Origin of the sequence: Photobacterium sp. S4TG1, from assembly GCF_036040035.1 — a bacterium.
In the GTDB taxonomy this organism is placed as follows: Bacteria; Pseudomonadota; Gammaproteobacteria; order Enterobacterales; family Vibrionaceae; genus Photobacterium.
Genome location: NZ_JAYXUH010000004.1, coordinates 1 through 230686, shown reverse-complemented (window position 1 = coordinate 230686; position 230686 = coordinate 1). Strand labels below are relative to the sequence as shown.

Here is a 230686-nt window from a genome sequence, read left to right as displayed (position 1 = left end):
ATAGTTAAAGCAACATGTCGTAAGTAACTTAATTATCGATAAGTTATTAACAAAACACTAACAATTACAAGTATAGGAAAATATGTACAAAGGGCTAGTTTTGTGGGTAATTGGTTGGAAATAAAAACGATAAAGCCCAGCATAAGGCTGGGCTTTATTGCTAATTAATGTGGTTGATTATGCAGAAGCCAGTTTTTTCTCTAGCGCTTCAGCATCGACTTTTTTAGTAATAACTGACAATACAACGGCGACAGCAATCATGGCTGAACACACAGTGTAAGCCAATGTATATGTCCCTGTAGTATCGACAGCAAATGCTGCAACAACAGGACCGATAAAGCCACTCACACCCCATGCCGTGTAAAGTACACCATAGTTAGCACCGTAGTTTTTCAGGCCATAGAAATCAGCAATAATCGACGGGAATACAGCCAGTAATGTGCCGTAACCAACACCAGCGATTGCCGCACCAATGATCAGTGTAAATTCAGAGTCAAATGTAGCGAACATCACCATATTGATACCCTGCATAACAAAAGCGATCATCAGTGTTTTAACTCCACCAATTTTGTCTGACAAGATACCAGCAGCGACACGGCCACCTGAGTTAAAGATAGCAAGGATCACAACTAGATAAGCGGCGTCTGTGATGTTAGCTTGTGTCGCAGCAATAGACGTAATATTACCAATAATCATCAAACCAGCAGCAGAAGCAAAAGCATACATTACCCATAGAGAATAAAATTGTGGTGTTTTTAACATGCCGCGCCAATTAATATCAACAGGCTTTGCTGATTTTGCTTTATAACCCGCAGGGACTTCGGGTACATAATCGGCTGGTGGATTATTGATGGTAAATGCAAGTGGCACTGCAATAACTAATACCGCGATACCTAGAACAAGAAAGCTAGTGTTGATGCCATACTCTGCAATAAGTGCAGACGTTAGTGGCGCTAGATAAACGGCTGCTAGTCCAAAACCGGCTGCAATAAGACCATTAACTAAGCCTTTTTTTGATGGATGGAACCACTTCATTGCTGATGGGCTTAAACAAGCGTAACCAAAACCAATACCACTGCCTGTCATCACACCAAACGTGAGTACTAGCATCATTGGAGTCGTTGCAAAACTAGATATGATCATGCCTAAACCGACCATAATGGTACCAAGAATTAAAACCCGGCGAGGGCCCATGCGATCTTGAAGGATTCCAGCAATTAACAATGATAAAGCAAATGTAATAATTGCGATGGTATAAGGTAGTGATGCGTCTGCATTCGACCAGCCTAAATCAACCACCAATGCTTTTTTAAATACACTCCAAGCATAAAGGATACCCATACATAAGTTGATACAAAAGCCTGCTACCAAGATTTGCATAGCGCGATCAAATTTTTTCATTAGAGAACTCAATTAATTGATTCTTAACGTTATTAAAGAAAGAGATAAATAACGATAAGTGAATGATTTAGTGTAATGACTAAAGTCAAACTTTAGAAAGAGCGCGGAGTGTAACAACATAAAAAAAATATGACATCGCTTAGACATTCCTTGTTACAAAACAGCAATAGGGAATGATAAAAGTAGTGAGGTAAGCAGGGGGGATCGAGTAAAAACAAAAAAAGAGAAGATATACTATATCTTCTCTTTTTTATAATAGTAGCGAATGCTATTTAGTGACCAAGGAAACTAATGTAGCCTTGAAGAACAATAAGGTTAGTGATATCAATAAAGAACGCACCAACAATCGGTACTACCATAAAGGCTTGTGGCGATGGACCATTACGCGAAACTAATGAGCCCATGTTCATTACGGCTGTAGGGGTTGCGCCCATACCAAAACCACAGTGGCCACCAGCAATCACTGCCGCATCATAGTTACTGCCCATTACGCGGAAAGTAACAAAATAGGTAAATAAGCCAAGCACTACCGTTTGGACTGCCAGAATAATCAACATTGGCATTGCCAAGTCCATCAGTTCCCATAAATGTAAGCTCATCAGTGCCATTGCTAAGAAGAGTGACAGTGATATGGTACCAAGGGCATCGACAGTTTCTTTATTGATTTTATAGCATTTAGTACCTTCACATAGATTGGTAATAAATACACCGATAAATAATGCATACACAAATTCAGGAATACGTAGTGCGCTAATTCCAAAACCATCAATGAAGTCTTTAAAGTGTGAAGCACCTGCGACACAAACCAATAAAATGAACAATACTTCGATAGTATTTTTAGAGGTGATACGGTCCTCTTCACGATCACTATAGGTAATTAGATCTGGGTGCTCAATGTGATGATTACCACTTTCACCAAAATCAGATTTTAATTTATGCTTATTGATTAAGCGTTGTGCAATCGGACCACCAATAATACCACCCATGATCAAACCGAATGTTGCAGCTGCCATTGATAGTTCTAACGTGTTTAAACCATAATCAGTTGCAAACGTTTGAGACCAAGCTGCACCAGTACCATGGCCACCAGAAAGGGTGATTGATCCCACAATTAGACCAAGTAATGGATCGAGGCCTAAAGCTTTACTCATGCCTACGCCAACAGCATCTTGAATGATAATAAAGATTGTTGCTATACCTAAGAAAAGGAATACTCGAGACCCCCCCTTCATTAGTAGTTTATAACTAGCAGCTAGGCCAACAGTTGCAAAGAACATTTGCATTAGCGTGTCTTGCATACTCAATTTAAAACTAATGTCATAACCCTGAAAATGGAAAAAGGTAATGATAAAGGCAATGACAAGTCCGCCAACGATTGGCTCTGGAATATTATACTGTCTTAAAATCTTGACTTTCGTATTTATAAAGTAGCCAAGAAAAAGCACGATTATTGCAATAAGCAAAGATTCGAGCTCATTAATATGAATTGATGTTGTCATTTAAAATCTTCTTTTTTACTTCTTTGATGCTAATTTTAACTCCAAAAAGACATTCTTACCATATTGCTATTGTTATGACGCTGTGCTAGATGGCGTCTATTTTGAGTACTTAAGTATTTATATATTATTGAGTAGTCGTTTTTTTATATGGTTTATTGTTAATTTTTGGCGCTTTTTTGTTAAGAAATGGTTCTCGTTGTGTTTTGTTATTTATCGTATCTCTAATTGCATTTTAGAAGGCATTTATTTGCTTTATTGGTATGGTTAATTTTTCAGAATCAACGCGTTATATTTTAATACCATTATGTTTTAGCTATAGGGTATAGCATACTTTTTATTTAATGGCTGTAATACAAAGGTTAAATTGAAAATTTAGTTGTTGGTAATGTGATTAAAAAAAAACATCTAATTCTTATAATTTGAGAAACAGCGATAGTTGATTAAAGTTCTATGATTTGATCATGGAAAAAAATGTATAAAAAAAGGCAAAAAACTTATGAAACATCGTTCAAAATACTAAATAGAGGCCTTTTTAAGCTTTATCTGCCGTTAAATGTGATTAATTACATTCATTATTAATGAATATTTTTCTGATTTATAGGTAACGTTTGAATTAAATTATTCATCGTATAACTCGTTGCTTATAAAGTTTTATCTCACAGTATGAGAATAATAATTATGCATGATTTTTATGCGTAAGCTTGTGGCTGGACGGTGAAAGATAAAACAGCGAGTAATATGAGACGATGGCACATAAATGGTAACGATGACAGTGTATCGCTACCATTATATTGCAGTGATGAGAGATGAAAAATATACTTTTGGGTTAGCTTTAAGTAGAAAGCTACTCAGCGCTGTATTTTTTTAACTTTAGGTCTTTTTTTAGTTGTTGAATGTATGCAATGCGAGCCGGATCCGCTGGACGTGCATCATTTTGACGCTCTTGCTGAGCTTGTGCCTCACTTGGAAGCACACAACGTCCGCGAATACGTTGGTGATATTGTTTGGTTTCTTGTTCTGCACGTAATGTGGCATGTTCTTGTTCTTTTGCCATTGCTTCACGTGCTTTGCTCTGATCAGTAGCATCAACTACAACATAAGCATTACGCTTTTGTATTCTATTTGGCTGTTGACCAAATTGTTCCCGTTGCTTAATAAAGTTATCTAAGTGATCACTAAAACTCATTGTGACGTCCTACGAAGTAATCAAAAAAGAATCCACTTATGATTAACAATAAAATGGCGTATATCCTTAATAATAAGCTACAACGTTGAATAAGAGAACCTCTTATATAATGTTCTCTGATATTTGTCGTTGTTGAGGTAAATATTGACGATTAAAATCATCGCGAGTAAGGGGTTTATTGAAATAGAATCCTTGAAATTCTTCAACTCCAAGTGCTTCAAGCGCGATGACTTGTTGTCTGTTTTCTACTCCTTCTGCGACAATGGTTAGGCCAAGGTTGTGGGCAAGGTCGATAATCGCTTCAATGATGGTAATACTATCTTTATTATGAGGTAGCGCTTTAACGAATTCACGGTCTATTTTTAATATATTAATCGGAAATCGGCTAAGATAAGCGAGCGATGAATACCCTGTACCAAAATCATCAATTGCAATTTTAACTCCCAGTGTTTTGAGTGAAATCAATTTTTGATAAGCTAACTCAATGTCTGTCATTAACACACTCTCTGTGATTTCAAGTTCTAAGTATGCAGGATCACAACCAGCTTTTTTTATCGCTTGTTTTAAAATAGCGGTTAAATTGGATTCAAGTAATTGCTGGGCTGAGATATTGATTGCCATACTTATATTTAGCCCTTGTTGTTGCCATTGCTTTAGTTGGTGGCAAGCCTTTTCAATAAGAAATATACCCGCTTCAAGAATTAAGCCAGATGACTCTAGTAATGGAATAATATCAATAGGGGCTTGGTAATCACCGTGCTTGTCTCGCCACCGGAGCAATGCCTCTACACCAGTAAGAGTGTGTGTATTCGCTAATACTTTTGGTTGATAGTAAAACTCATAACGATCAGTGTTAATAGATTTACGTAATTCAGACTCTAACTCTAGTTTATGCGTCGTTTCTGTTTCCATTTTTGGATTAAAATAACAATACTGATTTTTAGACTGATCTTTAGAGTAACTGAGCGCAATATTTGCGTTTTTAATTATTTTTTCAGCCGTTATTGAAGCACCTTTTTGAAGTGAAATACCTATACTGGCAGAGATGGAGATCAGCTTACCATCGTAACTAATTGGAGCATGGATATTGTTGAGTAATCGGTTGGCTAAGTGATCAATATTTTTCTGTTGTTGAACGGATTGAATAATAACACCAAATTGATTGTTATTTAATCGTGATAAAAGGTTAACCTCCCTCAGGTTTGAACGAATACGTTTAGAAATAATGACTAAGATTTTTTCTTTCTTTTCATTATCTAAAGAGTCATGTGATTTTTTAAATAAATCAACTTCAATAATTAAAATAGATATTTTTGATTTATTTATTTTTGACAGCACTAATGAATCATTAATTTTATTAATAAACATATTCCTATTAGGAAGAGATGTTAATTGATCATAATGAGCAAGATGATCTAAACGATGTTCATAGTTGATACGTTCTGTAATATCTTTACTGGTTGATATATAATTACTAATTCGACCATTATCATCACGAATAGGGGAGATAGTATTATCAAGGTACTGAATGTTGTTATCGCTGTTTTTTTGCGAAATGATACGTTGAATCGTTTTTCCTTGATTAAGTTTTGATTGAATGTCATCTATTTTATCTTTGTCATTCGTATATCTCTTAAAGATCGTTTTACTATTGAGACCAATAATATTGGTGTAATTTTCACCGGCACTTTTTTTATATGAGGTATTCACATATTCAATAAAGCCAAATTTATCCGTGATAATGACCGCTTCTTCACTTTGTTCGACAGCTCTCGATAACCCTTTTAGTTTCTGTTCTCGCTTAACCCATGATGTTACGTCGATTATATGCAACATGATATTATCATGGCCATTATTATTGATCTTAGTAGCAATGATTTCGATATGTTTTAGTTGACGTTGATTAATTTTTAATTGCATTTTTTGCTGTTGATTATATTCGATGGTATCAATTTTCTTGAATAATGCCACCATGTCACTTTTTGTATCAATTGAAGTAATATGAGAAATTAAATTTTTATTGTCGATATTATTTGGTAAATCTAGAATTGCTAGTGCTGCAGAGTTAATAACTGTTATCTTTTTGTACTCATCTATTATGATGATTCCTGAATCTGTATTTTCAACAAGAGAGCGATAACGAAGACTATCTGTTGTATTAATATCGTTCAATTTCTTTATTTCATTTTTTTGTTGGTTGAAATTATAAAGAAAAAATAATAGACCGATAATCGTTATTAGAATAATGAGGTAGGTGATATAAACATTCAAAGATTGCTGCTGAAAGCTAAAAATAGAATTATTATTAGTTAACTCTATTTTTGAAACTAATGTCCATGGTGATAAATTACCAAATTTAAAGTCTAGTGTTGATTTTAATGAGGTGGGAATGAATATCGGAGAATATGTGTAAAGAGTGTTGTTTTTAAATAATTGCTGATGATTATAGTTTTCTATTTTTTTCCATAATGCATAATTTGATTTTTTGAAATCTTGTTCATTATTAATAAACGATACACTATTATTAGCTATCTTTTTTTGCTTAATATTAATTAATGTTTGTCCTTGGTTATCGATAATCCATGTTTGTAAGGGCAATGAATCATTTTTTTTGGATACAGTCAGAAGATGGGTAAGGCTTTGTTGCTCTATCTTTATAACCCATTGGTGATTTTGTACCTTAACATGTTGATAATAGACAACAGTTCTGTTGGGTTGGTCCGTAATATTAATATAAGTTTTATTTGGTAATAATGAAAAAGCATGATCGATATTATTTAATTCTACAGTAGAGCTAATAGGCTTATTGTTTATGGTTATCGTCTCTCCCTTTGTGGTTGCCTGAACTTGTAATCGATAGCTATTTTTGTAATCAATAAGGCTGATACTGTGCAATGTAGTATCACTTGCAAGTATTTTATCGATGAATGTGATGAAATCATCACGTTGCGGGAGTGTTAATGCTTGCTGCCAAGATTGCTGCTTCAAATAAGTATTGATTTGGTCGAAATAAGTAACCGTATGGGTAATCTGCTGAGTAATAAGTTGCTGTTGTTGAAATTGTTGTTGGCGTTGAACCGCTTTTACTATATTGACTGTTCCATCATTATTTTGATTGTTGTCAGTGACCGTGCTTACTGTCGCTAAAGTAAGTAATAACAAAATGAAAAGTAAACTGGCACTAAGTGTTTTTTGCATAATATCCTTCTAACGTGGTGTTAGATTTATAACTGAATACGTCAACTATATGCTATTAGATACATAATGTTAAGATTATAAACATAAAAATGTGACTCATATGTAATCGATTGGTTATTATTCGTGGTGATTTCAACGTAAAAAGCCTTGAGAATAAACTCAAGGCTTTAAAGTTGTAACTATATAATTTAAGTCTTAATTTGTTGTCGTTACTGCTTCTAGTATGGTTTTTTGTTCAGCGGCTAACTGACTTTCATAACGATTATATTTCCACCATGCGTAGCCAAGGAAGATGACAATACCGCCGACGTTATAGAAAATAATCGTCATGATATCAGCGCCTGTTGGGAAAGTAGAAGCCAAGAAACCGATACTAAAGATACCAATTAAAATTGAGACCATCACGATACCTGTTGTGCGTGAGCCCATTTTAAAGTCACGAGGTAGGTGATCCAGTTTTAGGCGTAAATTTAAGTAAGCAATCATAATGAACAGTGGTGGTAGCATAGAGGCTGCCGCTGTCATGTTGATAACTGTACTCATTAGTTCTTGTACAGAATCAGAACCTAGCATTGGTACTATAAGCAATGGAATCACAATAAAGAATTGCGCCCATGCTGCGCGAGCAGGTACACCATTTTTGTTTAGTTTAACTGTCTTCTCACCAAAGATTCCAGCTGGAATTTCAGAGAAAAAGATCTTAACTGGTGTTGCTGTCCACATCAGTAATGAACCAAGCATTGCTGTAAATGAAACCACGCCAACGAAGCGGTTCATCATAATTTCAGGTAAGCCGTAATGACGAGCTAGACCTTCAAATACTTGTACTGAGCCACCAGTAAATTTCAGTGCTTCACGTTCTACAAAGACGTTAATTAGTACCGATGAAACACAGTACAGACCACCGATAAAGATACCTGCAAAAATAATCACTTTTACAAACGCTTTGTGACCACCTTTAATATCGTTAACATAAACGGAGACGGATTCAGCGCCACCTGCTGCCATAAATATCCATGCCGTTACACCAAAGAAAGCCCAGTTAACTTGAGGTGTTAATGCTTCAACGGTAATAGGATCTGCTGGTTGAATCCCTCCCATTACAGCAGCACCTGCCAATATAATGTATGACAATGTAAGCACTAGCATAAATGAAGAGGTGACCGATGTTATTGGTCCTAACATTTTTGCGCCATTGGTTGACACATATGTAGCAAGGGCAAATAACCCAATACTGAGTAAGGTTGTTGTAGTTGGCGTAAATATGTATTCATAGCCAAGGAAAGCATAAGAGGCATAGGCAATAACGCGTGGCAGCAATGAAGTAAAGAAGAATAGATTAACAAACCAATATGTATAGGCTGCGAGGAAAGCCCAGCGTCCACCAAGAGAGCTTTTTACCCATGCATAAACACCCGCTTCAGAGTTTTTATTAAGCGAAACAAATTCAGCGATAATTAAACAAAAAGGAATAAAGTAAAGCAAGGTAGCAATAAAGAACATAGGGGTAGATGATAAGCCAATTTCGATATTGTTATTAATGACATTATTGAAACTGTATACCGCAGCAAAGGTCATCGATAGTAGACCAAATTTCCCTATGGTATTACGTTTGGATTCAGACATGAGAATCTCCGATGGATCACGTTTAGTATTGTAGGATGTCTATGTATTAAGCCACTTGGCTAAATCATAGGTTATTGTTTTTATTTTCTTGTTTATGCTTTTTTCTTGTGTATATAACCGCCAGCTAAGATTGGCTGACGGTTGGGTCGAGTTATTTATTAAGGAAGTAGCCGTCTTCAATGGTGACACGTAAAACGACTTTCTCAAGGTTGTCAGCGGCACTGAAACGGTGAGCTTGGTGGTTTTCAAAAATGACCATTTGGCCTGCTTCTATGCGGTGGGTTTGGCCTGTACCAGCTAAGTACTCACGATCGGTTTCATCGCTGTATGGATGAATTTGCGTTAGTGTGTTTTTATCTGCACATTCAATGGTTTCACTGCCTGCAAGGTAGTAATGCACATCAAAATAACGACGATGACCGACAAAGTGCTCATTTGTAACTGAAGGGCCATGTTGAAGTCGATAAGCCAGCGAATCTCCCACAGAATGGAAAACATTTGGCTGAATATTAGGGATGTTTTCAATAGCCTCTACACAACGATTCCATTTACGACCATCGCGATATAGGCTTTTGAACTGATCTAGTGATGCTAAAGTAATCATTATTTATCTCCACCGATACGTGTTGTAGTAAATGTTTGACTTGCTAAGTAACGACTATCGCAATCTGCTTTACTAAATGGCACTAAGCTGACTTGGTAACTAAAATCATTAAAGTAAACACGATATGAATCAAGTACTTCTGAACCCCATGAGTTAGAGCCTAAGCCCATAACTTGATGATCAAGATTGACCGTAATGTAACCACTTGGCTCAAGTTCATTAATGTGTTGTGCTTGATGGATATGTTGATTGGTGTAATGCCATGCGCTGAAATTAATTTCTTGCTCAGGTTTAACCAATAAACCTACGCCATGACGGTTCGTTAAGCTCGCCCAACGCACATGTTGACGGTTGCCATTATTTTGTGGGAATGGGTAGTTCTCAAACATATTGCTAACGGTAGTGCTGTAGATATCAATAATGTTGCTTTGACGGCTATCTTGGTAACTTTCTTCAGGACCACGGCCGTAATATTCAACCTGATCAAACTGATTATTGATGCCTAAATCTAATCCGATAGTAGGAATAACATGAGGATAATCACCGTATTTATTGCCGCTTAGTGTCATGTTAACTTGACCTTGAGGGCAAATTTCATAGCGGTATTGGCAACGCATACCAAAATCTAATACTGGCGGTGCAACAATGCTGGTAGTGGTAACAATGACCTTACCTGCAACGTGCTCTACATTAATGCTACGAAAGTGCTCTTGCATAATCTGTAGATGCGCGGGGTGCCATAAACCTTCATATTCTTGTTTATGGTTATCAATCATTGGCTTAAAGAAACTCATAGCAGGAGATGACGCAATCAGTTCATTGTTTTGACGTCGCCATGATGTAAGCTTGCCATCGACTTTAGAAAAGTACAGGGTAAAGTCATAACCGCTAATTTCCCAATCAAGGCGATTCTCAATTACTGTTAGTGGCATGGCATTGCTATTTTCAAATATTTCAGCATGAGCAGTGTTGGGTTTAGCTTGATATTGGAAAATACCAAGTTCGTGATTTGCTTCGCTATATGCTGTACGTGATTTTTTACGCATCGACACGTTCACAAACGTTTCACGCTGATCTAGAACCGGCAGTGTCAATTCAATATCGCGTGATTCACCTGCAGCAAGAGCCATAACTGTGATTTGGTTAAAGGCTAAAGTGTCACCTTCAGCGCGTACTGCAATATCAAATACCACGTCATCTAAGGTAGAGAACCAATATTTGTTAGTAATTGTAATGATGCCTTTCACATGATCTTTAACAGCAATTTTAACTGGGCAAATAACTTGTTTGTACTCACGTAGACCAGGGCCTGGAGTTTGATCTGGGTAGACTAAGCCATCCATGCAGAAGTTATAGTTATTTGGATAATCGCTGTAATCACCACCATATTTATATACATCACGGCCATTTTCATCTTGCTCATAAATACCGTGATCACACCATTCCCAAACAAAGTGGCCTTGAATATGTTCATGTTTGTAGAACACATTTTGGTATTCAGTTAATCCACCAGGTCCATTGCCCATTGCGTGAGCATATTCACAAATAATGCGTGGCTTAGCATGTGGAAACTCACCAAACTCATTCATCATTTGAGCTCGAGAGTACATTGTACTAATAATATCAACTACTTCAGCATCACGATCTTCTTCGTAATGCACTAGACGGGTATCATCAATCGCTTTGGTTGCTGCGTACATGGAACGAATATTACAGCCATAACCTGATTCGTTACCCAATGACCATATAATGATAGAAGGGTGGTTTTTTTGTGCGTGAATATGACGTTCAATACGCTCAACGAATACTTGTTCCCATGCTGGATCATCAGTGATCATGCTTAAGTTACCAACATTCGCAAAGCCGTGAGTTTCAACGTCCGTCTCAGCCATCACAAATAAACCGTATTGATCGCACAGTTCGTAAAAACGTGGATCATTAGGATAGTGCGCAGTACGTACTGAGTTAATATTGTGCTGCTTCATAAGCACGATGTCTTTTTCAACTCGATCCATACCAACAGCGCGGCTGTTAAGGTGATCGTTATCGTGACGGTTAACCCCGTGGAGCATTACGTATTGACCGTTTATTTCAAACAGACCATTACGCACTTTAATATCGCGGAAGCCAACACGTTGTGGAATCACTTCAATTATGATGCCATCAGCATCTCTTAGTGTTAGAAATAAGTGGTATAAATGCGGGTTTTCAGCCGTCCAATAGGTTGGATTTGCCATTTTGATTGCAAAATCAGTATGTGTCATACTAGCAATTGTTAAATTGGAAACGTTTCCATTGGCGACCTGATGTTGACCATCGTAAAGGGCATAATCAAGGCTATAACCATTAACAACATGGCCACTAACGTTTTCTAGATCAACTTTACAGCTTAAGGTTGCTGCTTGATAATCGTCCTCAAAATCAGTACGTACAGTAAAATCGCGCACGTGGATAGGCTCTTTACCGACTAAGTAAACATCACGGAAAATGCCCGCCATCCACCACATATCTTGATCTTCGATATAGGTTGAATCAGCCCATTGCATCACGCGTACAGAAAGTAAGTTCTTGCCTGTATTAACAAAAGCAGAAATATCAAATTCAGCAGTTAAACGGCTGCCTTTGCTAAAGCCAACATATTGGCCATTAACATAAACTTCAAAATAGGTTTCAACACCGTCAAACTTAATGATGGTTTGTTTTTCATTCCAGTTGTCGCCCAAGAAGAAAGTACGCTGGTATGCACCAGTTGGGTTATTTGATGGTACAAAAGGAACATCAATCGGGAAGGGGAAGCCTTCGTCAGTATATTGTAAGTTACCGTGACCTTCCATTTGCCACATGTTTGGCACTTGAATGCTGGTCCAGTCAGTCATTTCTTGATGATAGAATTCTTCAGGAACAAGCAATGGGTTAGTGAAGAAATTGAATGTCCACTGGCCACTTAGCAACATGAAATGCTGACTTAAATCACGCTGAAAGCGTTGTGCTTTATTTAATGCGTTGTAAGAGAAAAAGTATGCACGAGGTGCCAGTCTATTTTCGCTAAGTAAGTTAATGTTTTCCCAGTTATTCACGATGCCTCCAAGACATGTTTTAATTATCTGGAGTCATTATTAAGTAAAGTTTTACTAAAAAAAATAGGTAAAACTTTGTTGTATTAACTTGATCACATTCTGTTTTGAGCTTTGTGAGATCGACAACAAAAAAACAACCACTAGTGTTTATTTGAGTGATCTTGCTCTTATTTTATACAGTTTATGAATTAAAATACAAAAAAAACGACAAGTGAATTGTCGTTTTTTATTTATTATCAGTTGGTTATCTTATTTCTTTGTTGTTTCTCGTAAAATAAGTTGGCTTGGAACAAATACTCGTAATGGAATGACTCGACCATCGCGGCTGCGTTCTAATAATAAATTAACCCCTTGAGAGCCCATCAGTTCTGAATGAATTCTAAAGGTTGATAGCGGTGGATAAGTAAACTTTGCGGTTGGAATGTCGTTAACACTGATTAAGCTGATATCATTAGGAATATTGAGCCCGCTTTCATGTATTGCCCGCAATACACCAATCGCAATTGAATCTGATGCAACAAATAAAGCACTAGGGTGATTGGTGGCTAGCATTTTTTTCGCTAATGAATATCCTGACTGGCTACTAAAATCACCTCGATAAATATCATTATCAGATACTACACCTTTGAATTTTCCATATTCAGTAAATATTAATTCACGAATATCATATTTATCAGGATTATCTTGACCGCCAATAAATCCAATTCGTTGGTAGCCTTGTTGGGTGAAATGGTTAATAACTTCTTTACTTATTCGCTCTAAATCAATATCAATACAATCAATATCAAGTTGGTGATCGGTGTAATCAATATAAACCGTATTACTTGATAGGGCGCGTGCTGCGGCAAGGTTATCTTCACTTACTTGCCCTATCAGCAAAATGCCATCTACGGCTTTTGGGGCTGCGGCAATATTGCATTCATAGATATTAGTCAGTTTAATACCCAATTTATCACATTGAGTATCAATCCCATGTCGAATCGCAAGGTAATAAGGATCATCAACTTCAATATCTTGCTTGTAGTTATACAACGCGAGGAAATGTAGGGTATGTTTTTTGGCTATTTTTCTTGATTGGCTGGTGGTGTATTCCAGTTGCTCTGCAATCTCAAATATTTTGCGCTTAGTCTCATCTTTTACACTAAGCGTGGGATCATCGTTTAATACACGAGAGACCGTTGCTAACGAGACACCAGCTTTGGTTGCTATTTCTTTTAATGTTGCCATTTGTCCTCCGGCAATCCCTGCAACCTAAATCATGTTTGCTGTGCGTTTAAGGGACATGTGGTTATATTTTATAGAATTATACTATTTATTTTTAGTAAAAAACGCGAATTATTTAGTATCTACGAGTGTATATTTTACTATCGAGATAAGAACCAATAGGCCATAAGCTAAAATTATTGGGTAATATAGCGTAGATAAGCAATAACGATAATCTTATCTTGTGATAATAAACACGAATTACACTTTTGATGGAAACGTTTACACAATGTGCCATTGATCACGGAAGTAAACCTGAAATCGCTTTAGACTTTTTAGCATTACAGAATCACAAGAGCTGAATTACTATGTCTGAATGTTTTGATCCGATTGACCATCCTCATCGTCGTTATAATCCGTTAACAGGGCAATGGGTGTTAGTTTCACCACATAGAGCTAAACGCCCATGGCAAGGTGCTGATGAACAGCCACAACCGGAATCAAATATTGCTTATGATGGTTCTTGTTTTTTATGCCCCACTAATACTCGTGTGTCAGGTGATAAAAACCCTGATTACACTGGTACTTATGTTTTTAGTAATGATCATGCAGCCTTAACTTCTGATACGCCAAGTGCACCTGAAAACAGTAATCCATTGTTTCGTTGCCAAAGTGCCCGTGGTTTAAGCCGTGTTATTTGTTTTTCACCTAATCACAGTAAAACGCTGCCGCAATTATCAGTTAGTGCGATTCGTAAAGTGGTTGATACGTGGAATGAGCAAATTGAAGAGTTAGGCAAAGATTACGTTTGGGTGCAAGCATTTGAAAATAAAGGCTCGGTAATGGGTTGCTCACAACCACACCCGCATGGCCAAATTTGGGCGAATAGTTTTTTACCCAATGAAATTAGCCGTAAAGATGCTTTATTGCGTGAATATTATGCACAACATGGTACTAACTTATTAGTTGATTACGTTAATAGTGAGCTAGAAGATGGATCTCGTACTGTGGTTGAAACAGAGCATTGGTTAGCGGTGGTGCCTTATTGGGCGGCATGGCCATTTGAAACTATGTTATTACCCAAAACCCATATTCGTCGAATGGATGAGCTAACTCAAGCCCAGCGTGATGACTTGGCGCTAGCGATTAAAAAATTAACCAGCCGTTACGATAATCTTTTTAAATGTTCATTCCCTTATTCAATGGGGTGGCATTACGCTCCTTTTTTTGAATCTGATGCTAATTTTAGTGATATCTCAACCGATCATTGGCAGCTACATGCGCTGTTTTATCCGCCATTATTGCGCTCTGCAACAGTGAAAAAATTCATGGTGGGTTATGAAATGCTGGCTGAAAGTCAACGTGATTTAACCGCAGAACAAGCGGCTGAAAAATTACGTGCAGTGAGTGATGTGCACTATTTAGATTAAGTGCTAAATGGCACGAATAAAAATATGTTTCTTGATAATCTTTGGTAATAGTAGGTAAAAATAATGACAACGAATCGTACTCAACACCTCATTGATAATGTATCAGCTGTTTTCTCATCAGTATTAGGCTATGTCGCCAGTCATATTATTCAAGCGCCTGGACGTGTAAACCTTATTGGTGAGCATACCGATTATAATGATGGTTTTGTGCTTCCTTGCGCGATTGATTATCAAGCTATCGTGGCTGCTGCACGTCGTGACGATAATATCGTGCGTGTGGTGGCGGTTGATTACAATAATGAAATGAGCGAGTTTGATATTAGTCAGCCGTTAGAATTTGACCAGCAGTGCATGTGGGTAAACTATGTTCGTGGTGTGATTAAATGCCTGCTTGAGCGTGGTTATGTACTTGGTGGTGCAGATATTGTTATTAGTGGTAATGTTCCACAAGGCGCTGGTTTAAGCTCTTCTGCTGCACTTGAAGTCGTGATTGGCCAAACATTTAAAGCGTTATTTGATCTTACTATCAGCCAGCAAGAAATTGCACTGAATGGCCAGCAAGCAGAAAACCAGTTTGTTGGTTGTAATTGCGGCATTATGGATCAATTAATTTCGGCTGAAGGTGAGCAAAATCACGCACTATTAATTGATTGTCGTTCGCTAGAGACAACCGCTGTTGCTATGCCTGAAGATATGGCGGTGGTAATCATTAATTCAAATAAGAAACGTGGTTTAGTCGATAGTGAGTACAACACGCGTCGTGCACAGTGTGAACAAGCTGCTGCTTTCTTTGGTGTACCAGCTTTGCGTGATGTGACATTAGCGACGTTTATCGCTCGTGAAACAGAACTTGATCCTATGGTTGCTAAACGTGCTCGACATGTGATTACTGAAAACATGCGAACGGAACAAGCCGCTATTGCGTTAAGTAATGGCAATATGGCGTTATTGGCTGAGCTAATGGCAGAGTCACATGCATCAATGCGTGATGATTTTGAGATTACTGTGTCTGAGATTGATACGCTGGTTGATATGGTGAAAGGTGTTATTGGCGATCAAGGTGGCGTACGTATGACCGGTGGTGGTTTTGGTGGTTGTATTGTGGCACTGGTACCGCCAACATTTGTTGATGCTATTACCGCTGAAGTGAATGCAAAATATCAAATAGCAACAGGCTTACAAGCAACTATTTATGTGTGTAAAGCTATGGCAGGCGCTGGGGTTATCAGTGAACAAAACTTAGCAATAGCATAATTTAAGGCGATTGAATATGTTAACTCATTTACCTCAACATGCTATTACCTTACACCAATCCATGACGGTTGATATGGCAACTGATGGTTTACCTGCAAAACTGATCACCCTTGTTAATCAACGTGGTATGTCTGTCACGCTAATGGATATTGGTGCCACATGGCTTAGCTGTTGTGTGCCAGTAACGGTTAATCAACAACCAGAGTTTAGAGAAGTTTTACTTGGAGTAAGTACCCTTACTGATTTTTATCAGCAACAAGCGTATTTAGGTGCAACGGTTGGGCGTTATGCCAACCGTATTGCGGCAGGGAAATTTAGCCTAGATGGCGAGACTTACCAACTTTCAATTAACCAAAATGGTAATTGTTTGCATGGTGGCGAGAATGGCTTTAATCATCGTCGTTGGCAAATGCAGCAAGTGAATGCTACTGAAGTGCAATTTAGTTTACTCTCTGTTGATGGTGATATGGGCTTTCCTGGTAATTTACAGGTCATTGTTACTTATACTCTGACTGAAAATAACGAGTTAAGTATTCGATATAGTGCAGAAACCGATAAGCCAACAGTGGTTAACCTTACCAATCATGGCTATTTTAATCTGCTAGGGGCTGATAAGAGCAATGATTGTTTATCGCATCAATTAGCGATCAATGCTGATCATTATTTACCTACTGATCAAAGTGGAATTCCGTTGGGTGGGTTTAATGCTGTTGAAGCCACAAGCTTTGATTTTCGCGAGCTTAAAACAATTAATCAAGATTGGCTAACTGATGATGATCAACGGCAAGCCAAAGGGTATGATCATGCGTTTATATTACGCCCTGATGTGCGTCGTGCCACCACTGCTTGTGCAACAGTCATTGCTGCTGATCATTCATTAACGATGGATGTATTAACCACTAAACCTGCAATGCAATTGTACACAGGCAATTTTTTGGCTGGATGCCCTAATCGAGTCGGAGGAGAGTATGTTGATTACAGTGGTTTTGCGTTAGAAACCCAATTTTTGCCAGATTCACCCAATCATCCAGAATGGCATGATAATGATTCGATACTACGCCCAAATACGCAGTATCATCATCTTACTTGTTATCGGTTTCGATAGTCATTAAGTTATTATCAATAACGCTCACAGTGTAAAAACTATATTTAGTTAATACTGTGGGCGTCTTTATTGGTGGTTATTTATTATAAAACGCATTAAGTTGTTGGATAATTTCATTTTTACCATCAACGTTGTGTAATTTCTTTACACTGCCATCGGGAATTTCAAAAATATGCTTAATCGCCTCAGCGCTTGCATTGGAAATACCATTAGTTCGGTATTCTAAGCGTTGATGAATTAACTTATCTGATGTGGTTACATAAATCAGATCAATATTATCAACATGCTGGCGAATGTAATCGCGGTGTTTTTTCTTATACGCCCCTTGAGTGATCACCAGACGTGGATAAATAGCGCGATAGTAGTGAATTTTATCAACAATACGGCTAAAAAATTGGTCACGCATTTCTTCTGTAAAAGGCTGCTTCGCTGCAATAACCTGACGCATTTCATCAGTAAGATCATCATCTGCATGGTAAACAAACCATTCATGATGAGCGCCAATAACGTCGCCGACAAATGATTTTCCTGCACCTGATAAGCCAAACAAAAACAACACTGATGGGGCAGAAGTTAGTTGGAGGCGATGGCTCATTAAATGCTCACTGTAGATGACAATTAGGTGATGGCAATTGCATTTAACATACAATTACACGTTAAGGGCGTTAATGTGCCAAATTATTGCTGCAGTTAAAAGTTTAAAATTACAAAAAATACTGCTAGAGAATAAAAAATAGACATTAGGTGCGGTTTACATTCATAAATGACTACTGACGATGGATTTCATGGTAAAACAGAAGTCGAAAAATCAGATAGGGATAGGAAAACAATGCAAACCATATTGATAATAATTAATGATGCTCCTTATGGATCTGAGCGTCCGTTTAATGCACTGCGATTGGCCATAAAACTAAATGAACAAGATGCTGAGCCTGTTGCTGTGAAAATTTTTTTAATGTCTGATGCTGTCACCTGCGCACTAGCAAAACAAGCTCCAACGGAAGGGTATGATATTCAACAAATGGTTGAGATTGTTCTGGCTCAAGGTGGTGAAGTTAAATTGTGTAAAACATGCTGCGCTGCACGCGGGTTAACAGCATTACCGCTAATTGAAGATACTGTAATTGCAACATTGGATGATTTAGCTGAATGGACGCTTGCCGCTGATAAAGTGATTACGTTCTAAAGTAGTGCTAATAGATAATAACCACATAGGTGACAGTGTCACTTATGTGGTTGTCTAGCGTGTATATAGAAATTCAGTCAAATGAAAATTATTGAGGATCCATTACAGATAAACGCTTAATTAAGGTTGGCACAAACATATGCGTAATACTTGAATCAGATTTTGTGGTATTCGGTGTTGATTGTTTTGCTGCCGTCGCTAATTGAAAAGCCAATTGTGTCGCTTGTTCTGCCATGATCTGAATGGGATAACGGACAGTTGTTAGCTTTGGATGCAGATACTTTGCAATTAAGCCATCATCAAAACCAATTAAAGACATCTGATTTGGCACCATTAAACCATTACCTTCAAGTACCGATAAACATCCCGCTGCCATATAATCGTTATAAGCCGCAATTGCCGTTATTGGTTGATTTTTGGCGAGTAGGTTAGTCATTGCGATCTCACCACCATCTTCATCTGGTGTGCCATATTCAATATAACTTTGTGGCGCAGTAAGTTGGTGTGCTTGTAACGCGTCTAAATAACCTTGCTTACGCTGCTCAGTGTCTTCAATATCATGGTTGGAACAAATATAACCAATGTGCTGGTGGCCATGTTTAATTAATAGCTCTGTGGCTAAATATGATCCTCGATGGTTATCAAGCGCAATACAACGATCTGCAATCTCAGGAATAAAGCGGTTAATAAGCACCATTCCCGGCACTTCTTGTGAGTAAGCAATTAATTCATTATTAGACAAACTCTTACTGTGAATAATTAACGTATCACAGCGACTATTGATCAACAGTTCAATAACATCGCGCTCACTGTCAGCATTATGGTAGCCATTACCGATCAATAAATGCTTATTGTGTTGGCGAGCGATATTGTCGATCGATTTGATCATCGCGCCAAAGAAAGGATCAGAAACATCACCCACTAACACGCCAATAGTATTGGTTGATTGGCTGACTAACGCACGAGCATTAGCATTGGGACGATAACCCAGTGTCTGCATTGCTTGTGTTACAGCTGTAATAGCAGCTTGACTTGCTTTTGGTGATTTATTGATCACCCTTGATACGGTTGCGACAGATACTTCGGCGAGTTTCGCCACATCTTTAATTGTTGCCATGATCACCTCTTTACTGTTGAAGCTATTAAACTACGCTTGTGTAAATAACGCAATTTAACTGTGTGATATGGCTAACTAATTCGAAATGATATTCTTTGTAAATCAAGATTTAATTGGTAGTGTAAACGTTAACATGATTGTGTATGTATGCCACGATTAATAATGAACTTGATTGAGTATTAAATACAAAGGAGATTCCATGGACACTATTTCGTACGCAGATTTCGCTAAATTAGATATTCGTGTGGGTAAAATTATTGATGTTGTTCGTCATGACAATGCCGATAAACTGTATATTGTTCAAATTGAAGTGGGTGAAACTAAGCTTCAGACCGTCACCAGCTTAGTGCCTTACTACACCGAAGAGCAATTATTGGGTAAGCAAGTGGTAGTACTATGTAATCTAGCCAAAGCCAAGATGCGTGGTGAAACATCAGAGTGTATGTTGCTATGTGCTGAAACGGATGATGAATCTGAAAGCGTGCTATTAACTCCAGAACGTTTAATGACAACGGGCGTTAAGATTGTTTAATTGTTGTTTGTAAATATGTATAGCAACTGTAGTTAGTAAAAATTGAAATTAAACGACAGAGGCCCGATTTTTTGATTACTATCGGGCTTTCAAAGTAAAAAATTATCTGATTTATAGTGTTTGTTAGATTATGACGAGGGGAGTATGGGCGCGTGCTTAAAAATAAATTTGAGTAAGTTAGCCGTATAATAAGTCGTTAGTTTTTTGGACTACCTTCAGTAATTTAGGTATATAAATGAAAGTATTGAGTAACAGAGCAAAGAGTCATATTAGTGGAGAACTGTATAATCCAGACTCAGAAGGGTTACCTGAAGATAGACTTAAGGCCGCTAAATTATGCCATCAAATAAGTACATGCTTTGAAGTCGATGAAAAAAATATTTTGATTCAACGGCTTTTTGGTTGTTCGGATGAGACGACTCAGTTAAACGGTCACTTTTTTTGCGATTATGGCTATAACATAAAAGTCGGTAAAAACTTCTACATGAATACCAACGGTGTCATTTTAGACTGTGGTAAGGTCACTATTGGTGATTATGTAATGATAGGTCCAAATGCTACATTATGCACAGCTGGACATCCACTTGATGCTGCAACTCGCTATACCTACGAAGAGTTTGCTAAACCAATTAATATAGGTAATAAAGTTTGGATTGGCGCTAATGTGGTTGTTTTACCAGGTGTAAGTCTTGGCGATGGTGCTGTTGTCGGTGCTGGAAGTGTTGTGACAAAAGACGTACCTGAAAATACGGTTGTTGTAGGTAATCCAGCAAGAGTAGTGAAAAAAGGGATCAATGTAGCTCAGGTAAAGACTCGCAGTTAAGAAAAGAAGAATAATGGACAGCAAGAAGAATAATGGACAGCAAGAAGAATAATGGACAGCAAGAAGAATAATGGACAGCCACAACCTTGCACATTAACTATGAGCTACTACAGTTAAGCTTCAAGTTGCTTATGGTGAAACGAATGACAATCTCAAGACGAAAATTGATAGAACCCCAAATAACGCCCTTTTATCATGTGATTAATCGCTGTGTTCGTCGTGCTTATTTGTGCGGGGATGATCCGTATAATGGCAAAAACTATCATCATCGTCGTGGTTGGATAGTAAATAAAATCAAACAATTAGCCGCAGTGTTTTGTATTGATGTATGTGCTTATGCGGTGATGAGTAACCATTATCATTTAGTGCTTAAAATAGACACTGAACAGCAACAAAAGTTAACGCCAGAAGCGGTGATATCACGCTGGTTACAGTTATTTAATGGTCATCCTATTGCGGTTGATTTTTTAAAAGAGGGTCAAATTGGCTCGGATAAACAACAAGCATTATCAAATTTAGTGGCTGAATGGCAACAACGATTAGGCAGTATTAGTTGGTTTATGCGTTGTCTTAATGAAGAAATCGCGCGAAAAGCCAATAAAGAAGATCAATGTAAAGGGGCTTTTTGGGAAGGGCGGTTTAAGTCTCAAGCCTTACTGGATGAACAAGCGTTATTATCTTGCATGATGTACGTTGATTTAAATCCTATCAGGGCTGGTGTTACATCATCACTAGATCAATCAGATTTTACTTCAATTCAACAGCGCATTCGTGAATACCATCATACTAAAGCTTCCAGATTAAAGAAAACGCCATCAAGTACTAGCCATTTTCAATTATTACCTTTTATTGGTAGTGAACATCAGGCAAAAAAAGCGGGGATAAACTTTGCTTTTGCTGATTACCTTGAGCTTATTGATTGGACTGGTCGGTGTATTCGAAATGATAAAAAAGGCTTTATTACACCTAATCAACCTAAGATTTTACAGCAAATGGGAATAACACCTGATGCTTGGCTTGAACACAGTGAACAATTTATGGAGCATTATGCCAATGTAAGCGGGAAATGGTCCCGAATGTGTGCATTCAAACAACATGTTGGTGGGCATTGGTGTAAAGGAAAGTCTGCGAGTCACCAGTTACATCCGAGTTAAATATGCTTATTTATAATTAAATAAAAATACTGCAATAACTTTTAGGATTGTAGACGTTGTTGATTCTGAAATATGAGGATAGAGCAAATTTAACGAAGAATTTAAATAATAAGCTGTAAATTTCAGATTCGAGAGTCTATTGCTAGTGGAATAATTTATTTTTTAAGGGAGTTTTTAAGAACTAAAATATATGGCTGTCCAGAGTTGAGGGGCCGATGCCGGGAATAAGGATGATAATTGGGCATTGATCACAGATTGATACATTAGTGATTAAATCCTAAGTTGGTTAACTAATATTAGTGATGTTAAGCAGTTATGGTGTTTATTGTGTGCTACCGTCAAAAATATTAGCTGTACTAAAGAGGGAGTAACAACATGCCACATTGTATCGTGGAATATGCGAAGGATTTAGAAAACGACATTGATTTAAATGAATTAATGACTACAACGCATTTTTCTATTTTTAGTTCAGGTATTTTTGAAGAAGAGGACATAAAAACTCGTCTTATTCCTTATGCGCTTTATCGTACAGGAACGACAGCCAAGCCATTTGTACATATCACATTACGTATTTTACCTGGTCGTTCTGAGCAGCAGAAAGATATATTATCTGAATTAATATTGCATAATGTTGCTTCGATGTTTCATTCTGATATTGCCATTAGTGTGGAGATTGAAGATATTAATCAGCAATCATATCGTAAATATGTAGTATAAATTTGCAAATTAAGTTTTTTTTTCAATTTTATTTGCAATGAACACTGTTTTTATGTTGTTATAGAGACGTCTACTATAAATAGGAAAAGTCATGAATAAGAAACTTCTGGTTGTTGCTTTGGGTTCATTAGCGTTAGTGGCGTGTAGTGCACAAGATATTAAAACGACTAACGAGGCAAATATGCAAACGGGCTGTGACTATACTCACGCAATTCCTGGCGGCTGGCAACAAGGTGAGATCACTCCTGAAGTAACAGCGGCAGCACAAGCAGCAGTAAAAGATATTGCTGGTGATCATCAGTTAAAAAATGTGATTCATGTTACTCAACAGGTTGTTGCTGGTATGAACTATAACGTTACATTTTCAATCGAAAATCATGACGTTTATACCGCTAAAGTTTTCCGTAGTTTAAAAAACACTTACACTGTTGAGTCGGTAAACAAGAAAGTTGGCGCAGCTTCAAATTGTGATGTGCCTAATCATTTATAGAGTGTGGTTATTATTTAATCGCAATCTTTAATAAAAAAAACAGCCGCTGCTATTAATTATTTATCAATAGCAGCGGCTGTTTTTTTATGTCCATTTCTAGCGCGCTAATACCATCATTAAGAGACGATAATAAAAACAATGGGCGCGTCTGCTTTTTCTGTTAAATAATGCGGTAATGTGTCTTTTGGGAGCTATATTTGGCTATTTAAGTTAATTTAAAAAAACACTTATTTGTTTGTTTTTTTACTGGTAATTAATGGTTTATTGTTATTAATATAGGTAATGTTTTTAGACTTAAATAGAGTGATCATTGATGCATGTAGCAAAAAAACAATTTGACGGTGAAGTCTTCTCTCATCAAGATTTAAGTGAAGCAACCTTTGAACAATGCCAGTTTTATCGCTGTGATTTTTCACGAGCAGACTTAACGGATGCCTGTTTCATTGATTGTAGCTTCATTGAAGCAGGGGAAACTGACGGTTGCAATTTTGCTTATACCAAATTAAAAGACGCTAGCTTTAAAGGCTGTAACTTAGCTATGGCAAATTTTCGTAACGCACAATGCTTTGGTATTGAATTGCACCAATGTAATCTTAAAGGTGTTGATTTCCATTATGCGTCTTTTGCTAATTACATTACGCATAATTCTTTCTTTTGCTCGGCATTTATTTCTGGATGTGATTTAAGTTATGCCAACTTAGAAAGTGTGATGCTTGAAAAATGTGAGCTATTTGAAAACCGTTGGCGTGGCGCTAATTTAATCGGCGTGTCATTTAAAGGTTCTGATTTAAGCCGTGGTGAATTTTCAAGTGAGCAATGGCAACAAGCGATATTTAATGAGGCTAACCTATGCCATGTTGATCTTGATAATGTTGATGTTCGTCGAGTGTCTTTGGAAGGCGTTCAAATTTGTGATTGGCAACAAGAGCAGCTATTGGGCAATTTAGGCATCGTTGTTTTATAGGTAGTTATACAAATAAATGACAGCCACAGAAATACAGTATATGCCTGTGGCAGTGTTGATTAATGGTTACCATTCACCAATGTTAGCTTGTGAAATCCATGGTTCAGCAGGGGATAACGGCTCACCTTTTTGTAGTAATTCAACTGAAATACCATCAGGCGAACGAACAAAAGCCATGTGACCATCACGAGGTGGACGATTAATCGTTACGCCATTGTCTTGTAAGTGTTGGCATAATTGGTAAATATCATCAACACGAAATGCTAGATGACCAAAATTACGGCCGCCAGTATAAGCCTCAGCATCCCAATTATAGGTTAATTCTAATAGTGGTGATTGTGTTGCTATTGCCGCTTGTGCCTGAGCGGGTGCGGCTAAAAATACTAATGTAAAACGCCCACGTTCACTTTCTTTTCTATTTGTTTCAACTAACCCTAATTTATTGCAGTAAAAGTCCAGTGAGGCATCTAAATCACTGACACGTACCATAGTGTGTAAATATTCCATTGCTTATCTCCTAAATAAAAAATCCCCGCAGTTTACTGCTCTAGAATAAATCAAATAAGCACGAAAACGAACGGGGATTCTTGTTTAATAGTGTTGTTGTTAATTAGTTTGTGTTACTACCATAAGTTGTTGCTTCTTATCTTGGCGTACATGGTAGATACAGCAGCCGATGAACCAAACAGAGCTAACAGCAATACCGATAATGGTTGAGCCAGTAATACCCATTGCAAGGTAACCTAGGAATGCACCAAAAGCGACAGTTAATGCGTAAGGTAACTGCGTCATAACGTGATCCATGTGATGACTGCCTGCACCTGTTGCTGACAAAATACTGGTGCTTGAAATCGGTGAACTGTGATCACCAAATACTGAACCTGCTAATACTGCTGATAGCATAGGCATTAATAAGTTAACATCACTTGCAATCGCCATATCACCTGCCAATGGCAACATAATACCAAATGTACCCCAACTAGTGCCGGTCGCAAAAGACATACCACACGATAGTAAGAACACTAATGCAGGCAGTAACTCAACAGGTAACCCATATTTTGTTAATGATGCTAAGTATTGTCCTGTTTGCATGTCGCTTACAACAGTACCAATCGTCCATGCAAATAACAGAATGATAATTGCTGGCATCATCGCTTGAACACCTTGAGGTGCAGCTGTTAACCATGTTTTTAATGGCAACTTTAAGCGCAGTGCTAACACAATGGACACTGCAAGACTACATAATGCGGCATATACTAATGATGAACCAACATCAGTATGCTCTATTGAGCCGATTAAGCTAAATGCTTGACCTTTAGCCGCTAATACTTCTGCACCGCTGATGATCATAAATACAACGCTAGAAACAGTCAGAGTAAGAATTGGTAAGACCATATCAATCATGGTGCCATTACCTTCACCTTCAGTAGTGATTTCTAATCCTTTAGGGTGACCTTTTGATTCATCCCAAAGTTGGCCGTCACGTGCGCGTTCTTCGTGCTTACGCATTGGACCAATATCAAGTTGGAACGTGATAACCACAAGCACCATTAATAAGGTAAACACAGCATACAAATTCATTGGAATCATCTGTACGAATAATGAAATCGGACTCGTTTCAGTAATATCGTTGGTCACCAAAATACCGCCAAGGATCGCAATGATATATGCGCCCCACGATGAAATAGGGGTAATAACACATACAGGTGCTGCGGTTGAATCTAACAGGTAAGCTAATTTTGCACGTGAAATTTGAAAACGGTCAGTTACGGGACGACAAATAGGTCCAACAGATAGGCTGTGGAAGAAGTCATCAATAAAGAAGGCAAATACCATCATACCCGTTAAGATATTGGCACTGCGACGATCTTTACAGCGACGAACACCCCATTCAGCAAATGCCTTGGTTGCGCCTGTTGCGGTCATTAAGCTAATCAAACCACCGAGTAATAACATAAATAATAACATGTTAACGTTACTGGTATTGATCGCACCATCAGCCCAAACTAAGCCAAGAATTTGATGTAAAAGATATTGTAGTGCTGCGAGTGGGTTGAAATTATTTAGAAGGATTGATCCTGCAATAATGCCCACGCCTAAAGACAACAATACGCGGCGGGTAGTAATTGCAAGAATAACTGCCAGTAGTGCGGGAACTACCGATAATAACGAATCAGAATATTGAACTAAATTCATGGATCTCTTAAACACCTATAATAAGGTGGAGATCTACCGAAAGGATAGAGAAACAGATTTCTTTAGAAATAATACTTCTTATCCCTTAGGGTAGCGCTCCATAGACAACATAACTATGGCAGTTCTGTACTTATTAAATACAGAACCAGCGATTATTGATGACTCAATAATTACTTCGGCGCTGACTCCTTTCTTCGGCTCTCATTGGGGATCTCCCTCCAACCGAATACTTTTAGGCAGCGCGCCTCTACTCAAAGGATTAGTCTTGACTATACCTAGATATTTCTCACAAGCAATAAAAAATAATGCTAAATTGTGTAATAGGTTTAAAATACAGCAGCTCAGCTAACTGATTATAGTTTCAATCAGTTAGCGCATGCTTATTTCGTTATTGTTGCATATTGTTTCGTTATTCAGGATTGTCGTTCATCGGTTGGGTCATATTGTGAATATTGCCTGCAAATCCTGCTTTGATAAGATCTTGACGAATTTTAGTTACCTCTTTTTCTGTCACAGGGATATTTCTTCCCCCTAATTTTTGACGTACAAATGTAATTAATTGAGCCAAATCAGCATCATTTAAAACTGTGTTAAAACTACTCATTGGCATAAAATCTATTTCTTGTTCTAAGAAGTTTGGCATTAAACCGCGAATAGTAACAGCAATGGTGTCATACGGATCTTTATGCATGATAATGCCATTATTAAGCAGTGCTGGTGCAATACCTTCGCGACCTTTACCATCTGGGCCATGACAAGCACCACAGGTTTGAATATACAGTCCATATAATTGCTGATCTTTAGTTTGTTGATCGGCAGAACCTTCAGCTAAATTAGGATTCTGAATATTTATTTGTGCTGGCGTTAAATCACCAAAGCCAGGTGGTGTAATTTGACCAACCGATTTATCTAATACGTTATATTTGTCGCCTGTAATAAGGTATTCCGCAATAGCACTGACATCTTCACGGGTTAAATAACGGGTACTGTTTTTTACCACTTCCGCCATCCCACCAAATGCGGTGCCTTTTTCGGAATGGCCTGTTTTAAGAAAATCAGTCAGTGAATTTACATCCCAGCGATCTTGATAAAGTTCGGTTGCGGTAATATCAGGTGCCATCCAGCCATCAATTAAATTACCTTGAAAGAGCTTATCGGCAATTAACGCTTGAGCAATATTCCGTGGTGTGTGGCACTCAGAACAGTGGCCCAAGCTCATGGTTAAATATTTACCTCGACGCCAAGTTTCAGTGCTGTTGGCTGGATATTGTAATGGGTCAGTATCAAGAAATGCGATATTCCAACCTAATAACCCTAAGCGAATATTACTTGGAAACATCATTTGGTTATCTAAATTACGAGTATTTACGTAATTGAGTGATTGCATGTATACCCATAATGCTTCGGTATCAGCATCTGTAATATATTGATAAGAAGAGTAGGGCATGGCAGGGTAAAGATAGCCGTGTTTGCCTTTACCTTTATGCAGGGCATCATAAAATTCACCATAAGTATAATCGCCAATACCAAATTCAGGGTGCGATGAAATATTAGTGGAATACAATGTACCAAATGGAGTAACAAAACCTAGCCCGCCACCAAATAATTCGCCACCTTCACCCGTATGACAAGCAACGCAGTCTCCAGCGTAAGCGAGATATTGTCCTTGAGTAATTTGTTCTTTGTTTAATTGGGCAATTTCGGTTTTACGAACAGTATTTTGATGACGTAGATAGGCGCCTAATGCTTGAATTTCAGCATCAGAGAGTTGCTGGGAAAAGGCTGGCATAACATTATTAAGACCATTGTTTATAGTATGCGTAATGCCCTCAATACTGCCATTATGTAACCAGATATTATCGGTTAAATTGGGGGCACCAAGTAATTGATTGCCTTTTGCATCACTACCGTGACAACTGGTACAGTTTTTATTAAAGACAGTTTTACCTTGTTGTAATGCAAAACTTGATGCTGAAAGAATACGATCAGCTTGTAACGAGGCAATATAAGTGGCGACATGATTAATATCTTCAGCAGATAGAATAGTTTTCCAACCCGCCATAACACCATTACGGCCTTGAGTAATGGAGTGATAAATATCTTTATCTGTACCACCATACAGCCATACATCATCAGTTAAGTTAGGAAAGTGGGTTTGACCTTCTGCTTCACTTAAATGACAAGCGGCACAATGGGTTTGAAACAGGGCGTTACCCGCTGTCACGATGGTATCGTCTTGACTTAATTGGAGGTATGAACCGTCGCTGAGTTTTGCCTGTGCGATTTGTGCTTCTAAATTTGTTGCATGCGGTTGAGAAGCTTCATTGGTTGATTTCCATGCCATCAGTCCTTGCCAGTTACCAAGTCCAGGATAAAGCACTAAAAATATAGCGGCGAATAGAAATGCAATACCATAAGAAAATAATAATAATTTGGGAACAGCCGCATCATTTTCTTGAATGTTATCAAAACTATCAACTGTTTTATCTTTATCTGCAGTATGATTTTTTCGCCAATAATACACCACGACGATGAGCATCAAAATTAAAAACAGTAAGGTCAATAATGTAACCCAATTGCTCCAGAAAGTGTTCATTGCTGTACTCCCTGATCTAGGCCCAGACTTTGTAAATAAGCAATTAGCGCTTCAGCTTTAGTATGGCCTTTAACGGCAAGGCGAGCTTGTTGTATTTCTTTATCGTTATAAGGTACACCGAGTATGCGTAATGCTTTGAGTTTTGATTCTACATCTTCACCATCTAGCACCTGCTCAAATAACCATGGGTAGGCGGGCATGATTGAGGTGGGTACAACATCGCGTGGATTATTGAGGTGTATAGCATGCCATTGATCAGAGTATTTGCGTCCAAGATTGGTGAGATCAGGGCCGGTACGTTTAGATCCCCATAAATTAGGAAATTCATAAATGTCATCGCTTTCTCGGCTATAGCGGCCATAGCGTTTTACTTCTGCATCTAAAGGGCGCACCATCATGGTATGACAGGTGTGGCAGCCCTCACTGATATAGATATCGCGACCTTCAACTTCTAATGCAGTCAGTGGTTTTGCACTGGATTCAGCAATCAGTTTGTCTTGATAAAAAAAGGCTGGTAGCACCCATACAAGAAAAGAAATACTGGCAACTATGACGGTGGAAATAATTAAGATAAACACCGATTGTGTGAAATCTTTATTAAGCATGATCATCGTTCTCCTCAGTTGAGGATGTCGTTATTAATGGCTGCTTTAGGGTGCGATAAAGATTATATATCATTAGCACTAACCCAAAGACAAAACTGACACCACCAATGAAACGTGCCAGCATCCAAGGTGAAGAAAAGTTCATTGCATCTACAAAACTATAAGTTAGGCTGCCGTTAGGTTCTTGTTGTAACCACATATAACCTTGACCAATACCAGCAATCCATAGGGCAACGGCATAAATAAGAATACCGATGTGTGCGAACCAAAAATGCCATTTGACCAATCGGTTAGACCATAATTGCTGGTGGCCCCAAAGGCGAGGAATGAAATAATAAAATACGGCAATGGCTGACATACCCACCCAACCCAATGCAGCAGAATGTACATGACCAATGATCCAATCAGTGTTATGCGCAATCATATTAAACCAACGAATAGCCAGTAATGGGCCTTCAAATGTGGCGAGTGCATAATAGACAATTGCAGAGAAAAAGAACCACATGATGTAGTCATGTTTTAGTTTAGGTTTATTACTCAGTAAGGTCATAATGCTATTAAATGCGCCACCCCAAGAGGGAAGCCATAGAATAAGTGACATTACGATGCCAAGGTTTTGAAGCCAATCAGGAACAGATGAATAAATAAGATGGTGCGTACCTGCCCATGTATAAAATCCGACTAAGCCCCAAAAGTGAATAATAGATAGCCGGTAAGAGTAGATCGGACGGTCGGATATTTTAGGAATGAAATAGTAGTTCATTCCAATAATACCTGCAGTTAGAAGGAAGCCAACGGCATTGTGACCCCACCACCATTGTACGATCGCATCTTCAGCGCCGGAATATATGGAATATGATTTCCAGAAGGTTACGGGTAATTCAAGATTATTGACGATAAAAATCATCGCAATAACTAAAATAAAAGCGCCATAAAACCAATTGGCGACAAATATATGTGCCACGGTTCTTTTAGCGATGGTGCCAAAAAATAAAATGGCATACAACACCCAAACCACGGCTATTAAAATATCAATTGGCCACTCAAGTTCTGCGTATTCTTTTGATGTGGTAAAACCCAGTGGTAGCGTAATAACCGCAAGGATTAATATAAGTTGCCAGCCATAGTAAACAAACCAAGATAAGCTACGGTTAAATAATGGCACTTTACAGGTTCGTTGAACAATATAAAGTGATGTTCCCATTAAAATATTCACCACAAAACCAAAAATAACCCCGTTGGTATGTAATGGGCGTAGGCGACCGAATTGAAAATACTCTGAGTTTAAATTGAGCGCGGGCCAATAAAGTTGTCCAGCAAGAATAACGCCTATCGTCATGGCTATTAGTCCCCAGATAACACTGGTAACCATGAAGTATTTAACAACTTTATAATTGTATTGAATATCCATTCTTAAAACCTTTGACTGTATTATTTGTCAAAAAACAATTTGTTAAATTAATAGCGCTCTATGCTGTTGTTGGTATAAGTCTGTTAATTATCATCTTTTATAGGTTCTGATTTAACATGATTAAAATAATAAGCAATATCTAGCATATCTTGTTCACTTAATACGTCAGCCTGTGCATGCATAAGAATTGCCAAGCCGTCATTACGTTGACGTAATTTATAGGCTTTCAATGCTGCGACAAAATACGCTTGTTTTTGGCCTTGAAGATTAGGGTAGGTATCAATGGTAGAAATGCCATCAACACCATGACACGTCATACATACCACTGATTTTTCTTTGCCTTGCAAATACTGTGTTTCCGCATTGGATTCTGTGGCTGTAACGGCTATCGAACAAAGGAAGGTGCAAATTGTGAATATGAATCTAACGAATGAATGTTGTGTCATAGTCGATACTCTATTTTATCATTATGATCGTGTATTAACGGTGGCGTTATCGAGTCTTGTTATTTAAAGATAGAGTAAAAGGTGCTTTTATGAAGAGGAGATCGCATGATTTTTAGGACTGTTATTCTTAACTATAAGAATAACAAGGAACTATTTTAGTTATATATATTTTACTTAAGGTTTAATATTACAGTTGGTTTTCTTTATAAACAGTTGCTTAGATATGTATAACTCAATCTGTTATTAATATATAAACATTAAATATTAGTAATAAGCTAATATGTTAATAAGTGATGATTGTGAGTAACTTCATATGAGATATTTTTGGTTATATAGTTAATCGTTATATAATTAAGCTATTATTATAACGAGTTAACAAATATGAAACTATTTAATGGTATTTAGCGTCATAATCTAATATTTTAGAGCTGTTTATAAAAATAAGGATGTTTAGTATGAATTTCTTCTTCCGTTCCAAAAAGAAGACAGCGAAAGTAACAACAGCATTACAAGCAAAGGAAAGGCTTGTCAGTGAGATTACTCGCCACAGAACATCACGACATTTACAATTGATGAAAGAAGAGTTAAGTGCGTTGTTAGCGCAATTCTCTCATATTAAAGAAAACAAAGTTGATGTGGTGACGAATACTAAGTCGCAATTGGTATTAAAAATTAATGCTAAATTAAGCCATTAAATCATGATGAATATTATTATTTGTAGTGATTAAAAAGCCGACATTATGTCGGCTTTTTAATAGGATTAGGGGTTATTATCGTTTGTTTGCAATAACAAGGTTTAGCGTGCAGCTTCAAAAGCAAGGGCCTTTTTCTCAAACACTCTAAACAATAGTGTCAGCAAGCCATTTACCGCAAGATAGAATGCTCCCGCCACAGCAAATACGGTCAAAGTATCATAAGTTTGTGCATTAATACGTTGTGCGTAACCCATAATATCCATAATTGTAATAGTGCTGGCAAGTGACGTGCCTTTAAATACTAAGATCACTTCGTTTGAATAAGCAGGCACCGCACGACGAATAGCAAAAGGCAGTAATACCCCCAATGTTGCTTTAGTATTCATACCAAGAGCGCGACAAGCATGCCATTGACCTTGAGGTATTGCATCAAAAGCGCCTTTAAATAGCTGGGTACTATAAGCTGCGGTATTTAATGCTAATGCTAACATGGCACAAAACCAAGGCTGACTTAACCAATCCCATACAAAGCTTTGACGTACAACTTCAAATTGCCCAGGGCCGTAATAGACTAAAAATATTTGTACTAATAATGGCGTTCCCGTAAAGAGCGTGATAATGCCGCGGCTGATCCAGTGAATAATCGGGGTTCGTAATATTAAACTTGCCGTCATTAATAACGCCAAACTACAACCCACTAATAAAGAAGCGGCGGTTAACTCAAGGCTGGTCATTAACCCTTGTACCATCAGCCAAAAATTTTGTTCATTCATGCGGTTGCTCCTTGGCTTTTATGTTTTTGAGTACTAGAGCCATCTTGCTCGCTGAATTTCTTTTCTATTATTTTGATAATACGTTGCGTGATTAAGGTAATAATTAAATACACTGCAGCAGCGGTAGCATACCAAGTAAAGCTTTCATGTGTTGCTGCTGATGCTAATTGGGCTTGCTTTAATAAATCAGTCACGCCAATTAATGAAACAAGAGCAGTGTCTTTTAATAATACTAACCATTGGTTTGTTAAACCGGGTAAGGCGTGACGCACGGCTTGCGGTAAAATAATGCTGAAAAAAGTGCGTTGTTTACTTATGCCTAGTGCCGTTGCAGCTTCGAGTTGACCTTTAGGTACAGCTTTTAGTGCTCCCCGTATTGTTTGGGCGGCATAAGAAGCAAAAATAAGAGATAACGCAATAACACCAGATAAAAACGGGCTGATCTCAATAAATTCGCCAGTGATATAAAAAATAATTTGGCCTGAACCGAAAAAGATAAAAAGTACGACTAATAGTTCAGGCAGACCACGGAGGATAGTCACGATCAATGTTGTTGGCCACGCGATAGCACGATAACGTGACATTTCGCCGCCTGCAAATAACATCGCTAAAACTAACCCTACCGCTAAACTGACAAAAGCAAGCTGGATTGTCATCCAGCTAGCCTCTAGCAGGGATTGTGAATATCCCGTTAATATCATAACTTACTTACCAAAATACTGTTCAAAGATTGCTTGGTACTGACCATTTACTTTAATGGCTGCCAGCGCTTTATTTAATTGTTCGACTAATGCTTGGTTGTTTTTATTGACTGCAATGCCAAAACCATTACCGAAATATTTTGCATTGGTAACCGGCTTACCGACATAAGACAGTTTGTCGCCGTTGTCTTTCTTAAACCATTCAGCTACAACAGCAGTATCACCAAATACAGAATCAATACGGCCATTTTGCATATCAATAAATGCATCTTGGTAACTGGTATAAGGTACCGCTGTTACGTCAGGCATTTGATCGGTGATATAGCTCTGGTGTGTTGAACCATTTTGTACACCGACACGCTTACCTGTTAGGGCTGCTTGATCGGTGACATGATCTTTTAATGATACAAACGCTGCGGCATTGTCATAATAGGTATTACTAAAACTGACTTGTTGTTGACGTGCCTCTGTGATGTCCATTGCTGAAATTGCAGCATCATAACGTTTGAATTTTAGCGCTGGAATTAGACTATCAAACGCTTGGTTGTGGAACGTACAGGTTGCTTTCATTTCTGAACATAAGGCTTTGGCAATATCAATATCAAAACCTTGAATTTGATTGTTTGCATCCATGTATTCAAATGGCGCATAAGTCGCTTCTGTTGCAAATTTAAGATCTTGTGCCATGACATGACCAGATGCTAAGCCAATTATTGCCGCTAATAACATTTTTTTCATCGCTAAACTCCATGCGGATTGATTACGTAGTTTTTTATCTACGCAGTTTTAAAAAGAGACCTATTAATGGTTAAGGTATTCTGCAAATTGGGTGGTTTTTGGGGTTATAAAAGAATCATGGCTGCCATGTTCAATTACACGTCCGTCTTCCATATATAAAATGTGACTTGCAATTTTTTTTGCAAAATCAACTTCATGAGTAACGACAACTTGGGTTATCCCTGTGCCACTGAGATCTTTTATGATCTTAACGATTTGACTGGTGATCTCTGGATCCAAAGCCGCAGTTGGTTCATCAAACAGCAATACATCGGGTTTCATCATCAATGCACGAGCAATCGCTACCCGTTGTTGTTGACCACCTGAAAGTTGTAATGGCCATGCATTTGCTTTATCTGCAAGGTGTAATTGCGTCAAAATATTCAATGCTTGTTGCTTAGCAATAGCTTTATCAAGGCCTAATACTTTGGTTGGTGCTTCGATTAAATTTTCAATCACTGTTTTGTGGGGCCAAAGGTTATATTGCTGAAATACCATCCCCACTTTTTTTCTTAACGCTAAGCCTTTTTGTTCTGAAATAGGCTTTGAAAAATCAAATATATTATTGGCAATTGTTAAGTTGCCATCAGTTGCGATTTCTAACAGATTTAATACGCGTAATAACGAACTTTTTCCTGCGCCACTTGGGCCTAATAAAACGAGGGTTTCGCCAGTGTTACAAGTAAAGCTGACATCATGCAGTACCTGGTTTTGGCCGTAAAATTTATTGATATTACTTACTTGAATACTCATGCTCTAATACTGCATTAATCATCACTTAATTTATATACTACTCATCACGATATCTTATGCAAGTAAAATGTATAAAAAAATAATATGTTGCGTAGTTGTTTAATTTTTAATGATTTAACAGGTTAAATTACTTGGTTTCAATGTGTGCTTTTAACAATTAAGACACTTTATATCAATGTTAGAGACTGAGTGCATAATAGTGACTAGAAATAGTGAATATGCCATTTTGATAAAATGATTAATTAGTCATTGCGATGTAAGGTTTTATGTAAGCGGATTTATTGTTGGATGCGGTGATACCTTGTTCTTATTTATGCTTAAATAGCACATATTGATAGGAAGATAGGAAGATAGGAAGATAGGAAGATAGGAAGATAGGAAGATAGGAGGAGCCAATGAAAGGCATTTACAAAGAAAGTTGTCGTGGATAATAGGCAAAAAAAAGCAGCCAAAGAAGGCTGCTTTTAATAATGAAGCGGTATCTATTACGCCGTTGTTATTGCTGATTGATGCTGGCGTGCTTGCGTTACCAAAATGAAACCGATAATCGCGATAAAGCCTGTGATAAACATAGCAATAGTAACGGTTATTAGTCCGTATCCAGCAAAGGCTGATACGAAACCACTTGCTGCAAAGCAGACCATTGTTTGCATAAAGTTCAGTAAACCAGCTGCTGTTGCACTGCAATTTCTGAAATCAGATAAAGCTGCACTGATCACTAATGGGTAGATTGCACCATTTGCAACAGCAAGGAAGCAGAAAGGAATAAGAATTGGCCAGATAGTCGTAACATTGGTTGCGATTGAAATAACAAACATAATCAAAACGCTGCTAAAGAACAGTGCCAAAATCCATGGTAGAAGCTTCTTACTCTCAAAATGATTCAGCAAAGTACGACAGCCGTAACCACCAACAATAAAGGCAACTGTTTGTGGTGCGTAGCTTAAGCCAATATCAGTGCCTGAATAGCCCATTGCTGACATAACAAAAGGTGAGCCAGTTAAATAAGCAAAGAAAGCGGCTGAACATGCTGCAAAAATTAACATGTTACCCCAAAATTTCTTAGAACTTAGAATTTGGCTATAGTCACTACGCAGTTTAACCGTTAGCTTTTCTTGCTGTTGGCTAAGGTTAGCGCTCTCAGGCTCTTTTAGTGTCATGATAGCTAGCACAGCACCAAAACCAACTAACGCAATGAAAATACTACGCCAGCCTAATTGATGTTCAAGCATCGCACCTAATAATGGCGCTAAAGCAGGAGACAGTGCCACTAATGGCATGATTGTCGCAAATACACGCTCAGATACTTTACCGTCATAACGGTCAACCACAACTGCCTGCCAGATAACTGTTGCACTACATGCGCCTAGCGCTTGTACAAAACGAGCAGCGAGGAAGACTTCAATGTTAGGCGCAAATGAACATGCGATAGAAGCAAGGCTAAACAACACCATACCACCAACAAGTACTTTAATACGCCCTACGCGGTCTGATAATGGCCCATAAATAACTTGTCCTAATGCCATACCAAGTAAAAATACACTGAGCGAAAGGCCGATAAGAGATTGGGTTGTTGCAAAGTCGGCACGGATCGTTTCAAACGAAGGTAAATACATGTCAGTTGCAAGGAAGCCAAGCATACTTAAACATGCAAACCAGAAGAGGGTAATTTTAGAAGGTTGATTTTTCATTTTATACTTTTCGTCAATATTACAATTACTATTAGTGTAATACTGGTTTTAATGGCTGTGAAACGCTAAAATTTAAACCATGCTTTCAAAAAATTTGATGTGATATGTTTTCTTATAATGATCTCCAAGTTATAGACGTAGTCGCCCGCCGTGGCAGCTTTTCAGGTGCAGCGGAAGAATTGCACAAAGTGCCTAGCGCCATCAGTTATACCGTTAGATTGATAGAAGAGCGTTTAGCTGTCGAATTATTTGTTCGATTGCATCGGCAGGTTAAACTAACGCCAGCAGGGGAGTATTTCGTTGAAGAATCACGCAAAATAATAAAACAAATGCAATTAATGAAATATCAAACGCAGCGAGTTGCTAATGGTTGGTCTCAAAATGTGTCTGTCGCTTTAGACACAGTTGTACGTCAAAGTCGGGTTAATATGTTAGTTAAAGACTTTTATGAACATTTTCCTGATGTCGAATTACATCTCACTATGGAAGTATTTAATGGTGTATGGGATGCCTTAGCTGACGGACGTGCAGATATTGCAATTGGTGCAACAGCTGCGGTGCCTGTTGGTGGCAGCTTTGATTATCGAGATATGGGCACCCTGACATGGAAATTTGTGATTGATCCTCAGCATCCGTTAGCAATGTGTGATCATCCATTAGAACCGCATGAGCTAGCACAATATCCGGCGGTTTGTTTAGAAGATACCTCGCGCACATTACCGAAACGGATCACGTGGTTAATGGATAACCAACGCCGAATACTGGTGCCTAATTGGTACAGTGCTATGCAGTGTTTAAAAGCGGGATTAGGCGTCAGTGTTGTCCCTAGCCATATGGCGATCCCATTAATTGAAACCGGTGAATTGATTGAAAAGGAGTTAGCGATTAAACCGTCAGTGAGCCCTTGTTGTTTAGCTTGGAATACTGAAACCATGAACCCAGCAGTAAGTTGGTTGTTAGATTATTTAGGTGATAGCGAACAACTCCATCGTCAATGGGTTCGTTGATTGAAGTACATTTTTGGGAGAAATATGGCTGGATGTCTGAGATTGACATCCAGCAGAGAGATATTAATTTTTTAGAGTGTGATAGCCGGCCCAAATGCGTGTTGTCGTGGTGATCCAACATAGTGAGCCAAAAATCCATGCAATAGTGGCAAACTGTTGTGGGAATAAGCAAAACAAAATAAAACAGGCAATAGTTTCAGTCCCTTCAGTCAAACCACCAATGTAATACAGAGACTTATGTTTATATACAGGGCTTTCTATATTGCGTTTCCCTGCCATAATTGCAAATGCAAGAAAGCTTGATCCTGTTCCTATAAATGAAAAAATCAGAAAAGCACCCGCAACGGCATTATGCTGTGGATCGGCTAACACAAAACCAAATGGAACCAGAGAATAAAAAAGAAAATCTAACGTAATATCAAGAAATCCACCACAATCGGTAATACCTTGACGACGAGCAACTGCGCCATCTAAACCATCAAATAATCGATTAATAACAATAAATAATAACGCTAACCCATAATGTTCAAAAGCGAGTGCTGGTAATGCGAACAAACCAATAATAAAGCCGATGAGGGTGATTTTATTGGCGCTAATACCATAACTATCAGGTAAAGCTGCTAGCCTCGTTAATGGTTGGCGTATAAGAGTAATACTGTAACGGTCGAGCATGTAGTGTCCTACTTGAATATGTTTATTGCCAAGGCCAATGTAAGACATCGCCATTTGCCGGAATATCATCATCGTCATGAGTGACCATCAATGCTGGAATATTGCGTTGTTGAATTTGGTCAAACACAAAATGACGAAATGTTGCGCGTAAGGTTTTATCTAATTTACTAAAAGGTTCATCAAGTAAAACCGCTTGAGGTTGCGATAATAGTAATCGCATCATACTGATCCTTGCGCGTTGCCCCCCTGAAATTTGATGGGTTTGTTGATGTTGTAAATGAAGTAAATCTAATTCTTCTAATGTGGTTAACGCTTGGTGCTTACGTTGATTGCCTTTAATTTCTGGTGGCAATCCAAACGCGAGATTTTGCCAAATATTCAGGTGAGGAAACAGTAAATCATCTTGAAAAACAATACCTATATGTCGCATGTTAGGTGCTAACGAGGTTATTGGTTGTTTATTAAGCTGTATTTCACCTGTGACTGTGAAGTCTGAGGTTAGATGACCTGCAATCGCACTAAGAATGGTGGACTTACCACTGCCGCTTGGTCCCATAAGTGTCATTATTTTTCCCGCTTCAACGGTAAAAGTTAACGGACCGATTACGATATTATTATTGCGGTGACGTAAAGTTAATTGTGAAACAGAAAGGGTCATACGATTACCTTTTTATTCGTGTTTGAGCGGGTGATATTTTGCGTTTTGCCAACATCATCGCGATAGTAAAAAAGACTAAAGGTAATAATCCTTGTAATAATCCATAAATCGCACTGATACGTCTATCTTGACCACTGGCAAGTGTTACCGCCTCGGTGGTTAGGGTTGATACACGGCCAGCTCCCAATATTTGCGTTGGTAGATATTGTGCAAGGCTAACACTACAGCCAACAGCAAATGCTAACCATAATGCAGGTTTTAGCTGTGGAAATTTAACTCGCCACCATGTCTGCCAACCATTTAAGCCTAAACTTCTTGCTGTTTGATCTAAGCGCTGGTCGTAACTGCGCCATGGCCCATCTAAGGTCAGGTAAATATAAGGGAAAACATAAAGCCAGTGGCTCCACATTACCCATTGCCAAAAATAGTGACCAGAGACAAAAGAGATAGCTGTTTGCATTCCAAATAATAACGACAATTGTGGCGCAACCATTGGAATAGCAATCAATACTGTCGGGATTCCACGTTGGTATTTTTGGCGATATTCAAGGCACATAATGACCATGATTAAGGCACAACAGCTGCTGAACAGTGCTAGGAAAATACTATTACTAATTAACTGTTGTAGAGGCTCAAATTGTTGTAACCAAAAACGATCACTATAACGGCTAGGAAGTAAATCAGGAAAGCGCCACCGTAAAGCAAAGGACCACACCGCTAAAATAGGCAGCATCATTAATGGCAGTAATAATAAACCATAACTAAAAAAAGCGGCAATAGATGAAGGAATACGACGGAGTGGCTGTTTATTTGCACCCTGGTATTGCCATGATGTTGCGTAGGATAATCGCCACCACTCTGCTAAACGCAAGAATCCAAAAGTAATGATGACAATACCAAATAATAATAATGCGCCAGCAGCTGCACGTGGAAGTTGGGTCAAGTCGCCATCAGTGAACCATTGCCAAATTAGCATTGAAAAAGTGCTTGGATGGGTTGGACCAATAATTAACGCCACATCAACCACGGCAAGTCCGTAACCTGCGACCGCAAAAATAGCCAAGCGTAATTTAGGCAGCCACAATGGCAGAATAACGCGATGCCATGTTTGTTGATGATTGTAGCCTAGACTTATTGATGCTTCATAAAGACGTTTTATATCGAGCTGCTTTAAAATATTGATGCTCATTAATAGTAAGAACGGTGTTTCTTTAATAGCTAACGCAAACAGTAACCCTAAACCAAAGCGATCATGAATAAGTACAGGATAAAACGTATCTGCTAGGCCTGTATGGTGCCAAACACGTGCTATCCAACCGGTTGACGAAAACATCAATCCAAAACCCAGCACAAAAGCAATATGAGGAAAAGCAAGTAATGGTGCTAATAAGCGTTCAATTTTGTGCCACTTTGGGCTAAGCCAATAGCGACGTAGTAGCAAATAAGTCCACCATAGCGCCAGTAACGTGCTACCTAGTCCTGATAATAAGGTTAAAGCAATTGAGTTACCTAGATCGGGCCAAGCAAAGAGTTGTTGCCAACCTAATAGTGATGGTCGATGCATGTTCAATGCTGGTAGCCATGCAAAAGCAGGTGCAAGCATACCAAGAAAGCCAATAATCAATGGACTTGCAAATAGCAATAATGTGACAACAAATATAATGGCTAACATAAGGCTCAAATAAACAGCAAATAAGGAAAGCTAACTTGCTATCATAATGCAAGTTAGCTTAATTTATAATAAATATAACAGTGAGTTAGTTACTGTATATGGGATATTATGTTAATTGCCATACCTTTGTTGCCATTGGTGTTCAATTGCCGCTAGCCATGTTGGGTTTGGTTCTGCAATAGAAGGGTAGGGAGTAAAGCTTGGTTTATTATATGATGACGGCAGTTGTTTAAATGCCTGTGCGTTTAAAATCGTCGGATCGCCCCAGACTTCAGTGTCAGCTTTGTGTGCTTGTGCTTCTGGGCTTAATAAAAAATTGATGGCTACTAATGCACCAGCTTTAGCACTCGCATTCCATGGAATCGCCAGAAAGTGAATATTAGTTAATGCGCCCGCATTGAAAGCATATGTTTTTGCTTTGTCAGTTAGATTGCCATTAGCAATAGCGGTAGCTGCTGCATTTGGGTTAAAGGTGATCGCTAATAATAATTGCTGATCATCTAATAACTGAATTGTTTCCGCTGTGCCTGCGGGAAATTGCTTTCCTTGATGCCATGCTACTTTGTGGAGCTGATCAAGATAATGCCATAGTGGCGCTGTAACTCGATCAAATAACGCCTGATCTTGAGGTAGCTGTAATGGTTGATATAAGGCTTTTTTGTCGGTAGTCAGTTCAAGTAGTGCTGCTTTTAAAAAGCTTGTTCCATGAAACTCCGGCGGCTTAGGGTAGCTAATTTTCCCTGGGTGTTGTTGCGCTAAAGCCAATAATGCCTTAAAGCTTTTTGGTGGGTTGGTTAGCGTTTCAGGATCATAAATAAACACCAGCTGACCAACACCCCAAGGGGCTTCTAGTCCTTGAGTCGGCTCTGAAAAGTCTTTGTCAATTGGCAATGACTTATCAACATATTTCCAGTTTGGAAGTTGGTGAGTGAAAGGACCATATAGTAAGCCATTTTGCTTCATTGAACGAAAGTTCTCACCATTGATCCATACCATATCAACACTACCACCATTATTTTTATTTGCGGTTTTCTCTGCCAATAAACGTTGTGTGGTTTCAGCAATATCCGTCACCTTAACTTGCTTTAAAGTGACACCGTAACGCTGCTGCAGCTGTGTGTTAGCCCATAACAGATAATCATTAATCTCTTGGCTACCACCCCAAGCATTAAAATAGACAGTTTCACCCTTAGCTTGAGCAAGGGTTTGTTGCCATGTTGGCATAATATTGACGTTTTTATGCTGTTCACTGGCGTGTGCCGTTACACTACTGATAACTAATGCTGCGGTTAACGTTAGCTTTTTGAAAGTAGAAAATGCTGTCATCACAGTCGATATCCTTATTGGCGTAATGATTAATTACGCATCCAGTGGTGATATTTTTTAACCCAAGCAAGCAGTTTTTGAGGAGCATGAGCTTGTTTCCATACGCCAGCGGTGTATTTTGCGCCTTCACTCATGGTTGGGTAAGGATGAATTGTGCCTAAGATCTTATTTAGCCCTAAGTTATGACGCATTGCGAGCGTAAATTCAGCTAACAAATCACCGCCATGGTGACCAACAATGGTGGCACCAAGAATCTTATCGCTACCTTTTGGCGTTAAGATTTTAATAAAACCTTCATCATAACCATCAGCAATAGCACGATCTAAATCATCCAATCCATAGTGTGTGACTTCATAATCAATCCCTTGTGCTTGCGCTTCTTTTTCATTAATACCCACTCTGGCTAATTCAGGCGCAGTGTAAGTTACAGCAGGAATAACTGAATAATCGACTTTAAATTTTTTAACCGCACCAAATAAGCTATTAACCGCGGCATACCATGCTTGATGCGCTGCTACGTGTGTTAATTGATAAGGACCTGCCACATCACCCACAGCATAAATATTAGGGTAGTGGGTTTGTAGGTATTGATTTACAGCCACAGTACCGCGCTCTGTTGTGGTAATGCCTAGTTGTTCTAAACCAAATCCTTGTACATTTGCAACACGGCCTAAAGCGACCATTACTGCATCAAACTCGATGCTAACTTGTTGGTTATTTTGTTCAACGATGGCACGTTGAATTCGTTGACCATTATCATCAAGTATTGATTCAAACTGGATAGCATTATGTTTCAATAAAATCTTTACGCCATCATGTGTGAGTGCTTGTTCAACTAACTGTGCTGCATCGCTATCTTCACGATTTAATAGTTGAGGTGATCTTTCAACAATCGTGACTTCTGCTCCTAAGCGACAAAAACTTTGTGCTAATTCACAGCCGATAGGGCCACCACCAAGGATCAGTAATCGTTTTGGAAGCGCTTTTAATTGCCATACAGTATCAGACGTTAAGTAATTGACCGTTTCTAAACCCGGAATAGCGGGCACTAATGGGCGTGCACCTGTGGCAATAACAATATTACGCGTTGTTATTTGAGTGCCATTAACTTCAACTTTCCATGGTGACAAGATGGTTGCATCTCCCGTCACGCAGTTTACGCCAAGTTTACTGTAACGTTCGATAGAGTCATGAGGCTCAACTTTACTTATTACATTTTGAATACGTGCCATCACTTGGGAAAAATCAATATTATTAATTTGAGCGTCAATACCAAGTTGTGAAGCTTTATTTATATCAGCTGCGGTATGCGCTGCACGAATCAGTGCTTTTGAGGGGACACAGCCAGTATTTAAACAGTCTCCACCCATTTTGTGGCGTTCAATAAGCGTAACTTCAGCTTTTACGGCTGCCGCAATATAAGCACTGACTAAACCACCAGCACCAGCACCAATAACCACGAGATTTTGATCAAAGTGAGTTGGCTTTTGCCATTGTTTATATTGTTTTTTAACTGCCATGGTTTTCATTATCCATTTTGCTAGTAATGGGAAAATACCGAGTAGGACTAACGATAATAAGACTGGGGCTGAAATAATGCCGCTAAGTGATTCTATTTTTCCAAGTTGAGTACCAGCATTAATATAGACAGCGGTACCCGCTAACATACCTAATTGGCTTACCCAGAAAAAAGTACGGGTTTTAATTATAGTTAATCCCATTAACAGATTAATAAGGAAAAAAGGAAATACTGGAATTAAACGTAAACTCAGTAGGTAAAATCCACCTTCTTTTTCTATACCATTATTTAATGTCGCTAAGCGATTACCAAATTTTGCTTGTACCCAATCACGTAATATAAAGCGACTTGATAGAAATGCTAAGGTTGCACCTATTGTGCTGGCAAAAGATACCATAATTAGGCTAACCCAGAAGCCAAACAATGCGGCACCTAATAACGTTAATATGGACGCACCGGGAATAGAAAGGGCAGTAACTAATACGTACAAACTAAAGAAGCCAATATACGCCGAAATTGGGTTTTCAATAATATAGTTTTGCAGGGTTAACTGTTCACGTTTAGCAGCTTCAAGGGTTAGGTATTGGCCAAGATCAAAATAAAACCAAGTCCCAATAATTGCTAATATAACGGTAACTAATAACAGTTTATTATTTTTCATCGTGGCTCCTTTGTTGAGGCTGAGGTTGAATAGGTAATGAACAAAAACCTTGTGCAGGAACATCAAGCGCAGTATTAAATTTAGCTGATAAATTTTGAAAGCTTACTAGTGCCGTTAATTCAATGATGTCATCGCTGCTATACCAAGTTGCAAGAGCAGCTAACATATCGTCACTGACATGTTGATCACTTAGCGTCATCGCTTCGGTATAAGTTAATACTGCTTGTTCTTGTTCTGAAAAATGCTCAGAAGACTGCCAGTTTGCAAGGGCTTTAATTTTTTCTAATGAATGGCAACGTTCCGCCAATTTCATACCATTAGCATCGACACAAAAAGCACAGTTATTGAGTTGAGATACGCGTACACAAACCAATGAGCGTATCACTGCATCAATGGGGGATTTTTTGCGATCAAGATAACCAAAGAATAAAGCCACTAACCAAAAAAGCATAGGTTTGCGTCCCCATAACTTAGCAGGGTTAAGTACTTTGCCAAAATGGCGCTGTTGTAACCATAGTAAAGGTTTTACCCATAATGAGAATGTTTCTTTGGTTAATATACGCAAGATATGTCCTTATCAAATGAAAATCACATTGACTCTAAGTAGCAAGACCGAGAGAACTAACATTGTATTTCATTTAATGGAAAAAAATGTGTTTATTAGAGAAATTGCTTGAAATAACAACAATCAACAGCTAATAGATGGTGAGTAATGAGGGCGAGTACGAAGTAATGATATTGAAGCGTTGACGAATGATAAATAATCGTTGTCAGACGTTAAATATACGTTTTAAGTAAGTAATGCAGAATTGACATTTAAATAAATAAAAAATCATGTTTTATTTGTTTAATGTTGACTTCGTACATGCCTTATAGAGAAATATCATTGGGTATTGATAAATAGGGGGCAGAAATAAATAAAAGAGGCACTGAGCCTCTTTATTCTTAAGCGTCACTTAGCCAGTTGACGAATATATTTATTATAGTTTTGCGAGTAGTTCGTTACGTCTACTTTCTGGTATTACAGACCAATGTTGGCCATGTATTGCACCTTCTAGTGCCCATAATAATTCTAAACTTAAAGATGCCTCTTGTGTTTTTTGTAATGCCTTGTAGGCGTTGAGTGCACCAATATCGTAAAGTTGATCAATAGTTTGAATACCTGCTTTTTTGAGCATTCTTTCATTTGAGAGGCGTAAGTTAGGTAAATCTTTTATCCTAGCTGGCGCGCAACATTCTTTTGCTTTTTTATCGGCAAGTGCTGCTTCAAGAGAATATTTAGCTTGCTCTATTATTTTTTCAGGTTGTTCCCACCACTCATCAAGAATAGCGTAATGTTTAGTTATTACAGGAAACCCACGTTTCTTATAAATGTACGGTTCTAATCCTGCTTGTTTAAATTCCTCTTCTGTTTGAGCGTTTGCTCTAAGGTGAAGTTTATTATTAACCACAAGTGCGAACATTGCTTCGCCTGCGAAAATACCAAAGCCACCAAACATAGAACGCGATTTAACATTACCTAAATGGTCTAATAATTTTAATGAATCTTTTAATATTGGTTTGTCCATACTTCTACTCGGTGAATAAATGAGTGTCACCTAACATTAAAGTAGCCGTAAATTGACTTTTATTTCTAAAGTTATTTACGAAAGAATTTTTCTACTCTAAATCGTCCATGTATTACTTTATAAATAATATTATCAATATAAAAGTATTATTTATAATTTGTAAGTCTTTTGCTTACTATTATATGTATCTACAGGGAGTATTATATTCGATCTTTTAAAAAGGTAAGTTTTAATATTAACGAAAGCTGATGAATCTGTGAGGTTGCTCATGTTTTTGAGGTCTGTCGATATTTTGTAGAAGCTTTGAGCGTAAATCATTAACAATAAAAGAAAAAAGCCAATAAAAATATTGGCTCATAAAAGCGGGGAAGTAATGTTAGCGTAAATCTTTTACTGACTTTCGCTCAACAATAGCAGGTGTCATTTCAAAGATTTGAGGTTCATGATCTTTATTCTTCATACGCTCCATTAAAATTTTAATGGCTGTTTTACCTAAACGACGCTTTGGTTGGTGAATAGTCGTTAGTGGCGGTGCGAAGTAAGGGGCAAGATCAATATTATCGTAGCCAATAATTGAAATATCATTGGGAACGCGTAACCCTGCTTGTTCAAAAGTACTGATCAGTGCCATTGCCATAATATCATTGAAACAGAAAATGGCGGTTGGGCGATCTGTCATTGCAATATACTTCTCAGCAGCCTCAACGGCTGAATTACACTCAAAGTCACCTTCAAGAATCCAGTTTTCGTTAACCGCTAAGTTTGCTTCTGCCATTGCTTTATTAAAGCCTTTTAGGCGTTCACGACATGTTGATTTATCGTTGTGGCCAGACAAGCAACCAATACGAGTATGGCCATGTTCGATAAAATATTTAGTCGCAATGTAGCCACCTTGTTCAGCATTATCCTGAATTTTATCGGTATGCGGGCTTTCTGGGCCCCAATCCATTACCACCATTGGTAGGTCTTTTTGACGCTCAAGTAGATCCAGTAATCTCTGATCAAGATCAGAACACATCACTAATAAACCGTCCACACGCTTTTCGGCAAGCATGCGTAAATAATCATGCTGCTTAGAAAGGTTACCTTCAGTGTTACATAGAATCAGCGTGTAACCTTCACGGTAGCAGTACTCTTCAACGCCATGTACAACTTCAGCAAAAAAAGGGTTGGTTGATTTAGTTACCAGCATACCAATGGTGCGTGTAGTGTTACATTTTAGGCTGCGAGCAACAGCACTTGGTGCGTAATTGAGATCTTCAACGGCTGCCAGTACTTTTTTCTGTGTTGCTTCTGCGACAAAGCGTGTTTTATTGATCACGTGTGAAACTGTTGTCGTTGAAACACCAGCCATACGTGCAACATCTTTAATGGTTGCCATATTTATTCTTCTAATAATGGGTGCTAGAGATGTTTCTAGCTAATCGTGAGGTACCAAATTGAGTAATTACTGAGATGAATATAATTCCATCTTTTTGCGTAAAGTATCCCGTTAATTATTCAATTTGGCACCAATAATGTGTCTATTACATACTTAAATAGTATTAACACTAAAAGCCGCATTTATTCGCGGCTTTATAATTATTGCATGTTTTTCAAGTGTAATCGCTTGCGTTCACATTTTACTGAGTGTTACGCGTAGTGCAACTTTTCAATTGTCTGGGAGTAAATTATTTGATAACTATCAACAAAAAAACGTAAATTTCAGCAATTTTACTGAAATTTACAACAGCCAATTAAAAAAATGATGCACATTAATACTAGGATAGTAGGTAAGGATAACCATGAACAGGATGAGGATGAACAGAAACCTGCCAACCGTAAACGTTGTTAATTATTGCAGGTTGTAATGCTTGCCATGGTGATCCATCAGCTTGAATCTTACCTTGTTGAATGATGACCATACGTTGGGCATATTGCGCAGCTAAGTTGAGATCATGTAATACGATGATAACCGCGGCACCTTTTGCTGCCATGGTTTGTGCCATTTGTAGCGTTTTATGCTGGTGGGCGAGATCTAAGGCAGATGTTGGCTCATCTAACATTAATATACATTTATCATCAGCTTGACTGAGTTGTGTTAGCACGCGTGCAAAATGGATCCGTTGCTTTTCTCCTCCTGATAAAGTGGGATATAAGCGTGGCGCAAGATGAAGAACATCAGTATTACGCATGGTTGTAAGGGTGATATCATCAATTTCTTGGCGTGACAAACAAAGAGGCATTGTGCCAAGTTCAACTACTTCTTTACAGGTAAAGGCGAAAGACAGCGAACTGTGTTGCGGTAAAATACCTAAATGACACGCCAATTCAGATCGTTGCCAATCTTCAATATTGCGATTAAAAAATGTAACCTGACCACTTTCAGGTGTCATTTCACCGCAGAGTATTTTAAGTAATGTGCTTTTACCTGCGCCATTAGGCCCAAGTAGCGCCGTGATCTCACCTGCCTTTATATCAATATTAAAGTCATCTAATAATACTTTTCCTGCTAATGTTAATTGCAAATCACGTGCCGAAATGACAGTTGGGTATGCAGAGGTTACCGTCATGCGATTCTGCCTTTTTGTTTATTTAATAAATAGATGAAGAATGGAGCGCCTAAAATAGCGGTAATAATACCCACGGGGAGTTCTTGTGGTGCAAAAGCACTACGCGCGATCATATCTGCGACAAGTAAAATTAAAGCACCTAGAATAGCTGAGATTGGCAATAACGTTTTATGATTAGGGCCTGAAATCATGCGCCCTAAATGGGGGATTACTAAACCGATAAAGCCAATAGGACCTGTAATAGCAACGGTAATACCGACACCTGCGGCACAAACAATAATCAAACTGCGCTTTAGATGTTGAACATTAACCCCCATATGACGAGCTTCAGCTTCTCCTAATAAAAAGGCGTTCAATGCATTAGCTTGGCGATAACAATAATAATAGATAACAATGAGACTCACAAAGGCAAGGCCGATACCTGACCAAGTCGCACCTGCAAGTGATCCCATTGACCATAATGAAAAATCCCGTAGCGCTTGATCATCGGCAATATAGTTAAGTAACCCCAAACCAGCACCAGAAATAGCACCAATTGCGACACCTGCAAGTAGCATTACAACCACGGATGTGCCGTTTTTATCAGTGCCGAGGTGATACACCAAATATGTGCTCAGCGCGCCACCCAAAAAAGCGAAGAAGGGCACAGCACCAATATTCATTAATAAAGGGTATTGCGCCATTAATGGGGCAAATAAAATGATCGCAAACGCAGCACCTAGGCCAGCACCTCCTGAAATACCAATAATGCCCGGATCGGCAAGAGGATTACGAAACAACCCTTGTAGCACCGCTCCGCAGATCGCAAGTATGGCACCAATCGCAATACACAATAATGTTCGTGGTAAGCGTATTTGATGGATCACTAAATCAACATGGGTGGCGAGTTGATGCTTACCTGGTAATAAAGATAAAAAACTGTCTTTATAACTGATATCCATCGGTCCAATAGCGATAGAGCTTAATAGTGCAAAGAGTAATGCACCTAGACTAATCGAATAAATGACATGGGGTGAAATACGACTAACGTTCATGGTGACATTTATCTCAGATTACGATTGTGGGTAAAAAACATGATTAAGACGCATGGCTTCATTAATACTATGAATGCCTAAGCCACCAATTAATGCCGTACCATCAATCACGGCAATGGCATTATTTTTTGCCGCAGGAGTGGCTTCTAATACCGGCATTTTTTTGATGAGTTGTGCCATATTTTTAATTGAGGCTGTGGTGCGACTGCTAAGTAAAATAATGTCGGGTTGCATTTGCAAAATAGCTTCGGTTGAAACTGGCTTATAGTTTGCAACAACGGCTGCCGCTGGGTTTATCGCCCCCGCTAAAGTAATAATACTGTCTGCTGTGGTATTTTTGCCGGCAACGCTAATTGGTCGCCCATCATGAATCATTAAGAACAATACTTTTTTCGATTGAGTCTGATGAGTATTGTTTTTTTCGATGTTTTTTACCGTCGCTGCGATAGTTTGTTTAAGTTGTTGCGCTTGTTGTGAATGTTGGGTTAAGGCCGCAACTTGATCGATTCTATGCAGTAAATCAGACACAGTTTCACCACCGTTAACAATATCAACTTCAATTCCCGATTGTTTTAAAAGGGTTAATGTTTTGGGTGGTCCCATTTCATCAGAACCAATAATACGAGTGGGGGCTAAAGCAATCAGACTTTCTGCTGACAGTTGACGGTGATAACCGACTTTTGGCAGGTTATTCGCTACAAGGGTTTTACTGGTAACATCAACGGCAATCAATTGCTTTTCAGCCCCTAACGCATTGATGATTTCAGTAATAGCCGCACCAGCACTAATAATTCGAGCAGAACTTGCTTCCGTTTGCGCATGGGCGAGAGGACTAAATATACTTGAAGCGGTGATAAATAGTGTTGCTGATAACAGTATTTTTTGAGAAACATGACGCCAAGGTGAGGCGATAAAAGAACGGTAGCTGTCCATTATTGTTGATCTTCCATTAATAGTTGCGTGGCTTTAATGTCATTTTTTTGTAGAAAAGCTAATAACTTGAGCATTTGTTCTACGGATGCTTTTTTATCAGCACCAATAACGACAGGCTTATCTGAATGTGCTTTTACAGCGGTTAATAATTGCTGTGAAAAGTTGTCCCAGTTGTCGACCGATTGACCGTCTAATGCCCAATAAGGTTCAGTCGCAACCAGATTTATCGTGATCGGATCGGCCTTGGTTGTTTGTAATATTTGGGTCGAGGTCTGCGGTAATTCCACATCTAATGATTTAATTTTTACTGTTGCGGTAAGTAATAAAAACACCATAACAATAAAGATAATATCCAATAAAGGCGTTAAATCAGGATTGAGTTCGTCTGCATTTTGCTGACTATTATTGATACTAATCATGCTGATTTGCCAGTGTAAGCCGGGTTTTCTTCACAAGTATCACACGGCTTTACTGGGCTATTATTGACATCAATGTTCATGCCTTCTAACCATAAATTACAACGATTTAAGCTGTGCTCCAGTTTCGCCATAATGCTATCTGCCCATAAACCTAATAGCTGTGAACCTGTAATCGCGGGCAGGGCAATAATTAAGCCTGCCGCTGTTGTACGCATCGCTAAACCTAAACCATCAGCAAGATCACTTGGTGTAACCGAGCCCGTTGATAGTGCAATGCCTTTAAACATTTCAATTAAGCCCAAAACAGTACCAAGTAGACCTAATAACGGACTAATCACACCAATTAAACTTAGTAATCGTAGCCCTGAACGTAATTGCTGGCGCTGTTGAAGTAACCAAATACCCGCGGCATCTTCACGTAATGGTTTAGTGAAATGACGATGAGAAATAAGCATTGCAATGCCTTTACAAAGTAATGGTCGTTGATGCTTAAGTTGGTCTGCTAACTGATCTAGTGCACGGTCATCATGTCGATTTTGTTTATCTAAAAGGGCGGTGATTTTGGTTTTTCCAACGCCCGTGCAGAGTAGTACTTGTATAAAACGCTCGACGAGAATCATGATCGTTAGTGCTGAGCATGTAAGCAGCGGCCATGTCATAAGGCCAAATTGTTGGGTGAGGTTGTCAATAACAGTCATGGTTTAGTCCAGTTTAAAACGTACAGGGATCTGTACTCGGTGGGCAATCGCCTTACCGTTCACAATATGAGAAGAAAAATGCCATTTCTTAATCGCTGTAATTGCTGCGTTATCTAAGATATGAGCACCGGATGATTTGATTAGTTTTTGCTTGAGTTGTTGTCCTTTTAAGCCAATCCAGACTTCAATCAGTACTTGGCCTTCAATTCCACGACGTTTGGCTAATTTGGGGTAATTTACAGCCCCTGGTCGCGTAACAAAGGTCGGCTTTGACACCAATTGTAATGTTTGCGCGCCCGCATTATTGATAGCGGTTGTTGCTGTTTTGTTTGATTGATTTGACGATGCTTTTACCGGTTTTAATGCAGCCTTGTTATCTGTCGTCGCTGTGGGTGCAACGGCTGGTGATATTTGTTTTATGTTTTTTGTGTGTGTGAGTGTTTTTTTCTTTACTGAAGTGACGTTTTTTTTGATCGGTGGCGCTATCTTTTTCTTTGGTGTTAGTGTTTTTTTAGGCGTCGATGCTTTTTTAGGTGCCGTTTTATCCACTGTTGTGGTCTTTGCTAAGCGCTTCATAGTCGATATAACTGGGGGCTTTACTGGCGCTGACTTTGTTGGTACTGATTCTGTTGGGGTGGATACTGGCGTTACCGTTGGTGGTGTTTTCGCCACAGCAGGTGGAACTGCAACGAAGGTTAAACTAACGTGCGGAGTATCGCTTCCCATCGTCAATGTGATGGGATCTTTGGTTGGCATAGCTGCAAGAAACATACTGTGAACCAATAATGAAACCGCCCCTGCGGCAACGTAACGTTTTGTATTCACTATTATTACCTAAAAATAACACTAAAAAGAATGTCGTCGATAGTGATTGAATATTGATGCAAAATATCACCTCCGGTGTGCGTTATCCGTTTTGTAAGCTTTTTCATATAGTTAGTAACATTATGATTAATATTGCTACTTTATTTTTAGCTATTATCCATGAAATGCGAATAATATCAATTATCATTTGCAATATTATTCAATGCAAAATATCATGCTTTCAAATGAGATTAAGAATCATTGATGGGAATGGCAATGCACCGTTTCTGCTCTGAACGCTTGCAATAAACAGCTTAAAAAGTGATAGCAAATAATCATAAATGATGTGATGTGTGTCGATTTGTCGCCAACCTTATCGAAATCACACGTTACAAGTTACTGAAGAGGGGCTAGTGAACATAGCCATTAATATGATAAATGCCGAACAATCCATATTGCCTATAAAGACACCCGCTAGTTTGGATATATCTAGTTTTGGTGCTGAAATTCTTGGAGAAAATACGCCAGATCCGTTGCGATTTGGTTTTCGACGTAAATTATCGGCACATGCTGGTGGTGGTAGTCATAACCCTATTACGCCAGATCAAATACAGCCGTTAGCACAACAGATTTTGCAGCAGACAGACTCGCCTTTTAATAAGCGTTGTTTATACGTTCATATTCCATTTTGTCGTGTACGTTGTACCTATTGCAGCTTTTTTGAATATGCGTCGAGCCAACGTTTGATTGATGATTATTTTGCAGCATTAATGGTTGAGCTTAAATATAAAGCCGCTCAGCCATGGACGCAGGCGGCACCTTTTCAAGCGGTTTATATTGGTGGTGGTACTCCGACAGATTTAACTGCGGCACAAATTAAGCAACTCGGTACTATGATTCGCCATCACTTTCCGTTAGCCACCGATTGTGAGTTAACCCTAGAAGGGCGTATTAATCGTTTCAGTGATGAGATGTTTGAGTCGGCACTTGAAGGCGGGTTTAACCGTTTTTCTTTTGGCGTACAAAGTTTTGATACGCAAGTGCGTCGTAAAGCAAAACGTCTAGATGATCGTGACGTAGTGTTGAAACGCGTCAGTGAGTTAGCGGCAACCGATCAAGCGCCAATTGTGATTGATTTACTTTATGGGCTGCCTTATCAGAATCTTGATGTGTGGCAACATGATTTGAATGATTTCCTTGATTCTGGTGCCCACGGTGTTGATTTATATCAGTTGATTGAAATGGGTAATACGCCAATGGGAAAAATGGTCGAACAAGGCCGTTTACCAGAGCCTGCCGATACTATGACTAAAGCGTCAATGTTTGAGATGGGGGTAGATTATATGGCTAAACATCATCTACGCCGTTTAAGTGTTAATCATTGGGCACGCGATAACCGCGAACGCAGTTGTTATAACAGCCTTGCTAAAACCACCGCAGAAGTTTTACCGCTAGGGGCGGGGGCTGGTGGGAATGTTGGTGGTTATGGGTATATGCAACATCGCAAACTTGAACGCTATATGGATGATGTTAGTCATCAGCGGATTCCACTCGCGATGATGGTTAAATCATCACCTCATGCCGCGGTTAATACGGCAATTAAAGCAGCGTTTGATCGCGGAGTGATAATTGCGAAAGAATTAGATAAACAAGCGGGTTGGCCATTGTTTGATTATTACATGCCATTATTTCAACAATGGCAGCAACATGGTTTTGTCGAAATAGAACAACTAGGGCATCACCGTTATTTAAATCTGACGTTAGCAGGGCAATTTTGGGCGGTAACGCTGGCGCAAGCATTGATTCAAGTAATAACTACCGCAGCTGTAAAAGCTCAACCACAACCGTGTGTAAATTAAATACATTGGCTAATTGTAATTAAAAGGATGATAACTGTGTTTACTCGCTATTCTCATGATGAATTAAAAACGAAAGTTGCTCAAATACTGCAACAGGATGAAAAGCTTCATGCCGGAGCTATTGCTGAACAACTTCAGGTGACAGAAGGTGAAGTGGTGTTATCACTGCCATCGGAGTTAGTTTTCCCACTGGCTGGTAATATGGCACAAACCATTGTTGAGGCTTTACCGAGTTGGGGCCCTGTTACTACCATCGTGCATTCAATGGGATCTATCTTTGAAGTCAAAGCACCGTTTCCCAAAGGAAAATTAGCCCGAGGCTACTATAATTTAATGGGTAAAGAGGGTGAACTTCATGGCCATCTACGATTAGATTTAGTTGAGCATATTGCATTAGTGAGTAAGCCATTTATGGGTCAAGAAAGCCATTTTATAGGCTTCTTTGCTGAGCAGGGTGAATGTGTATTTAAAGTCTATTTAGGGCGAGATAAACAGCGCAACTTATTCTCAGATCAAATTGAAAAATTTCAACAGCTCAAACTACTCGTAAATTAAATGTTTGGTTTATGAGAAGCGGTCATTAGTAAAAAGAACCATTATTTTAAAAACATGAGTTAAAAATATAATAACTACATAAAAATAGAATGTTAGTCAGTCTGCATTAAAAAGGAAGAAGGGAAATAAAATGGGTGAAGTAAAACAAGAACGACTGCAAAACCGCTTAGGACCAGAGATTAAAGAATTTCGTGAAGCGTGTTTAACACTGCAACTGGCGACGGTTGATATTAATGGTAAACCCAATGTGAGTTATGCACCTTTTGCGTTACTTGATGATGGGTATTACGTCTTAATTAGTCAGATTGCCAAGCATGCGCGTAATTTACTGGAAAATCCTCAAGTTTCTCTCATGATGATTGAAGATGAAACCACGGCCAAAACATTGTATGCCCGCAAGCGACTAACGTTTGAAGCGAATGTCAGTGTGGTTGAACGTAACACCGATCGCTGGACCTCTGCTGTGGCTAAATTACGTGATCGTTTTGGTGAGATTGTTGACGGCTTAAGTGGCTTAGAAGATTTTGTCTTATTCCGCTTAGCACCAACACAAGGGCTATTTGTAAAAGGGTTTGGTAAAGCGTTTCAAGTTAGTGGTGATGATTTAGTGGATTTTGTTCATTTAGAACAAGGCCACCGTCGGATTAAAGATGGTTCTGAAATTGAAACGCCAACGGATAAATTATAAATAGCATTTGTGCGCAGTAACAAAACAAATCCATGCCTGCTGATTTATCGCAGGCATGGTTCGTTTAGGGCGTTATAGCAGACCCTAGCGACAGCAATGATCGAGAAGTTGATCCCGATCATCGTAATTTAGAGCGAAACTTGAACTCAAGTAAATATCAGTGATAATTAACGCATACATTGCTTATTTATTCGGATCATATGATGACGGAAGAACATAAAAAGGGTATCTGGTTTGCGTATATTGCCAGCTTTCTAACCCCGTTTACTTTATTATTATCAGGAATTATCGCCATTATTTATGCTGGTTATAAACTTGATAAAGGCGCAGATGAAGTTGCCTATAGCCACTATTACACCATTATTCGTAGCTTCTTTTTGTTTCTTACTTTTTTTGTGGTGTTGGGTGTGTCGGCAGCAACAACAACGGGCATGATTGCAGGTGCTGAATACTGGATTCATAGTGAGATTTTAGATAAGGCATTGAACGTATTACCGTTTATCGGTGGTGCTATTGCTATCGTTGCGGTAGTGGTGTGGTTTGCAAAAATCATTAATGGTATGAAATTGTTAAGTCAAAACCAAGCGGTTAAGTTGTAACGTATATTTACCGTAATTTGATATAAAAAATTAGATATAAAAAAAGGATAATCGTTTGATTATCCTTTTTTTTGAATAAAAGCTTATTCAGTTATTTTGCGCAATTATTTTTTAAATTGCATAACAAGTTGATCTAATTGTTTTAGTAGATCAGTTGTTTTTGAATCTTGCTTTTTCATTGCATCAATAACGTCATCTTGTACTTGTTTGTCTTGCTTGCTGATTGCAGGATCATTCAAGATTGAACGTTGTTGCTTCTCAAGCGTAGTACGAATAGTTGTGAATTCTTTAATCAACTCAGTGCGCTTGTCATTTGAAATGTCTTTCTTCGTTGCTTCAACTTGGATTTCTTGAGCACGCTTGATTAGTTTTTCTGGTTGGTAGCCCATTGCTTTAACTTTATTGTTAAATGCTGTTTCGTAAGCTTTCATCTCAGTGATCAGTTGCGGGTTTGCTTTTAATGTCTTCACACGAATAGCGGCAAGTTCTTGCTGGATTTTACCAATTTCAGCGGCAACGTGTTGTTGCTCTGCTGTGATTTTTTGAGATGCTACCACAGAGGCATTCGGAGCATCTTGAGCCATCGCTACTGTTGGTGCAGCTGCAAATGCACAAGCTAACGCAACGGGTGCAGCTAATTTTAGAAGCTTGGTTTTTAAGTTAGATGTTTTTGTTTGCATTATGGTTTCTCTTTTGTTCGATGAATAACATTCTTATTCAAGAAGGCGTGAGAGAGCATTAGAAAGCAAGTCTCATCGTGATTAATCTTGAAGTGCTTATGACATAACATACGCGTCAAAATTTAGGGTTATGTCATATCATTGTCATTAAGTCTGAAGCTAAACTGAATTGTAAACGCATACTTTAGCAGTTCATCAGTAAGGACGATATATATATATAATCAATCTAATGATCCGCTAAATAAATTATCACACAAATTGATTTATCCGCTTAAAGCATAGATAATCGATTCTCATAATTCTCAGAATTTGAGTGTTCAATAATCTGAACTGAATCCTGTTTAATTTTCCTACCGTTTAGCCATTTTTTGATTAAAACGATAGCTGAAATCCCCTCTATGCTGGAGTTCATATGTGCCAAGATTGCGGTTGTTCATTACCGAGAGGTGATCACCATCATCACCAACTACAAGCAAACCCACAATTAAATGATAAAAAGACATTATCCGTTATCCATAAAATTCTAGATAAGAATGATGTTGAGGCTACGCATAATCGTGCCCATTTTGAAGCACAAAATGTGACGGCATTTAATTTGATGAGTAGTCCTGGTAGCGGTAAAACCACATTACTGGAGCATTTACATAAGTACACCGATTTAAAATACGCAGTTATTGAAGGTGATCTAGAGACTTCGCGTGATGCTGATCGCTTAAAAGCACACGGTATTGACGCATACCAAATTCAAACTGGTTCTGCATGCCATCTTGATGCCTTCATGGTGCATGGCGCATTACACCATGTTGATCTTAAAAATCTTGATATTTGCTTTGTTGAGAACGTGGGTAACTTAGTTTGTCCTGCAAGTTACGATGTGGGTACGCATAAAAATATTGTTTTAGTTTCTGTTCCAGAAGGTGACGACAAGATTGAAAAATACCCAGTGATGTTCCGTCGTGCGGATGTGGTTTTGATCACTAAATGCGATCTATTACCGTATTTTGATTTCAGTGTTGATGAAGCAAAAGCACAACTGAAGAAACTGAATCCTGATGTCGAAGTGATTACGCTATCAACCAAAGATGAAACAACTTTTGCGCCTTTAGTTAAGTGGTTAACTGCTAATCAACGTCCACAGGAAGCGTAATTATGTGTTTATCGATTCCATCGCAAGTTGTAGAGATTCACGAAGATAATACCGTCACGGTTGATACTATGGGCGTAAAACGTCGCGTAAGTTGTCATCTATTAATGGACCCACTTGCTATTGGTGAGTATGTATTGATCCATATCGGTTTTGTCATGAGCAAAATCGACGATAAAGATGCACAAGAAAGTCTTGAAATGTATCAGTTTATTATGGATGAATCAGGGCCACTTCCAATATGAGTTTCGATTTAAAAAAACTGTATGAAGGCTTTCGCGATGCCGATACAGTATTAAGTTTAGCTGAACAGATTAAGCAACTTGCAGTTGATTTACCTGAGCCGATGCAAGTAATGGAAGTGTGTGGTGGTCATACACATACCATTATGAAGTATGGTTTAAAGCAGCTATTACCCGAGAATATTGATTTTATTCACGGCCCTGGCTGTCCTGTGTGTGTGATGCCTAAAGAGCGCATTGATCACGCTGCGGCATTAGCGAGTCAACCTAATGTGATTTTAGTGACATTGGGCGACATGATTCGTGTTCCTGGTTCAAAAGGCAGCTTGGCACAATATCGCGCTAAAGGGTGCGATATTCGACCAATTTACGATCCGTTAGATTGTTTAACCATAGCGCTTGATAATCCTGATAAAGACGTAGTTTTCTTTGCGATTGGTTTTGAAACCTCAACCCCAATGACGGCGATTTTGATTGAACTTGCCGAGCAACGTCAGATCAATAACCTTTATTTTCATATTAACCATGTATTAGTGCCACCTGCAATTGATGTAGTAATGGCTGATCCTGCGGTGAAAGTGAATGCGTTTATTGGTCCTTCACATGTAAGTGTTATTGAAGGTGCCAAAATTTATCGCTCGGTAGTTGAAAAATATCAAACGCCAGTCGTGGTTGCAGGGTTTGAACCGGTTGATGTGATGGAATCTATTCTGCGCTTAACCAAGCAAAGAGTAGCAGGCATTGCTGAACTTGATGTGCAATATACTCGCGCGGTAACAGAAGAAGGTAACACGGTTGCTCAAGCGGCGGTTAAACGTTGTTTTGATATTCGTGATAGTTTCCGCTGGCGTGGTTTAGGGCCGATTGCTAACTCTGCATTACAACTTAATGCAAAATACCGCCATCGTGATGCTGAAATTAAATTTGCTGCTTGCTTGCCAATGACGCCTATTGATGATCATAAAGCGTGTCAATGTGGTGATATTCTACGCGGTTTAGCAAAGCCAAAAGATTGTAAAGTCTTTGGTCGTGGTTGTACGCCACAAACGCCACTTGGCAGTTGCATGGTGAGTTCAGAAGGTGCGTGTAATGCGTATTTCCGTTACCGAGGTGTAAAATGAGTGAACAAGATTTCTCCGCTTTATCGACTACAAAGTCTATTCAACTAAGTCATGGCGGTGGCGGTCAGGAAATGAATAAACTCATTAAAGGTTTATTCTTTAAAGCGTTTGATAATGCGATTCTGCGTAGCGAAGAAGATGCTGCAGTATTAACCCTTGAAGGTAAAACTGCCTTTACTACTGATTCATTTACAGTGTCACCGTTGTTTTTTGCTGGTGGTAACATTGGTAAATTAGCCATTGCAGGCACTGTGAATGATTTAGCGATGATGGGTGCACAACCGCAATATTTAAGTTGTAGTGTGATTATCGAAGAAGGTTTTGAAATCGATAAGCTTAAAACCATCGTGAGTAGCATGGCCAACGAGTTAAGCATCTCTGGTGCTAAAATCGTTTGTGGTGATACTAAAGTGGTGCCTAAAGGTTGTGCTGACGGTATTTTCATTAATACCACCGGTGTTGGCAAAATCATGCAAACAGGCATTTCAGTGCGTAACCTTGCTGATGGTGATGCAATTATTGTTTCGCGCGATGTCGGTCGTCATGGCGCGGCTATTTTAATGGCGCGTGAAGGCTTAACCCTTGAATCAGAGCTTATCAGTGATTGCAATACGCTATGGCCTGCGGTTGAAGCATTAATTGCGGCAGGGCTTGATATTCATGCAATGCGTGATGCAACCCGTGGCGGTTTATCTGCGGTATTAAATGAATGGGCGCAAGCCTCTGATGTGGGTATCAACCTTGTTGAAGATGATGTGCCTGTCAGTGAAGAAGTGCGTGGCCTATGTGAATTATACGGGTTTGAACCGTTTGATTTAGCCAACGAAGGCACGTTCATTATTGCATTGCCCCAAGCACAAGCGCAAAAAGCATTAGAAGTGCTTGAAGCCTTTGCCGCTTGTGAAAACGCAGCTGTGATTGGTTCAGTTAATAATGAACATACGGGTCGTGTAATTCTAACCAGTGGTTGGGGTAGTCGTCGTTATCTTGACCTTCCTCAAGGTGAATTATTACCGAGGATCTGTTAATGCACGAGTATTCCATTGTTGGCGCTTTAATCGAACAATGCGAACAACATGCTCGTGATAACAATGCAGACAAAGTCACCCGTGTTGCGATTAAAGTCGGCATTTTAAGTGGGGTAGAACCTGCCTTACTTGAAACCGCTTTTCAGACTTTTAAGCTGGAAGGTATTTGCCATGACGCTGAGTTTGAAATGAACATTCAGCCGCTGGTGTTATCCTGCCTCGAATGTGGACAAGAAACCACTCATAACGAGCGCAGCATTATTTGTCAGCATTGCGGTAGTAATCGCACCCATGTTTTAGATGGTGAAGATCTAATGCTCATGCAGCTAGAAGTCGAGCAAAGCCAAGACGCATAAGCAGCGATTATCGTTAAAAAAGGCCATATCAGTTAATGCTGGTATGGCCTTTTTTATTGGAGGAAAATCAGGTTCGAGTCATCGAGTCATCGAGTCATCGAGTCATCGAGTCATCGAGTCATCGAGTCATCGAGTCATCGAGTCATCGAGTTACTTTACCTCTCCGTCATTCCCTACAGTGAATGCCCGCGAGGGCGATAGGGAATCTACTATCCGCGCGTTGTAGAGTGCTTGTTTTTGTTGATGTCTGTGATGCTCAAACATGCGGTGAATAGATCCCGGATAGTTTCGTTCCTCAACTTCCGGGATGACGGATAATAGGCTGCATCATTTTCAACAATAAATGCACAAACCAATCTCGACACTATTTACAACGAATGCCCGCGAGGGCGATAGGGAATCTACTATCCACGCGTTGTAGAATACTTTTTTTGCTGATGTCTGTAATGCTCAAGCACGCGGTGAATAGATCCCGGATAGTTTCGTTCCTCAACTTTCAGGATGACGGGAAAATAACCTTTGTCATTTCCTCCAATGAATGCCCGTGAGGGCGATAGGGAATCTACTATTCGCGCGTTGTAGAGTTACAGTTTTCATTGGAATTCTAGCATGTCCTTATGGACATTGGATGACGAAGATTTACTGTTAATACAGTTAGAATTCGAGTAAAACTAAGACGTATTAAAGAGCGTTTATAGATAAAAACGAACATACTCGCTAACGCAAGGATGGCCTTTTTTGCTTGTATATCAAATTGTTAATATTTTTTATATTAAGTTTTATAGGTGATTATATTGTTAATTAGTAGTACAGCTATTCTTTTATTCTTTTATTCTTTTATTCTGAGTTTGTGATTTGTTTATCATTCTGTATGGTAAATCTAATTAAATGTAAGTTTTTATTTATATAAAAACTTACATTTTTTTATTAGAATAGTATTAATTTTAGCTGGTAAGTTTTGGCATAATTACAAAGATGGTTGTAATAATGAATTACGAAAATATTATAAATGATATAACTAGTTTAATTGGGTTGACATTAAGTGCAATTAATGCATCAACATCCAATATTTCTATAGATGAAATAGATGTAGAGCGTGGATTCTATTATGTTGTTTCTAAAAGTACAAATAAGAAAACAAAAAGGAATATAAAAGAAATAAAGCTTATATTTGAAGCATTAGATAGAGATGGCTATTGTAATGTTGAAGAAGTATTACAAGGTTCTTCGTCTAGTCGAAATCATCCAGAAACCATTTTTGCTAATCTTCCATATGTTCAATTCTTTAAATATGAACGTAGGAAGCACTTAGTATTAAGAGATTTTCATGCACATAAGTTTGGTGCCACTCAAGAAGTACCAAAGAATGAGCAAAAAAAGCTTCGTGATTCAATTTTAGAATATAAGAAATTTAGTCAAGGAAAGTTTGCATCTGAATTGGATGAAATTGTTAGTGAATTAAAAAGCAGTTTTGATGAATTGCATATTAAATCACCTGGTTTATTAATTGAGAGTAATATATTTCAAATAGTAAAAAAGCTTGAAACTATTAATGATGTAGTAAAAAAAACATCTGTAAATATGACATCGACAAAAAATAAAAACATTCAAGATTATAATAATGAATTAATTAGAGATAATAATTTTGATATGTCAGATTTGGTTGATTTATCATCTTTCACTGGTGTTGTTGACGATGAGCTAAATTTAGATGTTGTAGATGATGAGGATATCCCTAATAAAAACGCTCAGGAAATAAAGGTTCCATACATTCGTAGGCAGACGCCTAGTTTGTTTACTCTGTATGAACGTCTTCATTATGATGAAATTGAAATTCAACCTGATTATCAGCGAGGTGATAGAATTTGGGATGATAATCGTAAATCTAAATTGATAGAATCTATTTTTATGGGACTTCCTTTACCCATTTTTTATTTTGGGGAAAGAAAAAAAAATGATAATTGGGTTGTTATTGATGGACTTCAAAGATTAACTACTATTCAAGATTTTATGGCAGGTGAGCTAACTTTGAAATTGCCTTATGACTCTCCTGTGAGTGATCTTGATGGTATGAATTTTAAGGATTTTGAGGCTCAAACTCATCGTAAGTATATACGAGCTATTAAAGAGTATGAAATTACGGCATATATTATTGATGTTGAAGATGAGAATGATGAAAATAATAGGTTTATTATTGAGTTATTTCATCGTATTAATACTTATGGTGTAAAGTTAAGTGATCAGGAAATAAGATCTGCAATTAATTTTGGTAATAGTGTTTTTTATTTGAAATTTGTTGCTTCATCTAAGACATTTACTGATGCTACAAATGATGCCGTTAACCATAAGCGACAAAAAGATCTAGAGTTATGTTTAGGTGCATTATCTTATATGTTATATGGATTTAAAGATTTTAATTATAATAAATATAACGATTTTTTAGTTGAAACAATGAGATGGTTTAATAATCAAGATTTTAATAAAGTTAAGCGTGATGATGGTAGTATAGATTATCTATCTAAATCACCAATAATAATTGATATAACATCTAGATTTGAGTCTAGTTTGTCTTTTTGTAAGGAAATTTTCCATGAAAATGCATTTAGAAAATCAATTGGTTCAAGAAAAAATGATCCTATAAGTAAAACATTATTCGAAGCATTAGTTTCTTTATTTTCTAATGCTGATTTAACACAAAGAAAAATCATAAAAAATAATAAAGATAAGCTAATTGAAATATTATATGATGCAATTAAAAATGATTCTAAAGAATATTCGAATTGGATTAGCGAAATATATGAAAAAAATAAGAGAGGGTTTAATTACTCATTGTCTCAATCAACAGGTAAAAAAGTTACTATATTATATCGATTTGAGTCTTTAATTAATATAGTTTATAAGGCAACTGGTTGTAAACTAGAAATAGTTCCTATCGTTAAAGAGTTAAAATAAGATGATAAATAAAATTAAACTTGAAAATTTTAAGTGTTATAGAAAAGTTGAATTTAATTTAAGTAGTTTAACTGTGTTTTGTGGAAATAATTCAGTAGGGAAAAGCACGGCAATTCAATCTTTAGCTATAGTTTTCCAAAATAAATTTAAAAAAGAATTATATTTAAAAGGTAATCTTGTCGATTTTTCTGATGTTAAGGATATTTTTTCTCGTCACGCAGAAGTTGAAGACTCTCACTTGAGAGTTTCACTTGATATAGATAAGGTTACTTATTCTTGGGGGGTAGATGATGAAAAGGAACAAAGTTTATTAAGAAATAAGTTGGTTATAAAGTCTGATGAAGTCCATAATAAAATACCAGAGCTTTATTTTAATGATAAAGGATTTCAATTTCTACAAGCTGAACGTTTTGGTCCAAGGGTATATTTGGAAAATAACAATGATGAATTGATAATAAATTGGCTTGGATCTAAAGGTGAATATACATTTGATGTTTTGGCTCATGTTTCTAATCAATTAAAAAGATTATCTGACGAAGATAAAAGAATTTTTAATAATTCTGAAGGTACTAGTATCCGTCGTAATATAATTAATTGGATGTCAGAGATATCTCCTGGTTTTAATTTTCAGTCTGATACCGTTACAGATGTAGGTATTAGTCATGCTCAATTTAGTGCTTATGGCTCTGCAAATACAAAACCTATCCATATGGGGTTTGGTTTAAGTTACTCTCTTGGTATAGTTTGTGCACTATTACTAACTCAACCAGGAGGCTTAGTTATTATAGAAAATCCAGAGGCCCACTTGCACCCAAGAGGGCAAAGTTATTTGGGACGATTGATTGCTCGTGCAGCTTTATCCGGTGTTCAAGTTATAATTGAGACTCATAGTGATCATTTGTTAAATGGAATTAGAGTTGCAGCTAAATTAGATAATGACTATGAAGATGGTGAATTTAAAGTATTTTATGTAATTGGAGTACCAAATAGTGAAAGTGAAGTAAAAGATATTAATATTGGATGTAATGGTCAATTATCTGAATGGCCAGATGGATTTTTTGATCAACAAGCTATGGATATAAAGACTTTACTTAAAGGAGAGGAAGCTAGCTCCTCAAGAGAAAGGATATGAGTGTAATTAATGAATCAACAGTGTATATCACAAGATGTAGTTTTTGGAGTTTATCTGATATAAAAAAATTATCAGATGTTGATAACTTGCTCTCCAATTTTGATGGAATATATAAAGATTTTAGACGTTCAAAAAATATAAAAATTGAATGTTCAAGTGATTTGACTGATAAAGTAGTTAATTCTACATCTATTCAAGATGATTTATTACAATTAGCAAATGATGACTATGGTGTTTTTTCATATTATTTAAGTCTTTTTGATAAGTGTTTCTCTGAATATGTTTTATATAATAACTCTGAAACTATAGATCATATTATAAATAATCAAAAAAAATCTGATTATATGAGAAAATATGCTTTAGTTATAGATAGAGGTATTAATTTTTTTCCAAATATTAATAATGAAAATTATACATCATCATGGACTGAAACTTTAAATTTAAACTCATCTTATATTTCAAAAAGTAATAGCGATGATGAGTTTATAAAATGGTCAAAGTGTAATTATGAATATTTAATATTCCATCCGGAAATTTCGAATACAATAAAAACTATTAAAATAGGAACTATTAATGATTATAAGGAAATAATATCCCATGCTTTAAACTCTCTTAATCAATCATATTTTATTATATCTGAAGATCCTAATAAGAATGAAGATGATTTGACAGTTATATCTAGTTTAACTGGAATTATTGGTAGAACATTATCATGTTCTAGGCAAGGTAAAAATAAAGTTGAAGTTGTATTTCCTGATAAAGGGACTATTAATTGTGAGTATCATTTGAAAATTAATGTTAATGATAAAAATATTGCTATACCACATGGTAAAGGTAATCCGATTAGAATTTACTTTGCTCTCAAAAGTTATAACGGCGAAAATAAGAAAAAAATAATGGTTGCACATATAGGTAAGCATTTATAATAAAAGTAAGCGGTTTATATAAATCGCTTACTGAAAAATTTATTTTTACTATAAATTATTGGTATAGCTGTCAATTAACATGATTCATTTCAATTGGATCTTCTGACATTTTTAAAATAGCTTCTCTAATTTGTTATTTTTAGAGAAGGTATTCTATAGTAGGTTCAACAAGTATTTATAATTATATTCATGATATTAGATACAATATATGATAAATAAAGATAATGACTTATATTTTAAAAGATTAAGTTACTTGATTTTATTTATAAAATCATTAATTGTATTTGCAATACCTAAAGCTGCAACAAAAGGAACACCATTACCGATAGTTTTAAATTTATCGCTCAATGTCATTGTTGGTGGTAATTCAAATTCTGCTGGTAATGATTGAATCGCAAGTGCCTCTGCTGCACTCAATCGTCGAGCCTTATAAGGATGTAAATGAACCTCATTATTACCATAAGCAGCAGTAGGTGAATAACGCCAACGATGCAATCTTTTAAATGATTTCTTGCTTGTATCGCCTTCAGCAACAATCTTAAATTTATCTGACTTAGGTGTGAAAAATGCGTTAGCGTTTGGATGATTTAAAACATTATTCTTATCAAACCAATGTTGAATAGTTAATTCTTTTATAATATTTTCAGGTGCGAGAGTTGTCATATCTTCAGCAAAAACAGCAGTAGTAGGCCATGATGGTTTCTTTAATGACTCATCTCGTGAAAATTTCATATGTGATTCCCAATTAAATAATTCATCAGGAATTATCATTGCATCTAAGGATTCTTGATCGATATGTTGTGAAATGTGATTAACCTTAATTCCAAACATTAAAATACGATCGCGATCTTGAGGCGCACCATATTGAATACAATTGACTAAATGATCTGTAATTACATAACCAACTGTACGTAGATCTGCTTTTAGTGTTTCATAAAACTCACGGTGACGTTTAGTGCGCCATAAGCCTTTTACATTTTCAAATAAGAAGAAATCTGGTTTATGTTGAATAATGGCATCAACGTAAGTACGCGATAATCGACCATTTTCACCTTCTTGACCTTTGTTTTTCCCACCTACGGAAAAATCAGGACATGGAGGGCCACCAATAAATCCAACTAATTCACCGCTAGACTGTAATGAGTTTATTTGGTCGGCAATCATCGCTACATTAGATCCATCACCAACAAATTCTTCAACACTACAAAGGTAATGATTAAATTGTGGTTCAGGTAGCGCCATTACTTTTCTTGAATACTTATAAGCATTTAAAAAAGAAGCATGATATTCATTTACTGCCGCTATTTTAAATCCTGCTTTTTCAAATCCCAGATCAAGGAAACCGGAACCAGTAAAAAATGAGAAAATGCTAGCCATAAAAAACCTCGGAAAAAATGAAAGACTGCGGATTTTACACTGTATGTACATACAATACAAAGTTAGCTTTATTATATTTTTTAGGCGTTATTATATTTGATATATATCAATCTGAATTGAGTTTTGACCCCACAAAAAAGCCCCATCACTAAAAGCAATGGGGCTATTTAATTTAATAGAATAAACCTTAACGGCGGCGCATTTTCAAGAACAAGGCACCAGCACTTAAGTTGCTGCCATCAAGTTCTAACTTGCGGTTTGTTACGATAGGGAAGTTCTTACCTACACGTAAACAGATGCGATCTGCTAGCACTTCATTAGCAAAGTCACTACCTGCAAGGGTAACGGCTTTAATGCCACCTGTTTCGTCCATACGTTCGATCCAGTTAGCAATATAGTCTGCTAGTGAGTCCATCACACCAAAGGCAAGTTTGTCATAGTCGACTTCATCAACCACTAAGCTAAAGCTCATTAAACTGCCGAGCATTTTTGCCCAATCAATGGTGCGTTTGCTATTTACCATGTCTAATGAAAAATCAACACGATGACCTTGGTTACTATCATTGTGTAGTGATTTAGCAATCAGTGCATCGTTAAGATATTGAACGCTATCATGCCCCGATTTTGATAGGCCAAGAACCGTTGCAATAACAGCAAATAATCCTGAAAGTTGATCATTGCACTCATTCAAGACTAGCTTGTTAAGTGCATTATAACTCACCGGTATTTGCTGCTTAAATTTAGCCAATACTTCTGCTTGCTCACCCGCAGCTAATACTGCAATCATTTCTGCACCAGAATGTGGCAGGGTAGGCATTACTAAGAAGGTATCTGTACGAGTGAATTTATCTTGGCTGACAATTTCACCAGCAGCATAACGACCAAAATAAATCGCGGCACTATGACGACCAACACCTGATTCTAACATTCCGCCATGCAATGCACAGATAGGCAAGGTATGAGCTGGAACATCATTAGCATGATTGGGTTGGTAATCAAACCGAATGCGGCGTTTGCTCCAATAGGCGTTTAGGCCATTGATGCAAGCCTGATCGTGTAAAGGCTCAACCGATTTAAACGGCACGAGAGGATGAATAGCAGGATCACTACAAACCTGACTCCACCCTTTATTAATGCGTGCAATTAACGGTTGTTGATGATTGGTTTCAATGTGTAAATAATCGATACCGCGCACACGTAACATTTCAGTGAGTACTGTTAATACACGATTGTAGCTAAAGCAGAGATCATATAAAGGTTGATCAAGCTGAGCATGGTGACGTTTAGCGCGAACAGTAACACGGGGTTTTTCTAAGCTTGATAACGCTAATACATGGATTGATGGCACGATAAAATGCATCGGTACATTATTAGGGTTACAGATAATAACTTGTTGACGCTGGTGCTGTGTTGCAGCAATCGGACCACGGCTTAGATGAAACTCGTGTTGTTGGTTGTTAGGCAGCGGTAAGCTAAAGCTAACATGACCCGTGTTCATTACCGTATCAGCCCATTGCTGAATTTGTTCCTTGCTAATCGAGGAATCAACCAGATTTTCACCATGGCAATGGGAACAGGTAATGCCAATCTCACCAAAGAGTTCAGATTGGTTATCACCAAGAGCGGGTTCGCAATAACTGCAAAACGGTAGCTGATGTGGCGTTGTTGTTAAAGGAACAATACGCCCTTCGCGGTGACGAATTTCTTTAATTGAAGAGTCAATCAGCCAAATAGACAGTAAAAAATCTTTTGCTATTTTGTCTGCTAGTGCTTCAAGTTGTGGTTGGGTGCCAACGGCTTCAATGATATAACGATTTTTTTCATAGCCAATGGTAATTTCTACTGGTTGGCTCGCTAAATAATCGTTACATAATTGCGCGTAGAAGGGCACAGGACGTGAACAGGTAAAAGAAAACTGAATTAATTTCATTGTTCAATACCTCGCTTGTAAGCAGTTGGAATCAGGCTGTTAATATCAATATTGTTCACTTTTTCGCAATCTATGTCGAGTGCGGAAAGGTGTTTAATCAATGCAGACTCCATAATCGGTATTGCAGCATTAATTTTAGACGTTAAACCCATGTGCATAGGTTCTAAAACTGTTGGTGTTACCCCTAAAACATACGTTTTTGGACGATCGCCAACCAATTCCATCATGATTAATGTTTGTAGCATTTCAACTTCGTGAGCACTACCTTGCCAATCGATTTCAGCAGGGGCTTTATCAAAGTCAAAGAAATACACTTCACCAGCATCTACATCAGCGGCATTAACAGTATCAACCACAACCAGGTGGTCGTATTGGGTTAATGTCGGAATAAGACAATGTGCTAACGTGCCGCCATCAATAAGATCAATCTGATGGTCGGGGTGCGTAAAGCGGTAATTTTCTGTGAGATAATTGACGAAATGTACGCCGACTCCTTCGTCGGCGTACAAGACATTGCCAATACCAAGCAGCAATATCTTCATTTGCGCTAGTGGCCTTTATTTTTTGAATGACTATTGTGGTGAGCATGATGCTGGACTGGATGATTGCCTTTATCTGCTTTTTTTACGTTTACTGGGTGGTAATCGTAACCAGACATAATGGCATCAGCTGAACCGTTACGGAAACGGATCCCTGTCCAAATCACCATATACACGTGGATCAATACAAAAATAATGAATGCCCAAGTAATATAATGGTGCCATTTACGCACTTCATCTAACCCGCCCATCGCGTATGCGACCCATTGAGCAGGTTCCCACATCATGCCACCAATACCTAAGTGGTACACATTAGCATATAGCGTTAAGCCAGTCACACACATGAAGATGGCAGCGATAGAAATCCCTGCATAAACCATGAGTTGCAATGGACCATAAGCGCCATGGTGGGGTGCATTACCCATCCAAAAATAGGCTTTGATCTGTTTTACCCAGCTCTTTGGACTGATGATGTCCTGAATTGAGCGGCGTTCAACATTACTGTGGCTGAAAAAGAACAGATAGACACGAATTAAGGTCACGGCAATTAAAATAAAGCCTAACACCTCGTGTACTAAACGGATCCAGCCTTGCTCAAGCACATTGGTGCTATTGGGTGCAACTAAAAACGGCCAAGCAATATAAAAGCCAGTAACAACTAACCCAAAAATTGCAAAGGCACGTAACCAGTGACATAAACGGATAATGAATGAAAATACATAGGATCGTTTATACAACACGGTATCTGTTGACATGATAAATCCTTAGTTACATTGCCTGAGCTGGAATACGGAATTCACTCAATGATTGGCCTTTATAATCCATTACGTGTACTGAACACGCCATGCAAGGATCAAATGAGTGAATAACACGTAATACTTCTAGCGGTTTTTTCGGATCTTCAAGGTGTAAACCCACTAACGATGCTTCGTATGGTCCCACTTTGCCGTTACCATCAATAGGACCTGCGTTCCATGTTGTTGGTACTACTGCTTGGTAGTTTTCAACTTTTGCATCTTTAATGCGTAACCAGTGACTCAAGAAACCACGCGGTGCTTCAATGATGCCTACACCTTTGTATTCTTTATCAGGATCAATGGTAGGTTCAATGTAAGTTGTGTGGTCTGAATTGAGGTTATGCACCATAGATTCAAAGGTTTCTAAACCATAACGAGAGATAGTTAATGTATGCAGCATACGTGCAGCAGTACGACCAAGCGTGGTAAATAACGCACCAGCAGGAAGGCCTGTTTGTTTTAGGAAATCATTTACAATTGGTGTTACACGAGGGTTCCCCTGTGCGTAGTTAACAACCATTGTTGCAAGAGGACCTACTTCAACAGGTTCGCCATTATAACGTGGTGATTTTACCCAAGAATATTTACCTGCTTCGTTGATTGTCGGGCGTTTACCAACAATAGTCTCGCGCTCAATAAATGGGGTGTGCTCAGGGATAGTTGTGCCATCGTATGGGTGTTGAGGCTTATTAGCGTCATACCATGAGTGAGTTACATCTTCCGCAATCAGATTAATATCAATTTTTTCTGCTTTAGATAAATCTTTATTACGAATAACGCCACTTACGAATAAGTGATCATCTGGGTTAAGTAAAATAGATTCACTACACATGAAGGTATCAACATTACAGCCACCAAGCACACTTGGCGCTTTACCGTAAGCGGCTGCCGCCATTAAAATATCAGCTTGATATGCACGTTCAATAAAATCTGCAACGTGTTGATATTTTTGCTTAAATTCTTGTAGGCGAGCAGGGTCTAGCATGTCGCGTACACAGGTTACGCCACCAACAACAATTGATTGTGGGTGTGGGTTTTTACCGCCCCAAACCGCCATTGATTCAGCTGCAATACGTTGAACTTCAAGAGCTTTAAGGTAATGGCTTAAACCGATTAAGTTTTGCTCTGGTGTGAATTTGTAAGTTTTGTTACCCCAATAAGCATTAGCAAATGGACCTAACTTACCTGTATTGACTAAGCCCTGTACTTTTTCTTGTGCAGCACGTAAATCACCTTCACCAGCAGCCATTGGTGTTGCTGAATATTTCATTGCCTCAGCCGCAGCTTTTGCAGGATCAGCACTTAAGGCAGAAACAACATCTATCCAATCTAAACCATGCAGAATGTAGAAGTGCACAATATGGTCATGCAATTGCAGGGTAGTTAGAATCAAGCTTCGAATGTATTTCGCATTGATAGGTACTTGGGCATTGATTGCATCTTCAACTGCTAACGTACCACATAGGTAGTGTGATGATGTACATACACCACAGATGCGTTGCATTAATAGGCCGACATCGTATGGTGTACGACCTTTCATGATAATTTCAAGACCACGAAATAGGGTAGAAGATGCCCATGCCTTGTTGATTACGTTATTCGCATCAAGTTCAACTTCGATGCGTAAGTGGCCTTCGATACGAGTAATGGGATCGATAACGACGCGCTTGCTCATGAATTATTCCTCGACTTTTTTAGCAAAAATACTGCTGACGGCGTGTGCACCAATACCAACGGCAGTGACACCTAAAATAACGGCACCAATGGTATCTGCGGTAGCATCTAAACCATGGACAGGTTGACGGCTTAATGGTTTTTCGAAATCTGCCATGTCATCCCAAAAATCAGGTTCAGAACAACCGATACAACCATGACCTGCAAGTACTGGCCAGCTGGTGTGGGCATTAAAACGCTCTGTAGGGCAGTTGTTATAAGTGTAAGGACCTTTACAACCCATTTTAAATAAGCAGTAACCTTGTTTGGCATTATCATCACCAAACTGAGTTACGAATTCACCCGCATCAAAGTGACCACGGCGCTCACAGTTATCATGAACACGTGCGCCATAAGCCCATTTAGGACGGTTGAAAATATCTAATGCAGGTAGGCGACCAAACATGATGAAGTACATTAATGTACCAGTAATGTTGGTCGGGTTTGGTGGACAACCCGCAACGTTAACCACTGGACGGTCAATAATCGTACCGACACTTTTTGCGCCGGTTGGGTTAGGGCGTGCGGCTTGGATACCACCGAAAGATGAACATGTACCCACACAAATAACGGCGGCTGCATCTGCGGCAACGCGTTTAATCAGTGAAATACCCGTTTCAGCTTTGCTACCTATAGTAAGGAAGGTACCGTTGTTAGCTGTTGGTACGGCACCTTCAGCAGCAAGTAGGTATTGACCTTTGTAGGCTTTCATTGCGTTATCAAGGTTTTCTTCTGCTTGATCGCCAGCGGCAGCCATGAGCACTTCTTGGTATTCAAGTGATACATGTTCAAACAGTAATGTACTAATATCTGGTGTAGTACTACGTACTAATGATTCAGAACAACCAGTACATTCGGCAAGGCTCAACCATATAAGTGGTACACGATCTGAAAGCTCTGCAGCTTCGGCAACCATGGTACTAAAAGGTAGGGGTAGTGCCAGTAATGAAGTGATGGTTGCACTCCAAATCATGAAGTCACGACGGGTAATGCCATTTTTTTCAAGTTTTTTCTGAAAAGAACCCTCACGAAGAGGTTTCATTTTTCGAAGCTCGGCAAGACGTTTTTGGCCGAGTTCAAAAAGGGCTGCATGCGAATCCATCTATCAACCTTGTTAGCTATGATTAAATATACTTTGAAAGTATTACTATTTAATATTATGACTTAAATCAATACAAATATTTGATCTACATCAGATTTTGAAATTTTGTGTGACAATATAAAAAGTCAAAAATGATGCTATGCATAATTTAACGTTCGGTAATGATAAACGTTATTATTTGATAATATTGCGGTGTTTTTTTTTATGGTAACGCAATGATAGCTAATGATTTTATTTATGGTTCGAGTTTGAGCTATTGGGCTGGCTTATGCGTGGTTATGCAATATAAAAGTGGATTAAAATATAAATATTTTGAAGGAATAATTGAGAAAATCCTAAAATTAGATTTTTTTAGTAAAGCAGCATAAAAAACGCCCATATTTAATTAAATATGGGCGTTTAACAAAGGGAGCTAACGGCTAAATAAGCTTACTCACCAAGTAGAAATTTCTTATCAAGCATACAAAAAGCGAGCAATAGATTTGCCGCTGCAGCATAGAAACCAAATTGATCTCGAAGCTGACATTCTTTAGCAAATAAGGGTAACCAGTTTAATAGCATGGTGTTGATGAATGACAGCTGTGATTGCATTAATGCTTCACGTTGTTCTTCTGTCTGTTGCTGATTACCCATGATGATTAAATTGCCCATAAAGTCTAATTCAATCGCAAGATGATCTGCGGGTTCATTAAATTCTTTGCGCTGGGCAATATCAAATGATGCCATAAGTTCATGCATTTCTTGGGCTGGCTTATCGTTTAGTAAGCCTGTTTTGCCAACATACATTGATGCGTAAGGCAAAGCACCTGATTTTGGGGTGCTTAAAAATAAACCACAAAAATCAGCAGCAAGTTCTAGCTGTTCGTCACTACGTGCATGAGATTTCTTAATGGCAGCACGAAAAGTATCAACAGGTGCTTTTAATTCCTCTGTCATACCAAGACCAGACAGGAACGTATACATCTCACCGCCATGGTATTCATGTAGATCTGCATCACTTAATTCACGGGCAAAAAGCGAAGACATCCACCAGTAGATTTCAGCACGTTGTTCGTTGAATGCGATAAATTCTTGCATGGTCACTCCAGACATAAAACATATTCAAATAAAGCAGTTAGGTAGAGTATACCTAAGGGTTATTAGAATAGGTTCTAAAAAATGAAATAAAGGCGATGAAAATAAGATTCATCGCCTTTATGGCTTGATTTACTATGCTAACAACAAGGGATTATTTATCCATTGCTGGGAATAGTGGGTCAATACCTGTTTCATAAGTTGGACCGTTAAAGCCCGTTACTTCAGGTACGGGACCGGTGTACTTCTCAATATCAACCACAGCAGTATGTGCTGATGTTGCTTGTGCTAGCTTAGAAGTACCGATATCTAACGTTAGTACGTTTGGATCACCGTAAGTACAAATTGTACCTGCTTTGCCGCCATCAAGTGGGCTATACCAAGCACCCTCATGAATACGACATACGCCAGGCGAGTAATCATCTGTTACTACTGCACCAGCCAATACTTGGCCACGACCGTTAAATACGCGTACTAAATCACCTGATTTAATATTTCGTGCGGCTGCATCTTGAGTATTGATGTAAATCGGCTCACGATCCGCAACAGCGTAAGTTGCACGGAAGTCAGTTGATGAACATAACTGTGAGTGCAAACGGTTATTTGGGTGACAGCTCTGTAAGTGAAGCGGGTAGACATCAGAGCGTGGACCGCCGTGACTACGTTCTTCTTTCTCAAACCACATTGGGTGACCTTGACAGTCGTTATAGCCCATATCTGCGATTGTCTTACAGTAGATCTCGATAAGACCTGATGCTGTACCTAGTGGCTCAAGATCTGGTTCGTTACGGAATGATTCGTGACGTACCCATTCTTTGCCCGCAGGGAATTCAATGTAACCATCACCTTCCCAGAACTTAGCGAAGGTTGGCATGCGAACACCGATGCCACGGCCTTGCAGACGCGCACCATTGTAGATTTCTTCAATGATTTCAATTTTCTTTTTACCGCCAGTAAATGCTTCTTCACGGTTGAAGCGCGCACATAGCTCACGGAAAATATCGAAATCATCTTTAGATTCAAACATTGGCTCAACAATCTTACGTAATGCAAGGATACCTTTGTTGGAGTGGTTACCAAACTGCTCGATATCATCACGCTCGTAAGTAGTTGTTGCAGGTAAGACGATATCTGCAAAACGACAAGTGGCTGTCCATTGGTGCTCGATAGAAACAACGGTCTCTAACTTCGTCCACGCTTTGATCATACGGTTACGATCTTGGTGGTGAGCAAATGGGTTGTTACCACTGAAGATTGCCATCTTCATGTAAGGGAAGGTAATTTCGCTACCATTCCATTGAATCTTAGTACCTGGGTTAGAGATACAATCCACAAAACGTGCAACAGGGATCGTTTTTGCGTAACCTTTAAATGAACCGTTGTAGATTGGTTCTACGCCAGTAACACCACTAAAGCCAGACATTAACGGGCCAGCAGAGGTGATAGTACCTGCGTCATTGTAGTGCCAGCCGAAACCGAAACCACCACCAGGTTGACCAATTTGACCAAGCATTGCAGCAAGAACAACCAGCATCCACGCCCATTGCTCGCCGTGTTGCATACGCTGTAGACACCAACCACCAACAAGCTGAGTACGACCACCCGCCATTGTACGTGCTAGTTCACGAATCTGACTTGCCTTGATGCCAGAGATTTTCTCTGCCCATTCAGGTGTCTTAACGATACCGTCAGTTTCGCCCATCACGTAAGGCATGAACTTATCAAAGCCAGTGGTGTAGTTTGCGATGAAGTCTTTGTCGTATAGATTTTCAGTGTATAGCGTGTGCGCAATCGCCAACATCAACGGAATATCTGATTGTGGGTGTACAGGTAACTGCTCACCGCCAACAAATTTCATTGTTTCGTTACGTACTGGGTCAATGTGAATAACTTTAATTTCTTTGTTTTTCACTTTTTCAGCAAGCTGCTGGTATGAGCCGTATACGCTGTGATCAGGAACCAACCAACCTACTTGAAGGTTTTTAACTGGATCCGTACCCCACATTACGATGGTATCTGTGTTTTTAAGCACAATATCCCAAGAGGTTTGCTGTTCATAAACTTCCATTGCACCTGCAACGTAAGGAAGAATAACTTGTGCAGCACCTGTTGAGTAGTCACCCATTTTACCAAGGGTAGTACCGTGAAGGCTAATACCACGCTTCATCATTGTACCGGCGTTGTGCAGTTTACCTACAGACTGCCAGCCAGTATGACCTGCGTATAATGCACTTGGGCCGTAAGTTTCTTGAACACGGTTTAACTCGTGTTGGAAGAAATCTAATGCTTGTGACCAAGGCACACGTACGAAACGGTTGTTACCACGTTGGCTTGTATCAGAACGGTAGCCTTGCTTTAACCAATCGATGCGTACCATTGGGTATTTAACACGTGCAGGGTTGTAAACCACTTCACGTACAGCATCTAGCATGACTGTTGGGTGTGGGTCTTTTTCAAACGGCGTGGTTTCAGTCCATACACCGTTAACAACTTTAGCGCGGAAAGCACCCCAGTGAGAGCCACAAAGCACTTCACCGTTGAAACCAGTTACAGCATCTGTTGCTGCCATTGCTTTACGAGGAGCAAGTAGGCTAGTACCGACAACTGATGCAGCACTTGCAATAGCAAGACCAGATAGGAAGCGGCGGCGTGTAATGCCTTTATGATTGTTTTGAGTCGCCATAGTTGGAGAATCCTTAAACTTTAATTTTTATCGATGGGGCGGGGATAACCATTATCACCCGCCTATCATTTAATCGTTTATTGGTGCGCTGGATTAATGCGCGCCAGCACCACCTGTATCGCTGCCGTGGTTCTGAAGATATTTAAGTAGTGTGCGTTCTTCAGTCTTAGTCAGACGGTAGTAAGAGCTCATGGCTTTCAGACTTGCGATCCAGCCATTTGCAGTAAAATGGCCTGGGTCTGGCGCCGCGTGACAAGCGTTACAAGTAGACGCGTACATATCTTCTGCATAGTTCCAGATTGGTTTGATACTATCAATCATGTTTGATTTAGTGATCCAACCTTGAACACTGATGTTCTGCCACACAATGTTAGTTGCAGGATCAGTTTCTTCTTTAATGATTTTCTCGTTCGCTTTCACTTCACCACGGATAGTTGCCTTAAAGACACGCTTGCCCATGTACTCAGTCATTACGCGACCTTTACCCGCTTTTTCTAACCAGCCGTTAACTTCAACTTTTAGCATGTCGCCTTTACGTTCAAGTACAGTGACTTCAGAAGCAGGCAGTAATTTACCTTCTGACTTACCTTTGGCATCGTCAGTCGCGAAGATGTCTTTCTCACCTAGAGAGTAAAGCTTCTCAGCTGTTGCACCTTGAGAGGTCGCTTCAGCTTCTAGCGCTTGGTAGTCTTTTTGGAAACCGCCAGCCATGTTTGGAAGTTCGTGTGCAATACCTTTATGACATTCAATACAGTTCATGTCTTTTGCAGCAGCGTCTGTCATTGCAGCTGCGGCTTCAGGTGATTGCTTAGCATGATCCATTGCTGAATAGTTGTGACAGCTCTTACACGTGCTTGAGTTTTGTTTTTCCATACGCTTCCAAACCATCTGAGCTAATTCTAAACGGTGCTCTTCAAATTTTTCAGGCGTATCGATTTTCTTGGTAATAAACTGGTTATATACATCTTTTGATGCCATTAACTTTGTTTCAATCATACCAACTAAATCTTTTGGCTGGTGACAGTCAACACAGTCAGCACGAACACCAGAAGCATTTTTGAAGTGTACAGACTGGGTGTACTCTTCGTAGTTCTGTTTCATGGTATGACAACCAATACAGAATTCATTGGTTGATGCGTGTTCAAAACCTTTGTGCACAGCAAAAATGCCGCTCACGGCGATACCAATACCAACAAGTACCAGTGCAAGAATTGAATACTTGCTACTTGGTTTCGTCAACATCTGCCAAATTTTCTTCATTTTGAAAGATTCCATTTAAAAAGAATGCTCACCGTAGGCTACGGTGACGGTTAAAATTTTATGAGGTAATCTTATTGTTACGATATGAATAAGGTTAACGCTACGAATGAATAGCAAAGGCATAGTTATGACAAATTGTGAATGGTCTTAGTTTGTGCTACCGTTCAGCTAGAAAACCAAAAACTAAAAAGAGAACGACATGACCCATCACGTACTTGTTGTAGAAGATGAAATTGTTACCCGCACAAAATTAGTTGGGTATTTTGAGAACGAAGGATACAAGGTAAGCCAAGCAGACAGTGGCGCACAGATGCGCGAGATAATGGCAACGGAAAAAATTGACCTTGTAATGCTTGATATCAACCTACCTGGCGAAGATGGTTTGATGCTAACGCGAGAGCTTCGTAGCCGCTCTGAAGTTGGTATTATTTTGGTGACTGGACGCACTGATAGTATTGATAGAATCGTCGGTTTAGAAATGGGCGCAGACGACTATGTAACTAAGCCTTTTGAACTTCGCGAATTACTTGTTCGAGTAAAAAACTTGTTATGGCGCATGACGTTAGTAGAAAAAGCGCGTGACGAAACTATGGTTGAAATGCAGGAAGATAACATCATTCGTTTTGGTGAATGGCAGTTTGATATTAACAAACGTGCTCTGACTCATAACGGTCTTCCTGTGAAGCTAACAAAGGCTGAATATGAGCTGTTAGTTGCCTTCTCATCACACCCAAATGTAGTGCTAAGTCGTGAGCGTATTTTAAACATGTTAAGCCATCGTGTTGAAGCGCCAAATGACCGAACTATTGATGTTTTAATTCGTAGAATGCGTTCTAAAATGGAACTAGATCCTAAGAATCCACAGATTTTTGTTACCGTTCATGGCGAAGGATATATGTTTGCTGGCGACTAATATTGGTCGTATTTGGGCGGGTAAAGCGTAGTTTAAATAAAATAGTTATGACATAAATTGACATAAAAATGCCCTATTTGAAAAGAATAGGGCATTTTTTTTGAGCTGCATTTGGGGTGTTTTTTGATTTAAATCATCAATTAACAGAATATTTTTTTGGGTCAAAAAGGAACAAATCACGGTAATAAGAATCATTATTAATAACAGGGCTATTTTGCAACATTGCAGACACAGTTGTTATCAATGGCTGGTTTAATGTGCAACATATAAATAACAACACTGTTGAAAAATGAAATCTTATGAATATGTATTTTGACCTATATTTTCTTGTAAAACGAGATTCTATCAAAAATGCGGTTTTTACTGCCGCTTCATATGAGTATTGATAACTTAAATGAGTGCATTGTTATCGTGCTATTCATACTACAATCATTCACTGTTCATACTTAAGTCGTGAGTTATTCATAAAATAGTCATATATTGAATAGCGTTTCTACGACAATTAAAAATTCAAAATCACCAAAAAATGCGATATAACGTTAAAATTAGAAAAATAACGTATAGATATTTGCGCGTTATATATTGGTTTCGGCTCTTTTTTCAATTATTTGCTGCGTCAATCGAACGATTTCAGGCAAGCTAATAGTGCTTTGTTGTGCAAGTTGTTGTTGTTCTATGAGTACATTTTCTAGAATTTCAGTGGTTGTGAGTGGGTTGGCTAACACGACACGAAATACAGTTGTTGCTTTTCGTTGCCATTTCTCCGGAGTAATACGGGTGCGTGATACAAACGATTTTCCTGATTCTCGCTGGCGTTTTTGAATAAATTGGGTGAGATCATTAAGCAGTTCTAACAATGTTTCACGCTGTTCTGGCGTTGCTTGTAATAATGCTTGTTGGGTTTTTGCTGGAACATAACGGTAAGTCAGTAAGCATAATTCAGGCTCTGTAACTAATTCAAAATCAGAATGCTGTTTAATGCATTGTGCAAAGTAAGCTGCTTTTTCTATGCTGTTATTAATTAATAATTCATAGCCTGGACGACTAATAATATTCATACTCGCGAATAGTAACATTGCCATGCCACTGCGAGATCCTTCAAGAGTATGGCTGCCTAAATCTTTTGAACCTTCTCGTAGAATATATTCAGCATGATGTTCAATGGCTGTCATGAGTTCTGGATTTTTAAATATCACCATGCCAGCTCCCATAGGAATATAGAGCTGTTTATGAGCATCAATGGTAATAGAATCTGCGCGTTCAATTCCTTTAAGTAAATGTCGGTATTTATTTGACATTAGGGTTGCACCACCCCAAGCCGCATCAACATGGAAATGACATTGATGTTCAGCGGCAATATCTGCCAATTGATCTAGAGGATCAATGTTGCCTGTTTCTGTGGTACCAGCAATGCCAATAATCGCAAAAGGTTTAATGTTTTTACGCTTTAAAGTATCGAGAGTTATCTGTAATTCATTAAGGTCAACGCGATTGTTATCATCAGTTTTAATAGCAATCAGGCTGTCTCGGCCGATACCCAAAACATCCGCGGCTTTTTTCAAAGAATAGTGACCACGTTCTGATACCAGAATGGCTAGATCATCATAGCCATAGTGCTTCATCGCTCGCAGTAGACCTTGTTGGCCGACACCCGTGAAATCACCATCAGGTTGTAAGGCTGCATTGCGAGCTACCCACAAAGCCGTGATATTGGCGATGGTCCCACCTGAACAAAAAGCCCCTAAAGAATGGTCAGCGCTGTGCATCCATTGTTGGTAGAAACTTTCTTCTTGATTAAAAATTAATTTGTGAAGCATGCCTAACACTTGACGTTCAAGTGGTGTAAAGGCTTTTGAGGTTTCTATCTTTACAAGGTTTTGGTTTAACGCAATCATGATTTTAGATAAGGGCATCATGAAATAAGGGAGGGCAGAGGTCATGTGACCAATAAACGTAGGTGCCGCTGTGTGGACAGACTGAGCAACAAGTTTATTCAATAGAAATTGAGTGTGTTCAGAAACAAATGAAGGAACTTCAGGAATATCCGCAGTAGAGAAATCTTTTTCAATTTCAGCGAGGGGTTTTTCGATTGCTGCGATGTGGGTTCGCAGAAACTCATTAAGGTTTTCTGAGAGTTCTTTTTCGATTAAGCCTAATGTTGAATCAGGTGCTTCTGGTATTGTGAATATGCGATGCAATGACGCGAGGGATGCATCCGCTGTACGATTATTAGCCGCCATAATTTATTTAACGTTTCCATAACGTTGGCAAAGTATAGTCAATTTAATCGATATTTTGAGTGATGTCTCGCATTATTTCGGTGTAGCTAAAATTATAGCTACCCGAAATAAAATCACGGTTTCAGAGGGCGTGACTATTTATTGCATTGTTATTAGAATTTGTAGTTTAAGCCTGCGCTGACGAAGAGATCGTTGCTGTCATAGAAATCAATATTTGATTGAGTAGAGCTATAGCCAATAAGTGATACTAAACCCCAACCTTTCCAATTAAAGGGCTGGTTATATTCATAAGCAAAGAAAGCACTGTATTTATTATCTTGTTGTTTTTGATCAAATACGGGATTGATTGCATCAAATAATGCGCGTTTATAATTTACAGTAAATGCAAAACTAGACTGGGGCAGTAATTGAATAACCGTGGCTGCGATGCCATATATGTTATTGCTCATGGCGTTACCATCAGCATCAATGTTGGTAAAGTTAACCGCTGTACGCAGCATCAGACTGCGACTAAAGGGTTGTACATAAGTACCTTCAGTATAAAGGACCGTCGCATTACGATTGAGGGCGGCTTTTTCATTGGGTGTAAGTGCAAGTACAGGATCGTTGCCACTACGTTCTTGATCAACACTAAATTTACCATAAGCTAACTGACCAGAAAAACGTGAACCACGAATATCATTAAGTTTGATACTAAACGCATTAATACTGGTTTTTGTTTTACTGCGCTCTACATTTTGAAGGTATGGATCTTGCCATGTTTTTTGAGTCAGTAGGCCTGGTATGTAGCTCAGGGTGAGCATAGAACTATCAGCGAATTTTTGTCGATAACCCGCTTCAACATGAAATCGACCAAGGGCAATATCAGAGCGATTAGTACCAAAGTAGAGTTGCTTATCGCTATCATTAAAGGTGTAGCTGAGGCTACCAATAGGGGCGACAAACATTTTATCTTGCTCATCACCATGGCTGGTTAAATTTTGGGTGGTGTCATTGTCACTATTAAACTGTGAATTTGATCTGTTGTAGCCGACTACCAATGATATATCACCGCCAAATCCAGGTGTCCAATCGACGGGTCTTGCTTGTGTCGTGGTGGAAATTATTGTAGTGGCAATTAAGCCGACAGTGAGTAATAGTTTCATTATTTTCCCTATAAATATTCAATCTAATCATTAGATTATAAGCGTTAATAGAAGATAAGTGAGACATTTATATTCATAGTGTAGCATTAGAAAATAGATTGGTTATTGATGATAATTAATTGTGTGAAATAGTGACAACATTTGGTCGAATAATAAGCTAATCATGTTCTATTTGAACAGCAATGCCTGTGATGAAATAATGCGCTAAATAGTGTGATGATGGTTGTAATTATCACGATGAATATTGATTTTATTGATAATCTGATCATAAACTAAAGTTGATATCATGTTACATATGGAGGTTGTGATGAATATTGAATTCAAAGTTACGCTGGTAACGGTTACTGTCATACTCTTTACATTAGCAAGTTATGGATTGATTGCTGTGCATGCATAGTTATGAAAAGGGTAATGTTAGAGAAATGAGAGTGGTATTTTCTAACATTATTTCCTATTGATATGTACAAATTGTATATTCGACTCTCTTGGATTTCTAAATATATGCCATTTGCATATTTAACAGGGAGAAGAAATGAATTATCTTCCGTTTAGTTTACGTGACATCAATGAGAAATCCGTCGCTGATTTTTCTGCGCTTATTCACACTGCATCTTATAAAAAAATAGCATTAATTGTTCAAGGTGGAGGGCAGCGAGGCATATTTTCTGCAGGTGTGCTTGATAGCTTTCTTGAGCATCAATTTGATCCGTTTGAGCTATATATTGGCACCTCAGCCGGTGCACTCAATTTGTCTTCTTTTATTAGTCGTCAACCACGGTTTGGGTATCATTTTATTCGTAATGTATCGATGGATGATCAATTTTTTAATTTATATAAATACCTCAGTAAGCAACAGCCAATGAACTTGGAATGGGCATTGCAGCAAGTGTCCGCTTCGGGGTTATATCCACTTGATATTGCCACGGCCCATAAAACACTTGCCCATAGAACAGCCCTTGCATGTGCGACTCGTAAAGACACGCTACAAGATTATTATTTGCCTATGTACCAACAAGACTGGAGTGAAGTTCTGTTGGCTAGTTGTGCTATACCTCTACTTTATAACCAGCCCGTAAATATGGATGAGTTGCAGTGGGTTGATGGTGGTGTGAGCGCTGCTATTCCTGTTAAAGAAGCGTGGCGGCGTGGTGCTGATCTTGTGGTTGTTATTCGTACAGAACCATTAGATGACAGTGTCGCTGAAATGAACCGTGGTGAAGACCGCGGTATATTCGATGATTGGCGAGAAAATATTGAAACACAATTGCCGTATTATATTGATAAATTAAGTTTACATGAGTCTGTTGATAAGATTAAAAATATTCATCAAGAGCTAAGCCAGCGGTTTGAACAATGGCGACAACAGCATTGGGAAGATAAAGCGGTTGATGATGAAAATACCATTACTAAAACAGCAGCGGTACCGAAAAAAAGCTGGTTTTCACCGCTGAATGTTGAACGATTATTAGCGTTAACAGGGCAAGGAACTAGTTCAGAAATATTAGAAATGTTGGCGCGTTATCATCATACCTATCGTGATGTGAATGATTTTCTTGTCAATCCACCGCAAGGGCTACAGGTTATTCAAATCGCACCAGAAGACACATTGAATAGTAGTGCGCTATTAAGTAGCTATGAAGATTTAGAGTTGGATTATCAGCAGGGTAAACAAATTGGCGAGCAGTTTGTGACAACTTTTGCTCAGTTACTGAATCAAAAAACCACTTTAATGCAGCATTTGCGTTAGGTCTAGTACATAAAAGAAAGCCTTGATAACTTGCGTGGTAGACACAAGCTTATCAAGGCGGTTTATTAAGCTAGATTATTTATTTAAAAAATCAGCCATATCTTTTTGCATATTTTGTGTTGTTGCTTTTGAGGCTTCGATCGTGAAGCTGTCATTCGCTGTTGGTGCCGTAACAGTAAGTAACGATGTATGGCTGCCTGGTGTATATTCTTTCCAACCTTTAGTTGTATTGTTTACTGCTAAATCTAATTGCTTAATCAGTGGTTCAGTACCCGTGAACGGTGAATAAGGTAGGTTGTTGGGCGTTGTTACATTTGGAATCGTACTATCACCTTTAACCATTTGAACATACACGGGAACCGATGCTGGAATACCGTTAGCTAGGTTAATTGGATCAACGGGATCCATTACTGTTTGTGCTGCATAGGCAAACTTAACGTAAGTCTGCGTCCATGTGGCGAATAGGCTAGGGTTGCTTTCTTTAATCGCTGAAATATTATTTACATAACATGTATTTAAATCTTTATGCTTATCATCTTGAGCGATATAACAAGCATTCAATGTTTGCAGAAATTTGCCAGTTTCAATCACATCTGGCGTTATTTGTGCTGGATTAGATACCGTACTTTGAAGCACGCCTGCCTTTAGAAGACCGCCAAAACTGCCAGAGTTTAATAGTAGGTAAGGGATCTCTGAGCCTGGATTTGCTAACGCCAGTTTATTGATAGCAAAGTATTGTTTATCAAATGCTGGGTTCATTGTTGGCCGGTTAGCAATATTACCAACATTGGTACCAACAATCGCACCTAGTGAGTGACCCGCAAAACTTACGCCATTATTAGGGTTTAACATTTCTAACGGTGAAATGTTGGTTGAAGTTTGGCCAGATTTTTGCTGTTGCTGAACATGGGTAAATAATTTACCAATAGCCGCCCGCAGGTTGACGACATCAATTGTACTTTGACGTAAGTTATCTCGTGCAACAGTTAAGTTTTCAAGATTTAAGTACATTGATGGATCTATTGCTGCGTTTTTATATTTGCTATTACCTTGGCTATCGATGATATGAATACCACGATCTGCGCCATGTAGTGGTTGGTTTATTGCAAAGATTGCGCGGCATTGATTGCCAATTAACGTTTCAGCTAAAGACGGTAAACCATCGCTGTGCGCTGTTAATACACTCTTATCTGCAGTAATACCGTGTTGGAAAATAGTGACGTTGTTAGCACCCAGCGCCTGACATTTTTTATTGTTAGGCAAAACTAATGTGTAATCAATTGTTTGTACTGATTTAAGTTCAGGTACAGCACTATAACGGGTGATCAGACGCTTAGGATCGAGTTGATTACCATTGGCTAGATAAAGTGTTTTACCCATTAAGCGAGTGAGCACTTTAATTTGTACTTGTGGGTTTGTCGCCACTTGTGCCATGTCTGCTAATGTAACTTTTGCATCCGCTAATTGAGCGATAATAGTCGCTTTATCCGCATCACTACCATTACTTAAGACATATTTAATCTTTGCAAGGCTAGGCATTCCACTTTGCCAAGGAGTATTCATGAATTTGTTAGCACGAATATCAAGGTAGTACGGTAATGAAACTGTGCCTTGATAGATTGTGACATTACTTTTGCCATCAACTTTATTTGGATCGTCAACTTTTACGGGTTGAGAAAACGTAAATAATGTTGAAAGTTGCTCTGGCGTTACTGTCTTTGCAATAGCAGAGCCTTGCCATACATTATTAGCCCCTAGCGCGATAGCTTCTTCCGTTGCCATCTTCGCTGCAAATAATACATCACCAGATGATAATGTCGTAAACCATGATGAGAAGATAATATCGCGTTTTTGCGCAATACCATGGAAAGCTTCTTCAGTGGCATGAGTGATCTTTTGTGCAGGTAATAATGCCGGTGCTGGTGGCAGATTATTCGACTTTAATAATGCATATGAGTTACTCATGCCTACAGCTTGGCCGTTCACATCTTTTAGATCGTCAGTAACAGCAAACATGTAGTTACTCGCAGGATCTAATGGTTTTAGTAATATAACAATTAAGTTATCACCAGAAACCGTTACCATAAAGTCGCCCGCTTGTTGGGTTAAGCGGGTTGGTTTTGTGGTGTCTGCCGGGTTAGTCGGATCGCCTGATTTAATTAGATAAAAACCACGCGCAGCTGTCGATGGATCTAAATTCTTACCTGTGAAATTAATCGTAATAGGCTGAGTGGTACTCCAACCATCAGTTTGCCCCATTGCAACTAAGGGATCTGAAGTATTAGTTTGATCTTGCGCCATCGTTTCTGTTGCAAGGGTGCCATTTTGAGCATCCATCGCTAAATATGTGGGTAATATTAGCTTTTTATTGGCAGAGAGTAGGTCGAAATTAATTTGCGTTTCGGCCTGTAAACTTGCCGCAATGTTTGGATCAATCGGAGCTTGGTTTTCTAAAGTACCGTTACTTTTACACGCGATTAAACTCAGTGCCGAGGTAACTAATAATGCCATTGAACGTATTTTCATTGTTATTCCTAATGATTTTATAGTTTAGTACGCACTAAAAGCGGTAATTAACTTGAGCGGCTGCAAGGTAGGCTTTACCTGTTGAAGTAAAACTATCATTTTCACCTGTTGGTGTTTGCTCGACAAAATCAGCTTTCTTACTGTGAATATAAGCGACGCCTAGATCGACAGATAGAGCAGGGTTGTAATGATAAGTTGCGCCTGCTGAATACCAATAACGATCCGTATCTGGAATACTCAGTGTTGCTTGTCCGGCATTTTGATCAATGGCAAAACCATAACGCAGTGTCCATGTCGGATTTAGCGTATAAGTTGTACCTACAGCCCAGCGATAAGTATCTTTAAAGTTTTCTTTTTTAACGAAACATGTGCCAGTTGCACATTGAGAACTTTCTGCTCTAATTTCTTTAAACTTGTTGTATTGCGTCCATTGAACACTATAACTGATTGCCCATTGCTGATTTAGCTGGTGGAAGCCTGAAAATTCAGCAATAGCAGGAAGAGGAAGATTAAGGTTAGCAGCAACCGTTTCATTTGGCTTTGAAGTTGCTTGTCCTAAGTAGTCAGTAAAATGGCCATGAAAATTGAGATCTACTTGTGAACGGTAGCTTAATCCAAAACGGTTATTATTATCGAGTTCGTATAATGCACCAATATTCCAGCCCCAACTCCAGTCGTTGCCTTCCATATCGATCAGGTTATGGCTAGGCGCAGCATAAGCTAAAGAGCCTAAACGACGGTTAAATTCTGCAGTACCGTAAACAAGGCTTACACCTGCACCAATGCTTAATTGTGGTGATAGACGATAAGCAATATTGGGGTTGAAGTTAACCGTTTCTAATGACGTTTTGCCTGCTAAGCTGCCAGCCTGCATTGCTGTAGGGTAGTCGGTTGTTACACCATAATTACTGAAAATGGCTAAACCAATGGCTGTCCTGTCATTAATCGGTTGAATATAGTAAGCCGCAGGAACAATACTTATTGGTGAAACATCTTTTGCCGTTTCATTATGGGTATGATCATCAATATTAATTGATGGGTTTATTACACTGGCAACACCTGAAACCTCAGCATGTTTAAAGCGTGTCATTGCGGCGGGGTTACGCGCAAGTACTGCTGCTGTATCGGCAATAGCTGCTTCACCAGCATATGCTCGGCCAAGACCTGCGGCAGAATGTTCTGATACTTGGTAGCCAGCAGCATATGCTTGGTTTGAAAGTGCGGCGGTAATAATGAAGGCGATATGTTTTTTATTTATGGACATTAAACTGTCTCTCTATAATTTCTAGTAGCTTCTTGCTGTCTCATCCTTCAAAGAAGGCTGGATTTGAAAGAGGAAGAATTATAGTTATACCTCAAGGGAATAATAAGTAAATATAGATAAATCTCACAATTAAATGGTTTGTTTGGTTATACTTTGTGCATATTGCTGCTTTATAGATGCATTTGAATTGATAAAAAATTAAAGTATTTGCTCTAATATCGAAAGTGTTGTAGAGAAATTTTTATTATATAGCGGGAGATGATAATCGTTTTGAGGCTATGTTTGATGATTTAGACCAAAAAAAAGGCTCTAGAAAGAGCCTTTTTTATCATCAATAATTAGTTAATATAATTATTTTGCAAGGACAGTTTGTAGCCAAGGCCAGCCTTGTTTTTTACGGCTTAGTGTATTTTCCATCATTAATACACCGTCAGTAGCATGTGTATCAAGGATGTGATTCCAATCACCAGTGTAAAGTAGGCGAGTTGTACTTGTTGTGATGTCAGTTAGCATCAATGCTGCCATACCAAGGCCTTCTTCGTCGCAACGACGTTGAAGATCGGCTTGAAGTTCTGCAATCATGCTATCTACTTGCTCAAGAGTCGCAAGTTCGATTTGACCAACAACAACATCACGATCATTGAAAGGGTAACCTTTAAGGTCCTTTTCAACTAATTGTGCAGCGGTTAGGCCTTCGATGTCAGTTTTAGCAATCAATAGTGCTTTGATGAATGATTCTAGATCTTGTACATCAGCGATTTGAGCAAGCTCATGTACTGCATCTTTATCTTTTTGAGTACAAGTTGGAGATGCAAAACCGACAGTATCAGACAGGATAGCTGACATCATAAGTACTGCTAGTTCACGAGTGATCTCATTACCTTCAATTTTAAATAAGTTGAATAGTACAGTACAAGTACAGCCTACAGGCCAGATCCATGCTTCCATTGGGTTAATTGTCATTACATCACCTAGACGGTGGTGGTCGACAATACCCACAACTTCAGCTTCAGCTAGGTCATCAGGTGCTTGAGCTAGATCAGAATAGTCAACTAACCATACTTTCTCACCAGCAACGCTTGTACGTAGCTCAGGAGCTGTAACGCCAGCTAGCTCAAGAATGTGTAGAGTTTCACGATTCATTTCGCCTTGACGAATTGCTGTCGCTTCAAGACCACGAGCTTTAAGAAATGCAGTACAAACGAGTGCAGAACAAATGCTGTCACTATCAGGGTTTTTGTGACCTACAACTTGGATCATGATATTTCCTTTACTTTATCTGTCACAGCATGTGCTGTGTAACATATATAAGACTAACTTGGTTCTTTACTGATTATACCTAGAAGAGAGGGTGTTTTACAGGGATAAGAGTAATCAAGAACTGTGATGCGGGAAGATTGTAGAGTATTTTGAAGAAATAACAATTATGGACAAAAAATAAAGGCGCAAGTGTCTAATCTTGCGCCTTGTTCGTTATTTGAAGATAAATTTTTGTTTAGCTACGTAGCTTATGCTTTTTGTGCTTGCTCAATCGCAACAGCAACAGCAACAGTTGCGCCAACCATTGGGTTGTTACCCATACCAATAAGACCCATCATTTCAACGTGAGCTGGTACAGATGAAGAACCTGCAAACTGAGCGTCAGAGTGCATACGACCCATTGTATCAGTAAGACCGTAAGAAGCTGGACCTGCAGCAACGTTATCAGGGTGAAGAGTACGACCAGTACCGCCGCCTGATGCTACTGAGAAGTAAGCTTTGCCTGCTTCTAGACGTTCTTTCTTGTACGTACCAGCAACTGGGTGTTGGAAACGTGTTGGGTTAGTTGAGTTACCAGTGATTGAGATATCAACGTTTTCGCGGTGCATAATAGCAACACCTTCACGTACATCATCAGAACCGTAACAGTTGATGTCACCACGTTGTGTTTTAGAGAAACGACGCTCAGAAACAACGTTTAGTTCGCCAGTAACGTAATCGAATTTAGTTTCAACATAGTTAAAGCCGTTGATACGAGCGATTAGGTAAGCAGCATCTTTACCAAGACCGTTAAGAATAACGCGTAGTGGGTTAGTACGTACTTTGTTAGCGTTTAGAGCAATTTTGATTGCGCCTTCAGCTGCTGCAAATGATTCGTGACCTGCAAGGAATGCGAAACATTGTGTTTCGTTGCTTAGTAGACGAGCGCCTAGACGACCGTGACCAAGACCTACTTGACGTTGGTCTGCAACAGAACCAGGAATACAGAATGTTTGTAGACCAAGACCTAGGTATTCAGCCGCTTCAGCTGCTGTTTTAGCACCTTCTTTAAGTGCGATAGCTGAACCTAAAACATAAGCCCAAGATGCGTTTTCAAACGCGATTGGTTGTGTCTCTTTAACGATGTTGTATGCATCAACACCATGTTCGTTACAGTAATCACGTGCTTCTTCTAGTGAAGCGAAACCATATTGCTCTAGTACTGGAGTGATTTTTTCAATACGACGATCAAAACTTTCAAATAATGCAGCCATGATGGAGTTTCCTCTAATTCGGTAAAAACAATTTCAGTGACGCTGTCACTCTTGAGAGAGCTAAAATAAAGGCGTCATTTACTTGTGTGATATAGGTCTATGATTACTCGTGACGAGGATCAATAGTACGTGCTGCTTCATCAAAGCGACCGTATTGACCAGTAGCTTGTTCCATAGCTTCTGCTGCAGGAACGCCTTTACCAATAGATTCCATCATCTTACCTACGTTTACAAAACGGTAGCCGATGATTTCTTCGTTTTCATCTAATGCAACTTTAGTTACGTAACCTTCAGCCATCTCCATGTAACGAGGGCCTTTTGCACGAGTACCGTAATGTGTACCTACTTGGCTACGTAGACCTTTACCTAGATCTTCAAGACCAGCACCGATTGGTAGACCGTCTAAAGAGAATGCAGTTTGAGTACGACCGTAAACAAATTGAAGGAAGATTTCGCGCATTGCAACGTTGATAGCATCACAAACAAGGTCAGTGTTTAATGCTTCAAGGATAGTTTTACCAGTAAGAATCTCTGAAGCCATTGCTGCAGAGTGTGTCATACCTGAACAACCGATAGTCTCGATTAGTGCTTCTTCGATGATGCCATCTTTAACGTTAAGTGTAAGTTTTGCAGCACCTTGTTGAGGCGCACAAGCACCAACACCATGGCTTAAACCAGAAATAGCAATAACGTCTTTAGGACTAACCCAACGACCTTCTACAGGGATTGGCGCTGACTCGTGTTGTGGACCACGAGAGATAGGACACATGTTTTGAACTTCACTTGAGTATTGCATTGCTCTGCCTCATAGACACCGCAGTATAAGCAATAAGGTAATACAAATGGTATGTATTAGCCTATTACGGTTAGCAGTGTAGAATTGATAATTCGTTATCGCGCAGATAATAAGAAGAGGACATAATACGCAAACAACGCGACGTGTTTATAAACAAATATCATTTGATATTAAGTAACAAAATAACACGGTCCTCGACTATTAAAAGCCGAATGTTGTCAGACGTCATTATCCTTAAAGAAATACAATAAGGCGGTTAAAGGAGGAACATCATCTCCCGCTATAAAGATTATTATAATAAGTTATCATTTATAGCAACAAAATAGATTTTTTTGACTATTTTGTGAATGGAATAAATATACGCTTTTTTTTATAAATGAGGCTATTTAATTTTTGGAAAAAAGATTTCAAATATGAAATCATTAACTGATAATTATTCTTATTAATATTGTTGAATAGTTAGCTGAGTGCGAAAATATTTAATCTATTGATATTTATTGTTTTTTATTTTTAATTTAAAGGTGGGCTAAAAATAAAAAATAATATTATGGCTAAATGTATTATTATTTAGACAATGTTAAATGATAATTATTTTTATTATGGTAAAGGAGAAAACCATTGCAAGACTTTATTAAGAATAATGAACTTTGCTTTCGAAATATAAATATTAATGTACCAGTAGATTATGAACAAATAATAGACGGAACCTTAAGTATTTTTGCTCGAGAGGTTGTACATAAATCTAACATTGATGCAGATCTTCCGTGGTTGGTTTATTTACAAGGTGGTCCAGGCTTTGCGGCACCGCGCCCAGATGCGAACAGTGGCTGGTTAAAAGCCGCATTAAAACACTATCGAGTACTGTTACTTGATCAAAGAGGTACTGGTGCAAGTAGTGCTATTACTCATCAAACACTGGCTTCAAAGTCACCTCAACAGCAGGCTGAATATTTATCGCATTTTCGAGCTGATAATATTGTTCGCGATGCCGAGCTGTTACGGCAGCACCTTGGTATAAAGCAGTGGGCGTTACTTGGGCAGAGCTTTGGTGGTTTTTGTGCATTACATTACCTGTCTTTTTATCCGCAAAGCTTATCCAAGGTGTTTATTACCGGAGGCATTCCTTCCATTACGGCAACTGCGGATGACGTTTATCAAGCAACGTACAAAAGAGTTGCTGATAAGAATAAAGCTTTCTTTAAGCGTTTTGCTGGCGCCCAACAACAATGTAATGCCATTGCTAAATATCTGATAGAAAACCCAACGTATTTACCTAATGGACAATTGTTTACTGTTGAGCAATTTCAAACGTGGGGAATAACCTTAGGGGGGGCTGGCGGTGATTTAGCTATGTATTACACTTTGGAAGGAGCATTTGTCGAGGTAGAAGGGCAACAAGTGCTGAGCTATGATTTCCTTAATGCGATGCTTAATCAACAGAGCTATCAAACAAACCCTATTTATGCGATTTTGCATGAAGCCATTTATTGCCAGCAATACGCTTCTGAGTGGGCTGCCGATCGAATACGTCAGCACTATCCTCAATACCAATATCAAGTAGGTAATGATGTTAGCTTTACTGGTGAAATGGTGTACCCGTGGATGTTTGACCAAATGGTATGCTTACAACCATTACGTGATGCAGCCCATTTATTAGCAACAAAGGAGGATTGGTCTCCATTATATTGTGCGCAACAATTAGCTAAAAATACGGTACCTGTTGCGGCGGCTGTATATGTTGAAGATATGTATGTTGAGTATCGTTATAGCTGTGAAACTTTAGCTTTATTAGCAAATTCTAAATCATGGCAAACAAATCAATATGAGCATAATGGTTTACGTGTTGATGGCGAGCATATTTTTGAGCAATTGATGGCCTTAGCCGATAGCATTTAATTATGAGCTTTGCGTGGACATTAAAGATGTATTTGTTTTATCATTTTAATGTTAATACAGTTCATCGGTAAAAATTGTTATAATATAACATTTATATTTAGGGTGCTAAGTGGTAATGTAACGCATTCAGAACTGATAGGATCAATGATCCTGATTGATTTTGTTGTTGTTAGTACCCTAATTTCGGTATTATTTAGTCATAATTAAATATTCCTCTACGACAGGGGTATGAAGAAATGCATAGGAAGAATATGGTAAATGTTAGGGCAAGAGTGCCTTTTAAAGTAGGTCTTAGCAGCAATATCCCCGCTGAATTGCTTTCGTTCAATGGCCTTGAGTCAGGAAAAGAACATGTTGCTATTATTTTTCAAGGTGCAGATAAAACGTTAGCCCCGCTGGTTCGTATGCATTCAGAATGTTTAACGGGTGATGTGTTCCATTCTTCACGTTGTGATTGTGGTGAACAACTTGATGAAACCATTGAAAAAATGGGTAAAGTTGGCGGTATCATTCTTTATTTACGCCAAGAAGGGCGTGGCATTGGTTTATATAATAAAATCGATGCCTATGAATTACAGACTCAAGGTATGAATACCTATGAGGCGAATAATCATCTTGGTTTTGGTGATGATTTACGTGAGTTTTCTGAAGCGGCACAAATGTTGAGAGCGTTAGGCATTAATGAAGTACGTTTAGTGACGAATAATCCTAAAAAGATTTGTGATCTAGAAGACAATGGTATCAACATTGTTGAAGTCGTTGGTACAAAAGCACACGTTAAAGACGGTAATGAAAATTATTTAAAAGTGAAAGCTTCACACGGTAAGCATCGTTTGAAATTTGATTGATCTTAATTAAAGTAAAAATAGCCTCATGGTATTTTCTCAATTTTTGAAAGTATTATGAGGCTTTTTTTTAACTAAAAATTGCATCTAACGACCAATATTTACTACGGATTAGTTTTTCTAATGTACTTCATAATAAACTATCGTGCGTTATCAACAAGATTCACTTGTTAGTTATTGATCAGAAGATTACTATTTGCGCTGATTTTACAGGCATAGATACTATTTAAACGAACAGGCTTCGTCTTCAATAGCAGAGATACTCTATTCTATATTTTTCTTCTTATTTAATATGTTGATTATCAATAATTAACTAACAATATTAATCTTTTTGAGGGTGATGGTTGTGATTAAGCAATCTTCGGCTAGTTATACAAGTAAATTATTAATACTAATAATTGTTTTAGTTGCTGTTGGGCAAATGACACAAACAATGTATGTGCCAGCTATTCCTGACATGGCGACATTTTTCTCGATCAAATCCGCTTACTTGCAAGCGGTAATGGCTGTATATCTTATCCCTTATGGGTTATCACAGTTTATTTATGGCCCATTATCTGATCGTATTGGACGCCGCCCGGTTATTATTTCTGGCATGGTGATCTTCCTTATTGGTAGCCTTGGCGCATTATTGGCACCAAATTTCCATTGGTTTCTTGTTGCTACGTTTATTCAAGGTTGCGGTACAGGTTGTAGTGGTGCGATGTGTCGTACTGTGCCTCGTGATAGTTATGACGGAGATGATTTACACCAAGCTAATAGTTTAATTAGTATGGGGGTTATTTTGTCACCGCTTATTGCTCCAGTATTGGGGGGGTATCTTTCTAAACATTTTGGTTGGGAATCGGTGTATGTATTTCTATTAGCCTTTGGTGCTGTCGTGACTGTTGCGATGATGAAGTATTTTAGCGAGACATTACCACCAGAAAAACGTCATGCTGAACGTGTACTTGTGAGCTACCGTTATGTATTAAGTAATCGTCGTTTTCAAGGGTATGTGATTTGCTTAATTGCTACTTTTGCTGGTATAGCTGTATTTGAAGCATCAGCAGGCGTGTTATTGGGTAGTGTATTAAAATTAGATCCTATTGTTGTAAGTTGGCTGTTTATATTACCTCTACCTGGATACTTAGGTGGCGCATGGCTATCGGGTCGATTGGTTAGACGCCTTGGTATTGATCGTGTATTAGTTATTGGCATGATCGCACTTGTGCTGGGTGCGGTGACGATTATTATTCCAGGTTTTGCTGGTTTAGTTACCATTAAGAGTCTAATTGGTGGTGCATTCTTGTATTTTGTTGGTACCGGTATGTTATGTCCTGTCGCGACGACAGCTGCAGTACAACCTTTTCCTAATCATGCTGGAACTGCGGGTGCAGTGCTGGGGGGATTGCAAAATGTGGGGGCGGGTGCCGCTACATTAACAGCTTCATTTTTAAATGCACAAAATCAATTTAGCTTAGGTGCTGTTATGACGGTGATGGCGATTATCGTTATCATGAGTTTATGGTGGATCCGTTACAGTAAACAAGACACAACAATTCTTGCTCGTTAATTATATTTGCTGATTATAAAGTTGATTAGCCAATAGCAACGGTTAGATAAATAAAAGGCGTGGAATACGACTTTTTTACTAGTTAATCTCTAGTTGAAAGCGTATTCCGCGCCTTTTTATAGATAGCGTATTGACTTAGTCACGCTTCCATAAAATATGACAGCCTTTGTTTTCAGGATCGCGGCTGATCAGCAAACGAGCAAAAACATCGTCAAGCTCGTCATTTTCTTCGTTAACTAGGCCGACACAAACTTCTGCGTAAAGGTCTTTATCGATTTCACATGCCAAGTGTTCTTCCCAATCATCACGAGTTTCAACAATCTCAGCTGCACCGCGATCATCAAATTGCATGGTGAAAAGCAATACGTCAGCTGGCTCTAAGTTATCCGCTGCCATCTCTAGAAAAATATCGTATGCAACGTCAATAACATCATCGTATGAAATAAGGTTGTCTGTTTCCATGATACTGATTGATCTCTATCTGTGTTTAGTGGTGTTATTATACCGAAACCCTTGGAATATGCGATATTTAGCGATAATCGTTAGTTATGCAGATGATTGTTATGCTTGAGGTCGATATAGTAGAGGGCGATTGTAATGTTTATTCGATAAGTTAATGACCAAAATTGATAATAAAACGGCATTAATATGGGTTAGTTGATGTAATGAGTATGTTCTGTGGCTAAGTTTTTACCTTGTTTAGATAGTCAAACCGTTTTTCAATTCGATTTTATGCCATTGCTTATGGCCGCTGTTACAGATTTACAAGCGCAAGTAACGGCATTACATAGTATTTATCTTAATGGCAGTATTGCTTATCGGCAGGCAACAAGTGGTGTTTCCGATTTGAATCTGACCGTAGTGATAACATCACAGTTAACCGTGGAAGAGCAACATCGCATAGCCATGCTGTCACAGTCGTTAAGACGTGATTATCCTGTAATTTCAGCGGTTGATATTACATGGGTACAGCTTGATGAAGTGCTGTCAATTGCTGCTATCTTTAAATGGGGCTTTTGGCTAAAGCATTGTAGTGTATGCTTATATGGTACTAATCTTAGTGAACAATTTGGTAAGTTTGAACCCTGCTGGGAAATTGCAAAAGCGTTTAACCATGATATTGCGGTAGCTTTAGTCGCAATAGAACAACAGATTAGACGCACTAAAAGCATAAGTGAATACCAATATTATTGTCGGTGCGCGGGTAAAAAAATGCTTCGAAGTTGTTTTATGCTGGTGGCTATTGATGTTGATGATTGGGCATATACAGATCAACAATGCGCGAATTTTTTTCTGGCACGTTATCCAAGTAAAATAACAGAGATTGAACGGTTATTTGTGTTAATTAATGGCCCACAAGTGCCAAAGAAAGCCTCTCTTTTTATGTTATCGCAATTTGGATCATGGATTGTTAATGAGTTTAATAATATCGAACGAAAAATTGGTTAACACTTGTTTTATCGTATTAAGGTTAGATTGAGGTTTCTTTGCAGTCACATTCAACCGGGTTTGTATTAACTCATCAAAGTCGAGATATAAAAGGGCAAACGGAAATTGTTCTGTGGGTAAAAACGGCTACGGGTCCTTATAGGTTATCTATTATTGGCGATAAGCCGGTGCTATTTATTTGTACTCACCAGCAACAGCAAGCCATGAAGATTATTCAAGCGGCTAATATTCAAGTGCAATGGAAGCCATTACCCTTAAAAACATTTCAGCATCAAAATATTGTTGGTTGTTATAGCGATACTATCAATGATAATTATGCGGTTAGTAAAACTTTACAAGCAGAGGGCATTCAGCCATTTGAAGCGGATATTCGATTAGCTGATCGCTTTTTAATGGAACGTTTTATTCGCGGTGGGTTAGTTTTTACTGGCGAAGTAAAGCAGCGTAATGGATACCATGATGTATTATTTACAAAAGCAAAAGCTGCTGATTATATTCCAAATTTGAGTTTAGTATCACTCGATATTGAGTGTTCGGAAAAAGGTGTTTTATACTCTATTGGTTTTCATAGCCAGATGGACAGCCGTGTCATTATGGTGGGAGATCAGCCTTCTGATTATCAGTCTAATTCCGAACTTAATATTGAATGGGTAGCTGACGAAAAAGCATTATTATTCGCCTTAGAAGCATGGTTTATTGAGAATGATCCAGACATCATTATTGGCTGGAACGTGATTGATTTCGACTTTCGATTACTGTTACATCGCGCAGAATGGAATAAAATTAGTCTTCGTATTGGTCGTGGTAAACAAACGCCTCATTATCGACGTTCAACTCAAAATGCCAATCAAGGCTTTATCAGTATTCCTGGCCGAGTGGTAATGGATGGTATCGATACGCTAAAGACCGCAACTTACAATTTTCGCTCGTGGTCATTAGAAGCGGTGGCGCAAGAGTTATTAGGTGAAGGTAAAGCGATTCATAATGTGCATGATCGTATGGCTGAAATTAACCATATGTTTAAGCATGATAAGTTATCACTGGCAACATATAACCTTCAAGATTGTAAGTTGGTAACACGCATCTTTAAACAGACACATTTGTTAGAGTTTGCAATTGAACGAAGTCGTCTTACGGGAGTTGAGCTTGATCGCATTGGTGGTTCAGTTGCTGCATTTACTAATCTTTATATGCCACAGTTACACCGCGCAGGATATATTGCACCAAATCTTGAGAGTGAAAACTGGATAGCAAGCCCTGGTGGTTATGTGATGGATTCTAAGCCAGGGCTCTATGATTCCGTATTAGTGCTAGATTTTAAATCACTGTATCCCTCTATTATTCGATCATTTAGGATCGATCCAATGGGACTTGTGGAAGGGCTATTATTGGAAGAAGGCAAGGCTGATCACCAAGCAATTGCTGGTTTTCGTGGCGGTAAATTTCATCGAACACGTCATTTTTTGCCTGAGATGATCGAATCGTTATGGGCTGCCCGTGATCGTGCTAAACAAGAGGGTGATAAAGCTTTTTCACAGGCGATTAAGATCATCATGAACTCATTTTATGGCGTGTTAGGATCATCGGGTTGCCGTTTTTTTGATCATCGTTTAGCATCATCTATTACTATGCGTGGTCATGAAATAATGAAGTTAACCCGCGAGTTAATTGAAGCGAAAGGTTATGAAGTGATTTATGGCGATACCGATTCGACATTTGTATCGCTGAAAAAGGGCCATTCTCAGCAAGATGCGAATGATATCGGTAATACATTGGTTGAACATATAAATCAGTGGTGGCAACAACACTTGCAGCAACAATACGGCTTAACGTCAGCATTAGAAATTGAATATGAAACGCACTATCATAAATTTTTAATGCCGACTATTCGTGGTCAAGAAACGGGTAGTAAAAAGCGTTATGCCGGACTTGTGTGGCGAGGTGATAGTGAGCAAATGGTATTTAAAGGGTTGGAAACAGTGCGTACTGACTGGACACCATTAGCGCAACATTTTCAGCAAACATTGTATTCCATGGTTTTCCATGATTTGGATGTTGATGATTATATACGTGATTATACCAATCGAACTTTAGCGGGGGAATTTGACGATCAGTTAGTTTACCGTAAGCGTTTACGTCGTAATTTAGACGATTATCAGAAAAACATTCCGCCTCAAGTTCGCGCGGCAAGATTGGCAGATGAAATGAATGCTAAGCTAGGTCGTCCGTTGCAATATCAACAAAAAGGGGCGATAGAATATGTGTTTACAACCTCTGGGGCTGAACCGATTGAATATCGTCAAAGCGCAATAGATTATAATCACTATTTAGAAAAGCAATTAAAACCCGTAGCTGATGGTATTCTTATTTTTATAGGAAAATCATTTGATAATATTACGGCACCACAACTGGGTTTATTTTAATAGAAAAATGAAAACGCGCTATATTGAGTGAGCGCGTTTCTATTTTAACTATTTCTATTTTGAACTAAGGATATAAAGAAGTTAGTCAAAGTAGGTGACATGTTTTACATTATCAGTACTTGCTAAAATAGGGTCAAAATTAATAACACCACGATTTTGAGTACAAATCTTATAAACATTATCACATTCAAAAATAGCTAAAATTTCGTCATTAGCACGGAAAACCTCGGGTGGTAATTTTCCAATTTCACCAATGCACTCAACACCTTCATGGGTCCAGACTAATTTTTGGATACGTTTGTCATTCGTTGGCTTTGGCGCTGATACATGCTCTGCAATTGACGAATAAACGGATTGTGCTTGATCAATATTTTTAGCCAATGGTACGAAAAAATCCATGGTTCCCTCCAGTTAATGTCTTTGTTTTGTCATGAATAAATAAAGACATTTAAGTGATAAATAATTATCTGCCGTGACAATGCTAATAACCTTAGCAGAATAAGTGATCAAAAATCAACACACAAAAATAACAATTAATATTAACAATAAAAACAATGTCACTGCTTTAATAACATTATTTAATGATATATACAGCTACGATTTAAATGTGAATTGATGAGAATGGTTTATGATCAAGAAAGGAGAATAGAACAGTTAAAGAGTGAAGTAACATGGAACAACTTGATTTTTTTGATGTGCCAAGCCCTTGTGTTGGCTGTTGTCAGGTCAATAATCGAGGTTATTGTAAAGGGTGTTATCGAAGTCGGGATGAGCGATTTTATTGGCAACAGATGACCGCAGATCAAAAGATCAACGTTATAAAATTATGTCGACAGCGCTATTTGCGCATTATGCGTCGTCAGCGAAATACTGATACTCAAGAGAGCAGTACTCCATCACCACAACAACAATTTATATTTGATGATATTCATAAATCGGACCCATAAAAAAAGCACTCCGAAGAGTGCTTTTTTGAAGAGTTTTATGAACACGCAATTAGATGCGTTTAAAGTCCATGTGCTCAACCTTTGGCTTGTACACGTGACGTTGGATGTCTTGAGGCTTAACCTTAACTTCCTGGCCATCGATTACAAGAACAAAACCTTCGTAGAACTCAGGCTTATCCATTTGGTTGATGATATCACTGTGCTTAAGAGTGATAGCTACTGGTGCAGCTTCGCCACCGTAAACGATTGCAGGGAAGTGCTCAGTAAGACGTAGGCGGCGGCTCGCACCTTTACCAAGGTCTGTACGTACAATTGCATTAAATTTCATAATCAATACTCTTTGATTTAATAATTTACTAAGTAATGCGACCTTACTTAGTATCGTAAAACGAGGGCGCATACTAACAACCAATATTGTTATATGCAAGAACATTGGCTGCGATTTTATCAGTTTTTATTGTTTTAGTCTGCGATAGATGGATATGTAATCAGCTGGTTTATATTCGTTCATTCAGATAGTTAATTAGTTTAAGAATCTGCTTAGTCTTAATCGGTAATACCAATGATAATGATAGTAATTATCATTTAGATATGTATAATCGTCGTCGAATTACATTGTTGGATTATTGTTAAGCAGGGAATTATGAACAAACAACTGACACTTATCGCTAGCTCACTCGTTATAGCATTTTCTTCGCCATCACTTTATGCGCAAGATAGCGTTTCTCAATTTGATGAAATTGTTGTTTCTGGTACTCGAACAGAAGAGTCGATAAAAAATATACCCGCCTCTGTTGCTAAAATTACTTCTGAACAAATGAATAAAAATTTAGCGACTGATGTAAAGCAAGCATTGAAATATGAACCCGGGGTTTCAGTCAATGGTCAGGGTAGATTTGGTATGGAAGATATTACTATTCGCGGTATGAAAGGCAGCCGCGTTAAAGTATTAGTTGATGGCGTTGAACAACCAGCATCTTATAACCCCGGCGCAAATGCAATGCGTAAAAATAGCAACAATTATGAAATTGATACGCTCAAAGCCATCGAAATCAATAAGGGGCCGACATCAACCCTTTATGGCAGTGATGCTTTGGGCGGCACTGTGATCATGCGTACTAAAAACCCGGAAGACTTATTAAAAGGCGAATCATCACACGTAGGGTTAAAGAGTGGTTACGCAAGTGCTGATGACCAATATAAGTTAGGTGTTGAAGCGGCCAAGAAAATTGGTGATTTAGAAACAATGTTCATCTATACCTATCGTGATGGTCACGAAACTGACGCCTATGATACCCATGACAATAGTAAAGGGATAAACCGTAAGTCAGCTGATCCATTGAATATAGAATCGCATAATGTGTTAGCGAAAGCGTTTTATCAGATTAACAACGCGAACCGTATTGGATTTACGGGTGAGTATTATACGCGTAGTGCTAATGGCGATATTTTGTCTCGTGATGGCTATACTGTCATGCCAGGTTTTACTTATACTAAAACACGTGCTGTTGATGAGGATAACCGTAAACGATTTGGTTTTGAGCATGAATGGTTAGCAAATAATGCTGTGTTTGATTCATTAAAATGGCAAGTGAATTGGCAGCAACAACATAGCCAACATGATAATTACGATCATACCGACATGTATGGCAATCGTAACCGTTATCGTGAAGGGGAAGATACGAGTAAACAATTTGATATTCAATTTGCTAAAGCCATTGAATTAGCACAATCCAGCCATAAATTAACTTATGGTGCGACGATTGTTAATGATGACTTTGATTTAAATTATATTGATTATAATTTAGACAATGGCACTTCTAAGCCTGGGCCGACGGAAGTACCAAAGGCTAAATCTGAAAAACGTGGTGTATTTATTCAAGATCAGATCTTCATGCTTAATGATAAAGCCGTAGTAACAGCCGGCGCTCGTTATGATGAATTTGAAGCTAAACCTGATTCAAGTTCTGGTTTGCAAGATCATAAAAGTGAAGCATTTACTGCTCGTTTAGGTGCGGTATACCATTGGAACGATAATTTCAGTACTTATGCTCAATACAGCCAAGGATTTAGAGCGCCAACACTGTATGAAATGTATTACGATAAAAACAATACTGCACATGGGTACATTATTAAATCAAATCCTGATCTTAAACCGGAAGAAAGTAATTCTTATGAGTTAGGATTACGTGCGGAAAACCGTATTGGTAACCTGACTGCTTCTGTTTACTACAATGACTATTCTAATTTTATTCAGGAAGTGACAACAAACTCTAATAATATTGACATTACGACCAATGAAAATATTGAAAAGGCACGTATCTACGGAGCAGAATTATCAGCTAATGTGTGGTTAGACGAAATCATTAATGCCCCAATGGGTACTTATGCTAAAGCCACTATTGCATACCAAGATGGTGAAGATAAAGAAACGGGTAAAACACTTGATACAATCACGCCGTTAACATCCGTTGTTGGTGTGGGGTATGATGCACCAAATGAAACGTGGGGTACTGCGGTAGATATTAAGATGGTTGCAGCAAAAGATAATTGGCAAGATAAAAATAATCTAAATGTTGCTGGTTATACTGTGGTTGATTTAACAACGTATTACCATCCGGTAAAAGATATGACTATTCGCGCGGGATTGTTTAATGCGTTAGATAAAGAGTATTGGGAATACCAAGATCTGGCTGGTGCAAGCAAAACGACCGATGGTATTGATCGCCGTAGTCAGCCTGGGCGTAACTTTGGCATCAATCTTAACTATGATTTCTAAGTTTTTATGGCTAAAAAATAGTTAAAATAAAGCCGTGTTATGATCTTTTTAAAATAAAGTTCATTAACACGGCTTTTTATTTTAACAATAAAAGCGTTATCGGTTTTTTAGAAAGGCGCCATCTTCCAAAACAATTAATGGTTCAATATCGCTGTCTTTTTTAATGACCAATGAATTGTCAGAGCGTAAACAAACACCACCGTAATTGCCATCAACAGTAAAAGTACAAACTTGAATATATTTGTTTGCTACTTTAGGTAAACACCATAATTGCTGATAAATATTTTTCTGCTCGTTAAATTTTCCATCAGTTTTATCTAATACAGATTCATTATGACTGACTAAATCGATGTTACTACCGCAACGCCCAGCAATCGGTTTAATTGCATAACCTGTTTGGCTGAGTTCATCTGTAATGTGAAAATCGGTATCCAATAAGTAATGATGATGAGGGAATAAAGACCACAATACCGGCAGAATAGCTTTATTACTTGGGATCACCGTCCATAATGGCTCAAATACTTTGATTTCAGGGCGCAATAACACGTCAATTAAACGTACTTTTGTATCTGGATAGCCAGTATGAATCGGTACTGCTGCATATTCGGTAGAGCTAACTTCACGCACTTGATCTATGGCTGTTTCCCATGCCCATGTTTTCCAGACACATTCAATTAAACGTTCATTATCATCAATTAATTGTCCGGCTGGGTTCCAGTGAATACCGTCTAATCCTTTAAGTATTTTGCTTTCAATTCCTGCTAAAGTAAGGGCTTTTTGCATGAATAAAGCGTGATAATCTTCTTCGTCATCATCGTCTTGCATGATATGAACGAAAGAATATTTTTGACTGTATTTCCATACACTGGCAAGCTCATTCAGTAAATCTTCTGCTGGGCTGTTTTCAGTGATATCACCTCCTTGCTCAGCCCATTTTTGAATGACCAAACAAGCTTCAGTATGACAAGAAGCTGAGTCAGCATTGTATTCATAAACTTTTAAGCCATTTTCATCCATACAGAAATCTAAACGACCAGTTAGCATACTATGGCGGTGTTTTTGCCATGATAGGCGTAGCCGAGGCCATAAAATTTCTGGAATATCAAACAGTGCTAATAAATTATCATCTTGCAGTACTTTGTCTGTTGCGTGTAAGTACATCAGATGCAATTCATTGGTTGCTTTAGCCAGCTCTTGTTCCGCACTTTCTGAAATAGTGAAATAGCGGTAGATATCATCATTGAGTAACTTGTTAGCATTAACGCGCGAGTACGTTTGTTCTAGCTCGTCATTGCTATCTAACCAGTCGTTTGCAAACTGACCGCTATTTAATCGCCAAGCTGCTTGAATATTAAGTAATTCAGGCTTGGGAGAGGGCTGTGGTAGGCTATAAGTTGTATCTGCATTATAAGCCATCCAACCTAAAATTTCGGTATCATCAAAGGTATCTTCAATGGTGTAACAACCATCTTCAATATGTAATGTAAGTTCACGGGTCCATTGTTGACCTAATGGTAATGGCGCAAAAGTCACATTTTGCTCGGCAATCATTACTTTATCATTTTCAATATGGGTAATAATAGCAACATGGCCTGTGTCTTGAAATTCCCCTCCTTTTTGCCAAATCAATAATGATCCAACAACAGGTTTTTGGCGTGAACCATTTTCAAAAGCATATAAAGGTAAAATTTTATCGTTAACCACTTGGCGTAAGAAACGTAACGAGAAAATTTCATATGCCATTCCGACATCGGTAAATACTAATCCATAGTTGATATACAAAAAACGACGTGCAAACTCAACACATTGCCATTTATATCCCATGTATTCTCCGTGGATATAACTCCTCATTGCAGAGTCATCAGCATATTCGTCTTCATTTATCGTGCTGTAATCAGAAGAATAAATGGCGATACCACCTGCGGCATAGCCAAGTAAAGTACCGAAAGGGGCATTGTTGGGATTATCTATATTCATGCTTTTGGCCTAGTTGTGGTTTAACCTTTTACGACCGATGATGTGGCTCAAATAATGAGCGTTATTAAATGCATACGCATCAGGGGGGTGTGTTGAAAATAAAGGCTTTTATCTAAGCTAAAACTTTTGTGAAGGGTTTTCAATACACAACATAAGCTTGTAAATATATTTCAATGATATGGACGTTTTGTGCAATGTGATGGTATGGAAAAGAGGATCTTGAATTATTAAAACTAGAAGCATAGTCGCAGTTTGATCGTTTATTTTTTCTTATGATTAGTGAAAATGATGCAGAGTGTTAAAAATAGTTATAGCGATGCCTGTTATCGTTTAACGTTATGGGTTTTGATATAGATTGAGAGGAGTTAAAAGATGACAGATAAAAAACAAAGAGACATTGAAAAATATTACTCAAATGCTGAGTTTGTAGCCAAATTACGTCGCTTAGCTGATGCCGTAGAAAGTGGCAGCCGGTTTGAAATTCAAATTGCAGGTGAACGTATTTATGTGCCTGTTCGTGCGGAATATAGCGTAGAGCATGAACGTGAAGGTAACGAAGAAGAAATCGAATTTCAAATTAAGTGGTGTAACAAAGATTAAAAAAGATCAATGGACAGCCATAGCCTTGCACATCAACCATGAGCTACTATAGTTAAGCTTCAAGTTGCTTATGGTGGAACCAATGACAATCTCTAGACGAAAATTGATAGAGCCTCAAATCACGCCTTTTTATCATGTGATTAATCGCTGTGTACGTCGTGCCTATTTGTGTGGGGATGACCCGTATAACGGTAAAAACTACCAGCACCGTCGTGGTTGGATCGTTAATAAAATCAAATAATTATCTTCTGTGTTTTGTATTGATGTTTGTGCTTATGCTGTAATGAGTAACCATTATCATTTAGTGCTTAAAATAGATACAGAGCAGCAGCAAAAGCTAACTTCAGAAGCGGTAATATCACGCTGGTTACAGCTATTTAATGGCCATCCAATCGCTGTCGATTTTTTAAAAGAGGGGCAAATCGATTCGGATAAACAACAATCGTTATCTGCCTTAGTGGCTGAATGGCAACAACGACTAGGGAGTATTAGCTGGTTTATGCGTTGTTTGAATGAAGAAATTGCGCGAAAAGCCAATAAAGAAGATCAATGTAAAGGGGCTTTTTGGGAAGGACGATTTAAGTCCCAAGCACTACTGGATGAACAAGCGTTATTATCTTGCATGATGTACGTTGATTTGAATCCAATCAGGGCTGGAATTACATCATCACTAGAGCAGTCAGATTTCACTTCTATTCAACAGCGCATTCGTGAATACCATCATGCTAAAGCTTCCAGTTCAAAGAAAACGCCATCAAGTACTAGCCATTTTCAATTATTACCTTTTGTTGGTAGCGAACATCAGGCAAAAAAAGCGGGGATAAACTTTGCTTTTGCTGATTACCTTGAACTTATTGATTGGACTGGTCGGTGTATTCGAAATGATAAAAAAGGCTTTATTACACCTAATCAACCTAAGATTTTACAGCAAATGGGAATAACACTTGATGCTTGGCTTGAACACAGTGAACAATTTATGGAGCATTATGCCAATGTAAGTGGGAAATGGTCCCGAATGTGTGCATTCAAACAACATGTTGGTGGGCATTGGTGTAAAGGAAAGTCTGCGAGTCATCAACTACATCCGCGTTAAATATGCTTATTTATAATCAAATGAAAATACCACAATAACTATTAATATTGTGGGTGTTGTTGATCCTGAAATACATAAATTTCATCAAAAATGTAAAAATAAGCGGTAATTTTTATAGATAAATAGTTTATTACGGAGGGGTGATTTATTTTTTAGGCTTTTATTTAATAACTAAACATTTGGCTGTCCAGAAATAGAGAGTTTGTTAAATAATATGCATGTAATGATGTAAATTTATATCATGTATATATAAAGATTTTGTAAGTATTATTTTATATACGAAAAAATAATACGAAAAAAAATAAAAATCAATGGGGCAGTTATTTTTTAAAATGATATATATATCAATTATTAATGCTTATGTACTGCAAATAAAGATTTTTAAATTAGCGGCAAATAATAGCCTTTACATGTAAAAGATAACGTTCTTATTGATGTTTTAAGTTTATATCAAGTATTGAGTTATCTTGTTAACTACTATTAATTTGTTTAGTATACGAAACAAATTAATAGTAGTTAAAGGTTATGCATGCAATGGAAAAATATAATGGAAATGCTGAAATCTTCCTTTGGTAACGTTATTGAATGGTATGATTTCTGTCTTTTTGGTTATTTTGCTTCAACAATAGGCGATACATTCTTTAGTAATCAAAGTAAGTTTACAGCATTGTTATTTACATTTGCTACTTTTGCTGTTGGATTTTTAGCTCGTCCTATTGGTGGTTTTATTTTTGGTTGGATTGGCGATAAAGTCGGCCGTTATTACAGTATGAATTTAGCTATATTGATAATGGGGGCTGCAACTTCTGTTGTAGCGTTATTACCAAGCTATCAATCAATAGGTATTGTTGCTCCAATTCTACTTGTTATAATTCGAATTTTACAAGGTCTATCGGCTGGTGGACAATTTGCAAACTTACTTGTGGTGACAAGTGAAGATGATAGTTTGAAAAATAAAGGGTTTTATACAGGAATTGCATTAGCGGTTTCTGTCTTAGGCTTTTTATTAGCATCTGTAGTGAGTTATATTGTGATTAATATTTTACCAAACTCATGGAGTCAATATTCTTGGCGAATTGCATTTGCTATTGGCGGTATTCTGCTTGCGATTTATTATTTTTATGTCCGGTCTGACATTAAGGTATTATCAAAAAAAGAAAAAGTAGTAATAGAGTCTGAGAGTCATGATAATACATACCTTCATTTATGGCGTTTACATAAACTAAATTTTGTTATATCTACGGTATTATCCGCTGTTGTATGTGTTATATTTTATCTTGATTTTATTTATTTTGTTACATTCTTTACTCAGTATAGTAATCTTTCATTAGAACAATCGCTTATTATTAACTCAGTTATGTTAACCGTCGCATGTATACTATATCCTTTATTTGGATTTCTTTCTGATAAAATAGGAAGGGCACAATTAACATCTATAGGAATAGTATTACATATCGTTTTATTACCTTTTATTTTTAAGTTAATATTTTCAAACGATCTCTATAATATAAATGCAGCAATGTTAATGTTGACTGTTTGTCTTTGTGTAATACAAGCCGCTGCAACACCTATTTTTTCAGAGATATTCCCTGCAAAAGTTCGCAGCAGTGGCTGCTGTGCAAGTTATGGTTTGGGGGCTGCAGTAAGTGGTGTTGCGCCTATGTTAGCAATACAAATCACTCACTACCATATTCATAATCTTATTTACATATTTGCTATTGTTTTAATTATTGGTTTAATTTGTATTTTTCCTCTCATTTTTAATGTTATATTAAATCATAAGTCTAAGGTATATAATTTTAAGAACGTGTGATTTATTCTTCTTTAATGTGGTTTATATTATAAATACTGACACTAGCCGTATAATACTCAAGTATTATACGGCTTTGACTGATTATTTCTATTAACTATTAATAAAGCTATTAAATTTACCGATTGTCTTATTTAAACATCATTGAATAAGATATATTTTTGGGTAGCGATCATTTATTTTGATACTGATCCAAATCGAACAACTTATCGCGAATTGCCCAGAAGCGGCCACTTTTACGGGCAATAATGATTTCTGGTGGGCGTAATCGATGTTCGTTATTTGCCACTTTTGTCGGGGCGGTATCAGTAAAGGGGCGATGTCTATCCACTAAGTGCGGATTAATAAACTTGGTGAGAAAGTCACTCTTTTGAGTATTGGTTGATAACTGCCAAATCTCATTAATTTCGTTGTCTTCATCACCAATATAAACCACTTTAAGTTGTGGCTTACCAAACTTATTCTTACCCGGTTCTAAACGCATATCGGTGCATTTCATTATCATTGCATCTTTGAGCTTTAATGCTTCGCGTAGCTTTTTATCAGGGTCAACCATCACCGCATCACATTGATGACAGCGGCGAGCGGCAATGTCGTTATCTGCGCCACATTCTTCGCAATATTTTGCGCGGAAACGGTAGCCACATTCTTCACGCTCACCCGTATCGTCATCTTCAAAATAGCCTTGGCAGCGTCGACCATAATGCTCAACGAGAAAGCCAGCAGGATCAAGCTTGCCCCAAAAGCTATTGTTAAAACCACATGCAGGGCAGGGAACCATCACTACTTCACTGTCGCCATTCGGTTTAGGATCGCCCACTTCAGGTTGGTAGAGATCGTAACAGTTACCCGCATATTCAAGAATAAGACAGTCTTTTTTACCTTCAAATAACCGTAAACCACGGCCGACGATTTGTTGATAAAGGCTAATAGATTCTGTTGGGCGTAATACGGCAATAAGATCAACATGCGGTGCATCAAAACCTGTAGTTAATACAGATACGTTAACAAGGTATTTGATTTTTTGTGCTTTAAAATCATTAATGATTCGATCACGTTCATCAAGGGGGGTGTCGCCGATAACAAGCGCGGCATTTTCATGTGCGAGATAACCCATGATTTCTTGAGCATGATTAACTGTTGAAGCAAAGATCATGATACCGCGGCGATCTTTGGCATAGTCAATCACCTGTTCAATGATCATTGGTGTAGCGCGGCCTGATTGTTCAATTACACTATCGAGATCTGATTCTTTATAGTGTCCAGTGTTTGATGGTGTTAATGAGGAAAAGTCATAACCTAATACTGCCATATCCATTACTTTAGGTTCAGTTAAAAAACCTTCATCAAGTAAGTAACGAATGGGTAATTCAAAAATACAATCGCGAAAGAAACGCTCGGTTTCAGTTTTGACTTGGCCACGAGTGTGATATTTGTAAATCCAGCCAATACCTAAACGATAAGGGGTCGCGGTTAATCCTAGTACCTTGATATTGGGATTAACAGTTTGTACATGTTTGATAACTTTTCGATAGGCACTATTTTCATCATCAGGTACGCGATGACATTCATCAATAACCAGCAATGAAAATTGTTCATGAAATTTATCAAGACTGTTTGCCATTGATTGAACTGAAGCAAACACCACTTGTTGATCGGTTTCTTTACGTCCTAATCCCGCAGAGAAAATAGCTGCTTTCAGGCCATAACTTTCATATTTAGCGTGGTTTTGTTCTACCAACTCTTTTACATGAGTTAATACCAGAACACGGCCTCTAGCAATGCGGGCTAATTCTGCGACAACGAGACTTTTCCCTGCCCCTGTGGGTAGAGCAAGGACGGCTGGAGTACTGTGTTTGCGAAAGTAATGAATGGTAGCGTTAACGCTATCTTGCTGGTAAGGACGTAAAGTATACATGTGGTAAATCTATAACAAGTGAACTGCTATTAGTGTACATTTAACCAGTGTTTTGGCAAGAGCTAACCGTAACGAAAGAGCGCGCAGTAATTTACTGAATTAATATGGGGTTGAGATGTGTGCGAAAAAGAAAACTTGTCAACAGAAGATGCGATTTTTTAAGGTAATAGCTATGGTCGTTATTGAGTTTATATATTGCATAAATAGGGCAATCTAGTAACGATAATAATGTTACATTGTAACTTAGCTATAATCTTTACTTATAATTAAAAATCACAATCAATGCTTTATATTTTCAGAATTATTATCGTTTTATCGGCATTTTTATCATGGTATGCCGCAGCGTCTACGACGCGAACGACCGCACATGTAACGGTGCATCACTCCCGTATTCACCGTTATTATTTACATAAAAGTAAGCAACAAGGGCACACATTACACTATAAACACCATGTACGTAAGACTCATCATCTTACAAAAGCACAAGAACGACGACATATACGATTAGTGAGACATAAAATTTTCCATGCATACTATGGATGGAAAGGGACGCCTTATCATTATGGTGGCTCAAGTCATAGAGGTATTGATTGCTCAGCCTTTGTGATGAAGATGTATCGGCAAGTATTTCATCGTCATTTACCTCGAACAACGTTAGGACAGGTAAAATTAGGCCGACGTATACGTAAAGATCAAGCCAAACTAGGGGATTTAGTCTTCTTTAAAACCGGGCGAAATGAGCGTCATGTGGGGATTTATCTTTCTAATGGTGACTTCATGAACTCAGCAAGTTCGCGAGGGGTGTCGATTTCAAATTTACATCATACTTTTTGGAAACGGCATTTTTGGCAGATTAGACGATTAGTCACTATCTAAGATTGACTAAAAACGGAAGCTCTTGAGCTTCCGTTTTTTTGTTGAAATCTATAACGGGTTGTTATGGTTTTGTCCAAATTCGCGTATTGAGGTCGAGTTCATCAACAATATTGATAACAAATTTTAGATCATAATAAATAGATGCGATAAACGTTAAAGAATCAGCTTGTTGAAATAATTTGGGTTCAAAATAATTTTTAGAGCTTGATATTGCAATATACAGATGATCATTAACAAATGAAAAGGCTATTGTGTGATCTGAGCGGTTACTGAAATTGATTAACCGTTGCACCATTGCTGGCGACAGTAAATAACGTGCTTCTACTTGATCATTACTGTAGACATTGAATAGTTGCGTAAAATCTGGATCTTCAAGAATCACTTGTTGTTGGTTATTGCTGAAAATATCTGAGAGTTTCTGTCCTATTGCCGAAAAAATACTGTGGTTCTTTGGCATGATGGTAGTTTGCCCCGAGAAATGTTTATTTGCATCAGCAACGAAAAATAGCCCCTTAAAAATAGTATGCCATTGATCTTGATTTTTACCGCTGTTATCTCGGCTTTGTGTTTTATATTCAGTATGTAACTCAGAAAAGCGTAGCGATGTTTTATCTATTTGGCCTTCAATAAAATCTTCACCGCGATAACGGTCATAGTGGCGACCAAAAAGGGCACTATTTTTATAGTCTTGCTTATCAATGCATTGTGTTGGTTTGTAACTAAAACTGCTATCAATAGAGCTGATTAATTTAGTGACTATTTTATGCTTGTAATCTTTTTTATACTGATCCCAACGTTTGTTGTATAAACGGTGCATAACGATAGCAATAATAATCGAAAAAATAATTCCGAAAGCTTGAAAATCGTACATAAAGCTTAATGGAATGATAATAATGGCAAAACCAACACCCAGTAATAATGATTGCCAATATTGTTTGATAACTTTTTTACGATCCTGATCTAGTGCTTCTAATTGAGGTTTAAGATGGGTTTCGTAAAGTACAGTAAGTTTACTATCCATAAATATTGATATCCTACTGCTTAAATAAACGTGCCGCATCAATGTTAGTGCGTTCTATATCTGTAATTTCAAATAACGGTAGCGTTGTTAGCATCATTTGGTTAGCAATAAAGCTGGATGGAAACATTTCAATGGCGTTGTTATAGCGTGTTACTGCAGCATTAAAACTACGACGAGCTGCTGAGATTTGCTCTTCCGTTTCATTAATCGAACGCATTAACAGGATCGTATTTTCATTTGCTTTTAAATCAGGATAGGCTTCAATCGCAATTTTAAAGTGAGAAACGGCTTCTGATAGCTGTTTATCTAATTGTGGTTTATTTGCTGTGTCTACATGCTGTGATTGCTGTCGTAATGCGGTTAATTCTGTGAGTACCGACTGCTCATGTTTCATGTAAGCTTTAGTGGTTTCAATTAAGTTTGGGAGTAAATCAAACCGCTTTTTCAACATGACATCAATGCTTGCCTCTGCATTTGCCACTTGATTCTTTTTACCAATAAGGCTGTTGCGCATTGCAATATATAACCCAGCAACCAGTGCTATAAAGACGACTATACTTATTAACATTGTTATTTTCCTTTATATAAACGAGTAGCGAGGAACAAGGGAGTGACTACCTGTTTTTAGGTTTCCTTTAGTTATAACGAAAAAAGCCTTGTCAAAACAAGGCTTAAATGCAGATTAATCGTCATTATTAGGTTAATTTATGAGGCAAGAGTGGCTGGTACTGGTGATTCTGTTAAGTTTTTTGTCATCATGCAAAATTGACGACGAGGTGTAAAGCCATGCTTTTCATAGAAATTACGAGCTCCCGCATTACCGATATTAACCTCAAGTGATAACGCTTTAACGCCATCTTCTACAACTAATGCTTCAAGTTGAGGTAATAACTCGGTACCAATACCATGTTGACGCCAATCTGCTTTTAAGTAGAACTGATCGATTAAACCAATTTTGCCACCATGCTCAAGACTAAAGCTATAGCTGACAATAATATGTCCAGCAATATGTTTAATACCGTGCTGTTCTACTTCAATGAACCATGCCTGTCCTAATTCTGGATTACTGAGCAGTTGCTTTACTGCGATCATGGTCTGCTCTGTATTTTGAGGTAAGGCCTCATAATCAAATAATTCATCGATTAACTGAAGAAATTTATCTAATGAAGAAAGTATTGGTGTGCGGAGAGAAATGTTCATACTGAGTCCCTAAGTTAAAGCCTTATCTTGAAAGCTTTATTGATTACAACGTGTGAGTAAGTTGTTGTATTTGCATAGAGTGAATGTTTTTTTATTTGTAATCTAGCAGATATATGACAATTGAGTCATAGAAATGTTCATATTTTTAATGAAATAACGGTAGCGTTAACTCTTTTATTTTTAGAAGGGTGTTGTTTCAATGTGTTTAGAGCATGAATGTGGTCGAAATTGAAGTTTTTAATGCATATCTGTGATTTGCTTCTTATAATACCAAATCTTTTATAAGTAGCGGAGCCAGTCAATGAGGCTTGATAAATTCTTAGGTACCACTTTAGGTATCACCCGTAGAGAAGCCGGTAAACTTCTTCGTGATAAAATGATTGAAGTTGATGGTGAGATCGTCCGCAGTGCTTCTTTCTCTGTTGGCGACAATAACAATGTAGAATTTAATGGTCGTCCACTTCGCCTACAAGGGCCTCGTTACTTCATGTTGAATAAGCCACAAGGTTTTGTGTGTTCACATGTTGATGATTTCAATCCGACTGTTTTTGTATTGTTTGATGAAGTTAGCCCTGAAAAGATGCACGTGGCTGGACGTTTAGACAGTGATACAACTGGTTTAACATTATTAACAGACGATGGCCAATGGTCACACCGTATTACTTCACCGCGCCATGTGTGTGAGAAAGTTTATTTTGTAGAAACAGCTGATCCTATTGTTGCTGAAAATATTGCGCAATTTGAAGCTGGTGTGCAATTAAATGGTGAGAAAGAGCTAACTCGACCTGCTAAATTAGAAATTGTAGGTGAACGTGAGGGTGTTTTAACCATCACTGAAGGTAAGTATCATCAGGTGAAGCGTATGTTTGCTGCGGTAGGAAATCGCGTTGTTGGCTTGCATCGTGAGCGAGTAGGTGCAGTTGAATTAGATGAGGATCTTGCACCGGGTGAATACCGTCCATTAACGGATGAAGAGATTGCGTCGTTTCTAGCTAAATAATATTACTCATTGTTTTAAATACTAAAAAAGCATAAATATTCTTGTTTATGCTTTTTTTATAAGTTGCATATTAAATAAAATCAATGTTACTCAGGGTAAGATCAGTTAGAAATTTTTTATTTCCTATTAGGAAAGAATGATTGTCGTTTTTTAGCGTACAATAGGGGTATTGTCCTCTCAATAGCAATTATATACAGCTTATCGTTGTTATTTTTATAAAAGAATCCTTATGACTCAACAAGCCTCATCTAAATTGAGTTTACAGCTCATTCTCATTCTCGGTGCAATTGCCGCTTTAACTCCTTTTGCTATTGATATGTATTTACCGGCAATGCCAGATATTGCTAAAGACTTTTTAGTCTCTCCTGGTGCCGTTCAAGTCACACTCACAGCTTACACCGCAGGTTTTGCTTTTGGTCAGCTAATTCATGGCCCATTAGCTGATAGTTACGGTCGTCGTCCGATGCTCATTATGGGGACGGTAAGCTTTTTAGTGTTAACTATTTTAGGTGCATTAAGTACAAATATAACTGAGTTAACCATTGTGCGTGTGGCGCAAGGTTTTGCTGGTGCAGCAGCGGCAGTTATTATTGGTGCTCTTGTTCGCGATATGTTTGAACGTGAAGAATTCTCTCGTACCATGTCATTTGTGACATTAGTCATGACCATTGCACCGTTAATCGCGCCTGTATTGGGCGGTCATCTTTCTGTATGGTTTGGTTGGCGTGCTGTATTTTGGGCATTAGCTATTTTTGCTGTCATTGTTTTAGTGTCTATTTTATTTAAGATTAAAGAAACACTGCCTAAAGAAAAACGGATGCCGTTTCATGTATCGTCAATTATTAAGAACTACAAACGTTTACTATCAAACCCTGCTGCGTTTGGACTTATATGCTGCAGCGGTTTTTCTTTTGCTGGTATGTTCACATTCTTAACCGCGGGTTCTTTTGTATACATTGATATCTACGGTATCAGTGTTGAGAATTTCGGTTATTACTTTTGTTTGAATATTCTATGCATGATCCTATTTACTAGTATCAATGGTCGTTTTGTAAAGCGAAAAGGAACCCACTGGATGCTGCGCTTTGGTTTGATAATTCAATTAACCGCAGGTGTGTTGTTATTTATTGGTCAATGGTTAGATCTAGGATTATGGGGTGTGGTTATTCCTGTTGCATTATTTATCGGTACATTGTCAACTATTGGTAGTAACACCATGGCATGTTTATTATCGAGTTATCCGCAAATGGCAGGTACCGCTTCTTCTTTAGGTGGAACGTTCCGGTTTGGTATTGGTTCTATTGTCGGTGGTCTGGTTGCATTAATGCCGGATAGTAATGCGTGGCCAATGGCATTGACCATGGCATCATGTGCTATATTGTCGGCTGGTTTTTATTGGTTCCTTGCACGCACAGCTTAGAGGCTGTGTGGTGATTTGATATTTTTGGATTGTTTAAAATAAATCATGACCATTTTTTTTAATGAAATTTACAATGTAGTGAGCAGTGGCTTAGTGGCTTTACAAGAGGCACAAGCAACAGGTAAAGCACAGAAGAACCCAGTCAGTGAAAGTATCTTTTTGAGCGCTTGGGTAACAAAAGTACTTAAACAACATAGTTTTGATCGTTGTGTAGTGAAAACATTGCAGGAATGGCAGCAACAATCACGCACCATGGGTAAAAATGCGCAACTAAAACTGCATTTTGAACGCTTAGCTGAAACTTACGCTAAAGTCACGAATGAGCAAGGACAATCAACGGCTATTTCGTCTGCAGTAATGACAACCTTTTATAGTGCGTTAGAGCAGCAAAATTGGGTTGTGACAAATGAGTATGAAGTTAATCGTAAAGTGAGTCATCATACTGATGGTAAAGCATCGTTAGTGGTTTGTTCAGCGCAATATGCAGGGTCAATGAATGATGACAGTGAGCTAATTAAGCCATTATCATTGTACGTACGTGGTAATGTGCAGCAGTTTATAGATACGGCTTACCAACATGGAATTTTGTTATTCAAAATTACTGACTATAAGTCTAAAGTTAAATTTCATGGGGAATACATTATTTACCCATTAAATGCAGGTTTACACTTACCAGAACTACCGACTCGAATACTATAACGTAAATTGACAACTAAGCCGCATTATTGCGGCTTAGTTGTATTTGAGACAGGTAGAAAAGGGCACAGATAACATTCGGCAGCCATATTATGATGATTTATTGATGAATCGCGTTATAGAAGCGATGAAAAAGCGTTAGTGTGATTGCAAGAATGGCACAGACGATAAGTGTAATACCAAGATTGCCCACTATTGCCGCTTTATGTAAACCTGCACCAATAATGAGATAATAAAATAACCCAAGAAGTGCACCAGCGCTGCCTAAATGATCTCTATAGTTATTTAATGCAGTACTTAATAGGTTAGGTAAAGCTAAACCAAATGATAAAGAGACAAAAATCATCGGTAAGAAAAACCAAATGGAGTTTTGTAATAGATAAACGCTACTACTACTTATTAGCAATATGATAGAGGCTAAGGTAATGATTGTTTGCGGTATAATTTGTTGGCGTAATAACCGCATATTAAACATAGCTCCAAAGATTGAACCTAAAGCTAGAACAGCGCTGGTATAACCGAATAATTTAATGCTGACATTTAATTTTTCAAACATAAAAGGAGCAAGGCTATAATAGGAGAATAATGCAATATTAAAAATGGCAACCATTAATACGATGTACCAAACATGAAGGTCTTTTAGCATTTTGATAGCGACGAAAAGTAAGCTACCGCGTTGGGTGTGAGCTGGTTTTGTTTCAGGCAATTGCATCAAACACCAACAGAGTAATCCACTTGTTAGTATTGCCATGCCAATAAATACCCACTTATAGCCACCATGAACGGTTAGCCAACTGCCTACTAACATACCAATAATAGGGCTGATGCCAATGGCGGTTCCAATAATAGAAAATGCTCGCCCGAGTTCTGGCCCTTGGTAACAGTCACGAAGAATAGTTTGGGTACAGACTGATCCTACCGCAGCTCCAAATGCACAACAACTAAAGCTGATAAGAAGTAATGTAAATGTTGATGCGTATAAAGTGAAAATAGCAGAACTAATAAAAATAATGAGCCCAACCAGTGTTGAATGACGACGTCCTATGGTGTCACACATCCTTCCCCAAAAAACGACCCCAATAGCAAAGGCAACAAAGAATACTGACATTCCTTGTGCCGCTGTTGAACCAATAACACCAAAATGCGTTTTAATCGAGGTTAATGCAGGGCTGTACATGGTTTCAATGATCTGCGGAAACATTAATAATGTCACCGCTAATGGTATTGATATTTTATTAATATTGTTATTCATATTATTTTTTATAAATCCCATGATGTTGTTCTAAAGATATAATTTCTGGTTATTTTTTAATTCATGCGTGCAAGAGTTAAAGTAAATATACGTATTGTTTCATCATGGCAATTATTATAAGGTGCTCATTTTTGAACTTATATTAATATAAAGACTATATATATTAATATAAGGACAGGTGGTGGCAGTAATGGCATATATTGAAGATAATCAGCAATTTTGTCCCAATGACTTTGATGGTTTAGTGATTGGTCTTGCGGCGAATGTTGGTGATCATAATTCTGGCGAGCATCGGCATGATAAAGATCAACTCTTATTCTCGCATCATGGATGTATGGTGATCACCCTTGCCGGAGTTAAATGTGTGTTACCGCCTATGCGTGCAGCTTGGATCCCTGCAGGGATGTTGCATAATGCGCAAATGACCAATGTAACGCAGTATCGCTCATTGTATTTTGATCCAGTATTACAACCACAATTGAGTCGTGACATGAAGATTATTGATATTAATCCATTGATGGCTATACTGCTTGAAAGAATGTCGATGTGGGCGTTTGATAAACCTAATAAGGAACAATTAAATTCGGTTAACTTATTGATAGAAGAACTTAATATTGCAACTGAAAGTCATTTTAATTTGCCATTACCAGATGATGTTCGATTGGCTAAGTGGCTTGAAGAGATTAATAACCCCAATTTTATTGCACCAACGCTCGCTGATCTTAGTCTGTTAGTAGGAGCAAGTCAGAAAACCATTACGCGTATTTTCAGTAAAGAAACGGGAATGCCATATCAAAGTTGGCGTCAACAATGGCGGTTGTTAGCTGCAATTGAATTATTGTCGCAACATCAACGTATTTCTGATATTTCATACCGTTTAGACTTTGCGAATGATAGTGCTTTCATCAGTTTCTTTCGTCAAAAAACAGGTTTTACCCCCCTTAATTTCATGACTGAATTTAAATCATAATTTTTGGACACATAATATTTTAATAAAGACAGTATTAAGATGAATATTTGTCGTCATTGACTCATTTTTTGTGAAGATTTAACCACGAATAAACATTTAAATAACCCGTAATATTGTAGAATATATATTCTACGCTAAGCTCTCATCTTGATATTTTTTAAGTTGAATGTTGATGTTAATAAGTCATGATAGGCTTATTAATTACCGCAGTAATACAGATTGTATTGAGATAATAATTATTGTCACTGTGAGAGGGATAACAGATTAATAGGGACATCTATGCCTGTTTGTTGTACTAAACATCAGTCTACTCATATTTCTACACCTTTGATCTTATCGTTTGATGAGACATTAACTTTCTTTCCATTTGTGTTGGAGTTTTACGATTGGCGAGACGGTTTGATTATGTATCGTGCTTATCGTGATGGGCACCGTGAGTTATTAGAAGGCAGCTGCTCTTTTTATATTGAACATATTGAATCACTGGCTGGTGGCAAGGCATGGATTGAAAGTATACCCGAGGGGTTAGTTGATAAAGCCCGTGCTTATGCTGATTTGGGTGTTTACATGCTTAAAATGGCAGCCATGAGTGATAAAGCTCGCCATTTATTAGCCCAACGGCCAATATTGCTTTATCTAATGTGTGAACGTTATCCATTAGATCACGAGCAAGTATTAGCTTTATGCGAGTTAGGACAACGTAAGATCTTAGCCAAATTAGGGCTAGCATCGTGTCGTTCTGCGCTACGTTTTATTGATCGTATTCAAAGTGATTTTTCCACCCGTTCAGTAGTGATTGTTATTCATCGTCTACTTGATCCTGAAATGATGACATTTAAACTTTTTCGGCATTATTCAGTAATCACAACCTTAACATTACAAGTGTATTTACAGTGGCCAACACTGACCGGTACCAAATTAGGCTTTTATTTAATTACAGCGTCGCCGCGAGAACGGCTGCGGATTAATCAAATATTATCAGACGTGTTTCAGTTAGGTTATCGTGTACTTGATGTTGATTCAGTGCGACGTATCCATGCTGTAACATCGTATGATGAGTTGAAAAAATTACATGATCGATGGTTAATTGCTCAAAAAACAGCAAAAGTTATACCAGATCCAAGTTGCGACAAGGAGTATGAGATTCCTTTTGAAGGCAATAGTAATATTGTGCCTATTCGAAATTACCAGCAACTTGAACTTGAAGGCATTGAACAAAATCATTACGTTGCTATTTATCATCACCGTATAGTTAAAGGTGAGTATTTAGTCTACAAAATGCATATGCCAGAACGCGTTACCATAGGATTAAAGCGCCATTATTTAGCCAATGGGCGGGCGAGTGATATTTATACTGTTGATCAAATTCAAGCTCGAAATAATCGTTTACCGTCGTATGAAACGTTAGAGACAGTGTATAGCTGGCTTGATAGTGTTAGAAAATAATAATGTGATTATTACTAGAATATGAGCCATAGATCTTAAATCGCATATCACTATCAATATGCGATTTAAGATCAGAGTGCTGATTTTTAATCAAGATCAGAGCGTTTAAGAATCAAGTTAGGGTTAGGGCAATTATTACGGTAAAAATCCAATTGGAGAGGATCAACAACCCCAATATAGTTATCGATATTAGCTCCTATATTTTCAATGATCTGTAAATGAAGATGTGGAGCCCAACCACCATTTTCTTCTGTGGTGCCTATCGCCGTGAATTGTTGACCTGCTTTTATAAAATCGCCAACTTGTAATTGCGTATGAGCAGCTTGGTGAAGATGACCATATAAAGTAAAAAAGGATATTCCCTCAAGCTGGTGGCGTAGAATAATCGTTGGGCCATAGTCCCCCTCGTTTTGGTGATTAGCAATACTATGAACTTCACCATCTAATGGTGCAAAGACTGGCGTTAAAGAGGGGACGCCTAAATCGATTCCTATATGAACGGTACGATTTTTACTGTCATTAAAATTCGCTTTATCTTGATAAATCATACGCTGCTCTGCATAACGACCAATCACTATTTGTGCGTCTATTGCTGTTGCTTGACGAGTTATTTCATCAGCAAAACTGTGATTGGCGCTAACACTTTGCCAAAGCGCACTGCTAGGGGAAAGATCAACAACGAGACCGCTACCAAATTGATATTGTTCAGGAATCACGCAATGGAACTGATGAGCTTGAAGTATTTTAGTTAAGAGAGTCATGTCGGTGGTCCTATTCATTCTTTTAATTCGTTGCGGTAACGATAATCACTGTTTTTTTAGGGACGATAATCATCGCAATCACATAACCGATGGCGGCAATTGCTGTCGGTAGAATTAAATCAATATTGACAAATACACTGGTCAAATAGCCACTTAATGTCCATGCAAGACCAACCATAGCGCTTGACATTGCCATTACCCAACCTTGATCTGCTTCACTGGCTCTGTCTGATAATGCCGTAATGTAAAAAGGAAATGCAATCGCAACCATGACTGCAGTAAATATCATCGCAGCAATGTGTGTATTTGGTGTTGGTGTTATCGCTAATAAAATCATACCAATCGCTGCGAATAGGGTTGTGATCCGTAATGCAGTGAGTACGTTAATACGCGCGAGAATCAATCGAGGAAGAAGTAGTAGCGAACAGATCATGACAACACCAATAGCCATCATAAAATATTGGTAGAAGCTGCTTTCTACACTAATGTCCCATTTCTGAGGGAAAATAAACGCGATATTTTGAAAGTATAAACTCCAACTAAATTGGCAAATAAAAACGATCGCTAAACAAGCCAATAAACCTGATTGGCTACGTTTTAATGGGGCAACAAAAGACAGTGGATTTTCATTGTGTAAAGTGACTTGCAGTGGCAACCGAACCATTTGTAATAGCACCAAGCAAAAGATAGCAATAATAAGACATGCATAAAATGGTGCTTGAGTGCCATAGGTTGCTGATAATTTACTGCCTAATGCTGGGCCAAATGACATTGCCGCTGTCATTACCACTGCCACCATACTCATTAATGTTGCTTTGGTCTTTCCTCGGCTATTGTCAGCAAGAATTGCTTGTGCAATTGGTTGACTAGCAGAGCCAAGGCTATTGATCATGTTTCCTGCAAATAACAATGCAATTGATCCGATCACAATGGCATAGATCGGCATTGCAAAACCAATCGCAGCAATGATCAAACATAAGATCATGGTTACTTTACGGTTAAAGCGGTCAGCAAAACGGGCAATGAATGGGGTGAAAAACATGGAGATAAAGGGAGCGGCTGACATCACCGTACCAAATAAAGTACGACGTTGTTCGATTGGCATATTTTGTGCGATAGCAAGTGAGTGATCAGTTAAAAATAAACTCACATACGCTGGGATCGTAATAAAAAATCCCGCAGAGCCAAGGAAGATAATGCAATAGAGCGTAAATAAGGTGGTAGGTTTTAACGCCAAATGGTGAGTTGTCGTTGGCATATGCTGTGAGATCCTGACTGCGAGAATAATCGACTATTTTAATCAGGTATTACGATGAATCAAGTTATTACTGGTTCAGATATTAATAAATAAACAACGCCTTGTGGGTAAAGACCAATCACAAGGCGTATGTTTAAGCGACTAACGAGGAGAATTACTGGTTAATAGTAATCTCATTGTCCAAGTCTTTTAATGCCATTTTTTGAACGTTAATGCCAAACATCATCATGATTAGGCACCAGTTTAAGTAAGGTAATTTACCTGCACCTAAACTTTCAGTGACGTTCTCTGGTTTCCAGTTAAATAATGCCGCGATATTTTCAGTGGTCATTTCTGCAAATAAACCGCTGTCGATCAATTTTGCGAACTGATCGCTAGTTGGGCAAACAAACGTATTTTGACTGCCAAACGCAGAAGGCTTAAATAAGCGTAATACACGTTTGATCTCTTCAACTTCAATTATTTTGCCATTGGTTGCGATGTTAGGTCGGCCAATCAGTGCGGCAATAAAACACCAGCAAGGGTAAGGGATTGAAGAAACATCCAATGGCTCTTTTTTATATTTAGCAGTCCAATTACAGATGTTTTTTTCTTGTAGACCCGTAGCTAATGTAAGTTGCTTGGCATCATAACCATTATCTTTTAAAAGGTTAATAGCTTCTGCAACTTCAGAAACTAAAGGCTTGCTCCAAGTTGCAAAAGGGGTAAAGACATTTTCTCTAATCAAAACGATATTCCAATTGACAGTGTAATACAGGTGTTTTGCTAATTGTTGACGATCATACGTGTTCGGCGCTGTATGTCTATTAATATCCGCCGATATAAATAAGATAGAAACAAGTTATTTATTGCAAGTGGTAACAATGCTATTAAAAATAATTTTCTCATAACACTAGACGACTGGTCTAGTCGGACTTATAGTTAGTGTATGAAAACGAAAACAAACGATACACGTCAGCATATTTTAGATATTGGTTACCAACTTGTGGTGAGCAAAGGATTCACAAATGTTGGTTTGTCAGAAATTTTAAAAACAGCAGCGGTACCAAAAGGTTCTTTTTATCATTACTTTAAGTCAAAAGAGCAGTTTGGTGAGGCGTTAATTCATCATTATTTTGAACAATATCTAGAGCAGGTTTCCGCTATTTTAGTACAAGGTAAGGGAACGGGTTTTGATCGTTTGACTGACTATTTTTCACGCTGGTTAACCATTGATAACGGCACTTGTAACGCTAATAAATGCGTAGTGGTTAAGCTCAGTGCTGAAGTCTCTGATTTGTCTGAACCGATGCGGGAAGCTTTGAAAAAAGGGGCTTACAGCATTGTAAACCTAATTACGTTATGCATTGATAATGGCATTAAAGACGGTTCAATTACGGTAAAAGATAGTCAATTAACGGCTCAAACATTATATCAATTATGGCTTGGTGCTAGTTTGTTTTATAAGCTTAGCCAAGACGTTACAGTATTACAGCAAGCGCTTGCAACAACCAAAACGCAGCTACAGTCAGTAGTTTAGTAGTGGTCAGCTATTAATTATCCCATTATTTAATGATGGGATTTTTTGAAACTCAGCACTAGACGACTGGTCTAATATTTAATAGAAAAAGAAAAGGATAGCTCAATGACAAACGTAAACCGCAAAATCGTATTAGCATCTCGCCCTGTTGGTGCTCCAACAGCTGATAATTTTCGTCTAGAACAAACCGTTGTTCCGGTGATTGGAGGCGGGGAGATTCTACTGCGAAGTGTGTATTTATCATTAGATCCTTATATGCGCGGTCGTATGAGTGATGCTAAATCATATGCTGATCCGGTTTCGATAGATGAGGTCATGGTTGGTGGTACGGTATGTCAAGTTGAGCAGTCTAACCATGCTGATTTTACAAAAGGTGAGTGGGTATTATCTTATTCAGGTTGGCAAGATTATGCTGTATCAAATGGTGACGGATTAATTAAATTAGGTATGCAGCTAACACATCCATCCTATGCCTTAGGGGTGATGGGAATGCCTGGTTTTACTGCCTATATGGGCTTGCTTGATATTGGTCAACCTAAGCCGGGTGACACGATTGTTGTGGCGGCTGCAACTGGTGCCGTGGGTTCAATGGTGGGGCAGATTGGTAAAATTAAGGGTTGTCGAGTTATTGGTGTCGCAGGTGGCGAAGAAAAATGCCGCTATGCTAAAGATGTGCTAGGGTTTGATGATTGTATTGATCATAAAGCTGATGATTTTGCGGCACAACTGGCAGCTGTTTGTGATAACGGTATTGATATTTATTATGAAAATGTTGGTGGTAAAGTCTTTGATGCAGTATTGCCGTTACTTAATACTGGTGCGCGTATTCCATTATGTGGCTTGATTTCTCAGTACAATGCGACTGAGTTACCTCAAGGACCTGATCGCATGTCGATGCTAATGGGAACGTTATTGGTTAAGCGTATTAAGATGCAAGGTTTTATTATCTTTGATGATTATGCTGATCGTTATGATGAATTTGCCACAGATATGAGCCAATGGTTAGCGGAAGGTAAAATCCATTATCGTGAAGATTTAGTGCAAGGGTTAGAAAATGCCCCTCAAGCGTTTATTGGTTTATTAGACGGTAAGAACTTTGGCAAACTTGTTATTCAAACCAATCAAGCTCAATAGTAAGGTGAATAGAATATGATCACACTTCATCATTTAAATAAATCACGTTCAAAACGTATTATTTGGTTGTTAGAAGAGCTTGGCTTAGCTTATGAGGTAAAACCATACGAGCGTGACGCTGTCACTTTTCTAGCGCCGCCAGAATTGAAAAATATTCATCCGTTAGGTAAATCACCTGTTATTGAAGACAACGGTACGGTAATTGCGGAGTCTGGTGCTATTACTGAATATTTAATTCAGACGTATAGCCCTAATTTAGCACCTAAGGCTGGAACAACTGCTTACATTGAATATTTACAATGGCTTCATTTCGCTGAAAGCTCGGCTATTTTACCGTTATTATTAAAGATGTTTGTGGCTAAAGATGGAGCTAAAACCAACTTCTTAGAAGGTTATGCTGACATTGAAGCAGAAAAAGTTATTGGGTATTTTGAACAAGCTCTTGAAGACAAAACATACTTAGTTGAAGAGCGGCTTACTGGTGCTGATATCATGATGTCGTTTATTGCTGAAATACTGCAAAACAACGGTATGATTATCAATTATCCTAATATTCAACGCTATCAAACACAGTTAGCAACGCATGATAAATTTGTTAAAGCGCAACAGATTGAGCAGCAATTGGAATAACTGTTTTTTATTTTGTATTAAAGGTCACTTTTGAGTGACCTTTTTTGTTATATGGCAGTTATCAAATAATGAAGTCTCGATTAAGATTGATGTCGAGGGTGGGTATTATCGATAATAATATCTTTGCCTGTTTGTGTTCGCATAATAACGTGGGGTCGACCTGCATACAATGCCAATAAAGCCCATACAACACAAATACTTGCGGCCATTAATAAAGGCAATAGCCAACTGGCAGTCATTTCGTGTAACGAGCCAAAAATAATAGGACCGCTTGCTGCTAATAGATAGCCCATGCATTGCGCCATACCCGATAATGCGGCGGCTTGGTGTGCATCATGAGTACGAATTCCAACAAAAGACAGACCCAAAATAAAGCCACCACCACAACTAAAACCAATACAAATCACCCATAGAATGGCATGTTCAGGTATTAATAGTAGCCCTAAAATACTTGAGAATGACAGTATTGCGATTGCGACGCTCATACCACGTTTATCTTTTATTTTTACCATCAGTGGAATAAGGACCAACGCAGGAATAGCTGTTGATAATTGAAATATGCCGTGAATATAACCCGCTTGATTCTCTGTATAGCCATTAGCAACCAATATGCTTGGTAACCAACTGATAAATATATACATAACAAATGAGTTAAGACCGAGAAATATTGTCACTTGCCACGCAGCGGCTGAACGCCATAAATAACTATGGCTATCTATATCTGCCGTATCAATTGACGGACGAGTACGAGTATTTAACTGCGGTAACCATACTAAAATAGACAGTGCAGGAAACACAATGACGCTAGCCAATGAAAACGCCCACGATGGTATAGCGCTAATATGGAGTTTTTCTGCTAAGTTTAACAGCGGAATAGCAGTGCTAGAACTGATGGTTGAGCCAATCCCCATAACAAGTACATAGATGGCTGTTAATGTTGGTACTTGAGTTGGAAAGTCTCTTTTAAGCAAACTGGGTAATAAAACATTACCAATCGCAATACCTATCCCAATAATACAAGTTCCTAAAAAAAGCGTTGCCATTGAGCCTGATGAACGAATGATAATCCCTAATGAAACCAGTGTCAGGGCGATCATCAACGAAGATTCAAGGCCTATTTTTCTTGCTAGCCCAGAAGATATAGGTGAGAAAAGGGCAAAGGCAAGCAAAGGTAGTGTTGTTAACATACCTGCTTGTGTTGATGATAAATGAAGATCATGAGAGATAAATTCTAGAATTGGACCCAAACCTGCAATAGGGGCGCGAAGGTTACTTGCTATTAATAAAATACCTATAATTACTAATGTAGGATGTGAGAGTTTACGAATGGAGTGTGACATACCTGCCTCCTATAAAAAGATGGAGGTCATAATAGGCTTTACATTCATTTCTTTATTTGGTTGTATTGACATTTTATAGTCTAAAACGGTCATATTATGAATGTTAAAACCAATATTATGGGGTTTGATACCGATCTATATCCACAAAAGGTACTAGCATTACGGGTTGCGGGTATTGAAAAAGAGGCAGAAATGCCATTCCACCAACATTATAAAGGTCAATTAGTGATGCCGTTAACGGGGTTTGCTAAATGTCATATTGATGATGCGGTGTGGATGGTGCCATCACATTGCGCCGTTTGGATTCCGAGTCAGGTTCCGCATAGTAATCATATTTCAGTAGATGCTGATGTGTGTATGCTGTTTGTTGATCAAGATGTTATTGGAATGCCAAATAAAGCATGCACGCTTTCTATTACTCCATTATTGCGAGAGCTAATTATTCGTCTGGCGCAAGAGCAACAGAATTACGCTAAAGAAGGCACCGTAGCACGTTTAGTCGAGGTGTTGGTCGATGAATTAATCGTTATGCCAACTGAGCAGTTTGATTTTCCTATTCCGTCTGAACCTCGGTTACACCAAATAGCACAATGTTTATTAGCAAGTCCTGGAGACCGAAAAACCGTGGGTGAATGGGCGATACAATTTGCGATGAGTGAACGTACCTTAGCACGCTTGGTTAAACATGAAATTGGATTGACCTTTGGTCGCTGGCGAGGGCAGTTACATATTGTAGTAGCACTGCAAAAACTTTCGATGGGAGAATCCGTACAACGTGTAGCAGAAGATTTAGGCTATGAATCAGTCAGTGCTTTTATTTTGTTTTTTAAAAAAACCTTAGGACGACCGCCAAAAAAATACATGAAACAACGATAATTAACCTCTCTTACTATGACTATCTATATGTAAATAGGCGAGTTGTGAAAAATAATATAAGCATAGTGCTCAGTGGTTGTGCATGGTAAATTAAGTAACTTATTTAGTCTGTGTTGTTTTGAGTAAGGAATACGTTATGTCCCGATGGTTAGCCTATCATGGTGACAGTATCTATTTAGATGAATTGATTTATCAGCCTGAACATTCATTAATTCAGCAAAGTGTCGAATCGAATAAAAAGCGCGTTATACGTGCGAATGGCGATGGCTTTGGTTTAGGCTGGTATTCTCATCGTGCATTACCGGGCTATTATCATGATATTTTACCCGCATGGGGTGATGAGAATTTACGCTCGTTAGCGCATCATATTAGTTCACATCGTTTTATGGCACATATTCGTCATTCAACAGGCTCGCAAGTCTCTCGAGTAAATTGTCATCCGTTTGTTCTTGATAATTGGATGTTTCTGCATAATGGTCAAATCAGTGGTTTTGATCAGGTAAAATTCACGTTAGTCCGTCAATTAACCGAAGCGCTATTTTTAAAACGAGTTGGCACGACTGACAGTGAATTAATTTTCTTGATGATGATTAAAAATGGGCTTCGTATTGACCCTATTGCTGCGATTAATCAAACTTTATATGAAATTGAACAAGCAATGGAAGATAAGTCGATAACAGGGCCGTTAAAAACATCGCTTTGTATTTCAGATGGTGAGCAATTTTGGGTGGTTCGTTATAGTTCAGACCATCAGCCACCACCGGTGTTTATTCAGTGCTTAGACAATAAAACGATCCTTGCTTCTGAACCATTAGATCATTCTGATTCATGGCAAAAAATTCCACGTCAAACCATTACACATATTGTTAATCATCATTGCACGCAGCATGACTTAATTATTGATTAATCAGGAATGTGTAATATTGAAAAGGCAGTCTTAATCGGGCTGCCTTTTTAATATCTGCTTAGTCATAACTCGCGAAATTAACTGTTTTGTTACACAGTATTGAGGTTGAGTATAGTCATAAGACCGTTAGTTAAGCGCCTGTAAATGGATAAATAGCATTGGTATCTAATGTCATCTTAGTAATAATTCTATTTTGAAGATTATTCGCTGTTGCCATTGCTTGATTAGTGACCGTTAATTCAAAATTATTCAGTAGCGCTTGTGCTTTTTGAGGTTCAGTTTTATAGATTGCTAAATAATCTTTTTGTGTTTGTGCCATAAGTGCGGCTTGTTTCTTTTCAAATTCGGCATAGGCTTTTTTAACCATTGGTGCAAACTGATTATAGTCAGTCATTGCAAGGGTTTGTACTTTACGTAACTGCCAATAGGCTGACAAATTATCGGCCATGGTGCCGACGCCTGTTTTGTAAATAGCCGGAATTTTCGCGCCTTGATAAAACGCAATATAAGGGGTGAGATCGGTCATGCCCCAGCCAATATAAGCTACTTCTCCGATCGCCTGAGGTAATACTGGATTAATTTGGAGAATATGAGATTGGTAGGCTCTAAAGACAGAAATGGGACGGTAAGTTTCTTTAGGGTTAACGTTAGTATAAGGATCATGGGAAGTACCTTGATAATGATTTCGTAGCCCTTGTTTAACATCATCGATCGATAATTTATGTGCAGGCTCAGCAAAGACAGGAAAACCTTGTGGATCGGCTAAAGTTGTTTTAATACCGCTACTGTACATATGCTGTAAAGTATGTACGCGTGGATAATTATAAAGACGATCGTTGTTGTTATCGATGGAATAGGCACGGTGAAAATTAAAAGGGCCATCTTGCTGAGGTTTATAAACACCTTGAGCAATCGCAAAACTGATTAGCGTTGAACTTGAAAGATATTTATCTGTGTTATCAGGATCAAATTGTTGTAATCGGCCTTGATTAGCAGAAACAAAATAGTCGTTATTATCGAGTTTGGTTGCCATCCATTGATGACCGCTGCCTGTTTCTAAATACCAAATTCCCGTTTTATCAACAAAAGCAACGCCAAATCCTTCTGCAGCCCCTTGCTTTTCAATAATTTCACCTAAAAGCTGCACGCCTTCTTTAGCTGATTTCGCTCGCGGTAAAATGACATTAACAATTGAATCTTCATTGATACCCGCTTTTTCATTGTAAGGATCAACGGCAAGGACAGTGGGGTTATTATAAATAGTTTCCGTGGCTGACATTCCAATTCCAAGCTCATTAAAGCCCGCAGAACCAAAAGAAGTGTCATGCGTTTTTGCTTTAGAAAAACTGCTATAAGCAAGACTGGTTGCAGGTAAAGGGTAAGTAAACGCATTGCTACTAGAGCGAAATTCACCCGTTTTATTCGTTTGATGAGGATGATTAAACCAGTGCGGATTGACTAATGGGCTATGGTCCGCATTCCTCGCAATAATATAGCTGCCATCTGTTGTGGCTTGGTTACCGATTAAAATTGTCGTGCAAGCTAAAACTGATGGGGAAATTGTTGCCGAGACTACTGTGTAAAGTAAGGTGTATTTCATAAGATACCAATCCATTGCCGTTAAAAAAGTGCTTATTACTATAGGGCATCGAAATTGGGGTATTTGCGTGAAATATCACACTCAATACATCGTCTAAAATAGTTAAATGATAACTAAGTTTGCATCGATTCATTTAAAATTTGTTTGTTCAGTAACCATTTTTAAGTTTTGATATGATCAAAGTTTAATGAGTATTTTTGATGGTTGCGATTATATTTATTTCTCAAAAAGCAAATTTGTATGACAAGTTATAAGTTTATGTTTTCAAATTACAATCTTATGAAATGATGTATTAAATGTCTTTTTCTTTGAAAATCATAGAGAAAATTTAACTAGCGTTACGGTTTGGATGCTGATAGTGTGTCTTCCCTCACACACAGCGTGAGACATTTATGCGACGCAATACAAGTCAAATTAGCAACAACGTAGCTCCAAATATAGTTATGGGACTAAAAGGTTTAGACAATAAACTCGTTCCAGCTCTAACGATTGGGTTCATCACCTTATTCGTTCTTTCTGCTTTAATTGATATGCCTGCTTTTACCTCGATGATTCAAACATCATTCAGCTCTGCTGCAAACAGCTTTGGTTCAAGTTGGCAGTGGTTGATGCTGGTTAACTTTTTTCTGGCACTCATTGTAGCGATTAGTCCACTAGGTAAAAAAGTGATGGGCAGCGTTGCTAAACCAACTATTGGCACTTTTCGTTGGTTAGCCATGATCATGTGTACGCTACTTGCTGGTGGCGGTGTTTTTTGGTCAGCCGCTGAACCTATCTATCATTTCATGACACCTTCACCAACATTCCCTGGTATAGAAGGTGGTACGCTTGCCGCAGTAACGCCAGCATTAGATCAGGCCTTTTTACACTGGGGTTTTCTTGCTTGGGCTGTACTTGGTACACTTTCAACGATTGTTTTAATGTATGCTCACCATGAACATGGCATTAAACTTCGTCCACGCGCTTTATTATTCCCACTTTTTGGTCATCGTTTAGAGAATCATTGGGTCGGCAGTGTGATTGATGCATGTTCAATTATTGCTGTTGCGGCGGGTACTATTGGACCTATTGGTTTTTTAGCTTCTCAGTTAGGTTATAGCCTCGAGTTATTAACAGGCTTAGAAAACAATACTCAATCTCAGCTTATTATTTTAGCTGTTGTGGTGGCTATTTATTCTGCTTCGGCTGCATCTGGTATGGATAAAGGCTTACAGTGGTTATCACGCCTTAATGTTATCGGCGCATTTGTACTGTTAGCTGCAATGCTAATCTTAGGGCCAACAACCTTTCTATTAAAAGAGTTCGGCACGGCATTTGGTAGCTATATACAAAACATGGGTTCAATGAGTTTGACGACTGCAAAGCCTGAATGGAATTTATGGTGGACATGGTTCTTCTGGGGATGGTTCATTGGTTTTGCACCAATGATGGCAATCTTCATTGCTCGTATCTCTGAAGGTCGTAGCATTCGCAGTTTAATCTTGTGTGTTGCTGTTGGTGCGCCAATTGCGACAAACTTTTGGTTTGCCGTGCTAGGTGGTACTGGTATCTCATTAGAGCTAAATAACCCAGGAATGATTTCAGGTCCGTTGAATGATGGCGGTTTACCTTCAGTATTGTTAGCAACACTGTCTAATTTACCGTTAAGTTACATTTTATTACCGGCATTTTTAGTGTTAACCACAACATTTGTGGTGACCACTGGTGATTCAATGGCATATTCAATTGCGATGGTGGTTTCTGGTGATAATGAACCAAGCAGTAAACACCGTTTATTTTGGGCAATTACCATGGGGGTTGTGGCTGCAGTGTTGTTATTAGCTGGTGATGGTGGTTTAAATGCATTGCAATCCTTTATTGTTATTACTGCAGTGCCAGTATCATTACTGATCGGGCTAACACTATTAAGTGGACCTATAGCGGCATTGAAAATGACCTGTGCATCTAAAACAGCAAAAGCAGCATAATGAGACCGCTGTGATTTTGGGTGTTAAATTAACAAAAAACCGAAAGTGTTGTGCTTTCGGTTTTTTTTTTCGCTTTATTTTGAGCATTGAGAGAGGCGGCATTATTTTGTTTCTATATTGCCTTGTTGTATTTTTGCTTTACAACGGTTGACTAGGGCATGGGTCATGCCTCGAAAAATAAACAAATGGGCTGGCATCATCGCAAACCAATACAGTAGCCCCATAAAACCTTTTGGATGCCACCACGCACGAATGTCGATAGTTCGATGATCACCACAATCTTCAATGGTAAATTCTAATCGGCCTAAACCAGGCGCTTTCATTCCAAATAATAGTGATAGGAAATGATTTTTCTCAAGGCTGATCACTTTCCATGAATCAATTTGATCGCCTAATTGTAACTGTTGAGGATCACGCCGATAACGCTTGAGAGCATCGCCACCAATCATGGCATCCATCCATTCTCGTATTCGCCATAATCCATTGGCATAAAAATAGCCTTCTTCGCCACCAACAAGTTGTACCTGACGCCATAAGTCTTCGCAGCTTGCATCAGTTTTAAGCGTATAACCTGCTTGTTTAGGATAATAGCCATAGCCCGTTTGCCAGCGTAGTAGGGCATCAGGATCAAATCCCCAGATTTCGCTTTTAACGACTTCAGCATTCATGACCAGTGTTTCTTGAATTGCTTCTTCATAGCTGATCAGATGTTGAGGTATTCGACGTTGAAGTTCACTGCCGTCAGCAGGAAGATCGCAACTTAATCCTCCAATAAGTGCGCGGGCAATATTCGTTGGAACCGACGTTATAAAACGAAGCCAATAGGTTGCCATTTGAGGGCTTAACCATCTCAATGGAATTACTTTAATTGTTTTACCATGGACTTTGCTTAAGCGAACCATTTGATCTTTGTAGGTCATTTGTTCAGGACCCGCGACATCTAAGATAAGGTTGTCGTCATAAGGGCAATCAATAAGTTGAGTGAGATAATAAAGTAAGTTACGCAGGGCAATAGGAGAGTTACGTGAAGTGACCCAACGCGGAGTTAACATTACAGGTAAGTGATAAACAAAGTCTTGCATGACTTCAAATGCGGCAGATCCCGGCCCAATAATAATCCCTGCTCGAAGTTCAGTGACACATTTCCCGCTATCACGAAGAATATTACCTGTTTCTTTGCGTGCCATTAAATGTTTCGATTGGCTGGTTGGTGATTGTAATGCGCCAAGATAGATCAGATGTTTTACTTCACTTAGGGCAAGATACTGACTAAAATTTTTAGCGCAATCGAGTTCAAATTCAATAAAATCATGACCATGATTCATACCATGAACCAGAAAATAAACGGTATCGATATCTGTAAATAGATCCGTTAAATCTTGGTTAATGTTTAAATCTAATTCAACTAACGTTAGATTATCAATATTTCCCCAGCCACGTTTCTCTAATAGCTTGAGGTTCCGTCCAGTTGCTGTTATGTGATGGCCTAATTTTAATAAATCAGGCACAAGATGACTGCCAATATAACCAGAAGCGCCAACGACAAGTATATTTCTGCTCATTAAATAACCACTCTAAATTCCGTTTTGCGATATAAATAGGCAAAAAGTTCTGTTCTTAAATTTTTTAATATCGCCTTTAAAGATAATGGCTTTTTATTGATTAAAAGCAATAATAAACTGCAAAAGATGATAGTTTTTACTGGTTAATATGATTATTATCACCATGATTGTTATGGGTTTTTATGCATATGGTTGTGCTGATTCATTTAATAACAAAATAGAGCGATATAAATTAACCAAATCAGCGGGATAATTAAACTATTCGTATGGTTATTAATTCATTTATATGTATTTTTATATGATAGTTATTAAATTAAAATTAGAAAGATAAAAAATTTTTTAATGATATTTTTTTAACCCTAATGGTAGCTGTTTGTTGTTTAAGAAGAATATTCGAAAAAGAAAGCGTGATAAAAGATAATACTTATATAGCTAAGCTGTTCTGTGAGGAATAAAATAGGTATTATTGAATAACTATTTATTTTAATGATTCGATTTTTAAAATAAAGAGTGATTAATTTGTAATGTAAGCAAACGTTGGTGATTGAACATGTTACGACTATCTGAACTCTGCAAAGGGTATCTAGACGGTACCGAGTTTCATTCTGTGCTTCAGGGCGCTAATTTATCTTTAAATTCTGGAGAGCAATTAGCACTTATGGGAGAAAGTGGTTCAGGGAAAAGTACATTACTGAATTTAATTGCGGGGCTTGATAAACCTGAATCAGGTGAAATATGGCTCGGTGATACGGCAATACATGCAATTTCTGAACGTGAACGAACGGCCTTTCGTCGTGAAAATATTGGCCTTGTTTTTCAACAATATAATTTATTACCAACGTTAACTGTGGCTGATAATATTCGTTTTTGTCGTCAGCTAAAAGGGCTTCCTGACGATGACAAGCTATGGTTGAAGCTAATTTCTGCCTTGGATTTAATGTCATTATTATCTCGTTATCCTGAAGAAATTTCAGGGGGACAACAGCAACGTGCTGCCATTGCGCGTGCTATTTATATGGAACCGACATTGTTATTAGCGGATGAACCAACAGGGAGCTTAGATGAACGCAATGCAGATGCTGTTATTCGATTGCTGATTACCTTAACAAAACACCTCAACTGCACTTTATTAGTTGTTACCCATAGTGAGAAAGTTGCTGCACATATGCAAGGCTGTATTCGCTTACAGGGAGGTCAGTTACATGTTACGCCCCGTAGCTAGTGCGCTTTGGGGACACTATCGTCGTCACCCATTACAAATTGTTTTAGTATGGCTTGGATTAACACTGGGTATTGCATTATTAGTTGGTGTAATGGGCGTTAATCAACAAGCAAAAGAAAGCTACCGTAAAGGCGAACAACTTTTTTCTAATCCTTTTCCATACCGTATTCGCCACGCTCAGATTGGCATGACTGTACCGCAAGGTTTTTACATTCAAATGCGTCGAGCGGGGCTTAAAACGTGTGCGCCATTAGTCGAACATCGTATCATTACAGAAAAACAACGAGATTTTCAATTATTAGGTATTGATCCTGTAGCGATCTTTGGTGCTGTTAAAAATAGCGCCATGAATGGTAGTAAAATTCAGCTATTACAATTAATGCGCCCTCCGTATCCGATTATGCTAGGTCAGCATTTGGCGAGTTATATTGGTATTAAAGACGGAGATATGCTTACGCTTAATTCTGGGCGTCAAATAGGTCCGATGAAAGTGATCAATGACAGTCGTATGAATGATTCTCGTATGATTGCTGATATTGCTTTGCTGCGAGAGTTACAACCGAGTTCTGGTTTTAGCGCGATTGTATGCGGTGAAATGAGTAGTAAACAGTTAACGAAATTGACACATATTCTGCCTCCAGGATTGACGCTTGAACGTCAACATAATGCTAAGTTAGAACCACTAACCAATGCATTCCATTTGAATTTATTTGCTATGGGTATGCTGGCATTTGTAGTGGGATTATTCATTTTCTATCAAGCAATGTCGCTTTCTTTAGCACAACGACAACCGTTAGTGGGTATCTTGCGTCAATTAGGTGTAAGTGGGACGCAACTTGCTGGAGCATTGATTGGTGAATTGTGCTTATGGGTATTAGTGGGTCTGGTTGGCGGTAATCTTATTGGGTTGTTACTTGCACAACAATTATTGCCATCGGTTGCTGCATCATTAAATGATTTATATAACGCCAATGTCGGCTTACAAGTACATTGGAATTGGCAATGGGGGGCTGCAAGTTTAGCCATTGCTGTTTTTGGCTGTGCTTTTGCTTGTACATGGCCGGTGGTACGTTTAGTGAAATCGCCACCAGCACGACTTGCAACGCATTTATCTTTAGTGCGTTTTAGTGGTCGAGAATTTGCGTGGCAAGCCTTGTTTTCCTGTGTTTTTATTATTGGAGCAGGGATTGTTTATAAATTAGCTCATGGGCAATTAACCGGATTTGTTTTAATTGCCTTTATTCTCATTGCTTCTGGCTTAATGATGCCTTATTTGCTGTGGTTACTGTTTCATTTTCTTGGCAATATCAGTAGTAAAGCGCGTATGCGATGGTTTTTCTTTGATGCTGCGGCGAGTTTAAGTTATCGCGGTATCGCTGCAATGGCCTTTATGCTGGCATTAGCGTCTAATATTGGAATGGAGACAATGGTTGGCAGTTTTCGTAATACAACGGAAAATTGGCTTGAGCAGCGTCTAGCAGCGGATATTTATATTCGTCCTTCAATGAACATGGCACCACGGATATCAAAATGGCTGCAACAACAACCTGAAGTTGATCAAGTGTGGTGGAGCCGTCAAAAAGCGACTCGCTCAAGTAATGGTACGATCCAAGTTATGAGTATTGGGCAAACATCAGGTGAGCAAAACGCGTTGTCAGTAAAGGTAAGCCTCGATAACTATTGGCAGCAATTACATCATGATCGTGCCGTTATGGTCAGTGAATCTATGGCGTTGAAACACCATTGGCAGCCAGGTGATTTTATTGACCTTCCTGCTCCTATGAATAAAAACTGGCATGTTGTTGGTATTTATTATGATTATGGTAACCCGTATGGACAAGTCTTAATTTCCCAGCAAAAATGGCAACGTTTTTGGCCTCATTCAGGGCAAGTAGGATTAGGGATTCATTTAAAAAATAGCGCGAATTCAGAACAATTATTAGCGAAATTAGGTGAACGCTTCCTGTTACAGCCTGAGCGAATACGCAATAATGCGGCATTAATGAAGCAAGCAATGACAGTATTTGATCGCACTTTTGTTGTGACATCAACACTGGGTAATCTAACTTTGTTCATTGCTATTTGTGGTTTGTTCTTTGCGACAATAGCAGGTGAAATCTCACGGCAACGACAGTTTTCCTTATTACGTTGTATGGGAATGACTGGGGTTGAATTATCGTTATTAGGAGGCGGGCAATTATTAGTTATTGGTTTGATGACTGCCTTGATAGCACTACCATTAGGTCTACTTTTAGCACAACTTTTAATTGATGTTGTGCTGAAATATTCCTTTGGTTGGACGATGCAAGTTCAATATTTTCCTTATGATTATTTTATGACGTTAGGCACAGCTTTATTAGCATTGCTCGTTGCTGGAGCATGGCCAGTATGGCGTTTAGTTCATCGGTCTGCGATTTTATCTTTGCGAGAGTCATTTTAATGAAAGTTTCAACTCAGCAAGCTCGTTGGCATTTATTTTCTTTATCTATAATGTTAATGGGAATGATGCTGTTAAGTGGTTGTGATAATCAACCAACGAGAAGTAATTCAGTAAAAATGCTTACGCAGTCTAAAGATTTTGTGTTTGAACCTGTGTTAAAAGGGGAACCGATCTCGTTTCCTAAAGATCATGGTGAGCACCCTGAATATCTTGCTGAGTGGTGGTATTTAACGGCTAACCTTAAAACGGAAGCAGGAAAAGAAATTGCGGTGCAGTGGACGTTATTTCGCATGGCGACCAATGACGAAGATTTGAGTGGGTGGAAAACACCTCAAATGTATATGGCACATGCTGTTATTACAACGGAAGATAAAATTTGGGCGGCGGAAAGATTTGCGCGTGGTGGAATTGGACAAGCGGGAGTTAATCTTAAACCTTTTCGAGCATGGCTAGATAATTGGTCATGGCGAGCGGCGACCAGTGATCCTTTTCCTGGGCGCCTTGAGTTTTCCGATAATGATATGTCTGCGCGATTAAGCATAAACCAAAAAGGGGCTATCGTTTTACAAGGAGATAAAGGATACAGCCAAAAACATCCCTTATTAGGTATTGCTTCTTACTACTACAGTGCTCCATTTTTAGATATAAATGGAACTATTATATTAGATGGCAAGCGATATAAAGTGAGCGGTCGCGGTTGGTTTGATCGTGAGTGGAGCAGTAGTATGCTCAGCGCCAAGCAACAAGGTTGGGATTGGTTTGCTATTCACCTTAATGACGGCAGTGCTTTGATGGTATCGCAATTGCGTGAAGAAGGACAAAGACCCTATTTTATTGGTTCACGCTCTTGGCCTGATGGTCGAGTGGTAGAGTTAGATAATAACCAAATTCGAATGAAACCGATGCACTTTTACAAAGTGAGTGGTATTTCATTTCCACTTAACTGGTTAATTGAAGTGCCATCACAAGGACTAAAACTCCAGACCAGTGTTGTTCGTCAAGATCAATGGTTACATTTTATGTTTCCTTATTGGGAAGGTTCGATAAAGGTCACTGGAACCCAAGGCGGCAAAGGGTTTATGGAACTTACTGGTTATGAAAACAAATAAGGAATATTGATAAATGTTGAGTAAACACGCCCAACGGATAAATAATCAAAATAATTTTTTCTACTTAACTTTAGCATTAGTGTTTTTATTAATTAGCGCATCTTTAGATAAGGTTATTACAACGGGTTTATTGCAATATATACTAGAAGTTTTTACGTTTATTACTTTTGGTATTTGCTTATTGAGTTTACGCTTTGATAAAAATTGGTTCCGCTTTTTATCATCATTAGTGGTTGCGTGGCTGATAGCTGTGATTACTCGAACCGTGTTAGGCATTGAAGAAATAGAAATTATCATGCTGTTATTGATGTTTGTTTTCTTCTATGGCACGTTTCGTTCAATTATGCGCCAAATACTTTTTACAGGTTCGATTAACAGCAACAAAATCATTGGCTCAATGGCATTGTTTTTATTGCTCGGTTTAATGTGGGCTATTGGTTATTTAATTCTTATCCATTTTTTACCAGACTCATTTCAAGGCCTCAATAAGGGAGCATGGCATGAGAATTTTGCTGATGCTGCTTACTTTAGTTTTGTTACTTTAACCACATTAGGGTATGGCGATATTTTGCCCGTAATGCCGATTGCTAAAGTCTTTGCTTATCTTGAAGCAATTGTTGGCGTATTTTATATGGCGATTGTGGTATCAAGTTTAGTTAGTTCAAGTCGTGAGCAATATTTTATTGATCATCTCGATGACTAATCTGTAGTCTGAAGCCGTGAACATTGAATTATAAATAAGAGAATAATCATTAAGGTTATTCTCTTTTTTCATTTAGTGCTATTTTGCTAAGACTGACTAAATAGTGATATATATAAATTTACTATGTCACTGGTTTATTATTTTGTGGTGTGAAGGTGATATGAATCGCTTCTTTAAGAAAGTTTACCAATATATAAATCCCTCCGTTAATCCTGATTTGGCACCTGCGTTTGATGAATGGCAGAAACATATTCCTACATTGTGGTTATTAGGTAAAACCGGGGCGGGAAAATCAACCATTATTCAAACGCTCACAGGAAGCAGTTTGGTTGAGATTGGCAATGGTTTTCAGCCATGTACACGTACCGCGCATCATTATCTTTATCCTGCAGAAAACCCATTGGTGTGTTTTTTAGATACACGAGGATTAGGTGAAGCAGATTATGATCCGACTGAAGACATTGCAATGTGCAGTGGTAAAAGCCATGCATTAATGGTGGTAATGAAAGCAGAAGAGCCCGAACAGTCCGGCTTATTGGCAGCATTAAAACAAATAAAGCGCAGTGGTAAGATAAAACATTTATTGGTTATTCATACTGCGGTGAACAGTATTGTTGATATTCAAGAACGCCAGCGTGCGATTGAATATAATCATCAGCGAGTGATGGATGTGTGGGGAATTAAAGCCGAGCAATGGCAATTAGAAACTATTTATCAGCCAATTGTGGTTGATTTTATTCCTGATGAAGACCAATTGATTGGTATTGATTCACTTCACCATGCTTTAACTGATGCGCTTCCGATGTTGAGTTTGTTATCAAATCAACAAGCCCATACTAGCCGTGAAGAACAAAATTTTTATCAGTTACGCCAAGAAGTGTTGTGGTATGCAGGTGCGGCGGGTGCCAGTGATGCGATCCCTGCTGTTGGATTATTCAGTGTGCCTGCTATTCAAGGCAAAATGCTACATAGCCTTGCTAATCAATATGGTGTCAGTTGGAATAAAAAAGATTACGCTGAGTTTGTAGGTATGTTGGGTTCTGGTTTCCTGTTGCAATATTTATCTAAATTAGGGCTTAACCAATTAGTTAAATTTATTCCTGCATACGGTCAAACGGTGGGGAGTGCAACGGCTGCAGCGATGAGTTTTTCATCGACTTATGCAATTGGTCGTGCTGCTTGTATGTATTTGTATCATCGAAGTAAAGGTGAGTCGATTTCAAAAGACCAAATTAAATTGGCTTATCAACAAGCATTTACCACAGTCAAGCAGGTTGCAGATCGACAACAATTAAGTAAATCATCACCTAAGAAGGATCACCAATGAAACGGGTGAGTAAGAGTTACCAATTAATCAATCAACTCTCTGAAGGTTTTTTACCGCTACTGATGTTAGCGGTATGTTTGCCAATCATCGTATTAGCGGGGTTTGGTGTTGTCGATCTAATTCAACAAGGACAATGGTTATTATTTTTTGCCATTATTGCTGGTGGTTGTCTACTGGCTTTTCTGCCTTATTGGTGGTTGCGCCGTAAACGTGTGGTTGCAAACGCTGTAATGGATGACATAGCACCATTACACGTAACGGCCAATCCACAATGGAGCGAGCACGATCAACAAGTGTGGCAACAAATGACACTGGTGATTGATAAGCAGCTAGCTGAAGATTCAGCATGGGAAAGCCTACAAGCTCACGCTTATGTTTTAGTGGCTGATGTTGCAGCGCAATACCATCAACAATCAAGTTCGCAAAAGTTAGCATTTACGGCGCCAGAGTTTTTAATGATGGTTGAAGAGGTCAGTCGTCGTTATCGTCACTTTCTGCAACAACACGTTCCTTTTTCAGAGAAGATCACCTTAACGAGCCTTAAGCAAGGTTATGCGATTAAAGATAAAATGGGGTATGCAAAAAGTGCGTATGATATCTATCGTTTATTTCGAATTGCAACACCAACAGGTTGGCTAGCGGAAGTCCGTGGTCTGGTTGTTGGTAAGTTGTTTGATGACGTCAGTGCTGAAGTTCAAAGCAAACTAAAAGCGACGTTATTACAAGAAGTCGCTTCAGTTGCGATTGATTTATATAGTGGTCGTTTTAAGCTTGATGATGCAGCAGTTCCGCATAGTCAGCTTCAAGACCAAGATCAGCAAGCAACCGCGATTGCAGTAGAGCCGTTACGTGTGGCGGTTGTTGGCCAGGTGAGTGCGGGTAAATCTTCAGTGATTAATGGCTTAGTAGGCGAAATTGCAGCTGAAGTTAGCGCGTTACCGTCAACAGACAAAGCCACAACCTATAAATGTGAAGTTGAAGGGTTAGATTTAATCAATCTGATTGATTTACCTGGTATTGATGGCAGTGCTGATACTGAGAAAAAATTACTGAAGCAAATGACTGAAAGCGATGTAGTCATTTGGGTATTGAAAGCGAATCAATCATCACGTCAATTAGATGTTACCCTAAAAAGTGCTTTTGATTCGTTTTATAAGCAACCTCAAAATCAGCAAAGAAAAGCGCCTAAATTGATCATGCTGGTTAACCAAGTCGATAAACTTAAACCTGTTGAGGAATGGTTACCGCCGTATGATCTTGAGATGCCACAAACAGACAAAGGGCAGATTATTAGTGATGCTGTGAAGTATAACCGCGAGGTGATGCGCGCTGAATATATGTTGCCATTTTCTGTGAGTAGTGATCGTATTCCTTATAATCTTGATTGCTTAAAATCGCAATTACAGCAGGTGTATCAAGACGGAATTAATACACAATTAAACCGTCGTCGAGCGCAAGGTGAAAGCATTGACTACACCGAGCAAGCAAAGCGATTATATCGTTTAGGAAAGCTAGTATTTGATGCTGCAACTAAGTAGTTATTAGTGGCGATAAAAAATGGCCTTGATGGGGTTTAACCTTCCCATCAAAGCCATTTTTATTGTGTGTTAGTGATCAATTATTCATTTAGATGACGTTTAAGATCATCTTTAAGGTAATAATGTCCACGGATCACCAGCCGTTGGTGTGTTACCTTGGCTCCACCATTTAGCTTGATAGATTTTGTTTTGAAAGCTGACTTTATCGTTACCACCATAAACCGCAGTAGTACTCCATGTTGTAATATCTGCAGGTAAAGAAGTCGATGGTTTATCTGTTGTTGGTGGCGTTACTGTGTCATCAGCGAATGTTGCTTCCTTAATTAATTTCCATGGACCACCTAAGTCAGGTTGATTGCCTTGTGTCCACCATTGCGCTTCATAAATCGCACCTTTATACGCAACTTGTTCTCCGTCAGAATAGACTTTGTTTTCGTCCCAACTAGCCACGCCATCAATAGGAGGGTCTGTTGGATCTGTCGTGCCGCCCCCCGTGTCAGGGTCTAATTTATCAACCACACGCACGGCAGGCCAGTTTGCATGCGAACCATAGAAATTGGTCACACACTTTTCATAATCTCCTGCAACTAGAGCAGAATAAGCGGTTTGAAAACCAACGAGTTCACATTCAAAAGAAACACCGCCTGGGCGATCAGGATAATATTTCCAATTTGCATCCCAGTTAGTATAAAGCACATCGGTTGCGCCATTCAGATTCAAGCTGCCATAAGGTGTTTGCTGCCAACAAGTATTGGTTTCATCACTCTTTACAGGAATTTGGTAGTTTTCAACTAATCCTTCCCAATAACGAATACGGTTAACAGGTTGACCTTTATCTTTGTTTTGCTCGCCACATTCAATGCCGCCATTGATGACATTAATGGTGGTACCAAAACCATAACCGATGCCTGCATCTGTTTCACGCTGGGAAGGGACCCATGTGCGGTCAATTACATGTAACATGGCAGGTTTAGGCGCTTGTGGCGTTAAGAAGAACCAAATAGCAGAAGCTAAATTTAACCAAGAATCGGCAACCAACCCTGGGTTGTTAAGTAATACTGTCGCATCGCCGTCAAACATTACTTCAGAAAAAGCACCGTAATTAAAGTGGTATGAGAGTTGTTTTGCGCCACGACCAAAGTAGCCTTGACCTTCAGCACAAGGCCAGCGTTTATTTTGCCAATCATCTTGACCACAGCCAGTGGTATAACCTGGTTGACCTTCAGACCAGCCCATTTCGCGTACATGAACGAGAGCTTGTTGCCATTCTTCAAGGCCTAATGGGTTATCAGAGACGTTTTCAATGCTAATGTGGCCGCCTGTTTCTTGGGCAAAATGGGCAAAAGCCGTGACAATAGACTTCTTACAGATAGCATCAGCATCGCGGCCATCAGTATAATCACCACAGAATGCCGGGAACTTGCCAATTGCACGTAAAAAGCGGGTATAAGTATATTCAGGTGCCGCCATTTGAGTGAGGTAATTCCACTCTGTTTCAGGAAAAACACGCTCAACACGTTTTACATTATCAGGGTTAGTGCTTAGCCCTGGAAGAATCGCTTCAACGACGGTATTAGAAGCCGTTGCTAAAGCTTGCGCCCAAACATCGTACATCGGGTCCATTGTTTTTGCATTTTCAGCAGCAACAATTTCCGCACGTTCAATGACATAACCACCTGTAGTATCAGGGTCGGGTTGAGGCGTCATAGCATAACTGTTTGCGGCAAAGAGGCTGCCAATGATGATGGAGAGAGGGTGTAGTCTAGCCATTAATTCATACCTTTATTATTATAGTGCACGATAGTTGCTAATAAGGTTATCGGTATGTGGCGATATTATGCAATCACGGATTTTTAAAAGCGTGTTGGCGTGTGGAATTTTAGTATGCCTTTAAACATTTTTTGCATCGAAAATGATGTTTATGGCGATCTTTATCAATACTATCAGTTGAGAATAGACAAGGAGTGCGGTGATGATAAAGATAAAAAAAGCCCTTATAATCAGATGATAATAAAGGCTTTTAATTAGAAGATTAAGTATTGGCTAGCGTACTAAACATCTTGTCATTGGAATTTGCCGCAGGCATCGAACAATGATGATTGAAACACTTAACACCACAGGTACTGCAAACACACTGGCAATGATCGGGTCAATATTGAGTATGCTGATGATATTGAGGTAATAAATCACAATAAGTAGATGGCAAAGATAGATACCTAAAACGTCTTTGCTTAATGAATGAATGATTTTATAGTCACCTAAGTTAGGCTTAGCAAGTAAAATAAAGAAAATACCTAATGCCCACAATGGAGTACCAAACAGAAAATCATGGAAAAAAGCCCCATTTTCTAGCAATGATAGGTAATTAGCTTCACCAATAAATAAACAAAATCCAATAAGCATCATTACAATGCTGTATTTAATACTAACGCTGATATTACGACGGCGAACTTCAAATCCAAGCATGATCATGAAGGTGCTAAAAAAAGGGCCATTACGCGTAAATATCGGTGAGCTTAATTCTGTGAGCTGAGCATAACTTCCAGCCATTAGCCCAAAAATAAATAACACAGTTGCTACTGGAATAATCAACCGAGATAATTTCAATCGCAGTAAAACGGTAATAATAGTTAAACCACTGAGTAGCGCTGGAATATACCAAAGATGCACTAATCCACCTTCAAACAAGGTATTTAAAGGGGTTGTGAGCAGTTTTTGCCAATAGAATGTGCGCTCCGCCATATAACCTTCTGTGGCGACAAGATGAAAGTTAAACGGCAAAATAAGGTAAATAATGCTCCACAAAACCCACATGATGAGTAATGGACGCGCATAACGCCAGAGATAAGGGACGCGCTCGGCGGTTAAACGTGGTTGAATAAAATAACCCGCCATAATAAAAAATAATGGTACAGCAAACCGACTAATTTGATTGAGTCCCATGCCTAACAAAGGTTGGCCATCAAATAATGGCGCTTGCATGAAAATTTGGCTATGCAAAGCAACAATGGCAATAGTGGCAATAATTCGACCAAATTCAAAGCTGGCGATACGGTGTTGAGACATGACGATAAAACTCACAAACTAAAGTGGGGTCGAAATTATATGGAATTGAGGATTTTGTAAATTGTATTATGAAAGTGAATTACGTTATTGATCACAGAATTAAATATATGATCAATAGTAAGTAAATGCTTTAGCCATGAAGGAAAGTTAAAGAGGTAACAATATGGGATTAAAGTTACCTAAGTAATTAAATAAAAGCTGTTTTTATAATCCAAGTTGATCCAATAAATCCTGGTTAGCTTGGTCATTTTCAGTGCTTTTGTTATATGATACTACCGAATTTTGTTGTTGTTGTGCATCATAAGCAGTTTCAAAAATAGCATCTGGATCTTGCTCATCTACCTCAAATTCTTCTAATTGAATAAATTCAGTTTTGTCCATCGCTAACTCAAGGTAGAAAATATTATTCTTTTCTGTTGTAAAACTGACTCTACGTACCTGAGGGCGATCAAGGTTGGTATCAACAGAAAGAATGATTTGTTTATGTAATGCCAGCATTTTAGGTTGGTTTTGCGTAATTGAAATTTTTAATTCTCTGCCAATTTTGCCTGTAAAGTCACCAACAACTTGGTTCATTAACTCCCCTAAAATATTAGCGACATCATCAGCCGTGTGATGAATTGCAATATCTGTATCTGGAAACCCCATTCGTAGCATATAGTTTTGATAGAGTTCCATTGCTGCTGCAGCAGAGAAATTTGTGACAACTAATCCCGTAAAGCCACCATCAAATAAAACGAAGCAACCGATATCAGGTTTTAAACTTGTTTTATTGATTTTCTGTACCATCGGCGAATATTTAATGTGGCTTTCTGTTGCTCGGGATAATACATCAGCCAGAGAGTGACATAATTTAATTAAAATATCGTCGGTAGTTATCGTATGATTCTTTCGCATATGCAGGCCTGTAAAACGTATTTGTAACTAATAGATAAAAATTCAGTAGTTAAAAGCCGATAGTGATGCTGCTTTTATACTACAACTTTAAAGTGCAATAAGAGCTATCGGCTTATACGTTAAGGACTTAAATGGTTATTTGATTTTATTACGTAAATTTGGGTATTGTTAAGCAAAGCGCTCGTCTAAATACGCAATAATATCGTTTGACTCATACATCCAAGTCACTTGCCCATTGTCTTCAATACGTAAACAAGGAACTTTACGTTTGCCACCTTGTTCTAATAATTCTTGATCCCATGGTGAGCTTTTCGCATCGCGAGTCGCCAGCGGGATATTTAGACGTTTAGCGTGACGACGTACTTTTACACAAAAAGGGCATGTCTCAAATTGATAAAGTTGCATATTAGCAACTGCGGCATCAACTTCTTGCTGAGCAGTTTCAGATCGTTGCATACCGCGTGGAGAAAAAAGCGAATTGAGCATAAGAATAATTTTACCGACGAACCAACGAAGTGCTTTCATATTATTATCCAATGTTGATATAAAGTTAGTAGAGCGATTCTATTATAAAATATGCAGTGGGTAACTATCTTCTCAGGTATATAGTTAAAATATTATTAAAGTCGAATTCAACATAAAAGGGTGAATATTCATCAAATCCCCAAATTTACGATCCATAATACTATTTCACTTATATTTTTATGGTTATTTATTGGAACCAAGATCAATAATTAGATGTATGTCACTGAATGCATAATTTTACATTACTACATAATGTTGCTTTGCTTTATACTATCGCGAGGTCTATTGGGTAAGTGATTAGTCTGATGATTAACAATATAAATATTCTCATTTGTGACGATTCAGTCTTAGTGCATAAATCAATTACACGATTGCTACAATCATGCAGTAATGCCACTTTTTTCTATGCTGAAAATGGCAAAGAAGGTCTTGATTGTTTAAAAAATATTGATATTGATATTATGTTTTTAGATTTGACTATGCCAGTAATGGATGGTTTTGATGTAATGCAGTCTTTACCTGTTCGTGAATATAACACCACGATCATTGTATTATCTGCCGATGTACAGTTAACCGCAGTGGAAAGAAGCCTCGCATTAGGCGCTGATTATTTTTTATCTAAACCATTTAATCATGATGAACTGACTGAACTGTCGCAACGTTTAGGGCTAATTTTTGATAATGTTCAACCTATTGTTGCTAATCATCATTTAGAAAATAATTCGATTGAAGTTATGCGAGAATTAGCAAATATTGCACTCGGCCGAGGCGCAGCAATCATTTCTGATCACCTTGGCGATTTCATTAAAATGCCATTACCCAGTGTTGCATTTATGAAAAGTAGTGATTTATCAATGGCAATTGCAGATATTCGCAACGATCATGAATTAATCGCAATTACACAACGATTTGTGGGCGGTGGCATTCATGGTGAGGCTTTGGTTGAATTACACGGTCAAGATGTGCATTTATTTGGTCAAAAATTGGGGTTTAGCCAAACAGATGAATATAAAAATGAAGTCGTGATTGATATTGCCAATTTAATGGTTTCTTCTTTTTTAGTGGCACTATCAGAACAAATTTCAATTCCATTTTCTGTACGTCAACCAATTGTGCTAGAAGAATATATGAACCTGCATCATACACATTGTGATACACAGACTTTTTTCACTATTGAATATACCTATAAAGCAGAAATATTAGATGTTGAGTGTGAAGTCTTATTTATTATGGATAATCATTCTCTAGCAATTATTAATAATAAAGTTATGGAATCATTACATTGAACGAAATATCTTTAGCTGATTTTCATTTAACAATGCAAGTATTAGATAATCTTGATGCTGGCGTTGTGATATTAGATGAAAACTATAATGTTTGCGCATGGAATACTTTTATGCAGGCATACAGCGGTATTTCCAGTGTTCAAATAATGGGTAAATCATTGTTTGAAATGGTGCCTGATTTACCAGAATCATGGTTACAGAGCAAAATACAATCGACGTTTAAATTACGAATGCGATCATTTTCTGCTTGGGAAGATCGACCGTGGGTATTTCGATTTTTGAATTTTTGTCCTATTTCGGGCAGTTCAGATATCATGTTTCAAAATATGACTCTAACACCGTTACGCTCTCTTTCTGGTGAATATAACCATATTTGTTTAACAATCACTGATGTTACTGATATCGCTAAAAACAAAAATCACCTTCATGAATCAAATAAACAATTAACGCATTTAAGTATTACTGATCGCTTAACTCAGCTTTATAATCGGGGTCATTGGGAAAACTGTTTAGCGGATGCGTTTGAGCATTGTCATCAGACTCAAATACCAGCCACATTGATAATGTTTGATATTGACCATTTTAAACGAGTTAATGATACCTATGGTCATGTTGCGGGTGACGGTGTTATTAAAGTTATTGCTGATGTGTTACGCCGTACTAAACGTCAAACTGATATTGCTGGGCGCTACGGCGGTGAAGAATTTGGTATTATTTTGCCAGGAACGCCTGCTGAACTCGCTGGGTATTTTACAGAAAGATTGCGTAATCGAATTGAGCGAGAAACTGTCTTTGATGATCAGCGTGGCATTATTAATGTTACGATCAGCTTAGGTGTATGCGAATGGAATTCGACGTTAACCGATTATAAATCGTGGTTAGAGAAGTCTGATCTTGCATTATATGAATCAAAGAAAAGAGGCCGTAATACCACGACGATTATTAATAGTGATAATTGTTATAAAAACAGTAAAGGTGAGTTTATTTTATCGGATTGCCATGAACATATGCCCACAAAATAAACAATAGCGGGCTGGCAATCTTATAATACGGATAATGACTGTATGTTTCGTGGGGGTTTCGGTAACATGCACGCGTTTTCCTGTTTTTAGGTTAGTCGCTATGCGCATTCATGCTATACATACTCTTTATGAGGAACGTCTTGCACGTTCAACTCGTCCTTTTCTTGCTCGTGGCTGTAAAGTCCAGCGCTGCCGTCAGTGCATGTTACGTACGCATTTGTGTATTTGTAAACATCGCCCATTAGCGACATCAAATGCTGCGTTTTTATTGGTTATGTTTGATGATGAAATATTAAAACCAAGTAATACTGGTCGTTTAATTGCTGATGTATTTGAAAATACCTTTGCTTATATTTGGTCGCGCACGGCACCAAATGCAGAAATGCTGGCGTTACTTGACGATCCTCAATGGCAACCTTATGTTGTTTTTCCTGCTGAATATGCACCAGAGAGAGAAGTGACGACGGTGACGCTTGAAGCAGGTAAACGTCCGCTATTTATTATGCTTGATGGCAGTTGGGCTGAAGCGAAAAAAATGTTTCGTAAGAGCCCATATCTAGATCGTTTCCCATTATTATCTATTAATCCAGATAAGCCATCACGATATAAAATGCGCGAAGCATCAAAAGAAAATCAATTAGGTACGGCTGAAGTTGCTGCTCGTATTATTGATTTATTTGGTGAGCATTATAACGCTGAACTATTAGATTTATGGTTTGACGTTTTCCGTGAAAATTACATTGCAGGTAAAATGAATCGCACATTACCTGAGCAATCATCGCTATCAATATTGGAAAAATTTATGTCAACTGGTGAAAACACCCAATCAAAGATGTGATGTCAGTTGAATAATATGAGATATCATCAAAAAAATAACTGATGAATTGGGTTATAGATCACAGTCATTTTTTGCTTAAATGTGGATAATTTCCAGTATATTTAAAGAGTTATGAACTCACGGTGTGGTTTAACATTATTTGTAGGAGAATAGGATGTACTACGGCTTTGATGTAGGCGGAACCAAAATTGAATTTGGTGCATTTAATGAAAAACTAGAGCGTGTAGCCACAGAGCGCGTACCGACACCGAGTAGCGATTACGATACATTGATTGACACTATTGTTTCTATTATTACTGCCGCTGATGTGAAATTTGGTTGTGAAGGGGCTGTAGGTATTGGTATTCCGGGTATTGAGGATGCGCGTGATGGTACTGTTCTGACATCAAATATCCCTGCAGCTAAAGGTCGAACATTGCGTAAAGATTTGGAAGCTAAACTGGGTCGTAGTGTCAGCTTAGATAATGATGCAAACTGTTTTGCTCTTTCTGAAGCGTGGGATGACGAACATCAACATTCACCATCAGTACTTGGTCTTATTTTAGGGACAGGTTTTGGCGGTGGAATGGTTTTTGATGGTAAAGTCTTTTCAGGTTTGAACCACGTCGGTGGCGAGTTTGGGCATATGCGCTTACCGTTAGATGCATGGCTACATATGGGTGAGAATGCACCGCTGTTTGATTGTGGCTGTGGTCAAAAAGGGTGTATTGATAATTACCTATCTGGCCGAGGATTTGAACAAATATACGCGCATTATTATGGTGAAAAACTAAAAGCAATTGAAATTATCGAGCGCAATGCAGCGGGTGATGAAAAAGCACAACAGCATGTTGATCGTTTCATGGAAGTGCTTGCAATGTGCTTTGCGAATTTATTTAGTGGTGTTGATCCTCATGTGGTGGTGTTAGGTGGTGGTTTGTCTAATTTTGATTTGATTTATGAAGAATTGCCAAAGCGTTTACCTAAATACTTATTGTCTGTTTCACAAGCACCTAAAATTGTGAAAGCAAAACATGGTGATGCTGGTGGCGTACGTGGTGCTGCATTCCTTAACATTAAATAGCCATTATTGATCTGTAACGAATATTTATTGCGTAACTAAAAGTACTTCATAGTGAAGTACTTTTTTTTTGTGTTAAAATCCGCGCTTGTTTTCTTATGCCGCTATATTGGTATAAGCGTATTTATTGCAAGGAATACACTATGTCGTTTGAAACCCTTGGCTTTCACCCTAAATTACTGCAAGTTGTCGCAGAATTAGGTTATGAAAAACCAACGGATGTGCAATTACAAGCCATTCCATTAGCGTTAGCAGGGGATGATGTAATGGCTGGGGCTCAAACGGGTACCGGTAAAACAGCTGCATTTGCACTTCCTATTTTACAGCGCTTAATGACATTACCGTCATTGGTTGAAATGGGGGCTGAAGAAGCTAAACCTCAGCCAGGTGCGAAAATTCGTGCATTAGTGATCACACCGACACGTGAATTAGCCCAACAAGTTTATGATAGCTTTGTTGCATACAGTAAATACAGTGATTTGAAAGTGGCTGTTGCTTATGGCGGCACTAGTATGAATGTGCAAATTAAAGCATTGAGAGCAGGTGTTGATATTCTTATTGCGACACCTGGACGCTTACTTGACCATGTTTTTGTTGGCAATGTATCACTTGCGAATGTAGAAACATTTGTACTTGATGAAGCTGATCGTATGCTTGATATGGGTTTTATTATTGATATTAACCGTATAATGAAGCGTATGCCTGCTGAACGTCAGACATTATTTTTCTCTGCGACCTTTTCAAAACAAGTAAAGAAATTAGCGTTTAGTATTTTAACTGATCCTAAAATGGTCGAAGTGACACCTGATAATATTGCGGCAGATACAGTACAACAGATGGTGTATCCCGTAGATAAAAAGCGAAAATCAGAATTACTAGCTTATCTGATTGGTTCACGTAATTGGCAACAAGTATTAGTCTTTACTAAAACGAAGCAAGGCTCAGATCAATTAGCGAAAAGCTTAGGTTTAGATGGTATTAAAGCTGTTTCTATTAATGGTGATAAAAGCCAAGGTGCGCGCCAACGTGCGCTTGATGATTTTAAAGCGGGTAAGGTGCGAGTACTTGTTGCAACAGATGTTGCTGCTCGAGGGTTAGACATTCAACAATTAGAGTATGTTGTTAACTTTGATTTACCGTTTAATGCTGAAGACTACGTACACCGTATTGGTCGTACAGGACGTGCGGGTAATACTGGTCATGCGATTACGCTAATGACTTTAGACGAAGAGTGGGCATTAAAAGCGATTGAAGAACTATTGAATACTCGTTTACCGCAACAATGGCTTGAGGGCTATGAACCGGATCCAAGTTTAATTGAAACAGTTTCTGTTCATCGCGGAGCATCTGCAGAGAAACGTCGAGCTAAAGCAAAGAGTAAAGTACACCAAAACCGTGGAAAAAATTATCAACGTCGTCGTTAAATAAAAAGTTATTACTAACTCAAAATAGCTTAAAACACCGCTTCTAAAGCGGTGTTTTTTATTATTATGCAATCAATTTAACAAATGTTTGGTTGTAAGTATAAATCATCAATAAAATTAGTTGTTTGAGTTAATCTAGTCTGTTAATTTGTCGCCCGTAATTGTAGTTTTTTGCTTGTTTTTTTATAAGACATAGTGTTTTGAGGGATTTATGACGGGGTTAAATAAGTGGCTTCGATTAATTATCTTGTTTTTAGTTTGTTTTACAATTGCTAGTTATAGCTGGTTTCTACTTGGTGGTGCAAAAAAGGAATACACAATTACCCCAAAAAATAGTACGTACAGTATTATTGATGATTCTAGTCAAAATGGGGCAACAACCACAACGTTAAATATCAGTAATCGTAATGTATTATTAGAGTGTAATTTAGTAAATAAAGCCAAATGGCCATTTTGTGAAATTGCAGTTGCATTAACCGATGCTATTGATACTGGTTTTGATTTAAGCTCTTATGATTCAGTTGGACTTGATATTGATTATACAAGCCCACTTGAAGGAGAGCGCATTCGTATTTATTTGCGTAACTTTGACCCAACATATTCCAATATTGATGATCCATTGTCATTAAAATTTAATGCAATTGAATACACTCCTGGATCTAATCAAGGTTTACAAATTTTTCCACTAAGTTCATTCCAAGTTTTATCATGGTGGATTGCAGAGAATAACATTTCTGTTAATAAGTCGAGCCGACAATTTGATAATATTTCAATTATTGAAATAGCAACGGGAAGTTATGTTAAGGAATCGTACTACGCAATTAAATTAAACCGCTTAGTTTTTTATGGCACTCGAATCACTGAATCATCGTTAGTGAAGTTATTATTATTATTGTGGGTAGCAACCGCCACTATTGTTATTTTGATCGATCGTTTTGTTCTTAGCCAAAAAATTAAAACATCAGAAGAACGTAGCCAACGTTTACGAGATGCAAATCGCGTGCTTTATAATAAAAGCCTAAAATTTGAACATTTAGCGTGTACTGATTCATTAACGCGCATTAGAAATAGACATACGGTTATTGAATGGTTAGAAGGCATTGTTCTTCAAACACAACTAAATAAAATTCCTTTCTCTATGATATTTATCGATCTTGATCATTTTAAGACTGTTAATGATACGTATGGTCATAGTTTTGGTGATGAGGTATTAATTAAGTTTGCAGCGACAGTGGAGGGCTTAACACGTCGCTCTGATGTCTTTGTTCGTTGGGGAGGGGAAGAGTTTGTTATTTTCTGCCCTGAAACGAATATGAGTGTTGCTGTCGAAATAGCAGAGCAGATTCGAGAAACAATCATGACAAAAACATGGGGTTTTAATCAAGAATTTAGCTTAACATGCAGTTTAGGTGTGGCTGAGTTAGTTGATGAATCTTGTGAAGATTTGATAAGACGTGCTGATTTTGCGTTACTAAAAGCGAAAAAAATGGGGCGAAATAGAATTGAAATTAGTTGGGAACATCAACAACTTAAATAAGTAAATGCGTAAATAAAAAGCCGTGTATGCTATATGCTTATTTTTAATTAAAGCACATAGCATGCACGGCTTTTTGGTACCTATCTTTAAATTAGCTTTCTAGCACGATATGACCAGTAGCAACCATATAAATAGCAAAGATAGCTAATATTACCAACAACACTACAAAAATACGCTCTTTACCTACAAAAGAAGGCTGATTTTGTTCTTTTTTTGCTTTTATAAAGAAATAGAGACCAGGTAGATATAATAGAGACGCTAATAATAAGTGACTTAAACCAGAAGCATAAAGTAACCAAATACCGTAAATAGTCGAACCCAAGCCGATAAATAACAACATGCCGCGGTTTTTATTTTTGAACGCCAGTTTAAGTGTATATGCCGCAACAAGGAAATAAGGAACTAAGATCATTTCAGACGCAATAATCAGTAGTGAATTATAAGTACCACCAGCGTAAATCACTGCAAACAATGAAATTTGAATACAAACAATAGTTAAGTTTAGGGCTTTAATTGATGTTCCTGCACTATTTTCTTTAGCATAAGATTTTGGAAACATATTATTTTGTGCGGCAAGTAGGGGGGCTTCTGTTGCTAAAACCGTCCAACTTAAGAACGCACCACTTACTGAAACAAGTAAGCCACAGCCAATAATAATTGAGCCCCATGGGCCAATAACATGCTCAAGCACAATTGCCATTGATGGGTTTTGGAACTTTGCTAGTTCAGGGGTAGAAATAACACCCATAGAAAGTAGCGTTACGAATACATAAATAATAAGTGCAGTTAGTAAGCCTAAAATCGTAGCTCGGCCAATGTCACGACGATTACGTGCACGAGAGGAAACGATAACGGCACCTTCGACACCAATAAACACCCATACCGTAATCAGCATGGTACCTTTAACTTGACTAAGTAGATCATGTTGAGGGCCAAATTCTAAGCCAGTAAAATCAAAGGTAAATGTATGCCATTTAAAGGCAATTAAAGTAACAAAAATAAACAGTACGAGTGGGATTAATTTCGCAACCGTCGTAATCGTATTAATTGTTGCTGCGGTTTGAACTCCACGTCTTACAGATGCATAGACAAGCCATAATAAGACCGAGGCGCCAACAATAGATTGCCATGTATTACCCATGCCAAAAATAACATGGCCGGGTTTATCAAAAAACATGCCCAAAGTGCTAAATACAATAACTAGGTAAGACACATTGGCTAGCATAGCACTTAGCCAATAACCCCATGCAGAGCAAAAACCAACAAAGTCCCCAAAACCGGCTTGTGCGTAGCCAAATACGCCACTATTAATATTGGGTTTTAATAATGATAAAATTTGAAAAGACATTGCAAGGAATATCATGCCAACACCCGTAATGGTCCAGCCAATCATGACGGCAGCAGGACTTGCAACAGCGGCCATATTTTGTGGCAAACTGAATACTCCTGCACCTATCATTGAGCCGATTACAAATGCAGTTAATGCACCAAATCCGAGCTTATTATCCATTCTGAAACCTAGTATTTAAATTTGAATTCCCCTGATTATATGTATTTTCATTATGCGTAAAAGCTATTTTTACTATTTTTAATAATTAATTAAAAACAACTTCAAATAAAAATACTTTTTTTGTTTATATATCATTATTAATTTTATGTAATGTTAGAGTAATTGCAACTTAATAATAACATTATAGATTACAAAATAACTTAATGGAATGTTAATTGTGCTTTAACATTTTGATTTAGCACAAAAGCTAATGTCTTACTTTGTTCTGCTGCCATTGTAATTAATGGTGTATTAAAGGTTTCAATTTCACCTGCAACAATAACGGCAGAGCAATTTCCCATCTCTAATGCTTTAACCATTAGTAAATGTTTACTTTGATTTTTCATATTTTTAAGTAATAGCACTTTATTAATATCAATTCCTGCATTTATTAATAAACGTTTATCTAGTAATGCATCTTGTCCTATAAACATGATCCAGCGATTTTCTTGATTTGCTTGTTTTAGTAAGCGTAAGAAATAAGCCAATTGTGCTTGTTGTTGTTCGCTATAACTCACTTCAATAGGAACGATCCTTGGCGGAGATTGGCAAATACCTACATGAGAAGTCAATGTTGCTTTGTAAACATCAGAAGCTGTAGTAGATCCTTGAGTATGCATTAGTGATTTCATGGTGCCATCTCCGACAGTGGTTATATATACATGCTGTATGTACATACAGTAGTTTTAAAAGAGTTTGGATGCAAGCATTATTTATTGATATATAGTTGTTCAATATAAGCCAGTAAATAGATAATAGTTGATGATTTTTTATTTAACTTATTGTTATTTAAATGCTTTATTTTCTTTTTTTTGTTGTTTTATGACTTTTTTTTAAGGGGTTGCTAGAAAATAATAAGGTTACATTACAAAAATAGGCTGTATCTCACGTTTAAGTCATACAGTAGTTTTACTGACTGTTTGATGATTTATACAGTACTTAAAGTTGGGTTCTTATCAGTATGGGTTGCTATATTTAAAACAGTATTAATAAGATAGGAAAAGTGTATTGCGTATTATTGCTATTAAAATTTGATGACAGAACGCTAATTTATGAAATATACCAGTGAGAGACTTTTGTTTGGTGACGTATTATTATTGTTGTTATCGTAAGTAAAAGGACAATATGATGTCATCTGTTCCTGCTTCTAAAGACGCATTAGTGTTAGCGATTAATGATAGTTTTCTTAAATTAATGGATGATTATCGCTCGGTTCCTGACTCTCTTTCACGAGAGTGTGGTATTGACGGAAATATCAAAGGCACTACGATTAGTGTTTGTGATACTGCTGCTTATTTAATTGGTTGGGGACGGTTAATTCTTAAATGGTATGATTTAAGGGTTCAAGGTAAGAATGTAGATTTTCCTGAGACGGGCTATAAATGGAATCAACTCGGAGAGTTAGCGCAACACTTCCATGATGAATACCGTTTGTGGGAGTATAACGATTTATTAAATGAATTAGAAAAAACCACAAATAAGATATTGCTATTGATTCAGAATTTAACGGATTACGAACTATATCATCAACCATGGTATAACAAATGGTCATTAGGTCGAATGATTCAATTTAATACATCATCACCAATGAAAAATATGCGCATTAAAGTTAGACGTTTTAAGCTCTCTAGGTTGTCAGACTGCTCACAGTTTTAAACTGTCTAAATATACAGTTGTTTCGTTGATCTTTATAATCTGCAATCTCAATTTAACGCAGTAAATTAAAGTAATGGATCACACCTTAGAAACAGGTATACGAGAACTTGTTGACGCATTCATTGTCGATGGAAAGCGTTGTCCAGCGAAGCAAAATATAGCTGAAAGACGGTCTGGATATATAGCCAGTACAGCGTTAGCGGGCGTGAGTCCTTGTATGGCTCATGAGTTTATTGATGATCTAGATGGTATTCTGGTAAAAGTTTATAAGCCTACTGATGAAATTAACTTACCTATTACTGTTTATTTTCACGGCGGTTGTTTCGTAAGCGGAGGCTTTGAGACGCATGATATTCAGTTAAGACAAATAGCTCATTTATCAAATACGATTGTAATTTGTATAAAATATCGTTTAGCTCCTGAGTATATTTACCCTGCAGCGCATGATGATGTATTTAATGCAGTTTTAAAAATAAAACAAGATGGGGAAAAATATGGGGCTAATACTGAGGATATTATTTTTGTTGGTGACAGTGCGGGAGGGCAATTAGCATTAGCGACGGTGCTTCGTTTAAAAAATAAGAAGTTATGGTTGCCTAAAAAACAAATTCTTATTTATCCAATGCTTGATCCTTTTGGTCGATCTGACAGTTATTGCCAAAATGGCATCGATTTTGTTGTTACTGGTGAAATGTTACTTTCAGGATTTAGAATCTATGCTGGTAGTTCAGAAATTTTAAGCAATACAGCAGAGCTTAATCTTTTAGTGTCTAATTTTAGTGGACTGCCTCAAACATTTATTGTTACTGCAGAGTTTGATCCTTTACGTGATGAAGGTGAACTGCTATTTAAATTACTTTTATCCCAAGGGGTAGAGGCATATTGCGAGCGTTATTTAGGCGTAATACATGGGTTTTATCAATTGGCCGGTGTGAGTCAGTCCGCTAAACGTTGTATATTGAATTTAGCGAACGAAATTAAAAGATGATATAGATGTTTCCGTGTATAAAAGGGGCATTAAGAATTTGAAATAATAAATTAGATAGGTGTGGCATGAGTGTAGTAATACGACAAGCAACTATTGATGATGCTCAAGGCATTGCAAATGTTCTTAACCCTATTATTACTGAAGGTTTATATACAGTATTAGATACTACTTTTACAGAGAAGGAAGAAAAAGCATTTATTCAATACTTTCCTGAACAGGGTATTTTTACGGTAGCGTTTTGCTCTGATCAAACAACAGTGATTGGTTTTCAAAATGTAGAGCCATTTGCATCATATACAAAAGCTTTTGACCATGTGGGTATTATTGGTACGTTCATTGGCAGCAATAGTAGAGGACAAGGTGTGTCTCATTTATTATTTCAAGCTACGTTTGAGGCTGCAAAACATAAAGGATATGAAAAACTGTTTGCTTATGTTCGTAGTGATAATGAGCGTGCATTAGCCGTATATCAAAAACAAGGCTTTGAAATTGTAGGTACTGCTAAAAACCATGCAAAAATTAATGGTTTATATATTGATGAGATCTTGATTGAGAAATTTTTGTAATCTTAGCAATGATAATCCATTATAACTCATGTGGCAGATATTTTTTAAGGTATTTGTCACGTCACGTTGGAAGTGTTTAAATTTTTGATACACGAAAAGATATCCATAAGTTACCGTTAGTTTATGAAAAATAATAATTATGTTTTAGATGGCATTGCATTATCTTTAAATCGATATAATAAAAAAAACAATTAAAGAAAGGTAATATAATGTTAAATAATCCAATGATTTCATTAATGGTTAATTTTATTGATTTACAATCAGATCAAAATATTCTACCTGTAAGAAAATATATTACAGCTGATAGCTTATCTTATTTACCAAAAGTTGGTGATGTTTTAGCTGTAGAAATTGATATTGACAGCCAGCTAGCAGTCTCTTTATCAATCAATGATTTACGATTTTTCAAGAATACTCATGAGCAAGCACAAGTACCTGCTAAATGTTATATTGTAAAACAAATAACAACTAAGTTAATGGTCAATGATGCATGTGATAATGTTGATTATTTATTAGAAGAAGTATCTTTTGTTGCAGCAAGAGAAATACTAGTTAAATAAGTATTAAATAAAACAATAGGATTATGATCAAGAAGGAATGATTCTTTTTGAATAATGATCAATTTGAAATATTTATTGACCAATGAGTAAACTATTATAACTTACTCATTGGTATTTTATAACACAGAAACGTGATGTGACTTTATAGCCTAAACAGTTCAACTCGAAGGTGACTCTCATCTTCATATGCAATTACAGATTGAAAATAGCCACTTTGGTCAATTGCTGCAGAAAATATATCTTTATGCTCACTACTACCAATAAATAAAATCTGAGTTGATTTTATCATCAATCCATCATCATCAAAACTAGATGTTAAGTCTTCATCAACTACACATACCAATACTTTACCAAAACGTGCTTTAAGGTTGATATTGTGTGCCAGAGAATATTGCACTTGTGTATGTAATTGAGCTTCAACATCTTCAATGAGATCAACAAAGCGATATAGATCTGTAGAGCTAGTTTGTAACATCCGCTCACGATCATTATTAAGTATGGATTCTAGACATGCGCCAGTTTTTCTACCACGTAATAACCAACTTTTTGTTGATTTTTTAGCCTTGCGGTATCTTTCATTCTTGATAATTTTCTTTAGGTACTGAACAAGTAGGTTGTTTTGCTCAGTCTGTGTTAGCCGCTTATCCAGTTTTTTAAACTCTAGATGAAGTAAGGCATTCGTACTAATATCGAGTAGCTGTTGAGACTGGTTCATTAGTGTACCGAGTTGGAGCGGGTTTGATCATAATATCATACTATTACTGAAGTAAGATAATAGATAAATGCGTTAATTGTAAATTATAGAAATTAGCGCAATCATTTATTATATCTAATGATATCACGCTCTTTAATGCTCTTAAGCATACTTTGTTTTGTTAGCAGCTCCAAACGGTATACTGTGAGGATTATGTTTTTTATTAATAGTGGTTAATAATAAGTGTTATTTGAGTGTTAGGTAACAATCTAGAGCCTCAAATAAAGTGTCAATTTCATTAAAAGTATTGTAGTGCATAAACCCAATACGAATAACTCCCCCTTTATTGATGAGGCCTAATTGCTCACATAAACCTTGCGCATAAAAACTCCCATGCCAAACACAAATGTTTTGTTTTCCTAATTCATTAGCAATATCTGCTGGTTGAAAAGCATTAATACGGATAGCAAAGGTGGGAGTACGTTGTTTGTAATGTGGTAAGCCAAAAAGTTGAACATTATTATAACGCAGCAATTTTTTAATAAAGTAGTGGCTTAGTGTTTGTTCATAGGCTTGGTAATGATCAAAGCTACGGCTTAAATGCTGTCGTAATGTTAATGCTTGTGTATCTAAGGTTCGACTATAATGCGCTAAATAATCGACCGCAGCGATAAATCCTGCCAGGCTTTCAAAATTTTGGGTGCCTGTTTCAAAACGTGCAGGACCATTATTAGGCGCGGGTTCTACTTTATAAGGGCGTAACGCTTGAATCCATTGTGGTGCAATATAAGCAATACCGAGGTGAGGACCAAAGAATTTATACGCAGAACAGACTAAAAAGTCACAGCCTAATGCTTGCACATCAATTAATCGATGTGGTGCGTAATGCACTGCATCGACATATACTTTAGCACCGACAGCATGAGCTGCTGTAATAATACGTTGCACATCAATAAGTGATCCTGTCACGTTTGAAGCATATGTTATTGCGACTAGTTTAGTTCGAGGTGTCAGAAGGGCATTGAAATGATCGTAATCTATATCACAGTTAGTTTCATTTATTCGTACTTGATGTACTGTTGCTCCTTTATCTTCGGCTGCTTGTCGCCAACTTGAAACATTTGAATAATGATCGAGTGCTGTAACTATGATTTCATCATCTTCTTGCCAATCACGACTGATCGTTCGACTTAATTGAAAAGTTAGTGTGGTCATATTCGCACCAAAGACCATGCTATCTGCTGTGGGGGCATTAACAAATGTTTGTGCAATATGGCGTGCTGTTGCCATTAACGCCGATGTTTCAATACTAGAAAAAAAAGCCCCACCTAAATTTGAATTGAAATGACCTAAATAGTGACTCATTGCATCTAGAACAGATTGAGTAACTTGTGATCCACCTGGACCGTCAAAGAATAAAACTGGTTGGCGGTTAATACACTGATTGAGTGCGGGAAATAATGGCCGTACCTTCATAGGATCAAATGCCATGTTTGATCTCCTTTGTGGTGAGCACAAACACATCCCAATAACCTTGTTGGTGTTTTTTTATTGCTTTAATGGGGTGAGCGTTATGCCATAAAATATCGTCAGCTAAAATTGCCATTTCACCATGTTGTAAGGTAGTACAGAGAAAAGGTGATGCTGTTTTATCTTTATAAACTAAGAACTCCCCACCATTAATATTGTGGCGATCAATACCGATCACGGCAATATGCTCAAATCCATCTTGATGAATACCTTCAGGAGAAGTCGGTGTTTCACCGTTGAGTGCCGCAATACGCATTTGATGAATTTCAATCGGTTGATCATTTGGTAAGGCGTTAGCCTGTTGAAACAATGCGCACATTTCTAACATACCACTGCAATGAATAAGAGCTTCATCTAATGCTTCAAAGTGTCGTACAACATCGCCTTGAAAATGATTTATATCATTAGACTGTACGAAGTCAGTCGGCGGTAGGTGCTCTATTTTACCGTTATGGATTCGTACAATGGAATAACGACGTAAACGGTACTCGCCATCAGCATGTGGAGTGTGAGGTAAATATTTAAATGAGGGAGCAAGTTCAGTTACCGCATGATCACTAAGTTGTGTTAGTTGTAAGTTACACACCAATGGCATGTTCATCATACTTCTCCTGTTGCTTTGCTACTTATAATTAAGGTTGTCTATAAAACTGAATATTACAAATTTAATCGACTATATAATTATATAAAAAGTCAAATATGAAATATTAATCTGATTATTTGCTTATTAATGAATTTTAATACTGTATCAATACGTGATTCTCATCGTGTTTGAATTGAAAAATCCTGATAACTAAGAAAGTGCATTTGAGGCAAACAGCACGATAGTCGTAAAGTTGATACATGTAAAAATAGGCATATGTAACAATATATGTCTTTTATTTTAAAGGCTGTTTTTTTAATTGTTGTATATCAAATGCTTATTGTAAGTATAACTTTTACTTGTGCTTGTCATGGGCGAATCAATTTCTTATCAATTGTATGAGTTCGGTATATTCCGCGCATAAATATGAAAACGATAGCGTTGTTATTTTTTATACGCTCAATATATAGACGCTACTTTTATTAATAAAAGAGATCAACATGCCTTTAAAATTAAACAAAATATCATTAGCCGTCGCGCTTATTGCAACAAATTTTGCCGTTATTGGCAGCGTTAGTGCGCATGGTTGGGCTGACTTCCCACCATCGCGTACTGAAGTTTGTGATCGTGATGGTGGCTATTGGCAAAATAAAATTCCTAATGCTGCATGTCAGGCTCTTTGGGATAAATCAAATGCCTTTCCATTTACACAAAAAAATGAGAATGCGGCATTAACGGCTGATTACAACAATATTGAAGCGGTAAAAAAACAAGTCGTCGATGGTTTATTATGTGCTGGTGGCGATCAGAAAAAAGCAGGGCTAGATATTCCGCATAATGAGTGGCAACAAACAGAAGTGGTTGTTGATGCTAATGGTGAGTTTGATTTTAAATGGGTTGCTACTGCGACTCATAATCCATCATTTTGGCAGTTTTACATCACTAAGCCTGATTACGATCAATCACAACCATTAACGTGGAATGATCTAGAGCTAGTTGATGAAGTAGGTAATGTTGAGCCGACAGAAGCAACACCTTATGATACTTATAACTTTAAAGTGAAATTACCGACAGATCGTATGGGTGAAAAGGTCGTTTTATTCTCTCGTTGGCAGCGAATTGATCCTGCAGGTGAAGGTTTCTATAACTGCAGTGATATTACGATTAAACAAGGTAATGGTGAGATAATACCGCCACCACCTGTTGTTGAAGGCGATTTATTCCCAATATCAGGTTTCTTTGTTAAGCCTGGTTTCTTGCCTGTTGTCGGTGATACTGTTCGTTTCCGATTAATGGCTCCGGTTACAGGTGCTGAAGTGGTTGATCAGCGTTTAGTGATCACTGCTGCGAATCAAGCGACATGGGCTCAAACATTAGCAGAGCAAGTCAACGCGTTAGCATCAGATAAATTATTTATTGGTGTTTGGAACCAAGCTGCCGCTAAATATGAATTTAATACTAAGAATATTCATGCCAACCAAGTATGGGTAGAAGCTGAAAAGTACGGTTTTGCATTAAGTATTTTCAAAGATCTTGAGCCATTACCGCCAGTTGTGGATCCTGAATTACCCGATCCTGAGTTACCTGAAGGTGGCTGGAGTAAGTCTGTAACCTATATTGCAGGTGATAGCGTAATACATAACAATAAAAATTGGAAAGCGGGCTGGTGGACACAAGGTGAAGAACCGGGTATAGCAAATGTATGGACACAAATACTAACGGAAGGTGAAATCCCTGACGTTTCAGCTTGGTCTGCTGCTAAAACATATAATGAAAATGATGTTGCTATTCATAATGGTATTCAGTGGAAAGCACATTGGAATACGGTTGGTGAAGAGCCAGGAACAACAGGCGAATGGGGTGTATGGCGTAAGCTGTAATCTTACCATATAGCCAAGTATAGAAGGCCTGCCGTTGTGCAGGCCTGTTTGTTTTTATTGTTCTTTAACGATGCGAAAGCTAATGGTTTGTTGCGGTTTACCTTGTAGTTTTACGATATAACTGCCCCATTCATGGGTATTTACATGATGTAAAACGAGATTTTTCTCAAGACAATAGTTATTAGTAATGTATTGGCCTTTTATCTCGGCATCCCTAATAGTGAATGAGATATTAGGATTGCTCGCAAATACCATCTTTTGATTCCATTCTTTGATAGCTAATTGAATATAAGCTTGGCCTTTCTCATTAAGGGTTAATGCATAGCCTAATGAGGTATCAAAAATTTGCTCAAGTTGGATTGCTTCTTCAGCAGTACTCGCAGTTGTTTGGTGTTGAGGCTTGATATCGCAGATTGCTTTATAAGGTGTGATAAAGTAGGTATTTCGCCCTTGAATTTCAGCCTCAGAAGGCAGTAGAGGTGCTGCTATTGCAGTAGAACTAGCGATAATGGGAATTAAAGCTGATAATGTTTTTTTCATTATATTAATCTATTTTTGAAGTGGAAAAGGGGCAATACAATCTGGTAAGTCTTGTTTTGTTTTTAGTGGAACAATTTGGCAAAAAGGGTTTTGATGCTTAGGATCGTTACTCATATCCCGTGTATTTAAGCTTGAAAGAAAAGCCAATAGGGCCTTTTTTTCTGCAGTTGTTAATATAAAGCCTTGCAGGCGAGGATCTTTATTTGGATGTAGACGTCCATCACCAGTATTTGGACCAATAGCGATCACTCTACCACCCGCAGCATAACTATCGATTACCGCTTCAAGATGGTGAAAACTACCATCATGCCCCCATGGTCCAGTGTTAGTGACATTAATCAACGATGGAATACGAAATTTACCATCATCAAATGGTTGCTGAGTAAAATGCCGTAGACCCATTTCTTGAGAAGGGTAATTATAAATGCCTGCTTTGTTTTTAATACCATACAGACCAGTATTAAAATAAGGTTCATCATTAGTTTGAGCCTGGTTTAGTAAAGGACCGTTATGGCATTGAGAACAGCTAAGTCGTTGACTTGTAAATAGCGCTAACCCTTGTTGTTGTTGATCATTAAGCGCTGTTTTATCACCATTAATAAATGCGTGATAGGCCGTATTGGTATCTGTAATCGTTGCAACATATTGGCTGAGAGCGATGAGCACATTGGTGGTTGTTATACGACTATCACCAAAACTAGCCCTAAAAAGAGGCTCATATAACGTTTTTACTTGTTGTAGCCGTGTAAGTAGTAATGCATCAGTCATTCCCATTTCTGGCGGATGTAATGAAAATAACGGTAATTTAATCGTCTCTTCCAACGTTGTTAAATGGGGTTGACGCTGCATAAATGTTGTTAGCATGACGCTGTTTAGTAGTGATGGTGTATTTAATGTGGTTGGGTTGCCATTAATATCAGGAACCTTAGCAAATCGGTTTGTCCAACCTAAATCGGGAGCATGACATAAGGCACAACTACGATTACCTGTTTTAGAGAGTCGATTATCATTAAATAAATACCGACCTAATGTCTGCGTAGCGATAAGTTGAGTGCCATCAAAGTACTGTTGAGTTGCAAATGTAGGTGAGGCCAGTGCTAAGAGTAAACTTAATAATATAAATGGAACAGTATGGAAGATAACACCCATGATCAACATCAAAATTCACTTAAAGAGGTGCTGATTGTAAATGAGAAAGTTTCAGTAAGCATGTGATTTTATGTATCAAGTTGCAACAAAAAATGTGGAAAAAGAATTAAGTGATCTCTCTCTGTTTTTGATATTAATCAAGAAAGTATTGTTAGAAAAAAAAGGCTTACTTATGCTAGTTTAGCCTAACAATATCAAGGAGATAAGCCGTGGACGTTAACCCTGAAGATAAACTACATAGCCAACAGGTTTATGTTTGTGATGATGCACTTGCAGAACGACAATTATCGTGCCTAGAAATCCTTTATGATTTTAACCATACTCGACCTTCTGAGATAAAAAAACGTACTCAACTTATGCAGCAATTGTTTGCTGAAATAGGTGATGGATGTTACATAGAACCACCTCTTCATGCTAACTGGGGGAAGCATACGCACTTTGGTCAAAATGTGTATGTGAATTTCAATTTAACCTTGGTTGATGATACTCATATTTATATTGGCAACAATGTTATGATTGGCCCTAATGTGACTATTGCAACAGCTGGGCATCCGATTGATCCTCAGCGTCGTCAGCAGGTAACACAATTTAATATTCCAGTGACAATTGGGAATAATGTTTGGATCGGAGCAAGCTGCGTTATTTTACCGGGTGTATCAATTGGGGATAATACGGTAATTGGTGCTGGCAGTATTGTGACAAAGAATATTCCAGGTAATGTCGTTGCAATGGGAAATCCATGTAATGTAAGTCGTGAAATTAATGAAAACGATAAAATTTATTTTTATAAAGATAAGCGGTATTAAAATAATTAATAGTATTTATAAATTTAAATAAGACTAGGGCCATATAAGAGGCATGTATTATTGAATCGATATTATTATCTCTTGAATTTTTTTATAAATATCAGAAGAGTCACCAGTTAATATTGATTCTATTTTACTCTCTTTATCTAGCAATTTTACTTTTTCTAATGTGATATATTGCTGATCTTTTCGAATTTGAAATCGGTCTTGTAATAATGATTGACTCATAACAATATTTGCTTTGAAAACAGCGCGATAGACGCCATTTAAAGGCATGTTACTCATGTAAGTTGTCCTTTGATATTTGTATTTTTAAGGTAATGCCTTATAGATGCCAATAGTCAGATTGTGCTGACCCCATGAATTGTAGACAACTACAAACAATATTTAAAGGTTTGTAATCACAAAAAATGAATTTAAATCTTTTTGATGCCTTATATATTTAATGTTATATAAGATACAAGAATAGATAAAATTATTTCATTACAATAAATTATTAATAAAAAATAAAATAACAAGATCATTAAATTGATAGTGTTTAATTATATTTAAACATTATTTCTTCATAAGAAAACTGATGGTTATTTAAATTGTAGCTTTATCTAGACAGTAAAATAAAAAGTCTATTTTGTATTTTTAGTTTTAAACAATATTAAGCAGGAATTTAGTTTTATTGTAAAAGGCTTGGATCATAAATAGGCAGGTTATAGAACCCTCTATATGGTCATTTATTGATAGATATCAATTAATAATAATATTGCGTTTTTGAGTACCTCTTTAATGTTTAAACAAGACTATTATGGTATTAGTTTTTTATATAACGAGTCTAACTAAGGATAAAATATGAAGATTTTAGCGATACCAGGGAAAATGCCGATAACTGAATCGTGGTTATTTAAAATATTATCAGCAACACAGTGGTGTCAAGAACCCGTTGAGATGCATCGTTTTACCGCATGGAATAACGAACAAGCATTTAGTGTTGATAAAGAATTAACCTATTTACCATCAGGGCATTTTGATGTGGTGATCACTAAATCAATAGGCACTTTACTTACCCTTAAAGCACAAAATACTATTAGTTGGGATCGATTAGTATTGATTGGTGTGGCATGGAGTTTATTCTCTGAGTCTGAGCGTGATTTATTACCTGCATTAGAAGATAAAGATCAGCCTGTCTTGATTATTCAAGAAAATCACGACCCCTTTGGATCATATGCTGAAATCGCAGCAGCCGTTGCAGATAAGCATAATATCAGTTGTGTTGAGATCATGGGTGATAGGCATCAATACGCAAACACCGAGGCTATCGGTAAATTGATAAACCATTGGGTAAAAGAAACCCGTAGTGTTGCTGCATTATAAATGGTGCCTGTAACACAGAAAATGAGTATAACGCTGTTTTTCCTTTGTCATTATAGATAACGTCACTTAATATGCTATTTGTTTCGCATTGTTAATGACAAAGGATATTGGTATGAACAAGCATATAGGCATAGCGATGATTCCTTTTCTCGCTGGGTGTACAGAAATACCAAATGACACCATTTTAGAAAAAGCATTTTATTCCGCAGCACAGTCTTCTAAAGCGAGCACAATCTTAACTGTTGATAATTTCGTTAAAGTTAGCGGTTATAAAAAATATGATCAATATATCGCTGAAGTGAGTTACGACATTCGATTTATTCAAAATCAAGAAACCCATGTGATCAGTAAAGATGCTCAAGACTCAGGTTTAGGCTTGCATGCATTGTCTATGGAATATGGCCGCTATAAAGCAGGGGATATTAGTAGCAACCAACAGCAAGTCATTTTTATTAAAACGCGTTCGGGTTGGCAGGTTAAAGCATAAAAAAAGCAGCCTATGAGAGGCTGCTTTAATATTTGCCTTATCAGCAGTACTATTTATTCTTTACTGTCGCAATACGAGAACAGACAGGAATATTTGTCGCATCCAGACCTGGTGTTGTATTGTGAAAATCAAACTCAAGTTCAACATCTGGTTTGAAGATTAAGCAGTGTGTAGAACCACCAAAGTGGAACATGCCTAGTTCATCACCCTTATTAATATGCTGACCTTCTTCAACAGTAACGGCACAAGAAGATACTTCAGCCATACCAATCGCAATGAAGCACATTAAACCAATGTTAGGATTATCTGATTCAATAAAGATCACAGCACGTGTCGCAACCGCAGTTAAGAATGGTTGTGAATTGTTAGGTGCACTATCGTCGGCACCGTCTGGGTTATTAAAGCCTTGGTAACGGTTACCTAAGTAATATGAGCCGTTAACCATGTAAGTCTTTTTAACTGTACCGGTTACTGGGCTATTCCAACGGTGGTAGCTTAATGCACTAAGGAAAGCTTGATAAACAGTACCGCCAACAAATTGTTCTGCTAGTGGATCAAAATCCATCATGTTTTCTAATGAATAAGGTTGACCTTTAAGCCAGAAATTTGAAGATTTAGCGACATTGGTAACAACTTGCAAAGGTGCTGACTCACAGGCGTTAGCAATAACATCATCGCCTTCAGCAATCGGTCTTACACCGTCTTTAAATGTACGGGTAAAGAAGTCATCCCATGATTTAAAACCATAGTGTTGATCTGTTGGATCACAATTAAAGAAATCCTCAAACGGCTTATTATGATTTTCGGAATCACTAGCTTCTGCCTGACAAGCCACAGTCACCATTTCTTTTTGCGCGTTATCACTTAACCAACCAAAGACTTTTGGTGTACGATCAGGGTGGTTTTCAACTAATACTGAGCGTGATGCTGGAGATGAAAGGTATAAGCTCCAGTAAGTCAGAATTTTCTTAAATTGTTGGTTAACAAGTTCGTTTGCAAAGAATGCATAACCTGAGTCTGTCGCCATTGGCCAATCAAGTAGCGCATTAATAGGGAAACCAATTAAACCACAAGGTTCAAGTGCACCTGTTTTAGGATCTAAAAACTCAGTGCATTCTGGTGCTTGAGTCATTATATGATTTAATAAAACTAAAAATTCATCAAAGTTATTTACCTCTGGTGTTTCTAGAGGCGTTAATTCTTTATGGCTCTTAGCTTCACTAAACATATCTTGTGAAAGTCGTAATAACGTTGGGTCATTCTCAACCAACGCTTTAAAATCAATAATCGGCTGAGCAATAGTATCAGAAGTTAAATGCGTACGAGTTTTTAAATCTTTAATCCAAGCCGCAACATGAGCTTTATTTTTAGGAAGCCAATTGCCTTTTAATAGAGGGTATGTTTGATTCATAATTCTATACCAATGATAATTTAAATTTAAAAACGCTAAAGCATGAATCACATATTAAATATATATGATGCAATTACATTAGTCGTACTATCTATTTAAGTCATTATCTAAAACCTCAAGGTTAAAACTCAAATTTATGTAATCAATTATTATAAATAGGTAATTAAATAAGATTTAAACATTAGTGAGATAAAACATAGACCAGATAAATCATTTAGATCTAATTTAATTTAAATAATATTTTTTTAAAGAAAATCATAAGGATAGAAAGAAGGGGGAATGGTGCTTTTAATGAGCGTATATATTTGTTTTTGATTGTTTTTTATTCTATTTTTGGTTGTTTGTAGTTGATTTAACAGGTTTTATTAGAAACAGCCTCAAACATCATGATTTAAAAATGTGATCTGTGTCACGTTTTGTTTTTTAATTTAGGTTCATCTTAATAGCACAAACAATAAATAACTTAATAAATTATTGGTGGATAATAAAATGACTTTAAAAGTAACTGCTAAAGGTTTTGAATTACCTGACTACATGGAAGCTCATATTGAATCTGAGTTTGCTAAATTTGATAAATTCCAAGTGGCGTTCCATAGCCGTAATGTATTTATGAAGCTAGAACCAGGCCGTCAATTTATTGTCGAAATTGCGGTTAAAACTAGTGTCGGTGATATTGAAGCTTCTGCTGACGAAAAAGAATTAAGTGAAGCACTAAGTGCAGCATTTGCTCGTTTAGAACGTCAAATTATCAAGAAAAAAGAAAAACCACTTGCTCACCGTTCAGAATTAAATGAACGTGATAAAGAAAACTTCCTTAAAGAAGAAGAAGCATCAGCTGAAGCTGCAGCTGACGCTGTGATTGCTGAAAGCGAAAAATAATAGTGCGTTAACGTGTCGTGTTTTAAAAGCATTGCACTCAATTATTATTAGCTAGCAAATAAAGCCTCGATCAATCTCTATTGATCGAGGTTTTTTTATGCGGCTTGTTGATTGATAATGACGTTTTCTTTTTTAACACACACAAAAAGAGCATTACCAGAACGGCCATTCCAAGGTACTATTTTATCGTAACTATGTTCAAACATGGTCACATCAAAAAAAGGAGCCAACAATTGCTGTAATTGAACGAAGTTGATTGCCACCATTGGATGATTATCACGCCAAGATTGCGTTACATTATCACTTGTTTTTTCAATGTGAAGTTGTAATTGTTGATGTTCACCTTCACCGCAGTAATTCCAACCGGATTGAAACATAAAATGGCTGTTTTCAAATTCAGTTGTATGACGCACAAAAGAGCTGTTATCTATTTTGTCTTTATCAACGGCATTGAAACAAAAAACACCATCTTGAGCTAAAGCATTATGTGCACTTTCAATACATTGCATCAGCTTTTCGATATTAGCGTTGTAATGCAGCGAATATAAGAAGCAAGTAATTAAGTCTAATGGTGCATCAACAGTAAAGTTACACATGTCGTGCTGAACAAAAGTTGCTTGAGGGCAACGCTGTTGAGCAATATTCAGCATTGGCTGATTAATATCTAAGCCACTTGCTTGATAACCATAACCAATAAAATGTTCAACATGAGGACCAGTACCACAAGCAAGATCAAGATAACGAGTGCCTTGATTGCCAAATAGCTGGTGGAGTCTGCGGACACAATTACTTTGTTCTTGGTAATCTATATCAGCACACATTAAATCATAGTAGCCAGACAAATCAGTGTATAAAGCGTTATAAGACATTATTAACCTAATGATTATAAAGAGATTATCTTGGTTATGGTAATTGTAGTATTACCAAAGTTGCGCGATATTAGCCTAGCTTTATTATTGCGACAAACAATATTTAGTAAATTAATAAAATTATTGAGGTAGATCGCATTTAATTCGCTGTGAGCATAGTCGGTATGAGAAATATTAAAGGGATGAGATTAGCCCTGTTAGAGAGTGCTAGATGAAATATTGTTCTAATAGTTGCTTATTATTGGTGGACAAGGATAATAATCGATTTATGAGTAGTGATGTTTTTTATGCGTCTTGATAAATTTGTTTGTAAAAGTACGGCGTTGACGAAAGTACAAGCTATTGCTCATATTGAAGCCGGTGATATTACGGTTAATGGTAAGGTGATCAGTGATATCTCTACTCAAGTTCACGAAAATAACCATGTAATGTTTGCTGAAGAGCAACTTTGTCCACGTCCGTTTCGTTATCTATTAATGAATAAACCTGCACAAACAATTTGTTCTAATATCGACGAAGCTTACCCATCGCTTTTCAATTACATTGATATAGAACGGCCACAAGAACTGCATATTGTGGGGCGGTTAGACGCAGACACGACAGGATTAGTTCTTATTACTGACGATGGTCGATGGTCATTTAATATTACCTCTCCTAATAAACTATGCCCCAAAGTATATCGTGTACATCTTCGTCAATCGATTGATAAAAGTGCAAAAGTATTGTTTGCTCAAGGTATTAAATTGCAAGGTGAATCTCAGCTAACGGCACCAGCACTATTAACTATTGTTGATGATAAACAAGTGCTATTAACGATCACTGAAGGTAAATTTCATCAAGTAAAACGTATGTTTGCCAGTATTGGTAATAAGGTAATGGGATTACATCGTGAGAGTATTGGTTGTGTGACATTAGATGTTGATGAAGGTCAATGGCGTTATTTAACGGTTGAAGAAATTAAACATCTCAACCCATAATGAATACATTCAATATATGTGTGATATGTTTGCCAGGCATGACGACATATATAAACAAATGAGGATAAATCTGTGAAAAAAAGTCAATTAGGTTTAATTGTGGTAGCAGCAACAATGCTATTAGCAGGGTGTAGTGAGCCTACGGTTACTGCAACGCCTGTTAAAAATGTTGATACTGTGTCGGTCACATCACCTGATGATATTGATGTATTTTGTCCAACAGGTATTTGTACCTTTGAATTATCAACTACAGCAGCAACAAAAGTAACGGTTACAATGCATTATGACTACAGCAAGCTTTACACCAAAATTGAAGGGGTGAGTGTTGTGGGTGAAGGAGCTAAAGATGCAAAAGTAGTCGATGAAGATCAATTTACAGTTGAACTCACTAAAAAGAACACCCCTGTAAAAATTGAAGTCATTGATTTTTACCGTAACTAAATAGCTTTCCTCACGCTATTTCTGAAGCAGTCTTTAGACATATAAGGACTGCCTCTGTCTTATCTCCACACTTCTCATAAAATATCTTGGCTTGTAAATATCATCATAACTGGCAAACAAATTATTAGCGGGCGTTTGTCTCTTTTATTTCTTGTTTAGTAACGCTTTTCTTTTTTGATGGTTAGAGAGCATTTCTTTGTTAAGTTCTGGTATCGTTTTTTTATCATGAACTAAGTGCCTAATGGCCATTATTGGATGCTTAACGATCATTTTAGGGCCAGCATAGCGCATAATCGTTTGTGACGTTATTTTTTGTTGTGGCTTATAACAATGGATAGGGCATTGCTTACAGCTGGGTTTATGTTCCCCATAAGGACAGCGATCAAGTCGCTGTTTTACGTAAGTTCTAAATTGGTCACAATTATTACATCGTTGAAATTTTAGAGTATTGATTTGATGATGTTTTGCACAATAAATATCAATCATTGCGGTTATCGTCTTAAATTCACTGTCAAGTCGACCCAATAGACGAAAGTCAGTTTCTTTATTCATGTTTTATGACCACTATGAGTAAAAGGAATTATTCTAACTTGTTTAAAGATGTATTTTAAATAAACTTTATCAAAATGACAAAAAAATGAAGATAAAGACGAATTTCTTTAGTGATAAGTATTAATAATGTTATTAAAGTGAAAAATTTAATGATGAAACACAAGAAACATGCTGAGATGGCTTGATTTAACGGGAGTTGAGCAGTAGTATCCACGCCTCGATTTTTATGGTGGTGTATATGAGCAGATTTGAGTGCCTTGAAAGAATTGTCGACGAATATCGTAAGAAAGTTCGTGACGCAGAGTTTAACCGTCAGAACGATAGCGAAGTTGCTAAAGTTCTAGTTTTATTAGTCGGTAACTCAATGTTCAGTCTGGCTGATGAATTTGCTGATTGGGTTAATCGTGGCGGTGATCGTAGCTATGGCGGTAAGTTTTTTGTTTCTAAGCAACTAATGACGTTGTTAGAGCCAGTAACTTTCCGTGGTGTAACGGTTCGTCGTGATTCGATTAAACTATTCAGAATTTCATAACCTGAGTGGCTTCCAATCGTTATTCAATGACTCTCCGATAGAAAAATTGAAAAACAGATTTTTGATCTAGCTATCAGCGTGGTCAATAAAAAGGGATGCTATGGCATCCCTTTTTTGTTGATTATTATAAAGCAACATATTTACCTACATTAGCTTGTTTAGCTTGTTTAGCTTGTTTAGCTTGTTTAGCTTGTCTATCCTGCACTTCCTGCACTTCCTGCACTTCCTGCACTTCCTGCACTTCCTGCACTTCCTGCACTTCCTGCACTTCCTGCACTTCCTGCACTTCCTGCACTTCCTGCACTTCCTGCACTTCCTGCACTTCCTGTTTTCCTTGTTTCTCCTCTTTTTCCTACTTCATCGGCACTTAACCCTTGAGTCTCAATAGCGACTTATGGTCAACTAATGCCAAATAAAAATATATAAAGAAAGAAGGTGATACATGGACGCTGAATTTTGGCATAGTCGTTGGGCTGAAGATCGGATTGGTTTTCACCTAACCGACGTGAATCCACTATTAGTGAAGTATTGGTCACAGGTTCATGCTCAACGTAATGATCGTGTATTAGTGCCAATGTGTGGCAAATCTGAAGACTTGGTTTGGCTCGCTGCACGCCATAACGATGTGGTTGGAATTGAACTTAGCGATATTGCAGTAAAAGCCTTTTTTGCTGAGAATCTCTACACACCATTAGTAACAGGTATTGGCTGTGAGCATGTGTATTCATTTGATGAGATCACTATCTACCAAGGGGACTATTTTACTGTACCCGTTGCGCCCGTTGATGTGGTGTATGATCGCGCGGCATTAGTTGCAATGCCTCAGTCCATGCGTGAGCGTTATGTTGAGCGTTTATTGCAGTTGATTAAACCTGGTGGGCGTATTTTATTAGTGACTTTAGATTATCCACAACCACAAATGGATGGACCTCCATTCTCAGTACCTAGAACTGAAATAGAAACGTTATTCAGTGGCTGTAAAATAACTCACTTAGAGCGTGATGAAGCGGATGCTACCCATCCTCGTCGTCAACGTGGTGTTGAGCGTTTTGCTGAAGAAGTATGGCTTATTGAAGTTCAGTAGAATGAGATAACGTAGGTAATAAATAAAGGCGTCTATGTGACGCCTTTATTGTCTTTAATTGTACGGCTAAGACTATAGAATGACGTTAACCTCTGCTGCTGCAACAATAGCATCACTTACGGCTGTATCAATGTCATCACGGCGTGTAAGCGCAACTCCAAGCCGACGTCGGCCATTGATCTCTGGCTTACCAAACAGTCTTATTTGCGTTTGTGGGCGAGATAACGCCGCGGTTAAATTATCAAACCGAATATTGGTAGAAATACCTTCAGCAAGAATAACCGCAGAAGCTGATGCTCCATACTGTGTGATTGTGGTAATTGGCATACCTAAAAAGGCGCGAACGTGTAGTGCAAATTCAGATAGCTCTTGAGAGATCAGGGTTACCATTCCCGTATCATGTGGGCGAGGGGATACTTCGCTAAACAGCACTGTATCGCCTTTAACGAACAATTCAACCCCAAATAGTCCATAACCGCCTAATTCATCTACAACCTTCTGAGCAACGTTCTCAGCCGCTTTTAAGGCTGCTTTTGACATTTGTTGTGGTTGCCATGATTCACGGTAGTCGCCATCTTCTTGGCGATGACCAATTGGTGCGCAGAAATGCACACCATCAACGGCACGCACTGTGAGTAGGGTGATTTCATAATCAAAATCGACAAAGCCTTCAACAATGACTCGGCCAGCACCTGCACGACCACCTTCTTGAGCATATTGCCATGCTGATTCAATATCGGCGGCAGTTTTAATCACACTTTGACCTTTACCTGATGAACTCATGATCGGCTTTACAACACACGGCATGCCAACACGATGTACAGAGGCTTCAAAGTCGGCATATTGATCAGAAAATTCATAAGGCGAGGTTGGAATGGCTAAGGTTTCAGCTGCAAGACGGCGAATACCTTCACGGTTCATGGTCAGTTTAGTCGCGTTAGCGGTGGGGACGATATTGATACCTTGGCTTTCAAGCTCAACTAAAGTATCTGTCGCAATTGCTTCAATTTCAGGCACAACAAAATGGGGCTTTTCAAGGGCAATAATACCTTTAAGTGCATCACCATCTAACATATCAATCACATGGCTACGGTGTGCTACCTGCATTGCTGGTGCATTCTCATAACGATCAACAGCAATCACTTCAAGACCAAGACGTTGACACTCAATAGCAACTTCTTTACCTAACTCACCAGAACCTAGCAGTAATACACGGGTAGCATCAGAACAAGCAGCTGTACCAAACATTGAATTTCCTTACGATTTATCATTTAAAGGTGAAATCTACCGCTAATAATACCTTATTTTTACGCTTAAGCAATCGTTTGCTATTTCATTAAAATGATAGGGAGAAGCCGATGAAAGAACAGAAAGCGAAAAAAAACCGCTTATCATAAGCGGTTTTAAATGATTATTTTTTGCGATTTTCCCAATGGGTAATAAAGGCAACAGAGAGAATAATTATTCCAGCACCTAGCCATAATCGCCCTGGTGGTGTCCAACCAAAGACTAACCATCCACCCAACACATTTAAAGGTAATTTTGCGTGATCAAAAGGTTGAACAAAAGAAGCATCAGCTACAGCATAAGCTTTAGCAATTGCCCATTGTGCTAATCCTGTTAATAAACCGGCAATAATTAATAACCACCAGCTAAAACTCACTGTTGGCATTGTAAAATCGGGCGCTGCTAAAATAATGTTGAATGGTGTCATTAAAATAAGCAGGTACATAACAATTGTTGTTGGTGATTCATGGCTAGATTGTTTTTTCACCATTAGTGAATAAGCGGCCCAGAAAAAAGCAGCGCCGACAGGTAGCAATGTCGCGATGTTAAAATCATCAGACCAAGGCTCAAGAATGATCATCGCACCAGCAAAACCGCCTAATGTTGCCAACCAACGTGCTTTACCAACTGTTTCTTTTAAAAGGAGTCCAGAACCAATGGTAGCGAACAATGGAGAAATCATCAGTAGCGCAATGCCTTGCCAAATAGGCACAGGGTAGGCTAATGCCCATAACCATAACTGAATGCCGATAACCGCAAAAAACACCCGTAAGCAGTGTAACCAAAAGTGGTTGGTTTTAAGCGATTGGCGAATTCCCAATGTACGTAGCCAAGGAAACATAGCGACTAATGCAATAAAGTATTGGATCAACGCAACAGACGTGGAAGGAACATGCAGTTTGATACTAAGGTACTGAGCTAAACTATTTACAATAGCAAACGCGAGCCCAGCCGTGAGCATCCATGCTGCTCCTTTCAAAGGATTGTGTGTTTGAGACATTGTCATTGGCTTCTAATAATAGGTGGCGAGATAATACGCTTTTGATGTTTGATAGCCAACATTGATCAAGTTTAGACAATAAAAAACCGCCAGTGAGGCGGTCTTTTTAGAATATTCAAATCAATTGCCGACTTAATAAGCAACATATGTTAGTTGAATATCAGGATTCAGTGCTTCTAATAATGCTTGTGTACGTGCAAGTTGACTAATTTTACTTTCTGCACTTTCTACCAGTGCCGCTTCTGCAATTTCAGACAATGAATAGTTAGACATATTCATATTGATTAATGCCACTTGCAGTGGAGGTAAACTTGGGTTGAATGCGGCATTTTCCGCATACATACCTTCAAAGATACGGCCATCCTGTGCTTTTAATGCAACACCACTGAAGTTCTTTGAGTAAGGAGCATGAGAACGGTTAGCGGCATTACAGGCGCTAGTCGCAAGCTCTGAACTTTCTTCAATACGAATGCCATTATCAAAATCACTCAATAGACCATCTTTAACCCCTAAATCGAGTGGCCCAAATGAATCCGGTAAGTACTGCTGTAGAGTCATTGGTTCGCGTTGTGGCAGTTGAATCATCATGTCGTTAGCTGATGTTAATTCATTCATAAACTGACGACAGTGACCGCAAGGGCTGTAGTTAATAGTGACATCTTTAATGCCAACTTCACCCTTGATCCATGCGTGGCTAATGGCAGATTGTTCAGCGTGAATAGTACAAGCCATGCTTGCGTTTTCAAATTCCATATTAGCACCAAAATATAAGCGGCCTGATGTGCCACGTACAATTGCACCAACATAGAAATTAGAAATAGGGACTACAGCATAAGAAGCAGCAAGAGGAAGGAGGGCCAAGCGAAGTTCAGTATCGGTCAGTTGTGTTGCTGATAATAAACATTCGAATTGCTCAGGACTGATCGTTGAGTCGAAATTTGAATCTTCGATAATAGGCTTTAAAGCTGACGCCAATTCAGCAGGTAATAAGCTTAATGCTTTTATAACACGTGCGTACATTGGGTGTTACTCCTTCATTGTTTATGGCAAAACATTCTATGTGAATCACAATGAGTTAGAAGTGATCTTGATCACATTGTTTGTTTTGCTATTACACCTATTACATTACTGAGAGTGGCGTCACACTTGTTTCTGCAACAAAGCATACAATATTTCAATGGCTTATCAACAATTGAACGTTTTGTGCACTTTGTGTTCAGCTGTGTTATTGCTGATCAAGCATGTCCAAAAAGACGTAATAATAGAGGAAACATCAGTGGGGCTAGTAAAGTGGTCATAATACCGCAAATAACCAAAGCTAAAGAACTAAACGCACCTTCTTGATAGTTTTCTTCCACCGCTTTTGCTGTGCCTAATGCATGTGAAACCGTACCAATCGATAACCCTTTCGCCAGTGGATGTTTCACTCGAAATAACTTCATAATTGGGTAGCCTAATACCGCACCAAATAACCCCACAATAATCACCATTGCAGAGGTGATAGCAGGGATCCCTCCAATTTGTTGAGAAGCCGCCATCGCAAGAGGGGTGGTAATAGATTTAGGTAAGATACTTGCTGCAAGTTGAGCATCCGCACCCATTGAAAAAGCAATTGCAGTACCAAAGGTCATTGATAACACGCTACCGACAAAACAAGAGGTTAAAATGGTTTTCCACTTACTGCGAATAAGCCCAATTTGTTGATATAGCGGGAAAGCTAATGCAACAACGGCAGGCCCTAATAAATAGTTAATCACTTCATTTTGTGCAAAATAGGTCTGATAAGGTACTTCCAACCATTTTAAGGCCAAAATCATAATAATAAGCGTGATCAAAAGAGGGTTGAAAAAAGGATTTTTAATTTTCATTGCTAAATAACGTGCAACATAAAAGCAGACTAAGGTTGCCACCAACCAAATCATGACTGTTTCTCCTTATGGTGTACCGCTAGGCCAATAACAATTAATACAATAATGGTGCTGCCAAGGGTACTTGCAAAAATGATCGCAGCGTTATTTTCAATGACACCTAAATAATTCATTAAACCGACACCAACAGGCACAAACAATAATGCCATGTGCTTAATTAATAAATTACAGGTACTTTCAACCCACTCTGCACGACAAATGCCAGTGACCAGAGCAATAAAAAGAATAAATAAGCCGATGATACTGCCAGGAACCGGTAATCCAGACCAGTGCTGAATGCCTTGTCCTAAAAAGAAACAGATCATGACGATAGCAAATGAGCGTATATAATTCATGGGTGGTAAGACTCTTAAATATTTCCAATCATCATACAAATAAACATGATAATTGTCACACTAATTAATGGCGGTTAATGAACTATATTGGTTTTTGCTGATAAAACAAGCGCAGTTGTTATATTGATGTCAAAAAATAACAACCAAGTAGTAATGCAAATGTAATAGTTATTACAATGCAAATGGTTGCGTAATTTGTGTTTATCACCAAATGAAACGACTTTTTTGTGTGCTTTTTAGTAATATCTGACCATGATGGCACTTTTTTTAATACTGATGTTTCATTGCGTACTGCTGCGGTATTAGGTAATGACACACGAAAGCCATAACTGGGAATAATATAGATAGGTATCGCCATTTTGCCATTGCGAAGTAATTTTTTAGACAGTGATAATAATAGAATATTGAGATCATAATGATGATCTCCGCTATCTTCGTATGCATTGGGGTAGGTAAAAGTAAAACGATAGACCGACTCAATACTGACAACTTCCCCGGCTAGATGGCAAAGAGAAGCTAAAAAACGGGATTCGTCATTGGTCAGCAGGGTTTGTTGATTATCATGCCATCGAAGTAGCCTATCTTCAGGAATAAAATCAATACCTTCAAATCGATAGCATTTTATTGCCGTTTTTGTTGTCATCATTCACCTACTTGTAAGCTCTTCGAACACAACCGCCTCGATAGCATTAAGTGTTGACGGAATTACGACAATCATCAAATTATGGGTCTTATTAATAATAAAAAAGCCCATCACAAGATTACTATGATGGGCTTATTGTATGCTTAATTTTGTAACGCTATGAATTACATTAACTTATTAATATAGTCGTATAACGACTTCATGATTTTCATTTTATGTTCATTTGACTGACAATCTAATGCTACTGCTTCAAAGTTCTCCATGTATTTAGGCATATTCTCTTCAAGGAAATCTTGGCAATGATGCTTCCAACGTTGTTGCTCTTGATAGGTAAGTGTTAGAGGGTAGTTACGCGCACGATAGCGGAACAGTAACGGCTTAATTCGTTCATCATCGACATTGATTTCCAATGTTGCCAATGAATCAACCTCAGTTTCACGAATAATATCCATCGTAGAGCGATCAGCAGTGGAGAAGAAACCATCATAAAGCATGGTATCGACGTTGCCGTTATTAGCGTATTCACGTTTAACACTGAACATTTCTAGCAATTTCGCCCGAACTTCAGGGTGTTGTTTTAATAATGCTAAATTTTTAAGGCATAACTCACGATCAATCCCTAATCGTGCGGCATCTTCTGCTTTTAGTGTTTTGGCAGGCGCAAGCACCGGACACTTGTTTAAATGCACTTCTTTAATCGGGACGGGTAACTCATCAGGACCAAGATCGATACGCTTAGTGTATAAACGTTCACGCAGTTGATCAGCATCAAGCTCAATTAATGGGGTCGGATCTTGAGCTAAATTAACGCAGATCACCGCATTTTTGTTATCAGGATGCCACGCCATTGGTACGATCCAACTGGTATTGCCACATTCAGTGCCAAACATACCGGATACATGCACAATTGGGGTTAGGTCAACAATATCGATTAACTCTTGTAACTGACGCTTATGACGTAAGTTAAACAGGTAATCAAACAGCTTAGGTTGGTTGTGCTTTAAAATCTTCGCCAGCTCAATCGTGGCGTACACATCAGCCATAGCATCATGGGCATTCGCGTGTTCAATTCCATTGGCGACAGAAAGCTTCTCAAGCTTAAAACTCGGACGACCTTCATCATCTGTTGGCCAGTTAATACCATCAGGACGCAGTGCATAACAAGTACGCATGATATCGAGTAAATCCCAACGAGAGTTACCGTTTTGCCATGCCCAGCCATAAGGATCATAAAAGTTACGGTATAACGTATAACGGGTAACTTCATCATCAAACCGAACATTGTTATAACCAATAACACAGGTATTTGGCTTTGATAACTCGGCATGAATTTGCGCAATAAACTCAGGCTCTGATAAACCTTTCTCCATTGCCTCTTGTGGTGTAATACCTGTAATTAAACAGGCTTCAGGTGAAGGCAGGTAATCGGCTGGTGGCTTACAATAGATCACCAAAGGCTCACCGATGATGTTCATCTCCATATCGGTACGCACCCCTGCAAACTGGCAAGGGCGATCATTCGCTGGACTGGCACCAAAGGTTTCGTAATCAATCCAATATAGTGTTGGCTCGTTTTTCTTGTTCATAGTATTTTCCAGAAGCCATGAGTGCGGTATTAAGTGTCTGCTATAACTATGGCTTTTTATTATATGCTGTTCGCATACACAGTCGTTAATTCCAAGTGAATTCAGCGTGGGATTTGCATTAATGTCCTAATGCATGTCCTAAAATTAAAGCCTGTGTCCTAAATAAAGGGAATAGCGTAATGAGCCTGACAGACCGACAACTTAATCTTATATCAAAGCAAGACACTTATGACGGTAAAGCTGAAATTAGTGATGGTGAAGGGCTCGTTGTCCGCATTACACCTAAAGCGAAAATCTATTTTGATTACCGTTGCCGCTTTAATAAAAAAAGTCTAAGAATTCGTATAGGTAAGTATCCCGTAACTAGCCTTAAAGAGGCAAGGCGAAAGCATAAATTAATGATGGAATTGAGAGAATTTGGTCGAAATCCCAACATTGCTATAACGGGTGAGCTTGAATTTATCACTTTAGATGATTGTGTCGCGTATTGGCTTAAACATTATGTCCCTCAATTAAAAGTGGGTACTCAAGCTCTTTATCGGTCTTTTTCCAAAAATTACCTTATTGGTACGTTCCCTGAGCGTAACGTTGAAACCATTTCAGCTAGAGAGTGGATGCAGTGGTTAGATACTATCAGCCTTGATAAACCCAAAACCGCTAATTCACTCTTTACCAAACTAAGAGCCTGTTTAAATTTCTGTAAGAGTAAATTCATTATTGAAAAAACAGACTTAGACCGTATTAAAAGACAACACGTAGGTAAAGCACCAGAAGTCGGAACCCGAGTACCAACATTTTCAGAACTTAGCATGATTTGGTTGGCCATCGAACGCAGCCGCGCCAGCTCATCCAATAAAGCGTTACATCAGTTAACTATGTTGTGGGGCAGTCGTTTATCTGAGTTGCGCCTTGCGCGTCGTAGTCACTTTGATATGGAAGCGGGTATATGGACGGTACCGAAAGAGCTTAGTAAAACCAATACACCAATAAGACGCCCAATCCCAACTAAAGCACGGGTGATATTAGAGCGAGTAATGGCAACCTACGATGATGTGTTGTTCCCTGGAGGTGATCTTGATAAGCCGATAACTATTGCAGCGGCTAACCGTTATATTCGCCGAATTAGAGATAGTTTACCTATTGAAGATTGGCGTACCCATGATTTTAGACGTTCGCTATCTACCGGTGCATCAGAATTAGGTGTAATGCCTCATGTGGTTGAAAAGATGCTTGGTCATGAGCTAGGTGGGGTATTAGCGGTTTATAACAAACATGATTGGTTGAAAGACCAGTTAGAAGGGTATGAGTTGTATGCGACGAAACTGGATAGTTATTTGAAGTAATATATATGTAACAAAGTTTACGGGCTAATAGAGATAAATTCATTATATAATGATAGCAACAAATTGCACTGCGCATTTTACATATGGTGGCTTGGCTGTGAGAAAGAAAATACTAATAATAACAAGTAGTTACGATAAAACCTGTGATTATATTATAAAGAAATACAGTGAATTAGACTTTTTTAGATTTGATATTGACCAATTTTCAGAGTATCGAGTAACATTTACGTCTAAAGGTTTTCAAATAAATAGTACTAATTGCTATATTGATTCATTAACTTGTCTTTCAATATATTTTCGAAAACCGATAATGGAAAATCTTGATGGAATCTTTGAGGATGATTATCACTCATATATTCATAAAGAAACATATTCGATGATCGAAGGGATTGTAGAAAGTTTTAGAGGAGTGGTACTTACAAAACCATCAATTATGCGTAGAGCTAATAATAAAATATATCAAGCTTCTATTGCTACTGATGCGGGTTTTATTAGTCCTGAATTTTCTATTACAAATAATATAACCGAACTGAACTATTTTACAAATATTAAAGGAATTATTAAGCCTTTAGCTATCGGTGAAATAACTAAAAATTCAAAAAAAGAATTTGTACAAACTAATTTAATAGATTCTTCATATAAAACGGATAAATTCCAATATTCTCCTGTTTATTTACAAGATTACATTGATAAAGAATATGAAGTTAGAGTTACTATTGTTGATAAACATATTTACCCTGTAAAAATTTGTTCTGATAATAATGTAGATTGGAGAAAGCCTAATAATAAAGTTATATATGAGATCTGTCTGATTCCAGAGGAAATAAAAAATAGTTGTTTTAAATTCATGAAGTCTTGTTCTATGAATTTTGGATGTTTTGATTTTATTGTAAAAAATAATATTTGGTATTTTTTAGAGATGAATGCTAACGGGCAATGGGCTTGGTTAGAAATTGAAATGGGATTAGACATATCAAAATCGATTATTGATTTCCTGACTAATGATATTATATAAATAGGTTTCCTATGGAAAAAAAACATAATGTTATTTTAGATGAAATGATTTTAATATGTTGTAAGTTTTTAAACTATCTTCCTTTATTTCATCTATCGTGTGATGAAAGTTTTGATACAATTAAAAGTATGACAAATTTTAGATTTTCTTTTATTTCATTACCTTGGGGAGATAAGCATTTATATTTTTTATCGTATAAAAAAGGGATAAAGTTTTTTCATGTGTTAAGACTTTCAGATATAAATAAGCCTTATGAAGAAGAACAAGTAAATGACTTAACAGATAAGTTTTTATCATTAGAAGATGATAAAGAGAATTTAAATAGTCAGTTAAGAATAGAGTTTTTAAAATTTAAATATGCAGAACTTCAAAATAGCATTAATACGCTAAATAATAAGGTTAATAATTATATTGCAATATCATTGGTTTATATTGGTGTTTTTACATATTTATTTAAAATAGCTATTAATGTCACCTCATTACCATTTGTCTTTTTTATATGGATATTACTTACTTTATTTGGTATTAATCTACTTAATGTTTTAATTTTATTAAGACGTTATTTACAAGTTAAATCTTACATGAAAAGTAAGTTTTCATCATTTAAACAATCTCCTGATTGGAGGTCATTAGCAAAAAGTTTTTATATTGATTGGCTTACTTCAAAAGATGAACAAAATGCTTCCGCATCATTAGTGTTAAATATTGAAAAATATTTTATAAGAAGTATTGTTTTTAGCTTATTATTATTTTTCAGTATAACAATAGAACCATATATGATAAAAACATCATCCGTTAATAATAGTTTAAATTATAATGAAATTGTTTTAGTGGATGAATATGGTAAATTTTCTCCAGAAGGATTGTTAAAATTATCAAAGAATATATCTCTAGATAAAAAAGTTGTTTTTATTTATTCTTCATCAAATATATTAGCTAAAGATACAATTGATTTTACAATTAAGATATTAAACTTATCAAAACATAACTTGATCATAAAATTAAATGATCGATTATTTGATAATAAAATGATTATTTCCGTAATAGAGTAATAATATGAAACCTTATATAATGAATTATAGTGAAAAGATGGATATTTCTCTTTCTTCAGTTGCTGTTATTGATACGACAGCTCTTACTTTTACTAGTGAGAGTCAAGATAATGATTCTATTTGTATGGATTTGACTATTCAAACAAATACGGTTGAATCAACGGATAATGATAGTATTCTGCATTTGGATAGTACAATAATAACTAAAACATCAGAAGCTACTGATCAAGATCAAATATACCTTGATACAACATATCAAACGAAAGTTGTTGAAAATAATGATAATGATTCCATTTATTTTGATACAACAATGATGACTGAATCTATCGAAGGTTTAGATCCTGATGAGATATTATTATCTTATTAATATTTAAATTAAATATGTATAGTCAAGCTTTCTTTAAATTATAATTATAAAGCGATCTCTTACCAAGATCGCTTTGTTTCTAAAGCTGTATCCCATTGAGTTGATAGTGCTTCATGATCAACAGTGAAGTGCTGAATGACATATATAGCATCAGTGTCGTTATAACTGAGTTTTACAAATCCAAGATGGGTTAGCTCATGACTGTAGTTATTAAAATAAACTTTGAATGTGAAATTTAGATATTGCTGGCAGCAGGTTAATAATGATTTTTTAATATCATCGAAGGAATCGTGTTCATAAACAACTAAGATTTTTTCATCTAGTGAATGTTCATAGTTAATACTTGCCATAATTTATCCCTGAGTGTTATTACCAAAACAAACAAAGCGATCTCTCACCAAGATCGCTTTGCTTCTAAAACCGTTTTCCAAACCGACTGGTATTATATTTCCATTCTTCAACGGCAGAACGTAACCAACGTAAGGGCATAAGTGTAATTGGTTCAGGGAAGCTGCGTGTTTGTCGCCACTTATAAATGGTTGCTCGACTGGTGATTTGAAACATCTCTAAAACTTCAACGTGACTAATTAAAAGATGTGTTGATTGCTCATTAAGTTCAGCATAAGTTTTTGCAGGTGGTGGTGAAGCAGGTAACTGGTTTTCTTGCTTACTTTTATAGTGTGACAGTGTCACGTTAAAGTTGTTTTCTGTAGTATATGAGACGCTTACAGTAGGGTAGGTATTGTAATCGAACATGTTTAGTTCCTTATTAGCATGTTGCACTAACAAAAATAGAAAGATGACCCCGATTTGTGGTATGCAGTAGTGGGAATATGGATAGAACTACCCCAAAAAAGCCTAGTAGTAATGTATGCTATGGACATAAGGTGGGAAGGGACTGTACTGGTTCTTGGATATCGATGGTTTATTATGTTTAGTTATTTCTCTTCATTAAAGATAAAACGTGATGGATTTCACGTTTTATCTAGAATAAATTGTAAATGTTTATTAAATAATTATTCATTTGAAGTAATGTAAAATAAGCTTTTCGAACCGTGGGTTTAAGTTTGCCTTCGTAGTACGGTTAAAGGGATTTACAAGGATGTGGAAAGCCACTTAATTAAGGGCTATAGCTGGATATTGGTATTAGTGATATTACTGATGGCATCGTTATAACCTGACCAATTATCAACACCTGCATTTTCAAGTGCTGTCAAAATAGCATCACGTTTTCGAAGATAATTCGCTTCTTTAGCGGTCATCTGAACCATCAGTACTGCTTTGATTTCTGAAGCCTCTATGTGTTGAGCAAGAACTGCTGATTCTAGTGCCATTCTGCCTTTATCTACCGCATTGCTAATAACATCACTTTGCTTACTTTCTTCGCTAGCCGGTGCTATTTCCTGTTGGGCTTCAATCTTTGCTTGTGCTTTAGCCTCCGCTTCTATCTGAATTTGCTGGCGTTCTTGCTCTAATCGAATATCTTCTGCTGCCTTGTGATCAGTGATTCGTGATTTAACAAGTGCACTAAAGTCATCGTTATCTTTAAAGCAGATTGCCGCCCAATCATTAAATAAAAACTGGTATTCAGCATGTGTTGAAAGAGTAGTGTAGTTGTCCTTTGCTATATTAGCTAAAAGGTCGGCTTCTACTAGAGCTTGTGCGATAGCAGTATCTGCCGCTTCTTCCAGTGATTGAACAGTCTTTTTCCCTTTCATGGCATTAAGCACGGATATTGTGGATATTGGCATTGGGGCTTTGATGTCTAATGATAACGTATTGAGGTGCTGCTGAATTTTAGCGTTGGCATCGTTAAGAATATTTTTGCGGATTTCATCTTTACGATTCTTCACTTGTTTATCTGCAGCTAATCGCGCTTGGCGAATTTGTTCGCTGACAAACTTCAATTCTTTAGTAAAGGTATCAATGCTATCTACCTCGCCAAGTACTTGTTCTGATATTGCCTTAAGTTTATCTTCTGCTGCTTTGAATACTTTGACGAGCTGTTCAGCATCAGCAAACTCTTGGTCGGTTTCAATGGGGAGTTTTGATTTTTCAATCAGTGCCATGGTCGCTTGTTTGAATACATCAAAATTACTGTGGAGCGTTAAACCCTCCATTTTGTAAGTTAAAGCGGGTAGGTCACGGATAGGCTCGGCTTCAAGAATAATGACTTCTTCTTTTTGTTTATAACTGGCTAAATCTTTTTGAAATTGCAGCCAACCGGCAATGAGTTGTTCGCGGCGCTCTGGCAATGAAATATATTCACAAGAAGCAAAGAGTTTGTCTGTCCCGTCACTACAAACAAAGAAGGCTTTCTCTGCACCTGAGACTAGAAGTTGTTGTTCTAATTGCCAGTAATAGTGCGGTTCTAAATGACCATCAAGCACATGAGCAAACAAGTTTTGATTATAGAGTTTGTGCTCAAAGACAATGTCTTCAAGTAGGGTGATACCGTCAAAACTTGCAAGCATCCAATCATAGTCATCACTGATTGCTGTTGCAGGAAACAACTCTTCACCAATAATTTTTTCTACGAGTGGACGAGCAGTGTCTTCTGCTGCATGGCCACGAGCAAATATCTTTTCTTGAAAGCTATTCACATCTAATCGTTCACCCGTTGCTTTTTGTTTAAGTAAGGCTTCACGGCTTTGGTATTTTGATACGCCCATCATGATTGGTGCTTCACTGGCCGTAAATTTAGTGGCGCGTAATTCGTGCCATGGTTGAGTTCCTTGAACAACGTTTGTTATACGCATTAGGCTTCCTCCGCTTCACAATTAATGAGTGCTTGTTTTTGAGGTTCAGTTAACACACCTTTACTTTCAATCATGGCGATCAACTGTTCAGCTGTTTTCTTACCGGACTGAATGACGGATGACCACTTGGTGTAATTGAGTTCAAACTGATCGACAGGATAGTGTTGTATGGCTGGTTGTTGTGGGGTGATATCTTTTTCTGATGGTACGAACTCTTTGCCTTCCATTTCTTCAGCGGTCGGTGCTTGTCCGATATCTGGCCATGCTTTGCGTAGTGCTTGCGCTTCAGCACATTTAGCCAACTGTGCATAAGGACGCTTTTTCCACATAGCATTTGGTGCTTGGGCATTACGTCCAGAGGTTGCATAGTTTTCTAACCAATATTCTTTTGCGCTGAAAGCGACAATTCGATCACCAATAAGTTTATGGACGGTATATTTACACCATTCAGGAAATGTATATTGGTTACCATCTAAATCGGCTGTTAATGTAGGACCAAACTCTGGTTCATCAGCGCCAGCATAAGTACCACTTCGGTCAGCTTGAATACGATATAAACCAATACCAGGCATAACAACATCACGCCATGTTGAATTACCCGAAGATGCATCTTTAACGCTCATTGGTACGAGGTGAACAGGTTTAAGTAAAATATCTAAATGGCGTGATAAGCAGTAATCGACAGCCATTAATATTGATTCGTCGCGTGCCCCCGGGAAGACACTATTTTGTAAGGCTCCCCATGTTGATTGATCTATACCGCGTTGTGCGACAGCAGGGTATTGTTGCTCAAAAGGAATAGTTGGTTGAGTGGTCATTGGTCATTACCTTAGGTTATACATTCTCAAAGTGCTCTGGTTAAGTAAGAGCACTTTACGAATGAGTTATAAACCTGCCAGCGCAATTTCAACTTCTTCTTTTTGCTCCTTATATTCAATACGGAATATATTTAAGATAGTGGCTTCATTTTCATTAAAGAATTCTTCAAACACATCTTTTGCGAACTCTTTAAAGCCCATTAAAGTAAGTAAAGTATTGCTTGAGCTACAGTCAGCGGTGATAAGAAACTTAACCATGGCATTAGCTAATTTTCCATCGTGAACCTCAAAGTAAAAGGTTACGAAATCAGAGACTGATAGGCCGCAAAACTCACGGTTATGAAGGATTCGATGTTTGCCAATGGCTAGGAATTTTTCTAGCGCATCAGCTTCTTGAGGTGAGACTTGATTAAAAATGTTTTTCATAAGATACTCTCCATGTCCTTTGTTTTTTGTTAGTTGCTATGTTTTTTAGTTATCTGCAAAGCATTGGTCGTTACCTTTGGTGGCATACTTGGTCGTTGTCACTACGGCACTAATTTCTTGGTCGTTATTAGTGCCCAAACTAACCCTGTCAGAAATGGCAGGGTTTTTTTGTATCTGAGAAAAAGCAGCAAGGCTCACATTAACGCGAGTTAAAAAGCATTAATGTTCGTTGATGTATTGTTGTTTAGTATGCTTGTTGTTTGGTAAATTCGAGGCGTGTATGAATTGGAGCGTTGTAAACATTGATTATCTAGATTCACCAAGTGAGGCTCTAAATACTGAGATCCAAATATCATCAGTTGTAGTCGATCACCTTAATCACTTACCGTTAGGTGGTTTTTTCAAATGTCCTATTGCCGTCATGGATAGATATAGCCTTAAAGTTCAAGTGTTTTTCCCACCAGAGCTAGAAATAATAGCTCTTTTTTTGGGAGCTAGACTTACTACAAAACCTGACTTTTATTCGCTGAAAGGGATCATGGGTATACAGATTAGTCCTATTGGGCTCGACGCTAAATCACCTTATTTCCAATCGCTTTTCGTGAAACCTAACCATTCCCAATAAACAGTTACTGTTTATTGTTATTGAGCAAAAGCAGGGTATAAAGCCTCGATTCTTACTTGTTTTAATATCATTACCACAACGAATAGCCCATCGTTCATTATCATCAGTGGTAAAGGTGCAGATTTCTGATAAAAATAATAGTATTGGTTTTTCTTGCTGACTTTCTTCATGATCCATCATTGATAACTTATTAATATGTGAGCATGCATCGTTAAAAAAGGAAACAAAAGGGCGAGTTATATCATGTATGGGTAGTGAAGTCCCTTTATTATCAAAGAGTTCAATGACACCATTGGTTTTAATAACGATAGTTCTACTACCATCATCTGTAATAAAAACACTTGCAACAAGTGGTTGATTAAACAATTCTGTACCGCAAGTTTGATTTTTAAAATCATAGAATTGTTTTATTTTATTGACGTCTTCATGTGCTTTTGACATCCATGTTTTTATATTATCTACCATGCTCACTATCCTCAGCGTGCTTTGCCATTAATATTTAGTATTTCAAAGAAAACTGATTCAATTTCCTTTGAAATACATCCCCGAAGGGTGTATTCCGGTCGTTACCTTTGGTCTTATTAATCTTTACGCTTTAAATATTCAACATTGCGTTCAACTTCTGTTAGTGGTTGATATTTACGTTGGGTTCCTACTGTTCTTGCTGATGCAGTATGGGCAGTAAAATAACGTTCAAAATCTAACTGAACATTGCTTTTCTCTGCGCACATTCGAATAAAGCCTCGAATAACATTTTCGCGGAAAGCAAACCAGCCGGGGCGATTATCAAATGCTCGTTTTAAGATACATCCGTAAGATTTGTTTCTTAATTTCGCAAATTCTTTTTTAAATTTATCTTCGTCTAACGCTTCCAATTCTAATTGATTAACAATATCCGAATAGGAAAAGGTTATATGCTCATAGCTTCTAATTAAGTCGGCTGAATCCGCCATAGCCCAAAGAATATGATGAATATATTCTGGTTTACCATCTGTTGCTTGATCATAACTTTTTCGTAGTATTTCAGAGACAGAATTGATTGCATCATCAAGAGCTTGTAAAAATAAAGAGAAGTTAATTTCAGTTATTGGGTCGTCAGAAAAATGAGCTGCAACGAGGATTTTTTCGCAAATCAAGTGTACATAACTAGGAAAGCCATCGCTTAAGCCTGCTATTTTATAACGAATATCTTCTGGTAATTTAATATTGAATTCGTTAAAGGCCGTTTCAATAATCTTAAATCGACCATCCCATGGTAATACATCTAGTTTTACTTGGTGTAGTTGCCTAAAGCTGGATAAGTGACCATCCATTAAGCTATCTAATGATTGCCCAATACCTGTAAATATTAATTTAACTTTCGACCCTTTATCACCGAGTTGTTTTAGTAATACCCCAAACGCTTTTCGCTGATCATCAGGCATCTGATCAAACTCATCAATAACAATAATCGTCTTTTCAGAGTGCCATTTAGATAAACTATCCAAAGCCATTGTGGCGGTTAATGGATCTATCACTTCTGGTAATGAGGGCTTATTTGATAACTGCTCAGAAAATTCAAAAGAGAGTAGTGGTGGTTTAAAGGCAATTTTATGTGAACGCTCTGATATATCAATAGAGGCTAGAGCCTCATTTAAAATGGCAGAAATAATGCCAGTTAATGTCGATGTATAATCACAACTAACAATAATCGGTTGGTTATCCGACGATTGAAGAAGATGCGCCGCAGTTTGAGCCAATGAAGATTTACCGACTCCTCGATCTCCTAGAATAAAAGCATGTCGCCCATCAGCATGTAATGCGACTTCTAATTCTTGGAGTTGTTTTTTCCGTCCCCATAATTGCTCAATACTATCAATGGGCTTACTTGGCTTAAGAACGTTGTGTAATCGTTCTAAAAAATCAAAATTATCTAGCTGTGCGATTGTCATATCATTCTCGATTATCTAGGCATTTAGTTACCTGTATATTAAAGAAAATTGTTGTGTGAGTTAGCTAGTTGCCTCGCATTTTACGCAACGCACTATCATCGAAAGAGCATTGGTTAAAACAGTTGGTACACCACCTTTCTAGTGCACTAGCCTTGATTATTACCACTCAAAATCTCTTGTGAGAGTGGCTCAGCGCCATCAAGACAAGGCGCGAAACTTAAATATCAAATGTCATAATATTAAAGAGCAGAGATAAGTTGTATTGTCATATTTAACTTATCCGATGCATTTAAGGTAACTATGGGAACAAGCTTTGTCAATGCCGTTTCGAAATAAAAATATCATCAATAAATTATTGTCACAATATGGGTGTAAAAAAGCGCAGATTAAACTGCGCTACAATTACTTGATTTATAAGGTTTATAGATTTGATTATATTGACAATCTAGTCACTCGGTAAAAAAGTGTGGATTCACACTAATAATCATCCCTGAGCTTTAGTATTTAGATCTTAAACAGGTTTTACATGGCTTATAACTGTACCAACAATTTGACAGTTTTCATTTATTTTCATAAAACGCATTTCTGGTGGGTATTCAGGGTTTAATGTCTTAAAAAACCTTTGGTTATCAATTATTTCCATTTGTTTTAACGTGGGTTCGTGTGAGTGATCAAGCATTGCAATCACAAATTTACCATTTATCTCGTCTATCTTTGTTGGGTCTACAAAGATGAGATCATTCTCTTCAAATCGAGGTTGCATTGAATTATCTCTAACTCTTAATGCAAATGTACCTGGTGAGCATTTAACAGGGCATGGATATAGTTCAGATGAATCTGATTGCTTAATTACCTCTATCCAATTGCTAGCTTGAGCCCAATTAATTAGAGGTACAAATTGATGTATCTTCGGACCAGCAGTTACATGTGAGTATTCATACTTAGACTCGTTGAACTTATCACCACTTCCATCAAGCAACCATTTAGGGTTACATTTCAATGCTTTAGATAGTGAGAACAAAGTGTCAGCTCTGGCGTTTTTTGTTATATCTAATTCTATTTTACTTATACCTACACGGGTAACTCCCGATTTAGATGCGAGTTTTTCTTGTGTCATCCCAAGCTCAGTCCTTCGAGCTTCAAGTCGTTTACCAAATGTTGTCATATTTTTACTCAACACTAAATACAAAAAAATAAATGAACCTTTAGTAACTATTTTACATCAATTGCTTGTAACAATCAGATCGGTACACTATTATCGAAACCAAAGTATCTTTTGATAGTTTTGTGTCTAAGTGAGGTGTTATGAATAACCTGATCCAAACCTTAATAGTTAAATATGGAAATGTTACTAAAACTGCAAAAGCTTTTAGTGTCAGCCATACCGCGGTTGTGAAGTGGAAGAAGAATGGCCCTCCGCTGCACATTGCTTTGTTATGCCATTTAAGTGAAGACATCCCTTATATCTTTAATCCTAGTGACTATGGCGTTGATGACAAGGGGCTGAAGTTAAATTTAGAAACGACCAAAAAGGTAACGACCAATGATTCAATTAAACGAGTTCGAGACACAGATGCTAACTACCATCGCAGCACGCCGTAAGATCGGCAAAGTAGGGCTACCACAAGCCTTAATTCGTGATGAGCAGGTAAAAGTACGATTCACTGAATCTGACCGAGCAGTGATTGATTCTTTTTCTAAAGCAGCTGATACCAATGAAGCGCAGTTTTTATATACGTTAGCCATCTCAAGCGTTCGCGACATGATGATCAACGATACAGATTTAGCACGTGAGATAAGAGATGAATTAACAATGGCTGGTATTACCATTCCTGAATGGATGAGTGAATTATGAAGAACGTAAATGACCTCGATAAAATTATCATAATAGCATCTCGTGTCGCGGCTAAACGCCGTGGCATGAGTATTTCAGTCGCTAAAAATTTATTGCTACTAGGAACTGAACCAACAAGAGTTAATGCCACTTTGTTTCATTGTCAGCAAACTCCGCAAAAATTGGAGGAAGTGTAATGTCTATTATTCGATCCGAGCGTCGTAATCGTTTCACAACAATTAGTAATTGTGTGTTTGCCAATAACCAATTGTCATTTCAGGCGATGGGTATGTTGACTTATATTTTATCTAAGCCTGATAACTGGAGAGTGTCACCAACACAGTTAATTACAGTCACTAAAAACACAGCAAAAAAGACGGCTAGAGATGGTGTTTATGCCATTTTAAAAGAGCTTCGTGAGACTGGTTTTATTCTTCGTGAAAAACTCTCCACAGGTGAAACAAACTATATTGTTTATGACATGCCTGTAGGTAAGAAAGCCTTTATAAATAAAGAGGATATGAAGGCTGAGTTTAGTGAGTATCAATGTGATCTAACGGAAATAGAACAGTGTGAACCAAATACGGAAAACCCTGATGCGGATAAACCTAATCAGTCTGAACCGATACTAATAAAGACTGATCTTAAACAAGAACTGAAGAGTAATAATAAAGATCTATTGTCGAGCAAGCACGACGATACCAATCCACCCGATAAAAAATCTGATTCTGCAAAGCAAGTCATCCAGCACTTGAACACAGTCACAGGAAGTAAATTCCAGTGCTGCAAATCCAATATCAGTCATATCAACGGTCGCTTACACGATGGGTATACCGTTGAAGATTTGTGCCTAGTCATCACTCAAAAACAAATCGAATGGGGCAGTGATGGAAAAATGGCGCAGTACATACGGCCAAGCACGCTGTTCAAGCCAAGTAAGTTTTCTGGGTATTTACAGGCAGCCAAGATCACTGAGCTGAACCCTGGTAGAAGACCCGTCACATCTGCTGATTTTGATGACATATCTTGGGCTAAGAACCTTGGATTATAGGGAATGAAGGTAACGACCAATGAATACCATTACTGAAATAACTCCGCATGCGCAACGATTAAAACAAGCGCAATCAGAAACAGGTTTAAATGATTTTGCAGCGAAAAACATAAATCAAATATTCAAAGAGTTATGCAATATTTACCCTAATTGGAGAACCTGTTTCCGTGAGACTGATGAGTTTAACTTAGCCAAAGCCAGCTTTGCTAAAGGCATGATGGAAAACGGTATCGTTAGCATGGAGCAGGTACTGCGAGGCTTATCACAAGCTCGTCGACAAGAATCTGATTTCTTTCCAAGCGTGGGTAAATTTTGTAGTTGGTGCAAAGGGGAACCTGAGTGGCAGGGGGCCTTTCGTCGCATGTTAAATCGTATGCCAGTGCAAAGTTTGGCTGAAAAAAGAGCACGTCAGGCAACATCTTGGGCTATTCGAAACAAGTTACCAGCGCTTGCTGCTGAGAGGCGATTCAAACTCGCTTTTGAAAAATATCAAGGACTTGAAGAACAAGGTTTATTAACTGAACTTGTGCAGTTACCACCAAATAGCGTGATGACTGAATTTGATAAGCAACGTAATTCGACAACAGTGCGACCAGAGCAGTTTAAAGCTAATTCAGTATTTGCTCGTATTGCACAAAAAGGAGTACATCATGAGTAAATTTACTGAGGCAGAACGCGCAGCAATGGCAGAAGAACTTGCAGTGAATGGCTTTAATTCATTGCTACGTTTAATTGTTCTTCATGATGAAAATATCTCTGATGTCACGAGTGCAAAATACAAAGTTGGTATTTATTGCTGTGCCAGTGGTAGCGCTATTAAATCATGGTCAAAACATGGCTTACGTGGAGTTTATGTCGAACGAGCATTGGAGTTTGCTGAGTGTTACAACTTACCGATTAAAGCTCATCAGTTAGAGCCAACGAAAGCCATTATCGAGCAGTGGCTTGATTACGATTACAACCTTGTTAAATCTGGTCGAGCAAAGGCAAGCACGTTCAATGGATGGGATATTGCGGCTCGTGGAATATTAGATAAAGAGCTGGTTAAGAAGGCTAATACTAAGATATTAACGTGTGTAGGGGAGGTGTAGCGATGGATATTTCAGTTAGTAATTTAATGATGATGTCATCTCGTGAGATAGCGGAGTTACTGCAGTCTCGTCACGATAGTGTAAAACGGTCAATGGAAAGGTTAAGTGGTAAAGGTTTAATCCAACTTACACCAATGGAGGAAGTTAACCATCTTGGGCAAACTATTGAGGCTTATCATGTTAATAAGCGTGATAGCTATGTTGTTGTTGCTCAGTTATCTCCTGAATTTACGGCTGTGTTAGTTGACCGATGGCAAGAACTAGAAAATACACAACCTATACCGCTTCCTCAAACATTTGCTGATGCATTACAACTTGCTGCTGACCAAGCGAGACAAATTGAAACCCAAAACAAGCAGCTCATATTGAATGCCCCAAAAGTGGACTTTGCTGAGCGTATCGCCAAAGTTGATCGTGGTATGACATTGGGTAAGTTCGCTAAGGCTGTGAACTTAGGCCCCCGTAAAATATTCGCTGTTCTACGTGATATGAAAATATTAATCAGTGGCTGCCAAGGTTATAACTTGCCGATGCAGCAATACATTGAGAATGGCTGTTTTGTCGTGCGCCAAAGTACCTATGGGCCTGAAAATGACCGTATAGCTAATACCACATTGATTACGGGTAAAGGTGAATTGTGGCTTACCAAGAAACTTATTAACGCTGGTGTACTTAAGGCGGTAGCAATATGACTAGTCGAGAGATTCGTATTATTGGCGCTGATACGTTTGATCAACGTGTCGCTGCAATTGCTGCTATCGAGAAACACGGTGAACGTTCTGGCCATGTTATCCATAACGTGAAATCTGGCGGTATATGGTACTCAATTGAAGTGCATGTCTTCAAATGTGTTATTGCTGAAATTGTCACTAAGCGTGCGTTTAAGCTGCAAGGTGCGCAAACAGGCAGTTTCATTAAGGGATAGCGTTAATGGCGAAGATAGCGCTAGTTAAAACGCAAGGCGGGGCATTAGTCCCGCTTACCGATGACGATAAGAATTTCATCGATAAAAAACGTATAGGGACGGTGCTTGAGTGTGACTTTAAAACGTTACGCAATCCAATGTTTCACCGTAAATATTTTGCGTTATTAAACTTAGGTTTTGATTACTGGAGTCCAACAGGAGGAACAGTATCACCAGCAGAACGTGGGCTATTGATGCGCTTTGTTCGAATGTTAGCGCAATACGGTGGGGAAGAACGAATACTGCAAGAGATGGCGAGCGGTTATTTAGATCATCTATCAGTACATAGGGCGCAGCTTGAAACAGAGAAGTCGTTTGAAGCGTATCGGAAATGGGTGATTGTTGAAGCTGGATGGTATGACCAAGTTGTGTTGCCTAATGGTTCTATTCTCAGAGAAGCTAAGAGTATTCGGTTTGCCAAAATGGATGATGTTGAGTTTAGCGAGTTATATCAGGCATCGTTCGAGGTGCTATGGAATAGCATTTTGAATAGTTACTTTGAAGGTGAGGAAGAAGTGGAATTGGCTGTTAATAGGTTGTTAGGGTATTTGTGATTATTTTAGTTTCTTAAAATACTTGAATATAGAGGCAATCGTTTATGTGTTTTATTGTGTAATAAATAGAATTACTTTAAATACACGTTATTTATTGCACGTAATATTCTGCATTATTTTATTTGAGTAATTTTTAACTACAGGGTAATTGTTTTAAATAACCATGTTATATATAACTAATCGTTATAATTATTATTAATATAAATATTATTCTTTTTAAAAATCATTTACTTATTTATATGTTCGTTTGAATAAAAATAATTAATCATGACAATAAAAAATAAATTTAACTTAATTAGAAGTATGTGTAGAAAAAACAAACAAACAAGAATAATGTATTCAAACATTTGTTTAATTGGAATTAAGATATGAGATTAAGGAATAAAAAAACTGAAATCATAGTCGAAATCCTTATAGTTATATCGTGGGTATTACTAACTGTTACCTATATTTATTGTACTCAAGATATCGATTTTGGAGACGAAATTTCACCAAGCAAATCTACATCAGAATATCAAAATGAGCCTCATATAAATAATAATTTTGACCTTTATATTCCAAATGAATATGAAGGTGACGAATAATATTATGCTAATGAAATTTTTATAATCAAATAGTTAAGGAATATTAATATGAACTTTCTGCAACAAACAGATCCATCACGCAGGCGTTATGGACTCGCTGCTTTTATTGGCTTAATTGCAGGTATTGTATCGGCTTTTGTAAAATGGGGGGCAGAAGTGCCTTTACCGCCTAGAAGCCCTACTGATATATTTACCGCAATGTGTTCTCCAGAGTCTTTAATCAGGGCCGCAGATCAAATAGATTGCTCTCGAAATTTTCTAAATCCTCCTTATGTATTCTTAAGGGATTATTTACATATTACTGATCCCAATAGCCCAGTATATACGTTTGCTGGTCATATTTTTAACTCTGTTGGTGTGACTCATATTGTCTTTTCTATTGTTTTTGCTGTGGGATATTGTGTTGTAGCTGAAGTATTTCCCAAAGTTAAATTATGGCAAGGTTTATTCGCTGGAGCGCTAGCTCAAATTTTTGTACATCTCATTTCTTTCCCGTTATTAAACCTAACACCATCAATATTTGATTTACCTTGGTATGAACATGTTTCAGAAATATTTGGCCACTTGGTCTGGTTTTGGTCAATTGAAATAATACGAAGAGATTTACGGAATCGTATTACGCATGAACCCGATCCAGAAGTTCCACTAACCAGTAAAGTCGTTAATAGATGAGAACTTTATGAAAGATGACATTTTAACGTTTCTGTTAATATTAAGATTTATTTAATTCAAACAATGAATTGAAAAACATAATGAAGGCTCTAATAAGTATAATGTTAGGGCCTATTTTGAATGTTTATTAGAGTATCAAGCAAAACTGTATATGAAGAAGCCATTTAAGCTTATCGTAAGTTATTGTTGAAGTGGGTCGGTATGACCAAGTGGTATTGCCTAATGGTTCTATTCGTAGAGAGGCCAAGAGTATTCGCTTTGCCAAAATGGATGATGTTGAGTTTAGCGAGTTATATCAGGCATCGTTCGGGGTGTTGTGGAATAGCATTTTGAATAGTTACTTTGGCGATGAGCAAGAAGTGGAATTGGCTGTTAATAGGTTGTTGAGGTATTTATAGTATTGCTTTTTGTGTTAATTAACTTGGCGTAATTTGTTTAATTTTATGGTGGTAAAACATTTACTTACATTGTTTATGCGTTTTTTTGCTTTTGTGTTTCCTTATTTTTTAGTCTAATTACTCTATATGCAATATATTGTATCTGGTTGAGAGTAAAAGCGAGAGTGTAGCTTAATTTACTGTTAGGCATCTTAATAAGAGACTGAGCTAATGAGACAATTTTGAATACAGACATCATTGAAAGAGCTAAAACTTTCTATCAGTATTTTAGCGCTAACGGTTTAATTGATTTGATTATTTTGGGTTTAGCGACGATATCTGCTAATTTTTTGGCTTATATTTATTATTTTGATATCAATGCATTGGTTTTTGTTGATGCTAGTACTATTACCAAGCATGTTCTTGTTATCTCATTACATTATGCTGGTGCGTTAGCTGTTATATCTATAACTCTTGTTATAGCTCAGAATCTTATAACTTCACGTGAATTTTTAAATTCAATGGGTAGGGTTGGTCCTATAGGTATTGATCTTGGTTCATTATTTCCGCGAACCGTAAGATTTTCTTTATGGAGTATTTTAGATAGACGCATACTTCGAACCGTGTTGACCGTTGTTCTTTTTAGTATGGTTTATATTGGCTCAATCAACGCTATAATACTAATCATTGTTACAACTATTCTAATTGTTTTCATCAGCTTCTTATATCTACGTTTTTGGGGAGAGCTAGAAGATGTAGAAGATACTAAAACAGTTTTATTGTTCGGTGGTTACATTCGGATGGAAGTCCTTTCAATAAGTATTACGGAGGAGCTTAAAAAGGAAACCGGAAATTACTTATTAGCTAAAGTTGGAGTGATATTGCTGTACTTAGCTTTATCTATTGGTATTGGACGTGCAAATTATATTGAAGATGAAATGCAAGCTTCGTTGGATGGCATGTCAAGCAATGTAGCAGTAATCACAAGTTCTAGTTTTGGCTTATTGCTTTATGATTTAAATGAAAAGTTCGTATTCTTTAAGCCATGGAACAACATAGATAACTTGTTTTTACCGAAAGATAATCAAAAGTCATTGAAAACACTCCAAAGTATTAATTAAGTAGGGTTTCGTATTTTGATGTTTAGAAAGGATTAACGTGAGTTCATTAAGATTGATGGTAACTTGTGTAATAGCTGTATTTTTAGTACCTGGAAGTATGTACTTAAGCTATGAGTTTTTTGCAGAAGTTGAAAGTTTGAGTAAAATCCTACAAGTACTAAGTATCGTGAATGTATTATTTACAGGACTTGCTTTTAGTGCAGCAGGTATCGCAGTGTATTTTCAGTCAATACAACTGAGAGATTCCCGAAAAGGTTTAGCAGAAGCGGAATTAGTCCAAAGTAAAACAATGGAAAATCAATTTAAAATGTTAGAGATTCAGCGTCTTCAAGCTGAAGCTTTAATTAAATCAAAACAAGTTGAAATAACTGCTATTTTGAAAAGTAGTCAATATAACCTCAGTATTGATCATAAATTTAAGGATGAAATTGAAGAAATAATAAATAAAATTAATAAAACAGCAGAGCGAACCTAATAAATATATCAACACGATTTACTATACTTTAACTCGGCATCTTCGGTTGTCGGTTTTTTTTTAAGGCGTCAATCTTAAGTATAATTGCATAGTAGCAAATATGTTATACAGGCGTTATATTTAATGGACGATAAATGAACACTCAAATAAATCAAAAAATATCTACTCGTTTAAGTGAATTAGAAGAGATCTATTGTCACTCAAAGCCTAATCTTAATGAACAGGGGATTTGGTTATTTTTAGCAACGTTGGGCTGCTGGAGCGTTTCTGGTATTGGTTATCAATTTGTAGCGATTATTATTACTTTTTATATCTTCACAAGTAAAGCTCTGCCAAGAGTGGATGGGAAAGTATTTCTGATCAGTGTGGAATTATATAGGTTATGGAGGTTATATCGAACGGATGTTCTGTCTAAGAAAGATCGTGTTTTTTGGCGAAAAACAATTTTCCATGTTGTCTTTCTTAAGTACAGTATCTTCTATGATATCAAGAGTAGTCCTTATTATTATGCCGCTTATCTCTTTTTAATGGCTACGTTGTTCAATCTATGGGATAAAATATAACAAAATAAGGATATGTATCATGCAGCCAATATCTACCTTAAGTGTTGGGCAAGCTTAAGCCACCTTATATAAGTAAATACTGAAAATATCATAAAGGGTGGTAATGAAAAGAAGTTGAGCGTTATCCTTGGCGTGAACTAATCAATTTAATTCATTGATTTATAATTATATCCTTTTTAAATATTACGCGTTAATGCCATAATCCTTATTATTTTACGTTTTATCTAGGTCGAAAAATCCCCGCTAATTGCAGGATACGCTAATTATTGTCATTCTCTACAGTGAATGCCCGCGAGGGTGATAGGGAATCTACTCACAGTGCGTTGAATTTTTAAAGTAAAGATATGGTTGTCCTATATTCTCTATCGGGATCTTTAAGTAAAAAAATCTGATTTATAATGTTTTTTATATTATTGCGAGATAAATGCGGGGGCATGCTCAAAGAACAAATACGGGCAAGTTGTTAGGCGAGAGGTAACTATGCAATATAACAAGAGATATTAGGTATGATGGATGATTTGCTAAAAAAAGCAACAGGTGGTTTGGATGGTGTTGCTGCTGATATAATTAATGCTGCATCAGGTAAGTTTAAAGAAAAACTTTCCGAAGCTTTTGCGATTGAAAGATTGAAATTATTTAGAGAAAATATTGAAAGGATCGGTTTTGTAAAAACAATTTTAAATCCTGATACTATAATGAAACTTGATGATATTTATTTCGATAAAACAGTTTCTTATGACAGTTGTCATTTTGAAAGTTTTTCTCAATTCGGCAAAAATCACGTATTAATTGAAGGTGGCCCAGGTCAAGGTAAATCCTTATTTTTAAGAAGGCTATGCATTAATGAATCAAAAGGAAGCAGTTCAATTCCTATTTTTATTGAATTTCGTAACCTTAAATATGAAAAAAGCTTACGCGTAGAAATTATAGATGCAATTAATGAATTGGGTGTATTTATTGATACAAGTATGTTTGATTTTATTGCCAAATCGAAAAAGATAACTCTTTTTCTTGATGGGTTTGATGAAATTCCTAATCACGTTCGTCAAAAAATGGCTCGAGAATTAGAGAATATTGGTAGAGCTTATCCTGAACTAAAAATTTTAATTTCATCAAGACCGGATGCTGGAATAAGTGGCTCATATTTTTTTACAAAAATAAAAATTGAGCCTATGCCTATTCAAATTCAAAAAGAATTTATTAATTATATATATAAATGCCCTCATCAGTGTAAAAGTATTAATGATATATTGGATAACAGTGAATTTTTATCAGAAGTAACTATTTCTCCTTTATTACTTACTTTGTTCTCAATTACATATAATGCAAGGCAATTTAAGCCAGATAGCTTGTCCGAGTTTTATAGCCTAATATTTCCAACGATGTTATATCGACATGATCGAATGAAAGTGGGTTTTGAAAGATTAAGAAAATCAAAATTAACAGATTTTCAGATGCAAAAGATATTTGAATCACTTAGTTTTCTTTCTTTACAAGACAATAACACTCGTTTTAATTCAAATTTATTTAGGTATTATTTGGAAAATGCGACAAAACTATGTCGCTTAGAGCAAAATCTTGAAGACGTACTGATTGATGATATATCTGAAATAACAGCATTAATTGTAAGGGATGGGTATGATGATTATTCTTACACTCATAAAAGTATTCAAGAGTATTTTGCTGCTATTTTTATAGATAGATTACCAGAAGAGCGAAAAGCATCATTTTATAAAATGATTATTAGTAACCAATCTGAGTTCAGAAAGTGGCAAAACTCATTGTCATTTTTAGAAACTCTTGACCCAAGGAACTATTTAAAATACTTTCTTATTCCATTTAAAAAACAATTGTTAAGATTAAATGATCAAGGGAAAGTAAATATTACATATTTACAACTTATGCAATTAATTGGTGAAGATAGCCGAGTATTGGTAACCGAAAATGGAGAAATAAAAAAGGTATATTGGGGGGATAGCATTTCATCTATATTATATTGTGATTATTCAAATTATGCTAAATTGGAAATAAAGAGTTATCTCAAAAATATGAGAAGTGATATTTGCGATGTAATTTCATACTCTGATACAAATGACTATGATGATTTTCGAACAAATGATGGAAACTTTTTATTACCATTAGAATATGTAATAAAAAGTACTAATTGTCAGAGGGGCATTTCAAGTTATGTATCAAAAGCGTTTGAAAAAAGTCATTTCAAAAATGAAGTAATTAGTCTTGAGAATGAGTTGAAGCTTGTAGATATTTATACGGATGAAATATTACCATTTTAAAATATCGCCTAACAGATAAGGATATGTGTTGCGCAGCCAACACTATCCTAAATACCGAGCAAGACAACTCCCGACGGATAATATTCATTATTATCCGTTGACTTAGTTAGCACCTGTATATTATCTTTAAAAAATACCAGCAAAATCTGGTACCGGGATTAGTACCCCGAAATACTTCCAAGGCGTAGTAATAACGCCAGCTAATGCTGGTTTTTTATTGCGACGAACTCGCACATCTGAATTATGGTGGGCTGAGTGAGGCCGATTCGTTCGGGCCGTATCCTTGGAAGCGGTAGTACTAACCTTGCTCAGCTTACCACCCAGCGATTAGTACCTCTGTGTGGTGATTAGGAATCATTCCAAGGAGGTTATCATGCCTATCCAACCTGCTTTGCCTATCGCGCAACTCAGTCCCTCAGGTCTTATTTTCATTTCTGATGCTAATGAACTCGTCACTGATTCATTAATGGTATCGAAACATTTAAGTAAACGGGTAGTGGTTAAAGATATCTTCTATTTTTCTGTGAAGTATTGCTTCATTACTGTTTAATTTAGCAAAGGTACGCAAACCTGTTATTTGAATTTGCACATGACTTGCTAATTCTTCACTATCTTTACTTGCATCAATAATTCCTTGTGTTTGAGCTTCTTTAATTAACGCAGCAAACTCAAGAAATATCTCGTTTAGGCAATCCTTAGTTACATTGATCAACTCCTGATTTTCCGACGTTAATTCCCCTATGGTTTTGGCAAGCATGCAGACACCGTTTGGCGCATTAGTTTGAGTGTCGATAACTTGTGCTTTAACAAATGCCTTTAATACCTCAATAGGTGTGTCGCTCACATTTCTTAACGTTTCAATTTTCGCAAGCCCCATATCGGTATAGTTGCGCAGTACTTCCTTGAATAATCCTTCTTTACTACCAAAAGTTGAATAAATACTTCCCGGTCGCATATCAATTTCGTCTTGCAGATTACGCATTGATGTCGCGTGAAAGCCTTTTTTCCAATACAAATTTGTGGCTTTATTTATTACCTCTTGGCGGTCAAATTTTGCTGTCTTTGCCATAATACGATTTTATAATTTCAAAAATGAACACTCGTTCAATTATAGTAAGTGTAAGTGATAAGGTAAAGAGAAATTCGCTAATATCAATAACTGTACATTACAGTAAAATAGAAATTTTTTAAAATAAACACCTTAAAATCAATATGATAAAACAAAATCATTAGAATCTATAACGATCGTTCATGTTTCGATATAGTTCAATTTGTAGACAGGGAATACGGCTTCTTTCTGTGGAGTATCACATAATATTTCCCTTTATTTTGAACAACGATTGGAGTATTGAAGATGAGTAAATTTATTTTTCACACAGTAGAAACAGCGCCAGAAAAAAGTAAACCAATGCTAGAAGCAGCAATGAAAAAAACGGGCGCAGTACCTGGTTTATTTGCGGTAATGGCAGAGTCTCCAGAAACACTGAAAGCGTACCAACAGCTTCACCAGCTATTTATGAATTGCTCATTTGATGCAGAAGAGCTAACGGTTGTGTGGCAAACCATTAACGTAGAGCATGAGTGCACTTTCTGTGTACCTGCACATACTGCCATTGCGCACTCGATGAAAGTTGATCCTGCATTAATCGAAGCACTGCGTAATGAAGAGGTAATGCCAACAGCAAAACTACAAGCATTGCATGACTTTACGTTAGCAATGGTTCGTGAGCGTGGTAATGTGTCTGACGAGCAAATGGATGCATTTTTTGCAGCAGGTTACGGCCAGCAGCAAGTACTTGAAATTATCCTAGGCCTATCGCAAAAAGTGATTAGTAATTACACAAATCATGTAGCGAAAACACCAGTAAGTCCTATGTTTGAACAGTATGCTTGGACTAAAAAACGTAATTAATCTGATTCATATATTTTTAAATACCAAATCAACAAACTCCCGACGGATAATATTCACTATTATCCGTTGACTTAGTAAGTCCCTGTGTATTATCTTTAAATGGTACCAGCAAAATCTGGTATCGGGATTGGAACCCCGAACGAACTACAGGCGTAATAACGCCAGCTTATGCTGGTTTTTTTATTGCGGCGAACTCGCACACCTGAATTATGGTGGGCTGAGTGAGGCTACTTTCGAGTAGGCCGTTTCCTGTAGGCGGTAGTTCCAACCTTGCTCAGTTCGCCACCCAGCGATTGGAACCTCTGAGTGGTGATCAAATCATTACTATAGGAGGTTATCATGCCTATCCAATCTGCTCTGCCTATCGCGCAACTCAGTCCCTCAGATCTTATTTTCATTTCTGATGCTAATGAACTCGTTACCGATTCTTTAACGGTATCGAAGCATTTCAGTAAACAACACAAAAATGTAATTCAAAAAATAGAAAATCTTGATTGCTCTGATATTTTTACATCAGCTAACTTTTCAGCTTATGTTCAAAAACTAAACATTGGTAATAGTGCAGTAAGAGATTCGAAAGCATACCAAATGACAAAAGATGGCTTCATGTTCCTCGTAATGGGATTTACGGGTAAACGCGCTGCGGCAGTCAAAGAAGCGTATATCAATGCTTTTAATCAAATGGCAGAACAACTCAAAAAGAAACCAGTAGCAGAACCATTGAGCTATAGAATTATGACTGTTATTGAAAATGGTCAGGCTATAGAGTCGAAGATGATCCCCAATGATGCGTTCATAATTAGTAAATCACATCTTGCTCAATTGTTTAGCGACCTAAACTTATTCAGTGTGGACGAGTTACTGACGATATCGAGTAGTGTAAACGCCAGTATTGCCGAGATAGCTAAACTGCAAGATATGCGGTTTAAGCAGATGAAGAAGCAGTGATAATAGAAGAGGCCCAATTTGGGCCTTTTGAGTGAAAGTGCATGGTTTAAATAAGCATAATTAGGCGAGGGGACAGCGAAAAATGGAAGTGACCTGTATGCTAATACCATGAGTAAAATGGAGAGTTAGTGATTCCGAGACTTACTATGAAAGTGTGAGATGAGTCACTATCAATGACAAGTGGAATTACCACATTTAAAAGTCCCACCAGGGAAACCACGACCTCGATTATTATTATGTACATTACTTGCCTTAGCACCGATCATTGTTAATGGTGGTCGAGGTTTACCTTGATTTGACGTAATATTCTGTATAATTGCATTAGTCAAAAATGGTCCAGTTATTGGAGCAGCAGGACCTGTCATTAGGGATAGTCCTGTACCTATGGCTGTCCCTATTATTGTTGGAGCTAACTGAAAATCACCGCCAGCAGCGGCTGTTCCTGCTGCTCCCATGACATTACTACCAATAACTTTGCCAATAGCCCCAATAGAACGTTTTCTGCGGCTTTTAGGCGCTGTCTCTAAATAAAGAATCCCATCAAAAACAGAAAGATAAACATTTTCAAAAGTTGTAATGTTAAATTGGTCAGGAACTGTTATTTTTTCACCTGGATAAATAAGCTCAAAAATCTCTTTGTTGACATCTGAAACTTCAACAGTGCTTAAACTGAATTCAGAATTAAAAATATAAGCAAAGCTATATTCGGACTCAAGGCAGTATTCGACACCGCTAGATAATAAATACTTATGATTTTGGATCAGCTGAACACATGCATTTGCATTTACTGACATAAACAAAAAAAGTAATGTAACGACGAATCTTGACATTTATTAATCTCATGAATGATAATGATAACAGTTATCATATTCAGGTATATGCATATGTCAAGAAATGCTTTCTGCAAATTAATGCTTTTAGCTTTATTTGTTTTCACTATGAACTTTCTAACTACATTATTGCTTAAGCACTATGATTATTTTGGTTTTACTGAAAATTCATCGGCAATACATGGCAGTATCATTTCGTTTTACGCGATAACTTCATATAAATTTATTGATTACTTAGTTAATAAATTTTCGAATCATAGAGATCGGGGATGATTGCTTGGGAGTTTTTATATTGCCAAAATCCCTGTATCGCGAAATGTTTGAATTGTTGATCTAGCAAAACTGCAAGATATGCGGTTTAAGTAGATGAAGAAGCAGTGATAATAGAAGAGCTCCGATATGGGCCTTTTGAGTAGTTATAACGATAATATAAAAAGACCGTCTTAAAGACGATCTCTTTTGATTTAGACAAATTCCTCTGGTTGTTTTTGTTCTTCTAGGATTTCTTTTAACCGAGCAATAACGACGGCGACTAAAATTATTGAATCTGGATTCTGTCGTTCGATATGTTTAAGTTCGCTATAGTATTTAGATAACTTATTTTTTCTTTTCATAAACTCAATCCTTTAGTTGTTTAATATCCTTATGCATTATGTTTACTATTGTCGGGGGTGTATTGCAAGAATAATAAACAATATTGACTGGCACATTAAAAATAAAGAACCTAGCTATGGCTGGGTTTTTTGCTATCTGGGATATTCGATATTGTACATGTCGTATTTAAGAGATATGACTCATAGAAAATGTTGTAACAGAAGTAATCAAACATTATATGAGTCGGGTTAAATATGGGCAATTCATGCGTAATTGATTATTTATCGATCTATTCTCACACCTTGATAACTACATTGAATTATTCACATTCGGCATAAAAATGAGTATTCGCATTGTTATAGCGTGTATATATTAATGTAAATTATGTTGCGGAGGGTGTTGTATTGTGAAAAAAGGATGTTTATTAATTATACCGATGATTTTGTTATCTGAGTATTCAATCGCAGAAGAATCAACCAATATTATTTTAAGTCCAATTGATCGACCTTATTCAGGAGATCTGGGCTTATTAGCAACAAGAAATAGCGTTAATAATGTCGTTAATGGTGTTAACGCTAGGTTGTCAGATATTAATAACAATAATCAAAGAATGGATACAGCCATAGACGTTAACCGTAATGCCATCCAAGCTAACCAGAATGCGATAGTGGGAGTGCAAGCATCAAGTAATGCAATTTCAAACAAGCTCGAAAATGTTAAGCAATTGGGCGAAGCTGTTGCCATTGGCTCAGCAGTCAACAACCACAATTTAGTAACGACAGGCAATACTATTCAGACTGTTGCAACCAATTTAACTGCTGCAGGTGATGCCATTCAAGCTAACCGTAATGCTATAGAAGCGGTAGAACGTAATAATTCAATGTATATGGAAGAATGGAATAAGATGTTTAATGATTCAATTAATAAAATAGAATCTCAAATCCATAAAAACAGAAAGATTTCTTCAAAAGGGATTGCAGGTGTTGCTGCTATGGCAAACATCCCAACACCAATGGATGGATCATTATCTGTCGGCATTGGATATGGCAATTACGATGGAGAAAATGCATTAGCTTTTGGTGCATCTAAATATTTCACTTCAGGAGTAGCGATAAAAGGCTCATTAGCAACCATCGGCTCTAATCATCCGACTATTGGTATGGGTGCCAGTTATAGTTTTAAATAATAAAAAGTTTTATAAGTTATCACTTGTATTTTCTACTCTTTATTTAAAGTAGTTAGAGAGGGTGTTATGGAAATAAAAAATAACATTACGAGCATGACTCGGTGTAACAATATCAAATACAAAGCACCTAAGCTCTATACTCGAGGTTTGGTGGAATATTATCTTTGGAAAGATGAGTTTCATGACCGATATGTTCAAATTATTTCAAAAAGAAAGGGACATGATGTTTCTTTAGATGAGGAATATTATTTCTTTTCAATCAGGCAATATAATAAAGGTGTTTTTTTAGGTAATGTTTGGGGATTAAATGGGAATTTAAAAAAACAAAAAATAGTAAGTATTGATTTTTTGTTTAAATTAAAATCTGTACTTCAGCATTACAACCAATTAAATGCCAAATCAAAGAGTGAATATTGATTGGTGTGATAGTAAAAATATATGTATTGCGCAACAATAAATTGCGCAATGCTACTTCAGAGTGAATAAAAATAACAAACTAAAGAATGTAATTTTTTACCGTATCACTGTGTCTAATTATAGAATGACATACCAAATTGGTCTGCATGTTTTATGGAAGTGTTGAATATGGAAAAAGTAAGTTTTACTGTTAATAAAGATAAGTGTCGATTACACAAAAAACTAAAAGAAATTAGGGTGGCTATTATTTCTGGTGATAAAAAATTACCTCGGCTTTTTATTGAATTAAAAGCTGAGCAGGAAAGATTTGAAAAAACGTATTTATAAATAATAAGTAAAATAAATGATAATATTACTACTAAGGTCATTATTATGATCTTAAAAACCCCAGCATTGCGTAGTGATAAATTGCGCAATGCAGCCAAAGGTCAACAATGTGCAGTTCAAATTTTAGGTGTGTGTAACTTTAATCCTGAAACCGTGGTATTAGCACATCTACCGAGTGTTACTCATGGTATGGCTTATAAGTCTGATGATATATGGGCAGTCGATTGCTGCTCGAGTTGTCATGAGGTTCTTGATGGACGAGTACCATTTATATGGTTAGCAGGAGAAAAAGAACAATATATGCTTACGGCATTGCACGTAACATTAATGAGAAGAATTAGAGATGGTATTTTAATTATTCAATAGTCATTACTGAATGAAATGCGCAGAGCGATATCTCTTTAAACAAGTAAATCCCGATTTACTATTAAATATACCCACCTCAAAATACCACGGCCTTCGTATCGAAAAAATCAGTAACAATCAAAAGCAATATTGCATCGTCTCGTTGATATCAGGTATCTGGCGGTAATATGCCATTTAGCAAGCGAAGCTATCGCGATTATTACTGGATACATGAGGCATTATGAGCAGAGCAATTGAGTTATTCGCAAGAATGCATGAAGTGCGCAGTGTGACTGCAGATGAGCGCGGTCGCCAAACATTAACCGGTGACGTTATCTTAGCTGTATTTGGTAAGGTCCAACATAAGATGCCATTGGGAATGGATTTATTGATGGCCAAGTACGTTCATGATGCACCTGCAGCAAACCGTATCATCGATGTTATGGCCACATGGTTGAATGATGAGCCGTTAAAACGTAAAGACTTAGCGATGGCATTAAGTTGTGTTGCCCTTGATGTATTCTGCGATAAACCAGTAGCCAGTCAAAAGAGACAATTAGCTGCGTTATGGCGGAAATACAGTGACCAAGCTAAACGTAGTAATCGACTCATTAAGGGATGGCAGGTAAAGATAAAGCAGTTACAGCGTAACATCGATAATTGCGAGACCCATGCTGCAGAAGAACGACTATTGTTTGCCATTAATGAGCTTGAAGCGTTAATTATTAAAGAACGCCGTCGTATTGATGAATACGCACAATGTCAGTCCCTAAAATCCTTAACTTGTCCTCGTTGCAGTGGTATTGGCTTAATATTGAATATCGGCGAATGTCCTTCATGCAATGGCCACGGCTTGTTTGTTCCTAGTGTTGATAATATTCGCCAGCATCTGCGGCATATTGGATTAGGGCGAGTTAGTGACAAACTGTGGGAGAGTGAGTTGAAGCCGTGGTTTGAAAAGTGTTTGAGTAAGTTGTATGTGGAGTCTAGCGATACAACAAAAATGTTATCGAATGATTTATATAATGAGTTATGTTGTATTTAAAAAAGATTAAGTATACTGGTTGCATAATTACTCTTTTATGGCTGCAAAATGGGTACACTATATAATCTTATTCCAGAATTACTTAAAAATAACTCTATTTCTAATAGTTATTTTAGCTATATATTAGCTTTTTTGATTGTTATTAGTATAGTGATTAAAACACTTAAGATAGTCATTACTTTTCATGAAAATAATATCATTACGCGCTTTTATAAAAGAATTAGTTCTATTAATAGCGAGGGCTGTGATGAGCACACAAAAAAATATCTGAACTATGTAAAGAATCAAGAAGTTTTCACACTGTTATCCGGTATAAGAACAGCTCCTGAAAATGCAAAGATGATAATGGATTTGTATCTAACAGGTGTTGTTAGTCGCCAAAGAATTAAGGCTATTTATGGGTATTTAAAACCTAAAGAAGGTAAGGTGTATATTGATATTAACAGAGGTCATAAGGTTTACTTTATCTATTCTTTTTCTGTAATGTTCTGTTTTATGCTTTTCGGAATGTTATTATATTTCATTATGACATATGAAAACCCATCATTATTAAATATTTTTATTGGTTTATTAATTTGGATGTCTTTATCTTTAGTTGGTTTATTTCTAGGTTCTGAAGCTTTTAAATATTATTATTTAAAAAAATTAAGAGAAAGTCTGTTGGTTTTGAATAAACTAGCTAATCCTGAGGATAATATAAGTTTAATTTCATTTTCTAAAAAGAGTAATAAAACGGCCAGTCTTGACCCTACCGCAAACTAAGGTAATCTATACCAATCATGCTAAACCTCGACCTTTCGTCGGGGTTTTTTTATGCCTGGAGAAAATGACATGCTTGATAGAGCAACACTCGCAATCACTGCTGGAACCGGTGTTGGTGTGGGGATCAGTGCCACCACATCAGCAGAAAATGCGCAATCGATGTTAAACAGTAGCTTTGAGCAGATTATTACTGGCCACTTTACGTGGTATGGCAGCGATATCATTACAGTTGTAGGTATTGGATTATCTATTGTCGGTATCGCTGTGACGATCTATCGCATCAAATTAGAGCGGCAGCGTAAGTATGCGCTTTAATAAACTTACTGGTGCGCTATTAGCTGGAGCTGTTGCGGTTACGGGAGCATTTGAAGGGTATCGGCAAATATCATATCAAGATGTGGGTGGTGTCTGGACAGCGTGTTATGGCGAAACCTTAGGCATTAAACAAGGAGACACGTTCACCAAAGAACAATGTGATGCCATGCTCGCGTCATCACTTAATAAACACAATACTCCCTTAGAAGATATCCCACAGCAATTGCCGCCTAATGTCCACTTAGCTTCTCTCGATTTAGCCTACAACATTGGTATTGGTGCTTTTAAGCGCTCAACAATGTATCGATATCTATTGAATGCTAATTATCCACCGGCTTGTAATGAAATCATGAAATGGCGATTTATAGCAGGTAAGGACTGCGCTATTCGTAGCAATTACTGCTATGGGATAGTGAAAAGGCGTGATGTGGTGCAGCAGCTATGCATGGGAACGATCAATATCAATGAAGCATTAGTACAGATAGGCCAAATGCCATTAGATAAGGAAATAGTGGAGGCCATGAATGCTACTCAATAGAGTAAAGACAGGAATGATTGTGGTCCTTATCGCTATTTGTGCCGGCATGGTATTTAAAATCAAGCTACTTATCGCCTCCGCTGAGGGAGCAAAACAGGAAGTGGCCACATTATCACTGCAGCTAAGCACTGTTGAATCCATCAAGAATAGCCAATCAAAGCAAATTGCGCAGTTAGTTCAAGAGCGCAAAACATTATCAGGTCTGTTAAGCGCCAGAACGGAGAGCCTACACCGTGATAAAGCAAAGCTCAGCGCCGATATCCAAACACTCAAGAAAGCACTATCAACCAATACCTGTTTTGATACTCGCTATCCTAAGTCTGTTATTAAGCGGTTGCACCAGTCCTACTAGAGTCATCACTAAAACCGAAACACTGTATGTCTTACCACCAATAGGGTTAGTTGTTCCATGTTACAAGCCTACATTGACAGCAACAACCCCCGCTGAATTACCCGTCGATACACTCAAGTTAAAAGCTGCGCTGCGAGAATGTGCGCAATATGTCGATGACTACCTTAAGTGGCGAAAGCTCCAAGACAAATAGACATTACAAATGGTCCTTACGAGTGCCATTGATAATGTTCCCTCCAATGATCTCTCGAGTGCCTTATGACAATAGAAAATGAAACTGGCCGCATTATTGAGATAATCGATAAATGCGGCAACGTCGTGTGCGTCATGTTAACTAATGGCGCTGTAATAGATATTGCTACAACCCATGAGGTTAAAGTCGGTGATTGGGTAGTGGAGGGAGAGCTAAGCCAAGAGTTAGCAAGTAAGTAGATAACCATATGGCCAATGATTGGAAGCAACTACAACTGCAGTTCTTAGCTGATAACGATAAGACAGGGATTACAGCTAAAGAATGGTGTCATCAACGAGGGCTTAATTATCAATCTGCACGTCGCTATATCAAAATGCGCACTGCGCAAAATAAGACTGCGCAATCTAATAATGTGCGCAATGCGCAACCTGAAACTGCGCAATCAAAGAATGTGCGCAAAGTTGAAAATATAAAGGGAGAGAATGAATCAGTAAAAAAACAGATGAATTCTAAGTCTGAACCTACTAATAAAGCGAAACGCAAAATAAAATCCAGCTCTAGTAAGTTTAAAAATGGTAAGCCTGGTAATCCACATCCTTCTCAAAGTTTTGAAGTTGGCAATCAACATGCGCGTAAACATGGTGGTTATTCAGCACGATTTGATGACCAATCGCTATTCGATGAAGCGGCCCAAATGTCCCTCGAGGAAGAATTAAAATTGTGTCGTGCTCGCGCTTTGAACTGTATTGATACGATGAAAAAGATTCGTGCTGATATGGTTAATGCAGATTCTGTTGATCAACGCATTGAACTTTACAATGCGATCACCTCGACAGAACAAGCACTCGATAGGAATGTCGTTCGCATTGAATCTATCACTAAAACCCTGTCATCCATTCGTATTGATACTGTTAATGAGCAAAAAATCATGAAAGATACGGATCGAATAGAAGCTGCAACAACCAAGCTAAAATTGGAAGCTGATAAATTGGCAAAAGAGGGCAAAGGTTCAACAACACCAATATCTGCAATGATTGCGGAACTACAAGAGACTGGCTCTGATGGTTTGATATCATGACCGAACAAGAGCAAATTGACTACATCCAAGCTCGAGTTGGCAATAAATGGTGGCGACTGAACAACCTTTACAAAGTTGAAAATGAGGATGGTGACTTAGTCACGTTCACATTGCGACCGGCTCAAGCTCTACTGTTCAAGTTAATGGCACATAAGAACATCATTCTTAAAGCGCGTCAGCTTGGTTTCTCTACTGCCATTGATATTTATCTGCTCGATGAAGCGTTATTTAATAAGAACATTAAGTGCGGCATCATTGCTCAAGACCAAGGTGCTGCAGGTGAAATTTTCCGTACCAAGATAGAAGTACCATTTGATAATCTTCCTGAGTGGCTGAAAGCTGAATTTCCAATTAAAGCCCGTCGTTCTGGTGCAAGCGGTGGCTTCATTCTCTATGAAAGTGGTTCAAGTATTCAGTGTGCAACGTCATTTCGTTCAGGAACAGTGCAACGACTTCACATTTCAGAGCATGGAAAGATTTGTGCTAAGTATCCACAAAAAGCCAAAGAGGTTAAGACTGGTACCTTAAATGCTATTCACCAAAAGGCTATTTGTTTTATCGAATCTACCGCTGAAGGTGTTGGGGGTGATTTTTACTCAATGAGCATGAGAGCATTGGATTTATATAATTCAGGCTCGACGTTGGGCTTACAAGATTATAAGTTTCATTTCTTTGCGTGGTTTCAAGACCCTAAATACTCAGAGCCTCTTCCTCAGTCTGGATTACAGCTCAGTAAATACCATCAAGAATATTTTGCAGCCGTTGAGTTGACCATGAAAGTCACGCTAACGGATGAGCAAAAACAATGGTACATCAATAAAGAACAAAGTCAGGGCGAGGAAATTAAGCAAGAGTTTCCCTCAACGCCACAAGAAGCCTTCTTAACCTCTGGTCGTCGTGTTTTTGATGCAATTCGTGTGATGAATGCAGAAGCTCATACAATGAAGCCGCTTATCATTTACGACATCGAGCCTGTAAGTGGTATCAAAACAAAAGCGCAATCAATGCGTGAGGTTGATAATGAGAAGCTGCAGCGTAATTTGCTTAATATGTTACTTGTGTGGGAATTGCCTGATGTCGATGAAGAGTATGCAATTGGTGTTGATATTGCTGAAGGTCTTGAGCATAACGATAGAAGTTCATTTGATATCGTTAAGAAAAGCACCGGTGAACAAGTCGCGCATTGGTTTGGTCATTTAGATGTTGAGATGTTTGCCTCTCTCGTGCGTCATGTTGGCCATATGTATAACACCGCTTTTGTTGGACCAGAGCGAAACAACCATGGCCACGCGTTCTTACAAAAATTCCGCGATATCTATCCTGTTCGCCGTATCTATCAAGAGCAATACCTTGACCGTGATAACGATAATGACACTCCCAAATTAGGTTGGTTAACAACAAAACAATCTAAACCCATCATCATTGAAGGGTTAAAAGAACTGTTACGCACTCAAACAAGTGGTATTCGTTGGATAGGTACTATCTCTGAACTTAATGCTTACGTGTATGACAGCAAAGGTGCAATGAATGCTCAAGTGGGCTGTTATGACGATCAACTGATTAGCTATGCTATTGCTCAAGAAATGCGAGCACGCATGCCAAAGCGCGTTAAATCTGATGATAACCAGCCAGTAAAAGATAAACATTGGATGACCTATTAATGAAAGTAGACCAAAGTAAACTGCTCGACATCATGTCTGATATTGATGGCCAACCAGATTGGCGTTCTGCTGCAAACAAAGCCGATGCTTATTACGATGATGATCAACTTGAGGCTGAAGTATTAAAAACGCTGAAAGAACGAGGTCAACCAATCACTGTTCAAAACTTAATAAAGCCTGCTGTTAATGCCGTTCTGGGTATGGAAGCAAAAACACGTACTGATTTATTGGTCATGGCTGATGACCCCGATGATGAGATGGAAGAGTTAGCTGAGGCATTGAATGCTGAATTTACTGATGCTTGTCGGCTTGGAAAATTAGATAAAGCCCGTTCAGATGCTTATGCTTCACAACTCAAAGCGGGCATTGGTTGGGTTGAGTGCTTTCGTAACCCGGACCCTTTTGGTGCTAAGTATAAAATCCAAAATGTGCCACGTGATGAGGTCTATTGGGATTGGTTAGCAAAGCAACATGACTTATCAGATGCAAGATGGTTAATGCGTTATCGCTGGATTGATATGGATGAGCTGATAACCATGGTACCAAATAAGCGCGTTATCATTGAGCAAGCGGTTAATTCATGGAATAACTTTGTCGATGTCGATCATATAGCAGGTTTAGACCCTCAACTACAGAGTGGTTACAAAGAATACAGCACATGGACTCGCAGTGAATCTGAATGGTTAAGCCAAAACCGTAAACGTATTCGGCTACAAGTGATTTATTATCGCAATTTTGAGCGTAAACCTGTAATTGAACTCTCTGATGGTAGAGTAATTGAATATCAATCGAATAATGTTGCTCACATCACCGCAGTTGGAATGGAGAAAGTACAGCTTCGCATGGCGCAAGTTAATTGTATCAGTGAGAGTTGGTATGCAGGACCTCATCATTTAGGGGATAAAGAATGCTCTGCACCACAAGGCATGTGGCCATTGATTCCTTTCTTTGGATACCGTAAAGCTTCATCAGGTGAACCTTATGGCATAGTTGCTTCATCAATCAGCGCACAAGATGAAGTAAATTTCCGTCGCAGTAAACTCACGCAGTTATTGCAGTCACCATTGATTATCATGGATGAAGATGCGACTAACATGAGTACTCAAAAAGTTATTGAAGAAATTGATAAGCGTGGTGTGGTAAAGCTTAATCCGAACAGACGCAATCAAAAAACGATGGCAGAAGTGTTCCAAATCAATCGAGATACAGAAGTCTCAAGTCAACAGTTCACTGTCATGCAAGACTCTATGCGGCATATACAAGATGTTATGGGGGTCTCACCATCTTTTCTTGGTCAAGATGATAGTGCTAAGAGTGGTATTGCCATTGCTAATATCGTTGAACAAGGTGCAACAACACTGGCTGAGATTAACGATAATTATCGATTCTCGTGTCAGTTAGTAGGAGAACTCATTCTTGGTTATGTCATTGAAGATTTGAAGAATAAGCGTAATAAGAAGGTTGTCGTTAATCGTGATGACAAGATGAAGCGCAAAGCGGTTGTTATCAATGAAGAAACACCAGATGGAATGAACAATGATATATCGCGTTTACGCTCTCACATTGCTTTAGCACCCGTTCAACAAACATCAGCTTATAAGTCTCAACTGGCTGAACGTATGATGCAGATGACCTCACAATTGCCACCTGAAGTACAAAGTGCAGTCATTGACTTGGTACTTGAATTAAGTGATGTTCCAAATAAAGCCGAGTTTATGGAACGTGTTCGTGGTGCATTAGGTGTTAGTAAAGATGTTGAAGATATGACGCCAGAAGAACAACAAGCAGCAGAGGCTCAGGCGCAGCAGCAACAAGAACAACAAGCGTTAATGATGAGAGAGCTTGCTGCTAAAGTTGGCAAGCTTGAAGCTGAAGCTCAACGGACGGCAGCACTTGCTAATAAAGAGAGTGTAGTTACCGACAGTCAACGTTATACCAATGCAAAAACCCTCGCTGAAACAGGTAAGATATTAACTGAAATGGAAAAAGTAAGTGGTGAAGTTGAGCAGGTTAAGTTAGATATGTTGGTTAATCTACAACAGCAGATTGATACGATAGAGATATAAAATCAGTAATTATTGATAATAAGAATATTTACTCTAATAAATATAGGGTATAAATATACTGCAATATAAAACAAGATGTGTAGAAGCGATATAAATACTACATGGATGTAGACATAACTATAGAATTCCCCCTCTATTTTAATGGTAGTGGTTGTCTTGACTCTACCTGAATCTAATATACTCTGATTCTATTATCTAAGGCCGCACCCGAAAGGGATGTGGCTTTTTTTATTAGCAATTTATATGGATAAAAAGAATATTTGCTCTAGTAAATATAGGGTATAAATATACTGCAATATGAGAGGTATTGTTGGTGAAAATAAATAACCACATGGATGTGGGAATGAGTAATGGGTTTCTCCAGGTCTTTACTCTTTATAATGGCATTAGTCATCTTTACAACCCCAGAATCAAGATACGCTGATACCATTGTGTAAAGTCACACCCGAAAGGATGTGGCTTTTTTTTATGCCTGTTTTTGGGGATAAGGGTTTTGTTTAAAGTCTTTATCCGCACAGACAGCGATACGTCTACAACCGGAGAAGTTAACCTATGACGATTGAAATTACAGGTAATGAAACACTCGATGAACTAGAAGCAATATTGGATAGTCTTGATGATGCCGAAGTGGTTGACGAACCATTGCTAGTAGCACCAGAGCCCGTTGTTGCCGAAGTAGCATCAACTGAAACAGCAGTACCACCATTAGAAGGCGATACGAACGTAGCTCCGCCAACTACGGATGATGTGATTGTTGATCAGAGTAAAGAACAACCCGAGAAGAAAGTCATTGTCGCCAAAGATGGTGAACACACTATCCCATACGATGTGTTGGAAGCTGAGCGTCGAGAGTCCGAACGTTTGCGTCAACAGATTGCCGACATGAAGCAGAAGCAGCCAGAGTATGAACAGCAAAGTCGTTTACTTGAATTGCGCGATAAGCAATTACAGAAGTTGGGTGTTGATCTTGATGACTTACCTGAAAATTTAACCGTCAACGATAAGCAAATCGATGATTTACGCGAGAACTATCCTGAGCTAGCCCCGTTCATTACAAGCCTGATGGCAAAGATTGATGCGGTCACTGCTAATACAGCCCCTGTTACTGATGTATCAACCAGTAACCCTGTATTAGATGATATTAAATCCAATACTGACTTGAATGGTTGGATGGATGAGAAAGGTGATAAATGGGCTCTTGCGCTCGATATTGATGATCGTTTATTAGCCGATCCAACGTGGTCAGAAAAGCCACAGCGTGAACGTTTTGAAGAGGTAGTTCGTCGAACGAAAGCTGCGTTTGGAGAAACATTATCGATGCCTGAATCAGTGCCAGTAATTGAACCTGTCATTGAACCAGTCGTTGATACACAAGTTCGTGAGGTGGCAGAACAAAAAGAGAAAGCCGCAGCGGAATCTTTACCCGAGAGTCCGTCACTTGTAGGCGCATCCAATCAACATCAGGGAACGGTATTGCAACAAGCAGTTAATATGAATAATGCTGATTTGCAAAACTTGATGTCGACAATGACACCTGATCAAATTGATGCGCTCTTAGATCAAGCTGATTATTAATTATCAGTTTATGACATACCTAAACCCGCCTTAATGCGGGTTTTTCTGTTTCTAGGAGTTGCTATGACAACTATAACGCCTGCGCAGGCGAAACATTTACAAGAAGTTGCGCTGTTTACTGCAGCTAACCGAAATCGCAGCTTTGTGAATATGCTGACGGAAGAAGCACCGAAGCAAGCCATGGGCGACAAGAAAGGTAATACACAAACATCGGCCCATGCACCGATTGTACGTATCTCAGATTTAACTAAACAGGCGGGTGAATCTGTTGATATGCAGATCATTCATAAACTTTCCAAACGCCCAACAATGGGAGATAAGAAGTTAGAAGGTCGTGGTGAGAACCTTGAGTTTTCAAGCTTTGAATTAAAAATCAATCAAGGCCGTCATATGGTTGATGCTGGTGGCAAAATGAGCCAGCAACGAACAACGCATCAGATTCGTAAAGCAGGGCGTACTTTGCTTGGTCCTTATTTTAATGACTTGCAAGATCAAGCCGCTACTATTCATTTAGCTGGTGCGCGTGGCGATTACTTTGATGATGACATTATCGTGCCGCTTGAAGGTCACAATGAATACAGTGATATTTTAGTTAACGATATTTTGCCACCCACCTATGACCGTCATTTCTTTGGTGGGGACGCAACATCATTTGAAGGTCTTGATTCTGCAGATATTTTCAATATGGATGCTGTGGATAGTCTCAGTCTTTATCTCGAAGAAATGGCACATCCCTTACAGCCAATTCGTTTTGGTGCCGATGAATTAGCCGGCGATGAGCCTTTCTATTTACTCGAAGTAACGCCTCGCCAGTGGGCAACATGGCAAAAAACATCGAGCTATAAGGATTGGCAACAGTTAACTGCATCAGCACTTAATCGTAGTCGTAATTTCCGTCATCCTGTTTTTGCAGGTGAATGTGCAATGCGCGGCAATATCTTAGTACGTAAATACAAAGGGATGCCAATTCGTTTCAACCAGGGGTCTGCTGTGAAAGTATCAAATAATGATAATGGAGCAACAGTTAAACAAGTTGAAGCCAGAACCACTATTGATCGTGCCATCCTTTTAGGTGGTCAGGCATTGGCTAATGCATGGGGTTCAACCTCAAGCGGTAACCAATTTAAATACACAGAGAAAAAGGTGGACCACGATAACGGTACGGAAATTTCTATCGCATGGATGAATGGTCTTAAAAAGATCCGCTTTGCTGACAAGAACGGGCGTATTAATGACCATGGCGTTATCGCACTCGATACAGCTGTCACGCTGTAATTCATTCACCACAAGAGAGATTTGTTATGGCTAAAGTTATCGCACAAACCATGCGAGATACAGTGTATGCAGGTGCTGCCGGTAATCTGAGTATTGCCTTTGGTAAGATTGATGTAAAAGCGGCGGCTGTTGATACTGAAATTGAAACGCTTGAATTACCGATTGGCTTAGAGATCGTTGGTGTTCGAGTGGCAACTGAAGCAGGTTTAGGTACTGGTGTAACTGTGGATATTAAATTGAACGCCAAAGTGATTGCATCTGCGGTAAACGTCGCGGCTCAAAGTTCTGTTGTTATTCCTATTCAGCCTTTTTATTTGGTAGAGAAAACGGTGCTTACAGTCGTTGTTAAAGGTGCTGTTGCGACGGGCTCTATATCTGTTATGCCAGAGTATGTATCCGTTGGTTTTTAATTATTAATTAAACGATAAATCAAACGACATAGAGCGCTCATTATGGGCGCTTTTTTTATGGGGATAACCATGTCAAAGATTAGCATTGCCTATATTGGCGATAAACCATTTAAGAAAGACACGATCACCGGTTCTTTATTAATATTCCCTCAAAGTAAGCCTGTAGAGGTAGAAGCTGATATTGCTTACATGCTGCTGCAATATCCAAAAGTATGGGTACGAGAAGAACAAGTTGAATTGATTCAGACTGAGCTAAAGATAGAAGCAGATGATAAAGCGCAACAAGAACGTGAGCATCAGGCTCAGCTAGCAGCAGAAGCTTATGCTAATAGCATGGTGGTTGAACTGGCTGGGCAATCTATTGATTTATCAAAGATGACGTCAGTCAAATTGGCTACGCTGATTGAAGCGCATGATCTTGCTGTTGATGCAAAAGAGGCACAAGAGTCTGTTGATGATTTCCGTTTGCGTGTTCGTAACGCTATTCGAGGATAAGCCAATGGTACCAGTATCTGATTTTGTATCTACATTACGTTTGTTAGTTGATGTGCCTGTCCCTGGTTTGATGGAAATGGCGATTATTAAAGCTGCGCAACAGTTTTGTCGTGATAGCAAAGTATTGGTTAGAACGCGTCAATTTGATGATGTGTTTGAATATCAGTCAGTATCAGTGATTAGCCCTCAGGTTGGTACTAAAGGAAAAGTGCAATTAAAAGGTGCTGGTATTGTTAATGTCACAAGTAAAGGTGAGGCCTTAACGTCGGGATATGATTTTGATGTCGTTAGTCGAGATGATATTACTTTTAAGGCTGACTTTAGTGATGTGGTGATCACTGCAATGGCTGAGCCTATTATCAATGCAGATCAGCTACCAGAGGTGTTATTTCATGATTATGTCGACGGTATCTGTGCTGGTGCTGCGAATCTTCTGCAATTACAGCCAACAACATCTTGGTTTAATCCTGATTTAGCGCAATACAATTATCGAGAGTTTATTTCCGCCATCCGTCAAGCTTACCGCTATGCAATAGAGCATACACCAGCCCTTGAACTTAGTAATTCAGCTTGTCGCCGGGAGTTCTTCTAATGATTTCAGTCGATATATTATTAACACAAGCGGCGATAGCATTGGTTGATCCATTGTTTGTGCGTTGGCAAAAACCAGAATTACTTTATTACCTTAATGAAGCCTTGAATGCGGTGATCACTTATAAGCCAAATGCTGTTGTTGCACGTGTCAATATTGAAGCAAAAGGTAATCCCGTTGCGTTGCCTGATGATGCACATATGTTGTTATCCGTTGAACAAATTGGCGCAGTACGAGGACAGTTCACGCCAATGGAAACGTTAAATCGTTTTTATCCAGACTGGCGAACAAGCCAAGGTGAGCCAAAATGTTGGACTAAAGCTGCTGATGAACTGACATGGTTTTGGTTATATCCAACACCTGATAAAGCAACGGTTATTGATGTTCAATATAGTCAGTTGTTAACAGCAACTGAAGGTGGTGAGCTTCGTATGGCAATTACCTATAGTGGTATGTTGCTTGATTTCATCTTGTATCGTGCCTTTAGTAAGGATGCTGAAAATGCCAGTGAAGCGCAGAAAGCTGCTACACACTACCAAGTATTTAATGCAGCACTAACAGGAAAGGTCACAACGGATAGGGTGAAGCAGCAAGCATTAAAACAAGCAGTGATGGAGTAGCCCATGATTGTCTTTGGTATTCTTCGTGATTTAGCAAATAGACCTATCGCGAATGGGTTATTACAAATAGTAGCAACCAGTACGACGAACTCAGTATTCATTGGCTCTAGTGTATACATGAAAGCGAATAGTCGAGGATATTATCAGTTTGAATTATTACCAGGCACATACTCGTTATATGTACAGCCAAGTAAACAAAGCGACGTTGAATATTTAGGTGAAACCGTTGTTACTGATGAAATGCCTGATGGTTCATTAAATAGCCTTGTGGATATTACGGTACCAATATTACCTAAATTGGTACAACAAACGATAGATGCAGCAAATCAAGCTGCATTATCTGCAAGTAATATTGAAAGAAACATTGAACGCACTAATGTACTTGTCATACAAACAAGCAATAAAGCGAATGAAGTTAAAGATAATCTTCAGCAAATGAATGTATTAGTACAGACGGCCACTGATAATGTAGAGCGAATCAAAGAATCTTTGAATCATTCACAACAAATAAAGGATGATACATTAGGGTTATATAATGCTACCAATTTCAGTAAACAAGCGTCAAGACAGTATCAATTAGCGGCAAAGGAGAGCGAAGATAACGCTTTAGAAAGCGCCCAACAAGCCGCTCTAGAAGTTGAACAAGCGAAAGCTGTTATACGTATTGATATTGTTAATGCAGCAAAAAGCCAAGCGAATAGATCTTTCCAAGAAGCAGAACGAGCACAATCATCCGCTCAGTTATCACAAACAGCTAAAGAGTCAGCTCAACAATCTGTAAATAATGCATTAGCGATAAAACAGCAAGTATCAGAACGTATTGCTGATGTTGAGTTGTTACAACAACACGTTCAAGAACAAGTTGATATATCTGCTCGTCAAATTGAGTTGGCGCAGCATAGTGTGGTAATGGTTAGTGAAAATGTGGTAGTAACAACTGAAAAAGCGAATATAGCAACACAGCAAGCCGGTATTGCAGAGCAACAAGCAGTGAATGCATTGGAAAGCGCAAATAATGCAGAGGTCAGTGCACATTTAGCTCAAGTAAGTGCAGATGTAGCAACAGGAAAATCGGATGTCTCAATAGAAAAAGCAATCAGTGTATCATTAGGACTCTCCCAAACATTAACCGCAAAAGAAGCTGCAGTTGAAGCCGCTAGACGTGCAGAGCTTGCCGCGGCTAGCTTATCAGGAGCGATGTTAGAACAGGGTGGGATTGATTTATCTAGTGGTGTTACACCTGAGCCTTTAGTTGATATTAATGGGGCTAAAAGAGCATGCTTTTGGAAAGTGACCGTTGCTGGAACGGTGAATGGTATAGAGTACGGCGTTGACGATTCGTTAGTCTATTCAGCTAGTATGGATACCTATTATAAAATTGATAATACTGAAAGTGTGACCTCGATTAATGGTCAGCGTGGTGTGGTGGTGCTAAGTAAGAACGATGTAGGCTTAGAACATGTCCCCAATATAGCGCATACCGTTGAAGCTAATCTAAATAGTGTGCCTGTACGTGATAATCATGGTGATATTCAAGCTCGTTTATTTTCGTCTAGTTTTAGCAATCAGTCAGAATTTTCAGGAGCATTAGCATTTCGTATCGATAATGTTTCTGATAGTTATATTCGGTTTTGTTCAAATCAAGGCGCTATTAGACAGTGGCTAGATATCTATTCTAAATACCAAAGTGATCAAGCTTTTTTAGCTAAAGATGCTCAAGCTGCAGATTCAAAATTACTTAATGGAAATAGTGATTATTACTCTCCAAGGAATAAACCTACTGCCAACGATATTGGTGCCGTAGGGATTTCTAGTAATGGAAATATAGAGTTGGTTGGAGGAGCAGTTATTGCTAATGATGGTAATATTTACAGCTCATTATGGGGTAATGATTGGTTAACTAATCGAGCTTTAATTGGCAAACTAAATAATGTAAATAGTCGATTAGATATGTTTACTTCTATTGAACCTGATTACTTGGAATTTTATATAGATGGTGGGGCAAAAGGCATACATTATTTTAATTCTGATGCTAGATTAAAAAAGAATATCAAACGTATAACTAATTGTACTCGACGTTCTCTTTCAAAGATTAAGGATATTGAATTTGTACAATATGACTGGGATAAAAGTAAATCTGGTTGGGATGGGCATGTAAATATGGGAGTTACTTCTCAGCAATTATTAACAATTGATTCTGAGTTTGTAAATATAATGAGTGATGGTTTTCTTATGCCAAATATAAATTCATTATTAGTTCATGCATTGAAAGCAATTAATGAATTATCTGAAAAATGTGAAGAAATGGAAAAATCAATTTCTACAAATATGAGTTGTAAATAATGAATATGGATTGTGTGATTTATTAATAGATAATTCGAGCATCATTATGTTAATTAATATTTTTGTGATGAAAGGTGAAATACCGCGATTAAAACCTCACTTATTACCTAATGAAGCGGCAGTTATTGCTAAAGATTGTTGTTTTGAAAATGGCATTATTCGCCCACTATGTAATGACGCAGTGGTGGCTTCTTTACCACTATCTGCAAAAACAATATTTAAATATACCGACGAACACTGGTTTCTATGGAATAAGCCCATTGAAGCTATTCATAACCCAATGGCACAAGATGAATGGCAGCGTGTGTACTTTACGGGAGAAAATAAACCTAAAGTGACAGCTCAAGATATAGCGATTGGTGTCGTTAGTCCGGCTGCTAGCTATGACTTAGGTGTGCCAGCACCAAGCTCTGCACCTGTAATCAACCGGATAGATAGTTCAACTGGCAGTGAGCCTGAAGAAGGACAGGTTGATATTTTTGATGATGAAACCCGATTCTATATTCAAACATTTGTGACACGTTTTGGTGAAGAAGGTGCACCATCAAAACCAAGTACAGAGCTATTAATAGAAAAGCCGGGCTCCACTATTTATGTCGGGTTATCTCGCCTTACTGTTAATACGCACAATATTACCCATACTCGCTTATATCGGACAGTGACGAGTAGTGTCAGTGCCGAATACATGCTTGTTGCTGAACTCCCGATTGCACAAACTGAATATATTGATAGTACTGCAACGCTTAATGCACCTATTTTAGAAACGTGGCAGTACGATGTTCCTGATGAAAATATGCGTGGCCTTTGCGTTATGGCCAATGGAATCTGTGCCGGCTTTGCAGGTAATGAAGTGATGTTCTCAGAAGCTTTCTTACCTTATGCATGGCCTAAACAATATCGAGGGACAACAGAGCATCAAATAGTGGGTATTGCAGCTATCGGTACGAGCTTAGTCGTCGTGACTAAAGGGTATCCCTATATCTTTAGTGGTGTTACACCAAGTGCGATTAATGGCACTAAAATAGGTAGTGAACAAGCCTGCGTCAGTAATGAATCAATAGCCGTTATTAATGGTGTGGTTATTTATGCCTCTCCTGATGGTCTTGTTGCGATAGGCTCTGATGGTGCAATAACGATTACAGATCAATTGATGACACGGAGACAGTGGCAAACAAAGCAGCCTCACACAATAAAAGCATGGGCTTCAGAAGGTATGTACATTGCTTTGTATAGTAGTGGTGGGTTTATCTTTGATCCTGTATCTCAAGATTTTCGTGAGCTATCCAATCGATGGGATTGTGCTTATGAGGATTTAGAACGAGATCAATTAGTGATAGTCCAAGACAGTGAAATGCGTCTTTGGCAAGGGGGTGATAACTACTTGTCAGGGCTGTGGCGGAGTAAAGTTTTCCAATTACCAGTAGATTCATTAATGTCATGTGCGCGAGTGGTATCAACGGAGGTTCACCAATTGTCTTTGAAGATTTTTGGTGATGGTAAGTTGGTCTATTCTTTAAGCGAAGGTGAGATACCTCATAACGGTTTTAGATTACCTGCTATTCGCGCAACAACGTGGCAAATTGAAGTCAGTGGTCGTGCAGAAGTTGAACGCTTGATGGTGGCGAGTTCTATGCAGGAGCTAATGTAATGGTTTCCTCAAAATCTGGTTTTCGTGGTGGTCGTGATAATGCGGCAATACAAGAAAATATGGAGTTATTAACAGGGCAACGAGGGAGTGGATTAGATCGTGCCATCACAATGCGAGAGCTTGCTAGCTTAGGATTAATTAACATTACTAGAAATAGTAATGGAGCCATTATTCCTAAACCTATACCACCTCTAAAGCCAGATATTAATCTGCCTGTTGATATTCCTCATTCACCGGTTAGTTTTGCTGCTTTAGGCGGGTTTGGTGCCATTATGTTGGAATGGGAAATTCCAACCTTTAATGGTTTTTCTTACGCTGAATTGTGGCGAGCAATACCTAATGCTGATGGTTCAGCTCCCTCAATAGAACAAGCTGTACTTATTGCAACAACGCCTGCAACTGTATTTGGTGATGTTGTTGATCCTGGTTCTACATTTTATTATTGGTGTCGGTTCGTTAATATCAATGATATTGCTGGGCCATACAATAATGTTGATGGGCTCAAAGTTAGTACAAATAGTAATATATCAGACATTATCAATGATATTGGCGAGCAGATGAAAGCATCTGATTTGATTAAAACATTGAATGAAAAGGGTACGGAAGCATACCAAAAATTATGGGCTCAAAAAGTTCAAGCAGGCGATATCACAGCAGGAATTGGCATTATTGCAAAAGAAGACGGCACTTCTCAAGTGGCTATTTCTGCTTCCCAATTTTTTGTCTTTGACCCACAAAAGGCGAATAGCCATATCCAGCCACTTTTTGCGATTGATAACGGCAATGTCATTATTCCTAAAGCATTTATTGAAAAAGCAACGATTCAAATATTAAACGCACAAACGATTATCGCTGATAGTGTTAAGGCTGGTATTGAGATCAGTTCCCCTCAAATTAATGGCGGATATATTACTGGTGGATGGGCAGGCTTTGGTCCTGGTGGTTCGTATGATGGTTATCATACATACATAACCGCGAATGGTGTTATTTATACCGATAATCTCATTGCGAGTAATGGCATATTTAACGGTACCGTCAATGCAAATGCGGGTACGTTCAATAACGTCTTGATTAATAGTAACTGTACTGTTCTTGGTACAATCTATGCGAATAGGATTGTAGGTGATACTTATGGGCTTGCCTTAGTCAATTCAAATTCCGTTATTGGCTCGAATCGAGGTACTTGGCAGGTAGCAACATTACATGTTGAGCCTGAACCACTTGAAAAATGGCTGCAAGTATCAAACCTGACGGGAACTATGGAAGGTAATGTTGGTGAATTTCGTTGGTATGTCGAATGGCATAAAGATAGTCATTCTGGGCCAGTGGTCTATCGCAAGGAGGATAAGGTGTATGCTCATGGTACAGGAACATCACGCGCTACGGTGTCTGGTAACTGTCGTTTCAGAGTTCCTGCAAACACAAATGCTCGTTATTATTGCATCATGTACACAAGCGAATACGTAAATTGGAATTTTGAAACAAGAGAGGTTGAATATACTTCTTATGTAGAAAGTCGTTATCTGACAGCGTAAAAGTATGTATTTTAATTAGTCCCCTGAAATATCTTGATACTAATTTACAGACCAAAAAATAAGGTGTTATGAACATAGCTAAACAAAACTGGCAACAGTATCGGGATAAATTACTTCCCATTATCCAAACCACTGAAAAGCGGAATTCGCATTTGTTTAGTGACGAAATCGACAAAGCCCTATCTTCTGGTAGGGCTTTTTTATTTGTGGGTGAGGATGGTTTTTTTGTATTGCAGCCGTTGTCTGAAAATAGCGTAATGACAGTGAATGTGATGTTTGCCTTTAACTGGGGTGGCAATGCTATTGAACGTTATCAAAATATGATTGAGCAGTTGTCTCGTGAAATAGGCGCAACAGAATTAGAGTTATATACCGTTGTGGAAAGCTTGGTTCCTTTGCTTGAACAGCAAGATTGGCAATTAACCAATGGCGATAGAGTTATGCATTTTACCAAACCATTATAAGGAGTTGATATGGGCGGAGGAGGCAAAAATAAAGTAGAAGAAACAACAGCACAAAAATCAGCAGCAGAAGTTGCTAATCGACAATGGGATATTTATAAAAACGATTTAAAAGGCTTTGAAGATACTTTTATTCAACGTGTTGATAATTATAACTCGTCATCGAATATGACTAAAACAAAACAAGATACGGGGTTGGCCTATGCTAAAAGTTTCAGTGATTCTCGTAGTGCAGCTAATAAGCAATTAACTGCTTCAGGTATTGATCCAAGCAGTAGTAAATATCAACGAACGATGGCTGATATATCTTCAGAACAAGCGATAGAGCAAGCTGATACGATCAATCGAGCTCAAACTGCTGAACAAGATAAGTATATGGCTGGTCTACAGGATGTTACTGCTATTGGCATGGGACAAAAATCTGACTCATTAGCGGGTATGGGAGATGTTGCAACAGCGAGTATGCGTAAAGCATCTTCTGATGCTCAAAATGCTTTCAATCGCAGATCTGCGAATAATCAATTAATGGGTACGGTTACTGGGGTTGGAGTCTCTGCAGGTTTGCGAGAAGTCGGCAGCATGTCATCAGGTTCCAGTATGGACGGTATCTCGTCGATGAAATCGAGATCTACTTATGATCATGAAACGAATCCATTTGGCACCATGCTTTCTTAAGGAGTAAATGATGGGGATTGCCGCAGACACTTATGCAAACTTAACCCGCCAGATGTATGACGATTGGGAGCAACGTTTTTATCCTAAACAAAAAGAGTTATTGGAAAAAGCATCAACAGGTCAATTAGCATCAGAACAATTGTCACGAGTTGATAGCAATATGCAAAGTTCTTTACGTGCCGCAACTCAATCGAATATTAATAATATGGCCAGATTTGGTGTTGCCGCAGAGCCAGATGTTAATACGGAAGCAAGGCAAGCATTGGGCATTGCGGGAGCTAAAAATGCTATTCGCAACCATGCAGAAGAACGGTCAATGTCAATTCTATCTGGAGCAAAC

General features: G+C 37.9%; 223 protein-coding genes and 2 riboswitches. Of the genes, 122 read left to right on the top strand and 101 right to left on the bottom strand.

Translation table 11 applies throughout. The annotated features are described in order from the left end of the window. Positions 1-177: 177 nt before the first annotated feature. From VXS03_RS07985 to ebgR, 8 genes are all read right to left on the bottom strand, one after another. A complete protein-coding gene (locus VXS03_RS07985) occupies positions 178-1401 on the bottom strand; it encodes an L-lactate MFS transporter (protein WP_327763079.1) in 1224 nt (407 codons plus the stop codon). 272 nt (positions 1402-1673) lie between these two features. After that, positions 1674-2900 carry a sodium/glutamate symporter gene (gene gltS / locus VXS03_RS07980; protein ID WP_327763078.1) on the bottom strand — a complete coding sequence of 409 codons (1227 nt, stop codon included), beginning with the start codon at positions 2898-2900 and terminating at the stop codon, positions 1674-1676. 844 nt (positions 2901-3744) lie between these two features. Continuing rightward, complete coding sequence (locus VXS03_RS07975; protein WP_327763076.1) at positions 3745-4086, bottom strand: hypothetical protein; 342 nt, start codon at positions 4084-4086, stop codon at positions 3745-3747. A 102-nt stretch (positions 4087-4188) separates the two neighbouring features. Further along, positions 4189-7074: an EAL domain-containing protein gene (locus tag VXS03_RS07970; RefSeq protein ID WP_327763075.1), complete on the bottom strand. Its 2886-nt coding sequence runs from the start codon at positions 7072-7074 to the stop codon at positions 4189-4191. 405 nt (positions 7075-7479) lie between these two features. Then, the gene (locus VXS03_RS07965) at positions 7480-8910 is read right to left on the bottom strand and encodes an amino acid permease (protein ID WP_327763074.1); all 1431 of its coding nucleotides are present in this window, start codon (positions 8908-8910) and stop codon (positions 7480-7482) included. Positions 8911-9061: 151 nt separating this feature from the next. Further along, positions 9062-9514: a beta-galactosidase subunit beta gene (locus tag VXS03_RS07960; protein WP_327763073.1), complete on the bottom strand. Its 453-nt coding sequence runs from the start codon at positions 9512-9514 to the stop codon at positions 9062-9064. Further along, on the bottom strand, positions 9514-12591 hold the full coding sequence (ebgA, locus tag VXS03_RS07955) for a beta-galactosidase subunit alpha (protein WP_327763072.1): 3078 nt from the start codon (positions 12589-12591) through the stop codon (positions 9514-9516). The genes VXS03_RS07960 and ebgA overlap by 1 nt, the downstream gene beginning before the upstream one ends. 249 nt (positions 12592-12840) lie before the next feature. Beyond that, positions 12841-13818 (bottom strand): transcriptional regulator EbgR, encoded by a 978-nt coding sequence (gene ebgR / locus VXS03_RS07950; protein WP_327763071.1) that lies wholly within the window; start codon positions 13816-13818, stop codon positions 12841-12843. A gap of 344 nt (positions 13819-14162) precedes the next feature. Between ebgR and VXS03_RS07945 the strand changes: the two genes are divergently transcribed. The 3 genes from VXS03_RS07945 (at position 14163) to galM (ending at position 17583) form a co-directional block, all read left to right on the top strand. Continuing rightward, complete coding sequence (locus tag VXS03_RS07945; protein WP_327763070.1) at positions 14163-15224, top strand: UDP-glucose--hexose-1-phosphate uridylyltransferase; 1062 nt, start codon at positions 14163-14165, stop codon at positions 15222-15224. Positions 15225-15287: 63 nt separating this feature from the next. After that, positions 15288-16478 (top strand): galactokinase, encoded by a 1191-nt coding sequence (gene galK / locus VXS03_RS07940; RefSeq protein WP_327763069.1) that lies wholly within the window; start codon positions 15288-15290, stop codon positions 16476-16478. Positions 16479-16494: 16 nt separating this feature from the next. Beyond that, positions 16495-17583, top strand: a complete 1089-nt coding sequence (gene galM / locus VXS03_RS07935; protein ID WP_327763068.1) for a galactose-1-epimerase — start codon at positions 16495-16497, stop codon at positions 17581-17583. Positions 17584-17659: 76 nt separating this feature from the next. Here the strand turns inward: galM and VXS03_RS07930 are convergent, their stop codons facing one another. Further along, a complete protein-coding gene (locus VXS03_RS07930) occupies positions 17660-18178 on the bottom strand; it encodes a hypothetical protein (RefSeq protein ID WP_327763067.1) in 519 nt (172 codons plus the stop codon). A 234-nt stretch (positions 18179-18412) separates the two neighbouring features. On the opposite strand from VXS03_RS07930, the gene VXS03_RS07925 reads away from it, so the two are divergent. Beyond that, positions 18413-18769 (top strand): DsrE/DsrF/TusD sulfur relay family protein, encoded by a 357-nt coding sequence (locus VXS03_RS07925; protein WP_327763066.1) that lies wholly within the window; start codon positions 18413-18415, stop codon positions 18767-18769. 88 nt (positions 18770-18857) lie between these two features. Here VXS03_RS07925 and VXS03_RS07920 read toward each other — a convergent pair whose 3' ends face one another. Continuing rightward, positions 18858-19886, bottom strand: coding sequence for a substrate-binding domain-containing protein (locus tag VXS03_RS07920; RefSeq protein ID WP_327763065.1), 1029 nt, complete (start codon positions 19884-19886; stop codon positions 18858-18860). 199 nt (positions 19887-20085) lie between these two features. Between VXS03_RS07920 and VXS03_RS07915 the strand changes: the two genes are divergently transcribed. From VXS03_RS07915 to VXS03_RS07890, 6 genes are all read left to right on the top strand, one after another. Further along, entirely contained in the window at positions 20086-20418 is a 333-nt protein-coding gene (locus tag VXS03_RS07915) for a tRNA-binding protein (RefSeq protein WP_327763063.1), read from the top strand. 235 nt (positions 20419-20653) lie between these two features. Then, positions 20654-21241, top strand: coding sequence for a sugar O-acetyltransferase (locus VXS03_RS07910; protein ID WP_327763061.1), 588 nt, complete (start codon positions 20654-20656; stop codon positions 21239-21241). Positions 21242-21384: 143 nt separating this feature from the next. Continuing rightward, a complete protein-coding gene (locus VXS03_RS07905) occupies positions 21385-22395 on the top strand; it encodes a transposase (RefSeq protein WP_327763059.1) in 1011 nt (336 codons plus the stop codon). Positions 22396-22770: 375 nt separating this feature from the next. Then, positions 22771-23112 carry a 5-carboxymethyl-2-hydroxymuconate Delta-isomerase gene (locus VXS03_RS07900; protein WP_327763057.1) on the top strand — a complete coding sequence of 114 codons (342 nt, stop codon included), beginning with the start codon at positions 22771-22773 and terminating at the stop codon, positions 23110-23112. Between the two features lie 91 nt (positions 23113-23203). After that, positions 23204-23602 (top strand): cystatin domain-containing protein, encoded by a 399-nt coding sequence (locus tag VXS03_RS07895; RefSeq protein ID WP_327763056.1) that lies wholly within the window; start codon positions 23204-23206, stop codon positions 23600-23602. A 313-nt stretch (positions 23603-23915) separates the two neighbouring features. Next, the gene (locus VXS03_RS07890; RefSeq protein ID WP_327763055.1) at positions 23916-24566 is read left to right on the top strand and encodes a Qnr family pentapeptide repeat protein; all 651 of its coding nucleotides are present in this window, start codon (positions 23916-23918) and stop codon (positions 24564-24566) included. A gap of 66 nt (positions 24567-24632) precedes the next feature. Here VXS03_RS07890 and VXS03_RS07885 read toward each other — a convergent pair whose 3' ends face one another. The 6 genes from VXS03_RS07885 to VXS03_RS07860 all read right to left on the bottom strand — a co-directional run bounded on the left by VXS03_RS07885 (position 24633) and on the right by VXS03_RS07860 (position 31820). Next, positions 24633-25073, bottom strand: a complete 441-nt coding sequence (locus tag VXS03_RS07885) for a VOC family protein (RefSeq protein WP_327763054.1) — start codon at positions 25071-25073, stop codon at positions 24633-24635. A gap of 99 nt (positions 25074-25172) precedes the next feature. Continuing rightward, complete coding sequence (locus VXS03_RS07880; protein ID WP_327763052.1) at positions 25173-26762, bottom strand: Na+/H+ antiporter NhaC family protein; 1590 nt, start codon at positions 26760-26762, stop codon at positions 25173-25175. Between the two features lie 83 nt (positions 26763-26845). Further along, a riboswitch (Lysine riboswitch) is annotated at positions 26846-27020 on the bottom strand. Positions 27021-27171: 151 nt separating this feature from the next. After that, positions 27172-29358, bottom strand: coding sequence for a cytochrome-c oxidase, cbb3-type subunit III (gene ccoP, locus VXS03_RS07875; protein WP_327763051.1), 2187 nt, complete (start codon positions 29356-29358; stop codon positions 27172-27174). Next, on the bottom strand, positions 29355-29963 hold the full coding sequence (ccoO, locus tag VXS03_RS07870) for a cytochrome-c oxidase, cbb3-type subunit II (RefSeq protein WP_327763050.1): 609 nt from the start codon (positions 29961-29963) through the stop codon (positions 29355-29357). Before ccoO ends, ccoP begins: the two co-directional genes overlap by 4 nt. Further along, on the bottom strand, positions 29956-31374 hold the full coding sequence (ccoN, locus tag VXS03_RS07865; protein WP_327763049.1) for a cytochrome-c oxidase, cbb3-type subunit I: 1419 nt from the start codon (positions 31372-31374) through the stop codon (positions 29956-29958). The genes ccoO and ccoN overlap by 8 nt, the downstream gene beginning before the upstream one ends. Positions 31375-31457: 83 nt before the next feature. Then, positions 31458-31820, bottom strand: coding sequence for a c-type cytochrome (locus VXS03_RS07860; RefSeq protein WP_327763048.1), 363 nt, complete (start codon positions 31818-31820; stop codon positions 31458-31460). 455 nt (positions 31821-32275) lie between these two features. Here VXS03_RS07860 and VXS03_RS07855 point away from each other — a divergent pair, with 455 nt between their 5' ends. Further along, a complete protein-coding gene (locus tag VXS03_RS07855) occupies positions 32276-32515 on the top strand; it encodes a hypothetical protein (RefSeq protein WP_327763047.1) in 240 nt (79 codons plus the stop codon). A 101-nt stretch (positions 32516-32616) separates the two neighbouring features. On the opposite strand, the gene artM is transcribed toward VXS03_RS07855, so the two are convergent. From artM to punC, 5 genes are all read right to left on the bottom strand, one after another. Further along, complete coding sequence (gene artM, locus VXS03_RS07850; protein WP_327763046.1) at positions 32617-33288, bottom strand: arginine ABC transporter permease ArtM; 672 nt, start codon at positions 33286-33288, stop codon at positions 32617-32619. Next, positions 33285-33989 (bottom strand): arginine ABC transporter permease ArtQ, encoded by a 705-nt coding sequence (artQ, locus tag VXS03_RS07845; protein ID WP_327763045.1) that lies wholly within the window; start codon positions 33987-33989, stop codon positions 33285-33287. The genes artM and artQ overlap by 4 nt, the downstream gene beginning before the upstream one ends. A 3-nt stretch (positions 33990-33992) precedes the next feature. Further along, entirely contained in the window at positions 33993-34727 is a 735-nt protein-coding gene (locus tag VXS03_RS07840) for a lysine/arginine/ornithine ABC transporter substrate-binding protein (RefSeq protein WP_327763044.1), read from the bottom strand. A gap of 63 nt (positions 34728-34790) precedes the next feature. After that, positions 34791-35519 carry an arginine ABC transporter ATP-binding protein ArtP gene (gene artP / locus VXS03_RS07835; protein WP_327763043.1) on the bottom strand — a complete coding sequence of 243 codons (729 nt, stop codon included), beginning with the start codon at positions 35517-35519 and terminating at the stop codon, positions 34791-34793. Positions 35520-36004: 485 nt separating this feature from the next. Further along, the gene (gene punC / locus VXS03_RS07830) at positions 36005-37210 is read right to left on the bottom strand and encodes a purine nucleoside transporter PunC (protein WP_327763042.1); all 1206 of its coding nucleotides are present in this window, start codon (positions 37208-37210) and stop codon (positions 36005-36007) included. A gap of 104 nt (positions 37211-37314) precedes the next feature. On the opposite strand from punC, the gene punR reads away from it, so the two are divergent. Then, on the top strand, positions 37315-38217 hold the full coding sequence (punR, locus tag VXS03_RS07825; RefSeq protein WP_327763041.1) for a DNA-binding transcriptional activator PunR: 903 nt from the start codon (positions 37315-37317) through the stop codon (positions 38215-38217). Positions 38218-38280: 63 nt separating this feature from the next. Here the strand turns inward: punR and VXS03_RS07820 are convergent, their stop codons facing one another. The 14 genes from VXS03_RS07820 to VXS03_RS07755 all read right to left on the bottom strand — a co-directional run bounded on the left by VXS03_RS07820 (position 38281) and on the right by VXS03_RS07755 (position 52754). Next, entirely contained in the window at positions 38281-38889 is a 609-nt protein-coding gene (locus VXS03_RS07820) for a CDP-alcohol phosphatidyltransferase family protein (protein ID WP_327763138.1), read from the bottom strand. A 22-nt stretch (positions 38890-38911) separates the two neighbouring features. Further along, positions 38912-39547: an ATP-binding cassette domain-containing protein gene (locus tag VXS03_RS07815; protein WP_327763040.1), complete on the bottom strand. Its 636-nt coding sequence runs from the start codon at positions 39545-39547 to the stop codon at positions 38912-38914. A gap of 4 nt (positions 39548-39551) precedes the next feature. Next, entirely contained in the window at positions 39552-41219 is a 1668-nt protein-coding gene (locus tag VXS03_RS07810) for an ABC transporter permease (RefSeq protein ID WP_327763039.1), read from the bottom strand. A 111-nt stretch (positions 41220-41330) separates the two neighbouring features. Continuing rightward, positions 41331-42545 (bottom strand): ABC transporter substrate-binding protein, encoded by a 1215-nt coding sequence (locus VXS03_RS07805; RefSeq protein ID WP_327763137.1) that lies wholly within the window; start codon positions 42543-42545, stop codon positions 41331-41333. A gap of 29 nt (positions 42546-42574) precedes the next feature. After that, positions 42575-44725, bottom strand: coding sequence for an FAD-dependent oxidoreductase (locus VXS03_RS07800; protein WP_327763038.1), 2151 nt, complete (start codon positions 44723-44725; stop codon positions 42575-42577). Next, the gene (locus VXS03_RS07795; protein WP_327763037.1) at positions 44715-45290 is read right to left on the bottom strand and encodes a carboxymuconolactone decarboxylase family protein; all 576 of its coding nucleotides are present in this window, start codon (positions 45288-45290) and stop codon (positions 44715-44717) included. Before VXS03_RS07795 ends, VXS03_RS07800 begins: the two co-directional genes overlap by 11 nt. Before the next feature lie 415 nt (positions 45291-45705). After that, positions 45706-46293: a TfoX/Sxy family DNA transformation protein gene (locus tag VXS03_RS07790; protein WP_327763036.1), complete on the bottom strand. Its 588-nt coding sequence runs from the start codon at positions 46291-46293 to the stop codon at positions 45706-45708. 376 nt (positions 46294-46669) lie between these two features. Further along, positions 46670-47674 (bottom strand): HTH-type transcriptional repressor PurR, encoded by a 1005-nt coding sequence (gene purR, locus VXS03_RS07785; RefSeq protein WP_327763034.1) that lies wholly within the window; start codon positions 47672-47674, stop codon positions 46670-46672. Between the two features lie 379 nt (positions 47675-48053). Beyond that, the gene (locus VXS03_RS07780) at positions 48054-48845 is read right to left on the bottom strand and encodes a heme ABC transporter ATP-binding protein (protein WP_327763032.1); all 792 of its coding nucleotides are present in this window, start codon (positions 48843-48845) and stop codon (positions 48054-48056) included. Beyond that, on the bottom strand, positions 48842-49879 hold the full coding sequence (locus tag VXS03_RS07775; protein ID WP_327763031.1) for a FecCD family ABC transporter permease: 1038 nt from the start codon (positions 49877-49879) through the stop codon (positions 48842-48844). Before VXS03_RS07775 ends, VXS03_RS07780 begins: the two co-directional genes overlap by 4 nt. An 18-nt stretch (positions 49880-49897) precedes the next feature. Further along, a complete protein-coding gene (locus VXS03_RS07770; protein WP_327763030.1) occupies positions 49898-50812 on the bottom strand; it encodes a heme/hemin ABC transporter substrate-binding protein in 915 nt (304 codons plus the stop codon). Continuing rightward, positions 50812-51231, bottom strand: a complete 420-nt coding sequence (locus tag VXS03_RS07765; RefSeq protein WP_297478537.1) for an ExbD/TolR family protein — start codon at positions 51229-51231, stop codon at positions 50812-50814. The genes VXS03_RS07770 and VXS03_RS07765 overlap by 1 nt, the downstream gene beginning before the upstream one ends. Continuing rightward, positions 51228-51929: a MotA/TolQ/ExbB proton channel family protein gene (locus VXS03_RS07760; protein WP_327763029.1), complete on the bottom strand. Its 702-nt coding sequence runs from the start codon at positions 51927-51929 to the stop codon at positions 51228-51230. The genes VXS03_RS07765 and VXS03_RS07760 overlap by 4 nt, the downstream gene beginning before the upstream one ends. Positions 51930-51932: 3 nt before the next feature. Next, positions 51933-52754, bottom strand: a complete 822-nt coding sequence (locus tag VXS03_RS07755) for an energy transducer TonB (protein WP_327763028.1) — start codon at positions 52752-52754, stop codon at positions 51933-51935. A gap of 410 nt (positions 52755-53164) precedes the next feature. Between VXS03_RS07755 and hutW the strand changes: the two genes are divergently transcribed. The 4 genes from hutW to VXS03_RS07735 all read left to right on the top strand — a co-directional run bounded on the left by hutW (position 53165) and on the right by VXS03_RS07735 (position 56434). Continuing rightward, entirely contained in the window at positions 53165-54592 is a 1428-nt protein-coding gene (hutW, locus tag VXS03_RS07750) for a heme anaerobic degradation radical SAM methyltransferase ChuW/HutW (RefSeq protein WP_327763136.1), read from the top strand. 27 nt (positions 54593-54619) lie between these two features. Continuing rightward, positions 54620-55147 carry a heme utilization cystosolic carrier protein HutX gene (gene hutX, locus VXS03_RS07745; RefSeq protein WP_394165655.1) on the top strand — a complete coding sequence of 176 codons (528 nt, stop codon included), beginning with the start codon at positions 54620-54622 and terminating at the stop codon, positions 55145-55147. Between the two features lie 130 nt (positions 55148-55277). Beyond that, entirely contained in the window at positions 55278-55835 is a 558-nt protein-coding gene (gene hutZ / locus VXS03_RS07740) for a heme utilization protein HutZ (protein ID WP_327763026.1), read from the top strand. Between the two features lie 203 nt (positions 55836-56038). Then, a complete protein-coding gene (locus tag VXS03_RS07735) occupies positions 56039-56434 on the top strand; it encodes a hypothetical protein (protein ID WP_327763134.1) in 396 nt (131 codons plus the stop codon). 104 nt (positions 56435-56538) lie between these two features. Here VXS03_RS07735 and VXS03_RS07730 read toward each other — a convergent pair whose 3' ends face one another. Next, positions 56539-57114, bottom strand: coding sequence for a hypothetical protein (locus VXS03_RS07730; RefSeq protein WP_080157653.1), 576 nt, complete (start codon positions 57112-57114; stop codon positions 56539-56541). Between the two features lie 412 nt (positions 57115-57526). Between VXS03_RS07730 and hypB the strand changes: the two genes are divergently transcribed. From hypB to VXS03_RS07690, 8 genes are all read left to right on the top strand, one after another. Continuing rightward, positions 57527-58261, top strand: a complete 735-nt coding sequence (hypB, locus tag VXS03_RS07725; protein WP_327763024.1) for a hydrogenase nickel incorporation protein HypB — start codon at positions 57527-57529, stop codon at positions 58259-58261. Positions 58262-58263: 2 nt separating this feature from the next. Beyond that, positions 58264-58503: a HypC/HybG/HupF family hydrogenase formation chaperone gene (locus VXS03_RS07720; RefSeq protein ID WP_080157651.1), complete on the top strand. Its 240-nt coding sequence runs from the start codon at positions 58264-58266 to the stop codon at positions 58501-58503. After that, on the top strand, positions 58500-59621 hold the full coding sequence (gene hypD, locus VXS03_RS07715; RefSeq protein WP_327763022.1) for a hydrogenase formation protein HypD: 1122 nt from the start codon (positions 58500-58502) through the stop codon (positions 59619-59621). The genes VXS03_RS07720 and hypD overlap by 4 nt, the downstream gene beginning before the upstream one ends. Further along, entirely contained in the window at positions 59618-60649 is a 1032-nt protein-coding gene (gene hypE, locus VXS03_RS07710; RefSeq protein ID WP_327763021.1) for a hydrogenase expression/formation protein HypE, read from the top strand. Before hypD ends, hypE begins: the two co-directional genes overlap by 4 nt. After that, complete coding sequence (gene hypA, locus VXS03_RS07705) at positions 60649-61005, top strand: hydrogenase maturation nickel metallochaperone HypA (protein ID WP_327763020.1); 357 nt, start codon at positions 60649-60651, stop codon at positions 61003-61005. Before hypE ends, hypA begins: the two co-directional genes overlap by 1 nt. A gap of 987 nt (positions 61006-61992) precedes the next feature. After that, complete coding sequence (locus VXS03_RS07700; protein ID WP_327763019.1) at positions 61993-63957, top strand: DUF262 domain-containing protein; 1965 nt, start codon at positions 61993-61995, stop codon at positions 63955-63957. Position 63958: 1 nt separating this feature from the next. Next, positions 63959-65089 (top strand): DUF3696 domain-containing protein, encoded by a 1131-nt coding sequence (locus tag VXS03_RS07695; protein ID WP_327763018.1) that lies wholly within the window; start codon positions 63959-63961, stop codon positions 65087-65089. Then, on the top strand, positions 65086-66015 hold the full coding sequence (locus VXS03_RS07690; protein WP_327763017.1) for a hypothetical protein: 930 nt from the start codon (positions 65086-65088) through the stop codon (positions 66013-66015). Before VXS03_RS07695 ends, VXS03_RS07690 begins: the two co-directional genes overlap by 4 nt. Positions 66016-66264: 249 nt before the next feature. On the opposite strand, the gene VXS03_RS07685 is transcribed toward VXS03_RS07690, so the two are convergent. The 6 genes from VXS03_RS07685 to VXS03_RS07660 form a co-directional block, all read right to left on the bottom strand. After that, the gene (locus tag VXS03_RS07685) at positions 66265-67392 is read right to left on the bottom strand and encodes a DNA cytosine methyltransferase (RefSeq protein ID WP_327763016.1); all 1128 of its coding nucleotides are present in this window, start codon (positions 67390-67392) and stop codon (positions 66265-66267) included. Between the two features lie 187 nt (positions 67393-67579). Then, positions 67580-68179 carry a Kae1-like domain-containing protein gene (locus VXS03_RS20280; protein ID WP_442957431.1) on the bottom strand — a complete coding sequence of 200 codons (600 nt, stop codon included), beginning with the start codon at positions 68177-68179 and terminating at the stop codon, positions 67580-67582. A gap of 1139 nt (positions 68180-69318) precedes the next feature. Continuing rightward, positions 69319-69864 carry a HyaD/HybD family hydrogenase maturation endopeptidase gene (locus VXS03_RS07675; protein ID WP_080157642.1) on the bottom strand — a complete coding sequence of 182 codons (546 nt, stop codon included), beginning with the start codon at positions 69862-69864 and terminating at the stop codon, positions 69319-69321. A gap of 5 nt (positions 69865-69869) precedes the next feature. Then, complete coding sequence (gene cybH, locus VXS03_RS07670) at positions 69870-70616, bottom strand: Ni/Fe-hydrogenase, b-type cytochrome subunit (RefSeq protein ID WP_327763012.1); 747 nt, start codon at positions 70614-70616, stop codon at positions 69870-69872. Between the two features lie 13 nt (positions 70617-70629). Continuing rightward, on the bottom strand, positions 70630-72333 hold the full coding sequence (locus VXS03_RS07665) for a nickel-dependent hydrogenase large subunit (protein ID WP_327763011.1): 1704 nt from the start codon (positions 72331-72333) through the stop codon (positions 70630-70632). Between the two features lie 3 nt (positions 72334-72336). After that, positions 72337-73473, bottom strand: a complete 1137-nt coding sequence (locus VXS03_RS07660) for a hydrogenase small subunit (protein WP_327763009.1) — start codon at positions 73471-73473, stop codon at positions 72337-72339. A gap of 215 nt (positions 73474-73688) precedes the next feature. Here VXS03_RS07660 and VXS03_RS07655 point away from each other — a divergent pair, with 215 nt between their 5' ends. Then, on the top strand, positions 73689-73841 hold the full coding sequence (locus VXS03_RS07655) for a hypothetical protein (protein ID WP_327763008.1): 153 nt from the start codon (positions 73689-73691) through the stop codon (positions 73839-73841). Positions 73842-73902: 61 nt separating this feature from the next. On the opposite strand, the gene torD is transcribed toward VXS03_RS07655, so the two are convergent. The 3 genes from torD to torC all read right to left on the bottom strand — a co-directional run bounded on the left by torD (position 73903) and on the right by torC (position 78490). After that, positions 73903-74550, bottom strand: coding sequence for a molecular chaperone TorD (torD, locus tag VXS03_RS07650; protein ID WP_080157638.1), 648 nt, complete (start codon positions 74548-74550; stop codon positions 73903-73905). A gap of 151 nt (positions 74551-74701) precedes the next feature. Beyond that, positions 74702-77230 carry a trimethylamine-N-oxide reductase TorA gene (torA, locus tag VXS03_RS07645; protein WP_327763007.1) on the bottom strand — a complete coding sequence of 843 codons (2529 nt, stop codon included), beginning with the start codon at positions 77228-77230 and terminating at the stop codon, positions 74702-74704. 93 nt (positions 77231-77323) lie between these two features. Continuing rightward, complete coding sequence (gene torC, locus VXS03_RS07640) at positions 77324-78490, bottom strand: pentaheme c-type cytochrome TorC (protein WP_080157636.1); 1167 nt, start codon at positions 78488-78490, stop codon at positions 77324-77326. Between the two features lie 199 nt (positions 78491-78689). Between torC and torR the strand changes: the two genes are divergently transcribed. Next, entirely contained in the window at positions 78690-79403 is a 714-nt protein-coding gene (gene torR, locus VXS03_RS07635; RefSeq protein ID WP_005368225.1) for a two-component system response regulator TorR, read from the top strand. Positions 79404-79978: 575 nt separating this feature from the next. Here torR and panP read toward each other — a convergent pair. Further along, positions 79979-81643, bottom strand: a complete 1665-nt coding sequence (gene panP, locus VXS03_RS07630; protein ID WP_327763003.1) for a pyridoxal-dependent aspartate 1-decarboxylase PanP — start codon at positions 81641-81643, stop codon at positions 79979-79981. Positions 81644-81795: 152 nt separating this feature from the next. Next, on the bottom strand, positions 81796-82788 hold the full coding sequence (locus VXS03_RS07625; protein ID WP_327763002.1) for a DUF2860 family protein: 993 nt from the start codon (positions 82786-82788) through the stop codon (positions 81796-81798). A gap of 532 nt (positions 82789-83320) precedes the next feature. On the opposite strand from VXS03_RS07625, the gene VXS03_RS07620 reads away from it, so the two are divergent. Then, entirely contained in the window at positions 83321-84535 is a 1215-nt protein-coding gene (locus VXS03_RS07620; RefSeq protein WP_327763001.1) for a patatin-like phospholipase family protein, read from the top strand. A 75-nt stretch (positions 84536-84610) separates the two neighbouring features. On the opposite strand, the gene VXS03_RS07615 is transcribed toward VXS03_RS07620, so the two are convergent. The 5 genes from VXS03_RS07615 to VXS03_RS07595 form a co-directional block, all read right to left on the bottom strand. Continuing rightward, the gene (locus VXS03_RS07615) at positions 84611-87061 is read right to left on the bottom strand and encodes a VolA/Pla-1 family phospholipase (RefSeq protein WP_327763000.1); all 2451 of its coding nucleotides are present in this window, start codon (positions 87059-87061) and stop codon (positions 84611-84613) included. 34 nt (positions 87062-87095) lie between these two features. After that, positions 87096-88325 carry an outer membrane protein transport protein gene (locus VXS03_RS07610; RefSeq protein WP_327762999.1) on the bottom strand — a complete coding sequence of 410 codons (1230 nt, stop codon included), beginning with the start codon at positions 88323-88325 and terminating at the stop codon, positions 87096-87098. A 351-nt stretch (positions 88326-88676) separates the two neighbouring features. Next, positions 88677-89585 (bottom strand): manganese-dependent inorganic pyrophosphatase, encoded by a 909-nt coding sequence (locus tag VXS03_RS07605; RefSeq protein WP_327762998.1) that lies wholly within the window; start codon positions 89583-89585, stop codon positions 88677-88679. Positions 89586-89833: 248 nt separating this feature from the next. Beyond that, positions 89834-90838 (bottom strand): GGGtGRT protein, encoded by a 1005-nt coding sequence (locus VXS03_RS07600; RefSeq protein WP_327762997.1) that lies wholly within the window; start codon positions 90836-90838, stop codon positions 89834-89836. 103 nt (positions 90839-90941) lie between these two features. Further along, positions 90942-91634 (bottom strand): iron-sulfur cluster assembly scaffold protein, encoded by a 693-nt coding sequence (locus VXS03_RS07595; RefSeq protein WP_327762995.1) that lies wholly within the window; start codon positions 91632-91634, stop codon positions 90942-90944. A 212-nt stretch (positions 91635-91846) separates the two neighbouring features. Next, a riboswitch (Fluoride riboswitch) is annotated at positions 91847-91921 on the bottom strand. 331 nt (positions 91922-92252) lie between these two features. Here VXS03_RS07595 and VXS03_RS07590 point away from each other — a divergent pair. From VXS03_RS07590 to emrD, 3 genes are all read left to right on the top strand, one after another. Beyond that, on the top strand, positions 92253-93530 hold the full coding sequence (locus VXS03_RS07590) for an alpha/beta fold hydrolase (RefSeq protein WP_327762994.1): 1278 nt from the start codon (positions 92253-92255) through the stop codon (positions 93528-93530). A gap of 251 nt (positions 93531-93781) precedes the next feature. Further along, positions 93782-94378 carry a GTP cyclohydrolase II gene (locus VXS03_RS07585; RefSeq protein WP_327762992.1) on the top strand — a complete coding sequence of 199 codons (597 nt, stop codon included), beginning with the start codon at positions 93782-93784 and terminating at the stop codon, positions 94376-94378. 337 nt (positions 94379-94715) lie between these two features. Further along, positions 94716-95930, top strand: coding sequence for a multidrug efflux MFS transporter EmrD (gene emrD, locus VXS03_RS07580; RefSeq protein ID WP_327762991.1), 1215 nt, complete (start codon positions 94716-94718; stop codon positions 95928-95930). A 135-nt stretch (positions 95931-96065) separates the two neighbouring features. Here emrD and VXS03_RS07575 read toward each other — a convergent pair whose 3' ends face one another. Then, entirely contained in the window at positions 96066-96392 is a 327-nt protein-coding gene (locus VXS03_RS07575; RefSeq protein ID WP_327762990.1) for an HI1450 family dsDNA-mimic protein, read from the bottom strand. A 216-nt stretch (positions 96393-96608) separates the two neighbouring features. On the opposite strand from VXS03_RS07575, the gene VXS03_RS07570 reads away from it, so the two are divergent. Together VXS03_RS07570 and VXS03_RS07565 are read left to right on the top strand one after the other, a co-directional pair. Then, positions 96609-97379 (top strand): nucleotidyltransferase domain-containing protein, encoded by a 771-nt coding sequence (locus VXS03_RS07570; RefSeq protein WP_327762989.1) that lies wholly within the window; start codon positions 96609-96611, stop codon positions 97377-97379. A gap of 38 nt (positions 97380-97417) precedes the next feature. Then, the gene (locus VXS03_RS07565) at positions 97418-99802 is read left to right on the top strand and encodes a DNA polymerase II (RefSeq protein WP_327762988.1); all 2385 of its coding nucleotides are present in this window, start codon (positions 97418-97420) and stop codon (positions 99800-99802) included. 81 nt (positions 99803-99883) lie between these two features. On the opposite strand, the gene VXS03_RS07560 is transcribed toward VXS03_RS07565, so the two are convergent. Continuing rightward, positions 99884-100201, bottom strand: coding sequence for a hypothetical protein (locus VXS03_RS07560; protein WP_327762987.1), 318 nt, complete (start codon positions 100199-100201; stop codon positions 99884-99886). A gap of 272 nt (positions 100202-100473) precedes the next feature. On the opposite strand from VXS03_RS07560, the gene VXS03_RS07555 reads away from it, so the two are divergent. After that, entirely contained in the window at positions 100474-100749 is a 276-nt protein-coding gene (locus VXS03_RS07555) for a DUF1289 domain-containing protein (RefSeq protein WP_327762986.1), read from the top strand. Between the two features lie 49 nt (positions 100750-100798). Here VXS03_RS07555 and rplY read toward each other — a convergent pair whose 3' ends face one another. Beyond that, the gene (gene rplY / locus VXS03_RS07550) at positions 100799-101077 is read right to left on the bottom strand and encodes a 50S ribosomal protein L25 (RefSeq protein ID WP_036794333.1); all 279 of its coding nucleotides are present in this window, start codon (positions 101075-101077) and stop codon (positions 100799-100801) included. A 315-nt stretch (positions 101078-101392) separates the two neighbouring features. Here rplY and VXS03_RS07545 point away from each other — a divergent pair, with 315 nt between their 5' ends. Continuing rightward, on the top strand, positions 101393-103528 hold the full coding sequence (locus VXS03_RS07545; RefSeq protein WP_327762984.1) for a TonB-dependent hemoglobin/transferrin/lactoferrin family receptor: 2136 nt from the start codon (positions 101393-101395) through the stop codon (positions 103526-103528). A 96-nt stretch (positions 103529-103624) separates the two neighbouring features. On the opposite strand, the gene gss is transcribed toward VXS03_RS07545, so the two are convergent. Continuing rightward, positions 103625-105505 (bottom strand): bifunctional glutathionylspermidine amidase/synthase, encoded by a 1881-nt coding sequence (gene gss / locus VXS03_RS07540; RefSeq protein ID WP_327762983.1) that lies wholly within the window; start codon positions 105503-105505, stop codon positions 103625-103627. Positions 105506-105877: 372 nt separating this feature from the next. Between gss and VXS03_RS07535 the strand changes: the two genes are divergently transcribed. The 4 genes from VXS03_RS07535 to VXS03_RS07520 all read left to right on the top strand — a co-directional run bounded on the left by VXS03_RS07535 (position 105878) and on the right by VXS03_RS07520 (position 109011). Next, positions 105878-106105, top strand: a complete 228-nt coding sequence (locus VXS03_RS07535; RefSeq protein WP_327762982.1) for an amphi-Trp domain-containing protein — start codon at positions 105878-105880, stop codon at positions 106103-106105. Between the two features lie 82 nt (positions 106106-106187). Beyond that, entirely contained in the window at positions 106188-106346 is a 159-nt protein-coding gene (locus VXS03_RS07530; protein WP_327762980.1) for a hypothetical protein, read from the top strand. A gap of 42 nt (positions 106347-106388) precedes the next feature. Continuing rightward, the gene (locus tag VXS03_RS07525) at positions 106389-107198 is read left to right on the top strand and encodes a Mobile element protein (RefSeq protein WP_327762978.1); all 810 of its coding nucleotides are present in this window, start codon (positions 106389-106391) and stop codon (positions 107196-107198) included. A 529-nt stretch (positions 107199-107727) separates the two neighbouring features. Then, positions 107728-109011: an MFS transporter gene (locus tag VXS03_RS07520; RefSeq protein WP_327762977.1), complete on the top strand. Its 1284-nt coding sequence runs from the start codon at positions 107728-107730 to the stop codon at positions 109009-109011. 169 nt (positions 109012-109180) lie between these two features. On the opposite strand, the gene VXS03_RS07515 is transcribed toward VXS03_RS07520, so the two are convergent. Then, entirely contained in the window at positions 109181-110926 is a 1746-nt protein-coding gene (locus VXS03_RS07515) for a DEAD/DEAH box helicase (RefSeq protein WP_327762976.1), read from the bottom strand. A 282-nt stretch (positions 110927-111208) separates the two neighbouring features. Here VXS03_RS07515 and VXS03_RS07510 point away from each other — a divergent pair, with 282 nt between their 5' ends. Beyond that, the gene (locus VXS03_RS07510; protein WP_327762975.1) at positions 111209-111802 is read left to right on the top strand and encodes an NlpC/P60 family protein; all 594 of its coding nucleotides are present in this window, start codon (positions 111209-111211) and stop codon (positions 111800-111802) included. 61 nt (positions 111803-111863) lie between these two features. Here VXS03_RS07510 and VXS03_RS07505 read toward each other — a convergent pair whose 3' ends face one another. From VXS03_RS07505 to VXS03_RS07495, 3 genes are all read right to left on the bottom strand, one after another. Next, positions 111864-112823, bottom strand: a complete 960-nt coding sequence (locus VXS03_RS07505; RefSeq protein WP_327762974.1) for a DUF3137 domain-containing protein — start codon at positions 112821-112823, stop codon at positions 111864-111866. A gap of 13 nt (positions 112824-112836) precedes the next feature. Further along, positions 112837-113391 (bottom strand): LemA family protein, encoded by a 555-nt coding sequence (locus VXS03_RS07500; protein WP_327762972.1) that lies wholly within the window; start codon positions 113389-113391, stop codon positions 112837-112839. A gap of 137 nt (positions 113392-113528) precedes the next feature. Continuing rightward, positions 113529-114023 carry a GNAT family N-acetyltransferase gene (locus VXS03_RS07495; protein ID WP_327762971.1) on the bottom strand — a complete coding sequence of 165 codons (495 nt, stop codon included), beginning with the start codon at positions 114021-114023 and terminating at the stop codon, positions 113529-113531. Positions 114024-114324: 301 nt separating this feature from the next. Here VXS03_RS07495 and rsuA point away from each other — a divergent pair, with 301 nt between their 5' ends. The 3 genes from rsuA to VXS03_RS07480 all read left to right on the top strand — a co-directional run bounded on the left by rsuA (position 114325) and on the right by VXS03_RS07480 (position 117142). Further along, entirely contained in the window at positions 114325-115023 is a 699-nt protein-coding gene (rsuA, locus tag VXS03_RS07490; protein WP_327762970.1) for a 16S rRNA pseudouridine(516) synthase RsuA, read from the top strand. 229 nt (positions 115024-115252) lie between these two features. Further along, positions 115253-116443, top strand: a complete 1191-nt coding sequence (locus tag VXS03_RS07485; protein WP_327762969.1) for a Bcr/CflA family multidrug efflux MFS transporter — start codon at positions 115253-115255, stop codon at positions 116441-116443. A gap of 45 nt (positions 116444-116488) precedes the next feature. Further along, positions 116489-117142, top strand: a complete 654-nt coding sequence (locus tag VXS03_RS07480) for a DUF2913 family protein (protein WP_327762968.1) — start codon at positions 116489-116491, stop codon at positions 117140-117142. Between the two features lie 97 nt (positions 117143-117239). Here the strand turns inward: VXS03_RS07480 and VXS03_RS07475 are convergent, their stop codons facing one another. After that, entirely contained in the window at positions 117240-118391 is a 1152-nt protein-coding gene (locus tag VXS03_RS07475) for an MFS transporter (protein WP_327762967.1), read from the bottom strand. Between the two features lie 190 nt (positions 118392-118581). Between VXS03_RS07475 and VXS03_RS07470 the strand changes: the two genes are divergently transcribed. After that, positions 118582-119361, top strand: a complete 780-nt coding sequence (locus VXS03_RS07470; RefSeq protein ID WP_327762965.1) for an AraC family transcriptional regulator — start codon at positions 118582-118584, stop codon at positions 119359-119361. Between the two features lie 279 nt (positions 119362-119640). Next, complete coding sequence (locus VXS03_RS07465; protein WP_327762963.1) at positions 119641-120807, top strand: PcfJ domain-containing protein; 1167 nt, start codon at positions 119641-119643, stop codon at positions 120805-120807. Positions 120808-120893: 86 nt separating this feature from the next. Here VXS03_RS07465 and VXS03_RS07460 read toward each other — a convergent pair whose 3' ends face one another. The 3 genes from VXS03_RS07460 to VXS03_RS07450 form a co-directional block, all read right to left on the bottom strand. Next, complete coding sequence (locus VXS03_RS07460; RefSeq protein ID WP_327762962.1) at positions 120894-121568, bottom strand: peptidoglycan DD-metalloendopeptidase family protein; 675 nt, start codon at positions 121566-121568, stop codon at positions 120894-120896. A 22-nt stretch (positions 121569-121590) separates the two neighbouring features. Further along, positions 121591-122826 (bottom strand): MFS transporter, encoded by a 1236-nt coding sequence (locus VXS03_RS07455; RefSeq protein ID WP_327762961.1) that lies wholly within the window; start codon positions 122824-122826, stop codon positions 121591-121593. A 154-nt stretch (positions 122827-122980) separates the two neighbouring features. Next, entirely contained in the window at positions 122981-123553 is a 573-nt protein-coding gene (locus VXS03_RS07450; RefSeq protein ID WP_327762960.1) for a hypothetical protein, read from the bottom strand. 201 nt (positions 123554-123754) lie between these two features. Between VXS03_RS07450 and VXS03_RS07445 the strand changes: the two genes are divergently transcribed. The 3 genes from VXS03_RS07445 to VXS03_RS07435 all read left to right on the top strand — a co-directional run bounded on the left by VXS03_RS07445 (position 123755) and on the right by VXS03_RS07435 (position 126109). Next, positions 123755-124345: a TetR/AcrR family transcriptional regulator gene (locus VXS03_RS07445; protein ID WP_327762958.1), complete on the top strand. Its 591-nt coding sequence runs from the start codon at positions 123755-123757 to the stop codon at positions 124343-124345. Positions 124346-124450: 105 nt separating this feature from the next. After that, positions 124451-125479 carry an NADP-dependent oxidoreductase gene (locus VXS03_RS07440; protein ID WP_327762957.1) on the top strand — a complete coding sequence of 343 codons (1029 nt, stop codon included), beginning with the start codon at positions 124451-124453 and terminating at the stop codon, positions 125477-125479. 15 nt (positions 125480-125494) lie between these two features. Next, a complete protein-coding gene (locus VXS03_RS07435) occupies positions 125495-126109 on the top strand; it encodes a glutathione S-transferase family protein (protein ID WP_327762956.1) in 615 nt (204 codons plus the stop codon). Positions 126110-126189: 80 nt separating this feature from the next. On the opposite strand, the gene VXS03_RS07430 is transcribed toward VXS03_RS07435, so the two are convergent. Further along, positions 126190-127449, bottom strand: coding sequence for a CynX/NimT family MFS transporter (locus VXS03_RS07430; RefSeq protein ID WP_327762954.1), 1260 nt, complete (start codon positions 127447-127449; stop codon positions 126190-126192). A 96-nt stretch (positions 127450-127545) separates the two neighbouring features. Here VXS03_RS07430 and VXS03_RS07425 point away from each other — a divergent pair, with 96 nt between their 5' ends. Next, positions 127546-128325, top strand: coding sequence for an AraC family transcriptional regulator (locus VXS03_RS07425; RefSeq protein WP_327762952.1), 780 nt, complete (start codon positions 127546-127548; stop codon positions 128323-128325). Between the two features lie 136 nt (positions 128326-128461). Further along, positions 128462-129232 carry a class II glutamine amidotransferase gene (locus VXS03_RS07420; RefSeq protein ID WP_327762950.1) on the top strand — a complete coding sequence of 257 codons (771 nt, stop codon included), beginning with the start codon at positions 128462-128464 and terminating at the stop codon, positions 129230-129232. 130 nt (positions 129233-129362) lie between these two features. Here the strand turns inward: VXS03_RS07420 and VXS03_RS07415 are convergent, their stop codons facing one another. Then, complete coding sequence (locus VXS03_RS07415; RefSeq protein WP_327762948.1) at positions 129363-130832, bottom strand: C69 family dipeptidase; 1470 nt, start codon at positions 130830-130832, stop codon at positions 129363-129365. A gap of 392 nt (positions 130833-131224) precedes the next feature. Between VXS03_RS07415 and VXS03_RS07410 the strand changes: the two genes are divergently transcribed. After that, positions 131225-132799 (top strand): BCCT family transporter, encoded by a 1575-nt coding sequence (locus tag VXS03_RS07410; protein WP_419182527.1) that lies wholly within the window; start codon positions 131225-131227, stop codon positions 132797-132799. 101 nt (positions 132800-132900) lie between these two features. On the opposite strand, the gene VXS03_RS07405 is transcribed toward VXS03_RS07410, so the two are convergent. Continuing rightward, complete coding sequence (locus tag VXS03_RS07405) at positions 132901-134361, bottom strand: SDR family oxidoreductase (protein ID WP_327762947.1); 1461 nt, start codon at positions 134359-134361, stop codon at positions 132901-132903. A gap of 550 nt (positions 134362-134911) precedes the next feature. Between VXS03_RS07405 and VXS03_RS07400 the strand changes: the two genes are divergently transcribed. The 6 genes from VXS03_RS07400 (at position 134912) to VXS03_RS07375 (ending at position 142700) form a co-directional block, all read left to right on the top strand. Next, positions 134912-135583, top strand: coding sequence for an ABC transporter ATP-binding protein (locus VXS03_RS07400; protein WP_327762946.1), 672 nt, complete (start codon positions 134912-134914; stop codon positions 135581-135583). Next, positions 135564-138023 carry an ABC transporter permease gene (locus VXS03_RS07395; protein ID WP_327762945.1) on the top strand — a complete coding sequence of 820 codons (2460 nt, stop codon included), beginning with the start codon at positions 135564-135566 and terminating at the stop codon, positions 138021-138023. The genes VXS03_RS07400 and VXS03_RS07395 overlap by 20 nt, the downstream gene beginning before the upstream one ends. Then, positions 138023-139132: a lipocalin-like domain-containing protein gene (locus VXS03_RS07390; RefSeq protein WP_327762944.1), complete on the top strand. Its 1110-nt coding sequence runs from the start codon at positions 138023-138025 to the stop codon at positions 139130-139132. The genes VXS03_RS07395 and VXS03_RS07390 overlap by 1 nt, the downstream gene beginning before the upstream one ends. Before the next feature lie 13 nt (positions 139133-139145). Beyond that, entirely contained in the window at positions 139146-139835 is a 690-nt protein-coding gene (locus tag VXS03_RS07385; RefSeq protein ID WP_327762943.1) for a potassium channel family protein, read from the top strand. Positions 139836-139995: 160 nt separating this feature from the next. Beyond that, positions 139996-141162, top strand: coding sequence for a YcjF family protein (locus tag VXS03_RS07380; protein ID WP_327762941.1), 1167 nt, complete (start codon positions 139996-139998; stop codon positions 141160-141162). Then, positions 141159-142700 (top strand): GTPase family protein, encoded by a 1542-nt coding sequence (locus VXS03_RS07375; RefSeq protein ID WP_327762940.1) that lies wholly within the window; start codon positions 141159-141161, stop codon positions 142698-142700. Before VXS03_RS07380 ends, VXS03_RS07375 begins: the two co-directional genes overlap by 4 nt. A gap of 111 nt (positions 142701-142811) precedes the next feature. On the opposite strand, the gene VXS03_RS07370 is transcribed toward VXS03_RS07375, so the two are convergent. From VXS03_RS07370 to VXS03_RS07355, 4 genes are all read right to left on the bottom strand, one after another. Next, positions 142812-144470, bottom strand: a complete 1659-nt coding sequence (locus VXS03_RS07370) for a chitinase (protein ID WP_327762938.1) — start codon at positions 144468-144470, stop codon at positions 142812-142814. 273 nt (positions 144471-144743) lie between these two features. Further along, positions 144744-145766 (bottom strand): acyltransferase, encoded by a 1023-nt coding sequence (locus tag VXS03_RS07365; RefSeq protein ID WP_327762937.1) that lies wholly within the window; start codon positions 145764-145766, stop codon positions 144744-144746. Between the two features lie 204 nt (positions 145767-145970). Next, entirely contained in the window at positions 145971-146663 is a 693-nt protein-coding gene (locus tag VXS03_RS07360) for a DUF3334 family protein (protein WP_327762935.1), read from the bottom strand. Between the two features lie 168 nt (positions 146664-146831). Beyond that, positions 146832-147188 (bottom strand): glutaredoxin family protein, encoded by a 357-nt coding sequence (locus VXS03_RS07355; RefSeq protein ID WP_327762934.1) that lies wholly within the window; start codon positions 147186-147188, stop codon positions 146832-146834. 305 nt (positions 147189-147493) lie between these two features. Here VXS03_RS07355 and VXS03_RS07350 point away from each other — a divergent pair, with 305 nt between their 5' ends. From VXS03_RS07350 to VXS03_RS07325, 6 genes are all read left to right on the top strand, one after another. Continuing rightward, a complete protein-coding gene (locus VXS03_RS07350; protein WP_327762933.1) occupies positions 147494-148474 on the top strand; it encodes a response regulator in 981 nt (326 codons plus the stop codon). Beyond that, a complete protein-coding gene (locus tag VXS03_RS07345; protein ID WP_327762931.1) occupies positions 148471-149496 on the top strand; it encodes a GGDEF domain-containing protein in 1026 nt (341 codons plus the stop codon). Before VXS03_RS07350 ends, VXS03_RS07345 begins: the two co-directional genes overlap by 4 nt. 100 nt (positions 149497-149596) lie before the next feature. Continuing rightward, entirely contained in the window at positions 149597-150334 is a 738-nt protein-coding gene (locus VXS03_RS07340) for a tRNA-uridine aminocarboxypropyltransferase (RefSeq protein WP_327762930.1), read from the top strand. 154 nt (positions 150335-150488) lie between these two features. Next, on the top strand, positions 150489-151397 hold the full coding sequence (gene nagK, locus VXS03_RS07335) for an N-acetylglucosamine kinase (RefSeq protein ID WP_327762928.1): 909 nt from the start codon (positions 150489-150491) through the stop codon (positions 151395-151397). Between the two features lie 140 nt (positions 151398-151537). After that, the gene (locus VXS03_RS07330) at positions 151538-152818 is read left to right on the top strand and encodes a DEAD/DEAH box helicase (protein ID WP_327762927.1); all 1281 of its coding nucleotides are present in this window, start codon (positions 151538-151540) and stop codon (positions 152816-152818) included. Positions 152819-153029: 211 nt separating this feature from the next. Further along, positions 153030-154355 (top strand): GGDEF domain-containing protein, encoded by a 1326-nt coding sequence (locus VXS03_RS07325; RefSeq protein ID WP_327762926.1) that lies wholly within the window; start codon positions 153030-153032, stop codon positions 154353-154355. Between the two features lie 91 nt (positions 154356-154446). On the opposite strand, the gene VXS03_RS07320 is transcribed toward VXS03_RS07325, so the two are convergent. Together VXS03_RS07320 and VXS03_RS07315 are read right to left on the bottom strand one after the other, a co-directional pair. Beyond that, on the bottom strand, positions 154447-155865 hold the full coding sequence (locus VXS03_RS07320; RefSeq protein WP_327762925.1) for a basic amino acid/polyamine antiporter: 1419 nt from the start codon (positions 155863-155865) through the stop codon (positions 154447-154449). A gap of 200 nt (positions 155866-156065) precedes the next feature. Further along, on the bottom strand, positions 156066-156536 hold the full coding sequence (locus tag VXS03_RS07315; RefSeq protein WP_327762924.1) for a cell division inhibitor SulA: 471 nt from the start codon (positions 156534-156536) through the stop codon (positions 156066-156068). Between the two features lie 496 nt (positions 156537-157032). Here VXS03_RS07315 and VXS03_RS07310 point away from each other — a divergent pair, with 496 nt between their 5' ends. The 4 genes from VXS03_RS07310 (at position 157033) to VXS03_RS07295 (ending at position 159674) form a co-directional block, all read left to right on the top strand. After that, positions 157033-157560 carry a ClbS/DfsB family four-helix bundle protein gene (locus tag VXS03_RS07310; RefSeq protein ID WP_327763131.1) on the top strand — a complete coding sequence of 176 codons (528 nt, stop codon included), beginning with the start codon at positions 157033-157035 and terminating at the stop codon, positions 157558-157560. 73 nt (positions 157561-157633) lie between these two features. Next, entirely contained in the window at positions 157634-158548 is a 915-nt protein-coding gene (locus tag VXS03_RS07305; protein ID WP_327762923.1) for an alpha/beta hydrolase, read from the top strand. A 65-nt stretch (positions 158549-158613) separates the two neighbouring features. Beyond that, positions 158614-159114, top strand: coding sequence for a GNAT family N-acetyltransferase (locus VXS03_RS07300; protein WP_327762921.1), 501 nt, complete (start codon positions 158614-158616; stop codon positions 159112-159114). A gap of 209 nt (positions 159115-159323) precedes the next feature. Next, a complete protein-coding gene (locus VXS03_RS07295; protein WP_327762920.1) occupies positions 159324-159674 on the top strand; it encodes a hypothetical protein in 351 nt (116 codons plus the stop codon). Between the two features lie 142 nt (positions 159675-159816). On the opposite strand, the gene VXS03_RS07290 is transcribed toward VXS03_RS07295, so the two are convergent. The 3 genes from VXS03_RS07290 to VXS03_RS07280 all read right to left on the bottom strand — a co-directional run bounded on the left by VXS03_RS07290 (position 159817) and on the right by VXS03_RS07280 (position 162499). Next, entirely contained in the window at positions 159817-160389 is a 573-nt protein-coding gene (locus tag VXS03_RS07290; protein ID WP_327762919.1) for a DUF2913 family protein, read from the bottom strand. 225 nt (positions 160390-160614) lie between these two features. Beyond that, positions 160615-161859: a cysteine desulfurase-like protein gene (locus tag VXS03_RS07285; protein WP_327762918.1), complete on the bottom strand. Its 1245-nt coding sequence runs from the start codon at positions 161857-161859 to the stop codon at positions 160615-160617. Continuing rightward, complete coding sequence (locus VXS03_RS07280; protein ID WP_327763130.1) at positions 161849-162499, bottom strand: 2OG-Fe dioxygenase family protein; 651 nt, start codon at positions 162497-162499, stop codon at positions 161849-161851. The genes VXS03_RS07285 and VXS03_RS07280 overlap by 11 nt, the downstream gene beginning before the upstream one ends. A 482-nt stretch (positions 162500-162981) precedes the next feature. Between VXS03_RS07280 and VXS03_RS07275 the strand changes: the two genes are divergently transcribed. Continuing rightward, on the top strand, positions 162982-164361 hold the full coding sequence (locus VXS03_RS07275; protein WP_327762916.1) for a lytic polysaccharide monooxygenase: 1380 nt from the start codon (positions 162982-162984) through the stop codon (positions 164359-164361). A 54-nt stretch (positions 164362-164415) separates the two neighbouring features. On the opposite strand, the gene VXS03_RS07270 is transcribed toward VXS03_RS07275, so the two are convergent. Next, complete coding sequence (locus VXS03_RS07270) at positions 164416-164901, bottom strand: hypothetical protein (RefSeq protein ID WP_327762914.1); 486 nt, start codon at positions 164899-164901, stop codon at positions 164416-164418. A gap of 9 nt (positions 164902-164910) precedes the next feature. Continuing rightward, positions 164911-166059 carry a cytochrome-c peroxidase gene (locus VXS03_RS07265; RefSeq protein WP_327762912.1) on the bottom strand — a complete coding sequence of 383 codons (1149 nt, stop codon included), beginning with the start codon at positions 166057-166059 and terminating at the stop codon, positions 164911-164913. Positions 166060-166259: 200 nt separating this feature from the next. Here VXS03_RS07265 and VXS03_RS07260 point away from each other — a divergent pair, with 200 nt between their 5' ends. Further along, positions 166260-166856, top strand: coding sequence for a sugar O-acetyltransferase (locus VXS03_RS07260; protein WP_327762911.1), 597 nt, complete (start codon positions 166260-166262; stop codon positions 166854-166856). Between the two features lie 57 nt (positions 166857-166913). Here the strand turns inward: VXS03_RS07260 and VXS03_RS07255 are convergent, their stop codons facing one another. After that, complete coding sequence (locus VXS03_RS07255; RefSeq protein WP_327762910.1) at positions 166914-167141, bottom strand: hypothetical protein; 228 nt, start codon at positions 167139-167141, stop codon at positions 166914-166916. Between the two features lie 558 nt (positions 167142-167699). Here VXS03_RS07255 and VXS03_RS07250 point away from each other — a divergent pair. Further along, positions 167700-168221, top strand: a complete 522-nt coding sequence (locus tag VXS03_RS07250; RefSeq protein ID WP_327762909.1) for a hypothetical protein — start codon at positions 167700-167702, stop codon at positions 168219-168221. A 112-nt stretch (positions 168222-168333) separates the two neighbouring features. Further along, positions 168334-168708: a hypothetical protein gene (locus VXS03_RS07245; RefSeq protein WP_327762908.1), complete on the top strand. Its 375-nt coding sequence runs from the start codon at positions 168334-168336 to the stop codon at positions 168706-168708. A 49-nt stretch (positions 168709-168757) separates the two neighbouring features. Here the strand turns inward: VXS03_RS07245 and VXS03_RS07240 are convergent, their stop codons facing one another. Further along, positions 168758-170119, bottom strand: coding sequence for a phosphatidylserine decarboxylase family protein (locus tag VXS03_RS07240; protein WP_327762906.1), 1362 nt, complete (start codon positions 170117-170119; stop codon positions 168758-168760). A gap of 489 nt (positions 170120-170608) precedes the next feature. Between VXS03_RS07240 and hpf the strand changes: the two genes are divergently transcribed. Next, positions 170609-170998: a ribosome hibernation-promoting factor, HPF/YfiA family gene (hpf, locus tag VXS03_RS07235; RefSeq protein ID WP_327762905.1), complete on the top strand. Its 390-nt coding sequence runs from the start codon at positions 170609-170611 to the stop codon at positions 170996-170998. Positions 170999-171093: 95 nt separating this feature from the next. Here hpf and VXS03_RS07230 read toward each other — a convergent pair whose 3' ends face one another. Next, on the bottom strand, positions 171094-171867 hold the full coding sequence (locus VXS03_RS07230; protein ID WP_327762903.1) for a class I SAM-dependent DNA methyltransferase: 774 nt from the start codon (positions 171865-171867) through the stop codon (positions 171094-171096). Between the two features lie 287 nt (positions 171868-172154). On the opposite strand from VXS03_RS07230, the gene VXS03_RS07225 reads away from it, so the two are divergent. Together VXS03_RS07225 and VXS03_RS07220 are read left to right on the top strand one after the other, a co-directional pair. After that, complete coding sequence (locus VXS03_RS07225) at positions 172155-172844, top strand: pseudouridine synthase (RefSeq protein WP_327762901.1); 690 nt, start codon at positions 172155-172157, stop codon at positions 172842-172844. 72 nt (positions 172845-172916) lie between these two features. Further along, positions 172917-173285 (top strand): spore gernimation protein, encoded by a 369-nt coding sequence (locus VXS03_RS07220; protein ID WP_327762899.1) that lies wholly within the window; start codon positions 172917-172919, stop codon positions 173283-173285. Between the two features lie 144 nt (positions 173286-173429). Here the strand turns inward: VXS03_RS07220 and VXS03_RS07215 are convergent, their stop codons facing one another. After that, complete coding sequence (locus VXS03_RS07215; RefSeq protein ID WP_327762897.1) at positions 173430-173837, bottom strand: nitrous oxide-stimulated promoter family protein; 408 nt, start codon at positions 173835-173837, stop codon at positions 173430-173432. A 238-nt stretch (positions 173838-174075) separates the two neighbouring features. Between VXS03_RS07215 and VXS03_RS07210 the strand changes: the two genes are divergently transcribed. Then, complete coding sequence (locus VXS03_RS07210; protein WP_005367981.1) at positions 174076-174369, top strand: hypothetical protein; 294 nt, start codon at positions 174076-174078, stop codon at positions 174367-174369. 124 nt (positions 174370-174493) lie between these two features. Here the strand turns inward: VXS03_RS07210 and VXS03_RS07205 are convergent, their stop codons facing one another. Further along, a complete protein-coding gene (locus VXS03_RS07205) occupies positions 174494-174691 on the bottom strand; it encodes a hypothetical protein (protein ID WP_327762895.1) in 198 nt (65 codons plus the stop codon). A gap of 120 nt (positions 174692-174811) precedes the next feature. On the opposite strand from VXS03_RS07205, the gene VXS03_RS07200 reads away from it, so the two are divergent. Then, positions 174812-175453 carry a thiopurine S-methyltransferase gene (locus VXS03_RS07200; RefSeq protein WP_327762894.1) on the top strand — a complete coding sequence of 214 codons (642 nt, stop codon included), beginning with the start codon at positions 174812-174814 and terminating at the stop codon, positions 175451-175453. A 72-nt stretch (positions 175454-175525) separates the two neighbouring features. Here VXS03_RS07200 and purT read toward each other — a convergent pair whose 3' ends face one another. The 7 genes from purT to sbcB form a co-directional block, all read right to left on the bottom strand. Further along, complete coding sequence (gene purT / locus VXS03_RS07195; protein ID WP_327762892.1) at positions 175526-176701, bottom strand: formate-dependent phosphoribosylglycinamide formyltransferase; 1176 nt, start codon at positions 176699-176701, stop codon at positions 175526-175528. Between the two features lie 163 nt (positions 176702-176864). Beyond that, positions 176865-177740 carry a DMT family transporter gene (locus VXS03_RS07190; protein WP_327762890.1) on the bottom strand — a complete coding sequence of 292 codons (876 nt, stop codon included), beginning with the start codon at positions 177738-177740 and terminating at the stop codon, positions 176865-176867. A 132-nt stretch (positions 177741-177872) separates the two neighbouring features. Next, positions 177873-178760 carry a cytidine deaminase gene (cdd, locus tag VXS03_RS07185; RefSeq protein ID WP_327762888.1) on the bottom strand — a complete coding sequence of 296 codons (888 nt, stop codon included), beginning with the start codon at positions 178758-178760 and terminating at the stop codon, positions 177873-177875. A 215-nt stretch (positions 178761-178975) separates the two neighbouring features. Then, on the bottom strand, positions 178976-179662 hold the full coding sequence (locus VXS03_RS07180; RefSeq protein ID WP_327762886.1) for a CidB/LrgB family autolysis modulator: 687 nt from the start codon (positions 179660-179662) through the stop codon (positions 178976-178978). Continuing rightward, positions 179659-180003, bottom strand: a complete 345-nt coding sequence (locus VXS03_RS07175) for a CidA/LrgA family protein (protein WP_327762885.1) — start codon at positions 180001-180003, stop codon at positions 179659-179661. The genes VXS03_RS07180 and VXS03_RS07175 overlap by 4 nt, the downstream gene beginning before the upstream one ends. Before the next feature lie 118 nt (positions 180004-180121). Continuing rightward, on the bottom strand, positions 180122-180649 hold the full coding sequence (locus tag VXS03_RS07170) for a hypothetical protein (RefSeq protein ID WP_327762883.1): 528 nt from the start codon (positions 180647-180649) through the stop codon (positions 180122-180124). Positions 180650-180810: 161 nt separating this feature from the next. Further along, entirely contained in the window at positions 180811-182232 is a 1422-nt protein-coding gene (sbcB, locus tag VXS03_RS07165) for an exodeoxyribonuclease I (RefSeq protein ID WP_327762881.1), read from the bottom strand. 179 nt (positions 182233-182411) lie between these two features. On the opposite strand from sbcB, the gene VXS03_RS07160 reads away from it, so the two are divergent. From VXS03_RS07160 to VXS03_RS07145, 4 genes are all read left to right on the top strand, one after another. Beyond that, positions 182412-183575, top strand: coding sequence for a tyrosine-type recombinase/integrase (locus tag VXS03_RS07160; protein ID WP_327762880.1), 1164 nt, complete (start codon positions 182412-182414; stop codon positions 183573-183575). 97 nt (positions 183576-183672) lie between these two features. Next, positions 183673-184590: an MvdC/MvdD family ATP grasp protein gene (locus VXS03_RS07155; protein ID WP_327762879.1), complete on the top strand. Its 918-nt coding sequence runs from the start codon at positions 183673-183675 to the stop codon at positions 184588-184590. Between the two features lie 11 nt (positions 184591-184601). Beyond that, entirely contained in the window at positions 184602-185642 is a 1041-nt protein-coding gene (locus tag VXS03_RS07150) for a hypothetical protein (RefSeq protein WP_327762877.1), read from the top strand. Positions 185643-185679: 37 nt separating this feature from the next. Next, positions 185680-186009 carry a hypothetical protein gene (locus tag VXS03_RS07145; RefSeq protein ID WP_327762876.1) on the top strand — a complete coding sequence of 110 codons (330 nt, stop codon included), beginning with the start codon at positions 185680-185682 and terminating at the stop codon, positions 186007-186009. Positions 186010-186068: 59 nt separating this feature from the next. On the opposite strand, the gene VXS03_RS07140 is transcribed toward VXS03_RS07145, so the two are convergent. The 8 genes from VXS03_RS07140 to VXS03_RS07105 all read right to left on the bottom strand — a co-directional run bounded on the left by VXS03_RS07140 (position 186069) and on the right by VXS03_RS07105 (position 193733). Continuing rightward, positions 186069-186359 carry a hypothetical protein gene (locus VXS03_RS07140; protein ID WP_327762875.1) on the bottom strand — a complete coding sequence of 97 codons (291 nt, stop codon included), beginning with the start codon at positions 186357-186359 and terminating at the stop codon, positions 186069-186071. A 64-nt stretch (positions 186360-186423) separates the two neighbouring features. After that, on the bottom strand, positions 186424-186765 hold the full coding sequence (locus tag VXS03_RS07135) for a helix-turn-helix transcriptional regulator (RefSeq protein ID WP_327762874.1): 342 nt from the start codon (positions 186763-186765) through the stop codon (positions 186424-186426). Between the two features lie 371 nt (positions 186766-187136). Beyond that, a complete protein-coding gene (locus tag VXS03_RS07130) occupies positions 187137-188768 on the bottom strand; it encodes a lambda-exonuclease family protein (protein WP_327762873.1) in 1632 nt (543 codons plus the stop codon). Beyond that, positions 188768-189586, bottom strand: a complete 819-nt coding sequence (bet, locus tag VXS03_RS07125) for a phage recombination protein Bet (RefSeq protein WP_327762872.1) — start codon at positions 189584-189586, stop codon at positions 188768-188770. The genes VXS03_RS07130 and bet overlap by 1 nt, the downstream gene beginning before the upstream one ends. A 66-nt stretch (positions 189587-189652) precedes the next feature. Continuing rightward, positions 189653-190012, bottom strand: a complete 360-nt coding sequence (locus VXS03_RS07120) for a hypothetical protein (RefSeq protein ID WP_327762871.1) — start codon at positions 190010-190012, stop codon at positions 189653-189655. 577 nt (positions 190013-190589) lie between these two features. Further along, entirely contained in the window at positions 190590-191102 is a 513-nt protein-coding gene (locus tag VXS03_RS07115) for a hypothetical protein (protein ID WP_327762870.1), read from the bottom strand. A gap of 116 nt (positions 191103-191218) precedes the next feature. Further along, the gene (locus VXS03_RS07110; protein WP_087853002.1) at positions 191219-192568 is read right to left on the bottom strand and encodes an ATP-binding protein; all 1350 of its coding nucleotides are present in this window, start codon (positions 192566-192568) and stop codon (positions 191219-191221) included. Positions 192569-193079: 511 nt separating this feature from the next. Further along, positions 193080-193733, bottom strand: a complete 654-nt coding sequence (locus tag VXS03_RS07105; RefSeq protein WP_327762869.1) for a helix-turn-helix domain-containing protein — start codon at positions 193731-193733, stop codon at positions 193080-193082. 140 nt (positions 193734-193873) lie between these two features. Here VXS03_RS07105 and VXS03_RS07100 point away from each other — a divergent pair, with 140 nt between their 5' ends. From VXS03_RS07100 to VXS03_RS07035, 15 genes are all read left to right on the top strand, one after another. Continuing rightward, complete coding sequence (locus tag VXS03_RS07100) at positions 193874-194170, top strand: hypothetical protein (RefSeq protein ID WP_327762867.1); 297 nt, start codon at positions 193874-193876, stop codon at positions 194168-194170. Next, the gene (locus VXS03_RS07095) at positions 194112-194423 is read left to right on the top strand and encodes a hypothetical protein (protein ID WP_327762865.1); all 312 of its coding nucleotides are present in this window, start codon (positions 194112-194114) and stop codon (positions 194421-194423) included. The genes VXS03_RS07100 and VXS03_RS07095 overlap by 59 nt, the downstream gene beginning before the upstream one ends. Beyond that, positions 194420-194599, top strand: coding sequence for a hypothetical protein (locus VXS03_RS07090; RefSeq protein WP_327762863.1), 180 nt, complete (start codon positions 194420-194422; stop codon positions 194597-194599). The genes VXS03_RS07095 and VXS03_RS07090 overlap by 4 nt, the downstream gene beginning before the upstream one ends. Further along, positions 194599-195453 (top strand): conserved phage C-terminal domain-containing protein, encoded by an 855-nt coding sequence (locus tag VXS03_RS07085; protein ID WP_327762861.1) that lies wholly within the window; start codon positions 194599-194601, stop codon positions 195451-195453. The genes VXS03_RS07090 and VXS03_RS07085 overlap by 1 nt, the downstream gene beginning before the upstream one ends. A gap of 19 nt (positions 195454-195472) precedes the next feature. After that, positions 195473-196111, top strand: coding sequence for a replication protein P (locus VXS03_RS07080; protein ID WP_327762859.1), 639 nt, complete (start codon positions 195473-195475; stop codon positions 196109-196111). After that, on the top strand, positions 196104-196544 hold the full coding sequence (locus VXS03_RS07075) for a hypothetical protein (protein ID WP_327762858.1): 441 nt from the start codon (positions 196104-196106) through the stop codon (positions 196542-196544). Before VXS03_RS07080 ends, VXS03_RS07075 begins: the two co-directional genes overlap by 8 nt. A 2-nt stretch (positions 196545-196546) precedes the next feature. Then, a complete protein-coding gene (locus VXS03_RS07070; protein ID WP_327762857.1) occupies positions 196547-197236 on the top strand; it encodes a phage antirepressor KilAC domain-containing protein in 690 nt (229 codons plus the stop codon). Further along, complete coding sequence (locus VXS03_RS07065) at positions 197233-197469, top strand: hypothetical protein (protein ID WP_087853011.1); 237 nt, start codon at positions 197233-197235, stop codon at positions 197467-197469. The genes VXS03_RS07070 and VXS03_RS07065 overlap by 4 nt, the downstream gene beginning before the upstream one ends. Positions 197470-197474: 5 nt before the next feature. Next, complete coding sequence (locus VXS03_RS07060) at positions 197475-198062, top strand: DUF1367 family protein (protein WP_327762854.1); 588 nt, start codon at positions 197475-197477, stop codon at positions 198060-198062. 632 nt (positions 198063-198694) lie between these two features. After that, positions 198695-199318, top strand: a complete 624-nt coding sequence (locus VXS03_RS07055; RefSeq protein WP_327762853.1) for a YagU family protein — start codon at positions 198695-198697, stop codon at positions 199316-199318. A 191-nt stretch (positions 199319-199509) separates the two neighbouring features. Further along, entirely contained in the window at positions 199510-199716 is a 207-nt protein-coding gene (locus VXS03_RS20275; protein ID WP_442957430.1) for a DUF1367 family protein, read from the top strand. 221 nt (positions 199717-199937) lie between these two features. Further along, on the top strand, positions 199938-200816 hold the full coding sequence (locus VXS03_RS07050; RefSeq protein WP_327762851.1) for a hypothetical protein: 879 nt from the start codon (positions 199938-199940) through the stop codon (positions 200814-200816). Positions 200817-200853: 37 nt separating this feature from the next. Further along, on the top strand, positions 200854-201291 hold the full coding sequence (locus VXS03_RS07045; RefSeq protein WP_327762849.1) for a hypothetical protein: 438 nt from the start codon (positions 200854-200856) through the stop codon (positions 201289-201291). 134 nt (positions 201292-201425) lie between these two features. After that, on the top strand, positions 201426-201854 hold the full coding sequence (locus VXS03_RS07040; RefSeq protein ID WP_327762847.1) for a hypothetical protein: 429 nt from the start codon (positions 201426-201428) through the stop codon (positions 201852-201854). Positions 201855-202360: 506 nt separating this feature from the next. Then, on the top strand, positions 202361-204148 hold the full coding sequence (locus VXS03_RS07035) for an NACHT domain-containing protein (RefSeq protein ID WP_327762846.1): 1788 nt from the start codon (positions 202361-202363) through the stop codon (positions 204146-204148). A 481-nt stretch (positions 204149-204629) separates the two neighbouring features. Here VXS03_RS07035 and VXS03_RS07030 read toward each other — a convergent pair whose 3' ends face one another. Next, positions 204630-205217 (bottom strand): TetR/AcrR family transcriptional regulator, encoded by a 588-nt coding sequence (locus tag VXS03_RS07030; protein WP_327762845.1) that lies wholly within the window; start codon positions 205215-205217, stop codon positions 204630-204632. Between the two features lie 285 nt (positions 205218-205502). On the opposite strand from VXS03_RS07030, the gene VXS03_RS07025 reads away from it, so the two are divergent. Together VXS03_RS07025 and VXS03_RS07020 are read left to right on the top strand one after the other, a co-directional pair. Then, positions 205503-206060 (top strand): carboxymuconolactone decarboxylase family protein, encoded by a 558-nt coding sequence (locus VXS03_RS07025; RefSeq protein WP_327762844.1) that lies wholly within the window; start codon positions 205503-205505, stop codon positions 206058-206060. Between the two features lie 339 nt (positions 206061-206399). Next, positions 206400-207008 (top strand): Rha family transcriptional regulator, encoded by a 609-nt coding sequence (locus VXS03_RS07020; protein ID WP_327762843.1) that lies wholly within the window; start codon positions 206400-206402, stop codon positions 207006-207008. Positions 207009-207178: 170 nt separating this feature from the next. Here VXS03_RS07020 and VXS03_RS07015 read toward each other — a convergent pair whose 3' ends face one another. Continuing rightward, positions 207179-207838 (bottom strand): hypothetical protein, encoded by a 660-nt coding sequence (locus VXS03_RS07015; protein WP_232596997.1) that lies wholly within the window; start codon positions 207836-207838, stop codon positions 207179-207181. A 464-nt stretch (positions 207839-208302) separates the two neighbouring features. After that, positions 208303-208452 carry a hypothetical protein gene (locus VXS03_RS07010; RefSeq protein WP_232584488.1) on the bottom strand — a complete coding sequence of 50 codons (150 nt, stop codon included), beginning with the start codon at positions 208450-208452 and terminating at the stop codon, positions 208303-208305. 386 nt (positions 208453-208838) lie between these two features. Between VXS03_RS07010 and VXS03_RS07005 the strand changes: the two genes are divergently transcribed. From VXS03_RS07005 to VXS03_RS06885, 26 genes are all read left to right on the top strand, one after another. After that, positions 208839-209618 (top strand): YadA C-terminal domain-containing protein, encoded by a 780-nt coding sequence (locus VXS03_RS07005; RefSeq protein ID WP_327762838.1) that lies wholly within the window; start codon positions 208839-208841, stop codon positions 209616-209618. A gap of 66 nt (positions 209619-209684) precedes the next feature. Further along, positions 209685-210035, top strand: a complete 351-nt coding sequence (locus VXS03_RS07000) for a hypothetical protein (protein WP_327762837.1) — start codon at positions 209685-209687, stop codon at positions 210033-210035. A gap of 168 nt (positions 210036-210203) precedes the next feature. Further along, positions 210204-210362 (top strand): hypothetical protein, encoded by a 159-nt coding sequence (locus tag VXS03_RS06995; protein WP_327762836.1) that lies wholly within the window; start codon positions 210204-210206, stop codon positions 210360-210362. Between the two features lie 45 nt (positions 210363-210407). Then, positions 210408-210728, top strand: coding sequence for a DUF1364 domain-containing protein (locus VXS03_RS06990; protein WP_327762835.1), 321 nt, complete (start codon positions 210408-210410; stop codon positions 210726-210728). 220 nt (positions 210729-210948) lie between these two features. Further along, a complete protein-coding gene (locus VXS03_RS06985; protein WP_327762834.1) occupies positions 210949-211752 on the top strand; it encodes a TIGR02642 family protein in 804 nt (267 codons plus the stop codon). 48 nt (positions 211753-211800) lie between these two features. Next, entirely contained in the window at positions 211801-212514 is a 714-nt protein-coding gene (locus tag VXS03_RS06980) for a hypothetical protein (protein WP_327762833.1), read from the top strand. A gap of 51 nt (positions 212515-212565) precedes the next feature. Next, complete coding sequence (locus VXS03_RS06975; protein ID WP_327762832.1) at positions 212566-212829, top strand: hypothetical protein; 264 nt, start codon at positions 212566-212568, stop codon at positions 212827-212829. Next, the gene (locus tag VXS03_RS06970) at positions 212819-213367 is read left to right on the top strand and encodes a lysozyme (RefSeq protein WP_327762831.1); all 549 of its coding nucleotides are present in this window, start codon (positions 212819-212821) and stop codon (positions 213365-213367) included. The genes VXS03_RS06975 and VXS03_RS06970 overlap by 11 nt, the downstream gene beginning before the upstream one ends. Further along, entirely contained in the window at positions 213354-213719 is a 366-nt protein-coding gene (locus VXS03_RS06965; RefSeq protein WP_327762830.1) for a hypothetical protein, read from the top strand. Before VXS03_RS06970 ends, VXS03_RS06965 begins: the two co-directional genes overlap by 14 nt. After that, positions 213601-213912 carry an Rz1-like lysis system protein LysC gene (gene lysC, locus VXS03_RS20270; RefSeq protein WP_442957429.1) on the top strand — a complete coding sequence of 104 codons (312 nt, stop codon included), beginning with the start codon at positions 213601-213603 and terminating at the stop codon, positions 213910-213912. Before VXS03_RS06965 ends, lysC begins: the two co-directional genes overlap by 119 nt. A 65-nt stretch (positions 213913-213977) precedes the next feature. After that, complete coding sequence (locus VXS03_RS06960; RefSeq protein ID WP_232583383.1) at positions 213978-214151, top strand: hypothetical protein; 174 nt, start codon at positions 213978-213980, stop codon at positions 214149-214151. Between the two features lie 8 nt (positions 214152-214159). Continuing rightward, on the top strand, positions 214160-214990 hold the full coding sequence (locus tag VXS03_RS06955) for a hypothetical protein (RefSeq protein ID WP_327762826.1): 831 nt from the start codon (positions 214160-214162) through the stop codon (positions 214988-214990). Next, a complete protein-coding gene (locus tag VXS03_RS06950) occupies positions 214987-216651 on the top strand; it encodes a terminase (RefSeq protein ID WP_327762825.1) in 1665 nt (554 codons plus the stop codon). The genes VXS03_RS06955 and VXS03_RS06950 overlap by 4 nt, the downstream gene beginning before the upstream one ends. Continuing rightward, a complete protein-coding gene (locus VXS03_RS06945) occupies positions 216651-218717 on the top strand; it encodes a portal protein (RefSeq protein ID WP_327762824.1) in 2067 nt (688 codons plus the stop codon). The genes VXS03_RS06950 and VXS03_RS06945 overlap by 1 nt, the downstream gene beginning before the upstream one ends. Positions 218718-219269: 552 nt before the next feature. Then, positions 219270-220292, top strand: coding sequence for a hypothetical protein (locus VXS03_RS06940; RefSeq protein ID WP_327762823.1), 1023 nt, complete (start codon positions 219270-219272; stop codon positions 220290-220292). 63 nt (positions 220293-220355) lie between these two features. After that, positions 220356-221567, top strand: coding sequence for a phage capsid family protein (locus VXS03_RS06935; protein WP_327762822.1), 1212 nt, complete (start codon positions 220356-220358; stop codon positions 221565-221567). A gap of 26 nt (positions 221568-221593) precedes the next feature. Further along, positions 221594-221977 carry a hypothetical protein gene (locus VXS03_RS06930; protein ID WP_327762821.1) on the top strand — a complete coding sequence of 128 codons (384 nt, stop codon included), beginning with the start codon at positions 221594-221596 and terminating at the stop codon, positions 221975-221977. Between the two features lie 69 nt (positions 221978-222046). Beyond that, positions 222047-222472, top strand: coding sequence for a hypothetical protein (locus tag VXS03_RS06925; protein ID WP_327762819.1), 426 nt, complete (start codon positions 222047-222049; stop codon positions 222470-222472). A 4-nt stretch (positions 222473-222476) separates the two neighbouring features. After that, complete coding sequence (locus VXS03_RS06920) at positions 222477-223064, top strand: hypothetical protein (RefSeq protein ID WP_327762818.1); 588 nt, start codon at positions 222477-222479, stop codon at positions 223062-223064. Further along, positions 223064-223684, top strand: coding sequence for a phage adaptor protein (locus VXS03_RS06915; RefSeq protein WP_327762817.1), 621 nt, complete (start codon positions 223064-223066; stop codon positions 223682-223684). Before VXS03_RS06920 ends, VXS03_RS06915 begins: the two co-directional genes overlap by 1 nt. Positions 223685-223687: 3 nt before the next feature. Beyond that, positions 223688-226027 (top strand): tail fiber domain-containing protein, encoded by a 2340-nt coding sequence (locus VXS03_RS06910; RefSeq protein WP_327762816.1) that lies wholly within the window; start codon positions 223688-223690, stop codon positions 226025-226027. A 46-nt stretch (positions 226028-226073) separates the two neighbouring features. Continuing rightward, positions 226074-227675 (top strand): hypothetical protein, encoded by a 1602-nt coding sequence (locus tag VXS03_RS06905; RefSeq protein ID WP_327762815.1) that lies wholly within the window; start codon positions 226074-226076, stop codon positions 227673-227675. Further along, positions 227675-229210, top strand: coding sequence for a phage tail tip fiber protein (locus tag VXS03_RS06900; RefSeq protein ID WP_327762814.1), 1536 nt, complete (start codon positions 227675-227677; stop codon positions 229208-229210). The genes VXS03_RS06905 and VXS03_RS06900 overlap by 1 nt, the downstream gene beginning before the upstream one ends. Before the next feature lie 68 nt (positions 229211-229278). Further along, a complete protein-coding gene (locus tag VXS03_RS06895) occupies positions 229279-229674 on the top strand; it encodes a hypothetical protein (protein ID WP_107198269.1) in 396 nt (131 codons plus the stop codon). A 9-nt stretch (positions 229675-229683) separates the two neighbouring features. Continuing rightward, positions 229684-230346, top strand: coding sequence for a hypothetical protein (locus VXS03_RS06890; protein ID WP_327762812.1), 663 nt, complete (start codon positions 229684-229686; stop codon positions 230344-230346). 7 nt (positions 230347-230353) lie between these two features. Beyond that, the coding region (locus VXS03_RS06885; protein ID WP_327762811.1) for a hypothetical protein at positions 230354-230686 on the top strand (333 nt) is incomplete at its 3' end.

Coding starts and splice junctions, on each gene's coding strand:
- VXS03_RS07985 (WP_327763079.1), bottom strand. CDS start 1,401: ATGAAAAAATTTGATCGCGCTATGCAAATCTTGGTAGCAGGCTTTTGT.
- gltS (WP_327763078.1), bottom strand. CDS start 2,900: ATGACAACATCAATTCATATTAATGAGCTCGAATCTTTGCTTATTGCA.
- VXS03_RS07975 (WP_327763076.1), bottom strand. CDS start 4,086: ATGAGTTTTAGTGATCACTTAGATAACTTTATTAAGCAACGGGAACAA.
- VXS03_RS07965 (WP_327763074.1), bottom strand. CDS start 8,910: ATGTCTGAATCCAAACGTAATACCATAGGGAAATTTGGTCTACTATCG.
- VXS03_RS07960 (WP_327763073.1), bottom strand. CDS start 9,514: ATGATTACTTTAGCATCACTAGATCAGTTCAAAAGCCTATATCGCGAT.
- ebgR (WP_327763071.1), bottom strand. CDS start 13,818: ATGGCAACATTAAAAGAAATAGCAACCAAAGCTGGTGTCTCGTTAGCA.
- VXS03_RS07945 (WP_327763070.1), top strand. CDS start 14,163: ATGTCTGAATGTTTTGATCCGATTGACCATCCTCATCGTCGTTATAAT.
- galK (WP_327763069.1), top strand. CDS start 15,288: ATGACAACGAATCGTACTCAACACCTCATTGATAATGTATCAGCTGTT.
- galM (WP_327763068.1), top strand. CDS start 16,495: ATGTTAACTCATTTACCTCAACATGCTATTACCTTACACCAATCCATG.
- VXS03_RS07930 (WP_327763067.1), bottom strand. CDS start 18,178: ATGAGCCATCGCCTCCAACTAACTTCTGCCCCATCAGTGTTGTTTTTG.
- VXS03_RS07925 (WP_327763066.1), top strand. CDS start 18,413: ATGCAAACCATATTGATAATAATTAATGATGCTCCTTATGGATCTGAG.
- VXS03_RS07920 (WP_327763065.1), bottom strand. CDS start 19,886: ATGGCAACAATTAAAGATGTGGCGAAACTCGCCGAAGTATCTGTCGCA.
- VXS03_RS07915 (WP_327763063.1), top strand. CDS start 20,086: ATGGACACTATTTCGTACGCAGATTTCGCTAAATTAGATATTCGTGTG.
- VXS03_RS07910 (WP_327763061.1), top strand. CDS start 20,654: ATGAAAGTATTGAGTAACAGAGCAAAGAGTCATATTAGTGGAGAACTG.
- VXS03_RS07905 (WP_327763059.1), top strand. CDS start 21,385: ATGACAATCTCAAGACGAAAATTGATAGAACCCCAAATAACGCCCTTT.
- VXS03_RS07900 (WP_327763057.1), top strand. CDS start 22,771: ATGCCACATTGTATCGTGGAATATGCGAAGGATTTAGAAAACGACATT.
- VXS03_RS07895 (WP_327763056.1), top strand. CDS start 23,204: ATGAATAAGAAACTTCTGGTTGTTGCTTTGGGTTCATTAGCGTTAGTG.
- VXS03_RS07890 (WP_327763055.1), top strand. CDS start 23,916: ATGCATGTAGCAAAAAAACAATTTGACGGTGAAGTCTTCTCTCATCAA.
- VXS03_RS07885 (WP_327763054.1), bottom strand. CDS start 25,073: ATGGAATATTTACACACTATGGTACGTGTCAGTGATTTAGATGCCTCA.
- VXS03_RS07880 (WP_327763052.1), bottom strand. CDS start 26,762: ATGAATTTAGTTCAATATTCTGATTCGTTATTATCGGTAGTTCCCGCA.
- ccoP (WP_327763051.1), bottom strand. CDS start 29,358: ATGAACACTTTCTGGAGCAATTGGGTTACATTATTGACCTTACTGTTT.
- ccoO (WP_327763050.1), bottom strand. CDS start 29,963: ATGCTTAATAAAGATTTCACACAATCGGTGTTTATCTTAATTATTTCC.
- ccoN (WP_327763049.1), bottom strand. CDS start 31,374: ATGGATATTCAATACAATTATAAAGTTGTTAAATACTTCATGGTTACC.
- VXS03_RS07860 (WP_327763048.1), bottom strand. CDS start 31,820: ATGACACAACATTCATTCGTTAGATTCATATTCACAATTTGCACCTTC.
- VXS03_RS07855 (WP_327763047.1), top strand. CDS start 32,276: ATGAATTTCTTCTTCCGTTCCAAAAAGAAGACAGCGAAAGTAACAACA.
- artM (WP_327763046.1), bottom strand. CDS start 33,288: ATGAATGAACAAAATTTTTGGCTGATGGTACAAGGGTTAATGACCAGC.
- artQ (WP_327763045.1), bottom strand. CDS start 33,989: ATGATATTAACGGGATATTCACAATCCCTGCTAGAGGCTAGCTGGATG.
- VXS03_RS07840 (WP_327763044.1), bottom strand. CDS start 34,727: ATGAAAAAAATGTTATTAGCGGCAATAATTGGCTTAGCATCTGGTCAT.
- artP (WP_327763043.1), bottom strand. CDS start 35,519: ATGAGTATTCAAGTAAGTAATATCAATAAATTTTACGGCCAAAACCAG.
- punC (WP_327763042.1), bottom strand. CDS start 37,210: ATGAAAAATCAACCTTCTAAAATTACCCTCTTCTGGTTTGCATGTTTA.
- punR (WP_327763041.1), top strand. CDS start 37,315: ATGTTTTCTTATAATGATCTCCAAGTTATAGACGTAGTCGCCCGCCGT.
- VXS03_RS07820 (WP_327763138.1), bottom strand. CDS start 38,889: ATGCTCGACCGTTACAGTATTACTCTTATACGCCAACCATTAACGAGG.
- VXS03_RS07815 (WP_327763040.1), bottom strand. CDS start 39,547: ATGACCCTTTCTGTTTCACAATTAACTTTACGTCACCGCAATAATAAT.
- VXS03_RS07810 (WP_327763039.1), bottom strand. CDS start 41,219: ATGTTAGCCATTATATTTGTTGTCACATTATTGCTATTTGCAAGTCCA.
- VXS03_RS07805 (WP_327763137.1), bottom strand. CDS start 42,545: ATGACAGCATTTTCTACTTTCAAAAAGCTAACGTTAACCGCAGCATTA.
- VXS03_RS07800 (WP_327763038.1), bottom strand. CDS start 44,725: ATGAAAAATAATAAACTGTTATTAGTTACCGTTATATTAGCAATTATT.
- VXS03_RS07790 (WP_327763036.1), bottom strand. CDS start 46,293: ATGGACAAACCAATATTAAAAGATTCATTAAAATTATTAGACCATTTA.
- purR (WP_327763034.1), bottom strand. CDS start 47,674: ATGGCAACCATTAAAGATGTTGCACGTATGGCTGGTGTTTCAACGACA.
- VXS03_RS07780 (WP_327763032.1), bottom strand. CDS start 48,845: ATGACGGTAACCTCTGCATACCCAACTGTCATTTCGGCACGTGATTTG.
- VXS03_RS07775 (WP_327763031.1), bottom strand. CDS start 49,879: ATGAACGTTAGTCGTATTTCACCCCATGTCATTTATTCGATTAGTCTA.
- VXS03_RS07770 (WP_327763030.1), bottom strand. CDS start 50,812: ATGGACAGCTACCGTTCTTTTATCGCCTCACCTTGGCGTCATGTTTCT.
- VXS03_RS07765 (WP_297478537.1), bottom strand. CDS start 51,231: ATGATTAGTATCAATAATAGTCAGCAAAATGCAGACGAACTCAATCCT.
- VXS03_RS07760 (WP_327763029.1), bottom strand. CDS start 51,929: ATGACTGTTATTGACAACCTCACCCAACAATTTGGCCTTATGACATGG.
- hutW (WP_327763136.1), top strand. CDS start 53,165: ATGATAAATGCCGAACAATCCATATTGCCTATAAAGACACCCGCTAGT.
- hutX (WP_394165655.1), top strand. CDS start 54,620: ATGATAACTGTGTTTACTCGCTATTCTCATGATGAATTAAAAACGAAA.
- hutZ (WP_327763026.1), top strand. CDS start 55,278: ATGGGTGAAGTAAAACAAGAACGACTGCAAAACCGCTTAGGACCAGAG.
- VXS03_RS07735 (WP_327763134.1), top strand. CDS start 56,039: ATGACGGAAGAACATAAAAAGGGTATCTGGTTTGCGTATATTGCCAGC.
- VXS03_RS07730 (WP_080157653.1), bottom strand. CDS start 57,114: ATGCAAACAAAAACATCTAACTTAAAAACCAAGCTTCTAAAATTAGCT.
- hypB (WP_327763024.1), top strand. CDS start 57,527: ATGTGCCAAGATTGCGGTTGTTCATTACCGAGAGGTGATCACCATCAT.
- VXS03_RS07720 (WP_080157651.1), top strand. CDS start 58,264: ATGTGTTTATCGATTCCATCGCAAGTTGTAGAGATTCACGAAGATAAT.
- hypD (WP_327763022.1), top strand. CDS start 58,500: ATGAGTTTCGATTTAAAAAAACTGTATGAAGGCTTTCGCGATGCCGAT.
- hypE (WP_327763021.1), top strand. CDS start 59,618: ATGAGTGAACAAGATTTCTCCGCTTTATCGACTACAAAGTCTATTCAA.
- hypA (WP_327763020.1), top strand. CDS start 60,649: ATGCACGAGTATTCCATTGTTGGCGCTTTAATCGAACAATGCGAACAA.
- VXS03_RS07700 (WP_327763019.1), top strand. CDS start 61,993: ATGAATTACGAAAATATTATAAATGATATAACTAGTTTAATTGGGTTG.
- VXS03_RS07695 (WP_327763018.1), top strand. CDS start 63,959: ATGATAAATAAAATTAAACTTGAAAATTTTAAGTGTTATAGAAAAGTT.
- VXS03_RS07690 (WP_327763017.1), top strand. CDS start 65,086: ATGAGTGTAATTAATGAATCAACAGTGTATATCACAAGATGTAGTTTT.
- VXS03_RS07685 (WP_327763016.1), bottom strand. CDS start 67,392: ATGGCTAGCATTTTCTCATTTTTTACTGGTTCCGGTTTCCTTGATCTG.
- VXS03_RS20280 (WP_442957431.1), bottom strand. CDS start 68,179: ATGATTGCAGTATTAGCTGCGGGTGAGCAAGCAGAAGTATTGGCTAAA.
- VXS03_RS07675 (WP_080157642.1), bottom strand. CDS start 69,864: ATGAAGATATTGCTGCTTGGTATTGGCAATGTCTTGTACGCCGACGAA.
- cybH (WP_327763012.1), bottom strand. CDS start 70,616: ATGTCAACAGATACCGTGTTGTATAAACGATCCTATGTATTTTCATTC.
- VXS03_RS07665 (WP_327763011.1), bottom strand. CDS start 72,333: ATGAGCAAGCGCGTCGTTATCGATCCCATTACTCGTATCGAAGGCCAC.
- VXS03_RS07660 (WP_327763009.1), bottom strand. CDS start 73,473: ATGGATTCGCATGCAGCCCTTTTTGAACTCGGCCAAAAACGTCTTGCC.
- VXS03_RS07655 (WP_327763008.1), top strand. CDS start 73,689: ATGATAGCTAATGATTTTATTTATGGTTCGAGTTTGAGCTATTGGGCT.
- torD (WP_080157638.1), bottom strand. CDS start 74,550: ATGCAAGAATTTATCGCATTCAACGAACAACGTGCTGAAATCTACTGG.
- torA (WP_327763007.1), bottom strand. CDS start 77,230: ATGGCGACTCAAAACAATCATAAAGGCATTACACGCCGCCGCTTCCTA.
- torC (WP_080157636.1), bottom strand. CDS start 78,490: ATGAAGAAAATTTGGCAGATGTTGACGAAACCAAGTAGCAAGTATTCA.
- torR (WP_005368225.1), top strand. CDS start 78,690: ATGACCCATCACGTACTTGTTGTAGAAGATGAAATTGTTACCCGCACA.
- panP (WP_327763003.1), bottom strand. CDS start 81,643: ATGGCGGCTAATAATCGTACAGCGGATGCATCCCTCGCGTCATTGCAT.
- VXS03_RS07625 (WP_327763002.1), bottom strand. CDS start 82,788: ATGAAACTATTACTCACTGTCGGCTTAATTGCCACTACAATAATTTCC.
- VXS03_RS07620 (WP_327763001.1), top strand. CDS start 83,321: ATGAATTATCTTCCGTTTAGTTTACGTGACATCAATGAGAAATCCGTC.
- VXS03_RS07615 (WP_327763000.1), bottom strand. CDS start 87,061: ATGAAAATACGTTCAATGGCATTATTAGTTACCTCGGCACTGAGTTTA.
- VXS03_RS07610 (WP_327762999.1), bottom strand. CDS start 88,325: ATGTCCATAAATAAAAAACATATCGCCTTCATTATTACCGCCGCACTT.
- VXS03_RS07605 (WP_327762998.1), bottom strand. CDS start 89,585: ATGATCCAAGTTGTAGGTCACAAAAACCCTGATAGTGACAGCATTTGT.
- VXS03_RS07600 (WP_327762997.1), bottom strand. CDS start 90,838: ATGGCTGCATTATTTGAAAGTTTTGATCGTCGTATTGAAAAAATCACT.
- VXS03_RS07595 (WP_327762995.1), bottom strand. CDS start 91,634: ATGCAATACTCAAGTGAAGTTCAAAACATGTGTCCTATCTCTCGTGGT.
- VXS03_RS07585 (WP_327762992.1), top strand. CDS start 93,782: ATGGTAAATGTTAGGGCAAGAGTGCCTTTTAAAGTAGGTCTTAGCAGC.
- emrD (WP_327762991.1), top strand. CDS start 94,716: ATGGTTGTGATTAAGCAATCTTCGGCTAGTTATACAAGTAAATTATTA.
- VXS03_RS07575 (WP_327762990.1), bottom strand. CDS start 96,392: ATGGAAACAGACAACCTTATTTCATACGATGATGTTATTGACGTTGCA.
- VXS03_RS07560 (WP_327762987.1), bottom strand. CDS start 100,201: ATGGATTTTTTCGTACCATTGGCTAAAAATATTGATCAAGCACAATCC.
- VXS03_RS07555 (WP_327762986.1), top strand. CDS start 100,474: ATGGAACAACTTGATTTTTTTGATGTGCCAAGCCCTTGTGTTGGCTGT.
- rplY (WP_036794333.1), bottom strand. CDS start 101,077: ATGAAATTTAATGCAATTGTACGTACAGACCTTGGTAAAGGTGCGAGC.
- VXS03_RS07545 (WP_327762984.1), top strand. CDS start 101,393: ATGAACAAACAACTGACACTTATCGCTAGCTCACTCGTTATAGCATTT.
- gss (WP_327762983.1), bottom strand. CDS start 105,505: ATGAATATAGATAATCCCAACAATGCCCCTTTCGGTACTTTACTTGGC.
- VXS03_RS07535 (WP_327762982.1), top strand. CDS start 105,878: ATGACAGATAAAAAACAAAGAGACATTGAAAAATATTACTCAAATGCT.
- VXS03_RS07530 (WP_327762980.1), top strand. CDS start 106,188: ATGACAATCTCTAGACGAAAATTGATAGAGCCTCAAATCACGCCTTTT.
- VXS03_RS07525 (WP_327762978.1), top strand. CDS start 106,389: ATGAGTAACCATTATCATTTAGTGCTTAAAATAGATACAGAGCAGCAG.
- VXS03_RS07520 (WP_327762977.1), top strand. CDS start 107,728: ATGCAATGGAAAAATATAATGGAAATGCTGAAATCTTCCTTTGGTAAC.
- VXS03_RS07515 (WP_327762976.1), bottom strand. CDS start 110,926: ATGTATACTTTACGTCCTTACCAGCAAGATAGCGTTAACGCTACCATT.
- VXS03_RS07510 (WP_327762975.1), top strand. CDS start 111,209: ATGCTTTATATTTTCAGAATTATTATCGTTTTATCGGCATTTTTATCA.
- VXS03_RS07505 (WP_327762974.1), bottom strand. CDS start 112,823: ATGGATAGTAAACTTACTGTACTTTACGAAACCCATCTTAAACCTCAA.
- VXS03_RS07500 (WP_327762972.1), bottom strand. CDS start 113,391: ATGTTAATAAGTATAGTCGTCTTTATAGCACTGGTTGCTGGGTTATAT.
- VXS03_RS07495 (WP_327762971.1), bottom strand. CDS start 114,023: ATGAACATTTCTCTCCGCACACCAATACTTTCTTCATTAGATAAATTT.
- rsuA (WP_327762970.1), top strand. CDS start 114,325: ATGAGGCTTGATAAATTCTTAGGTACCACTTTAGGTATCACCCGTAGA.
- VXS03_RS07485 (WP_327762969.1), top strand. CDS start 115,253: ATGACTCAACAAGCCTCATCTAAATTGAGTTTACAGCTCATTCTCATT.
- VXS03_RS07480 (WP_327762968.1), top strand. CDS start 116,489: ATGACCATTTTTTTTAATGAAATTTACAATGTAGTGAGCAGTGGCTTA.
- VXS03_RS07475 (WP_327762967.1), bottom strand. CDS start 118,391: ATGAATAACAATATTAATAAAATATCAATACCATTAGCGGTGACATTA.
- VXS03_RS07470 (WP_327762965.1), top strand. CDS start 118,582: ATGGCATATATTGAAGATAATCAGCAATTTTGTCCCAATGACTTTGAT.
- VXS03_RS07465 (WP_327762963.1), top strand. CDS start 119,641: ATGCCTGTTTGTTGTACTAAACATCAGTCTACTCATATTTCTACACCT.
- VXS03_RS07460 (WP_327762962.1), bottom strand. CDS start 121,568: ATGACTCTCTTAACTAAAATACTTCAAGCTCATCAGTTCCATTGCGTG.
- VXS03_RS07455 (WP_327762961.1), bottom strand. CDS start 122,826: ATGCCAACGACAACTCACCATTTGGCGTTAAAACCTACCACCTTATTT.
- VXS03_RS07445 (WP_327762958.1), top strand. CDS start 123,755: ATGAAAACGAAAACAAACGATACACGTCAGCATATTTTAGATATTGGT.
- VXS03_RS07440 (WP_327762957.1), top strand. CDS start 124,451: ATGACAAACGTAAACCGCAAAATCGTATTAGCATCTCGCCCTGTTGGT.
- VXS03_RS07435 (WP_327762956.1), top strand. CDS start 125,495: ATGATCACACTTCATCATTTAAATAAATCACGTTCAAAACGTATTATT.
- VXS03_RS07430 (WP_327762954.1), bottom strand. CDS start 127,449: ATGTCACACTCCATTCGTAAACTCTCACATCCTACATTAGTAATTATA.
- VXS03_RS07425 (WP_327762952.1), top strand. CDS start 127,546: ATGAATGTTAAAACCAATATTATGGGGTTTGATACCGATCTATATCCA.
- VXS03_RS07420 (WP_327762950.1), top strand. CDS start 128,462: ATGTCCCGATGGTTAGCCTATCATGGTGACAGTATCTATTTAGATGAA.
- VXS03_RS07415 (WP_327762948.1), bottom strand. CDS start 130,832: ATGAAATACACCTTACTTTACACAGTAGTCTCGGCAACAATTTCCCCA.
- VXS03_RS07410 (WP_419182527.1), top strand. CDS start 131,225: ATGCGACGCAATACAAGTCAAATTAGCAACAACGTAGCTCCAAATATA.
- VXS03_RS07405 (WP_327762947.1), bottom strand. CDS start 134,361: ATGAGCAGAAATATACTTGTCGTTGGCGCTTCTGGTTATATTGGCAGT.
- VXS03_RS07400 (WP_327762946.1), top strand. CDS start 134,912: ATGTTACGACTATCTGAACTCTGCAAAGGGTATCTAGACGGTACCGAG.
- VXS03_RS07395 (WP_327762945.1), top strand. CDS start 135,564: ATGTTACGCCCCGTAGCTAGTGCGCTTTGGGGACACTATCGTCGTCAC.
- VXS03_RS07390 (WP_327762944.1), top strand. CDS start 138,023: ATGAAAGTTTCAACTCAGCAAGCTCGTTGGCATTTATTTTCTTTATCT.
- VXS03_RS07385 (WP_327762943.1), top strand. CDS start 139,146: ATGTTGAGTAAACACGCCCAACGGATAAATAATCAAAATAATTTTTTC.
- VXS03_RS07380 (WP_327762941.1), top strand. CDS start 139,996: ATGAATCGCTTCTTTAAGAAAGTTTACCAATATATAAATCCCTCCGTT.
- VXS03_RS07375 (WP_327762940.1), top strand. CDS start 141,159: ATGAAACGGGTGAGTAAGAGTTACCAATTAATCAATCAACTCTCTGAA.
- VXS03_RS07370 (WP_327762938.1), bottom strand. CDS start 144,470: ATGGCTAGACTACACCCTCTCTCCATCATCATTGGCAGCCTCTTTGCC.
- VXS03_RS07365 (WP_327762937.1), bottom strand. CDS start 145,766: ATGTCTCAACACCGTATCGCCAGCTTTGAATTTGGTCGAATTATTGCC.
- VXS03_RS07360 (WP_327762935.1), bottom strand. CDS start 146,663: ATGCGAAAGAATCATACGATAACTACCGACGATATTTTAATTAAATTA.
- VXS03_RS07355 (WP_327762934.1), bottom strand. CDS start 147,188: ATGAAAGCACTTCGTTGGTTCGTCGGTAAAATTATTCTTATGCTCAAT.
- VXS03_RS07350 (WP_327762933.1), top strand. CDS start 147,494: ATGATTAACAATATAAATATTCTCATTTGTGACGATTCAGTCTTAGTG.
- VXS03_RS07340 (WP_327762930.1), top strand. CDS start 149,597: ATGCGCATTCATGCTATACATACTCTTTATGAGGAACGTCTTGCACGT.
- nagK (WP_327762928.1), top strand. CDS start 150,489: ATGTACTACGGCTTTGATGTAGGCGGAACCAAAATTGAATTTGGTGCA.
- VXS03_RS07330 (WP_327762927.1), top strand. CDS start 151,538: ATGTCGTTTGAAACCCTTGGCTTTCACCCTAAATTACTGCAAGTTGTC.
- VXS03_RS07325 (WP_327762926.1), top strand. CDS start 153,030: ATGACGGGGTTAAATAAGTGGCTTCGATTAATTATCTTGTTTTTAGTT.
- VXS03_RS07320 (WP_327762925.1), bottom strand. CDS start 155,865: ATGGATAATAAGCTCGGATTTGGTGCATTAACTGCATTTGTAATCGGC.
- VXS03_RS07315 (WP_327762924.1), bottom strand. CDS start 156,536: ATGAAATCACTAATGCATACTCAAGGATCTACTACAGCTTCTGATGTT.
- VXS03_RS07310 (WP_327763131.1), top strand. CDS start 157,033: ATGTCATCTGTTCCTGCTTCTAAAGACGCATTAGTGTTAGCGATTAAT.
- VXS03_RS07305 (WP_327762923.1), top strand. CDS start 157,634: ATGGATCACACCTTAGAAACAGGTATACGAGAACTTGTTGACGCATTC.
- VXS03_RS07300 (WP_327762921.1), top strand. CDS start 158,614: ATGAGTGTAGTAATACGACAAGCAACTATTGATGATGCTCAAGGCATT.
- VXS03_RS07295 (WP_327762920.1), top strand. CDS start 159,324: ATGTTAAATAATCCAATGATTTCATTAATGGTTAATTTTATTGATTTA.
- VXS03_RS07290 (WP_327762919.1), bottom strand. CDS start 160,389: ATGAACCAGTCTCAACAGCTACTCGATATTAGTACGAATGCCTTACTT.
- VXS03_RS07285 (WP_327762918.1), bottom strand. CDS start 161,859: ATGGCATTTGATCCTATGAAGGTACGGCCATTATTTCCCGCACTCAAT.
- VXS03_RS07280 (WP_327763130.1), bottom strand. CDS start 162,499: ATGAACATGCCATTGGTGTGTAACTTACAACTAACACAACTTAGTGAT.
- VXS03_RS07275 (WP_327762916.1), top strand. CDS start 162,982: ATGCCTTTAAAATTAAACAAAATATCATTAGCCGTCGCGCTTATTGCA.
- VXS03_RS07270 (WP_327762914.1), bottom strand. CDS start 164,901: ATGAAAAAAACATTATCAGCTTTAATTCCCATTATCGCTAGTTCTACT.
- VXS03_RS07265 (WP_327762912.1), bottom strand. CDS start 166,059: ATGTTGATCATGGGTGTTATCTTCCATACTGTTCCATTTATATTATTA.
- VXS03_RS07255 (WP_327762910.1), bottom strand. CDS start 167,141: ATGAGTAACATGCCTTTAAATGGCGTCTATCGCGCTGTTTTCAAAGCA.
- VXS03_RS07250 (WP_327762909.1), top strand. CDS start 167,700: ATGAAGATTTTAGCGATACCAGGGAAAATGCCGATAACTGAATCGTGG.
- VXS03_RS07245 (WP_327762908.1), top strand. CDS start 168,334: ATGAACAAGCATATAGGCATAGCGATGATTCCTTTTCTCGCTGGGTGT.
- VXS03_RS07240 (WP_327762906.1), bottom strand. CDS start 170,119: ATGAATCAAACATACCCTCTATTAAAAGGCAATTGGCTTCCTAAAAAT.
- hpf (WP_327762905.1), top strand. CDS start 170,609: ATGACTTTAAAAGTAACTGCTAAAGGTTTTGAATTACCTGACTACATG.
- VXS03_RS07230 (WP_327762903.1), bottom strand. CDS start 171,867: ATGTCTTATAACGCTTTATACACTGATTTGTCTGGCTACTATGATTTA.
- VXS03_RS07225 (WP_327762901.1), top strand. CDS start 172,155: ATGCGTCTTGATAAATTTGTTTGTAAAAGTACGGCGTTGACGAAAGTA.
- VXS03_RS07215 (WP_327762897.1), bottom strand. CDS start 173,837: ATGAATAAAGAAACTGACTTTCGTCTATTGGGTCGACTTGACAGTGAA.
- VXS03_RS07210 (WP_005367981.1), top strand. CDS start 174,076: ATGAGCAGATTTGAGTGCCTTGAAAGAATTGTCGACGAATATCGTAAG.
- VXS03_RS07200 (WP_327762894.1), top strand. CDS start 174,812: ATGGACGCTGAATTTTGGCATAGTCGTTGGGCTGAAGATCGGATTGGT.
- purT (WP_327762892.1), bottom strand. CDS start 176,701: ATGTTTGGTACAGCTGCTTGTTCTGATGCTACCCGTGTATTACTGCTA.
- VXS03_RS07190 (WP_327762890.1), bottom strand. CDS start 177,740: ATGTCTCAAACACACAATCCTTTGAAAGGAGCAGCATGGATGCTCACG.
- cdd (WP_327762888.1), bottom strand. CDS start 178,760: ATGTACGCACGTGTTATAAAAGCATTAAGCTTATTACCTGCTGAATTG.
- VXS03_RS07180 (WP_327762886.1), bottom strand. CDS start 179,662: ATGATTTGGTTGGTGGCAACCTTAGTCTGCTTTTATGTTGCACGTTAT.
- VXS03_RS07175 (WP_327762885.1), bottom strand. CDS start 180,003: ATGAATTATATACGCTCATTTGCTATCGTCATGATCTGTTTCTTTTTA.
- VXS03_RS07170 (WP_327762883.1), bottom strand. CDS start 180,649: ATGATGACAACAAAAACGGCAATAAAATGCTATCGATTTGAAGGTATT.
- sbcB (WP_327762881.1), bottom strand. CDS start 182,232: ATGAACAAGAAAAACGAGCCAACACTATATTGGATTGATTACGAAACC.
- VXS03_RS07160 (WP_327762880.1), top strand. CDS start 182,412: ATGAGCCTGACAGACCGACAACTTAATCTTATATCAAAGCAAGACACT.
- VXS03_RS07150 (WP_327762877.1), top strand. CDS start 184,602: ATGGAAAAAAAACATAATGTTATTTTAGATGAAATGATTTTAATATGT.
- VXS03_RS07145 (WP_327762876.1), top strand. CDS start 185,680: ATGGATATTTCTCTTTCTTCAGTTGCTGTTATTGATACGACAGCTCTT.
- VXS03_RS07140 (WP_327762875.1), bottom strand. CDS start 186,359: ATGGCAAGTATTAACTATGAACATTCACTAGATGAAAAAATCTTAGTT.
- VXS03_RS07135 (WP_327762874.1), bottom strand. CDS start 186,765: ATGTTCGATTACAATACCTACCCTACTGTAAGCGTCTCATATACTACA.
- VXS03_RS07130 (WP_327762873.1), bottom strand. CDS start 188,768: ATGCGTATAACAAACGTTGTTCAAGGAACTCAACCATGGCACGAATTA.
- bet (WP_327762872.1), bottom strand. CDS start 189,586: ATGACCACTCAACCAACTATTCCTTTTGAGCAACAATACCCTGCTGTC.
- VXS03_RS07120 (WP_327762871.1), bottom strand. CDS start 190,012: ATGAAAAACATTTTTAATCAAGTCTCACCTCAAGAAGCTGATGCGCTA.
- VXS03_RS07115 (WP_327762870.1), bottom strand. CDS start 191,102: ATGGTAGATAATATAAAAACATGGATGTCAAAAGCACATGAAGACGTC.
- VXS03_RS07110 (WP_087853002.1), bottom strand. CDS start 192,568: ATGACAATCGCACAGCTAGATAATTTTGATTTTTTAGAACGATTACAC.
- VXS03_RS07105 (WP_327762869.1), bottom strand. CDS start 193,733: ATGACAACATTTGGTAAACGACTTGAAGCTCGAAGGACTGAGCTTGGG.
- VXS03_RS07100 (WP_327762867.1), top strand. CDS start 193,874: ATGAATAACCTGATCCAAACCTTAATAGTTAAATATGGAAATGTTACT.
- VXS03_RS07095 (WP_327762865.1), top strand. CDS start 194,112: ATGATTCAATTAAACGAGTTCGAGACACAGATGCTAACTACCATCGCA.
- VXS03_RS07090 (WP_327762863.1), top strand. CDS start 194,420: ATGAAGAACGTAAATGACCTCGATAAAATTATCATAATAGCATCTCGT.
- VXS03_RS07085 (WP_327762861.1), top strand. CDS start 194,599: ATGTCTATTATTCGATCCGAGCGTCGTAATCGTTTCACAACAATTAGT.
- VXS03_RS07080 (WP_327762859.1), top strand. CDS start 195,473: ATGAATACCATTACTGAAATAACTCCGCATGCGCAACGATTAAAACAA.
- VXS03_RS07075 (WP_327762858.1), top strand. CDS start 196,104: ATGAGTAAATTTACTGAGGCAGAACGCGCAGCAATGGCAGAAGAACTT.
- VXS03_RS07070 (WP_327762857.1), top strand. CDS start 196,547: ATGGATATTTCAGTTAGTAATTTAATGATGATGTCATCTCGTGAGATA.
- VXS03_RS07065 (WP_087853011.1), top strand. CDS start 197,233: ATGACTAGTCGAGAGATTCGTATTATTGGCGCTGATACGTTTGATCAA.
- VXS03_RS07060 (WP_327762854.1), top strand. CDS start 197,475: ATGGCGAAGATAGCGCTAGTTAAAACGCAAGGCGGGGCATTAGTCCCG.
- VXS03_RS07055 (WP_327762853.1), top strand. CDS start 198,695: ATGAACTTTCTGCAACAAACAGATCCATCACGCAGGCGTTATGGACTC.
- VXS03_RS07040 (WP_327762847.1), top strand. CDS start 201,426: ATGAACACTCAAATAAATCAAAAAATATCTACTCGTTTAAGTGAATTA.
- VXS03_RS07035 (WP_327762846.1), top strand. CDS start 202,361: ATGATGGATGATTTGCTAAAAAAAGCAACAGGTGGTTTGGATGGTGTT.
- VXS03_RS07030 (WP_327762845.1), bottom strand. CDS start 205,217: ATGGCAAAGACAGCAAAATTTGACCGCCAAGAGGTAATAAATAAAGCC.
- VXS03_RS07025 (WP_327762844.1), top strand. CDS start 205,503: ATGAGTAAATTTATTTTTCACACAGTAGAAACAGCGCCAGAAAAAAGT.
- VXS03_RS07020 (WP_327762843.1), top strand. CDS start 206,400: ATGCCTATCCAATCTGCTCTGCCTATCGCGCAACTCAGTCCCTCAGAT.
- VXS03_RS07015 (WP_232596997.1), bottom strand. CDS start 207,838: ATGTCAAGATTCGTCGTTACATTACTTTTTTTGTTTATGTCAGTAAAT.
- VXS03_RS07010 (WP_232584488.1), bottom strand. CDS start 208,452: ATGAAAAGAAAAAATAAGTTATCTAAATACTATAGCGAACTTAAACAT.
- VXS03_RS07000 (WP_327762837.1), top strand. CDS start 209,685: ATGGAAATAAAAAATAACATTACGAGCATGACTCGGTGTAACAATATC.
- VXS03_RS06995 (WP_327762836.1), top strand. CDS start 210,204: ATGGAAAAAGTAAGTTTTACTGTTAATAAAGATAAGTGTCGATTACAC.
- VXS03_RS06990 (WP_327762835.1), top strand. CDS start 210,408: ATGATCTTAAAAACCCCAGCATTGCGTAGTGATAAATTGCGCAATGCA.
- VXS03_RS06985 (WP_327762834.1), top strand. CDS start 210,949: ATGAGCAGAGCAATTGAGTTATTCGCAAGAATGCATGAAGTGCGCAGT.
- VXS03_RS06980 (WP_327762833.1), top strand. CDS start 211,801: ATGGGTACACTATATAATCTTATTCCAGAATTACTTAAAAATAACTCT.
- VXS03_RS06975 (WP_327762832.1), top strand. CDS start 212,566: ATGCCTGGAGAAAATGACATGCTTGATAGAGCAACACTCGCAATCACT.
- VXS03_RS06970 (WP_327762831.1), top strand. CDS start 212,819: ATGCGCTTTAATAAACTTACTGGTGCGCTATTAGCTGGAGCTGTTGCG.
- VXS03_RS06965 (WP_327762830.1), top strand. CDS start 213,354: ATGCTACTCAATAGAGTAAAGACAGGAATGATTGTGGTCCTTATCGCT.
- VXS03_RS06960 (WP_232583383.1), top strand. CDS start 213,978: ATGACAATAGAAAATGAAACTGGCCGCATTATTGAGATAATCGATAAA.
- VXS03_RS06955 (WP_327762826.1), top strand. CDS start 214,160: ATGGCCAATGATTGGAAGCAACTACAACTGCAGTTCTTAGCTGATAAC.
- VXS03_RS06950 (WP_327762825.1), top strand. CDS start 214,987: ATGACCGAACAAGAGCAAATTGACTACATCCAAGCTCGAGTTGGCAAT.
- VXS03_RS06945 (WP_327762824.1), top strand. CDS start 216,651: ATGAAAGTAGACCAAAGTAAACTGCTCGACATCATGTCTGATATTGAT.
- VXS03_RS06940 (WP_327762823.1), top strand. CDS start 219,270: ATGACGATTGAAATTACAGGTAATGAAACACTCGATGAACTAGAAGCA.
- VXS03_RS06935 (WP_327762822.1), top strand. CDS start 220,356: ATGACAACTATAACGCCTGCGCAGGCGAAACATTTACAAGAAGTTGCG.
- VXS03_RS06930 (WP_327762821.1), top strand. CDS start 221,594: ATGGCTAAAGTTATCGCACAAACCATGCGAGATACAGTGTATGCAGGT.
- VXS03_RS06925 (WP_327762819.1), top strand. CDS start 222,047: ATGTCAAAGATTAGCATTGCCTATATTGGCGATAAACCATTTAAGAAA.
- VXS03_RS06920 (WP_327762818.1), top strand. CDS start 222,477: ATGGTACCAGTATCTGATTTTGTATCTACATTACGTTTGTTAGTTGAT.
- VXS03_RS06915 (WP_327762817.1), top strand. CDS start 223,064: ATGATTTCAGTCGATATATTATTAACACAAGCGGCGATAGCATTGGTT.
- VXS03_RS06910 (WP_327762816.1), top strand. CDS start 223,688: ATGATTGTCTTTGGTATTCTTCGTGATTTAGCAAATAGACCTATCGCG.
- VXS03_RS06905 (WP_327762815.1), top strand. CDS start 226,074: ATGTTAATTAATATTTTTGTGATGAAAGGTGAAATACCGCGATTAAAA.
- VXS03_RS06900 (WP_327762814.1), top strand. CDS start 227,675: ATGGTTTCCTCAAAATCTGGTTTTCGTGGTGGTCGTGATAATGCGGCA.
- VXS03_RS06895 (WP_107198269.1), top strand. CDS start 229,279: ATGAACATAGCTAAACAAAACTGGCAACAGTATCGGGATAAATTACTT.
- VXS03_RS06890 (WP_327762812.1), top strand. CDS start 229,684: ATGGGCGGAGGAGGCAAAAATAAAGTAGAAGAAACAACAGCACAAAAA.